This is a genomic window from Actinoplanes sp. 13 (genome assembly GCF_056134165.1).
Map to the genome: position 1 here is coordinate 56,143 of NZ_JBVYOQ010000006.1, position 227,276 is coordinate 283,418.

At 71.8% G+C, this 227,276-nt stretch carries 211 protein-coding genes, 1 pseudogene and 1 riboswitch (2 of these 213 only partly in view); of the genes and pseudogenes, 72 read left to right on the forward strand and 140 right to left on the reverse strand.

Features of this window, described 5'->3' with window-relative positions; all coding sequences use genetic code 11:
• Both egtD and AC0NH5_RS14895 read left to right on the forward strand, forming a co-directional pair.
• On the forward strand, positions 1 to 825 hold the 3' portion of the coding sequence (gene egtD, locus AC0NH5_RS14890; RefSeq protein ID WP_474403888.1) for an L-histidine N(alpha)-methyltransferase. Its footprint begins 138 nt before the window's first position; only the last 825 of its 963 coding nucleotides appear in the window; the start codon falls outside the window, past its left edge; it ends in the stop codon at positions 823 to 825.
• A gap of 108 nt (positions 826 to 933) precedes the next feature.
• Positions 934 to 2,160 (forward strand): hypothetical protein, encoded by a 1,227-nt coding sequence (locus AC0NH5_RS14895; protein ID WP_474403890.1) that lies wholly within the window; start codon positions 934 to 936, stop codon positions 2,158 to 2,160.
• A gap of 21 nt (positions 2,161 to 2,181) precedes the next feature.
• On the opposite strand, the gene AC0NH5_RS14900 is transcribed toward AC0NH5_RS14895, so the two are convergent.
• Positions 2,182 to 2,883 (reverse strand): GNAT family N-acetyltransferase, encoded by a 702-nt coding sequence (locus AC0NH5_RS14900; RefSeq protein WP_474403892.1) that lies wholly within the window; start codon positions 2,881 to 2,883, stop codon positions 2,182 to 2,184.
• Positions 2,884 to 2,927: 44 nt separating this feature from the next.
• Here AC0NH5_RS14900 and AC0NH5_RS14905 point away from each other — a divergent pair, with 44 nt between their 5' ends.
• Complete coding sequence (locus AC0NH5_RS14905; RefSeq protein WP_474403895.1) at positions 2,928 to 3,608, forward strand: SanA/YdcF family protein; 681 nt, start codon at positions 2,928 to 2,930, stop codon at positions 3,606 to 3,608.
• Positions 3,609 to 3,799: 191 nt separating this feature from the next.
• On the opposite strand, the gene AC0NH5_RS14910 is transcribed toward AC0NH5_RS14905, so the two are convergent.
• From AC0NH5_RS14910 to AC0NH5_RS14935, 6 genes are read right to left on the reverse strand one after another with little or no spacing between them, the layout of a single operon-like run.
• Positions 3,800 to 6,274, reverse strand: coding sequence for a hypothetical protein (locus AC0NH5_RS14910; RefSeq protein ID WP_474403897.1), 2,475 nt, complete (start codon positions 6,272 to 6,274; stop codon positions 3,800 to 3,802).
• Positions 6,271 to 7,386, reverse strand: a complete 1,116-nt coding sequence (locus tag AC0NH5_RS14915) for a VWA domain-containing protein (RefSeq protein WP_474403899.1) — start codon at positions 7,384 to 7,386, stop codon at positions 6,271 to 6,273. The genes AC0NH5_RS14910 and AC0NH5_RS14915 overlap by 4 nt, the downstream gene beginning before the upstream one ends.
• Positions 7,386 to 9,680, reverse strand: coding sequence for a DUF5682 family protein (locus AC0NH5_RS14920; protein WP_474403901.1), 2,295 nt, complete (start codon positions 9,678 to 9,680; stop codon positions 7,386 to 7,388). Before AC0NH5_RS14920 ends, AC0NH5_RS14915 begins: the two co-directional genes overlap by 1 nt.
• Positions 9,677 to 10,780, reverse strand: a complete 1,104-nt coding sequence (locus AC0NH5_RS14925) for an ATP-binding protein (protein ID WP_474404432.1) — start codon at positions 10,778 to 10,780, stop codon at positions 9,677 to 9,679. The genes AC0NH5_RS14920 and AC0NH5_RS14925 overlap by 4 nt, the downstream gene beginning before the upstream one ends.
• 5 nt (positions 10,781 to 10,785) lie before the next feature.
• Positions 10,786 to 13,356, reverse strand: a complete 2,571-nt coding sequence (locus AC0NH5_RS14930) for a DUF4132 domain-containing protein (protein WP_474403903.1) — start codon at positions 13,354 to 13,356, stop codon at positions 10,786 to 10,788.
• Between the two features lie 21 nt (positions 13,357 to 13,377).
• Complete coding sequence (locus AC0NH5_RS14935) at positions 13,378 to 14,754, reverse strand: FAD-dependent monooxygenase (RefSeq protein ID WP_474403905.1); 1,377 nt, start codon at positions 14,752 to 14,754, stop codon at positions 13,378 to 13,380.
• A 90-nt stretch (positions 14,755 to 14,844) separates the two neighbouring features.
• Here AC0NH5_RS14935 and AC0NH5_RS14940 point away from each other — a divergent pair, with 90 nt between their 5' ends.
• Positions 14,845 to 15,402: a TetR/AcrR family transcriptional regulator gene (locus AC0NH5_RS14940; RefSeq protein WP_474403908.1), complete on the forward strand. Its 558-nt coding sequence runs from the start codon at positions 14,845 to 14,847 to the stop codon at positions 15,400 to 15,402.
• A gap of 28 nt (positions 15,403 to 15,430) precedes the next feature.
• Positions 15,431 to 16,813, forward strand: a complete 1,383-nt coding sequence (locus AC0NH5_RS14945) for a M20/M25/M40 family metallo-hydrolase (RefSeq protein WP_474403910.1) — start codon at positions 15,431 to 15,433, stop codon at positions 16,811 to 16,813.
• A gap of 165 nt (positions 16,814 to 16,978) precedes the next feature.
• Here AC0NH5_RS14945 and AC0NH5_RS14950 read toward each other — a convergent pair whose 3' ends face one another.
• Together AC0NH5_RS14950 and AC0NH5_RS14955 are read right to left on the reverse strand one after the other, a co-directional pair.
• Positions 16,979 to 17,716: an SDR family oxidoreductase gene (locus tag AC0NH5_RS14950; RefSeq protein WP_474403913.1), complete on the reverse strand. Its 738-nt coding sequence runs from the start codon at positions 17,714 to 17,716 to the stop codon at positions 16,979 to 16,981.
• Positions 17,713 to 18,801: a DUF3616 domain-containing protein gene (locus AC0NH5_RS14955; RefSeq protein WP_474403915.1), complete on the reverse strand. Its 1,089-nt coding sequence runs from the start codon at positions 18,799 to 18,801 to the stop codon at positions 17,713 to 17,715. The genes AC0NH5_RS14950 and AC0NH5_RS14955 overlap by 4 nt, the downstream gene beginning before the upstream one ends.
• Before the next feature lie 61 nt (positions 18,802 to 18,862).
• On the opposite strand from AC0NH5_RS14955, the gene AC0NH5_RS14960 reads away from it, so the two are divergent.
• The 3 genes from AC0NH5_RS14960 to AC0NH5_RS14970 are packed head-to-tail and all read left to right on the forward strand — an operon-like array spanning position 18,863 to position 21,481.
• Complete coding sequence (locus AC0NH5_RS14960; RefSeq protein WP_474403917.1) at positions 18,863 to 20,302, forward strand: DUF4419 domain-containing protein; 1,440 nt, start codon at positions 18,863 to 18,865, stop codon at positions 20,300 to 20,302.
• Positions 20,303 to 20,346: 44 nt separating this feature from the next.
• Positions 20,347 to 20,673: a hypothetical protein gene (locus AC0NH5_RS14965; protein WP_474403918.1), complete on the forward strand. Its 327-nt coding sequence runs from the start codon at positions 20,347 to 20,349 to the stop codon at positions 20,671 to 20,673.
• 31 nt (positions 20,674 to 20,704) lie between these two features.
• Positions 20,705 to 21,481 carry a hypothetical protein gene (locus AC0NH5_RS14970; protein WP_474403920.1) on the forward strand — a complete coding sequence of 259 codons (777 nt, stop codon included), beginning with the start codon at positions 20,705 to 20,707 and terminating at the stop codon, positions 21,479 to 21,481.
• A gap of 223 nt (positions 21,482 to 21,704) precedes the next feature.
• Here AC0NH5_RS14970 and pheT read toward each other — a convergent pair whose 3' ends face one another.
• The 9 genes from pheT to AC0NH5_RS15015 all read right to left on the reverse strand — a co-directional run bounded on the left by pheT (position 21,705) and on the right by AC0NH5_RS15015 (position 29,478).
• Complete coding sequence (gene pheT / locus AC0NH5_RS14975) at positions 21,705 to 24,188, reverse strand: phenylalanine--tRNA ligase subunit beta (protein WP_474403922.1); 2,484 nt, start codon at positions 24,186 to 24,188, stop codon at positions 21,705 to 21,707.
• 4 nt (positions 24,189 to 24,192) lie between these two features.
• On the reverse strand, positions 24,193 to 25,254 hold the full coding sequence (gene pheS / locus AC0NH5_RS14980) for a phenylalanine--tRNA ligase subunit alpha (protein WP_474403924.1): 1,062 nt from the start codon (positions 25,252 to 25,254) through the stop codon (positions 24,193 to 24,195).
• Between the two features lie 170 nt (positions 25,255 to 25,424).
• Positions 25,425 to 26,198, reverse strand: coding sequence for a TrmH family RNA methyltransferase (locus AC0NH5_RS14985; protein ID WP_474403926.1), 774 nt, complete (start codon positions 26,196 to 26,198; stop codon positions 25,425 to 25,427).
• A 68-nt stretch (positions 26,199 to 26,266) separates the two neighbouring features.
• Complete coding sequence (rplT, locus tag AC0NH5_RS14990) at positions 26,267 to 26,659, reverse strand: 50S ribosomal protein L20 (protein WP_474403928.1); 393 nt, start codon at positions 26,657 to 26,659, stop codon at positions 26,267 to 26,269.
• A gap of 38 nt (positions 26,660 to 26,697) precedes the next feature.
• Positions 26,698 to 26,892 (reverse strand): 50S ribosomal protein L35, encoded by a 195-nt coding sequence (gene rpmI, locus AC0NH5_RS14995; RefSeq protein WP_043528306.1) that lies wholly within the window; start codon positions 26,890 to 26,892, stop codon positions 26,698 to 26,700.
• Between the two features lie 53 nt (positions 26,893 to 26,945).
• Positions 26,946 to 27,554: a translation initiation factor IF-3 gene (gene infC / locus AC0NH5_RS15000; protein WP_474403930.1), complete on the reverse strand. Its 609-nt coding sequence runs from the start codon at positions 27,552 to 27,554 to the stop codon at positions 26,946 to 26,948.
• A 323-nt stretch (positions 27,555 to 27,877) separates the two neighbouring features.
• Positions 27,878 to 28,324: a PH domain-containing protein gene (locus AC0NH5_RS15005; protein WP_474403932.1), complete on the reverse strand. Its 447-nt coding sequence runs from the start codon at positions 28,322 to 28,324 to the stop codon at positions 27,878 to 27,880.
• A 4-nt stretch (positions 28,325 to 28,328) separates the two neighbouring features.
• Positions 28,329 to 29,171, reverse strand: coding sequence for an ATP phosphoribosyltransferase (gene hisG / locus AC0NH5_RS15010; protein WP_474403934.1), 843 nt, complete (start codon positions 29,169 to 29,171; stop codon positions 28,329 to 28,331).
• Positions 29,172 to 29,214: 43 nt separating this feature from the next.
• On the reverse strand, positions 29,215 to 29,478 hold the full coding sequence (locus AC0NH5_RS15015) for a phosphoribosyl-ATP diphosphatase (protein ID WP_196418021.1): 264 nt from the start codon (positions 29,476 to 29,478) through the stop codon (positions 29,215 to 29,217).
• 79 nt (positions 29,479 to 29,557) lie between these two features.
• Between AC0NH5_RS15015 and AC0NH5_RS15020 the strand changes: the two genes are divergently transcribed.
• Genes AC0NH5_RS15020 through AC0NH5_RS15030 form a run of 3 tightly spaced genes read left to right on the forward strand, consistent with a single transcriptional unit; the run spans position 29,558 to position 32,007 of the window.
• A complete protein-coding gene (locus AC0NH5_RS15020) occupies positions 29,558 to 30,430 on the forward strand; it encodes an ABC transporter substrate-binding protein (protein WP_474403937.1) in 873 nt (290 codons plus the stop codon).
• Positions 30,427 to 31,266, forward strand: coding sequence for an amino acid ABC transporter permease (locus AC0NH5_RS15025; RefSeq protein ID WP_474403939.1), 840 nt, complete (start codon positions 30,427 to 30,429; stop codon positions 31,264 to 31,266). Before AC0NH5_RS15020 ends, AC0NH5_RS15025 begins: the two co-directional genes overlap by 4 nt.
• Positions 31,267 to 32,007, forward strand: coding sequence for an amino acid ABC transporter ATP-binding protein (locus AC0NH5_RS15030; RefSeq protein WP_474403941.1), 741 nt, complete (start codon positions 31,267 to 31,269; stop codon positions 32,005 to 32,007).
• Between the two features lie 209 nt (positions 32,008 to 32,216).
• On the opposite strand, the gene ribH is transcribed toward AC0NH5_RS15030, so the two are convergent.
• From ribH to AC0NH5_RS15055, 5 genes are all read right to left on the reverse strand, one after another.
• Complete coding sequence (gene ribH / locus AC0NH5_RS15035; protein WP_474403942.1) at positions 32,217 to 32,693, reverse strand: 6,7-dimethyl-8-ribityllumazine synthase; 477 nt, start codon at positions 32,691 to 32,693, stop codon at positions 32,217 to 32,219.
• A gap of 64 nt (positions 32,694 to 32,757) precedes the next feature.
• Positions 32,758 to 33,969 carry a bifunctional 3,4-dihydroxy-2-butanone-4-phosphate synthase/GTP cyclohydrolase II gene (locus tag AC0NH5_RS15040; protein ID WP_474403944.1) on the reverse strand — a complete coding sequence of 404 codons (1,212 nt, stop codon included), beginning with the start codon at positions 33,967 to 33,969 and terminating at the stop codon, positions 32,758 to 32,760.
• On the reverse strand, positions 33,962 to 34,561 hold the full coding sequence (locus AC0NH5_RS15045) for a riboflavin synthase (protein ID WP_474403946.1): 600 nt from the start codon (positions 34,559 to 34,561) through the stop codon (positions 33,962 to 33,964). Before AC0NH5_RS15045 ends, AC0NH5_RS15040 begins: the two co-directional genes overlap by 8 nt.
• A complete protein-coding gene (ribD, locus tag AC0NH5_RS15050) occupies positions 34,562 to 35,626 on the reverse strand; it encodes a bifunctional diaminohydroxyphosphoribosylaminopyrimidine deaminase/5-amino-6-(5-phosphoribosylamino)uracil reductase RibD (RefSeq protein ID WP_474403948.1) in 1,065 nt (354 codons plus the stop codon). It abuts the gene before it with no gap.
• Between the two features lie 129 nt (positions 35,627 to 35,755).
• Positions 35,756 to 35,907: riboswitch (FMN riboswitch) on the reverse strand.
• Between the two features lie 6 nt (positions 35,908 to 35,913).
• Positions 35,914 to 37,119 (reverse strand): aminotransferase class V-fold PLP-dependent enzyme, encoded by a 1,206-nt coding sequence (locus AC0NH5_RS15055; protein ID WP_474403950.1) that lies wholly within the window; start codon positions 37,117 to 37,119, stop codon positions 35,914 to 35,916.
• Between the two features lie 76 nt (positions 37,120 to 37,195).
• Here AC0NH5_RS15055 and AC0NH5_RS15060 point away from each other — a divergent pair, with 76 nt between their 5' ends.
• Positions 37,196 to 37,768, forward strand: a complete 573-nt coding sequence (locus AC0NH5_RS15060) for a TetR/AcrR family transcriptional regulator (RefSeq protein ID WP_474403952.1) — start codon at positions 37,196 to 37,198, stop codon at positions 37,766 to 37,768.
• On the forward strand, positions 37,765 to 38,415 hold the full coding sequence (locus AC0NH5_RS15065; protein ID WP_474403955.1) for a lysophospholipid acyltransferase family protein: 651 nt from the start codon (positions 37,765 to 37,767) through the stop codon (positions 38,413 to 38,415). The genes AC0NH5_RS15060 and AC0NH5_RS15065 overlap by 4 nt, the downstream gene beginning before the upstream one ends.
• Here AC0NH5_RS15065 and AC0NH5_RS15070 read toward each other — a convergent pair.
• The 21 genes from AC0NH5_RS15070 to pyrR form a co-directional block, all read right to left on the reverse strand.
• Complete coding sequence (locus AC0NH5_RS15070) at positions 38,382 to 39,038, reverse strand: HAD family hydrolase (protein WP_474403957.1); 657 nt, start codon at positions 39,036 to 39,038, stop codon at positions 38,382 to 38,384. The genes AC0NH5_RS15065 and AC0NH5_RS15070 overlap by 34 nt on opposite strands.
• 3 nt (positions 39,039 to 39,041) lie before the next feature.
• The gene (locus tag AC0NH5_RS15075; RefSeq protein WP_474403959.1) at positions 39,042 to 40,043 is read right to left on the reverse strand and encodes a GGDEF domain-containing response regulator; all 1,002 of its coding nucleotides are present in this window, start codon (positions 40,041 to 40,043) and stop codon (positions 39,042 to 39,044) included.
• A gap of 57 nt (positions 40,044 to 40,100) precedes the next feature.
• The gene (gene rpe, locus AC0NH5_RS15080) at positions 40,101 to 40,832 is read right to left on the reverse strand and encodes a ribulose-phosphate 3-epimerase (RefSeq protein WP_474403961.1); all 732 of its coding nucleotides are present in this window, start codon (positions 40,830 to 40,832) and stop codon (positions 40,101 to 40,103) included.
• A 90-nt stretch (positions 40,833 to 40,922) separates the two neighbouring features.
• Positions 40,923 to 42,392 (reverse strand): RsmB/NOP family class I SAM-dependent RNA methyltransferase, encoded by a 1,470-nt coding sequence (locus AC0NH5_RS15085; RefSeq protein WP_474403963.1) that lies wholly within the window; start codon positions 42,390 to 42,392, stop codon positions 40,923 to 40,925.
• On the reverse strand, positions 42,389 to 43,315 hold the full coding sequence (gene fmt, locus AC0NH5_RS15090; protein ID WP_474403965.1) for a methionyl-tRNA formyltransferase: 927 nt from the start codon (positions 43,313 to 43,315) through the stop codon (positions 42,389 to 42,391). Before fmt ends, AC0NH5_RS15085 begins: the two co-directional genes overlap by 4 nt.
• Before the next feature lie 4 nt (positions 43,316 to 43,319).
• Positions 43,320 to 43,877, reverse strand: coding sequence for a peptide deformylase (gene def, locus AC0NH5_RS15095; protein ID WP_474403967.1), 558 nt, complete (start codon positions 43,875 to 43,877; stop codon positions 43,320 to 43,322).
• Positions 43,878 to 43,935: 58 nt separating this feature from the next.
• Positions 43,936 to 46,005, reverse strand: coding sequence for a primosomal protein N' (locus AC0NH5_RS15100; RefSeq protein WP_474403969.1), 2,070 nt, complete (start codon positions 46,003 to 46,005; stop codon positions 43,936 to 43,938).
• A gap of 145 nt (positions 46,006 to 46,150) precedes the next feature.
• Positions 46,151 to 46,768 (reverse strand): histidine phosphatase family protein, encoded by a 618-nt coding sequence (locus AC0NH5_RS15105; RefSeq protein ID WP_474403971.1) that lies wholly within the window; start codon positions 46,766 to 46,768, stop codon positions 46,151 to 46,153.
• A gap of 88 nt (positions 46,769 to 46,856) precedes the next feature.
• Positions 46,857 to 48,047, reverse strand: a complete 1,191-nt coding sequence (gene metK / locus AC0NH5_RS15110) for a methionine adenosyltransferase (protein WP_474403973.1) — start codon at positions 48,045 to 48,047, stop codon at positions 46,857 to 46,859.
• 45 nt (positions 48,048 to 48,092) lie between these two features.
• The gene (coaBC, locus tag AC0NH5_RS15115) at positions 48,093 to 49,310 is read right to left on the reverse strand and encodes a bifunctional phosphopantothenoylcysteine decarboxylase/phosphopantothenate--cysteine ligase CoaBC (RefSeq protein WP_474403975.1); all 1,218 of its coding nucleotides are present in this window, start codon (positions 49,308 to 49,310) and stop codon (positions 48,093 to 48,095) included.
• Between the two features lie 90 nt (positions 49,311 to 49,400).
• Positions 49,401 to 49,664 (reverse strand): DNA-directed RNA polymerase subunit omega, encoded by a 264-nt coding sequence (rpoZ, locus tag AC0NH5_RS15120; protein WP_015623990.1) that lies wholly within the window; start codon positions 49,662 to 49,664, stop codon positions 49,401 to 49,403.
• 30 nt (positions 49,665 to 49,694) lie between these two features.
• Positions 49,695 to 50,294 (reverse strand): guanylate kinase, encoded by a 600-nt coding sequence (gene gmk / locus AC0NH5_RS15125; RefSeq protein ID WP_474403977.1) that lies wholly within the window; start codon positions 50,292 to 50,294, stop codon positions 49,695 to 49,697.
• Positions 50,295 to 50,326: 32 nt separating this feature from the next.
• Positions 50,327 to 50,644 carry an integration host factor, actinobacterial type gene (gene mihF / locus AC0NH5_RS15130; protein ID WP_014446317.1) on the reverse strand — a complete coding sequence of 106 codons (318 nt, stop codon included), beginning with the start codon at positions 50,642 to 50,644 and terminating at the stop codon, positions 50,327 to 50,329.
• 172 nt (positions 50,645 to 50,816) lie between these two features.
• Positions 50,817 to 51,647 (reverse strand): orotidine-5'-phosphate decarboxylase, encoded by an 831-nt coding sequence (gene pyrF, locus AC0NH5_RS15135; RefSeq protein WP_474403979.1) that lies wholly within the window; start codon positions 51,645 to 51,647, stop codon positions 50,817 to 50,819.
• Between the two features lie 20 nt (positions 51,648 to 51,667).
• Positions 51,668 to 52,942: an adenosylmethionine--8-amino-7-oxononanoate transaminase gene (locus AC0NH5_RS15140; protein WP_474403981.1), complete on the reverse strand. Its 1,275-nt coding sequence runs from the start codon at positions 52,940 to 52,942 to the stop codon at positions 51,668 to 51,670.
• Between the two features lie 79 nt (positions 52,943 to 53,021).
• Positions 53,022 to 54,050 carry a quinone-dependent dihydroorotate dehydrogenase gene (locus AC0NH5_RS15145; RefSeq protein ID WP_474403982.1) on the reverse strand — a complete coding sequence of 343 codons (1,029 nt, stop codon included), beginning with the start codon at positions 54,048 to 54,050 and terminating at the stop codon, positions 53,022 to 53,024.
• Between the two features lie 82 nt (positions 54,051 to 54,132).
• Positions 54,133 to 57,450 carry a carbamoyl-phosphate synthase large subunit gene (carB, locus tag AC0NH5_RS15150; protein WP_474403984.1) on the reverse strand — a complete coding sequence of 1,106 codons (3,318 nt, stop codon included), beginning with the start codon at positions 57,448 to 57,450 and terminating at the stop codon, positions 54,133 to 54,135.
• A gap of 4 nt (positions 57,451 to 57,454) precedes the next feature.
• Complete coding sequence (carA, locus tag AC0NH5_RS15155) at positions 57,455 to 58,561, reverse strand: glutamine-hydrolyzing carbamoyl-phosphate synthase small subunit (RefSeq protein ID WP_474403986.1); 1,107 nt, start codon at positions 58,559 to 58,561, stop codon at positions 57,455 to 57,457.
• The gene (locus AC0NH5_RS15160) at positions 58,558 to 59,823 is read right to left on the reverse strand and encodes a dihydroorotase (protein WP_474403987.1); all 1,266 of its coding nucleotides are present in this window, start codon (positions 59,821 to 59,823) and stop codon (positions 58,558 to 58,560) included. Before AC0NH5_RS15160 ends, carA begins: the two co-directional genes overlap by 4 nt.
• Entirely contained in the window at positions 59,820 to 60,740 is a 921-nt protein-coding gene (locus tag AC0NH5_RS15165) for an aspartate carbamoyltransferase catalytic subunit (protein WP_474403989.1), read from the reverse strand. Before AC0NH5_RS15165 ends, AC0NH5_RS15160 begins: the two co-directional genes overlap by 4 nt.
• Positions 60,737 to 61,321: a bifunctional pyr operon transcriptional regulator/uracil phosphoribosyltransferase PyrR gene (gene pyrR, locus AC0NH5_RS15170; RefSeq protein ID WP_474403991.1), complete on the reverse strand. Its 585-nt coding sequence runs from the start codon at positions 61,319 to 61,321 to the stop codon at positions 60,737 to 60,739. The genes AC0NH5_RS15165 and pyrR overlap by 4 nt, the downstream gene beginning before the upstream one ends.
• A gap of 289 nt (positions 61,322 to 61,610) precedes the next feature.
• Between pyrR and bldD the strand changes: the two genes are divergently transcribed.
• Positions 61,611 to 62,099, forward strand: a complete 489-nt coding sequence (bldD, locus tag AC0NH5_RS15175) for a transcriptional regulator BldD (protein WP_014446326.1) — start codon at positions 61,611 to 61,613, stop codon at positions 62,097 to 62,099.
• Between the two features lie 546 nt (positions 62,100 to 62,645).
• On the opposite strand, the gene nusB is transcribed toward bldD, so the two are convergent.
• The 4 genes from nusB to aroB all read right to left on the reverse strand — a co-directional run bounded on the left by nusB (position 62,646) and on the right by aroB (position 65,233).
• The gene (nusB, locus tag AC0NH5_RS15180) at positions 62,646 to 63,089 is read right to left on the reverse strand and encodes a transcription antitermination factor NusB (RefSeq protein ID WP_474403993.1); all 444 of its coding nucleotides are present in this window, start codon (positions 63,087 to 63,089) and stop codon (positions 62,646 to 62,648) included.
• Positions 63,089 to 63,646, reverse strand: coding sequence for an elongation factor P (gene efp, locus AC0NH5_RS15185; protein WP_474403995.1), 558 nt, complete (start codon positions 63,644 to 63,646; stop codon positions 63,089 to 63,091). Before efp ends, nusB begins: the two co-directional genes overlap by 1 nt.
• 91 nt (positions 63,647 to 63,737) lie before the next feature.
• Complete coding sequence (gene aroQ, locus AC0NH5_RS15190) at positions 63,738 to 64,157, reverse strand: type II 3-dehydroquinate dehydratase (RefSeq protein ID WP_474403997.1); 420 nt, start codon at positions 64,155 to 64,157, stop codon at positions 63,738 to 63,740.
• The gene (gene aroB, locus AC0NH5_RS15195) at positions 64,154 to 65,233 is read right to left on the reverse strand and encodes a 3-dehydroquinate synthase (protein ID WP_474403999.1); all 1,080 of its coding nucleotides are present in this window, start codon (positions 65,231 to 65,233) and stop codon (positions 64,154 to 64,156) included. Before aroB ends, aroQ begins: the two co-directional genes overlap by 4 nt.
• A gap of 392 nt (positions 65,234 to 65,625) precedes the next feature.
• Here aroB and AC0NH5_RS15200 point away from each other — a divergent pair, with 392 nt between their 5' ends.
• The gene (locus AC0NH5_RS15200; RefSeq protein WP_474404001.1) at positions 65,626 to 68,904 is read left to right on the forward strand and encodes an NACHT domain-containing protein; all 3,279 of its coding nucleotides are present in this window, start codon (positions 65,626 to 65,628) and stop codon (positions 68,902 to 68,904) included.
• A gap of 13 nt (positions 68,905 to 68,917) precedes the next feature.
• Here the strand turns inward: AC0NH5_RS15200 and AC0NH5_RS15205 are convergent, their stop codons facing one another.
• Entirely contained in the window at positions 68,918 to 69,418 is a 501-nt protein-coding gene (locus AC0NH5_RS15205; protein ID WP_474404003.1) for a shikimate kinase, read from the reverse strand.
• Positions 69,418 to 70,596: a chorismate synthase gene (gene aroC / locus AC0NH5_RS15210; RefSeq protein WP_474404005.1), complete on the reverse strand. Its 1,179-nt coding sequence runs from the start codon at positions 70,594 to 70,596 to the stop codon at positions 69,418 to 69,420. Before aroC ends, AC0NH5_RS15205 begins: the two co-directional genes overlap by 1 nt.
• Positions 70,597 to 70,710: 114 nt before the next feature.
• Here aroC and AC0NH5_RS15215 point away from each other — a divergent pair, with 114 nt between their 5' ends.
• Complete coding sequence (locus tag AC0NH5_RS15215; protein ID WP_474404007.1) at positions 70,711 to 71,931, forward strand: multidrug effflux MFS transporter; 1,221 nt, start codon at positions 70,711 to 70,713, stop codon at positions 71,929 to 71,931.
• Here the strand turns inward: AC0NH5_RS15215 and AC0NH5_RS15220 are convergent.
• The 15 genes from AC0NH5_RS15220 to AC0NH5_RS15290 all read right to left on the reverse strand — a co-directional run bounded on the left by AC0NH5_RS15220 (position 71,891) and on the right by AC0NH5_RS15290 (position 90,758).
• Positions 71,891 to 72,772, reverse strand: coding sequence for a shikimate dehydrogenase (locus tag AC0NH5_RS15220; protein ID WP_474404009.1), 882 nt, complete (start codon positions 72,770 to 72,772; stop codon positions 71,891 to 71,893). The two genes, AC0NH5_RS15215 and AC0NH5_RS15220, sit on opposite strands and share 41 nt — an antisense overlap.
• 52 nt (positions 72,773 to 72,824) lie before the next feature.
• Positions 72,825 to 74,000 (reverse strand): endolytic transglycosylase MltG, encoded by a 1,176-nt coding sequence (gene mltG, locus AC0NH5_RS15225; protein WP_474404011.1) that lies wholly within the window; start codon positions 73,998 to 74,000, stop codon positions 72,825 to 72,827.
• 319 nt (positions 74,001 to 74,319) lie between these two features.
• Positions 74,320 to 74,787 (reverse strand): Holliday junction resolvase RuvX, encoded by a 468-nt coding sequence (ruvX, locus tag AC0NH5_RS15230; RefSeq protein WP_474404013.1) that lies wholly within the window; start codon positions 74,785 to 74,787, stop codon positions 74,320 to 74,322.
• A gap of 184 nt (positions 74,788 to 74,971) precedes the next feature.
• Complete coding sequence (alaS, locus tag AC0NH5_RS15235) at positions 74,972 to 77,656, reverse strand: alanine--tRNA ligase (RefSeq protein ID WP_474404015.1); 2,685 nt, start codon at positions 77,654 to 77,656, stop codon at positions 74,972 to 74,974.
• A complete protein-coding gene (locus AC0NH5_RS15240) occupies positions 77,653 to 77,943 on the reverse strand; it encodes a hypothetical protein (protein WP_474404017.1) in 291 nt (96 codons plus the stop codon). Before AC0NH5_RS15240 ends, alaS begins: the two co-directional genes overlap by 4 nt.
• Before the next feature lie 20 nt (positions 77,944 to 77,963).
• Positions 77,964 to 78,413 (reverse strand): DUF948 domain-containing protein, encoded by a 450-nt coding sequence (locus AC0NH5_RS15245; RefSeq protein WP_474404019.1) that lies wholly within the window; start codon positions 78,411 to 78,413, stop codon positions 77,964 to 77,966.
• 79 nt (positions 78,414 to 78,492) lie between these two features.
• A complete protein-coding gene (locus AC0NH5_RS15250) occupies positions 78,493 to 81,705 on the reverse strand; it encodes a hypothetical protein (protein WP_474404021.1) in 3,213 nt (1,070 codons plus the stop codon).
• Positions 81,706 to 82,646: 941 nt separating this feature from the next.
• Positions 82,647 to 84,239 carry a replication-associated recombination protein A gene (locus AC0NH5_RS15255; RefSeq protein ID WP_474404023.1) on the reverse strand — a complete coding sequence of 531 codons (1,593 nt, stop codon included), beginning with the start codon at positions 84,237 to 84,239 and terminating at the stop codon, positions 82,647 to 82,649.
• Between the two features lie 108 nt (positions 84,240 to 84,347).
• Positions 84,348 to 84,566, reverse strand: coding sequence for a hypothetical protein (locus AC0NH5_RS15260; RefSeq protein ID WP_474404025.1), 219 nt, complete (start codon positions 84,564 to 84,566; stop codon positions 84,348 to 84,350).
• An 18-nt stretch (positions 84,567 to 84,584) separates the two neighbouring features.
• Complete coding sequence (locus tag AC0NH5_RS15265; RefSeq protein WP_474404027.1) at positions 84,585 to 85,850, reverse strand: MFS transporter; 1,266 nt, start codon at positions 85,848 to 85,850, stop codon at positions 84,585 to 84,587.
• Positions 85,847 to 86,428: a helix-turn-helix domain-containing protein gene (locus tag AC0NH5_RS15270; protein WP_474404029.1), complete on the reverse strand. Its 582-nt coding sequence runs from the start codon at positions 86,426 to 86,428 to the stop codon at positions 85,847 to 85,849. Before AC0NH5_RS15270 ends, AC0NH5_RS15265 begins: the two co-directional genes overlap by 4 nt.
• Before the next feature lie 39 nt (positions 86,429 to 86,467).
• Positions 86,468 to 86,710, reverse strand: coding sequence for a GyrI-like domain-containing protein (locus tag AC0NH5_RS15275; protein WP_474404031.1), 243 nt, complete (start codon positions 86,708 to 86,710; stop codon positions 86,468 to 86,470).
• Positions 86,707 to 88,482 (reverse strand): aspartate--tRNA ligase, encoded by a 1,776-nt coding sequence (gene aspS, locus AC0NH5_RS15280; RefSeq protein ID WP_474404034.1) that lies wholly within the window; start codon positions 88,480 to 88,482, stop codon positions 86,707 to 86,709. The genes AC0NH5_RS15275 and aspS overlap by 4 nt, the downstream gene beginning before the upstream one ends.
• 79 nt (positions 88,483 to 88,561) lie before the next feature.
• Entirely contained in the window at positions 88,562 to 89,437 is an 876-nt protein-coding gene (locus AC0NH5_RS15285; RefSeq protein ID WP_474404036.1) for a hypothetical protein, read from the reverse strand.
• Between the two features lie 130 nt (positions 89,438 to 89,567).
• A complete protein-coding gene (locus tag AC0NH5_RS15290; protein WP_474404038.1) occupies positions 89,568 to 90,758 on the reverse strand; it encodes an alanine racemase in 1,191 nt (396 codons plus the stop codon).
• A 31-nt stretch (positions 90,759 to 90,789) separates the two neighbouring features.
• On the opposite strand from AC0NH5_RS15290, the gene AC0NH5_RS15295 reads away from it, so the two are divergent.
• Complete coding sequence (locus AC0NH5_RS15295) at positions 90,790 to 91,707, forward strand: aminoglycoside phosphotransferase family protein (RefSeq protein WP_474404040.1); 918 nt, start codon at positions 90,790 to 90,792, stop codon at positions 91,705 to 91,707.
• A 2-nt stretch (positions 91,708 to 91,709) separates the two neighbouring features.
• Here AC0NH5_RS15295 and AC0NH5_RS15300 read toward each other — a convergent pair whose 3' ends face one another.
• From AC0NH5_RS15300 to AC0NH5_RS15315, 4 genes are read right to left on the reverse strand one after another with little or no spacing between them, the layout of a single operon-like run.
• Positions 91,710 to 93,089: a beta-N-acetylhexosaminidase gene (locus tag AC0NH5_RS15300; RefSeq protein ID WP_474404042.1), complete on the reverse strand. Its 1,380-nt coding sequence runs from the start codon at positions 93,087 to 93,089 to the stop codon at positions 91,710 to 91,712.
• Positions 93,086 to 93,922, reverse strand: a complete 837-nt coding sequence (locus AC0NH5_RS15305; protein WP_474404043.1) for a carbohydrate ABC transporter permease — start codon at positions 93,920 to 93,922, stop codon at positions 93,086 to 93,088. The genes AC0NH5_RS15300 and AC0NH5_RS15305 overlap by 4 nt, the downstream gene beginning before the upstream one ends.
• A complete protein-coding gene (locus tag AC0NH5_RS15310) occupies positions 93,919 to 94,788 on the reverse strand; it encodes a carbohydrate ABC transporter permease (protein ID WP_474404045.1) in 870 nt (289 codons plus the stop codon). The genes AC0NH5_RS15305 and AC0NH5_RS15310 overlap by 4 nt, the downstream gene beginning before the upstream one ends.
• Positions 94,785 to 96,047 (reverse strand): extracellular solute-binding protein, encoded by a 1,263-nt coding sequence (locus AC0NH5_RS15315; RefSeq protein WP_474404046.1) that lies wholly within the window; start codon positions 96,045 to 96,047, stop codon positions 94,785 to 94,787. The genes AC0NH5_RS15310 and AC0NH5_RS15315 overlap by 4 nt, the downstream gene beginning before the upstream one ends.
• 140 nt (positions 96,048 to 96,187) lie before the next feature.
• Here AC0NH5_RS15315 and AC0NH5_RS15320 point away from each other — a divergent pair, with 140 nt between their 5' ends.
• The 12 genes from AC0NH5_RS15320 (at position 96,188) to AC0NH5_RS15375 (ending at position 109,894) form a co-directional block, all read left to right on the forward strand.
• On the forward strand, positions 96,188 to 97,456 hold the full coding sequence (locus AC0NH5_RS15320) for a transcriptional regulator (protein ID WP_474404048.1): 1,269 nt from the start codon (positions 96,188 to 96,190) through the stop codon (positions 97,454 to 97,456).
• Positions 97,453 to 98,661 carry an amidohydrolase family protein gene (locus tag AC0NH5_RS15325; protein WP_474404049.1) on the forward strand — a complete coding sequence of 403 codons (1,209 nt, stop codon included), beginning with the start codon at positions 97,453 to 97,455 and terminating at the stop codon, positions 98,659 to 98,661. The genes AC0NH5_RS15320 and AC0NH5_RS15325 overlap by 4 nt, the downstream gene beginning before the upstream one ends.
• Entirely contained in the window at positions 98,661 to 99,050 is a 390-nt protein-coding gene (locus AC0NH5_RS15330; protein WP_474404051.1) for a RidA family protein, read from the forward strand. Before AC0NH5_RS15325 ends, AC0NH5_RS15330 begins: the two co-directional genes overlap by 1 nt.
• A gap of 92 nt (positions 99,051 to 99,142) precedes the next feature.
• Positions 99,143 to 100,567, forward strand: coding sequence for a serine/threonine-protein kinase (locus AC0NH5_RS15335; RefSeq protein ID WP_474404053.1), 1,425 nt, complete (start codon positions 99,143 to 99,145; stop codon positions 100,565 to 100,567).
• A 113-nt stretch (positions 100,568 to 100,680) separates the two neighbouring features.
• Positions 100,681 to 102,828: an acyltransferase family protein gene (locus AC0NH5_RS15340; RefSeq protein WP_474404054.1), complete on the forward strand. Its 2,148-nt coding sequence runs from the start codon at positions 100,681 to 100,683 to the stop codon at positions 102,826 to 102,828.
• A 153-nt stretch (positions 102,829 to 102,981) separates the two neighbouring features.
• Complete coding sequence (locus tag AC0NH5_RS15345) at positions 102,982 to 105,132, forward strand: acyltransferase family protein (RefSeq protein ID WP_474404055.1); 2,151 nt, start codon at positions 102,982 to 102,984, stop codon at positions 105,130 to 105,132.
• Positions 105,133 to 105,251: 119 nt separating this feature from the next.
• Complete coding sequence (locus tag AC0NH5_RS15350) at positions 105,252 to 105,554, forward strand: urease subunit gamma (RefSeq protein WP_366154317.1); 303 nt, start codon at positions 105,252 to 105,254, stop codon at positions 105,552 to 105,554.
• Positions 105,551 to 105,961, forward strand: coding sequence for an urease subunit beta (locus AC0NH5_RS15355; protein WP_474404057.1), 411 nt, complete (start codon positions 105,551 to 105,553; stop codon positions 105,959 to 105,961). The genes AC0NH5_RS15350 and AC0NH5_RS15355 overlap by 4 nt, the downstream gene beginning before the upstream one ends.
• On the forward strand, positions 105,958 to 107,676 hold the full coding sequence (locus tag AC0NH5_RS15360) for an urease subunit alpha (protein ID WP_474404058.1): 1,719 nt from the start codon (positions 105,958 to 105,960) through the stop codon (positions 107,674 to 107,676). Before AC0NH5_RS15355 ends, AC0NH5_RS15360 begins: the two co-directional genes overlap by 4 nt.
• 3 nt (positions 107,677 to 107,679) lie before the next feature.
• Complete coding sequence (locus tag AC0NH5_RS15365; RefSeq protein ID WP_474404060.1) at positions 107,680 to 108,324, forward strand: urease accessory protein UreF; 645 nt, start codon at positions 107,680 to 107,682, stop codon at positions 108,322 to 108,324.
• 223 nt (positions 108,325 to 108,547) lie between these two features.
• Entirely contained in the window at positions 108,548 to 109,132 is a 585-nt protein-coding gene (gene ureG, locus AC0NH5_RS15370) for an urease accessory protein UreG (protein ID WP_474404434.1), read from the forward strand.
• Between the two features lie 9 nt (positions 109,133 to 109,141).
• A complete protein-coding gene (locus AC0NH5_RS15375) occupies positions 109,142 to 109,894 on the forward strand; it encodes an urease accessory protein UreD (protein WP_474404062.1) in 753 nt (250 codons plus the stop codon).
• A 132-nt stretch (positions 109,895 to 110,026) separates the two neighbouring features.
• On the opposite strand, the gene AC0NH5_RS15380 is transcribed toward AC0NH5_RS15375, so the two are convergent.
• From AC0NH5_RS15380 to AC0NH5_RS15405, 6 genes are all read right to left on the reverse strand, one after another.
• Complete coding sequence (locus AC0NH5_RS15380) at positions 110,027 to 110,929, reverse strand: sigma-70 family RNA polymerase sigma factor (protein ID WP_474404065.1); 903 nt, start codon at positions 110,927 to 110,929, stop codon at positions 110,027 to 110,029.
• 233 nt (positions 110,930 to 111,162) lie between these two features.
• Positions 111,163 to 111,447: a hypothetical protein gene (locus AC0NH5_RS15385; protein ID WP_474404067.1), complete on the reverse strand. Its 285-nt coding sequence runs from the start codon at positions 111,445 to 111,447 to the stop codon at positions 111,163 to 111,165.
• A gap of 264 nt (positions 111,448 to 111,711) precedes the next feature.
• The gene (locus AC0NH5_RS15390) at positions 111,712 to 113,739 is read right to left on the reverse strand and encodes a serine/threonine-protein kinase (protein WP_474404069.1); all 2,028 of its coding nucleotides are present in this window, start codon (positions 113,737 to 113,739) and stop codon (positions 111,712 to 111,714) included.
• Positions 113,740 to 114,140: 401 nt separating this feature from the next.
• Entirely contained in the window at positions 114,141 to 116,903 is a 2,763-nt protein-coding gene (gene cphA / locus AC0NH5_RS15395; protein ID WP_474404070.1) for a cyanophycin synthetase, read from the reverse strand.
• Positions 116,900 to 117,697: a cyanophycinase gene (locus AC0NH5_RS15400; protein ID WP_474404072.1), complete on the reverse strand. Its 798-nt coding sequence runs from the start codon at positions 117,695 to 117,697 to the stop codon at positions 116,900 to 116,902. The genes cphA and AC0NH5_RS15400 overlap by 4 nt, the downstream gene beginning before the upstream one ends.
• A 138-nt stretch (positions 117,698 to 117,835) precedes the next feature.
• Positions 117,836 to 118,324 (reverse strand): winged helix-turn-helix transcriptional regulator, encoded by a 489-nt coding sequence (locus AC0NH5_RS15405; protein ID WP_474404074.1) that lies wholly within the window; start codon positions 118,322 to 118,324, stop codon positions 117,836 to 117,838.
• A gap of 55 nt (positions 118,325 to 118,379) precedes the next feature.
• On the opposite strand from AC0NH5_RS15405, the gene AC0NH5_RS15410 reads away from it, so the two are divergent.
• Positions 118,380 to 118,892 (forward strand): PaaI family thioesterase, encoded by a 513-nt coding sequence (locus AC0NH5_RS15410; RefSeq protein ID WP_474404076.1) that lies wholly within the window; start codon positions 118,380 to 118,382, stop codon positions 118,890 to 118,892.
• A 25-nt stretch (positions 118,893 to 118,917) separates the two neighbouring features.
• Here AC0NH5_RS15410 and AC0NH5_RS15415 read toward each other — a convergent pair whose 3' ends face one another.
• From AC0NH5_RS15415 to AC0NH5_RS15425, 3 genes are all read right to left on the reverse strand, one after another.
• Positions 118,918 to 119,844 carry an acyl-ACP desaturase gene (locus tag AC0NH5_RS15415; protein WP_474404078.1) on the reverse strand — a complete coding sequence of 309 codons (927 nt, stop codon included), beginning with the start codon at positions 119,842 to 119,844 and terminating at the stop codon, positions 118,918 to 118,920.
• Between the two features lie 75 nt (positions 119,845 to 119,919).
• The gene (gene hisS, locus AC0NH5_RS15420; RefSeq protein WP_474404435.1) at positions 119,920 to 121,230 is read right to left on the reverse strand and encodes a histidine--tRNA ligase; all 1,311 of its coding nucleotides are present in this window, start codon (positions 121,228 to 121,230) and stop codon (positions 119,920 to 119,922) included.
• A gap of 15 nt (positions 121,231 to 121,245) precedes the next feature.
• Entirely contained in the window at positions 121,246 to 121,932 is a 687-nt protein-coding gene (locus tag AC0NH5_RS15425; protein ID WP_474404080.1) for an MBL fold metallo-hydrolase, read from the reverse strand.
• A 161-nt stretch (positions 121,933 to 122,093) separates the two neighbouring features.
• Between AC0NH5_RS15425 and AC0NH5_RS15430 the strand changes: the two genes are divergently transcribed.
• Both AC0NH5_RS15430 and AC0NH5_RS15435 read left to right on the forward strand, forming a co-directional pair.
• Positions 122,094 to 122,951 carry a peptidylprolyl isomerase gene (locus AC0NH5_RS15430; protein ID WP_474404082.1) on the forward strand — a complete coding sequence of 286 codons (858 nt, stop codon included), beginning with the start codon at positions 122,094 to 122,096 and terminating at the stop codon, positions 122,949 to 122,951.
• Between the two features lie 37 nt (positions 122,952 to 122,988).
• On the forward strand, positions 122,989 to 123,816 hold the full coding sequence (locus AC0NH5_RS15435) for a peptidylprolyl isomerase (RefSeq protein ID WP_474404084.1): 828 nt from the start codon (positions 122,989 to 122,991) through the stop codon (positions 123,814 to 123,816).
• 213 nt (positions 123,817 to 124,029) lie between these two features.
• Here the strand turns inward: AC0NH5_RS15435 and AC0NH5_RS15440 are convergent, their stop codons facing one another.
• From AC0NH5_RS15440 to ruvC, 8 genes are all read right to left on the reverse strand, one after another.
• A complete protein-coding gene (locus tag AC0NH5_RS15440; protein WP_474404086.1) occupies positions 124,030 to 126,465 on the reverse strand; it encodes a RelA/SpoT family protein in 2,436 nt (811 codons plus the stop codon).
• A 144-nt stretch (positions 126,466 to 126,609) separates the two neighbouring features.
• The gene (locus tag AC0NH5_RS15445) at positions 126,610 to 127,173 is read right to left on the reverse strand and encodes an adenine phosphoribosyltransferase (RefSeq protein WP_474404088.1); all 564 of its coding nucleotides are present in this window, start codon (positions 127,171 to 127,173) and stop codon (positions 126,610 to 126,612) included.
• Between the two features lie 69 nt (positions 127,174 to 127,242).
• On the reverse strand, positions 127,243 to 128,457 hold the full coding sequence (gene secF, locus AC0NH5_RS15450) for a protein translocase subunit SecF (RefSeq protein WP_474404090.1): 1,215 nt from the start codon (positions 128,455 to 128,457) through the stop codon (positions 127,243 to 127,245).
• Position 128,458: 1 nt separating this feature from the next.
• Entirely contained in the window at positions 128,459 to 130,360 is a 1,902-nt protein-coding gene (secD, locus tag AC0NH5_RS15455) for a protein translocase subunit SecD (protein ID WP_474404437.1), read from the reverse strand.
• 160 nt (positions 130,361 to 130,520) lie between these two features.
• Positions 130,521 to 130,895: a preprotein translocase subunit YajC gene (yajC, locus tag AC0NH5_RS15460; protein WP_474404092.1), complete on the reverse strand. Its 375-nt coding sequence runs from the start codon at positions 130,893 to 130,895 to the stop codon at positions 130,521 to 130,523.
• Positions 130,896 to 131,042: 147 nt separating this feature from the next.
• On the reverse strand, positions 131,043 to 132,089 hold the full coding sequence (gene ruvB, locus AC0NH5_RS15465; protein ID WP_474404094.1) for a Holliday junction branch migration DNA helicase RuvB: 1,047 nt from the start codon (positions 132,087 to 132,089) through the stop codon (positions 131,043 to 131,045).
• On the reverse strand, positions 132,086 to 132,691 hold the full coding sequence (gene ruvA, locus AC0NH5_RS15470; protein ID WP_474404095.1) for a Holliday junction branch migration protein RuvA: 606 nt from the start codon (positions 132,689 to 132,691) through the stop codon (positions 132,086 to 132,088). Before ruvA ends, ruvB begins: the two co-directional genes overlap by 4 nt.
• Positions 132,688 to 133,215: a crossover junction endodeoxyribonuclease RuvC gene (ruvC, locus tag AC0NH5_RS15475; protein WP_474404438.1), complete on the reverse strand. Its 528-nt coding sequence runs from the start codon at positions 133,213 to 133,215 to the stop codon at positions 132,688 to 132,690. Before ruvC ends, ruvA begins: the two co-directional genes overlap by 4 nt.
• Before the next feature lie 99 nt (positions 133,216 to 133,314).
• Here ruvC and AC0NH5_RS15480 point away from each other — a divergent pair, with 99 nt between their 5' ends.
• The gene (locus AC0NH5_RS15480) at positions 133,315 to 133,854 is read left to right on the forward strand and encodes a hypothetical protein (RefSeq protein ID WP_474404097.1); all 540 of its coding nucleotides are present in this window, start codon (positions 133,315 to 133,317) and stop codon (positions 133,852 to 133,854) included.
• An 82-nt stretch (positions 133,855 to 133,936) separates the two neighbouring features.
• Here the strand turns inward: AC0NH5_RS15480 and AC0NH5_RS15485 are convergent, their stop codons facing one another.
• Both AC0NH5_RS15485 and pdxT read right to left on the reverse strand, forming a co-directional pair.
• Positions 133,937 to 134,689, reverse strand: coding sequence for a YebC/PmpR family DNA-binding transcriptional regulator (locus AC0NH5_RS15485; protein WP_474404099.1), 753 nt, complete (start codon positions 134,687 to 134,689; stop codon positions 133,937 to 133,939).
• Positions 134,690 to 134,708: 19 nt separating this feature from the next.
• Positions 134,709 to 135,314: a pyridoxal 5'-phosphate synthase glutaminase subunit PdxT gene (gene pdxT / locus AC0NH5_RS15490; protein WP_474404102.1), complete on the reverse strand. Its 606-nt coding sequence runs from the start codon at positions 135,312 to 135,314 to the stop codon at positions 134,709 to 134,711.
• Positions 135,315 to 135,485: 171 nt separating this feature from the next.
• On the opposite strand from pdxT, the gene pdxS reads away from it, so the two are divergent.
• Complete coding sequence (gene pdxS, locus AC0NH5_RS15495) at positions 135,486 to 136,382, forward strand: pyridoxal 5'-phosphate synthase lyase subunit PdxS (RefSeq protein WP_474404103.1); 897 nt, start codon at positions 135,486 to 135,488, stop codon at positions 136,380 to 136,382.
• A gap of 6 nt (positions 136,383 to 136,388) precedes the next feature.
• Here pdxS and AC0NH5_RS15500 read toward each other — a convergent pair whose 3' ends face one another.
• From AC0NH5_RS15500 to pgsA, 4 genes are read right to left on the reverse strand one after another with little or no spacing between them, the layout of a single operon-like run.
• Positions 136,389 to 136,937, reverse strand: coding sequence for a hypothetical protein (locus AC0NH5_RS15500; RefSeq protein ID WP_474404105.1), 549 nt, complete (start codon positions 136,935 to 136,937; stop codon positions 136,389 to 136,391).
• Between the two features lie 25 nt (positions 136,938 to 136,962).
• Positions 136,963 to 138,117, reverse strand: a complete 1,155-nt coding sequence (locus tag AC0NH5_RS15505; RefSeq protein ID WP_474404107.1) for a glycosyltransferase family 4 protein — start codon at positions 138,115 to 138,117, stop codon at positions 136,963 to 136,965.
• An 18-nt stretch (positions 138,118 to 138,135) separates the two neighbouring features.
• Positions 138,136 to 139,002, reverse strand: coding sequence for a phosphatidylinositol mannoside acyltransferase (locus AC0NH5_RS15510; protein WP_474404109.1), 867 nt, complete (start codon positions 139,000 to 139,002; stop codon positions 138,136 to 138,138).
• Positions 138,999 to 139,622: a phosphatidylinositol phosphate synthase gene (gene pgsA / locus AC0NH5_RS15515; RefSeq protein ID WP_474404111.1), complete on the reverse strand. Its 624-nt coding sequence runs from the start codon at positions 139,620 to 139,622 to the stop codon at positions 138,999 to 139,001. Before pgsA ends, AC0NH5_RS15510 begins: the two co-directional genes overlap by 4 nt.
• A 201-nt stretch (positions 139,623 to 139,823) precedes the next feature.
• Here pgsA and AC0NH5_RS15520 point away from each other — a divergent pair, with 201 nt between their 5' ends.
• On the forward strand, positions 139,824 to 141,983 hold the full coding sequence (locus tag AC0NH5_RS15520) for an elongation factor G-like protein EF-G2 (protein ID WP_474404112.1): 2,160 nt from the start codon (positions 139,824 to 139,826) through the stop codon (positions 141,981 to 141,983).
• Here AC0NH5_RS15520 and AC0NH5_RS15525 read toward each other — a convergent pair.
• From AC0NH5_RS15525 to AC0NH5_RS15545, 5 genes are all read right to left on the reverse strand, one after another.
• Positions 141,973 to 142,209 (reverse strand): hypothetical protein, encoded by a 237-nt coding sequence (locus tag AC0NH5_RS15525; protein ID WP_474404114.1) that lies wholly within the window; start codon positions 142,207 to 142,209, stop codon positions 141,973 to 141,975. The two genes, AC0NH5_RS15520 and AC0NH5_RS15525, sit on opposite strands and share 11 nt — an antisense overlap.
• Before the next feature lie 170 nt (positions 142,210 to 142,379).
• Entirely contained in the window at positions 142,380 to 142,832 is a 453-nt protein-coding gene (locus AC0NH5_RS15530; protein ID WP_474404440.1) for an HIT family protein, read from the reverse strand.
• A gap of 92 nt (positions 142,833 to 142,924) precedes the next feature.
• A complete protein-coding gene (locus AC0NH5_RS15535; RefSeq protein WP_474404116.1) occupies positions 142,925 to 143,986 on the reverse strand; it encodes a diguanylate cyclase domain-containing protein in 1,062 nt (353 codons plus the stop codon).
• Between the two features lie 67 nt (positions 143,987 to 144,053).
• Entirely contained in the window at positions 144,054 to 146,051 is a 1,998-nt protein-coding gene (gene thrS / locus AC0NH5_RS15540) for a threonine--tRNA ligase (RefSeq protein ID WP_474404118.1), read from the reverse strand.
• Between the two features lie 273 nt (positions 146,052 to 146,324).
• Positions 146,325 to 147,233 carry an ADP-ribosylglycohydrolase family protein gene (locus AC0NH5_RS15545; protein WP_474404120.1) on the reverse strand — a complete coding sequence of 303 codons (909 nt, stop codon included), beginning with the start codon at positions 147,231 to 147,233 and terminating at the stop codon, positions 146,325 to 146,327.
• Between the two features lie 96 nt (positions 147,234 to 147,329).
• Between AC0NH5_RS15545 and AC0NH5_RS15550 the strand changes: the two genes are divergently transcribed.
• From AC0NH5_RS15550 to AC0NH5_RS15565, 4 genes are all read left to right on the forward strand, one after another.
• The gene (locus tag AC0NH5_RS15550; RefSeq protein ID WP_474404122.1) at positions 147,330 to 148,019 is read left to right on the forward strand and encodes a response regulator transcription factor; all 690 of its coding nucleotides are present in this window, start codon (positions 147,330 to 147,332) and stop codon (positions 148,017 to 148,019) included.
• A gap of 2 nt (positions 148,020 to 148,021) precedes the next feature.
• Positions 148,022 to 149,443, forward strand: coding sequence for a HAMP domain-containing sensor histidine kinase (locus AC0NH5_RS15555; RefSeq protein WP_474404124.1), 1,422 nt, complete (start codon positions 148,022 to 148,024; stop codon positions 149,441 to 149,443).
• A 233-nt stretch (positions 149,444 to 149,676) separates the two neighbouring features.
• Positions 149,677 to 151,992: an RICIN domain-containing protein gene (locus tag AC0NH5_RS15560; RefSeq protein WP_474404126.1), complete on the forward strand. Its 2,316-nt coding sequence runs from the start codon at positions 149,677 to 149,679 to the stop codon at positions 151,990 to 151,992.
• A 44-nt stretch (positions 151,993 to 152,036) separates the two neighbouring features.
• A complete protein-coding gene (locus AC0NH5_RS15565; protein WP_474404128.1) occupies positions 152,037 to 152,183 on the forward strand; it encodes a hypothetical protein in 147 nt (48 codons plus the stop codon).
• Here AC0NH5_RS15565 and AC0NH5_RS15570 read toward each other — a convergent pair.
• Entirely contained in the window at positions 152,174 to 153,181 is a 1,008-nt protein-coding gene (locus AC0NH5_RS15570; protein WP_474404130.1) for an adenosine deaminase, read from the reverse strand. The genes AC0NH5_RS15565 and AC0NH5_RS15570 overlap by 10 nt on opposite strands.
• 13 nt (positions 153,182 to 153,194) lie before the next feature.
• Entirely contained in the window at positions 153,195 to 153,965 is a 771-nt protein-coding gene (locus AC0NH5_RS15575; protein ID WP_474404132.1) for a trans-aconitate 2-methyltransferase, read from the reverse strand.
• A gap of 68 nt (positions 153,966 to 154,033) precedes the next feature.
• Here AC0NH5_RS15575 and AC0NH5_RS15580 point away from each other — a divergent pair, with 68 nt between their 5' ends.
• On the forward strand, positions 154,034 to 155,011 hold the full coding sequence (locus tag AC0NH5_RS15580) for an aldo/keto reductase (protein ID WP_474404134.1): 978 nt from the start codon (positions 154,034 to 154,036) through the stop codon (positions 155,009 to 155,011).
• Entirely contained in the window at positions 155,005 to 155,271 is a 267-nt protein-coding gene (locus AC0NH5_RS15585; RefSeq protein WP_474404136.1) for a hypothetical protein, read from the forward strand. The genes AC0NH5_RS15580 and AC0NH5_RS15585 overlap by 7 nt, the downstream gene beginning before the upstream one ends.
• A gap of 197 nt (positions 155,272 to 155,468) precedes the next feature.
• Here the strand turns inward: AC0NH5_RS15585 and AC0NH5_RS15590 are convergent, their stop codons facing one another.
• The 7 genes from AC0NH5_RS15590 to AC0NH5_RS15620 form a co-directional block, all read right to left on the reverse strand.
• Positions 155,469 to 155,672, reverse strand: a complete 204-nt coding sequence (locus tag AC0NH5_RS15590) for a cold-shock protein (protein ID WP_011905669.1) — start codon at positions 155,670 to 155,672, stop codon at positions 155,469 to 155,471.
• 341 nt (positions 155,673 to 156,013) lie between these two features.
• Entirely contained in the window at positions 156,014 to 156,286 is a 273-nt protein-coding gene (locus AC0NH5_RS15595) for a DUF4235 domain-containing protein (protein ID WP_474404139.1), read from the reverse strand.
• The gene (locus AC0NH5_RS15600; RefSeq protein ID WP_474404141.1) at positions 156,286 to 156,669 is read right to left on the reverse strand and encodes a DUF3618 domain-containing protein; all 384 of its coding nucleotides are present in this window, start codon (positions 156,667 to 156,669) and stop codon (positions 156,286 to 156,288) included. Before AC0NH5_RS15600 ends, AC0NH5_RS15595 begins: the two co-directional genes overlap by 1 nt.
• Positions 156,666 to 157,106, reverse strand: a complete 441-nt coding sequence (locus AC0NH5_RS15605; RefSeq protein ID WP_474404143.1) for a phage holin family protein — start codon at positions 157,104 to 157,106, stop codon at positions 156,666 to 156,668. The genes AC0NH5_RS15600 and AC0NH5_RS15605 overlap by 4 nt, the downstream gene beginning before the upstream one ends.
• Before the next feature lie 81 nt (positions 157,107 to 157,187).
• Positions 157,188 to 158,366, reverse strand: a complete 1,179-nt coding sequence (locus AC0NH5_RS15610) for a mechanosensitive ion channel family protein (protein WP_474404145.1) — start codon at positions 158,364 to 158,366, stop codon at positions 157,188 to 157,190.
• Positions 158,367 to 158,494: 128 nt separating this feature from the next.
• The gene (locus AC0NH5_RS15615) at positions 158,495 to 159,319 is read right to left on the reverse strand and encodes a DUF1206 domain-containing protein (protein WP_474404146.1); all 825 of its coding nucleotides are present in this window, start codon (positions 159,317 to 159,319) and stop codon (positions 158,495 to 158,497) included.
• 42 nt (positions 159,320 to 159,361) lie between these two features.
• Entirely contained in the window at positions 159,362 to 159,691 is a 330-nt protein-coding gene (locus AC0NH5_RS15620; protein ID WP_474404147.1) for a hypothetical protein, read from the reverse strand.
• Between the two features lie 42 nt (positions 159,692 to 159,733).
• On the opposite strand from AC0NH5_RS15620, the gene AC0NH5_RS15625 reads away from it, so the two are divergent.
• Positions 159,734 to 160,021: a GNAT family N-acetyltransferase gene (locus tag AC0NH5_RS15625; RefSeq protein ID WP_474404149.1), complete on the forward strand. Its 288-nt coding sequence runs from the start codon at positions 159,734 to 159,736 to the stop codon at positions 160,019 to 160,021.
• Between the two features lie 131 nt (positions 160,022 to 160,152).
• Here the strand turns inward: AC0NH5_RS15625 and AC0NH5_RS15630 are convergent, their stop codons facing one another.
• Entirely contained in the window at positions 160,153 to 161,742 is a 1,590-nt protein-coding gene (locus AC0NH5_RS15630) for a glycoside hydrolase family 3 protein (RefSeq protein ID WP_474404150.1), read from the reverse strand.
• Positions 161,743 to 161,854: 112 nt separating this feature from the next.
• Here AC0NH5_RS15630 and AC0NH5_RS15635 point away from each other — a divergent pair, with 112 nt between their 5' ends.
• From AC0NH5_RS15635 to AC0NH5_RS15650, 4 genes are all read left to right on the forward strand, one after another.
• Positions 161,855 to 162,007: a hypothetical protein gene (locus tag AC0NH5_RS15635; protein WP_474404152.1), complete on the forward strand. Its 153-nt coding sequence runs from the start codon at positions 161,855 to 161,857 to the stop codon at positions 162,005 to 162,007.
• Positions 162,008 to 162,023: 16 nt separating this feature from the next.
• A complete protein-coding gene (locus tag AC0NH5_RS15640) occupies positions 162,024 to 162,974 on the forward strand; it encodes a TIGR03557 family F420-dependent LLM class oxidoreductase (RefSeq protein ID WP_474404154.1) in 951 nt (316 codons plus the stop codon).
• 9 nt (positions 162,975 to 162,983) lie between these two features.
• On the forward strand, positions 162,984 to 164,633 hold the full coding sequence (locus tag AC0NH5_RS15645; RefSeq protein ID WP_474404155.1) for a RecQ family ATP-dependent DNA helicase: 1,650 nt from the start codon (positions 162,984 to 162,986) through the stop codon (positions 164,631 to 164,633).
• A gap of 156 nt (positions 164,634 to 164,789) precedes the next feature.
• Positions 164,790 to 166,145, forward strand: coding sequence for a vanadium-dependent haloperoxidase (locus AC0NH5_RS15650; RefSeq protein WP_474404157.1), 1,356 nt, complete (start codon positions 164,790 to 164,792; stop codon positions 166,143 to 166,145).
• A 73-nt stretch (positions 166,146 to 166,218) separates the two neighbouring features.
• On the opposite strand, the gene AC0NH5_RS15655 is transcribed toward AC0NH5_RS15650, so the two are convergent.
• Positions 166,219 to 167,646 carry an LVIVD repeat-containing protein gene (locus tag AC0NH5_RS15655; RefSeq protein WP_474404158.1) on the reverse strand — a complete coding sequence of 476 codons (1,428 nt, stop codon included), beginning with the start codon at positions 167,644 to 167,646 and terminating at the stop codon, positions 166,219 to 166,221.
• A 140-nt stretch (positions 167,647 to 167,786) separates the two neighbouring features.
• Here AC0NH5_RS15655 and AC0NH5_RS15660 point away from each other — a divergent pair, with 140 nt between their 5' ends.
• Positions 167,787 to 168,470, forward strand: a complete 684-nt coding sequence (locus AC0NH5_RS15660; RefSeq protein ID WP_474404160.1) for a DUF305 domain-containing protein — start codon at positions 167,787 to 167,789, stop codon at positions 168,468 to 168,470.
• 53 nt (positions 168,471 to 168,523) lie between these two features.
• Here AC0NH5_RS15660 and AC0NH5_RS15665 read toward each other — a convergent pair whose 3' ends face one another.
• The 4 genes from AC0NH5_RS15665 to AC0NH5_RS15680 all read right to left on the reverse strand — a co-directional run bounded on the left by AC0NH5_RS15665 (position 168,524) and on the right by AC0NH5_RS15680 (position 177,310).
• Positions 168,524 to 169,123 (reverse strand): hypothetical protein, encoded by a 600-nt coding sequence (locus AC0NH5_RS15665; RefSeq protein ID WP_474404161.1) that lies wholly within the window; start codon positions 169,121 to 169,123, stop codon positions 168,524 to 168,526.
• Positions 169,120 to 173,766, reverse strand: coding sequence for a hypothetical protein (locus tag AC0NH5_RS15670; protein WP_474404163.1), 4,647 nt, complete (start codon positions 173,764 to 173,766; stop codon positions 169,120 to 169,122). Before AC0NH5_RS15670 ends, AC0NH5_RS15665 begins: the two co-directional genes overlap by 4 nt.
• Positions 173,767 to 174,045: 279 nt before the next feature.
• Positions 174,046 to 174,717, reverse strand: a complete 672-nt coding sequence (locus AC0NH5_RS15675; protein WP_474404164.1) for an MBL fold metallo-hydrolase — start codon at positions 174,715 to 174,717, stop codon at positions 174,046 to 174,048.
• A gap of 1 nt (position 174,718) precedes the next feature.
• Complete coding sequence (locus AC0NH5_RS15680) at positions 174,719 to 177,310, reverse strand: ATP-binding protein (RefSeq protein ID WP_474404165.1); 2,592 nt, start codon at positions 177,308 to 177,310, stop codon at positions 174,719 to 174,721.
• 97 nt (positions 177,311 to 177,407) lie between these two features.
• Between AC0NH5_RS15680 and AC0NH5_RS15685 the strand changes: the two genes are divergently transcribed.
• From AC0NH5_RS15685 to AC0NH5_RS15695, 3 genes are all read left to right on the forward strand, one after another.
• Positions 177,408 to 178,463 carry a class I SAM-dependent methyltransferase gene (locus AC0NH5_RS15685; RefSeq protein WP_474404167.1) on the forward strand — a complete coding sequence of 352 codons (1,056 nt, stop codon included), beginning with the start codon at positions 177,408 to 177,410 and terminating at the stop codon, positions 178,461 to 178,463.
• A gap of 125 nt (positions 178,464 to 178,588) precedes the next feature.
• Positions 178,589 to 178,774 carry a hypothetical protein gene (locus AC0NH5_RS15690; protein ID WP_474404168.1) on the forward strand — a complete coding sequence of 62 codons (186 nt, stop codon included), beginning with the start codon at positions 178,589 to 178,591 and terminating at the stop codon, positions 178,772 to 178,774.
• Positions 178,771 to 179,976, forward strand: coding sequence for an FxsB family cyclophane-forming radical SAM/SPASM peptide maturase (locus AC0NH5_RS15695; protein ID WP_474404170.1), 1,206 nt, complete (start codon positions 178,771 to 178,773; stop codon positions 179,974 to 179,976). The genes AC0NH5_RS15690 and AC0NH5_RS15695 overlap by 4 nt, the downstream gene beginning before the upstream one ends.
• 35 nt (positions 179,977 to 180,011) lie before the next feature.
• Here AC0NH5_RS15695 and fxsT read toward each other — a convergent pair whose 3' ends face one another.
• Both fxsT and AC0NH5_RS15705 read right to left on the reverse strand, forming a co-directional pair.
• Entirely contained in the window at positions 180,012 to 182,678 is a 2,667-nt protein-coding gene (fxsT, locus tag AC0NH5_RS15700) for an FxSxx-COOH system tetratricopeptide repeat protein (RefSeq protein ID WP_474404172.1), read from the reverse strand.
• 275 nt (positions 182,679 to 182,953) lie between these two features.
• Positions 182,954 to 183,490, reverse strand: coding sequence for a hypothetical protein (locus tag AC0NH5_RS15705; RefSeq protein ID WP_474404173.1), 537 nt, complete (start codon positions 183,488 to 183,490; stop codon positions 182,954 to 182,956).
• Between AC0NH5_RS15705 and AC0NH5_RS15710 the strand changes: the two genes are divergently transcribed.
• The 4 genes from AC0NH5_RS15710 (at position 183,472) to AC0NH5_RS15725 (ending at position 185,928) form a co-directional block, all read left to right on the forward strand.
• Positions 183,472 to 183,981, forward strand: coding sequence for a GNAT family N-acetyltransferase (locus AC0NH5_RS15710; RefSeq protein WP_474404175.1), 510 nt, complete (start codon positions 183,472 to 183,474; stop codon positions 183,979 to 183,981). The genes AC0NH5_RS15705 and AC0NH5_RS15710 overlap by 19 nt on opposite strands.
• A gap of 91 nt (positions 183,982 to 184,072) precedes the next feature.
• Positions 184,073 to 184,576, forward strand: coding sequence for a hypothetical protein (locus AC0NH5_RS15715; protein WP_474404176.1), 504 nt, complete (start codon positions 184,073 to 184,075; stop codon positions 184,574 to 184,576).
• Between the two features lie 109 nt (positions 184,577 to 184,685).
• A complete protein-coding gene (locus tag AC0NH5_RS15720) occupies positions 184,686 to 185,519 on the forward strand; it encodes a helix-turn-helix domain-containing protein (RefSeq protein WP_474404178.1) in 834 nt (277 codons plus the stop codon).
• Complete coding sequence (locus AC0NH5_RS15725) at positions 185,512 to 185,928, forward strand: VOC family protein (protein ID WP_474404179.1); 417 nt, start codon at positions 185,512 to 185,514, stop codon at positions 185,926 to 185,928. Before AC0NH5_RS15720 ends, AC0NH5_RS15725 begins: the two co-directional genes overlap by 8 nt.
• A gap of 85 nt (positions 185,929 to 186,013) precedes the next feature.
• Here AC0NH5_RS15725 and AC0NH5_RS15730 read toward each other — a convergent pair whose 3' ends face one another.
• The 5 genes from AC0NH5_RS15730 to AC0NH5_RS15750 form a co-directional block, all read right to left on the reverse strand.
• Positions 186,014 to 186,643, reverse strand: a complete 630-nt coding sequence (locus AC0NH5_RS15730) for a response regulator (protein WP_474404180.1) — start codon at positions 186,641 to 186,643, stop codon at positions 186,014 to 186,016.
• Positions 186,640 to 187,902, reverse strand: coding sequence for a sensor histidine kinase (locus tag AC0NH5_RS15735; protein WP_474404442.1), 1,263 nt, complete (start codon positions 187,900 to 187,902; stop codon positions 186,640 to 186,642). Before AC0NH5_RS15735 ends, AC0NH5_RS15730 begins: the two co-directional genes overlap by 4 nt.
• Positions 187,903 to 187,915: 13 nt before the next feature.
• Positions 187,916 to 188,656: an ABC transporter permease gene (locus AC0NH5_RS15740; protein ID WP_474404182.1), complete on the reverse strand. Its 741-nt coding sequence runs from the start codon at positions 188,654 to 188,656 to the stop codon at positions 187,916 to 187,918.
• Positions 188,653 to 189,570 carry an ABC transporter ATP-binding protein gene (locus AC0NH5_RS15745; protein ID WP_474404184.1) on the reverse strand — a complete coding sequence of 306 codons (918 nt, stop codon included), beginning with the start codon at positions 189,568 to 189,570 and terminating at the stop codon, positions 188,653 to 188,655. The genes AC0NH5_RS15740 and AC0NH5_RS15745 overlap by 4 nt, the downstream gene beginning before the upstream one ends.
• 94 nt (positions 189,571 to 189,664) lie before the next feature.
• Complete coding sequence (locus tag AC0NH5_RS15750; RefSeq protein ID WP_474404186.1) at positions 189,665 to 190,852, reverse strand: glycosyltransferase; 1,188 nt, start codon at positions 190,850 to 190,852, stop codon at positions 189,665 to 189,667.
• A 109-nt stretch (positions 190,853 to 190,961) separates the two neighbouring features.
• Here AC0NH5_RS15750 and AC0NH5_RS15755 point away from each other — a divergent pair, with 109 nt between their 5' ends.
• On the forward strand, positions 190,962 to 191,417 hold the full coding sequence (locus AC0NH5_RS15755; RefSeq protein WP_474404189.1) for an SRPBCC family protein: 456 nt from the start codon (positions 190,962 to 190,964) through the stop codon (positions 191,415 to 191,417).
• Here the strand turns inward: AC0NH5_RS15755 and AC0NH5_RS15760 are convergent.
• Complete coding sequence (locus tag AC0NH5_RS15760; protein WP_474404190.1) at positions 191,393 to 192,268, reverse strand: helix-turn-helix domain-containing protein; 876 nt, start codon at positions 192,266 to 192,268, stop codon at positions 191,393 to 191,395. The genes AC0NH5_RS15755 and AC0NH5_RS15760 overlap by 25 nt on opposite strands.
• Positions 192,269 to 192,282: 14 nt before the next feature.
• Positions 192,283 to 192,501 (reverse strand): hypothetical protein, encoded by a 219-nt coding sequence (locus AC0NH5_RS15765; RefSeq protein ID WP_474404192.1) that lies wholly within the window; start codon positions 192,499 to 192,501, stop codon positions 192,283 to 192,285.
• A 234-nt stretch (positions 192,502 to 192,735) separates the two neighbouring features.
• Here AC0NH5_RS15765 and AC0NH5_RS15770 point away from each other — a divergent pair, with 234 nt between their 5' ends.
• Positions 192,736 to 192,981: a hypothetical protein gene (locus AC0NH5_RS15770; RefSeq protein WP_474404194.1), complete on the forward strand. Its 246-nt coding sequence runs from the start codon at positions 192,736 to 192,738 to the stop codon at positions 192,979 to 192,981.
• Between the two features lie 219 nt (positions 192,982 to 193,200).
• On the opposite strand, the gene AC0NH5_RS15775 is transcribed toward AC0NH5_RS15770, so the two are convergent.
• A complete protein-coding gene (locus AC0NH5_RS15775) occupies positions 193,201 to 194,790 on the reverse strand; it encodes a phytoene desaturase family protein (RefSeq protein ID WP_474404196.1) in 1,590 nt (529 codons plus the stop codon).
• Between the two features lie 101 nt (positions 194,791 to 194,891).
• Here AC0NH5_RS15775 and AC0NH5_RS15780 point away from each other — a divergent pair, with 101 nt between their 5' ends.
• Both AC0NH5_RS15780 and AC0NH5_RS15785 read left to right on the forward strand, forming a co-directional pair.
• Positions 194,892 to 195,356 carry an SRPBCC family protein gene (locus tag AC0NH5_RS15780; protein ID WP_474404198.1) on the forward strand — a complete coding sequence of 155 codons (465 nt, stop codon included), beginning with the start codon at positions 194,892 to 194,894 and terminating at the stop codon, positions 195,354 to 195,356.
• Between the two features lie 70 nt (positions 195,357 to 195,426).
• Positions 195,427 to 195,609, forward strand: coding sequence for a hypothetical protein (locus tag AC0NH5_RS15785; protein WP_474404200.1), 183 nt, complete (start codon positions 195,427 to 195,429; stop codon positions 195,607 to 195,609).
• Between the two features lie 226 nt (positions 195,610 to 195,835).
• On the opposite strand, the gene AC0NH5_RS15790 is transcribed toward AC0NH5_RS15785, so the two are convergent.
• On the reverse strand, positions 195,836 to 196,384 hold the full coding sequence (locus tag AC0NH5_RS15790) for a hypothetical protein (protein WP_474404202.1): 549 nt from the start codon (positions 196,382 to 196,384) through the stop codon (positions 195,836 to 195,838).
• A 271-nt stretch (positions 196,385 to 196,655) separates the two neighbouring features.
• On the opposite strand from AC0NH5_RS15790, the gene AC0NH5_RS15795 reads away from it, so the two are divergent.
• Positions 196,656 to 196,865, forward strand: a complete 210-nt coding sequence (locus AC0NH5_RS15795; protein WP_474404204.1) for a hypothetical protein — start codon at positions 196,656 to 196,658, stop codon at positions 196,863 to 196,865.
• Here AC0NH5_RS15795 and AC0NH5_RS15800 read toward each other — a convergent pair.
• A complete protein-coding gene (locus tag AC0NH5_RS15800; RefSeq protein WP_474404444.1) occupies positions 196,853 to 197,251 on the reverse strand; it encodes a hypothetical protein in 399 nt (132 codons plus the stop codon). The two genes, AC0NH5_RS15795 and AC0NH5_RS15800, sit on opposite strands and share 13 nt — an antisense overlap.
• Positions 197,252 to 197,668: 417 nt before the next feature.
• On the opposite strand from AC0NH5_RS15800, the gene AC0NH5_RS15805 reads away from it, so the two are divergent.
• Positions 197,669 to 198,025 (forward strand): DUF6401 family natural product biosynthesis protein, encoded by a 357-nt coding sequence (locus AC0NH5_RS15805; protein WP_474404206.1) that lies wholly within the window; start codon positions 197,669 to 197,671, stop codon positions 198,023 to 198,025.
• A 345-nt stretch (positions 198,026 to 198,370) separates the two neighbouring features.
• Here AC0NH5_RS15805 and AC0NH5_RS15810 read toward each other — a convergent pair whose 3' ends face one another.
• Positions 198,371 to 200,044: a mechanosensitive ion channel family protein gene (locus AC0NH5_RS15810; RefSeq protein ID WP_474404208.1), complete on the reverse strand. Its 1,674-nt coding sequence runs from the start codon at positions 200,042 to 200,044 to the stop codon at positions 198,371 to 198,373.
• A 256-nt stretch (positions 200,045 to 200,300) separates the two neighbouring features.
• On the opposite strand from AC0NH5_RS15810, the gene AC0NH5_RS15815 reads away from it, so the two are divergent.
• The 6 genes from AC0NH5_RS15815 (at position 200,301) to AC0NH5_RS15840 (ending at position 205,971) form a co-directional block, all read left to right on the forward strand.
• Entirely contained in the window at positions 200,301 to 202,460 is a 2,160-nt protein-coding gene (locus AC0NH5_RS15815) for an ATP-binding SpoIIE family protein phosphatase (protein WP_474404211.1), read from the forward strand.
• Positions 202,461 to 202,498: 38 nt separating this feature from the next.
• The gene (locus tag AC0NH5_RS15820) at positions 202,499 to 203,731 is read left to right on the forward strand and encodes a cation:proton antiporter (RefSeq protein ID WP_474404213.1); all 1,233 of its coding nucleotides are present in this window, start codon (positions 202,499 to 202,501) and stop codon (positions 203,729 to 203,731) included.
• 144 nt (positions 203,732 to 203,875) lie between these two features.
• Positions 203,876 to 204,592, forward strand: a complete 717-nt coding sequence (locus tag AC0NH5_RS15825; protein ID WP_474404215.1) for a VOC family protein — start codon at positions 203,876 to 203,878, stop codon at positions 204,590 to 204,592.
• 54 nt (positions 204,593 to 204,646) lie between these two features.
• A complete protein-coding gene (locus AC0NH5_RS15830; protein WP_474404217.1) occupies positions 204,647 to 204,856 on the forward strand; it encodes a DUF3072 domain-containing protein in 210 nt (69 codons plus the stop codon).
• Between the two features lie 266 nt (positions 204,857 to 205,122).
• Positions 205,123 to 205,359 carry a helix-turn-helix domain-containing protein gene (locus tag AC0NH5_RS15835; protein ID WP_328460260.1) on the forward strand — a complete coding sequence of 79 codons (237 nt, stop codon included), beginning with the start codon at positions 205,123 to 205,125 and terminating at the stop codon, positions 205,357 to 205,359.
• On the forward strand, positions 205,360 to 205,971 hold the full coding sequence (locus AC0NH5_RS15840) for a Clp protease N-terminal domain-containing protein (protein ID WP_474404218.1): 612 nt from the start codon (positions 205,360 to 205,362) through the stop codon (positions 205,969 to 205,971).
• Between the two features lie 20 nt (positions 205,972 to 205,991).
• Here the strand turns inward: AC0NH5_RS15840 and AC0NH5_RS15845 are convergent, their stop codons facing one another.
• Entirely contained in the window at positions 205,992 to 206,456 is a 465-nt protein-coding gene (locus AC0NH5_RS15845) for a GNAT family N-acetyltransferase (protein ID WP_474404219.1), read from the reverse strand.
• Between the two features lie 57 nt (positions 206,457 to 206,513).
• On the opposite strand from AC0NH5_RS15845, the gene AC0NH5_RS15850 reads away from it, so the two are divergent.
• The 3 genes from AC0NH5_RS15850 to AC0NH5_RS15860 all read left to right on the forward strand — a co-directional run bounded on the left by AC0NH5_RS15850 (position 206,514) and on the right by AC0NH5_RS15860 (position 209,645).
• Entirely contained in the window at positions 206,514 to 206,954 is a 441-nt protein-coding gene (locus tag AC0NH5_RS15850; protein WP_474404221.1) for a MarR family winged helix-turn-helix transcriptional regulator, read from the forward strand.
• Between the two features lie 2 nt (positions 206,955 to 206,956).
• Positions 206,957 to 207,904, forward strand: a complete 948-nt coding sequence (locus tag AC0NH5_RS15855; protein ID WP_474404222.1) for a pirin family protein — start codon at positions 206,957 to 206,959, stop codon at positions 207,902 to 207,904.
• 553 nt (positions 207,905 to 208,457) lie between these two features.
• Complete coding sequence (locus tag AC0NH5_RS15860; RefSeq protein WP_474404224.1) at positions 208,458 to 209,645, forward strand: aminopeptidase; 1,188 nt, start codon at positions 208,458 to 208,460, stop codon at positions 209,643 to 209,645.
• 4 nt (positions 209,646 to 209,649) lie between these two features.
• On the opposite strand, the gene AC0NH5_RS15865 is transcribed toward AC0NH5_RS15860, so the two are convergent.
• Complete coding sequence (locus tag AC0NH5_RS15865) at positions 209,650 to 209,778, reverse strand: hypothetical protein (protein ID WP_474404225.1); 129 nt, start codon at positions 209,776 to 209,778, stop codon at positions 209,650 to 209,652.
• A 97-nt stretch (positions 209,779 to 209,875) separates the two neighbouring features.
• Between AC0NH5_RS15865 and AC0NH5_RS15870 the strand changes: the two genes are divergently transcribed.
• On the forward strand, positions 209,876 to 211,459 hold the full coding sequence (locus tag AC0NH5_RS15870; protein WP_474404446.1) for a phospholipase D family protein: 1,584 nt from the start codon (positions 209,876 to 209,878) through the stop codon (positions 211,457 to 211,459).
• 9 nt (positions 211,460 to 211,468) lie between these two features.
• Here AC0NH5_RS15870 and AC0NH5_RS15875 read toward each other — a convergent pair whose 3' ends face one another.
• Genes AC0NH5_RS15875 through allB form a run of 5 tightly spaced genes read right to left on the reverse strand, consistent with a single transcriptional unit; the run spans position 211,469 to position 216,587 of the window.
• Entirely contained in the window at positions 211,469 to 212,059 is a 591-nt protein-coding gene (locus tag AC0NH5_RS15875; protein WP_474404227.1) for an N-acetyltransferase family protein, read from the reverse strand.
• Complete coding sequence (locus AC0NH5_RS15880; RefSeq protein WP_474404229.1) at positions 212,059 to 213,147, reverse strand: protein-L-isoaspartate O-methyltransferase family protein; 1,089 nt, start codon at positions 213,145 to 213,147, stop codon at positions 212,059 to 212,061. Before AC0NH5_RS15880 ends, AC0NH5_RS15875 begins: the two co-directional genes overlap by 1 nt.
• Positions 213,148 to 213,175: 28 nt before the next feature.
• Positions 213,176 to 214,294, reverse strand: a complete 1,119-nt coding sequence (locus tag AC0NH5_RS15885) for a phosphotransferase (RefSeq protein ID WP_474404230.1) — start codon at positions 214,292 to 214,294, stop codon at positions 213,176 to 213,178.
• Entirely contained in the window at positions 214,291 to 215,277 is a 987-nt protein-coding gene (alc, locus tag AC0NH5_RS15890) for an allantoicase (protein WP_474404232.1), read from the reverse strand. Before alc ends, AC0NH5_RS15885 begins: the two co-directional genes overlap by 4 nt.
• On the reverse strand, positions 215,274 to 216,587 hold the full coding sequence (allB, locus tag AC0NH5_RS15895) for an allantoinase AllB (RefSeq protein WP_474404234.1): 1,314 nt from the start codon (positions 216,585 to 216,587) through the stop codon (positions 215,274 to 215,276). The genes alc and allB overlap by 4 nt, the downstream gene beginning before the upstream one ends.
• A 92-nt stretch (positions 216,588 to 216,679) precedes the next feature.
• Here allB and AC0NH5_RS15900 point away from each other — a divergent pair, with 92 nt between their 5' ends.
• Entirely contained in the window at positions 216,680 to 217,105 is a 426-nt protein-coding gene (locus tag AC0NH5_RS15900; RefSeq protein WP_474404235.1) for a glutaredoxin family protein, read from the forward strand.
• Positions 217,106 to 217,111: 6 nt separating this feature from the next.
• Here the strand turns inward: AC0NH5_RS15900 and AC0NH5_RS15905 are convergent, their stop codons facing one another.
• From AC0NH5_RS15905 to uraD, 7 genes and pseudogenes are all read right to left on the reverse strand, one after another.
• Complete coding sequence (locus AC0NH5_RS15905; protein WP_474404237.1) at positions 217,112 to 217,393, reverse strand: hypothetical protein; 282 nt, start codon at positions 217,391 to 217,393, stop codon at positions 217,112 to 217,114.
• A gap of 303 nt (positions 217,394 to 217,696) precedes the next feature.
• The gene (locus AC0NH5_RS15910) at positions 217,697 to 218,833 is read right to left on the reverse strand and encodes a DUF6986 family protein (protein ID WP_474404239.1); all 1,137 of its coding nucleotides are present in this window, start codon (positions 218,831 to 218,833) and stop codon (positions 217,697 to 217,699) included.
• A gap of 16 nt (positions 218,834 to 218,849) precedes the next feature.
• Positions 218,850 to 220,400, reverse strand: a pseudogene (gene aceB / locus AC0NH5_RS15915) (malate synthase A); the annotation flags it as partial.
• A 47-nt stretch (positions 220,401 to 220,447) separates the two neighbouring features.
• Positions 220,448 to 221,797 carry an 8-oxoguanine deaminase gene (locus tag AC0NH5_RS15920; protein ID WP_474404240.1) on the reverse strand — a complete coding sequence of 450 codons (1,350 nt, stop codon included), beginning with the start codon at positions 221,795 to 221,797 and terminating at the stop codon, positions 220,448 to 220,450.
• Positions 221,785 to 222,645 carry a factor-independent urate hydroxylase gene (gene pucL / locus AC0NH5_RS15925; protein WP_474404242.1) on the reverse strand — a complete coding sequence of 287 codons (861 nt, stop codon included), beginning with the start codon at positions 222,643 to 222,645 and terminating at the stop codon, positions 221,785 to 221,787. The genes AC0NH5_RS15920 and pucL overlap by 13 nt, the downstream gene beginning before the upstream one ends.
• Before the next feature lie 3 nt (positions 222,646 to 222,648).
• The gene (gene uraH / locus AC0NH5_RS15930) at positions 222,649 to 223,011 is read right to left on the reverse strand and encodes a hydroxyisourate hydrolase (protein WP_474404244.1); all 363 of its coding nucleotides are present in this window, start codon (positions 223,009 to 223,011) and stop codon (positions 222,649 to 222,651) included.
• Positions 223,001 to 223,507, reverse strand: a complete 507-nt coding sequence (gene uraD, locus AC0NH5_RS15935; protein WP_474404246.1) for a 2-oxo-4-hydroxy-4-carboxy-5-ureidoimidazoline decarboxylase — start codon at positions 223,505 to 223,507, stop codon at positions 223,001 to 223,003. The genes uraH and uraD overlap by 11 nt, the downstream gene beginning before the upstream one ends.
• A 137-nt stretch (positions 223,508 to 223,644) precedes the next feature.
• Between uraD and hrpB the strand changes: the two genes are divergently transcribed.
• Positions 223,645 to 226,101 (forward strand): ATP-dependent helicase HrpB, encoded by a 2,457-nt coding sequence (gene hrpB / locus AC0NH5_RS15940; RefSeq protein WP_474404447.1) that lies wholly within the window; start codon positions 223,645 to 223,647, stop codon positions 226,099 to 226,101.
• 250 nt (positions 226,102 to 226,351) lie between these two features.
• Here the strand turns inward: hrpB and AC0NH5_RS15945 are convergent, their stop codons facing one another.
• On the reverse strand, positions 226,352 to 227,276 hold the 3' portion of the coding sequence (locus AC0NH5_RS15945) for a putative bifunctional diguanylate cyclase/phosphodiesterase (protein WP_474404247.1). 1,514 nt of this gene lie beyond the right edge of the window; 925 of the gene's 2,439 nt are visible here — the last part of the coding sequence; its start codon lies beyond the right edge, outside the window; its stop codon occupies positions 226,352 to 226,354.

Consider the following 227,276-nt stretch of genomic DNA (forward strand, 5'->3'; position numbering starts at 1 on the left):
ACCCGGCTGCCGGAGTACTACCCGACCCGCACCGAGCGGGCCGTCCTCACCCTGCGCGCCCCGGAGATCGCCCGGATCACCGAGGCGAAGACGCTGGTCGAGCTCGGTTCCGGCTCGTCCGAGAAGACCCGGCTGCTGCTCGACGCGATGCAGGCACACGGCACCCTCGGCTCGTTCGTGCCGCTCGACGTCTCCGAAGCGGCGCTCGAAGCGGCGGTGACGGCGCTGCACCAGGCCTATCCCGGGCTCACCGTGAGCGGGGTGGTCGGTGACTTCGTTCAGCATCTGCAACATCTGCCGGACGGCGACAATCGGGTGGTGGCGTTCCTCGGCGGCACGATCGGCAACCTGGAGCCGGCCGAGCGGGCCGCCTTCCTGGCCGGGCTCCGCGCGGTCCTGCACGACGGCGAATGGCTGCTGCTCGGCGCCGACCTGGTCAAGGACCCGTCGGTGCTGGTACCGGCGTACGACGACGCGGCCGGCGTTACCGCCGACTTCAACCGCAACGTGCTGCGGGTGATCAACCGGGAGCTGGGCGCGGACTTCGATCCGTCCGCGTTCGCGCACGTCGCGCTCTGGGCCGCCGAGCCGGAATGGATGGAGATGCGGCTCCGGTCCCGCCGCGACCAGTCCGTCCACATCGCCGGATTGGACCTGACCGTCCACTTCACCGCGGGCGAGGACCTGCGCACCGAGGTCTCGGCCAAGTTCCGGCGCGCCGGCCTGGCCGCTGAGCTGGCCCGGGCCGGCTTCGAGCTGTCCCACTGGTGGACCGATCCGCGATCCTGGTTCGGGGTGGCGCTGGCCCGGGCAACGCACTCCTGAGCGTCGATGGCTGTCGGCTATCCGTCCCGCCGGCATCCGGACCGCCGTGGCGCCGCCGGGCTCTTTGACGGTGGTGCAACACTGTCTGCGACCGAGGAGGTGCCATCCGTGGAGTTCGATCCCACCCGCCGTCCCGAAGACCTGATCCGGGACAGCCGCGACGACCTGCGCCGGGCCCTGCGGCGGCGGCCGCTGCCGGTGACCGCGCTGGGCGGGCCGATCGAGCTTCCACCGGCGCGGCTCGGCGGATGGGAGACCTTCAACGGGGTGGCCACCTGCCTGACGGTGGCGTACGGCGGGGCGGACGTCGCCGGCCCCTGGGTGACCGTGGAGACCGCGCGCTGGGCGGGGAACACCGTCTCCGGGACCCCGTTGCGAACGGCGCTGGAGCACAACATGCGCATCCGGCAGGACCGCTTCGCCACCGTCGAGTGGGGTGGCGAGGACCGGGTGGTGACGATCGACGGCCGGGCGGTGGCCGGACACCGGTTGCGTGCCGGGGACCAGTGGTGGGCGCTGCGGTGCTCGCTGCGAGACCTGGAGATCACTGTGGTGGCCTACGGGTGGGACGGGCCGTTCGCGTTGCGCATCCTCGGTGAGTCCGAGGTCCAGGAGTTGATCTCGATCGTGCCGCCTACGCCCTGGTTCGGGCGGCCCGGGCCCTCGCAGTCCGCGAGCGGCTCTGCCGGCGTTACCGGCTTCTTCGGTGCTACCGGCTCTCCGGGAGCTGCCACTCCGGGAGCTGCCACTCCGGGAGCTGCCTCTTCGGGAGCTGCCTCTTCGGGAGCTGCCGACTCTCTGGGCGCCGGCGACCCTCCGGGCGCGGCGGGCTCTCTTGACGCGGCGGGCTTTTCTGTCACCGGCTCGGCGGAGGAAGGCGAGGCTGTGCCGCAGGAACCGCACCGGCTCCTGGTGGAGGCAGTGCTGCGCGCCGACCGGGAGCGGGCCGACTGGATGACCGACGGCGGTCCCGCGCCCAGCCTGCCGCGTAACTGGCCGATGCTCTGGCGGGCCGCCGTGCTCCGTCAGGCCGACCTGGCCGGCCAGACGCACGAGGAGGCCCAGCGAGCCATCCAGCTCATCACCAACCAGCTGACCAGCCTGCAGCAGCAGACCGCCTGGTTCCGCGACGACCCCCGCCTGCGGGACCGTGCCATCGCCGAGACGCTGATCTTCGGCACCGGGCTGAGCACCGAGGTCCCCAGCCGAGAAGCCCAGACCGCCTGGATCCGCCGCCAGGGCCTGCGGCCGGGCGAGCACGCCCGCATCGAGTCCCTCGCCGCCTCCAAGGCTCTGTGGCTCGACGCCTGGAACACCTGGGCCCGCGCCCGCTGACCCGCACGCATCCTGCGCCGGTCAGCGCCGGCGGGCCGCCGCGACCGCCCGCGTCTCGAAACCCAGCCTCCGATAGGTCGCGACAGCGGCGAGGTTCCAGTAGTCCACGATCAACGCGACCCGCTCCCGCCCCCGCAACTGCTCGTCGGTCGCGAACGCGCACACCTGCGCCGCCAGCCCACGCCCCCGAGCGTCCGGACGGGTGGTCACTCCCGCGAGGAACCCGATCTCCGCCGTGGACCAGGCCTCGGCGACCACCGCCAGCAGCCGCCCGTCCCCATCCCGGATCCCCGCCCACCGTCGGACACCCGCCGCACCCGGCTTCGCGTAGGAGTCCGGAAACGACTCCTCCAGCAGCCCGCTGATCTCCGGCGCCGCGTCGACTCCCAGCCACGCCGCCCCGGCCGCCGGCCCGTTCGGCAACCGCCGACCGACCGGCTCCACCGTGTCCATCCACGCGAACCGGGCGCTCACCTCCAGCTCCGGCACCCGCGCCACGACCTCGGCCACCAGATCCTCGGCGCCGAACGGCCGGAAGGTCCCACCGACCGCGGGCAACACCTCGCGCATCAGCGCGGCCAGCGCCTCCGGCTCCCCGTTCATCACCAGCCGGTCCCAGTGCGCCAGATCCGGGCAGGCCACCACCACCGCATCCGGCCGCCGCCACACGCGAGCCTCCGGCGCCGCCAGGGCCCAGCGAATCAGCGGGTCTTTTTCGATCACCGGCCCATGCTGCCGCATTGACCCTGTCTGCCATCCTCGGGCCCGTGCCGAAGCTTCCCTCACTCCGCAACACGATCAACCGGCTGGTGACGGCGGCCGCGCTGGGCGCGACGCTCACGGTCATCGTGATGGCCGTTTCAGATCATTGGGTACGCGAGACCGCACAGGGTCACGTCCACGACGTCTCCTCCGTGCCGCCGGCCCCGGTGGCCCTGGTCCTCGGCGCACAGGTCGCGAACGGCCGGCCCTCGCCGTTTCTCGCCGCACGACTGGAGACCGCCCGGCAGCTGCTGGAGGCCGGCAAGGTCAAGGCGATCCTGGTCTCCGGCGACCACGGCGAATGGCACTACAACGAGCCCGGGGCGATGCTCCACTGGCTGGTCGACCACGGGGTGCCGTCCGAGCGGGTGGTCCTGGACCACGCCGGGTTCGACACGTACGACTCCTGCGCCCGCGCGCACCGCGTCTTCGGCGTCGACAAGGCGATCGTGGTCACCCAGGACTTCCACCTGCCCCGGGCGGTCGCCCTTTGCCGCACCCTGGGAATCGACGCCACCGGGGTGGGCGACGACACCGTACGCGTACACCGCCAGGTCTGGCTTCGCGGCGAGGTCCGCGAACAGCTTGCCGCCGTCAAAGCCTCCTTCGACGTGCTCTCCCGGCGCGACCCGATCTTCCTGGGCCGCCACGAGACCGGCGTGGAGGCCGCGGTGAACGCCGGCTGACCCGCCGGCCCTCGCCGATTCGCCGCACCGCCAGCGCCGCGCTGCATCGCCAGCCCTGCGGCCGCGCGCCGCATCGCCAGCCCTGCGGCCGCGCGCCGCATCGCCAGCCCTGCGCGCGGCACCCCAGCTCGCGCGCCGCACCGCCGGCGCCGCGCGGCACCCCGGCTTGCGCGCTGCACCGCCGGGCGCCGCTACAGCAACTCCGCGGCCACACTCGCCCGGAGATAGGCGTCCGCCCAGGCAGCAGCCGCTGCCTCACCCGGATCCGGGCCCAGTCGGGCGGCCAGCGCCTCCAGGGCAGCCGCCACCCGGTGCAGTCCGACCTGGGCCACCCCTCGCTGGGCCTCGCGCAACCGGCCAGGGACAGCGGGCGGCAGATGAGCCAACCCGGAATGGGCGATGTCGGCGAGCACCTCCCGCGCTTCCGCGACGGCCCCGGCCAGACGGTCGGCCCCCCGCTCGGCCACAATCCCAACCACCGGCGCGCCGCCCGCCGGGTCGACCTCTGCGCCGCCCGCCGGGCCGACCTTCGCACCGCCCGCCGGGCCGGCGTTCGCACCGCCCGCATGGTCGGCCTCCGCACCGCCCGCCGGGCCGGCGTTCGCACCGCCCGCGTGGTCGGCCTCCGCACCGCCCGCATGGCCGAATTTCGCGACGAGCCCCTCGATGCCCGGGGCCGCAGTGCTCGGCGCGGCCAGGTCCGGCACGATCGGTGGGCCGTCGGCGGAGATCGCGTACGGGTCGATCACCAGGCGGCCGCCGCTTCGGTGCACGCTGCCGGCGACGTACCTCGGCTGCCCGTGGCGCCCGGAGAACGCGTCGGCGACGGCGTCCAGCCGGCCGGGCGCCACCGCGGCATGGGTGGCGGCGACGATCGCCGCGACGCCGGCGCTGTCGCGGATCTCCACGGTGAGCCGCTGCGCCCCGGGTGCGTAACTCAGCCCGCGCACCTCCGCGATCGCGAGGACACGGACCAGTTCGGCGCGCACCCGGGCCCGGACCGGCCGCGGCGGCAGGCGGTCGAGTTCCGCAGCCAGGGCGGCGTAGTCGCGGACGAGCAGACCGGGCGGCAGACTCTCCCACGCGCCGCTCGTGAGGGTGACCGTCGATTTCGAGACGCGGCTCGTGGACAGGCGCACCACCCGGCTGGCGTTGCGTGCCGCGGCCTCGGTGATCAGGGTCCCACCGGCGAGCGCGCCGACCGTCGCCCCGCCGAGGCGCCGGCGGGACAGTGCGGCGCCGTCGTCGCCGGTGGTCCAGCTGCGATGCGAGACCAGGACCACTCCGGTCGCGGCCTGCGCGTGGAAGATCTCGACACGCCGCTGATCGTCGACCCCGGTGACCCGGGCGCCGAGGCCGTCCAGGCGTACCCGCCGCAACGGCGTCTCGGCGGCCTCCTCCGTGCCGAGCACCCGGGCACGCACTCCGGCCCCGGCGGCGGACGCCGCGGCACGATGCCGGGCGAACAGTTCCGCGATCAGGTCCGCGGCGGACTCGGGCGCGTACCGTGCGCTGCGCTCCCGGTAGGCGGCGAGCTGGTCGGCGAGTTCGCCTGCTGCGTCGAGCGGCCAGCGCAGGCCCGCCCGTTCGAGCCGGCTGAGATGCCCGGCGGCTGCCACGGCCAGGCCGTCGCCCGCATGCACCACGCCCGCCCGCAGCACCTCACCCGCGAACTCGACGACCGCCTCCAGCCCGGTCCCCGCCACGACAGACCCGGCGCCACCAGAACCAGCGCCGCCAGAACCAGCGCCGCCAGAACCAGCGCCACCGGGACTGACGCCGCTGGAACCAACACCGCCCGAATCGGCGCCGCCAGAGACAGCACCGCCAGAGACAGCGCCACCGGCACCGTCAGGACCGGCACCGTCAGGACCGGCAGCGGCGGAACCGGCCACGGGGCCGCCGACATCCACGACGCATTCGGCGACGCCGGGCTCGACGGCGTCCGCAGCCTGGAAGGCCCAGACCGCGAGGGCGATGACGTCATCGCGTACGCCGGCCCGCGCGTCGGTGTGCACATAGCCGAGGTCGTGCGGCACGAAGAAGCGCACCGTCGCCGCCGCCAGCTCGGCCACCGGTGCCGGCCCGCGCCGGATCCGCGCCGTGTATCCGGCCCGCCGCGCACGCCGCGCCGTCTCCACCAGGCGCGCCCCGATCCGCCGCACGAGCTCCGCGTCGGTGAACTCCCCCGGCGACCACTGTTCGGGCGGGGACGCAGGGGTGGCGGCGGACGCAGGGGTGGCGGCCGGCGCAGGGGTGGCGGCCGGCGCAACGCTCGCGGCCGGCGCAACGCTCGCGGCCGGCGCAACGCTCGCGGCCGGCGCAACGCTCGCGGCCGGCCCCGAGGTGGCCGGCGCGGGGGCAGGAGCGCGTTTGGCGGCGGAGGCCGGGGCAGCGGCGCGGTACGCGAAGATCAACGCAAGCAGGTGCCGGCAGATGCCGGTCGCACCGCATGAGCAGACACCCCGTTCGAGACCACCGACCGGCAGCTCCGCCCGAACCCCGTCGCTGAATTCGGCCACCACCGACAGCTCCGGCCCGGCCGAGATGCGTGGCGGGTCGCGGTCCGCTTCTCGCGCGGCCCGCTTCACCAGCCCCCGGTTGGTCAGTGCGGCCAGCGCCTCCGCATCCAGCGCCAGCAGGTCAGCCCGCACGTCCGCGCTCACCGCCCCACCCGCTCCGCGACGAAGGCGGCCAGTTCCCCCGGTGTCATGGCACCCACGGTCGCCCCCGCGTCGGCGAGCTTCTGGGCGCAGGCCCGGTCGTACGCCGGGTCGGCCTGGTCGTCCAGCGCCGCCAGGCCGAGCACGATGCTGCCCTGTTCGACGAGTCCGGCGACGGCCCGCACCAGCTCGGCCTCGGAACCGCCCTCGAAGAAGTCGCTGATCAGCGCGATGATCGTGCGCCGCGGCTGGTCCACCAGCTGGGCGGCGAAACGGACCGCGCGGGCGATGTCGGTGCCGCCGCCGAGCTGGGTCTTCATCAGCAGTTCGACGGGGTCGCTGACGTCCTCGGTCAGGTCGACCACGTCGGTGTCGAACGCGACCAGATGCGTCCGCACCCCGGGCAGGCCCCAGAGGCAGGCGGCGGTGACGGCCGAGTGGATGACCGACGGCAGCATCGACCCGGACTGGTCGACCAGCAGGATCACCTGCCACTGCGCGAGGTGCCGGCGCGTCCGCGAGAGGAAGTACGGCGTCTCGACGGAGATCCGCCGCTCCGCCGGGTCGAACCGCCCGAGGTTGGCACGGATCGTTCGTCTCGCGTCGAAGTCTCGGGCCTGCTTGAACCGGCTGGCCCGGCGGGCCCGGGCGCCGCTGAAGCTGTGCCGCGCCTCGGTGGAGAGTCGGGCCACCAGGTCGCGCACGACCGTTTCGACGAGGCGCCGGGCCAGCCGCAGCACCTCGGGGTTCATCAGGTGTTTGGTGCGCAGCACCGCCCGGAGCAGCGCCGGGTTGGGTTCGACCCGTTCCAGCACGGCGGGGTCGGTGACGATGTCGTGGATCTCGTATCGTTCGACGGCGTCGCGCTGCAGCCGTTCCACGGTCTCCTTGGGGAACAGCCGTGTGATCCCGTCCAGCCAGTCGACGATGGTCAGCCGGGACGGACCCGAGCCGCCCTGGCGCCGGATGTCGCGGCGGTCCAGTTCCTCGTCGCGGCCGTAGAGCCAGTCCAGCGCCGCGTCCCGGGCGGCCGCGTCGCCGTCGAGGCCGCCGAGGCACCGGCTGGCCGGCTCACCCAGGATCAGCCGCCATCGTTCCAACCCCGGATCCGTCATCAGTCGACCTCCACCCGGATCAGCCCGGCCCGGGCGAGTCTGCGCTCGATCTCCTCGTCCAGCGCGAGGCCCGCCGCCACGATCTCCGGCGCGACGCCCGCCCGCAGCAGGTCCCGTCCCGAGCCGCCGAGCCCGCGCCGGGCCAGCAGTTCCGTCGCGATGGCTTCGCGCTCGCGGGGCGGGAAGAACTCGAACGCCTGCCGCAGCGCCGGCAACGCCACCAGGAAGTCGTCGGCGCCGAGCCCGCCGACCAGTTCGTCGAGCAGCCCGAGGATGCCGTCCGGCGCCAGCACCGGCTCGCGGGCGACCGCGAACAGCCCGGCCAGCCAGTCCCCCGCGCTGCCACCGGCGAAGGCCCCTCGCACGGCCGCACCCGGCGCGGGCAGAGCCGGCACCGGGGACGCGGCCGGGTCTCGATCGACGAGGATCCACGCCAGGCCGTAGAAGGCCCCTCGCAGATCAGGCGGCGCCGCCCGGTCCGCGGCGATGCGCCCGGCCACCTCGGCCGCCCCGCCCGGCTCCACCCCCGCCCCGGCGCCGTGCAGCACGGCGTCGCGCACCGCGACCACCGCCCTGATCCGGGGCAGGTCAGCGGGCGCCCCGGCGCCGTGCCAGCCGTCGGCGAGCCACAGGATCCGGCCGGCCGCGGACCGCACCACCGCGCCCAGCGCCGCGCTGCCGGCGGTGCCGAGCAGCCGGTCGTGCCGCCACAGCGCCAGCGTCACGGCCAGCACCCGGCCGAGCGCGCCCAGGTCGGTGCCGGCCGCCACGCCCCGGGCCAGCCGTTCCGGCACGTCGGCGAGGAGGTCGGTGACCCCGCAGAGCGCCGCGTCGAAGAGTGCGCCGGCGAGCCCGGCGAGAGCGCCGGCCGCGGCGTCGATGCGCTGGGTGATCCGGGCGGCGGCGGCCGACTCCAGCGTCGCGCCGTAGCCGCCGGCCTCGATCAGGGTGACCAGCCGATGCTCGTGGGCCCGGACCGTCCACGTCTCGGTGTGCACCGGGTCGAGTCCGGTGGTGGGGCCGGTGGTCCGGTCGTACCCCGCGATGGCGAGAACCCGCAGCCGGTGCAGCAGCCGGCTGCGTTCCCGGCCCTCGGGTTCGAGCAGGTCGGCGCGGTGCTCGCCGGGCCGGTCCAGGCCGTGTCGTTCGAGTTCGGCGGTGGCCGCGTGGACGAGCGGCGGCAGTGGCGTGTCCCGGTGCAGACGGCCGACCCGGTCGCCGCTTAGCGCGGCAGTCATCTCGACCACGGCCGGGTGCTGGCCGGCCGCGACGGCGCCCCGCACCGACCAGGGCAGCGGCACGTCGAGGGCCTCGTTCACCAGGGCGGCGGCGAGGCCGTCCAGCACGTCGACCCGGGCCGGACGGTCGTGCCCGCGCAGCAGGGCGAGGGCCGAGGCGCTGGTGTGCGCGGCGATCAAATCGGCCGTGGAGACGGGTTGTCCCCGGCCGCGCAGCCGTTCCGCGACCGCGGTGGTCAGGTAGCGGGCCGCCGCGGCCGGGCCGTCCTCCCAGAGACGCTGGTAGTACTCCGGTGAGGGCATGCCGGACTGGTAGCCGGCGAAGGCGTCGAGGCGGCGGAACGAGTAGGGCACCAGGTAGCTGCCGGCTGTCGCGCCGTCCGGCGGCTGCGGAACCTCGGGCCACGGGGCCGGCCCCGCGGATGCCAGCCGCAGCAGCGCAGGCCGGTGGAAGCCGCCGACCACCGCGACCACCGGCCGCTCCCCCGCCTCCGCGCAGGCCGCCCTGACCCAGCGGGACATGTATTCCTCGCGGGCGGTGTCGGAGGGGCCGGCCGGGGAGTCGCCGCGGATCAGGTCGAAGTACGCGATCAGGCGCTCGGCGGTCCGGGCACCGGCGTCCATCTCGATCACGTGGTCCCACAGCGCATCGGTGTTGTCCACGCCGAACGTCACGCACAGCCGCTCGACCGCCTCCGCGTACCGCAGCTCGGCGTCCGCGTACCGGTTGCTGCGGCCGGCGAAGGCCTCGTGCCACGCGGGCAGATCGATGAAGCGCAGCTCGGCGCCGGCCGCCCGCCCCGCCTGCAGCGCCACCCACTCCGGCGAGTAGTCGCAGAACGGCGCCCAGGACGCGTGCCGCCGGTGCTGGTCGCGGTAACCGGTGAACACGGCCACCGGCAGCTCGTGCCCGAGCAGCAGCTCGGACATCCGGCCGTTCATCTCGGCCGGGCCCTCGACCAGCACGAACGCCGGGCGGAGTGCCGCGATGGCGGCCCTCACCACCCGGGCGCAGGCCGGGCTGTGGTGCCGGACGCCGATGACGGTGAGGTTCATCCGCCGGGTAGTTCCCGCCGGGCGTCGCGCAGCTGCCGCCACTGCTCGCCGGTGCGCCACGAGGTCTGCTGCTCCAGGTAGCGCCGCAGTTTCGCCAGGTCGTCGGCGTTGTCCTTGGCGGCGGTGCCGGCCAGGCAGGACACCAGGTCAGCGGCGCTGCCCGGGGCGCCGCGCAGGAACCACCCGCGCAGGCCGACCGCGTGCGCGACCGCCACCGCCTCGGCGGTGCTCATCACCGCGCTGAGCCGTTCCATCTCGTCGCCGCGCGCGGTCCGCCCGGTCCGCAACTCCCGGAACGTGGTGACCAGGACCTCCAGCACGTCGCGCCGGGGCGGCGCGGTCACCCCCGACCGGCGCAGCAGCGCGGTCGCCTCGGCCTCCACCAGCGTCAGCTCGGTGTCGAAGTCGGCGATCGGGAAGACCGTCTCGAAGTTGAACCGCCGTTTCAGCGCGGAGCTCATGTCGTTGACGCCACGGTCCCGGGTGTTCGCCGTCGCGATGATGTTGAAGCCGTCCCGGGCGAACACCATGCCGGCGGCGCCGGGCAGCTCCGGCACGGCCAGCACCCGGTCGGACAGCGGGGAGAGCAGGCAGTCCTGCACCTCGAGCGGGCAGCGGGTGATCTCCTCGAACCGGACCGTGCGCCCCTGGGCCATGCCCCGCAGCAGCGGCGCCGGGACCAGCGACCGTTCGCTGGGACCCTCGGCCACGAGCAGGGCATAGTTCCACGAGTATTTGATCTGGTCCTCGGTGGTGGCCGCGCCGCCCTGGACGGTGAGTGTCGAGTCGCCGCTGACCGCCGCCGCGAGCAGCTCGGAGAGCAGCGATTTCGCCGTGCCCGGCTCGCCGACCAGCAGCAGGCCGCGGCTGGTGGCGAGGCTGACCAGGGCGCGGTCGATGAGCGACGGGTCGCCGACGAACTTGCGGGTCACGCCGAGCTGCTCGTCGCCGACGATGAACGCCCGCGCGGCCCGCAGGCTGAGCACCCAGCCCGGCGGCCGCGGCGCGTCGTCGGTCTCCCGCAGCCGGGCCAGCTCATCGGCGTGGCGCACCTCGGCGGGCGGCCGCTGCGTCCGCTCGATCGGCGGATCACCGAGCATCCCGGTCACGACACCACCTCGCTGAGGTCCCGCAGCACCTCGGACACCGTGATCGCGTCGAGGCTGTCCAGGCCGGTGACGCGGCCACGCCGGAACCGGCGGCCGTGACCGCCGCGCTCGTCCACCCACACGTCCCGGATCTTCTGGTCCGGGAACTCGCCGACCATCCCCACCGCGACGCCCGGGTCGATCTCCACGATCAGCACCCGGTCGCCCGGCACGTCGCGCTCCAGCCAGCACTGGATCCCGGCGTCCTGCGGCGCCCCGCGACGCCACCCCCGGCGTTCCAGCCCGAGCAGCCGCCCGGTCGGCACGGTCGCCCCGACGACGCCGCCGGGCAGCGGCAGCGCGTGCACAGCGCGCCCGAGCTGCGGGAACGGCTGGAGGATCTCGTAGTCCGCGAAGACCTCCTGCCAGGCGGCCAGCGAGGAGCCGAGATGCAGCGGGTGCGCCACCCCGACGAGCTCGTCCTCGCCGAGGGTGACCGGCTCGTCGTGCACATCGGCGAACGACCGGTCCTCGGCGAGACGGAACCCGGTGCCGGACGGGGCGGACCGCAGCCACACCAGTCGCCGGCTCAGGTGCCAGACCAGCGGGTGCTCGACGAAGAACCGCCGGAAGTCCGCCACCGCCCACCGCCGCCCGTGCACCATCGCCTGCTCCAGCCGATGGATCTGGTCCCCGGCGAGCGCCCGGACGTCCTTCTTCAGGGCCGCGAACCGGGCCCAGGCCGCCGGCGCGAGCGCACTGTCGTCCTGGGTGCCCGGCTTGGGCAGCGCCTTGAGACGTTTCCCCGAACCGTCCGCCACCGTCGGCCGCAACTGCTCGTCGAAGCCCACCACGAACGACCGCCGGCCGTAGTCGAGCACGAGGCTGCCGTCGGGGTCGAGCCCCAGGTCGGGCACGAGCCGGTCAGCCAGCTCGGCAGCCGTCAGACCCCGGGTCGCCGCCAGCTCGTCGATCTTCTGCCGGGCCCGCTCCCGCAGCCCCTTGAACTTGACCTTCTGCGAGATGCCGTGCAAATACATCAGGGCGACGTCGGTGCCGATCGCGGCCAGCACGTCGAGGCCCGCCACCGCCCGCGCGTGCCCGCTCTCACCGGGCCAGGCCCGGATCACCGGGGTCAGTCGGCGCACCGTGTCGTCGTCGCCCACCCGGCCGAGCGCCCGCAGGGTCCAGGTCTGTGCCGCCGGGCTGCCGACCGCCCGCCACTGCTCGAACAGCGCCCAGGCGAACGCCGCCAGCTCGCCCCGCTCCACCTCGGCGGCGAGCCCGGCGAGCTCGGCCGGCCCGGGATCGGGCGACGCGAGCATCGTCATCACCCGCCGCACCGCGTCGCCCGGCAACGCGCCCCGCCCACCGCTGAGCCGGATCTGCGGCAGGAGCACCGGGTCGGCCCAGTCCGGCAGGACGGTGCCGGACGAGCCGGCCGGCGCCGGGCGGACCACCGCCGGCACATCCTTTGGCGACGCCTCCGGCACCCGCGAAGCCTCGATCTCGTCGACCGTGGCGGTCAGTCGCCGCGCAGCCACCTCGTCCAGCTCCGGCAGGACCACCGCCACCAGCTCGGGATGCATCGCCACCTGTCCGCGGAGCAGCTCCGGCGGCGCTTCCCCGGCCGCGGCCAGCAGGCGCAGGGCCCGGCGCGGGAACCGGCCGGCCGCCTCCAGCAGGAACCCGCGCACCCGCGGCATGCCGAGGCGCTCCAGCAGCACGGTGAAGGCCTCGTCCGACGGCAGCGCGGCCAGGATGCCGAGCAGCCGCTGCCGGTCCTCGCTGGCCAGGTATTCCGCGTCGAGCCACGGCCCGAACGCCGGCGCGATCGCCGGCCCGACCGAGGCCACCATCGTGTAGACGCCCTCCGGCTGACGGAACAACCCGTAGGAGCCCACCCGCGCGGCCAGTTCGATCGCCGTCGCCGGCTCCGCCACCGCGCACATCAGCAGGTCCTCGACCGCGCCGGGCAGGCCGGAAGTCGCCAGGGCGGCCGCACAGTCGGCCGCCACCCAGTCGGTCCGCTCCGGCGCCAGGAAGGAGATCAGCGCGTCGACAGCGAGCGCCCGCCCCCGCAGGGCAGCCAGGGAGTCGCCGGGGACGCCGCCCGCCAGACGCCGCAGCCGGCGGGCGATGACGGCGGCGAAATTCGCCGCGTATCCCCAGCTGCCGGCACGGCGGACGGGCTCCCCGACGCCGTGCTGGGCGCCGGAGAGCCCGGCCAGTTCGGCCGCCGCCGCGGCGGCGAAGGCCGGACCACCCCGGGCACACCAGTGGTCGGCGAAGATCGCCAGCCTGTCGACCTCGTGCCAGGGCAGCTGTTTGCCGAAGGCCAGGGCCACCACGGCGGCGCCCAGCGGTGGCGCCGCCGGGTCACCGTCCAGATAGGCCCGGCCGGCGGTCGCGAGGTCCGCCGCGGTCTCCGGATGCTCGAGGCTGCCCAGGACGGCCGCCCGCGACGAGCTCAGCAGCCGGTCGCCCTGGGCCACCCGGGCCTTGGCGACCGGCTGACCGGCGACGCCACCGCGGGGCAGCACGAAGCGTTGCCAGGCGGCCGGAACCTCGAAAAGATCCTCACTCACGGCAGGCACCCTAGCGAGGCCCTACGACAGAAAACGCCGCACGTTCGGCTCGGCCGACGCGGCCGGACCGCGCCACGCCACATGTCCGTCCGGCCGGACGAGCACCGCCTCGCCCGTATCGTGCGCCGGCGCCGCCACGCGCAGGCGGTCCGCGTACCCCGCCGTCAAGGGAGTGGCCGTGACCAGCACGAAAAGACCGGCCCGCAACGCCTCGTAGAGGCGTTCCCCGTCGCGAAGCGGCAGGTCGGCGGCCCGCGGCGCACCCGGATAGCCGATGCCGACGCCGGAGACGACGCCGGCCGCGCGCCGCACCACCGGCGGCAGCGCCAGCAACGCCGAGCCGACGGTGTTGCGCGCCCACCGGCCGGCGCGGGTCCGGACCATCGCCAGCCGGATCAGCGTGCCGCTGCTGCGCACCACCAGCCGGCCGACCGGGTGGCGTTCCGCCTGATAGCTGTCCAGCAGCCCGGCCGGTGCCCAGCCCTGCACTGTCGCAGCCAGTTTCCACGACAGGTTGGCGGCGTCCTGGAGGCCGGTGTTCATCCCCTGCCCGCCGGCCGGCGAGTGCACGTGCGCCGCGTCGCCGGCCAGGAAGACCCGTCCCACCCGGTAGCGCGGCGCCTGCCGCTCGTCGCTGTGGAACCGGGACAGCCAGCGCGCCTCGGTGATGCCGAAGTCCGTGCCGTGCACCCGCCGGGTGACCGCCCGCATCTCGTCGAGCGTCACCGGCGTACGGTCGGACACCTGGTTGCGCCGGTCCCAGGCGAAGATCCGGTACCACCCGTCGCCGAACGGCGCGACCATGGCGAACGCGTCGCCGACCGCGTTGACCGCGAGGGCCGTCTCGGGCGGCCTGGCCAGCCGCACGTCGGCCAGCATGATCGAGCTCAGCACGGCCTTGCCGGGGAACGGCAGGCCGAGGGCCTCGCGGACGGCGCTGTGCACGCCGTCGGCGCCGACCACGTAGCCGGCCGTGTCGACCGTGCCGTCGAGGTCCAGCGTCACCCGGTCCGCGGACTGGCGCAGGCCGGTCAGCCGGGCCCCGCGCACGATCCGCGCGCCGGCCTTCACCGCACGCTCCTCCAAGGCCTGCTCGACCCGGTACTGCGGGGTGATCAACAGGTACGGGAAGCGGGACGGGAGCCGGGACAGGTCGATCCGGATCCGGTCGAAGAGCCGCAGCTGCGCAACCCGGGCGCCGCCGGCCGCCAGCTCGTCGGCCAGGCCCCGGGCGTCGAGCAGCTCCAGGCTGCGGGCGTGCACCCCGAAGGCCCGGGTCAGGTTGGACGCCGAGGACCGGCGCTCGTAGACGGTCACCCGGACGCCCGCGGACGCCAGGTCGCCGGCGAGAAGCAGGCCGGTCGGCCCGGCTCCGATGATCGCGACAGTGCTGTGCATGAGGCCCTCCAGATGTTTGCCAACGCTTGTTGGCAATACTGGCCCTGCCGGCAACATCAAGTCAACAGGTGTTGGCCTACACTTGTTGGCATGACTGCTCCACGCCGTTCCGATCAGACCCGGGCCGCCATCCTGGCCGCCGCCCGCGAGCGCTTCGCGGCCGACGGCTTCGAGCGCGCCACCATCCGGGCGATCGCGGCCGACGCCCGCATCGACCCGTCGATGGTCATGCGTTATTACGGCAACAAGGAGAAGCTCTTCGCCGCCGCGGCCGAGTTCGACCTGCGGCTGCCCGACCTCGGCGAGGTGCCCGCCGACCAGCTGGGCGCCGTCCTGGTGCGGCACTTCCTGCACCGGTGGGAGGGCGACGAGACCCTGACCGCGCTGCTGCGCGCCGCGGTGACCCAGGAGGCGGCGACGGAGCGGCTGCACAAGATCTTCGCCGAGCAGCTCGGCCCGGTGGTCGCCCGGGTGGCGCCCGACCCGGCCGAGGCCCCCACCCGGGCCGGCCTGCTGGCCACCCAGATCCTCGGGCTGGCGCTGTGCCGCTTCATCCTGCGGCTGCCGCCGGTGGTCGCCCTGGACCGGGAGTCGGCGATCGCCTGGTTCGCCCCGACCGTGCAGCGTTACCTGAACGGCACGCCATGACATCACGCCATGACATAGAGTTCGCTCTATGGCTAGACGGCGCACCCTCCTCACTGCCACCGCTGCGGCCGCTGCCGCCGCCGCACCCCTGGCCGCACCAGCGCGAGCCGCGCAGGCGGCCGGCCCGCGCCGGCGCCCGCCCGGCGCCGAGTTGCGCGCCGTCCTGCGCGAGATCGATCAGGACCGGATCGAGGCCATCGTGCGCAAGCTGGCCTCGTTCGGCACCCGGCACACCCTCTCGTCGCAGGACGACCCGGTGCGCGGCATCGGCGCCGCCCGCGACTGGATCCACCAGGAGCTGCGGAAATACGCGGAGGCGTCGGAGGGCCGCCTGACCGTGGAGCTCCAGTCGTTCGTCCAGCCGGTGAGCCCGCGGATCCCGGTCCCCACCACGATCACCAACGTGATCGCCACCCTGCGCGGCAGCCGCACCCCCGACCGCGTCTACGTAATGACCGGCCATTACGACTCCCGCGCCTCCGACGTCCTGGACGCGACGAGCGACGCCCCCGGCGCCGACGACGACGCCTCCGGCGTGGCCGTGATCATGGAGCTGGCCCGCGTCCTGGCCACCCGCCGGCCGGACGCCACCATCGTCTTCGCCGCCGTCGCGGGCGAGGAGCAGGGTCTCTACGGCTCCGACCACATGGCCCAGGCCTTCAAGGACGCGAACACCGACATCCAGGCCATGTTCAGCAACGACATCGTCGGCACCGGCAACCCCGGCGACGGTACCCGGCCCGACCCGCGCACGGTCCGGCTCTTCGTCGAGGGGGTGCCCACCTCCGAGACGGCCGCGCAGGCCAACACCCGCCGCAGCGTCGGCGGGGAGAACGACGGCCCGTCCCGTCAGCTGGGCCGCTTCGTCGAAGAGGTCGCGGAGAACCCGCAGACCGGCATGAACGTCCGGGTCATCTGGCGCCGCGATCGTTATCTGCGCGGCAGCGACCACATCTCGTTCCTGCTGCGCGGCTACCCCGCGGCCCGGTTCACCGAGCCCCGGGAGAACTTCGCGCACGAGCACCAGGACGTCCGCGTCGTCGACGGCGTGCAGTACGGCGATCTCGTCGAGTTCTGCGACTTCGCCTACATCGCCCGGGTGGCCAGGGTCAACGCCGCCACCCTCTGGTCGCTCTCCCAGGCCCCCGGCACCCCGCGCGGCGTGGTCATCGACACCACCCAGCTCACCAACGAGACCACGCTGCGCTGGCAGCCCGGCACCGAGTCCGACCTCGCGGGATATGAGGTGCTCTGGCGCGAGACGACGGCACCCGGCTGGGAACACGTCGTCAAGGTCGGCAACGTCACCGCGGTCACCCTCGACATCTCCAAGGACAACGTCTTCTTCGGCGTGCGCGCCGTCGACAGCGCCGGCAACTGCAGCCCCACTGCCGCACCACACCCAAGCTGATTTCGTACGCCCAGACAGGTCCCGGGGCCACACCGCGACCCGGCCGCGACACCGGGCCGTTGCGCGCCCGCCGGGCTGAAGCGCGGGTCGAGCTCACGGCCCCCTCAGCGCGGCGCCGTGCCAGGCCGGCGGCCCACCGCCGGTCAGCCCGACGGACGGCGGCCGTCAGTCGATGGTGTGCCCGCCGTTGACCGTGATCCGCTCCCCCGTGACGAAGCGGGCCGCGTCCGACGCCACGAACGCCACCACGTCCGCGATGTCCGCCGGAGTGCCGATCCGGCCCAGCGGCACCTCCGCCACGTACCCGGCGGTGTCCGCCGCGCCGTGCCGCTCCACCGGGATCCAGCCCGGCGCGACCACGTTCACGGTCACCCCGTGCCGCCCCAGCTCCCGCGCCCAGGTCCGGGCCAGCCCGATCTGCGCCCCCTTGGCCGCGTTGTAGGCCGAGGCCCCCGGCAGCGCCCGCTCGAACGAGTCCGACCCGATGTGGATGAACCGCCCGCCACCCAGCTCCTTCATCCCCGGCAGCGTCGCGGCGAGCAGCAGCGTCGGCGACTTGACGAAGAACTCCAGCTGGTCGAGGTGGTCCTGCCAGGTGACGTCCTCCGCCGCGGCGGCCGGCTGCGGGCCGGTGGCGTTGGCGACGACCACGCGCACCGGGCCGAGCTTCTCCCGGGCGGCCGCCACGAGTCCTCGTACCGCAGCCTCATCGGTGATGTCGGCCCGCAGAGCCGCAGCCCGGCCGCCCGCCGCGACGATCTCCTCGACGACGCGCGAAGCGCCGTCGGCGTCGCCCCGGTAATTGACCGCCACCGGCCAGCCGTCGGCGGCCAGCCGGCGCGCGATGTGCGCGCCCAGACCGCGGGAGGCACCGGTGACCAGGGCACTGCCGGAGATCGTCACAGCGGCACAGTATCCGGCTTCCGTTCCGGCAGCAGCAGCACGTCGGCGATGACCCGGCCGTCGGGAGTGAGCCGGCCCGCCGCCGGGCTGTCATAGACGACCAGCACCCGGTCGTCACCCAGCTTGCTGATGCCCTCCGCGCGGTCGCCGCCCTCGGCCCAGGTCAGCTCCACCTCCCGGCTGATCAGATCGTGCCGGACGATCGTCGGCAGCTCCGCCTTGCAGGCCTCCCGCCAGCGATAGATGCGCACCGGCCCGTCCAGGGCCATCGTCGGCCCGGCCAGCACGAGCAGGTCGTCACCGTCCGGGCAGAGGTCGCGGATGCCGAGGCCGTCCAGGTTCAGCACGTGTTTGCGATAGAGCCGCCCGTCGGAGAACGGCAGCAGCCGCAGCCGTCCCGGCTCGTTCTCGGCCACGAACGGCCGCAGCTCCAGCACGAACGCCCAGCCCCGCAGCACCGGCCCGCGCAGCCCGAGGTAGACCCGGTCGTCACGCACCGCGATCCCCTCGATGTCCAGGCCGTTGTCCTTGCCCGGGATCGGCAGGAACGGCCCCAGGTGCTCGTCGTCGCGCAGCAGCCGGCGCAGGTCCTCGCGCCCGCTCAGCACCGCGGCGTGGTGCCGCACCCCGCCCGCGACCAGCGACCGGACCGGGGTGGGCAGGCCGTCCACGTCGGCGATCGGCAGCCGTACCAGAATCTGCCGGTTGTCCTGACCCTCGACCCGGGCCAGCCGGCGCAGCGCCTTCTGCCCGCCGTGCCGCTCCTTGATCTGCTTGCGGCGCAGGCTGTGCGAGCCGATCGCCCAGAGGAAGTGGCCGGACCGCGCCAGCCCCTCGATGTCCGCCTCCTCGTCGGCGTCCGCGCCGGGCAGGCCGACGAAGTCGGCCAGCCGGTACCGCACCTCGGAGCCGAACTCGGACGGCCGCACCGGGTCGTCGGGCAGCAGCCGCTCGACGGTCGCGGTCTCGTCCCCGGCGATCCAGAGCGCGGGCCCGTCCAGCCGGACCGCGGAGAGGTTGATGTGGGTGAACGCCTGCTGCGACTCCTGCGAGAAACGCAGCCCCACGGTGTAGTCGACCGTCATGACTCTGATCGTCGCACCACGCCGCTCGCCCTCCGCCGAAGATCAGACATAGAGTCAGGTGATGGTGACCTTTCCGGTGGACGACGTCGTCCCGGCCGCCGAGCCGCTGCCCACCCGGCCGTTGCGGGAACTGCACCCGGACGCCCTGGTGACCGGCGGCGACCCGGACCTGCCGGTGCTGGCGCCCGACGGCGTGCATCCGCTGCTCAGCGCGGTGGCCAGGGCACACGCCGAGCACCGCCCGCTGGTCCTGTCGCCGGACGCGGTGTGGCTGACCATCGCGCACGGGGTCGCCCACCACGTCCGCCTGCACGCCGAGGAGCTGCGGCCGCTGCTCGTCGACCATCCCGGGCGTAAACGGCTGACCGTGACGATGCCGGGGCCGATGCCGCTGGACAGCGCCTCCTGGTCGCGGATCGCGGACCGGATGTCGGAGCAGATCAAGGCGGACGACCTCTTCCTCTGCGACTTCTCCACGAGCGGCGACGCCGAGCGGGTCGCGTCCCAGGTGGTGATGCTCGACGCCTACTCGCCGTACTACGCCTACTGGGTCACGTTCCTCTGCGGCATCCCGGCTGTCACGCTGACCGGCACGGTCGAGGACTGGCGCCGGATCCGCGCACGGGTGGACCATCTGCCCGGGCTCGGCATGGACCAGTGGGCCCGGTCGCTGGGACCGATCCTCGACCAGTTCGTCCGGGCCGCCGCCGGCCGCCCCGACACCGCGTTCTGGCAACGGATCTTCAGCCCGGTCGACGCGTACGGCGGGGACGTGGTGACCGGCTGGATCGCGCGCCTCTACCCGTACCTGCTCGGCGAGCTCACCGTCGACGACCCGAACCGGCTCCTGGACCTGCCGATCGGCGAGCCGCGTGACGTGGCCGCCGAGCACGGCTTCTACCGCGGCCCCGGGATCACCACCGCCCAGGTGCCGGCCACCCTGTCGCGCGTCGTGATCAACACGAACGACCGGGCGGCCGGCGTGAACGGCGCGGTGGCCCTGCACGCCGGCCTGGCCGGTGTCGCCCAGGACCCCGGCGGCGCGTTGCGGCCGGTCGCCGGCTGGCACCTGACGCCCGCGCCGATCGACATCGACGACGTGCTGGACCGGCTCGTCCGGGAGCACCGGACCACCCCGCCGGGCGAGTGGAACCCGTGGGGCGGCGGCGACGCCGCCCTGCACGCCCTGGACCGGCGGATCGGCTCCGCCACTCTCTTCGACGGCGCTTGGCGCATCCTGCCGCGCGACGAGCGCCCCACCGGCCTTTCCCCGGCCGGCCACCTGATCACCGCGGTGGTGCGGCTCGCCGACGGCCGCAGCGTCTGCGCCGTGGACGACCACGAGAACGCGACGACACACTGGATCGTCCACCGGCTCGGCGAGCCGGACCCGAGCGATGCCCCGGTCTACGGCACGTCGCTGGCGGCGCTGCTGCAGGCCGCCCTGGACTCCGGTGGCGACATCGACCACCTGGAGACCGGGCGGTTCTCCCAGCTGTAGGCCAGTTCCCGCGAAGTGCTTCCCCGCCCGGCTACCGTTGCGCCATGCGGCAGGTCTACGCGCACCAGGCGACGCTCGTTCCCGGCTCCGATCCCGCCGCGCCCGGCGCTGCGGTCACGGCCGCGCTCTGCGGGTACTGGGAACACGAGCCGCCCTGCCCGCTCGCCCCGCACCACACCGCCGCGCACCCCGACGGCGACCACCTGCGGCTGCGGATCCTCTTCGCCACCGAGCCGAATCGGGTCGACGAGGTGCGCGCCCGCCTCGACACCGCGCTGGCCACCGGCGACTGGCAGCTGCTCGACTCCGGCTGCGCCCGTGTCGAGAAGGACGAACGCCCCCACGCCCGGCGGTTGCTCCGAAATCGCTGAAGCGGCGCGCCGAGGGACATAGTCTGCGAGCATGCTCGTCACTGTCGTCGCCGACTACGGCACCGGGGACCTCGCCTTCGCCGAGGTCCGGCAACGGATCGCCCGGCTGCTGCCGGACGCGGACGTCACCGAGGTCCCGGTGCCGGCCTTCGACACGGTCGGCGCCGGCTTCTGCGTCGCCCAGCTCGCCTTCGGCGAAGGACCGGAGAACCGGATCGTGTACGCGAACGTCGCTCCCCGCCAGGACCGCGACGAGCCACGGGCGAACAACGCCGGCGAACGGCTCGCCGCCGCCCGCCTCGACTCCGGCGTGCTGGTGGTCGGCGTGGCGTCCGGCGCCAGCCTGTCCTTCCTGGCCGCCGAGGGCGTGACCGTCCGCTCCGTCGACGTCGCCGACCACGGCTCCCAGTTCCGCTCCCGCGACGTCTTCCCGGCCGCCCTCGCCGCGCTGGCCCACGGCGACGACTCCCTGCTCGGCGACGACCTGCCGGTCGCGCCGCCGCCGAAACACGCGGTCGCCTACATCGACGGCTACGGCAACATCAAGACCACCTGGGACGAGGCCCCCGCCCCGGTGGGCACGGTGGTGCGCGTCCGGATCGGCGAGATCGAGGCCGAGGCCACCGTCAGCGACGGCGTCTTCGAGGTCCGCGCCGGCACCATGTCCTTCGCCCCCGGCAGCTCGGGCTGGCCCCGGGGCGACGGTGCCGGCCAACGTTGGTGGTACGAGCTGCTCTCCCGGGGCGGCAACGCCGCCCAGCACTTCGGCAACCCGCCGGCCGGCACCCCGGTGAGCATCATTCCCTGACCCACACCGTGGCGACTTACGGCTCGATTCGCGCCCGAACTCACCACGCACAAACGAACACCGCCGCGTAGAGGCGACCAGGCCACGCTTGCTGGGGCACCAGCGTGTGTGTGAAGTTGCGCCCACGGGCGCACCCGAAGTTCACACGCTGGTTGAGGCGGCGCGCGGGGACGCGACCGGGCCGGCTGCCTGGGAGGCGGCCGGCCCGGGATCGGCGGTGGGGTCAGGCGCCGCGGAGGGTGGCTCCGTGGCGGGTGGTGGTCAGCGCGACGGCAGCGTCCCGGGCGGTGAGCGTCTCCTCGGACGTGAGGGTCCGGTCGGGAGCCCGGAACGTCAGCTTGTAGGCCAGCGACCGCTTGCCCTCGCCCAGCTGGGCGGACTCGTAGACGTCGAACAACGACACCGACTCCAGCAGCGGGCCCGCACCCTCGGTCAGGGTGGCCTGGACCTCGGCCGCGGGGACGGTGGCGTCCAGGACGAGCGCCACGTCGATCAGGGCGGGCGGGAAGGTGGAGATGCGCGGGGCCTCGGCGACCGGGACGTCGGGCAGGACGTCCAGGTCGAGTTCGGCGGCGGCGGTGCGCTTCGGGAGGTCGAAGGCGGCCACCACGGCCGGGTGCAGTTCGCCCGCGTGGCCGGCGACCTGGTCGTCGACCAGGATCTCGGCGCACCGGCCGGGGTGCCACGGTGCGCGTTCGGTGGCGCGTACCGTGATCCGGTCTTCGCGGATGCCCGCGGCGGAGAGCGCGACGCGCACCGCCTCGATGGCGTCCGCCCAGCTCGCGGGGCGGCCCGCGCCCCACCAGCCGGCCGGTTCGATGTCGCCGGCCAGCACGACCGCGAGGTGCCACGGCTGCGCCGGGACGATCTCGTTGGCGGAGCGCCACTCCTCGTCGGTGGGGCGACGATCCACACCGAGCACGGGCGGGGCGGTCGCGGTCAGATGCGGCAGGAAGACCGTGCCGGTCTCGAAGAGCGCCACGTCGCGCCGGCCGCGGCCCAGGTTGCGCTTGAGGGTGCCGAGCAGCGGGGCCAGCAGGCTGGTGCGCAGCAGCGGCTCCTCCTCGGACAGCGGGTTGGTCAGGCGCACCGCGCTGCGCCGCGGGTCGTCCGCCGGCAGGCCGAGCGCGTCGGCGGTGCCGGGGGCGACGAACGGGTAGCAGAGCACCTCGACGTACCCGTTCTCGGCCAGCGCCCGCCCCACCGAACGGCGCCGTTTCTGCGCCGCGGTCAGGCCGTTGCTGCTGCCGGACGGCGGCAGCACGCTCGGGATGTCGTTGTAACCGCCGAGCCGGGCCACCTCCTCGACCAGGTCGATCGGGGCCAGCAGGTCGGGCCGCCAGGACGGCGGGACGACCGTCAGCACGTCGCCCTCGCCGTCGCTGACCGCACAGCCGGTCGTGCGGAGCAGCGACGCGACCCGGGCGGCGTCGTAGGAGAGGCCGATCAGCGACGACGGCAGCGACACCGGCAGCGCGATCGGCGCCGGCGCGGCGATGTGGTCGATGTCGAGCACCCGCTCGTCGACGGTGCCGCCGGCGTGCTCCACCAGGATCTCGACGGCCCGCTGCAGCGCCGGCAGCGCGGCCTGCGGGTCGACGCCACGCTCCCAGCGCTTGGCGGCCTCGCTGAACAGCTTGTGCCGGCGCGCCGTGCGGCCGACCATGACCGGGTCCCAGTGCGCGGCCTCCAGCAGCACGTCGACCGTACCGGGCTGCCACTCGCTGGTCTCGCCGCCCATCACCGCGGCGAGCGAGATCGGCCCCGTCTCGTCGCAGATCACCATGTCCTCGGCGTCGAGCACGCGCGCGGCACCGTCCAGGGTGGTCAGCTTCTCGCCGGGGTGGGCGCGGCGCACCACCAGGCCGCCGCGGAGCCGGTTCAGGTCGAAGACGTGCATCGGCTGGCCGTACTCGAGCATCAGGTAGTTGGTGATGTCGACCGGCAGCGAGATGGCCCGGATGCCGGCCGCGATGAGCCGCCGCTGCATCCACGCCGGGGACTGCGCCTGCGGGTCGATGCCGCGGACCACGCGGGCCGCGAACCGGTCACAGCCGACGGTGTCCTCGACCGAGACGTCCCACGGCGCGTCGGCGGTCGCGCCCGGCGCCGCGGCGAGGACCGGGTCGGTGAACGGCACGCCGAAGTGGGTGGCCAGCTCACGCGCGAGGCCGCGGACGCTCATCTCGTAACCGCGGTCCGGGGTGATCTCGACCTCGATCAGCACGTCGTCGAGGCCGACCACCGGCCGGGCGTCCACACCCGGCGTCGCGGAGCCGGCCGGCAGCACGATGATCCCGGAGTGGTCCCCGGACAGGCCGAGCTCCGCCGCCGAGCAGATCATGCCGTTCGAGTTGCGGCCGTACGTCTTGCGGGCGCCGATCTTGAAACCGCCGGGCAGCTCGCCGCCGGGCAGGATGACCACCACGAGGTCGCCCTCGGCGAAGTTGCGCGCGCCGCAGACGATCTCCTGCGGCGCGTCCCGCCCGACGTCGACGGTGCAGAACCGGATCGGCTTCTTGAAGCCGGTCAGCTCCTCGATGGTGAGGACCCGGCCGACGACCAGGTCACCGAGGACGGTGGCGGCCTGGTCGACGATGCCCTCGACCTCCATGCCGAGGTTGGTCAGCGCCGTGTCCAGCTCCGAAGCGGTGATCCCCGCGGGCAGCTCGACGTGCTCGCGCAGCCACGACAGTGACGTCTTCATCGCTTCAGGCCTCCATTCCGAAGTTCGTGGTGAACCGCACGTCGCCCTCGACCATGTCGCGCATGTCGCTGACGCCGTTGCGGAACATCAGGGTCCGCTCGACACCCATGCCGAACGCGAAGCCCGAATAGCGTGCCGGGTCGATGCCGCAGGCGACGAGCACCCGCGGGTTGACCATGCCGCAGCCACCCCACTCGACCCAGCGCGGGCCGTCGCGGTGCTGGGGGAACCAGACGTCGAACTCGGCGGACGGCTCGGTGAACGGGAAGTAGTGCGGACGCCAGCGGGTCCGCGCCGAGGGCCCGAACATGGAGCGGGCGAAGTGGTCCAGGGTCCCGCGCAGGTGGGCCATCGTGATGCCCTCGTCGATGACCAGGCCCTCGATCTGGTGGAACACCGGGCTGTGCGTGGCGTCCAGCTCGTCGGTCCGGTAGGCGCGGCCCGGGCTGACGATGTAGATCGGCGGCTGCCGGGTGAGCATGGTCCGCACCTGCCCCGGCGACGTGTGGGTGCGCATCACCAGGCCCGGCACGTCCACGAAGAACGTGTCGGAGGAGCCGCGCACCGGGTTGTCCGGGCCGATGTTGAGCGCGTCGAAGTTGGCCCACTCGAGCTCCAGCTGGGGACCGTCGACGATGTCGTAGCCCATGCCGATGAAGACGTCGGCCATGTGCTCCATCAGCGTGGTCAGCGGGTGCCGGGCGCCGCGCGGCCGGCGGGTCCACGGCAGCGTGACGTCGACGCGCTCCTCGACCAGCACGCGGGCGGCCCGGTCGGCCTCCAGCTCCGCGACGCGGGCGTCGTAGGCGGCCTGCACGGCCTGCCGGGCCACGTTGACCCGCTTGCCGGCGTCGGACTTGGCGGCCGGCGGCAGCGAGCCGATCTCCCGGCGGGCGAGCGACACCGGCGAGCGGTCGCCCAGGTGCACGGATTTGAGGGCGCCGAGCGCGTCGAGGTCGGCGGCCGCGGCGAACGCCTTCTCGGCGTCGGCCACCGCTGCCTCGAGCGCCTCGGGCGTGAGCAGGGCGGCCTGCTTCGGATCGTAAGGATCGTTGCGGTAGGTCATGGTCGGGCGAACTCCCTAACACCGGATGAGCCATCGGGCAGTGTACGGAGGCACGGCTCAGCCGCAGCCCACCGGTCGGGGAAGTTCGCGCAGGAGAGTGTCAGACCCGGCGCCCGCGACCAGCGGGCCGAATAAACAGCTGCAGACCTGACATGCGGCCCAGCATACCGTCAGCGGTGCGCGCGGGCCGAGGCATATAGGCAGACCGCGGCCGCCGCGGCGAGGTTCAGGCTCTCCGCACCGCCGTAGATCGGCACCCGCACCCGCCGGTCGGCCGCCGCCAGCAGATCATCGGGGAGCCCGTGCGCCTCGGCGCCGAACAGCCAGGCCGTCGGCACCGCCAGCAGGCCGCCGTCGAGCAGCGAATCCACGTCGTCGTCCCCGGTCCCGCTGGTGGCGAGCACCTGGAGGCCCGAGTCCTGCAGCAGCTCGGTCACCGACAACGGCGCGCGCACCACGTCCACATGGAACAACGAGCCGGCTGATGCCCGTACACACTTGCCGTTGTAAGGATCGACGGCGTCGCCTGCGAAGATCACCGCGCTCGCACCCGCCGCGTCCGCCGTGCGCAGCACGGTCCCGGCATTGCCGGGGTCCCGGATCTCAGCGACCACCGCGACCAGGCGCGGCCGTTTCGCCAGCGCGTCGCCGATCGGCACATCGATCTGCTCGCAGAGCGCGACCAGCCCCTGCGGGTGCACGGTCTCGGTGAGCGCCGCCAGCGCGTCGTCGGTCACCGGGGAGACCTCCGGCGCCTGCGCGGCCAGGTCGGCGTGGCGGTCCAGCGCGGCGGCGGTGCCGAACAGCTCGAGCACCACGCCGGCGGCCAGCGCCTCGCGCACGGCCTGCGGGCCCTCGGCCAGGAAGCGGCCGCTCTGATCGCGGTCCCTGCGGCGCTGCAGGCGGCGGGCCGCGACGATTCTGGGGGTACGGGGAGTGAACATCAGCACCGATCCATAAGGCGAGGCGCCCCCCGAACCCTCGGGAGGCGCCTCGAACGTGCTACGCGATATCAGGCAGCCTGAGCGGCGGCGCCGCCGGTGCCCTCGGCGGCCACAGCCGCGCGAGCGATCTCGACGATGCCGGCGAACGCGGCGGCGTCGTTGACCGCGAGGTCCGCCAGGATCTTGCGGTCGACCTCCACCTCGGCCAGCTTGAGGCCCTGGATGAGGCGGTTGTAGGTCATCCCGTTGGCCCGGGACGCCGCGTTGATGCGCGTGATCCACAGCTGGCGGAAGTCGCCCTTGCGGTCACGGCGGTCGCGGTAGGCGTACTGCATCGAGTGCAGCACCTGCTCCTTGGCCTTGCGGTACAGCCGCGAGCGCTGACCGCGGTAGCCACTCGCGGTCTCGAGCAGGGTACGGCGCTTCTTCTGGGCGTTTACCGCCCGCTTGACGCGTGCCATTTCTAGTTACTCCTTAGGGGAAACTGGTCAGGCGCGCGTCAGCGGCCCAGAAGCTTCTTCACTCGCGCGGTGTCGGCCTTGGCCACAACGACCGTGCCGGTCATCCGGCGGGTGACGTGGGAGCTCTTGTGCTCCAGCAGGTGACGCTTGCCGGCCTGCTCGCGCACGATCTTGCCCTTGCCGGTGACCTTCACCCGCTTACCCATGCCGGTGTGGCTCTTCATCTTCGGCACTTGACGCCTCTTTCTGATCTTTCCCCGCGCCGGGGGGCACGAGAAAAAGCTAATTACTCTGCGGTGGTTTCGGCAGCCTGGGCCGGAGCGGTCTCGACGACGTCGCCCTCACGCGGTTCCCGCGGCGGGCGCGCGTTGGCGGCGACGGTCGCTGCCGCTGCGGCCTTCGTGGCCCGGTGCGGAGCGAGCACCATGATCATGTTCCGGCCGTCCTGCTTCGGGCTGGCCTCGACGAAGCCGAGCTCCGAGATCTCCTCGCTGAGCCGGCGCAGGAGCCGGAAACCCAGCTCGGGGCGGCTCTGCTCACGACCACGGAACATGATCGTCACCTTGACCTTGTCGCCCGCCTTGAGGAACCGGACCACGTGACCCTTTTTGGTCTCGTAGTCGTGCGGGTCGATCTTCGGCCGGAGCTTCATCTCCTTGATGACGGTCTGCTGCTGGTTGCGTCGCGCTTCGCGGGCCTTGAGTGCGCTCTCGTACTTGAACTTGCCGAAGTCCATGAGCTTGCACACCGGCGGCCGCGCCATCGGAGCAACCTCGACCAGGTCCAGGTCGACATCCGCGGCCAGCTGAAGGGCGCGCTCGAGCGGCACGATGCCGACCTGCTCACCCTCCGGACCGACCAGGCGGACCTCACGAGCCCGGATCTGTTCGTTCACGCGTGGTTCGACGCTGATGGGGCCTCCTCAGAACGTTGTTCTCACCCGCGGCTGCGGGCGATGCCAATGTCGGTCGGCCCCGAGTGTCCCGCTGGATGAGCGGGACGCCGGGAAAGCAGAAGGCCCCGGCATGCCGGGGCCCGCTCGACCGGTCATCGGCGTCCAGGGGAGGACGCACGCCACACCGGGAACAATCCCGGTGTGGGAGACCGGACCCGGCCACTCAGGGTGACTCGGGTGGGAACCTGCGGGCTCCTCTTTCGCGCCTGCGCTCTTTCGACAAGGAACGTGAGCGCAGGCGTGGTCGACTGGCGGCAAGTCTATCAGGCTGTTTCAGCGGCGGAATGCAAGGCCCTGAGCGTACGAACTCCGTCCACCGCGTAGTCCTTGTCCACCGCCTGCAGCGCGTGGATCGCCACCTGCTCGTCGTCGTGCAGCTCCAGGCTGGCCCACGCCGAGTTCCGGTCGAACCGCACCGCGCGCACCACCGACCACGGCAGGTCGTAGCCGCCGATCACGTTGCGCACCCGCACGCCCGACTCGTCGGCGACCACCCGCGGCCGGCAGAACGCCAGGATGCCCAGGCCGAGCAGCACGCCCAGCCCGATCATCGCGACCTGGTCGCCGCGCTGGAAGCTCATCCGGGAGTCCTGGAACCCGCCGCTGCCCTTCAGCCCGAAGCTCATCACGGTGAAGAGCGCGGCGACGGCCAGCGCCCCCGGGATCGCAACGGTACGGATCTTCCTGGGTCGGTACGTCACGGCGGTCATCCCATCACAGCCGGCAGTTGGCGATGTCGGTGACCAGGATGGCACGGGCGCCCAGCTCGTAGAGCTCGTCCATGATGCGGTGCACGCTGCTGCGCTGGACCATGGCCTCGACGGCGACCCAGCCCTCCCGGTGCAGCGGGGACACGGTGGGCGACTCGATTCCCGGCGTCAGGCTGGTGGCCTGGTCGAGCAGGTCGGCTCGGACGTCGTACGCCAGCATCACGTAGTTGCGGGCGACCAGCACGCCCTGCAGACGCCGCAGCAGCTGCGCGGCGCCGGCCGGCGCCTCTTCCTCACGCCCGATCAGGATCGCCGACGACCTCATGATCGGCTCGCCGATCGTCACCAGGCCGGCCTGGCGCAGCGTCGCGCCGGTCTCCACCACGTCGGCGATCAGGTCGGCCACGCCGAGCCGCACGGCGTTCTCCACCGCGCCGTCGAGGCGGACCACGTCGGCCTTGAGCGAGTTGTCAGCCAGGTAGCGGTTCACCACGCCGGGGTAAGCAGTGGCGATCCGCCGCCCGCCGATCTCGTCGGTGCCGGCGAGCCCGCCGGCCGGGGCGGCCCACCGGAAGGTGGCCCCGCCGAAGTTCAGATCGAGCAGCTCGGTGGCCGGCACCCCGGAGTCGACCAGCAGGTCCCGGCCGGTGATACCGAGATCCAGGTCACCGGATCCGACGTAGGTGGCGATGTCGCGGGGGCGCAGATAGAAGAACTCGACGTTGTTGGCTTCGTCACGGCAGATCAGATCTTTGGGGTCGGTGCGCTGGCGATAGCCGGCGTCCCGCAACATCTGTGAAGCCGGACCGGAGAGGGTGCCCTTGTTCGGAATGGCGATGCGCAGCATCGGACGTGCTCCTTCGAAGATGAGTTCGGGTCGCGGGTGCACGTCACAGATGTCGGTAGACGTCCTTCAATTCCAGTCCGGTGGCGATCATCAGCACCTGGGCCTGGTAGAGCAGCTGGGAGATCTCCTCGGCAGCGCGTTCCGGGCCCTCGTGCTCGGCCGCCATCCACGACTCGGCCGCCTCCTCGACGACCTTCTTGCCGATGAAGTGGACTCCGCGCTCCAGCGCCTCGACGGTGCCCGAGCCGGGGGTCTGTTCCGCCGCCTTGCGTTGCAACTCGGCAAACAGTTCTTCGAACGTCTTCACGAGCAACGATTGTGGCAGCTCATCACGTCTTGACGACGAACGCCCCCCACCCGCGGGGACGTCTTCTAAGCTGCGCGGCATGGTCAGCCGATACACCCCTGTGGCGCTGGGCGGCGCCGCACTCCTGTTCGCCGCCGTCACCGCCTGCTCCCCGGTGGACGAAGCCACCAGCACCGCACCGTCCGCCTCGGCCTCCGCCGACACCTGCACGCCGGACCAGCTCGCCACCAAGACCCCGGGCAAGCTGACGATCGGCACCGACAACCCCGCCTACGAGCCGTGGTTCAGCGACAACAAGCCGGACAACGGCAAGGGCTACGAGTCCGCGGTCGCCTACGAGGTGGCGGAACGGCTCGGCTACGGGTCCGCCGACGTGGCCTGGACCCAGGTGACGTTCAACAACGCGATCGCGCCGGGCCCCAAGGCGTTCGACATCGACATCAACCAGTTCTCGATCACCGAGGAGCGCAAGGCCGCGGTGGACTTCTCGTCGCCGTACTACCTGGTGCGGCAGACGGTGATCACCACGAAGGGCTCCAAGATCGACGGGGCGAAGACGCTGGCGGACCTGCGCGGCGCGAAGCTCGGCGCCCAGGTCGGCACCACCAGCTACCAGGCCGTCACCGACCTGATCAAGCCGACCGGCAAGCCGTCGGTGTTCAGCAACAACGACGACGCCAAGAAGGCCCTGGAGAACGGGACTGTCGACGGCATCGTGGTGGACCTGCCGACCGCGTTCTACATGACCGCCGCCGAGCTGGAGAACGGCGTCATCGTCGGCCAGCTGCCGCAGGTCGGTGTGCCCGAGCAGTTCGGCATCCTGCTCGACAAGGGCTCGCCGCTGACCGGTTGCGTCAGCCGCGCGGTCGACCAGCTCCGCCAGGACGGCACCCTCGCCGTGCTGGAGAAGACCTGGCTCGCCGACACCGCCGGAGCCCCCGAACTCCAGTGACACACGTTCCCTCCGCAAAACAACAGGAGCGGATCGCCTACCGCCGCCGGCAGGCGATCCGCTCCGTCCTCCTCGCCGCACTCTCCACCGCCGTGGTGGGGACCCTGCTCACCGTCGCGATCACCGGCGCGCCCGGCTGGGATCGCGTCAAGGCCTCGTTCTTCGACCCCGACGTCGCCCGGAAATACCTGCCCGACATCCTCGACGGCCTCTGGCTCAACCTGCGGCTGCTGGTGGTCTGCGCCTCGGTGGCGCTCGCGCTGGGACTTCTGGTCGCGGTTCTGCGCACCTTGCGGGGCCCGGTCTTCTTTCCGGTACGAGCCATCGCGATCGGATACACGTACTCGTTCCGCGGCCTGCCCCTGATCATCGTCATCTACCTGTTCGCGTTCGGCGTCCCCGGGCTCCGCCTGCAGGGCACCCCGGACGTGCTGGTCCTCGGCGCCGCGGCGATCACCATCACGTACGGGGCGTACCTGGCCGAGGTGTTCCGGGCCGGCATCGAGTCGGTGCATCCCAGCCAGATCGCCGCGGCCCGCTCGCTGGGGCTCGGCCACCGCCAGGCGATGCGTCACGTGGTCCTGCCCCAGGCGGTCCGCCGGGTGGCGCCGCCGCTGCTCAACGACACCGTGGCGCTGCAGAAGGACGTCGGCCTGATCTCGCTCGCCGGTCCGATCGACGCCATCCGGGCCGCCCAGATCGGGGTCGCCCAGGACGCCAACTTCACCCCGTACGTGGTGGCCGGTGTGCTCTTCGTCCTGCTCGCCCTGCCGCTCATCGCGGTCACCGACTGGGTGACCATGCGCGCGGCCCGACGCCAGAACGCGGGGGCCTAGATGGTGCTCTCGGTGGCGAACGTGCACAAGACGTTCGGCGACCACGTGATCCTCGACGACCTCAGCCTGGAGGTGGCCGAGCACGAGGTGGTGGCCCTGATCGGCGCCTCCGGCTCGGGCAAGTCGACGCTGCTGCGCTGCGTCAACCTGCTGGAGCAGATCGACGACGGCAGCATCCACCTGGACGGCGAGGAGATCACCGACCCGCGGGCCGACCCGGACAGGGTGCGCCGGCGGATCGGGCTGGTGTTCCAGTCCTACAACCTGTTCCCGCACATGACGGTGCTGGACAACATCACGCTCGCCCCGGTGCGGGTCCACCGGCGGCCGGTCGCCGAAGCCCGCGAGCAGGCGCACCGGTGGCTGGACCGGGTCGGCCTGGCCGAGAAGGCCGGCGCCTACCCGGACCGGCTCTCCGGCGGCCAGCAACAGCGGGTCGCGATCATCCGGGCGCTGGTCAACAACCCGCGGCTGCTGCTGCTCGACGAGGTCACGTCGGCGCTCGACCCGGAGCTGGTCGGCGAGGTGCTGACGATGATCCGGGACCTCAAGAGCGAGGGCATGACGATGGTGCTGGCCACCCACGAGATGGGCTTCGCCAAGCAGGTGGCCGACCGGGTGGCATTCCTCGACGGCGGGCGCGTCCTCGAACAGGGGCCGCCCGCGCAGGTGCTCGGCGACCCGGTCGAGGCCCGCACCCGCCAGTTCCTCGCCCGCATCATCGAAGCCGGCCGCCTCTGACCCACGCCCACCCCGTCCGCCGTCCGCCTCTGCACCCCGCACGCCGGCCCGGCCGGCCTCAGCTCTGGGGCCGGCCGGTGGGGTGAGGCCGGGACGGCAGGTCAGCCCGGCGGTCGCGGCACAGCCGGGACCGCCGATCAGGTCGCGTGATGGCGGCGGGACGCGTAGTTGCGGTTGGGTGCCGCCACCGGTCGTACCAAAGAAGTGGCTTATGCCTTTTCGACCTCGCGGAGGGCCAGCGCCGCGTCCAGCACCGCCACCGTGCTCTGCCAGCCCTTGTCCTCGATCGAGTCCTCCAGGCCGGCCCGGTCGCGGGCCTGGCCGAGGCTCTGCACCGTGAGCACCCCGTGCGCGACCGGTGTGCCCTCGTCCAGCGACACCCGGGTGAGGCCGCTGGTGACGGCGTCGCAGACGTACTCGAAGTGCTGGGTCTCGCCCTTGATCACGACACCGAGGGCGACCACGGCGTCGAACTTGCGGGCCATCGCCTGCGCGACCACCGGGAGTTCGACGGAGCCGGCCACCCGGGCGACGAACACGTCCCGGACGCCGCAGGCCTCGGCCGCGGCCCGGGCCCGCTCGATCATGTGATCGACCAGGTCGTTGTGCCACCGAGAGCCGACGATGCCGAGCCGCAGCCCGGCCGCGTCGACAGTCTCCATGTGCGGATCACCGAAGCCGGCCATGTAAGTCCCCCTTTTTCGTCATTCTTCCCTCTCAAGAGGGATCGGTCAGCCCAATGCGGGATCGTCAGCCCAGCGCCTCGAACAGGTGGCCCATCCGGTCGCGCTTGGTGCGCAGGTAGTGGACGTTCTCCGGGTGCAACCGCACCGGCAGCGACTCCCGCCCGGTGACGCGCAGTCCGTAACCCTCGAGGCCGGCCCGCTTGGCCGGGTTGTTGGTGAGCAGCCGCATCGAACGGACGCCCAGCTCGTAGAGGATCTGCGCCCCGATGCCGTAGTCGCGGGCGTCGGCCGGCAGCCCCAGCTCGAGGTTCGCGTCGACCGTGTCGAAGCCGCGGTCCTGCAACTGGTACGCCTGGAGCTTGTGCAGCAGGCCGATCCCCCGCCCCTCGTGCCCGCGCATGTAGAGCACCACCCCGCGCCCGGCCGCCGCGACCCGTTCCAGGGCCGCGTCCAGCTGCGGGCCGCAGTCGCATCGCCGGGAGTCGAAGACGTCGCCGGTGAGGCATTCGGAGTGCACCCGCACCAGCACGTCCTCGCCGTCGCCGAGGTCGCCGTGAACCAGCGCGACGTGCTCGCCGTTGTCCGCCTCGGTGCGGTACCCGACCGCGGTGAAGACGCCGTGCTCGGTCGGCAGCGTGGTCTCCACGACCCGCTCCACCTGGGTGCGGTCCTGGCGCTCGCGCAGATGGGCGACCAGGTCGGCGATGGAGATCAGGGTGAGGCCGTGCTCCGCGGCGAACTTCTCCAGGTCGGGACGGCGCTGCATGGTGCCGTCGTCGTTGACCATCTCGCAGAGGACGCCGGCCGCGCGACCGCCGGCCAGCACCGCCAGGTCGACCGAGGCCTCGGTGTGGCCCGGGCGGCGCAGCACGCCGCCCGGCTTCGCGCGGAGCGGGACGATGTGCCCCGGGCGCGACAGGTCCGTCGGCTGGGTGGCCGCGTCGCTCAGCAGACGGATCGTGTGGGCCCGGTCGGCGGCCGAGATGCCGGTGCTGATGCCGCTGCGGGCGTCCACGGTCACCGCGTACGCGGTCTTCCGGGCGTCCTGGTTCGTGTGGTACATCGGCGGCAGCTCGAGGCGGTCCGCCTCGTCCTCCGGGATCGCCACGCAGATGTACCCCGACGTGTAGCGGACCATGAACGCGACCAGCTCCGGCGTGGCGTGCTCGGCCGCGAAGATCAGATCTCCCTCGTTCTCCCGGTCCTCGTCGTCCACCACGATCACCGGCCGGCCGGCGGCGATGTCCTTGACGGCGCGCTCGATGCTCTCAGACATTGCGACTCCCCAGCATCTTCTCGACGTACTTGGCGATCACGTCGACCTCGAGGTTGACCGGCTCGCCGATGTCCTTGCTGCCCAGCACGGTGTGCTTGGAGGTGGCCGGGATCATCCCGACCGAGAAGGTGTCGGCGGTGACCTCCATGACGGTCAGCGACACCCCGTCCACGGTGATCGAGCCCTTCTCCACCACATATCTCGCCAGCTCGGCGGGGAGCGAGAAGCGCACCACCTCCCACTGGTCGGCCGGCTCCCGGGCGACCACCCGCGCGACGCCGTCCACGTGTCCCTGCACCAGGTGGCCGCCGAGGCGGCTGCCGACGGTGGCGGCCCGCTCCAGGTTGACGTTGCTGCCGGGCCGGAGCGCCCCCAGCGACGAACGGCGCAGCGTCTCCCCCATCACGTCGGCGGTGAACACGCCGTCGACGTTGTCGATCACGGTGAGACAGACCCCGTTGACCGAGATCGAGTCGCCGTCGCGGGCGTCCGAGGTGACCAGCGGGCCACGCACGGCGATGACCGCCGAGTCGGCGTTGCCCTCGGTGAGCCGGACGACCTCGCCGAGTTCCTCCACGATGCCGGTGAACATTCAGGCTCCTTCATGTGGCTTGGGCCGCGGGATCGCGGTGAAACGCAGGTCGCCACCGATCTGGGCGATGTCGGTGAAGTCGAGTTCGACGGCGTCGGCGATGGTCCCGACGCCGGCGTCGAGCAGGGCCGTGCGGCCCGCGCCGAGCAGCTTCGGCGCGACGTAGCCGATCACCCGGTCGACCAGGCCGTCGGCGAGGAACGCGCCGGCCAGGGTGGGGCCGCCTTCCAGCAGGACGTTGCGCACGCCGCGTGCATAGAGGCCGGTGAGCAGCGCGTTCAGGTCGACGCGGCCCGCGGGGCCGGTGCCGGCGGCGGCCGCGGTGACGATCCAGGTGGGTGCCGCCGCATCACGCACGCGAGCGTTCTCGGGGGTACGACCGGACGAGTCGGCCACCACACGCAACGGCTGTTTGATGGCCAGGGTGCCGTCGCGCAGGTCGCGGACGGTGAGTTGCGGGTCGTCGGCGAGCACGGTGCCGACGCCGACCACGATCGCGTCCACGGTGCTGCGCAGGACGTGCACGTCGCTGCGGGACTCGGCCGAGGAGATCCACTGGCTGGTGCCGTCCGCCGCGGCCGAACGCCCGTCCAGCGTGGCGGCGAACTTCCAGGTCACGAACGGCCGGCCGCGGCGCACCGCGGTCAGCCAGGCGATGTTGCCGAGTTCCGCCTCCGGCCGGCGCAGTCCGGTCGACACCTGGATCCCGGCGGCCCGCAGCGTGGCCGCGCCGCCCGCCGCGACCGGGGTCGGGTCGTCGACCGCGATCACCACGCGGCGCACCCCGGCGGCGATCAGCGCCTCCGAGCACGGGCCGGTCCGCCCGGTGTGGTTGCACGGCTCCAGGGTGACCACGCAGGTCCCGCCCCGCGCCCGTTCGCCGGCCTGGGCCAGCGCGACGATCTCGGCGTGCGGACCGCCCGCGTACGCGTGGAAGCCCTCCCCGACGACCTCGCCGTCGGGGCCGAGCAGCAGGCAGCCGACCACCGGGTTGGGGCTGGTCGTGCCGAGGCCCCGGGCGGCCAGCGCGACAGCGCGGCGCATCGCCTCGTCCTCGGTCGCCATCTCGGTCCTCCCCGCGCGGTCTGGGCACGCGCGGAGAGGTGAGGGAGATAACGCCGGGAATCGGACAAGAGGGTACGCTTCGCGCACCCTCGACGGAGTCGTGCCACGACGGCACGACCCTCCGATTCCGCGCGCTGTCTCCCATCCGGACTTTAACCGTCGGCCCTGGAGTCTCACCAGGTCCACCGTCCGTCATGGTCGACGTCCGGGTCGCGGGCTTACCGATGCGAACGCATCGGATCACCGCCGGTTCGGAGTTTCACCGAATCCCGCCAGCGCGTGGTGGGTCACCCCCGAGTCTTGCACGCGCCGGCGGATTTGCCACCCAGGAGTTGAGCTACCTCACACCCGGCCCGGTCCAGCTCGTCCTCGGTGTTGTAGTAGTGCGGCGAGAACCGGACCAGCGGATGCACACCCCGGTCCTCGGTGTCGAACTGGTTGTCCAGCGCCTCGGTGGCGGTCACGTTGATCCCGGCGGCCGCCAGCCGCTCGACGACCTCGCCCGACGCGATCCCGTCGACCTTCGCCGTCACGATGGCGCAGCGGGTCGCGCCCAGGTCGTGGGTGGTGACGCCGGGGATCTCGCCGAGCTGGTCGCGCAGCCGGGCACCGAGTCGCACGGCACGCTCGCCGATCGCCTCCAGGCCGAGATCGAGGGCCTGCCGGACGGCCGCGGCCAGCCCGATCGTGGTGACGTAGCTGCTCTCCCAGGTCTCGAACCGGCGTGCGCCCGGCACCCAGGTGAAGCCGCGGGCGCCGTCCCAGACCGCCGACCGGATCTCGGCGACGTGCGGGTCGAGCCGGTCCAGGAACTCGCCGCGCACCCAGAGGAAGCCGGTTCCCCGCGGGCCGCGCAGGAACTTGCGCCCGGTGCCGCAGAGCAGGTCGCAGCCGATCGCCTCGACGTCGACCGGGAACTGGCCCACCGACTGGGTGGCGTCCAGCAGATAGGGCACCCCGGCGGCCTTGGCGATCCGCCCCACCTCGGCGGCCGGGTTGACCAGGCCGCCGGAGGTCGGCACGTGGGTGATCCCGATCAGCCGGGTCCGGTCGTCGATCAGCTCGGCCAGCGCGCCGGTGTCCACCTGGCCGTGCTCGTCGTTCCCCACGATCACGACCTCGGCGCCGGAGCGCCGGGCGACCTGGAGATAGGCCAGGACGTTGCTGCCGTACTCCGAGCGGCTGGTCAGGATGCGGTCCCCGGCACCGAGCGGCAGCGAGTAGAACCCGGCCTGCCAGGCGTGCGTGGAGTTGTCGAACAGGGCGATCTCGTCGGGCCGGCCGTTGAGCAGCTCGGCCAGCCCTCGATAGGCGTCCTCGATCTGCTCCCGTGCCGCGCCGGCCGCCTCGTAACCGCCGAGGTGCGCCTCGGCGGTCAGGTGGGCGGTCATCGCATCGAGGGTGGGTTGCGACATCAGCGCGGCGCCCGCGTTGTTGAGGTGGTTGCGATGGTGGCAGCCGGGTGTGATGGCGCGCAGCGCGTCGACGTCCATGGATCCACCCTGCCACCTTTCCGGCCGTCCGTGGGGGCGGGTAGACAGTGTCTACCCGCTTTGGTAGACACTGTCCATGTCCGACGACCTGCGCGCCCGGCTCGTCCGGGTCGGCGCGGAGCTGCTCCGCACGGAGAGCCCGGGTTCCCTGTCGCTGCGGGAGATCGCCCGCCGTGCCGGGGTCTCGCACGGTGCGCCGCGCCGCTACTTCCCGACCCACCTGTCGCTGCTCTCGGCGATCGCCCGGTCTGGTTTTGCGGACCTCGCCCGGGACATCACCGCCGCCGTCGACGCCGCGCCGGCAGATCCCCGGGCCCGGGTCGCGGCGCTGGCCGAGGCCCACGTGCGGTACGCCGCCGCGAACCCCGGCATGTTCGAGCTGATGTTCCGGCACGACCTGCTGCAGAGCGGTTACCTCGGACTGCGCGAGGCGAGCCTGCCGCTGTTCCGGCTGCTGGTCGACCTCGTCGCCGAGGCCCGGCCCGGCGCCGCGCACCCGCCCGAGGTCACCGCGGGCGCGCTCTGGTCGGCCCTGCACGGCATGGCGCAGCTGCGCAACTGGGGCACCCTGCAGCTGGCCACCGGCGCCTCCGACCCGGCCCCGTTCCTGGACGCCATCCTCACCGCACACCTGGGAGGCTCTTCGTGACCCTTTATCAGTGGACCGACCGCACCCTCGGCACGGTGGTCCGCGCGATCTGGCGGCCCACCGTCACCGGGCTGGAGAACCTGCCGGCGACCGGCGGGGCCGTCCTCTGCCCCAATCACCTCTCGGTCGGCGACCAGCTTTTCCTGGGTGTGACGACGCCGCGCCACATCGCCTTCTGGGCCAAGGCGGAATATTTCCGGGCGACCGGCCTCCGCGGCGCGCTCACCCGCCGGGTGGTCACCGGGATGGGCGCCATCCCGGTCGAGCGGGGCGGCGGCCGGGAGGTCCTCGCCGCCTTCGACGCCGCGGAGCCGATCCTGCGCGCGGGCGGTCTGGTGGCGGTCTTCCCGGAGGGCACCCGCTCGCCGGACGGCCGGCTCTACCGTGGCCGCACCGGCGCTGTCCGGCTGGCCGCCCGGGCCGGTGTCCCGCTGATCCCGATCGGCATCCGGGGCACCGAGCGCGACGGCCCGCTGCTGCGCCCGGTCACGATCGCCTTCGGCACCCCGCTGCCCGCCCCGGCACCGGACATCGCGCCCGCGGCCGTCCGCGCCCGCACCGACGACCTGATCGCCCGGATCCAGGAGCTGAGCGGCCAGGAGTATGTGCCCGCTTACGCCAACTCGTCCAGCGACCGCACCACATAGGTGGCGCGCACGCCCGCCGGCAGGCCGCGACCGTCCCGGTCCACGAACGCCGTGTCGATGCCGAGCGCGGCGGCGCCCACCAGGTCGGCGGCCGGTGAGTCACCCACGTGCAGGACGTCCGCCGGCGTCAACCCGAGCTTGCCGAGCGCCATCAGGAACGGCTCGGCCCGCGGTTTGTAAGCACGGGCGTCCTCGCTGGTGACGACGCCCTCCACCACCACCCGGTGCCGGATCAGCAGCCGTTCCAGATCGCCGCGGTCCGCGTCGGAGACCAGGCAGACCGGCGCGCCGCGGTGCTGGATCGCGTCGAGGAAGCGCAGGCTGTCACCGAAGAGCGGCGCCGTCCCGGGGGCGCTGCGCCGCCATCGTTCGCGGACGTCGAGGGACGCCCCGAAATGGGCGGCGGTGTCCGCCAGGCTCGTCACGGTCAGCTCCGCGAGCGAGCGGAACCGGGAGCCGTGGGAGGCTCCGGCCGCCGCCCAGATCCGCCGCTCCCACTCCAGCTCCACCGCCGTGACGGGCGCGCCCGACAGGTTCGCGATCTCATGGCAGAGCGCGAGGACGCGGGTCTCGTCGTCGTGCACGAGCGTCCCGAAGACGTCGACCAGATAACCCCGGTACACGGCTTACTCGGCGTCGCTCCGGCGCCGGTCGATGGCGACGTAGGAGCCCGGCTGCGACTTCGCCACCTTCTTCATCTCCGAGGCCACCGCGATGACCACCCGGGGATCGGTGAACCGGCGTCCGTCCGCCGTCGCCTGCGCCACCCCGATCGACAGCGTCACCAGGGCCGCCTTCTGCTTGTTGCCGCGCCGGTCCGGCACCTCGATGTATCCCCGCTGCGCGTCCTTGGGCTCGTAGAGCCGGTCGGCGGCCTGCTCGAAGTCGGTGACGGTCCGTTTCGTCAGCGGCAGAACCTGCTCCGGCGCGCAGATGAAGACGAAGTCGTCGCCGCCGATGTGCCCCAGGAAGATCGACGGCTTGCCGGTCTTCCCGGCCGCCCGCTGCAGGCTGCGGGCCAGCGCGGTGATGAACTCGTCGCCCCGGTCGAACCCGTAGACGTCGTTCACGCTCTTGAACCGGTCGACGTCGATGTACCCCACCGAGTATTCCCCGCCGGCGCGCATCCGCTCGCCGATCTCACGCCGCACCCGGGCGTTGCCGGGCAGCCCGGTCAGCGGCGAGACCTCCCGGAACTCCTTGTTCCGCCGCAGCGTGGTGGTCACCCGCGCCATCAGCTCGGAGGTGTCGAACGGCTTCACCAGGTAGTCGTCCGCGCCCGCCTTCAGCCCGTAGACCTTGTCCACGGTCATCGACTTGGCGGTCAGCATGATCACCGGGAGCGCCGAGGTGAGCGGGTCGGCACGCAGGTTCTGGATCAGCTCGACGCCGTCCATCCGCGGCATCATCCAGTCGACGATCGCCAGGTCCGGCCGGTGCGTCTCCATCAACTCGAGGGCTTCCTGGCCGTCCCGGGCCCGGATCACCTCGAACCCCTCGATCTTGAGGTTGAACTCGACGAAGCTGGCGATGTCCTTGTCGTCGTCGACCACCAGGATGAGATCCGGACCCTCCTCCGGGTCCAGCTCCAGGGGGTCGACCTCGGGTCGCGACTCAGCCGTGCTCATCGCACCTTCCTGGACTGCCGGGGCATGAATTTACGATGATGGGCCTGAAGAGGCCGGTCACGCCACCCCCATCTTGGCGGCGGCGAGCGCGCGCAGCTTCCGGATGGCCTCGGCGGGGTCGGCGGCGCCGTACACCGCGGTGCCCGCCACGAACGCGTCGGCGCCCGCCTCGGCGGCCTGCTCGATGGTGTCGGCCGCGATGCCGCCGTCCACCTCGACCCGGACCTGCAGGTCGTTCACCGCGATGCGGCGGCGCACGTCGCGCACCTTGTCCAGCAGCTCCGGCATGAACGCCTGCCCGCCGAAGCCCGCCTTGATCGTCATGATCAGGACGGTGTCCAGATAGGGCAACAACTCCAGGTACGGCTCGACCGGGGTGTCCCGGTCGATGGCCAGCCCCGCCTTCGCGCCGGCCGCGCGCAGCGTCCGCGCCAGAGCCACCGGGTCGTCGCAGGCCTCCGCGTGGAAGGTGACGTTGTAGGCGCCGGCCTCCGCGTACGCCGGGGCCCACCGCTCCGGGTCGGTGATCATCAGGTGCACGTCGAACGGGATCGTGGTCGCCTTGCGCAGGCTCTGCACCACCGGGAGACCGATCGTCAGGTTCGGCACGAAGTGGTTGTCCATGACGTCCACGTGCGCCCAGTCCGCGGCGCCCTCGATGGTGTGGATCTCCTCGGCCAGGCGGGAGAAGTCCGAGGCGAGGATGCTGGGCGCGATGATCGGCGTCGGAGTCACGGCTGAAAGTGTATGACTCGCGGGTGGGCCGCCGACCCGGGACCACTGTGACATTCACCCAGCGCGACCACACAACCGCAGCCGAACCCTGCGTGGGGACTCCGGGTGCGCCCCGCACCCGAAGATCCCCACGCAGGCGTGCGCTCAGCTGGTGCGGCGCAGGACCGCCAGGAACATCGCGTCGGTGCCGTGCCGGTGCGGCCACAGCTGCACCGTCGGCCCCGGCCCCAGCCCCGGCATCCCCGGCGGCAACAGCGGCCGGGCGTCCACGAAGTCGACCTCGACGCCGCTGCGCCGGGCCCCCTCGCTGACCGTCACCTGCGTCTCCACCATGTGCGGCGAACACGTCACATAAGCCACCACGCCACCGGGTCGCACCGCCCGCAGCGCCGCCACCAGCAGCTCCCGCTGCAACTTGGTGAGCGGCGGCAGGTCGGCCGGCGTCCGGCGCCAGCGGGACTCCGGCCGGCGGCGCAGCGAGCCCAGGCCGGTGCACGGCGCGTCCACCAGCACCCGGTCGAACGCCTCCTCCGGCAGGTCCGGGTCGCGGCCCACCGACCGGCCGTCCATCGGGAACACCGTCACCGGCATCCCCTCGGTGGCCTGCTCGACCAGCCGGGCCCGATGCTCGGCCACCTCGACCGCGGTCACCTCGGCGCCCCGGCCCGCGGCGATCGCCCCCATCAGGCCGGTCTTGCCGCCCGGGCCCGCGCACAGGTCCAGCCAGCGGGTGTCGCGGCCCTCGATCGGCGCCGCCAGCAGCGCGGCGGCCACCAGCTGCGAGCCCTCGTCCTGCACGTGCGCCCGGCCCTGCCGGATGGCGGACAGGTCGCGCGGCGCGCCGCCGTTGAGGTACACCGCGTACGGCGAGAAGGCGCCGGGCACCCCGTCCACCTCGTCGGCCAGCTCGACCGCGTCGGCCCGCCCCGGCCGCGCGCACAGGTGCACCGCGGGCGGCTGGTTGTCCTCGATCAGCAGGCGGGCGGTGTCGTCCAGGTCGCCGCCGAGCGCCTCGGCGAACGCCCGGATCACCCACTCCGGGTGGTGGTGCATGACGGCCAGGTTGGCGATCGGGTCGCTCTCGTAGTCCGGCGCGACCCGCGCCAGCCAGGCGTCCAGCGTCGTCTCGGAGATGGTCCGCATCACCGCGTTGGCGAAGCCGGCCGCACCGGGCGCCACCGAACGGACCAGGTCGACGGTCTGGTTGACCGCCGCGTGTGCCGGGACCCGGGTGTAGAGCAGCTGGTATGCCCCCAGCCGGAGCGCGTCCCGGGCGGGCGGGTCGATCCGGGCCACGTCGCGCCCCGCGGCCGCCGCGACGATCAGGTCGAGGGTGCCGAGGGCACGCAGCGTCCCGTACGTCAGTTCGGTGGTGAACGCCGCGTCCCGGCCGGTCAGCCCCATCCCGTCGAGGATGTCGGAGAGGACCAGGTTCGCGTACGCGTCGTCGCGGTGCACGGCAGCGATCGCCTCGTACGCCGCCTGCCGCGCCGGGTCGGACGGCGGGCGGCCGGCCCGCGGCGCCCGGCCGCTGCGCTCGTCCCGGGGATGTCCCGGGCCGCTCGGCCGGCTCGGCCGGCCACCGTGCGGCCGCGAGGCCCTGTGCTCACTCAAGAAAGCTTCTCCCCAGCTTCGATTCGCATGCCGCGCGCCCAGTCGGTGGCGGACATCGGCTTCTTACCTGCCGCACGGACCTCACCCAGTTGCACCGGAGTGGTCGCCGTGCCGGCCAGCACCTGCTTGCGCTCCACCAGCAGCTCGCCCGGCTCCAGGTGCGGGGCGTTCGCCACCGGCCGCACCGGGCCCAGCTTCAGCCGCTCGGCACGCAAGGTGGTCCACGCGCCCGGCGCCGGTGTGCAGGCGCGGATCCGCCGGTCCACCGCGAACGCCGGGTCGTCCCAGCGGATCCGGGCGTCCTCGACGGTCAGCTTCGGGGCGAACGACACCCCGTCGGCCGGCTGCGTGTGCGCCCGCGCGGTGCCCGCCTCGATCGCGTCGAGCACCGCGACGAGCAGCCCGGCCCCCTCGACGGCGAGCCGATCGAGCAGGTCCCCCGAGGTGTCGTTGAACCTGATCTGCTCGGTGAGCGTGCCGTAGACCGGGCCGGTGTCGAGTCCCGCCTCCAGCTCGAAGACGCTGGCGCCGGTCACCTCGTCGCCGTGCAGGACGGCGTGCTGCACGGGCGCCGCTCCGCGCCAGGCGGGCAGCAGCGAGAAGTGCAGGTTCACCCAGCCGTGTTTCGGGATCTCCAGTGCCGCGGGCGGGACCAGCGCCCCGTAGGCCACCACCGGCATGCAGTCCGGCGCGAGCTGCCGCAGCCGCTCCTGGAAGTCGGGGTCGCGGGGCTTCTCCGGGGTGAGCACCTCGATGCCCCGCTCGTCGGCCCACGCCCCGGCGGGCGAGCGCACCAGCCGGCGGCCACGGCCCGCGGGTGCGTCCGGGCGGGTCACCACGGCGACCAGGTCGTGCCCGGACGCGGCGATCGCGTCCAGGCTGGGGACCGCCACGGACGGCGTCCCGGCGAAGATCAGGCGCATCAGGTCACCGGCCGAGCCCGAAGATGCCCCGGCCGTGCGGGCTCTCCTTGACCGTAAGCGGCTTGCCCGCGTCGTACCACTCGGCGGAGCGGATCTGCTTCATCGCTTCCTTGCGGGCGGCGGCGTCCAGCCGGTCCAGGAACAGCACGCCGTCCAGGTGGTCGGTCTCGTGCTGCACACACCGGGCCATCAGGCCGGTGCCGACCAGCTGGATGGGGTCACCGTGCTCGTTGAAGCCGGCCGCCACCACGTTCTGCCGGCGCTTGGTGTCGATGTAGATGCCCGGGATGGAGAGACACCCCTCCGGGCCGTCCTGCTCCTCGTCGTCGGGGAACGAGAGCACCGGGTTGACGATGTGCCCGACCACGTCGTCCACGTCGAAGGTGAACACCCGCAGGCCCACACCGAGCTGCGGCGCGGCCAGCCCGGCGCCGCCCTCGTCCTGCATGGTCTCGACAAGGTCCTTGACCAGATTGCGCAGTTCCTTGTCGAAGTCGACGACGGTGTCGGCCGGCGTGCGCAGCACCGGGTCGCCGAAGAGACGGATGGGCTGGACGGTCACGCGACGGTACTCCTGACTCTGGTGAACGGCACCCGACCAGTTTACGGAGTGCCGAATGTCAGAACAGGTCGGCCGGATCCACCTGGACACGCACGGTCAGCGCCGCCTTCTTGGCACTGCGCACCCCGGCCGCCTCGTGCAGCGCCTGCGCCAGGGCGGCAGCCCCGGAACGGGACACCCGCAACAGCATCCGCTCCTGCTCGTCGGCGGCCGGCACCGGCCCCAGGATCTCCACCCCGTCCGGCAGCCGGGCCAGCGAGAGCAGCTCGGCCACCGCGGCGGCGGAGCCGGTGACACTCGCCATCCGGGCCGCGGGCGGAAAGCCCAGCTCGCGGCGTTCGGCCAGCTCACGGGCCGCGAACCAGCCCGGGTCCCAGCGCAACAGCGCCTGCACCGGCGCCAGCCCGCCGTCCGCGACCACGACCACCCGGCCGCCGTCCGGCGCCGACCGGGCCAGCGCCGCCGCGTTCAGCCAGCGCCGCATGGTCTCCTCGGCTGCCCGCAGATCGGCCCGGCTCAGCAACGCCCAGGTGTCCAGCAGAAGCACCGCGCCGTAACCGCCCTCGGCCACCGGCTCGGCCCCCGGCGTCGCGACCACGAGCGACGCCACCCCGGGCACCGTGTCCAAGATCTCGTCCCGCCCGGACGTGCGCACCGGCACACCGGGAAAGGCCCGGCCCAGCTCCTCGGCCGTCCGCCGGGCGCCGGTCACCGAGGCGCGCAGGCGACGCTCGCCGCAGGCCGGGCAGGTGAACGCCGCGGACGCGCGCCCGCACCAGTGGCAGGACGGCACGTCCCGGGCGCCCTGCAGCCCCAGCGGCCCGGAACAGTGCGGGCACCGCGCCGGGGTGCGGCACTCGGCGCACGCCACCGACGGCAGGTAGCCACGGCGCGGCACCTGCACCAGAACCGGGGCGTCGGCCTGCAGCGCCTGCCGCGCGGTCTGCCAGGCCAGGCTGGGCAGACGGGCGCTGACCGCACCCGGATCGCGGGCCAGCTGCGGGTCGTCCCCGGTCGGCGCGATCGCCGGCGAACGGCGGCGCAGCGTCACCCGGGCCGCGACGATCTCTTTCGCCCAGCCGGTCTCCAGGAGCAACTGCCCCTCCCCGGTACGCGCGAAGCCGCCGACCAACGCGGCGGACTCCGCCAGCTGCGCCCGGGTCAGCAACACGTCGCGCGCGTGCGGGTAGGGCGCCCGCGGCTCCGCATGCAGGTCGTCACCGTCGTCCCAGATCACCACGAGCCCGAGTTTCGGCACCGGCGCCCACATCGCCGCCCGCGTCCCGGCCACGACCGAGACCTGATGCCGGCTCGCCGCCAGGAACCGCCGGTAACGCTCGGCCGGCCCCAGCGCCGCGTTGAGCGCGACGTGCCGCCCACCGGGCAGCGGGCTGTCGCCGAGGACAGCGGTCAGCGCCCGGTCCACCCGGTCCAGGTCCCGCGCGTCGGCCACCACGATCACCACCCCGCGCCCGCCGCGCACGGTCGCCGCGGCGGCCTCGGCGATCCGGGCCGGCCAGTCCTCACCGGGCAGCGCGGACCAGACCGCCCGCGCGGGCCGGCCCTCCTCCAGAGCTCGCAGGAAGGCAGGGGCCGCCTCATACGACTCCCAGCCGCCGACCGCCCCCACCGCCGGCTCAGCAGCCACCGCCGGCTCAGCACCCACCGCCGGCTCAGCAGCGACACCCGGCTCCGGCGCCACGCCGCCCACCGCAGGCGCCGGCGCCGGCGATGCCGAGGGCTTCGGGGCCTCCGCCCGCGCGTGTCTCGGCGGCACCGCCAACCTCAGCACGTCGCAGAGATTGCCCGCATAGCGGTCGGCGACGGCCCGGGCGAGCCGGGCCACCTCCGGGTCGAGCACCCGCTCCGGCGAGACCACCTTCTCCAGAAAGGCCAGCTTGCCGCCATGCTCCGAGGCCTCCACCCGCTCCAGCAGGAACCCGCTCACCAGTTGCCCGGCGAACCGCACCTTCACCCGGACGCCGGGCTGGGCTGCCTCGTCGTCGGTGGTGGCGACCAGATAGTCGAACGGCCGGTCCAGGTGCGCGAGCGACACGTCGACGCAGACCCGGGCGACGGGCAGCCGCTCGGCCGGCTCCCGTTCGCTGCGTGTCCCCTTGCCTGCCATCGCCAACATTGTGCCCGGCCGGTACGACACTTCCGCCGGGCACCGCCGCAACCCCACCGCTCCGGCCGAGGCCCCGGTGCCGGACTCCTCACGCACGGCCAGGTCCGGCCACACACGGCCCGCGGCGAGGAACAGCGGAAGCCGCTCAGTGCGCCAGACAGTTCACCCTCTCCCGGACCAGATCGATCTCGACCACGTCCGGGAAGCGCAACTGCGACCAGAAGCGGCCCGGCTCGCAGTCCAGCTCGTACCGGCCGGCCATCCAGACCGTCGGGGCGAGTCCGTGCGTACCGATGATCAGGGTGCATCCCCGGGCCGCCGCGTCCGCGGCGTGCCGCACCACCGCGGCGCCGAACCGGGCGATCACCGATTCCTGCGGTTCCCAGCCGTCCGGGCAGGCGCCACCGGCGTAGGCGAGGGCCGCCGCCCGGTATTCCTGTTCGTCGGCGAACCACACGTGCGGCCGGTGCACCTCGGCGAGATCGGGATCGGTGACCAGCCGCTGCGCCCCGGCGATCTCCTGCATGGTCTGGGCGGCCTTCGGCTCGGTGCTGGTCACGTAGTGGGCGGGGTGGGTGACGTGCAGCCGCAGCAGGCGCGCGGCGACGCGGCTGTCCCAGGCCAGGGACCATCGCTCGGCCGGGACGTCGGGGTCGACCGCCGGCATCGCGTGCCGGACGATGATCACCCGCTCGCCCTGGACAGCCGTCATCGCCGAGGAGGAACCGCCGGAACCGCCCATGATGGTCATGGGAACAAACACGCAAACGACCTCCGTGCGGATCACGGCGGCCGGAAAGCGAACCGGCGCCGCCCGCGTGGGACGGCGCCGGTCAGCGATGCTCTTCTCGTCAGGAAGCGGCGTTCTTCAGGTCCTGGGCCCGCTCCGTGCTCTCCCACTTGAGGTCCGCAAGCTCCCGGCCGAAGTGCCCGTAGGCGGCCGTCTGCGCATAGATCGGGCGCAGCAGGTCCAGGTCGCGGATGATCGCCGCGGGCCGCAGGTCGAAGACCTCGTTGATGGCCTTCTCGATGCGCTCGACCGGCACGTTCTCGGTGCCGAAGGTCTCCACGAACAGCGACACCGGGTGCGCCTTGCCGATCGCGTAGGCCACCTGGGTCTCGCACCGCTCGGCGAGGCCGGCCGCCACGACGTTCTTGGCGACCCAGCGCATCGCGTACGCCGCGGAGCGGTCCACCTTGGACGGGTCCTTGCCGGAGAACGCGCCGCCGCCGTGCCGGGCGTAACCGCCGTAGGTGTCCACGATGATCTTGCGACCGGTGAGGCCGGCGTCGCCCATCGGGCCGCCGATCTCGAAGCGCCCGGTCGGGTTCACCAGCAGCCGGTAGCCCTCGGTGTCGATGCCGAGGCCCTCCAGCTCGGGGGCGATCACGTGCTCGCGGATGTCCGGGGTCAGCAGCGATTCGAGGGAGATGTCCGCGGCGTGCTGCGACGAGACGACGACCGTGTCGAGGCGGACCGGGCGCAGACCGTCGTACTCGATGGTGACCTGGGTCTTGCCGTCCGGGCGCAGGTAGGGGATCGTGCCGTCCTTGCGCGCGGCGGACAGCCGGCGGGCCAGGCGGTGCGCGAGCGCGATCGGCAGCGGCATCAGCTCGGGCGTCTCCGAGCAGGCGAAGCCGAACATCATGCCCTGGTCGCCGGCGCCCTGCGAGTCGAGAACGTGGTCGGAGTCGCCCTCGCGCAGCTCGATGGCGCTGTCGACGCCCTGGGCGATGTCCGGCGACTGCGAGCCGATGGAGACGCTGACGCCGCAGGACGCGCCGTCGAAGCCCTTCTTCGACGAGTCGTAACCGATCTTCAGGATCGTGTCACGGACGATGCTGGGGATGTCGGCGTACGCCTGCGTGGTGACCTCGCCCGCGACGTGCACCTGGCCGGTGGTGATGAGGGTCTCCACCGCGACGCGGCTGCGCGGGTCCTGGGCGAGCAGGGCGTCGAGAATGCCGTCGCTGATCTGGTCAGCGATCTTGTCCGGGTGGCCTTCCGTGACCGACTCGGAGGTGAACAGGCGGCGTGCCACGGTGCTCCTCAGATTTGTCGAATACAACGTAACGCGGAAGTGTAGTCAGCCCCGCTGAGCGTCTCGGACCTGGGCATCCAGGCGTGCCACGACGTGGTCGAAAATCCTATCCGCCACATCGTCTTTCGGGAGTTCGCCGAGTGCCGCGGTGGCACCGTCGGCGCCCAGCAGCGTGACCGTGTTCCGATCTTGGCCGAACACCAGGTCCGGACCCACCTCGTTAACGACGATCAGGTCCGCACGTTTCTTCACCAGCTTGGCACGCGCGTGCTCGAGCGCGTCGTGAGTCTCCGCGGCGAAGGCCACGAGCAGCTGCCCGGGACGTTTGGCGGCACCCAGTTCGGCCGCGATGTCCGGATTGGTGGTGAGAACGATCGGCGCCGGCGTACCGTCGTCGGTCTTCTTGATCTTCTGCTCCGCGATCGACTGCGGCCGGAAGTCGGCCGGCGCCGCGGCCATCACCACCACGTCCGCCGAGGCGGCCGCCTCGACCGTCGCCTTGCGCAGCTCCTCGGTGGTGCCGACCCGCACGATGTCGGCGCCCGCCGGGTCGGCCAGCGAGACGTTGGCCGCGATCAGCGTCACCCGGGCGCCTCGCGCCAGCGCGGCCCGGGCGAGCGCGTAGCCCTGCTTGCCGGACGACCGGTTCCCCAGGAAACGCACCGGGTCGAGCGGCTCCCGCGTGCCACCGGCGGTCACCACCACCTGACGATCAACAAGATCAAGATCAGCACCCCGCCGGTGTACGCGCATCGCGTACTCGAAGATCGCGGCCGGGTCCGGGAGCCGCCCCTTGCCGGTGTCCCGCCCGGTGAGCCGGCCCACGGCGGGCTCGATCACGATCGCCCCGCGGGAGCGCAGCGTCGCGACGTTGGCCCGGGTGGCCGGGTTCTCCCACATCTCGGTGTGCATGGCCGGCGCGTACACGATCGGGCAGGTAGCCGTGAGCAGCGTGTTGGTCAGCAGATCGTCGGCGATGCCGTGCGCCGCCTTGGCCAGCAGGTCCGCGGTCGCCGGTGCCACCACGACCAGTTCCGCCGCCCGGCCGATCCGCACGTGCGGCACCTCGTGCACGCCGGCCCACACCTCGGTGGCCACCGGCCGGCCGGAGAGCGCGGCCCAGGTCGGCTCCCCCACGAACTTCAGCGCGGACGCCGTCGGCACCACCCGCACCGCGTGCCCCGACTCGGTGAACAGGCGCAGCAACTCACAGGCCTTGTAGGCGGCGATCCCGCCACCGACGCCCAGGACGACTTCGGCCACCGACTCACCCTCCGTGATCACAGGACCTCAGATAACAATTGATCCCGCGCCCACAATGTGGACACGGGATCAGGAAGTGCAGCTGAAACCTTACGGGTTGTCCGTGGCCTCGGCGGTGAGGAGACCGGCGTTGATCTCACGCATCGCGATCGAGAGCGGCTTCTCCTGCGGCGTGGTCTCGACCAGCGGCCCCACGTATTCGAGGAGACCCTCACCCAGCTGGCTGTAGTAGGCGTTGACCTGGCGGGCGCGCTTGGCCGCGAAGATCACCAGCGAGTACTTCGACGAGGTCTTGTCCAGCAGCTCGTCGATCGGCGGATTGGTGATGCCCTCGGGGTTCGCGATGGTTCCCACTGTGGTGAATTCCTTAATACTCGACAGAGGCTAATGCTCGACAGCTGATGTTGGCGTCAAATATGACGAACCGAGCAAGCCTACCAGCTCGTCAGCTGCCCTTTCGACGAAGTCGTTCACGACGGTGACGTCGAACTCCGCCTCAGCAGCCAGTTCTTCGTCCGCGTGGGCCAGCCGGCGGTTGATCGTCTCCTCGTCGTCGGTCCCGCGCCCGACGAGGCGGCGTTTCAGCTCCTCGACGCTGGGCGGGGCGAGGAAGACCAGGCGGGCCCCCGGCATCGCCGCCCGGACCTGCCGGGCGCCCTGAAGGTCGATCTTCAACAAAACGGGCCGGCCCTGTTGGAGCCAGCCCTCGACCTGCGCCCGGGGTGTGCCGTAGAGGTTGCCCGCGAACTCGGCCCACTCCAGCAACTGGTCACCGTCGATCAGGCGCTGGAAGTCGGACCTCGTGACGAAGTGGTAATGCTCCCCCTCGGTCTCATAGTCACGTTTCTTCCGGGTCGTCGCCGAAACGGACAGTCTGATCCAGGGCGAGCGCGCCCGGATCAGCTCGATCACACTGTCCTTGCCGACCCCGGAGGGGCCGGACAGAACGGTGAGGCGGGCTGCCGGGCGCGCGTCGTCATCCATGCTCACGGCTCATTCCTACACGAGCCGATGAGTCAGTTCGCAGCGAACTCCCCCAGGAGGGCCTTGCGCTGCTGGTCGCCGAGACCCCGGAGCCGGCGGCTCTCGGCGATCTTCAGCTTCTCCATGATCTGGGTCGCGCGGATCTTGCCGATGCCCGGCAGCGCCTGAAGCACGGCCGAGACCTTCAGCTTGCCGACGACCTCGTCAGCCTCCGCGCGGTCCAGCACGGCGGCGAGGGTGGTCTTCCCGGACTTGAGCTGTTCCTTGAGCTCAGCCCGAGCCTTGCGAACTTCCGCGGCCTTCTCCAGCGCAGCTTGGCGCTGTTCGGGGCTCAGTGACGGGAGCGGCACCAGTTCTCCTCAGGTCCCTTACGCGGCGGTAGCAATACCGGCGCTTCTGTGAAACGTGGTGTGCCAGGGAACCAAAGGGGCATGTGGTTCCCGGCGCCGGGAAAACTAGCGGTCAACGCCGGTTTCGGCAACGTGGGGGTACCCCGCGACCCGCGCCGCTAAGCAGGCTCTTTCACCCGAGCGCGGCTCGGCAGTCGTCAAGAACACGGCTCGTCGCGGCCCGCAGAGCGGTGATCTCCGGGCCCGCGGCGAGGACCTCGCGTGAGTACGAGGGCAACACGTTCCGCAGGCTTTCGCCGAAGACGGCGCGCAGGTCGGCGGGGGTGGCGCCCTGGGCTCCGAGGCCCGGCGAAAGCAGCGGACCGTTGATCTTGGACAGATCGTGACCGGTCTCGCCGATCGTCGCGCCGACCACGAGCCCGAGGCTTCCGAGCGGCGTCGCACCCGCGTTGACCTGCGCAATCTCGTCTACCACCGTTTGCGCCACAGTTTTTCCGGCGCTCGTGACGGCATGTTGGACGGTCGGGCCCTCGGGGTTGGAGGTGAGCGCGAGGACGAAGACTCCGCCCCCGTGAGCGGCCGCCAGATCGAATGCCGGTCGCAGCGAGCCGACTCCGAGATAGGGACTCACAGTAATCGCGTCGGCACACAGAGAACTCGCCGGATCCAGATAGGCGGACGCGTATGCGGCCATCGTCGAGCCGATGTCGCCACGTTTCACGTCGAGAATGACAAGCGCTCCGGCCTCTCGAGACTGTCGGATAGTTGACTCAAGAATCGCGATGCCACGTGACCCAAATCTCTCAAAAAAAGCGGACTGAGGCTTCAGAACGGCCACCCGATCGGCCAGCGCGTCGACCACCGTACGGGCGAAGCGTTCCAGGCCGGCGATGTCGTCGGAGAGGCCCCAGCGGGCGAGGAGAGCGGCATGCGGATCGATGCCGACACACAGCGGTCCCCGTTCCGCGACGGCCGCGTGAAGTCGTTCGCCGAAGGTCTCCATTGGCAATTCACCCTTCTGTGTCAGCCGGCCGCCACCGCGGCGGCCATTCCCGCGGTAATGCGGCCGACGTCCGCGTCGTCCGCCACGTACGGCGGCATCGTGTAGATCAGGTTCCGGAACGGCCGCAGCCAGACACCCTCGGCGACAGCCGCCTCGGTCGCCTGCCGCATCGGCACGTCATGGTCCAGCTCGACGACGCCGACGGCGCCGAGGACCCGCACGTCCGCGACCCCCGGCGCGGAGCGCAGCGGCGCCAGGCCGTCGTTCAACAGCTTCTCGATGCGGGGTACGCGTACGGCCCACGAGCCGTCCCGCAGCAGCCCCAGGGAGGCGTTCGCCACGGCACAGGCCAGCGGGTTGCCCATGAAGGTCGGGCCGTGCGCCAGGCCGCCGCCCTCCCCCGCCGAGATCGCCGCCGCCACCTCCGCCGTGCAGAGGGTGGCTGCCAGCGTCAGATATCCGCCGGTCAGCGCCTTGCCCAGGCACATGATGTCGGGGCTGATCCCGGCGTGGCCGGCACCGAAGAAGCGCCCGGTCCGGCCGAACCCGGTGGCGATCTCGTCCAGGATCAGGAAGATCCCGTGCGCCGCGGTCACCTCCCGCAGCACCCGCAGGTACTCCGGGTGGTGGAACCGCATCCCGCCGGCGCCCTGCACCACCGGCTCGACGATCACCGCCGCCAGCTCGTCCGCGTGCCGTTCCACCATCGCGGTCAGCTCGGCGGCATAGGCGGGGTCGTATCCCGCCGGTGGTGGCCCGGCGAAGACCTGGGCGGGCAGCACCCCGGTCCAGAGCGCGTGCATGCCGCCGACCGGGTCGCAGACGCTCATCGGGTGGAACGTGTCGCCGTGGTACCCGCCGCGCCAGGTGCCCAGCCGCCGCCGGCCGGGACGCCCTCGGGCCCGCTGGGCCTGCAGAGCCATCTTGATCGCCACCTCGACGCCGACCGAGCCGGAGTCGCAGAGGAAGACATGCTCGAGCCCGGGCGGGGTCAGCTCGACGAGCGTGGTGGCCAGCGTGACGGCCGGCTCGTGGGTGAGCCCGCCGAACATCACATGGCTCATCCGGCCGGCCTGGTCGGCCAGGGCGGCGTCCAGCACCGGGTGCCGATAGCCGTGGATCGCCGCCCACCACGACGACATCCCGTCGACCAGCTCACGGCCGTCCGCCAGCCGCAACCGGACCCCCTCGGCGCTCGTCACCAGATAGGGGTCGCTGCGCCCGGGTATCGGCCCGTACGGGTGCCACACGTGCGCCCGGTCGAGCGCGAGCAGCTCGCGCTCGACCGCGCTCATCGCGCCCCGGCGCTCAACGGGCGCCGGCCCGCACCACGACCTTCGCCCACCCCGCGGCGGCCCGCGCCGGGCCCGGCTCTCATCGCGCCCGGTGCGAACGGATCGGCCGGGCGCTGCGGGCGACCGCCCGCACCAGGTCCGGGCCCCGATAGATGAAGCCGCTGTAGAGCTGCACCAGCGTGGCGCCGGCGTCGAGCATCCGGCGCGCGTCGTCGGCCGACATGATGCCGCCCACCCCGATGATCGGCAGGCGGCCGCCGGTCTCGTCGTGCACGAACCGGACCACCTCGCGGGACCGCTCGGTGAGCGGCTTGCCGGAGAGCCCGCCGGCCTCGCCGGCCAGGTGCTGGTCGGCCGGGTCGAGCCCGTCCCGGGCCAGCGTGGTGTTGGTGGCGATCAGACCGGCCGCGCCGTGCTCCAGGCAGACCTCCAAGAGGTCGGCGATGGCCGGCTCGGTCAGGTCCGGGGCGATCTTCACGAGCACCGGCACCGGGCCGTTCAGCGCCTTCAGCAGGGCCCCGATGGAGTCCTTGTCCTGCAGGGTGCGCAGGCCCGGCGTGTTCGGCGAGGAGACGTTGACCGCGATGTAATCCGCGTACGGGTGCAGCAGCCGGTAGGACGTCAGGTAGTCGTCCACGGCCTCGTCCAGCGGGGTCACCTTGGACTTGCCGAGGGAGACGCCGAGCGGGACCGGCAGCGGGCCGAGGGCGGCCAGGCGCTCGGCCAGGGCGGCCGCGCCCTCGTTGTTGAAGCCCATCCGGTTGATGATCGCTTCGCTGTCCCGGAGCCGGAACAGCCGCGGCCGGTCGTTGCCCGGCTGCGGCTTGGCGGTCACCGTGCCCACCTCGACGAAGCCGAACCCGAGGGCCGGCCAGGCGGGCAGCGCGACGCCGTTCTTGTCCATGCCCGCGGCCAGGCCGACCCGGTTCGGGAACCGGACCCCGAACGCGTCGACCGGCGCGGAGAACGCATAGCGGCGGCGCAGGGCGGCCAGGGCGGGCGACGGCAGGGCGGCGAGCCGCTTCAGCGTCCACTCGTGGGCGTGCTCGGCGTCGCCGCCGCCCAGCCGGAACAGAGCCGGCCGGACGGCGTCAGCAAACAGGTTCACAGTGCTGTCCTCGGCATGCTCTCCTGGCCCTCGCCTGCGAGGCCGTCGCGCAGTGCGGCCGGCTGCCGCTCGGTGCAGTCGATCATGCCGACCCACCCCGGAGGGCCTTGTGCATCTCCTGCAGCGGCCGGACCGTCATGTCACCGCGCATCAGCGCCTCGATGCCCATCACCGCAGCGGCCGCACCGGGGACCGTGGTGATGCTCGGGACGTCCGCGGTGACCGCGGCGCTGCGGATCTCGTACCCGTCCAGGCGGGCGCTCGCGCCGGAGCCCTGCGGGGTGTTGATGATCAGCGCGATCTCGCCGGCCAGGATCAGCTCCACCGCGTTCTTGCGGGACGGGTCCTCGTAGTGCTTGGGTACGACCTCGCAGTCGATGCCGTACCGGCGCAGCACCTCACCGGTGCCCGCGGTGGTGACGATCGTGAAGCCCAGGTCGGCGAGCCGCTTCACCGGGAAGATCATCGACCGCTTGTCCCGGTTCGCCACCGACACGAAGACCTTGCCGCTGGTGGGCAGCGAGCCGTACGCGGCCGCCTGCGACTTGGCGAACGCCTGGCCGTACCCGGCGTCGATGCCCATCACCTCGCCGGTCGACTTCATCTCCGGGCTGAGCAGGTTGTCCACGCTCTTGCCGGCCGGCGTGCGGAACCGCTTGAACGGCAGCACCGCCTCCTTGATCGCGATCGGCGCGTTCGGCGGGGTGATCCCGCCGTCGCCGGTGGGCAGCAGCATGCCCTCGGCCCGCAGCTCGGCGATGGTGGCGCCGAGCGCGATCCGGGCGGCCGCCTTGGCCAGCGGCACCGCCGTGGCCTTGGAGACGAACGGCACCGTGCGCGACGCCCGCGGGTTCGCCTCCAGCACGTACAGCGTCTCGTCCTTCAGCGCGTACTGGACGTTGAGCAGGCCGCGCACCCCGACACCGCGGGCGATCGCCTCGGTGTAGCGGCGCACCTCGGCCAGGTGCGAGGCGGCCAGGTTGATCGGCGGCAGCGAGCAGGCCGAGTCGCCGGAGTGGATGCCGGCCTCCTCGATGTGCTCCATGACGCCGCCCATGTAGACCTCGCCCTCGCCGTCGCAGAGCGCGTCCACGTCGATCTCGATGGCGTCGTCCAGGAACCGGTCGACCAGCACCGGGTGATCCGGCGAGATCTCGGTGGCCCGCTCGATGTAGCCCCGCAGCGTGTCCTCGTCGTAGACGATCTCCATGCCCCGGCCGCCGAGCACGTACGACGGGCGGACCAGCACCGGGTAGCCGATCGAGTCGGCGATCGTCTTGGCGTCGGCGAAGCTGACCGCGGTGCCGTGGTCGGGCGAGCGCAGCCCGGCCCGCTCCAGCACCGCCCCGAACTGGCCGCGGTCCTCGGCCAGGTCGATCGACTCGGGCGAGGTTCCGACGATCGGCACACCGGCCGCCTTGAGCCGGTTGGCCAGGCCGAGCGGGGTCTGCCCGCCGAGCTGGACGATCACGCCGACCACGCCCGGCCCGCCGGCCGCCTTGCCGGAGCCGTCCTCGGCGTGGAAGACCTCCAGGACGTCCTCGAAGGTGAGCGGCTCGAAATAGAGACGGTCCGCGGTGTCGTAGTCGGTGGAGACCGTCTCCGGGTTGCAGTTGACCATCACGGTCTCGTAGCCCGCGCCCCGCAACGCCTGAACGGCGTGCACACACGAGTAGTCGAACTCGATGCCCTGGCCGATCCGGTTCGGCCCCGAGCCCAGGATGATCACCTTGGGCCGGTCGCTCGGCGCGACCTCGGTCTCGGAGTCGTACGACGAGTAGTGGTACGGCGTGGTCGCCTCGAACTCGGCGGCGCACGTGTCCACGGTCTTGTAGACGGGCCGGATGCCGAGGCGGTGCCGCAGTGCGCGTACCCCGTCCTCGCCGGAGAGCTCGGGGCGCAGCGCCGCGAGTTGCGCGTCGGAGAGCCCGGACCGCTTCGCCCGGCGCAGCAACTCCTCGTCCAGGGACGGGGCCGCCAGGATCTCGGCGCGCAGCTCGACCAGGGCCTGGATCTCGTCCAGGAACCACGGGTCGATCCGCCCGCTCGCCTCGTGCACCTGCTCGACGGTGGCGCCGAGCCGCAGCGCCGCCTCGACCGTGTAGAGCCGGCCGTCGTGCGGGACCCGCAGCGCCTCCAGCGCCTCGTCGACGTCGTCGAAGGCCGGCGCGGTCCAGAACCCGGCGGCCTTGGTCTCCATCGAGCGCATCGCCTTGTTCAGCGCCTCGGCGAAGTTGCGGCCCAGGCTCATCGCCTCGCCCACCGACTTCATCGTGGTGGTGAGCTCCTTGTCCGCGCCCGGGAACTTCTCGAACGCGAACCGCGGGATCTTGACGACCACGTAGTCCAGGGCGGGTTCGAAGGCGGCCGGCGTCTTGAGCGTGATGTCGTTCGGGATCTCGTCGAGGGTGTAGCCGATGGCCAGCTTCGCGGCGATCTTGGCGATCGGGAAGCCGGTGGCCTTCGAGGCCAGCGCCGAGGACCGGGACACCCGCGGGTTCATCTCGATGACGATGAGGCGGCCGTTGTCCGGGTTGATCGCGAACTGGATGTTGCAGCCGCCGGTCTCCACGCCGACCTCGCGCAGCACCGCGATGCCGAGGTCACGCAGCCGCTGGTACTCCCGGTCGGTGAGCGTCATGGCCGGGGCGACGGTGACGCTGTCGCCGGTGTGCACGCCCATCGGATCGATGTTCTCGATCGAGCAGACCACCACGACGTTGTCGTTCTTGTCGCGCATCAGCTCGAGCTCGTACTCCTTCCAGCCGAGCACGCTCTCCTCGATGAGCACCTCGTGCACCGGGGAGGCGGCCAGGCCGGCGCCGGCGATCCGCTCCAGGTCCTCGCTGGTGTGCGCCATGCCGGAGCCCAGGCCACCCATGGTGAACGAGGGGCGGATGACGACCGGCAGGCCGATCTCGGCGACCGTCTCGTGGACCTCGTCCATCGAGTGGCAGACCCGCGACCGCGGGGTCTCCCCGCCGGCTTTGGCCACGATGTCCTTGAAGAGCTGGCGATCCTCGCCCTTGCGGATGGCGTCGATGTTGGCGCCGATCAGCTCCACGCCGTACTTCTCCAGCACGCCGCTCTCGTGCAGGGCGACCGCGGTGTTCAGCGCCGTCTGCCCGCCCAGGGTCGGCAGGATCGCGTCCGGGCGCTCCTTGGCGATGACCAGCTCGACGAACTCGGGGGTGATCGGCTCGATGTAGGTGGCGTCCGCGAACTCCGGGTCGGTCATGATCGTGGCCGGGTTGGAGTTGACCAGCGAGACGCGCAGCCCCTCGGCGCGCAGCACCCGGCAGGCCTGGGTGCCGGAGTAGTCGAACTCGCAGGCCTGGCCGATGACGATCGGGCCGGACCCGATCACCATGACGTGCTTGAGATCCTCACGTTTCGGCATGTGCTCAGCCCTTCTTTTCCACGAGCTCCACGAACCGGTCAAAGAGGTAGTCCGCGTCGTGCGGGCCGGCGGCGGCCTCGGGGTGGTACTGGACGGTGAAGGCGGGCACGTCGATGCCCCGCAGCCCCTCGACCACGTTGTCGTTCAGGCAGACGTGCGAGACCTCGACACCGCCGAAGTCCGTGTCGATCACGGTGTTCAGCGGGGCGTCCACCGCGAAACCGTGGTTGTGGCTGGTCACCTCGACCTTGCCGGTGATCTTGTCGAGCACCGGCTGGTTGATGCCGCGATGGCCGTACCCCAGCTTGTAGGTCCCGAAGCCCAGCGCACGGCCGAGGATCTGGCTGCCGAAGCAGATCCCGAACAGCGGCACCTGCCGGCGCATCACCTCCCGGGCCAGCCCCACCGGGCCGTCCGCGGTCGCCGGGTCACCCGGGCCGGGCGAGAAGAACACCGCGTCCGGGCTCGCCTTCAGCAGGTCCTCGATCGTCGAGGAGGCCGGGAAGATGTGCGTGGTCACGCCGCGCTCGGCGAGCCGCCGGGCGACGTTGCGCTTGATGCCCAGGTCGAGCGCGGCGACCGTGTAACGGTGCTCGCCGGCCGCCTCGACGGTGTAGAGCGACTTCGTGGTGACCTGCGCGGAGAGGTCGGCGCCGAGCATCTGCGGGCTGGTGCGCACCCGCTCCAGCAGCGACTGCGGGTCCAGGTCGACGCTGGACACGCCGACCCGCATGGCACCCCGCTCGCGCAGGTGCCGGGTCAGCGCCCGGGTGTCGATGCCGCTGATGCCGACCACGCCCTCGGCGGCCAGGCGCTCGCCCAGGTCACCCTTCGAGCGCCAGTTGGACGGGCGGCGGGCCGGGTCGCGGACGACATATCCGGCGACCCAGATCCGGTCCGATTCGTCGTCCTCGTCGTTGACGCCGGTGTTGCCGATCTGCGGCGCGGTCTGCACCACGACCTGCTTGTGGAACGACGGGTCGGTCAGCGTCTCCTGATAGCCGGTCATGCCGGTGGTGAACACCGCCTCGCCGAACGTCTCACCCACCGCGCCGTAAGAGCTTCCGATAAAAGTGCGCCCGTCCTCGAGCACGAGGATCGCCTTCGTCATTTGACTGCCTTCCCGTCCAGAACCGTCGCTTCGCCCCGCAGGAAGGTCGCGACGATGCGACCGGGCAGGGTCATACCCGCGTACGGCGTGTTGCGGCTGCGGCTCGCCAGCTCGGCCGGGTCGACCACCCGGCGGGCGGACGGATCCACCAGCGTGAGGTTGGCCGGCGAACCGGCCGTCAGCGTGCCACCGTGCCCGGCCAGCCCGGCGATGCGGGCCGGCGCGATCGACATCCGGTCCGCGATCAGATCCCACCGCTCACCGAAGACGCTGAGCACGATCGGCAGCGCGGTTTCCAGACCCAGCATGCCGGGACGCGCGTACGACCATTCGCACTCCTTGTCCTGCACGGCGTGCGGGGCGTGGTCGGTGGCCACCACGTCGATGACCCCGTCCAGCAGCGCCTGACGGAGGGCTTCGACGTCGTTGCGCGTACGCAGCGGTGGGTTGACCTTGAAGACCGGGTCGTATCCGGCCGCCAGCTCGTCGGTGAGCAGCAGGTGATGGGGGGTGACCTCGGCGGTCACGCGGACACCCCGCGCCTTGGCCTGGCGCAGCACCTCGACCGACCCGGCGGTGGAGACGTGGCAGACGTGCAGGCGGCTGCCGACGTGCTCGGCCAGCAGCACGTCCCGGGCGATGATCGCCTCCTCGGCCACCGCGGGCCACCCGGTCAGGCCGAGCCGCGTGCTGACCTCGCCCTCGTGCATCTGCGCGCCCTCGGTGAGGCGCGGCTCCTCGGCGTGCTGGGCGATGACGCCGTCGAACGCCTTCACGTACTCCAGGGCCCGGCGCATCAGCTTCGGGTCGGCGACGCAGAAGCCGTCGTCGGAGAAGATCCGCACATTGGCGGCGGAGGTGGCCATCGCGCCCAGCTCGGCCATCTGCTTGCCGGCCAGCCCGACCGTCACCGCGCCGATCGGCTGCACGTCGACCAGGCCCGCCTCCCGGCCCAGCCGCCAGACCTGCTCGACCACACCCGCGGTGTCGGCGACCGGCGAGGTGTTCGCCATCGCGCAGACCGCTGTGTAGCCGCCGAGCGCGGCCGCCCGCGAGCCGGTCTCCACCGTCTCGGCGTCCTCCCGGCCGGGCTCCCGCAGGTGGGTGTGCACGTCGACCAGGCCGGGCAGGGCCACCAGGCCGGCCGCGTCGATCACCTCGGCGCCGGTGCCGGCGCCCTCCGCGATCATCCCGTCCCTGATCACCAGGTCCGTCGGCGCGGCGCCGAGGATCGAGACGCCCTTGAGCAGGTACGCCATCACTTGCCTCCCAGAAGCAGATAGAGGACGGCCATCCGGACGCTGACGCCGTTGGCGACCTGTTCGACGATCGTGGAGCGGGGCGAGTCGGCCACCTCGGGCGCGATCTCCATCCCCCGGTTCATCGGACCCGGGTGCATGACGATCGCGTGCTCCGGCAGCCGGCGCATGCGCGGCATGTCCAGGCCGTAGCGGCGGCTGTACTCGCGGGCCGACGGGAAGTACGAGTCCTGCATGCGCTCGGTCTGCACGCGCAGCATCATCACCACGTCGCTGTCGGGAAGGACGTCGTCCAGGTCGTACGACACCTGGGTCTTCTCGGACAGCGCGGCAGCGACGTCCAGGGGGATCAAGGTCGGCGGGCCGACCAGCGTGACGTGCGCGCCCAGCGTGGTGAGCAGCAGGACGTTGGAACGGGCCACCCGGCTGTGCAGGACATCACCCACGATCGCGACCCGCAGGCCGTCGAGGCGACCCAGGCGCGAACGCATCGTGTAGGCGTCGAGCAGCGCCTGGGTGGGGTGCTCGTGGGTGCCGTCGCCGGCGTTGACCACCGAGCCGTCCACCCAGTTGGCCAGCCGGTGCGGGGCGCCGCTCGCCGAGTGCCGGATCACGACCGCGTCCGCGCCCATCGCCTGCAGCGTGAGCGCGGTGTCCTTGAGGCTCTCACCCTTGGAGACGCTGGAACCCTTGGCGGAGAAGTTGATGACGTCCGCGGAGAGCCGCTTGGCGGCCGCCTCGAAGGAGATCCGGGTCCGGGTGGAGTCCTCGTAGAAGAGGTTGACCACGGTGCGGCCGCGCAGCGCCGGCAGCTTCTTGACCTCGCGACCGGAGAGCGACGCCATCTCGGCGGCGGTGTCCAGGATCAGCGTGGCGGTGGCGGCGTCCAGGTCGGCGGCCGACCGCAGGTGCTTGATCACTGGAGCCCTCCGATCAGCTTGACCTCGTCGGCGCCGTCCACCTCGGTGAGCGACACCTTGACGCTCTCGCTGAGGGCGGTCGGGATGTTCTTGCCGACGTAGTCGGCGCGGATCGGCAGCTGGCGGTGGCCCCGGTCGACCAGGACCGCGAGCTGCACCGAGCTGGGCCGGCCGACGTCGTTGAGCGCGTCCAGGGCGGCCCGCACGGAGCGGCCGGAATAGAGGACGTCGTCGACGAGGATCACCCGCAGGCCGTCGATGCCGCCGCCGGGCATCTCGGTCCGGCCGAGCGCGCGGGTGGCCCGCATCCGCAGATCGTCGCGGTAGAGCGTGATGTCCAGCGAGCCGACCGGCACCTCGACGCCCTCGAAGGCGTGGATGCGGGCGGCGAGGCGGTGCGCGAGCGGGACGCCCCGGGTCGGGATGCCGAGCAGCACGGTGCCGGTGGCGCCGGAGGTCTTCTCGAGAATCTGATGGGCGATCCGGTCGACGACCCGATGCAGGTCGGACTCCGCCAAAATGATCTTGCTAGGTGTGTCAGCGCGTGGTTGTGCCACGGCGGACCTCCTTCCCCGCCTCACGGGACGGGTCGTTAAAGGACGTCTTTCTCGGCCGATGCGGTGCTTCCCGGCCGATTCCTGACCGGGCCCCGGAAGGGTCCGGCCGTATGGCTGACGCTACGTTACCAGTGGACGAGGCGTTGACCATGGTGACGTGCCTGACCCCGAATCGGCCCTCGTTTCGCACGGGTGTGACGGCTCATCGGTAACCAACACTTGACCGGCGGTCGCAAACTCCGTACCGTCACGCAGCGTAGCGATCCGTGGGGAAAGAACCCCCGCGGGCCAGCACAGTACCGGGAGTGTCCGTATGCCGTCTGAGTACGCGAAGTCGCTGGGCGCTCGCCTGCGCTCCATCCGCCAGCAGCAGGGCCTGTCCCTGCAGGGTGTGGAAGAGAAGTCCAACGGCCGCTGGAAGGCGGTCGTGGTCGGCTCCTACGAGCGGGGTGACCGCGCCGTCACCGTGTCGCGTCTGGCCGAGTTGGCCGACTTCTACCGTGTGCCCGTCTCCGAGCTGCTGCCCGACGGCAGCGGGATCCGCCTGGAGGCGACCAACAAGATCGTGCTGGACCTGGAGAAGCTGTACGACACCACCGGCGAGGACCTCGCCTACGTGGCGCGGTACGCCCGGGCCATCCAGCAGCAGCGCGGCGACTACAACGGCCGCGTCCTCTCCATCCGCGCCGACGACCTGCGCGCGCTCGCCATCGTCTACGACATCTCGCCGTCCGGCCTCATCGAGCGCCTGACCGAGCAGGGTGTGCTCGTCGCCGACCCGCGCGCGTTCTTCGCCAGCTGAACACCCGTTTTCCCGCACCGCCGTAACGCCCCCCGTAAGCCCGCGTCGCCCCCCTCGACGCGGGCTTTCGCATGTCCCTGATCCGCGCACCCCGCGTCCCCACAGCCCGCGTGTTGATTTGCGGCTCGCTCCGCACCCCAAGTCCCCACAGCCCCCGTGTCGATTTGCGGCTCGCTCCGCACCCCAAGTCACCACAGATAGGACCGGTGGCTGCCTGCGTGAACCATCGGGGTGCCGGGGCCGTAGAACTTCACAAGATCGAAGGGGGCCGGCGATGCGGGTGACGGGTGCAACGGCGTGTAACCGTCGAGGACGCACCGGGCCGCCACGCCATTCGATGCCATCTATCGGCTGCCCCCACCCATCGGGTCGGGAGAGCGTTTGCTGAGGTGAGGGCCGTCGCTCTCCGTCGTCACGGAAGCGTGTCGTCCCGGAAGCGGGTGCCCGTCCGATGTGCGTACCGGACAAAGCGAAACGGTCCGGACCACAAGCGGTCCGGACCGTTGCGACACGGCTCAGCGATCGCCTCGGATCGCCGGCATCGGCTCAGCGAGCCGCCCGGGTCGCGAAAGCCGCGATCCGGTCCAGCAGGCCGTTCAGGAAGCGCGGGCTGTCATCGGTGGACATCTCCCGGGCCAGCTCCACCGCCTCGGTGATCGCCACCGGGTCGTCGACGTCCGGCTCGTAGAGCAGCTCGTAGACCGCGATGCGCGCCAGGTTGCGGTCCACGGCCGGCATCCGGTCGATGGTCCAGCCCTCGGCGTAGCTGGCGATCAGCTCGTCGACGCGGTCCAGGTGCTTGGCGACGCCCTCGATCAGGGTGACGGCGTAACCGAGGTGCTCGGGGTGCGGCTTGGCGATCCGGTCCAGGTAGGTGACCAGCACCTGGCTCGGCGGCACGTCGCGCAGGTCGGCCTCGAAGAGGACGTCCAGCGCTCGTTTGCGGGCCTTGCGACGCGCGAGCCGTTCCTTCTTGGGACCTTCGGCCATCAGCTGCGGCCGAGGTAGCGGCCGTCGCGGGTGTCGACCTTGATCTTCTCACCGGTGGTGATGAAGAGCGGGACCTGGACGGTGGCGCCGGTCTCGATCGTGGCGGGCTTGGTGCCGCCGGTGGAACGGTCGCCCTGCAGGCCCGGCTCGGTGTAGGTGACCTCGACGAACACGCTGGTCGGCAGCTCGATGTAGAGCGGCACACCCTCGTGCGTGGCGACGGTGGCCTCGGCCTCGGCGAGCAGGTAGTTCGCGTTCTCGCCGACGGTGCCGCTGTTCACCGGGATCTGGTCGTAGGTGTCCAGGTCCATGAAGATGAAGTCTTCGCCGTCCTTGTACAGGTACTGCATGGTGCGCTTGTCGACGGTTGCGGTGTCGACCTTGGTGCCCGCGTTGAAGGTCTTGTCCACGACCTTGCCGGACAGGACGTGCTTCAGCGTGGTGCGCACGAAGGCCGGCCCCTTGCCAGGCTTGACGTGCTGGAACTCAACGACGGTCCACAGCTCTCCGTCGAGGTTGAGAACCAGGCCGTTCTTCAGGTCGTTGGTGGAAGCCATGTTTCTCTAAAGCTCCGTCTGCCTTGATCTTGACGCGTATCGGTGACCGAACGAGTTTAGCGGCGTCAGCCCGTTTCCAGCGAATCGGGGCTTACCGCGCGATGTGTTCCAGAGCCAGTCGGTAACCATCGAAACCGAGTCCCGCGATGACACCGCTCGCCACGGCGGAAATCACCGAATGGTGGCGAAACTCCTCTCGGGTGTGCACGTTCGAGATGTGCACCTCGATCAGCTTGCCGCGCAGCATCGCACACGCGTCCCGGACCGCGTAGTTGTAATGCGTCCAGGCGCCCGGGTTGAGCACCACGTCGGCGCCCTCGTCCGCGGCCTGGTAGAGCCACTCCAGCATCTGGTGCTCGGCGTTGGTCTGCCGGACCTCGACGGTGACGTCCAGCTCCCCGGCGGTCTTGCGGCACAACTCGACCAGGTCCTGATAGCTGGCCGAGCCGTAGACGCCGGGCTCCCGCAGACCGAGCCGGCCCAGGTTGGGCCCGTTCAACACATAGATCATCGGGCCACCGCCGCGTACGCCCGGTGCAGCAGCTCGTCGTCGGGGCCGGCCAGGATGCCCGGCTTCGCCAGGCCGTCCAGGACGACGAAGCGCAGGGTGGCGGCCCGCGTCTTCTTGTCCACGCGCATGCCGGCGAGCAGATCGGGCCAGGCCTCCCCGGGGTACGACGTGGGCAGCCCCAGCGACTCGAGGATCGCCCGGTGCCGGTCCGCGGTGGCGTCGTCCAGCCGCCCGGAGAGCCGCCCCAGCTCAGCCGCGAAGATCATGCCGACCGAGACCGCGTGGCCGTGCTTCCACGAGTATTTCTCGCGCCGCTCGATCGCGTGCCCCAGCGTGTGCCCGTAGTTCAGGATCTCCCGCAACCCGGACTCCTTCAGGTCCACGCTCACCACGTGACCCTTCAGGTTGACCTTGCGCTCCACCAGGTTCCGGAGGACGTCCCCGCGCGGGTCCATCGCCGCCGCCGGATCGGCCTCGATCAGGTCCAGGATCGTCGGGTCACCGATGAAGCCGCCTTTCACCACCTCGGCCAGCCCCGCCGCGACGTCCTCGGCCGGCAGCGTGTCCAAAGCGTCCAGATCACAGATCACCCCGGCCGGCGGATGGAAGGCGCCGACCAGATTCTTGCCCGCGGCTATGTTCACCGCGGTCTTGCCGCCGACCGCCGCGTCGACCATGCCGGCCACCGACGTGGACACCGGCACCCAGCGCACCCCGCGCAGCCAGGCCGCGGCGACGTAGCCCGCCAGGTCGGTGGTCGCTCCACCGCCGACCCCGACAACCACGTCGGTACGCGTGAAGCCCGCCGCCCCGAGCTCGTCCCAACAGCGGGCCGCGACCTCGATCGTCTTCCCGCGCTCAGCGTCGGGAACCTCGATCGGCACGACCGTCGCCGCGCCGAGGTCCTTCGTCATCGCCTCGGCCCGGTCCTTCAGCGGCGCCGGAAAGATGACGGCGACCCGGGCGGCGCCGGCGGTCAGAGCCGGCAGCTCGCAGGCCAGCCCGCGGCCGACTATGACGTCGTAGGGGTCGTCGATCCCGATCGGGATCCGGGTCGGCGGAATGCTGTTCACCACGGCCGCCACCCTATCGGCGTGCGGTTGGCGATGGGGGGTGTGGGCTGGAGCGTTCCACCTCGCGGACGGTTGTTGGCGCCTGGCTCCGCCGCAGGCGGCGGTTCACCTGCGGCGGGCTTTGTCTGCGGCGGGCTTTGCCTCCGCACACGGAGGGCGGCGTCTCGATGTCGTCCCGTCCCTCCACGGGCACGACTTCCGCGTACGCCGTCGTGGTGGGCATAGGTGATCCAAGGCCGCGCCGGACGAGTTCGGCGGCGGCAGGCGCGAAGAAGGCAACTATTGCCATAGCGCCACATTGAAGTCCTGACGCCGGTCCCAGCTGCCCACACCGACGGCCTGGATCCCGGAATATTGGCGCGGGCGGTGAGCCCGGGCACCCCCATCATGTACCTATGAGCGGCGTGGAAACGGCTCTTCTCAATGTCGGCCGGGCGATCGTGACGCCCCTGTTCACCCGTTGGCTGGGCGGGCGGCGCCTGTCCCGCGAACGCACCCTGCCGTTGAGCTCGTTGCTGCGGCAGAAGGCCACCGACGAGTTCAGTCGCCGCCGCGGCGAGCGTGAGATCGAGGCGGTCGTCGACGAGGTAGGCGAACGGATGCGGCCGCTGATCAGGACGCGGTTCGCCGCGCTGCCTCCGGAGGAGGTCGAGTCCTGTCTGGAGGCGGTCGCCGACACGTTCAACCGCGCCGACCTGACGGACGACGCCCTTTTCACTGTCGACCTGGACCCGGTCGTCCTGAAGACGCACCTGGGTCGCTCGGCGCCGCCGGCCGGCCTGTCCGAACTGGGCGAGCGTCTGTACGACGTGGCTCTCGAGGACTGCGCCCGCTGTTTCTGCCAGTTCGTGGTCCAGACGGCGCCGTTCACCGGCCGCGCCCAGGTGGAGATTCTGTCGCGCCTGTCGGAGATCACCGACGTCATGTCGTCCGTCATGGAACGGTTGGTCGTGACCTCGCCGGAGCCCGCCGGCGACTTCCTGCCGCGGTACCGGGACTTTTTGGCCCGAAAGCTCAGCGCCCTCGAACTCGTCGGTCTGGACACGCAGTTCCGGCCGCGGACCGCGGTCAGCGTCGCCTACATCAGCCTGGCGGTCAGCGGTGACGGTCCGGTGACCCGGGCCCGTCCGCCGCAGTGGGATCCCGGCCTGCTCCGGCACGCCCGGCCGGACGACAGTTCGGAACGCGTCGAACAGGCGCTGGCCAGGCGTACCCGGACGCTGATCCGGGGCGAGGCCGGCGCCGGGAAGTCCACGCTGCTGCGGTGGCTGGCGGTGACCGCGGCCGCAGAGCGTTTCACCGGTGCGCTCGCCGACTGGAACGGCCGGATCCCCTTCCTGATCAAACTGCGCAGCTGGCCGGACGAGCTGCCCGCCCCGGAGCAGTTCCTGATCGGCTCGGCGGACCCGATCGCCGGGACCATGCCGCCGGGATGGGTGCACGAACAACTGCGCGGCGACCGGGCGTTGCTCCTGGTGGACGGCGTCGACGAGTTGGCGATGGAACGCCGCCCCCAGGTGCGGGCCTGGCTGCGGGATCTGCTGCTGGCGTACCCCGGCATGCTGGTCGTGGTGACCTCCCGGCCACCGGCCGCGCCGGTCCGCTGGCTCGACGCCGAAGGCTTCGACTCGCTCACCCTGGAGCGGCTGTCACCCTCCGACGTGCGCGCGCTGATCAGTCAATGGCACCGGGCCGCCCGCACGTCACCCTCCCTGCCGTGCCCGGCCTCCGATCTGGTCCGGTACGAACAGAGTCTGCTCACGCAGCTGGCGGCGAACCGGCATCTGTACCGCCTCGCGGGCAATCCGCTGATGGCCGCGATGCTCTGCGCGCTCAACCTGGAGCGTCAGACGCACCTGCCGCCGGACCGGATGGGCATCTATCAGGCGGCGGTGGACATGATGCTGCACCGGCGCGACACCGAGCGGGGCGTGCACTCCACGTTGCCGGCGATGACCGTCCGGGAACGCCTCCAGCTCCTACAGGACCTGGCCTGGCGGATCTGTTTGAACAACCGCTCCGAGCTGTCCCGCGACGAGGCCGAGGAGTACCTGTCCCGGCGCCTCGCCGGGATGCCCCGGAGCACCGCGCCGGCGCCCATGGTGCTCACACATCTGCTCGAGCGGAGTGGCCTGCTGAGGTCTCCGGCGGTCGGCCGGATCGACTTCGTGCACCGCACCTTCCAGGAGTACCTGGCCGCCCGCGAGGCCGCCGAGCAGGACATGGGCGGTCTGCTCACCACGCATGCCCACCTCGATGCCTGGCGCGAGATCATCGTGATAGCGGCCGGCCACGGCAACAGTCCGATGCGCACCGAGTTGATGCGGGGCGTCCTTCAGCGTGCCGAGCGGGAGCCCCGGCATCGCCGGGCCCTCCTTCTGCTCACCGGCGCCTGCCTGGAGACCATGCCGTCGCTGGAGCCGCCCGAACTCCTCGTCGAGGTGGACACGCTGCTGTCCGGGCTGCTGCCGCCCCGCAGCCGCAAGGAGACCCAGTCGCTGTACCCGGTGGGCGAGCCCATCCTGCGCCGGCTCCCGACCAGCCCGGAGGGGCTGACGGAGGCGCAGGCCGCCGCGGTGGTGCGGACGGCCGCGCTGGTGAACGGGCCTGCGGCGCTTCGTCTGCTCGGTGGGTTCACGCACGATCCGCGACCGGAGGTGCAACAGGAGTTGATCGAGGCATGGTCGTTCTTCGACCAGGACGCCTACGCGCAGGAGGTGCTGGCTGACGCGCCTCTGCCGGACGGGGAGATCTGGATCCGCACGCCGTCGCTGCTCGGATCGGTGCGGCACCTGAAGCATGTGAAACGGGTGGTGGCCGATTTCGACACCGATGTCGACCTCGACGCGCTGCCGGGGTCGCCCCTGCTGCGGGCTCTTTATCTGAAGCGGGGATGGCACGGCTCCACGGAGGTTTTGCGGCGGTTCCCGGGGCTCGAGGGTTTTCAGATCGTCCTCGACGACGGCCGGACGACCCCCGCGGATCTTGCGCCGCTGCGGGACCTGCCGAGCCTCCGCTGGTTGTTCCTCGACGGGGATGTCGGTGTGGACGACGCGATGTTGGCGGCCGTGTCGGCATTCACCCAGTTGGACATGTGCCGGTTCGTGCGCGGATCCGCCGGCGACCTGGGTCCCCTGGCGAACCTGACGAAGTTGAGTTCGCTCTATCTCAACGGCGGCCAGATCGCCTCGTTCGAACCTCTGGCGCGACTTCCCATGACAGATCTCGGGCTGCGCGGTATCTCTTGCGACCCTGGTCCGCGGTCGCGTCCTTTCGATCGCATCGTGCCCGGGCTCCAGCGCCTACGGCTCTATCGCAGCTCGTGGCCATCCGATCTGACCTTCATCCGCCACCTCGACCAGCTCGGCGAGATGGTTATAGATCATGAAGTGGTGCCGCGGCTGAGGGGCATCCGGCTGCCCGGCACCCTGCGGAAGATGATCATCCTCAGCGATCCTCCGCTCCCTGACGACCCCATCGACCTGTCGACGCTCACGGAGTTCCCTCAGCTGAGCGAAGTGCTCATCTTCGGGCACCGGCATCCGGTCGACTTCGCGGGGCTGCGGCGGTGGACCGGAGGGCCGTTGACCGTGCAGCTCGAGAAATGGCAGAAAACGGCAGGTCGTGATCAGTTGCCGGCTGAGGTCCGCATCCGCCGCGGGCGGATGCTGTAGGCGGCTTCCCGGCTCACCGGAGCAGGTCCACGATCTCCTCGGCGATCTGGTCCGGCTCGCGGCCGTCGGTCGCCACCGTGTGGGTGGCCACCTCCAGATAGAGCGGCTTCCGCTGCTCCATCAGATACTTCAGCGTCGCCCGCGGGTTGAGCGCCAGCAACGGCCGCCCCGCGCCCATCCCCACCCGCTTGATGGCGTCCGACAGCTCGACCGTCAGAAACACCACCGTCTGCGGATCCAGCAGCTTCCGCGTCCCCTCGTCGAGGATCGCGCCGCCGCCCAGCGCCAGCACCCCGTCGAAGGACGACAGGGCGGAGGCCACGACCGCACGTTCCAGCTCGCGGAACGCCGCCTCCCCGTCGTCCACGAAGATCTCCGGGATCGGCTTTCCGGCCTGCTCCTCGATGAGGGCGTCGGTGTCCGCGAACGGCACACCGAGCCGGGCCGACAGAAGCCTGCCGACCGTGGTCTTACCGGCGCCCATCACGCCGACCAGGACCAGGGCGGGAGCCATCAGCGGATCACCAGGGTGTCGAGGTACGACCGGAGGTTGCGCCGGATCTCGGCGACCGAGTCGCCGCCGAACTTCTCCGTCGCGGCCTCGGCCAGCACGAGCGCGACCATCGCCTCCGCGACCACCGCCCCGGCGGGCACGGCGCAGACGTCCGAGCGCTGGTTGATGGCGGTGGTCGCCTCGCCGGTGACGATGTCGACGGTCTGCAGCGCCCGGTTGAGCGACGAGATCGGCTTCAGGGCGGCGCGGACGCGCAGCGGCTCGCCGTTGGTGATGCCGCCTTCGAGGCCGCCGGCCCGGTCGGTGACGCGGCGGACGCCGTCCGGCGTGGGGATGATCTCGTCGTGGGCGACCGAGCCGCGGGAGCGGGCCTGGGTGAAACCGTCGCCGATCTCGACGCCCTTGACCGACTGGATCGACATGAGGGCGGTGGCGAGGCGGGCGTCCAGTTTGCGGTCCCACTGCACGTGCGAGCCGAGGCCGGGCGGCACGTTGTAGGCGAGCACCTCGACGATGCCGCCGAGCGTGTCGGCGTCCTGTTTCGCGGCGTCGACCTCGGCGACCATCCGGGCGCTGGCCTCCGGGTCGAGGCAGCGCAGCGGGTCGGCGTCGATGCGCTCGAAGTCGTCGGGGGTGGGGATCAGGCCGGGTTTCGCGGCGACCGAGCCCAGCTCGATCACGTGCGAGACGATGTCGATGCCGAGCGCCTGCTTGATCATCGCCTTGGCGACCACGCCGACGGCGACGCGGGCCGCGGTCTCCCGGGCGCTGGCGCGTTCCAGGATCGGGCGGGCGTCGGTGTGCCCGTACTTCTGCATGCCGGCCAGGTCGGCGTGGCCGGGCCGGGGCCGGGTGAGCGGGGCGTTGCGCGCCTGCGCGGCCAGCTCGTCGGGGTCGACCGGGTCGGCCGCCATCACCGTGCGCCACTTGGGCCACTCGGTGTTGCCGACCCGGATCGCCACCGGGCTGCCCAGCGTGACGCCGTGCCGCAGGCCGCCGATCACCTCGATCTCGTCCTGCTCGAACTTCATCCGGGCGCCGCGCCCGTAACCGAGGCGGCGGCGCACGAGGTCGCGCATGATGTCGCTGCTCGTCACCTCCACCCCGGCGGGAACACCCTCCAGCATGGCGACGAGAGCCGGTCCGTGCGATTCACCTGCGGTAAGCCAGCGCAACACGGCGAACAGTCTGTCACGGCAGGCTCGCTGCCCGAAATGCGGGCAGCTCCGTCCCGCGAGTCGGGACCGGGAGCCCGGCGGCGAAAAGATCCAACTGGAAGTAAATTCGCGGGCGTGGCCGTGCGAACACCGGAGAAGACGAGCCGGGCCCTGCTGATCGTCATTCTCGGGCTGATCAGCACGATCGGGCCGCTGTCGCTCGACATGTATCTGCCGGCTCTGCCCGATCTCGCCCGCGACCTGGACGTCTCCCCGTCCGAGGTGCAGCTGTCGCTCACCTCGTGCCTGATCGGGATGGCGATCGGTCAGCTGGTCTTCGGCCCGCTCAGCGACCGGTGGGGACGCAGGCGACCGGTGGTGGCCGGGCTCTGCGCGTACGCCCTCCTGTCGTTCCTGATCGCCCTGGCCCCCTCGGCGCCGGTGCTGACCGGCCTGCGTCTCCTGCAGGGTCTCGCCGGCGGAGCCGGCGTCGTCGTCGCCCGCGCGGTGGTCCGCGACGTGGCGTCCGGTGCCGCGGCGGCGAAGCTGTTCTCCAGCCTGACCCTGGTCTTCGGCCTGGCACCGATCGCCGCGCCGAGCCTGGGCAGCCTGGTGCTGCGGCTGACGTCGTGGCACGGCGTCTTCGTCGCGCTGGGGATCATCGCGGTGCTGCTCACCCTGCTGGTCGCGGCCGGCCTGCCCGAGACGCTGCCGGCGGAACGGCGCAGCCGAGGCGGACTGGGCACGGTCACCCGCACGGCCCGCACGATCTTCAAGGACAAGATCTTCCTTGGGTACGCCCTGGCGCAGTCCTTCACCTTCGCGGCGCTGTTCGCGTACATCTCCGGGTCGTCGTTCGCCATGCAGGACGGGTACGGGCTGTCCCCCACCACCTACAGCCTGCTGTTCGGCGCGAACGCAATCGGGCTGATCATCCTGAGCCAGGTCAACGGCCGGCTGCTCAACCGGTGGAGCCTGCGGCAGTTGATGTTCCTGGGCCTGGGCGTGCAGCTGGTGGCCGGCGTGCTGGCTTTGCTCGGCGCCACGACCGGCCGCCTGCCGGTCCTCGCCACGGGGCTGTTCCTGCTGGTCGGCGCGATCGCGATCGTCCAGCCGAACACGACGGCGCTGGCCCTGGACCGCTATCCGGAGAACGCCGGCGCGGCGGCCGCCCTGCTCGGCGGCGTGCAGTCGGTGGTCGCCTCGGCGGCGGCGCCGCTGGCCGGAATCGGTGATCCGGGCCAGGGCGTGCCGATGAGCGTGGTGATCCTGGGTTTCGCGGTGGCCGCGCTGCTGTCGACGGTGGCGCTGACCGTCACCGGTTCCGGACGGCGTCGTCGAGAGCGCTCCGCATAGCCTCCTCGGGCGCCTCGCCGACGCCGGTGAACTGCTCGAACTGGCTCAGCGCCTGGGCCAGCAGCAGGTCCAGACCGGAGAGGACCGGCACGCCGGCGGCGGCGGCCGAGGCGGCGAGCGGGGTCGGCCACGGGTCGTAGAGCGCGTCGAAGTACACACTGCCGGCCTGCCAGGTCACCCGTTCCGCCAGCTCGTCGGCGGCGCCCTTCGGCACCGTCGAGATGATCGCGTCGGCCTGGAAGGCGCCCGGTGCGTCGGCCCAGCCGGCGCCCGCCAGCTCGAGGCCGAGGGCCACCGCGACCGGCTCCAGCTCCGCGCGGACCTCCGGGCGGCGGGTCACCACGGTGACCGACCGGGCGCCGAGCTCCGCGGCGGCGGCGAGGGCGGCCCGGGCGGTGCCACCGCCACCGAGCACGGTGATCCGTGGAGGCGCCTCCTTGACCGCGTGCCGGCCGCGACTCACGCCGAGCCCGGCCTCCCGCAGCACCCGGACCATGCCGGCGACGTCGGTGTTGTCCGCCTGCCAGCTGTTGTCCGGGCGGCGGACCAAGGTGTTCGCCACCCCGGCGGCGAGAGCGACGGGCGTGGCCGTGTCGGCGAGCCGCAGCGCGGTCTCCTTGAGCGGCATGGTCAGCGACAGGCCGGCCCATTCCGGGCCCAGACCGGCCACCAGGTCGGGCAGCTCGGACTCGGCGCACTCGATCGCCTCGTAGATCCAGCCGGTCAGGCCGGCGGCGGCGAACCCGGCATTGTGGATCACCGGGGAGAGCGAGTGCGCGATCGGCTTGCCGCAAACGGCGGCCTTCCGGCCGCCGGACGGGGTCTCGTCTTGGCTCTGCACGCGCTCACTCTACGGCGCGGGCGCGCGCTGCCCGCCGAGCCCTGAGCGTGTCTCAGCAGAGCGGGATGCCGTTGCGGCACGCCTCCTGGATGTTCCGGTCGTGCTCCGCGTTGGTGACCGCGAACTTGGACTTCTTGGTCTTCGGGTCGACCGCCACGAAGAACAGCCACGGACCGCTCGGCGGGTTGAGCGCACCGCTCAGCGCGGCCCGTCCCGGGCTGTTGATCGGGCCCACCGGGAGGCCCTTCACGATCTCCGTGTTGTACGGGTTCTTCGGGTCCTCCATCTCCTGGACCTTCAGTTCCCCCGAGTGCTTGGGGTCCTTGCCGTTGAGCTCCAGCCAGTAGTTCGTGGTCACGTCGAACTGCAGCGGGATCTTCTCGATGTAGGCCCGGTTGTAGGCGACCCGGGAGATCTTGGCGAGGTCCTGCGGGATACCGGCCTCGGCCTGTGACAGCGACGCCACGATCAAGGCCTCGTACGGCGAGACGTCGAGCTTGCTCTGCACACCGTCGGCGAACTCCAGCTCACCGGTGACGGTGAGGAAGTGATCGACCATGATCTTGAGGATCTGCTCGGCCGTCGCCTTGGGGTCGAACTCGTACGTGTCCGGGTAGAGGAAGCCCTCGACGGTCTTGGAGACCTTCTTGCCGTCGGTGCGGTTGAACCACCAGTCCGGCACGCCGAGCGCCTCCGGGTCCTTGGCGGCGGTCTCGAACTGCTTGACCGGGATGCCGGTGGCCTTGGCGAGCAGGTCGAACGTCTGCTTCGCGGACTTGCCCTCGGGGATGGTGACGCCACGGCTGAGCCGGGACTTCGGGTCCAGCATCAGGGCGACCGCGTCGGTGGCCTTCATCTGCTTGAGCAGGGTGTAGGACCCGGCCTGGATGTTCTTGCTCTTCGGCTCGTCCTCGGCCGCGTTGGTGAACGCCTTCGTGCTCTTCACCACGCCGGCCCGGACCAGCTCGTTGCCGATCTCGGTGAGCGAGGAGTCCTTCTCGACGGTGATCTGCACCTCGCCGGAGCCGGGGCCGTCGAAGTCGGCCGCGACGAAGAGGTCCTTGACCTTCGTGTAGCCGAAGTAGACGCCGCCGCCCAGGACAGCCAGCAGCACGAAGGTCATGATGAACGCGACCGCGGAGCGGCCACCGCTCTTCTTCGCCCGATGTCTGCGGACCTCGCCCCGCTCGGCGCTCTCGTCGAACGCCACATCCAGCTCGTCGATCATGTCCTCTGCCTCCGCTGCCCGTCCAGCCGGCTCCGCAGGATTTGCGATCCCGGCCGCTGCTTCGATGGCGGCCCGCCTGCGGGCAGTGACCGCGTGACCCGGCACTGACGGGCACCATACCCACATCGATGCCCTGTCGCCCACCCCGGCGACCTTGCGCTCATTCGATGGTCACCCTCCGTCGTTCCGGGTGACCAGTCCCGCTTCCGGCGGACCTTTGTCCAACGCGCGGGGGCCACCGGCGAAACGCACGTCGGGCACAGCCAGTAGTTGACCGTACTGTCCAACTGCGGACAGCACGCCGGTTCCCGGTTGTCGATCAAGTCAGCCCCTGCCTCCGCTGCGCGGTCAGCCAGCCCTGCAAGATCTCCACGGCGGCCGCCTGGTCGACGACCGCACGCTGGCGTTTCCCGCGGACACCGCGCTCGGACAGGCGCCGGGTGGCGACGACGGTGGACATCCGCTCGTCGGTGAGCAGCACCGGCAGCGGCGCGACCAGCTGGGCCAGCCGCCGCACGTAGGCGCGGATGTGGCCGGCCGCCACACCCTCGCGCCCGCTGAGGTCCACCGGGAGCCCGACCACGAGCGCGACCGCCTCGTACTCCGCCGCGAGCCGTGCCAGCTCCGCCATGTCTGCCGGGGTGCCGTCCGGACCGGTCTGGAGATCGCGGGGCACGGTCGCCACCGGGCTCGCCAGAATGCCGTCGGGGTCGCACCTGGCCACCCCGACCCGGACCTGGCCCACGTCCACACCGAGGCGCACGCCCCGGGTGAAGGCCTGCGTCACGCCACCACCCTGCCTTGATCAAGTCTCGACGCGAAGAGTAGTCGTCGATCACCAGGAACAGCCGACGCCGAGTTTGCGCCCAGCAGCATAGCGGGCCTCTGTCCCGATGTGCCGTCCGGACGACAACAAGCGGGCCCGTCACCGAACGTGACGGGCCCGCTGCTGATCATCGGAGGTGACGGGCTCACTGCGCCGCGTCGGCGACCGCCTTCTCGACGGCCGCGAGCAGGCGCGGCGCCTCCGCGGCGGGCAGGCCGCCGCCCTGCGCCAGGTCGGCGTTGCCGCCGCCCCGGCCGGACAGGGCGCCCTTGACCAGATCGGCCGCGGACAGTCCCCGGCTCTTCGCGGCGCCGTTGACCGCCACGATCAGCGACGCCTTGCCGCCGGACCGGGCCGCCACCGCGACCACCGCCGGGCGGGCCGCGTCGATCTTGCCGCGGATCTCCTGCGCGAGCGTGCGCACGTCGTTGCCGGCCGCGCCCTCGGGCGCCTCGGTCCCCACGTACGCCACGCCGCGCACGTCACGAGCCGCGTCGGCGAGCGAGCCGGCGCCGCCCAGCACCATCTGGGCCCGCAGCTTCTCCAGCTCCTTCTCCGCGTCGCGCAGAGCCGTGACCGTCTGCTCGACCCGGTCGGCGACCTGGTCGCCGGGCACCCGGAACAGCTCCGCCAGCCGGGAGACCAGCAGGTGCTCCTTGGCCAGGAAGCCGAACGCGTCGATGCCGACCAGCGCCTCGACCCGGCGCACCCCGGAGCCGATCGACGCCTCGGTGAGAATCTTCACGAGGCCGAGCTGGCCGGACCGGGCCACGTGCGTGCCACCGCACAGCTCACGCGCGTAGTCGCCGACTTCAACCACACGGACCTCGTCGCCGTACTTCTCACCGAACAGCGCCATCGCGCCGAGCCGGCGCGCCTCGTCCTGGGAGGTGATGAACGCGTGCACCTCGAGGTCGCGCAGCAGCACCTCGTTGATCTGCTGCTCCACGTCGAACAGCACCGACGGGTTGACCGCGCCCGGGGTGTGGAAGTCGAAGCGCAGCCGGCCCGGCGCGTTCAGCGAGCCCGCCTGGGTCGCCGACTCGCCGAGGAAGTTGCGCATGGTCTGGTGCACCAGGTGGGTCGCGGTGTGCGAGCGCGAGATCGCCTTGCGCCGGTCGATGTCGATCTCCGCGAGGCCACTCTCGCCGGTTCGCACCTCACCGCTGACCACCCGCGCCTTGTGCACGATCAGGCCCGGGATCGGCTGCTGCACGTCGACGACCTCGAGGCGGCCGCTGCCGACGCTGATCAGGCCGGTGTCCGGCTGCTGGCCACCGCCCTCGGCGTAGAACGGGGTGGTGTCCAGGACCAGCTCGACGAAGTCGCCCTCGCCGGCCACCTCGACCGCCCCGCCGGCGCCGATCAGCGCCCGGACCCGGGACTCGCGCGAGACCTCCTGATAGCCGGTGAACTCGACCGGGCCGCCCGCGTCCAGCGCCGACCGGTACGCCGAGAGGTCCGCGTGGCCGGTCTTGCGCGCCGCCGCGTCCGCCTTCGCCGCCGCCTTCTGCTCCGCCATCAGCCGGCGGAACCCGTCCTGGTCGACCTGCAGCCCCTGCTCCTGCGCGATCTCCAGGGTCAGGTCGATCGGGAAGCCGTACGTGTCGTGCAGCTTGAACGCCTGGGAGCCGGACAGCTGCTTGCCACCGGACTTCTTCGTGTCGGTGATCGCGGTGTCCAGGATCGTCGTGCCCGCCCGCAGCGTGGACAGGAACGCGTCCTCCTCCGCGTACGCGTACGTGGAGATCCGGCCGAACTCCTCGGCCAGCTCCGGGTACGACGGGGACATGCAGTCCCGCGCGATCGGCAGCAGGATCGGCAGCGCCGGCTCCTGCCAGCCGAGCAGGCGGATGGCCCGGATCGCCCGGCGCATGATCCGGCGCAGCACGTAACCGCGGCCCTCGTTGGAGGGCACCACACCGTCACCGATCAGCATCAGCGCGGTGCGGACGTGGTCGGCGATGACGCGCAGGCGCACGTCGTCGGGGTGGCTCTGGTTCGCCGCGTGACCGGACTGCCGGCCGTAGTCCTTGCCGGTCATCTCCGCGGCCCTGGCCAGGATCGGCCGGACCTCGTCGATCTCGTACAGGTTGTCGACGCCCTGCAGGATCGACGCGATGCGCTCCAGGCCCATGCCGGTGTCGATGTTCTGCTTCGGCAGGTCACCGACGATCGTGAAGTCTTCTTTCGACTTCACATCGGTGATCTCGTACTGCATGAAGACCAGGTTCCAGAACTCCAGGAACCGGTCCTCGTCGACCTCCGGGCCGCCGTCGGGGCCGTAGGACGGACCCCGGTCGTAGTAGAGCTCCGAACACGGGCCGGCCGGGCCCGGGATGCCCATCGACCAGAAGTTGTCCTTCTTGCCGCGGCGCACGATCCGCTCCGCCGGCATCCCGGTCTGCTTCCAGATCTCGATCGCTTCCTCGTCGTCGAGGTAGACGGTCGCCCAGATCCGCTCCGGGTCCAGCCCGAAGCCGCCCTGCTCGACCGGCTTCGTCGACAGCTCCCACGCCAGCGGGATCGCGCCCGCCTTGAAGTAGTCGCCGAACGAGAAGTTGCCGTTCATCTGGAAGAACGTGCCGTGCCGGCTGGTCTTGCCGACCTCGTCGATGTCCGGCGTCCGGATGCACTTCTGCACGCTCACCGCACGCGGGAACGACGGCGTGCGCTGCCCCAGGAAGTACGGCACGAACTGCACCATGCCGGCGTTGATGAACAGCAGGTTCGGGTCGTCGATGGCCGGCAGCGGGGCACTCGGGACCACCGTGTGCCCGTTCGCCTCGAAATGCGCCAGATAGCGCCGCTTGATCTCCGCGGTCTTCATCGAGTTCCCTCCTGCGAGCCGGGCCCCGCGTCCTCGCGGTACTCGGCGAACTTGTCCTCGTACAGCTCCCCGGCGGCGAACGCCTCGTGGATCTGCTGCTCCCGCTCGGCCATGCCGTCGCGGACGTCATCCACGAAGCTACGCAGGGATTCGACGAGGCCGCCAGCGGATTCCGACAGCGAGGTCGCGATGCCGCTGGGCGTGAACTCGTTGGCCTTCTGGTTGAGCTTGCGGACGACGAGGGCGCCGACGGCCAGGCCGACACCGAGCCAGAGCAGGCGTTTCATGACGGGTTCTCTCCCTGCGCTCAGCGACCGGCCCGGCGGCGCTGCTTGATGGCGGCACGGACCTCACGCTCGTCCTCGGCGTGCCGCCGGGCGGCGGCGGCCTTGCGCAGGCCGTACCCGAACGAGGCGACCTTGACCAGCGGGTTGGCGGCGGCGGCCGAGACGACGGTGACCAGGTTGGCGATGTTGGCCGAGACGTTCTGCGCGTGCTCGGTCATGGTGTCGACCTTGGCGAGCTGGATGTTGACGCCGTCCAAAGAGACCTGGACCTGGCCCAGCGCGGTGTTCACGTTGTCCACCGTGGTGGTCACGTTGGTGAGCAGCGGGCCGGTGCGGTCCACGACGTCATTGATGGCCCGCGTGGCGGCGTCCACCGTGCGCCCCAGCTTGAGAATCGGCACTGCGAGCACCAGCACGAGCATCAGGAAGGCGCCCGCCGCGATCAGTCCTGCGATTTCTCCGGGGTTCATGTAGCGCGTCTCCTCTTCGGGTGGTCACGGCTTGGGCGGGACGACTAGCAGACCCTACCCTCCGTGACCACCGCGCGCGTCACGACGCCTGGGGTGTCGGCTCCAAGAGAGGATCGTCGGTCGGCAGCACCGGGTCCGGAGTCACACCGACCGGCCCCGGCGCCTCGTCCGTCTGCCCGCGCAGGTCCTCGATCGTGTTCTGGACCTTGATGCTGACCGTCGACCCGACACACTCCCCGGGTGCGGTCTGCCCCTCGACGGCGCCCGCGCTGCCCGCCTCCGGGACGGCCTCGAGCACCTGGTTCACCGCGCAGCCCGGCAGGCTGACGTAGAGGTCCAGAGTGAACTCGTCACGCCGCCAGCAGCTGTGCGCGCCCTCGCCCTCGTTGACCGGCGCCTTCGGGCAGCCGGCCACCTTCCACTCCCGCCAGCCGGCCTTGGTCAGCGCGGTCGTGTAGGCCGTCGCGGTGTCCTGAAGGGGCCGTTCGGACTGCGCGATCCGCTCCCGGAACCGGCACTCCAGGATGCACCAGTGGCTGCCGCTGCTCTGGTCCACCGCATCGGTGCCGGCCCAGGCCGGCACCTCCAGCGAGTCCAGCGACGCGAAGACCGGGTCGCTGGCCGCCGCCCGGATCGCGAAGAACCCGGGGAGCACCAGCAGCACCAGGCCGACCAGCGACATCAGCGCGGCGAGGCGCAGCCTCGGCTGAGCCCGAAACCTCCGGCGCAGATCGCCGAGCGGACCGCCACCCGCACTCTCGGCATCATCGGCGCCGGCCTCGACGGAAGACTTCGGCTGTACGGCCGGAGCGTCGCGCCCACCATCGGCCGGGCCCGCCGCCGGAGCGACAGCCGTCCGTGAAGGTGCGGCGGCACCGAGCGCCCGCGAAGGTCCGCCGCCGAGGGCGCCCACCGCCGCCGAGCCCACCGAAGCGGCCCCGACCGACGCTGCACCCACCGACGCTGCACCCACCGATGCCGAACCCACTGACGCGGAGCCCACCGACGCTGCGCCCACCGAGGCAGCGCCGACGGAAGCTGCACCGACCGATGCTGATCCGACCGACGCGGCACCGACAGAAGCAGCACCGACGGAAGCGGCACCCACCGAGGCAGCGCCGGCTGACGCGCGGCCGGGCCCACCGCGTGCCGGACCCGCGTCCGGGCCCGCCGGAGCGCGCTTCGGGACTGCCGCGCCGGCTCGTGCCGAGCCGAGCGGTCCGGTGCCGCCCGGGCCGGGCCCACCACGTCCGGGCTCACCACGTCCGGGCTCACCACGTCCGCGCCCGCCCTGGCCAGGTCCGCCCTGGCCGGGGGCGGCGGGGCTGCCGGGTGCGATCCCCGGCGCCGCGCCCATCGCGGCCGGTCCGGCCTCGGGACCGGAGGGACCCCGTCCGGGTCCACCCGCACGTCCCTTGCCCCGGCCGGGAGCACCTCCGCGGGCACGCCCGGGGGCGCCCGTAGCCGGGTCGCTGTCGGGTCCGGTGACGGCACGGCCGGGCATGGCCGCGCCGGCACGGGCCGGGCCCGGCTCGCGACGGCCGACCGGCTCACCCGCGCGGCCGACCGGTTCACCCGGACGGCCGGCGGCCGGGAAACCGCCCGAACCGGTGTCCTCGCCGTAGGGGTCGCCGGCGTCCTGGCGGACGCCACGACGACCGGGCCCGGGTTGTCCGGGCACCGCCGCACCGGGGCCACGGTCACCGGAAGGCGGCGGCACAGCGGCGCCACGCTCGCCCGGCTGCGGCGACACACCCCCGCGCTCGCCGGGAAGCGGCGGCACGCCCCCACGCTCGCCCGGCTGCGGCGGCACGCCGCCACGCGGCCCGCGGGCACCGGGGCGCTGGATCACGCCGGAAGTACTGTCGGCCATCGCTCCGGCACGGCCCGGCACGGCCGGCGTGCGAGCGCCTTCCCGGCCGGGGACCACCGGCGGAACGACCGCCGCGGAAGCACGGATCGGGCGCCCGTCACCGGGCCCGGTCCGGCGTGGACCGGGCACACCGGCCGGTCCGCCCTGCTGTGAAGGTCCGGCCTGCTGGGGTCCGCCGGGTGGCGGGGTCGGGCCGCCGGCCTCGGGGTCCTGCGGCTCGGCCGCACGGCGGCGTCCCCGCGGCTCGTTCCCCGGTGGGACGGCGCCGGTGTCGGGCCGGCCACGGCCGTACGCGCCGGTGTCGGACCCGGGACGGTCCGGACCCCGCGGGGCGGCACCCGAACCCGGACGGACGACGCTGTGCGATCCGGTGTCCGAGCCGGGCCGCACGAGCCGGTGCGAACCGGTCTCCGGCCCCGACTGGGCCGTGTCCGGGCGCACGAGCCGGCGCGAGCCGGTGTCCGGACCGCGCTGGGCCGGGTCGACGAGCCGGTGCGAGCCGGTGTCGGATCCGCGCCGGGTCGTGTCCGGGCCGACGAGCCGGTGCGAACCGGTGTCCGGCCCCGGCCGCCCGCGACCCGGCGCTCCGGCGCCGGAACCGGGACGCACCACGCCGTAGGCGCCGCTGTCGCCGCCCGCTCGCCCGCCGTCCGGGCTTCCGTGCCGGCCGGTGCGCTCACCGGGAACCGGCGGCACCGCGGGCCCGGCCCGGTGGCCGGCGTCGGCCTCGGGCGCCAGGCGGCCGTGCCGTCCGGTGGGGCTGTCGATGTCGTCGGCGCGAGCCCGGCGGGCACGGCGGCCCGGCCGCTCGTCGCCCTCGCCCGGCACCGGCGGAAGCGCACCGGACTGATGCACCGCGTCGTGCCCGGGGATCGGCCCCGACTGGTGCACCTGGTCGTAACCGGGCATCGGCCCCGACTGATGCCCGGGGTCGTGGCCCGGAATCGGCCCGGACTGATGCACCTGGTCATAGCCCGGAATCGGCCCCGACGGGGACGTCTGGTCATAACCGGGAGCGGCACCGCGCTGACGCGTCTGGTCATAGCCGGGGATCGGGCCGGACGGGTGGGGCTGGTCGAAGCCGGGCCGGCCCGGCGAGGTCGGCTCTGCCGGGCGGAACCGTTCCCTGGCCGGCGGTCCACCGGCCGGCGACGTCGGGCGCACCCCCGGGGAGGTGGGCCGGACAGCGGGTGAGATCGGCCGGACCCCGGGCACCGCGCCGCGAGGCGGCGGGCCCTGGCGGCCCGCACCCGGGATCTCGGGGGCGTTGCCGGAGAGCGGTACGCCGGGCGGCATCCCCGCCGGGCTCTGCCCGCCGTAGACCGGCCCCGGCTCGGCGTCGAGCTGCCGCCGTCCGTGACCCGGCTCCGCGGGCCCGGCCGGACGGCCTGCCTGCGGCGGCGGCCCACTGCGGCGCATGCCGGGCGGTAACTGCCCGGAGACCTGTCCAGGCCCTCGGCCCGGCCCAGGAGGCATCTGACCGGCCGGCATCTGACCGGCCGGCATCTGGCCGGCCGGAACCTGGCCAGGCGGAACCTGACCGGGGGGAACCTGGCCGGGCGGCATTTGACCGGGGGGAACCTGGCCGGGCGGCATTTGACCGGGCTTTTGAGCGGGCCGCACCTGCCCGGTCCCTTGACCGGGCACCGGACCGGTGGGCACCGGACCAGCCGGGGCCGGCACACCCGGACCCGCCGGCATCTGCCGCGGCATCTGACCGGGCGCCGGGCGCTGCCCGGGCGCCGCACCCTGAAGTCCTCGCGGAATAGGCCCGGACTGACCGCCGACGCCACCGGGCACACCAGCCGGCCCGGCCCCGGGTGCACCCGGCCGCTGCCCCGGAGAGACGGGCGCCACCGGACCGGGCGGCATCGGACCCGGCGCCGGCATCCCCCGCGACGCCTGCCCCGGGCCGGGCCGCTGGCCCGGGTGTCCCGGCTGACCCGGCTGACCCGGCTGCGCGGGAGCCGACGGGATGCCCCGGCGAGGCTGATCCGGCCGCCCACCGGCCGGCATCTCGCCCGACCCGCCCTGCCACGCCGGCATCTCGCCCGACCTGCCCTGCCACGCCGGCGGCGCGTCCGCACCGAAATGTCCCGGCAGCACGAGATCGTCGTCCTCGTCCGGGGTGTCGTCCGGGCCCGGCGCGCGGCGGCCGGACTTGCTGATGCGAGCCTCACCCGGCGCGGCGCCGGGACCGATGGCGGAACGCTCCTGCTTGGCGCTGCGGAGGTCGTCGAGCCAGCCGGTCTCCTCCTGCGGGATCTCCACGGGTTCAGCCGGCGGCTCCGGACGGCCACGCCCGAAGCGACGACCCTTCTTACCGGAGTCGTCGTCGGGCCGATCGGCACCCCGCGCTTTCACGGCTGTTCCTTCCCGGCACTCTCGCCGCTGTCGTCTTGCCGCTTCAGGTCACTGTCGACGGACGCCACACCGTCTGGTACGTCTCCCGGACCGTCAGCGCTCATTCCGGGGTCCGATTTCGCCGGCGGCATCGGGCCCGCCGAAGATCGTGACGCATCCTCGGCCCGGGCACCACCCGCCGAAGCGGTAACCGACCTGGTCACGCCTGGAGTTACGGCCGGGCCACGGACGATCCGGCGCAACCGCGGCACCCGCTCACCCACGGCACGCTCGGCGCCGTGGTCGGACGGCCGATAGTAGTCCGTCCCGGCGAGATCGTCGGGGGCGTACTGCTGGCGCACGACACCGCGCGGATCGTCGTGCGGATAGCGGTAGCCACGGCCGTGGCCGAGGCCACGCGAGCCGGGGTAGTGCGCGTCACGCAGGTGCGCCGGGACGGGGCCACCGCGACCGGCCTTGACGTCGGCCATCGCGGCGCCGAGCGCGGTGGTCACGCTGTTCGACTTGGGGGCGGTGGCCAGGTGGACGACCGCCTGGGCCAGGTTGAGGCCGGCCTCGGGCAGGCCGACGTTCTGCACCGCCTGGGCAGCCGCGGAGGCGACCAGCAGCGCCTGCGGGTCGGCCATGCCGACGTCCTCGCTGGCGAAGATGACCAGGCGCCGGGCGATGAACCGCGGGTCCTCGCCGGCGACCAGCATCCGGGCCAGGTAGTGCAGCGCCGCGTCCGGGTCGCTGCCCCGCATGCTCTTGATGAACGCGCTGGTCACGTCGTAGTGGGCGTCGCCGTCCCGGTCGTACCGCACGGCGGCCACGTCGACCGCGCGCTCAGCGGTGGCCAGATCGATCTCGGTGGCGTCCTGTGCCAGGGCGGATGACGCGGCGGCTTCGAGGGCGGTCAGCGCTTTGCGGACGTCGCCGGACGCCAGGCGTACCAGATGGTCCTCGGCTTCGGAGGAAAGCGTGACGGCACCGCCCAGCCCGCGCCCGTCGGTGATCGCCCGCCGGATCAACCGGCGCACGTCGTCCTCCTCCAGGGCCTGGAGGGTGAGCAGCACGCAGCGGGAAAGGAGCGGCGAGATGACCGAGAAGTACGGGTTTTCGGTGGTCGCGGCCAGCAGTGTGACCGTGCGGTCCTCGACCGCGGCGAGCAGCGAGTCCTGCTGGGTCTTGCTGAAGCGGTGCACCTCGTCGATGAACAGGACGGTGGGCGGCCCGCCGTAACGGCGTTCGCGGCGCGCGGTGTCGATCACCGCCCGCACGTCCTTCACGCCGGCGGTCAGCGCGGACATGGCCACGAACTTGCGATCAGTGGCGTGCGCCACCAGATGCGCGATGGTGGTCTTGCCCGTGCCCGGCGGCCCCCACAGGATGACCGACATCGGACTGGAGCCGGTGACGAGCTGGCGCAGCGGCGCGCCCGGCGCGAGCAGGTGCTGCTGGCCGACGAGCTCGTCGATGCTGCTCGGGCGCATCCGGACGGGCAGCGGGGCGTCGGCGGCGGGCGCCGCGAAACCAGCGGTGTCGGCGCCGGCCGGCGCCGGTGGCGATCCGCCCGGCGACGCGAGAGTGAAGAGCCCGTCCGTGTCCATCGCAATCGACAGTACCGGGGCGGCGGGGGCGATCCGAAACGCAGCTGGAAGCGCTCCCGCCTGCAATCGGACGGGCACAGAGCGTGCCCGTCCGATGACTGCCGCAGGTCAGCCGCGGCCCGGGCGACGGCCGTAGAAACGACGGCCGCTGGAGCCGTTGCCGGCGCGCGGGCCGCTGCCCACACCGGCCAGGTAGAGGGAGAGCAGGAGCAGGCCGAGCGAGGCCATGGTGGGGAAGTTGAACAGGTCGGGGGCACCGAACTGGGTGTCGAGCAGGTCGGCCAGGAGCCAGATACCGAAGACGACGGCGGCGGCGATGGCGAGCATTATTTCCTCCGGGGGGAGTCAGAGAGCCAGTGACTCGCTGGTACCCGATCGGGAGTGCTCCCGAAACTCGGTTCGGCGCCCGATGAGATAGAGAGGCGCCGCTAGAGCGAGCACGACGGCGCCCGCCACGATCGCCGCCGGGGTGCCGGGGCCGGCAGCCACCGCGGTCAGCACGATCGCGCCGACCGAGAAGCCGGGCTGGCCGACCATCGAGTTGAGTGAGATCAGACTCGCCCGGTACTCCCCTTCGGCCTGCCGGTGCAGGATGCCGGCGTGCACCGGGTTGGCCGCGCCGTGCACGGCGTAACAGAGCAGGAACGCGGTGATCACCCCGATCGGCCCGGCGAACAGGCCCATCGCCACGATGGTGAGCGCGTGCACGATCTTCAGCGTGAAGCTCGCCCAGGCCGGGCCGAGCCGCCTCGCGAGCAGCGGCACCAGCGCCGCACCGGCCGCCGAGGCCGCCCACGCCACCGAGTTCACCGGGCCGAGCAGGGCGCCGGCCGCGCCCGGATCGGCCATCACCTCGCTCAGCCGCACCGGCATCAACTTCTCGAACGTCACCATCCCGACGCTCCAGAAGAACTCCACCGCGATCAGCGCCGCCACCACCCGGGACCGGCGGACCAGCCGCAGCGCGCCACCGATCGACGCCGGCACCCCGCGCACCGAGGCGGCGAAACCGGACAGGCCGCGAGCCGGGCGGGTCTCCGGCATCAGCAGCGCGACGGCCACGGTGCCGGCCAGGCTCACGATCAGGGCCACCAGCACGGGTACGGTCAACGCGCTCACCGGACCGAGCGGACCGAGCCAGACCAGCCCCCCGCTGATCAGGGCACCGCCGGAGATGGCCAGCCCGAGCACCACCTCGCTGCGGCTCAACCCGCCCTCGATGTCAGCCCCCGGATCGATGGCCAGCGACTGGTCGACGAACCAGGCCTCCAGCGGCCCGCTGTCCAGCGCCCGGTAGACGCCCTGCAGCAGGTAGATCAGCGCGAACAGCGCCACCGAGTCGGCCGTCAGCCAGAGGCCCAGCGACGCCAGGTTGACCACCCCGGCGGCGAGCATCATCGGACGGCGGCCGAGCGCGTCGGCGAGGCCGCCGGTGGGCAGCTCGAGCAGCAGCACGGTGAAGCCCTGCACAGCGGCGACCGCGCCGACCTGGGCGATGGTCAGTCCCCGCTCGAGCGGGATCAGCATCATCACCGGGATCATCAGACCGACCGGGAACCAGCGCAGCCCGCGCAGCACGAGGAAGCGGCGGCGGACCTGAGCGGCGGTCACAGTTCCTCCCCGGCGATCGGCAGGGCGGCCAGATAGAGCGCGACCTGCCGGGTGTCCGGGCGCGGGTCGACGCGGGCGGCCCGCTCGTGCCGCGCCACCACCTCCTCGATCTCGCGCATCAGCTCGTCGACCTCCTCGGCGTCGAGGTGAACGAGATAGTCGGAGATCCCGCCGCTGTCCTGCCACTTCTCGGGCTCACCGGACCGGCCGCGGCGCCATCGCTCGGACAGCTCCACGAACCGGTGAACCTGAAACTCCTCGAGCCACTCGGCGGCGGCCGCGGCGTCGGGGTCGTCCGCGTAGTTGCTGCGGCGCCAACTGGACAGGTCGTGGACGGCCCGCCACCAGCGCTGGCGGCCGGTGCCCGGCTGGTCGTCCTCGGTGACGAGGCCGGCCTCGGCGAGTTGGCGCAGGTGGTAGCTGGTGGCGCCGGTGTTGGTGTCGAGGACGGCGGCCAGGCGGGTGGCGGTGGAGGGGCCGTCACGCCGCAGCAGGCCGAGGAGCCGGACGCGCAGCGGGTGGGCAAGCACCTGGATCTGGCGTCCGCTCAGATGCACCTGGTTCAACTCGTCGGCCACCCATGCACAATATCTATGCACAAATGCTGTGCACAAGTTTTATGCATGCCAGAAGCGGCGCACGGCCGGAGGCGGCGTCATGTCCCACTCCGGGCCACGATCCTGCGCCCGATCGAGCAATCGCGCGGTCACCGTCATCAGCTCGTCCGGATGCCCGACATGGGTCAACGCCGCATAGCGCCCGGCCGGCAGCTCGTCGATGAAGTCCGGCGCCGCGACCTCGATCGGCTCGAACATCGGGATACCCGCTTCGACGACCGGCTCGGCGAGCATGTCGATCACGCGGTAGCGGAAGAACGGGGCGCCGGCGATCGGGGCGCCGCGGTCGGCGAGACCGGCGAACATGCTGGGCAGGTGGTCGGGGTGGGCGCGGTGGTCAGCGGGTCGAAGCCGCCGCGGGTCTTCGGGAAGGCGATGACCTCGCGGATGGACTCGTTGCCGCTGAGCAGCATGCAGGTGCGGTCCCAGCCGATGGCGATGCCGGCGTGCGGCGGCGGGCCGTACTTGAAGGCCTCCAGCAGGAAGCCGAACTTGTCCTCGGCCTCCTCCGGCGTGATGCCGAGCAGCGAGAAGACCCGGCTCTGCACGTCGGCCCGGTGGATACGGACGGAGCCGCCGCCGATCTCGTTGCCGTTGCAGACGATGTCGTACGCGTAGGCGAGCGCCTCGCCGGGCGCCTCCTCGAAGCGGTCGATCCATTCGTCGTTCGGCGAGGTGAAGGGGTGGTGGACAGCGGTCCAGCCGCCGTCGTCCGTCTTCTCGAACATCGGGGCGTCGACCACCCAGCAGAACGTCCAGGCGCTCTCGTCGATCAGGTTGGCCCGCTTGGCGATCTCGATACGGGCCGCGCCCAGCAGTTCCTGGGCCTCGCGCCGCTCGGTTGCGGCGGCGAAGAAGATGGCGTCGCCCGGCTTGGCGCCGACCGCGTCGGCCAGGCCGTTCAGGTGCTCCGCGGAAAGGTTCTTCGCGACGGGGCCGCGGGCCTCGCCGGTCGCCTCGTCGAGGACCACGTAGGCGAGGCCGCGCGCGCCGCGGGCCTTCGCCCAGTCCTGCCAGCCGTCGAGTTCCTTGCGGGACTGCGAGGCGCCGCCCGGCATCACCACGGCGCCGACGTAGCCGCCCGCGTCGATGGCGCCCGCGAAGACGCGGAACGAGGTGCCGCGCAGGTAGTCGGTCAGCTCGACCAGCTCGACGCCGTAGCGCAGGTCGGGCTTGTCGGTGCCGTACCTGTTCATCGCGTCGGCGTAGGTGATCCGCGGGATCGGCAGCGGCACCCGGTAGTCGGCGAGTTCGCTCCAGAGCCTGCTGACCAGTTCCTCGCCGAGCGCGATGATGTCGTCCTGGGTGACGAACGACATCTCGATGTCGAGCTGGGTGAACTCCGGCTGCCGGTCGGCGCGGAAGTCCTCGTCCCGGTAGCAGCGGGCGATCTGGTAGTACCGCTCCATGCCGGCAACCATCAGCAGCTGCTTGAACAGCTGCGGGGACTGGGGAAGCGCGTACCACGTGCCGGGCTGGAGGCGGACCGGGACCAGGAAGTCGCGGGCGCCCTCGGGCGTGGACCGGGTCAGCGTCGGCGTCTCGATCTCGTTGAAGTCGCGGGCGTGCAGCACCTCGCGGGCGATCTGGTTGGCGCGGCTGCGCAGGCGCAGCGCCTTCGCCGGGCCGGAGCGACGCAGGTCCAGGTAGCGGTACTTCAGGCGCAGGTCGTCGGAGGCGGTGATCGAGTCGTCGACCGGCAGCGGCAGCGGGGCCGCCTCGGAGAGCACGGTCAGCTCGCTGGCGACCACCTCGATCTCGCCGGTGGCGAGTTCCGGGTTCTCGTTGCCGGCCGGGCGGGCGTTGACCTCGCCGACGACCTTCACGCAGAACTCGTTGCGCAGCGCGTGCGCGTCCTCCTCGCGGAACACCACCTGGACGACGCCGGAGGCGTCCCGCAGGTCGACGAAGATGACACCGCCGTGGTCGCGCCGGCGGGCGACCCACCCGGCGAGCGTCACCGTCGTGCCGGCGTCGCTCGCGCGAAGGATGCCGGCGTCATGGGTACGGATCACGGAAATGTCTCCTAACAGGGTTCGCGGGGCGCACCCGACATTCTGTCAGGCACGCCCCGCGCCGCGCGCCACGGGCCGGTCAACGCGGGACCCGCCACGAGGTGGCACGCAGGCCGGCGGTGCCGGTGCCGCCGACGTCGGTGATCTCCACGAGGACGAGTTCGGCCGGTTCGCCGGCGGTGAGCACGCACAGCGCCGTGCCTTTGCGGACCTCGAGGTCGGCGCCCGGCCCGAGCGGGCTGGTCCGGATTGCCCGCAGGCAGCCCGCGGCATCGAGGTCGGCGCCGGACGGCTGGCTGCCGGCCCGGGCCCCGGCGCCCAGGCTCAGCCGGGCCGGCTCGTCACCGCACCGGCTGTCGTACCGCAGGTCGGCGTGCTGCTCCTGGGCGTCCGCCCGCGGTTCGTCGAGGTCGAGGAAGAGCACGGCGGAGCAGCCCACCTGCACCCGCAGCGGCTCCTTGGCGTAGGAGACCGGGTATTCCTCCGGCTCCGGGGCCCGGGGCGGCGCCGCGGAGGGCGCGACCGCGGGCGGCCGGGCCTGCGCGGCCCGCGCCGTCTCCGTCGCCCGCCAGGCGAAGAACCCGGCAGCCGTGGCGACGATCAGCGCGAGCAGGCTGAGCAGCACGGCCAGGGCGGGCCCGGCGCGGCGCTCGCGCTTCGGCGCCGGCTCGCCGGGGGTTCGCGCCTCGGCGGCTCGCAGGGGCTCGGTGGGTCCTTCCGGGACCGGGAACGGCGGCTCGGGCCGGCGCTGCTGGGGCGGCGTCCACCGCTCGGCCGGCGCCGCCGGTGGGGGTGACGCAGGGGGATAGACGCTGCCCTGGTGCGGCTGCGCGGGTGCGGGCGGATGGCCGGGCGCGTTCGCCGGCGGGCCGGGCCGGCTCTCCGGGTAGTTGCCGGCGTTCTCGGCCGGTCGGTTGGCGGTCGGTTCGTTGGCGGCAGCGCGGAAAACGGGCATGGCGGACTCCGGCGGCGCAGGGGGAAGAAAACGCTTGATCAGCGCCTGATCACCATAAACAGCCGCGATCTCGGCGGCCCATCCCCCGGCGAGGCGACTCCCTGATGGATGACTCCTGATGCGTACGGGCTCAGAAGTAGGTGTGCAGCACGTCGACCACCCGCCGCTCGTCGTCGACCACGGGGATGTCGCGCCATTTGTCGAAGGCGGTGCACGGGTGGGAGATGCCGAACCGGATCAGGTCACCCGGTTCCGGCGCGGCGCCGTCGACCGCGAGGTACGTGTGATGGTCGTTCAGCTTCGTGACCCGCAGGCCGCTCGCCGGCCGCAGTTGACCGCCGGTGCCGCGGATCTCCTGCGGCTCGGGCAGGCCCTCGTCGAACGGCGCGTCCCGTTTGCCCATGCCGGCCAGGGCCAGTCCCGGCTCCGGTGCCGAGATCACCTGCGCCCAGATCTCCAGCGCGGCGCCCAGCGTGCCGTCCCCCGGTACGCGCACGAACGGTGTCTTCTCGCGATAGAAACCGTCGTCGTGGGTGACCGACGCCCCGCTGCGCACGATCACCCGCGCCCGCTCGCCGACGCCCGCGAACCGGTCGGCGACCCGGTCGAACCAGGCGCTGCCGCCGGCCGACAGGATCGGCTCCGCGGGCAGCAGGCCGTCCGCGTCGAGCCGTTCGAACGCCTCGACCATCCGGTCCAGGAACGCGTCCACGCCGGCCCGGTCGTGCAGCTGACCCTCGTAACCGGTCACCCCGGCCAGCTCGACGCCGTCCGCGGCGTGCACCTCCCGCGCCAGCGACACGAGCTCGTCCACGGTCCGCACCCCGGTACGCCCGCCCGGATGCCCCAGCTCCACCAGCACCCGCAGCGGGCCGCCGGTGGCCGCCGCGGCCCGGACGCCGGCGACCGAGTCGACCTGGAACCAGACCTGCCGGCCCGCGGCGTTCTCGTCGGCGAGCCATCGCAGGGCTGTCGGGTCGAGCACCTGGTTGGCGATCAGCACCCGGTCGATGCCGAGCCGGCGCAGCACCAGCGCCTGGTTCGCGGTGGCCACCGTCATCCCCCACGCCCCGGCCCGCAGCTGCGCCTCGAGCAGGCCGGGCGCCATCGTGGTCTTGGCGTGCGGCGCCAGGTCCAGGCCGCGCTGCCGGCAGTACGCGGCCATCGTGGCGATGTTCGCCTCCACCGCCGATCGGCGCACCACCAGCAGTGGCCACGTGAAGGCGCCGTCGAAGATGCTCGGCCGTTCCGCCGCGATCTGTTCCGGGGTGCGGGATCCGTGCGGCGCCCAGAAGCCCTTGCTCCGCCAGTCGATGCTCACGTGCGTCCTCCGTGATCGGTTACAAAGGTGCATGGTCGATATCGCACTGCCCGGCGCCTTCGCCCGCACGGTGCGCAACACCTTCGGCAGCGACGGCCGGCAGTGGCTGGCCGGGCTGCCGGAGATCGCCGGCAAGGTGCTGCGACAGTGGGACCTGACCACCGGCGAGCTGCTCCCGCTCAGCCTCAACTGGGTGGCCCGGGTGCGGCGGGCGGACGGGTCGCCGGCGGTGCTGAAGCTGGGCGTGCCGGCCGCCGGGCACCTCGCGGACGAGGCCACGGCGCTGGAGTTCTTCGCCGGGAACGGCGCTGTGACGTTGCTGGCCCGCGACGACGCGCGGGGCGCCCTGCTGCTGGAGGAGGCCCGGCCCGGGGCGCCGGCCGGCGAGCTGGTGCCGGAACGGGACGAGGACGCCACGGCCGTGCTGATCGACGTGATGCGGCGGCTGCACCGGCCGGCGCCGGAGGGGATCGCGCTGCCCGAGCTGTCCCGGCGGGTGGCCTCCTTCGACGGGCATCTGCGCCGCTTGCCGGGCACCGGCCCGATCCCCCGGCACCTGGTCGAGCGGGCCCGGGACGTGTTCGCCGAGCTGTGCGCCACCGCCACCGGGCGGGTGGTGCTGCACGGCGACCTGCACCACGACAACGTGCTGACCGCGCAGCGCGAGCCGTGGCTCGCCATCGACCCGCACGGGGTGGTCGGTGACCCGGGGTACGAACTGGGCGCGCTGCTGTACAACCCCTCCCCGCGCGGCGGCGACGAGGTGCTGGACCTGCTGCCGGCCCGGATCGAGCAGCTCGCCGACGGGCTGGGGCTGCCGGTCGAGCGGGTGGTCGCCTGGGGTTTCGTGCAGGCGGTGCTCTCCGAGGTGTGGCTCTTCGAGGCGGCGGACGCACAGAGCATGCGGTCGCTGCGTGTGGCGCGCCTGCTGTGGCCGCGGCTGCCCTGAGGTCACCGGAGGTCCGCGGTCATCTCGTGCAGTTCGGCGAGGCGGTCCGCGAGTGTGCGCGGGTGGCCCGGCGCCCCCGGCCGCGCGTCCTGCGGGCGGGGACCGGTGAGCGGCCGGTAGTTCACGCCCAGCGCGTCGAGCCGGGCCAGGTGGGCGGGCAGCCGGGCGGCGAAGTCGGCGAAGTCGCGGTCGGCCGGCCCCCACACCGTCTCGGCGAACGCGCAGAGCCGGGGGAAGGCCATGTATTCCACCCGGCGCAGCGACTCCATGTGCTCGGTCCACAGGTTGGCCTGGGCGCCGAGCACCAGCGGGGAGTCGGGCGGGTCGTAGGCGTACACGTCCTCGATCGTCAGCAGGGTGCCGACCGGGGTGGGCTCGCCGGGGTCGTCGGACTGCCGGTAGTCCAGGTAGAGGTGCACGTCGGGGCAGCACACCACCTGATGGCCGGCGCGGATCGCGAGCTCGGCGGTCGCCGTCCCGCGCCAGGCCGCGACGACCGCCCCGGGCGGCGCGCCGCCGGCCAGGATCTCGTCCCAGCCGTAGACGCGGCGCCCCCGGCCGGCCAGGTGGCCGGCCATCAGCGCGGTGAACGCGGCCTGGGACTGCCCGGCCGTCCACTCCTCGGTGGGGCACTCGTCGCCGCCGATGCCGATCAGCTCCGACGGGAACACGTCGCAGACGTGGTCGAGGACCTGCCGGCAGAAGTCCAGCGCCTGCGGCGCGAGGCTGAGCACGTGCGGCGAGATGCCCCAGGCGGTCCGGACCGGGCCGTCGTACCCGTTGCCGAGCGCCGGGTACGCCGCGATCGCCGCCTGCATGTGGCCGGGCATGTCCACCTCGGGCACCACGGTGATGTGCCGCTCGGCCGCGTGAGCGACGATCGCCCGCAGGTCGCCGGTGGTGTAGGAGCCACCGTGCGGCGTGCCGTCGTAGAGCGCGTGCACGCGGGAGCCGCGCATCGACTCGGCGCGCCAGGCGCCGACCGTGGTGAGCCGCGGCCAGCCCGGCACCTCGAGGCGCCAGCCCTGGTCGTCGGTCAGGTGCAGATGCAGGACGTTGAGCTTGTGGAAGGCCATCAGGTCGAGGAAGCGCAGCACGTCCGGCACCGGCATGAAGTGGCGCGCCACGTCGAGCAGCACGCCGCGCCAGCCGAACCGGGGGGCGTCGGTGATCCGGACCCGCCGGAGCGGGGCGCCGAGCTGCCGGAGGGTCTGCAGGCCGTAGAAGACACCGGCCGGGGAGCCGCCGGCCACCCGGATGTCGTCGGCGACGCTCAGGTCGTACCCCTCCGCGGGCAAGGCCGGGTCGACGATCAGCCGTGGCTCGCCCGCCGAGGGTGGGTCCCCCTCGGCGAACGCCACCCGCGCGGGGCGCGGGATCAATCCTTCACCGCCCCGCCCAGGCCGGCGACGAGCCGGCGGCGGACCACCAGGAAGAAGATCAGCACCGGCACGGTCATCAGCGTGGACGCCGCCATGATCGCCCCCCAGTCGTTCTCGTCCGGCTTGAAGAAGACCAGCAGCGCCATCGGCAGGGTCTGGTTGTCGGCCGCACTGATGATGAAGGTACGCGCGAACAGGAAGTCGTTCCACGCGTGGATGAAGGAGAACACGCTGACCGCGGCGAGGCCCGGTGCGACCAGCGGGAACAGGATGCGCCACAGGATCGTGAACCGGCCGGCCCCGTCGAGTTGCGCCGCCTCGTCGAGTTCGTCCGGGATGGCCTGGACGAAGCCGCGCAGCATCCAGATCGCGAACGGCAGCGTGAAGGCCGTGTGCACCAGGATCAGTGACCCGAGCGTGTTGAGGCCGATCCCCGGCACGGTCGCGCCGAGGTCGCGGACCAGGAAGAACAGCGGGATCGTCAGCGCCTCGATCGGCACCATCTGAGCGATCAGAAAGGTGACCAGGACGGTGGTGCGGAAGCGGAACCGGAAGCGGGTCAGCGCCACCGCGGCTAGGAAGGCGATCAGGCCGGACACCAGCACCACGACGAGCGCGACCACCAGGCTGTTGATCAGGTAACGGCCGAAATCGTTGACCTGGAGCACCCGGCGGAACGCGTCGAGCGAGGGCGCCAGGGTCCACGGCTTCTGGTCCAGCGACTGGATCTCACCGGCCGGCTTCACCGCGGCCAGCACCATCCAGTAGATCGGGAAGACGGTGGTCAGCGCGATCAGCACCGCGACCGCGTCGAGAAGGCGACGGCCTCTCATAGCTGCTCCCCCTGGCGGCGCAGTGTCCGCAGGTAGACGAGGGTGACGGCGAGCAGGATCAGCATCATCACCACGCCGATCGCGGCGCCCCGGCCGTACTCGCTGGACGCGAAGGCCTGCTGGTACGCGTAGACGTTGAGAGTGAGGTTCTGCCCGGCCAGCCCGCCGCCCCGGGTCATCACGTAGATCTGCGTGAAGATCTTGAAGTCCCAGATGATCGACTGGATCACCACGATCGCCAGCACCGGCCGCAGCATCGGCACCATGATCCGCCAGAAGATCCGCCAGGTGCTCGCGCCGTCCAGCGCGGCGGCCTCCAGGACCGACGCCGGGATCGCCTCGATGCCGGCATAGACGGTGACCATCACGAACGGGAACGACGCCCACACCACCACGGCGCCGACCAGGGCGAAGGCGGTGTAGCGGTCGTACATCCAGTTGAAACCATCAATTCCGAGCACCTGGTTCACGAAGCCGAGGTCGGTGTCGAACAGGAACATCCAGGTGGTCGAGCCGGAGACCGCGGGCACCGCCCAGGCGGCCATCGCGGCCAGCGACAGCAGCAGCCGCGGGACCCGGCTGATCCGGGTGAGCAGCACCGCCAGGGCCGCGCCGACCGCCAGCGTGGCGAGCACGCAGGCGGCGGCGAAGACCACGGTGGCGCTGAGCACCGACCAGAACTTCGGGTCGCCGAACAGGCGGGTGTAGTTCTCCGCGCCCACGAAGCGGGTCGGCTGCCCGCCGCTGACCTGCGCCTGGGTGAAGTCCAGCACGGACAGCAACCCGAGCTGGTACATCGGGTACAGGAACAGCCCGCCGAGCACCACCCCGGCGGGCAGCAGCAGGTACAGCGGCGTCCGTCTCACTTGGCGAGCGCCTCGTCGATCTGCCGGGCGGCCTCGTCGGTCGCCTGCTCGACGGTCGCCTTACCGGTGGCGACCTTCTCGATCATCGTGGGCAGCACCGCGGAGGCGTCGACCTTGCCCCAGCCCGGGTTCAGCGGGACGAACTTGGTGCCCGCCGCGATGGTGTCGACGAACGGCTTGACGAACGCGTCCTTCGCGGCGATCTCGTCGCTGGCGGACTCGAGCGTCGGCAGGTTGCCCATCGCGTCGTACATCTTGGCCTGGTACTTCTTGCTCGCCAGCAGGGTGAGGAAGTCGGCCGCGAGGGCCGGCCGCTGAGCGCTCTTCATGATCCCGAGGTTGTTACCGCCGGCGAAGGCGGGCGCGACCGAGCCGGCGATGACGCCGGGCAGCGGGACGACGGCGTACTTGCCCTTGGCGACTCCCGCGTCGACCGCGGCGCGGTTGAAGTTGCCCAGGATGCCCATCGCGGCCTTGCCGCCGGCGAACAGCTCGACGGTCTTGCCGCCGGTGAGGTCGGCGCAGTTCTGCGGCGGGCAGTTGTCCGCCGCGATCAGGTCGGTGTACGCCTTCAGCCCGGTCCGCGACTGTGCCGAGTTGATCGCGGTCAGCTCGCCGCCGTTGGCCCAGACGAACGGCATCGCGCCGTAGGTGTACTTGCCACCCACCGCGATGCCGAACATGCCTGGCTTCGCCGTCCGGATCTTGCGAGCCGTGGTGGTGAGCTCGGCCAGCGTGGCCGGCGGCTGCAGGCCCAGCTCGGTGAAGACGTCGGTGCGGTAGTAGAGGGCGCGGACCCCGAGGTACCACGGCACGCCGAGCAGGGTGCCCTCGTAGGTGGCGCTCGCCCTGGCGTCGGCACTGAGGTCGGCACCCTCGGACCACTTCCCGACCGTGGGCCCGACATCGGCCAGGCCACCGGCGGCCGCGTACTCCGGGAGGTCGGTGTTGCCGTACTCGACCAGGTCGGGTGCGCTCGCCGGGTCGTTGAAGGCGCCCTTGAACCGCTCGCTGCGGGTGTCGACGGCGATGTACTGCACGTCGACCTGGGTGTCCGGGTGCGAGGCGGTGAACTCGGCGACGGCCTCCTTGACCACGGCCTCCTTGGGGGCGCGGTTGGGCTCGTCGAAGAGCCACACCTTGAGCGTGCCGGTGGTGGGCCCGCCGCCCTCCGGGGTGGACGACGGTGATGAGGCGGAGGGCGCGCAGGCGGTCATCGTGAGGGCGAGGGCCGCAGCCACCGCGAGGCGAAGTCGCATAAACGCTCCAGGTTCGTTAATAGTTCGTATTTGTGGCGCCTAGCCTGATCCCGTGACCTGGAGATAGTCAATACTTGACTGTGACGTTCTGGTAACCGAAGCTGTGGCAGCGAATAACGAGCCAATTTAGGACGGGCCACATGGTGATCGGGCTGGTGGTGCACGGGGCCCACCGGGCGCGTTTCGCCGACGCGGCACGCACGCTGACCGGCGTCCGGGTCGCCTGGGCCGTCTACGAGCGCGAGGACGAGATCCGCGATCGCGTCGGCGACCTGCTCCGCGGTCCCGAACTGGACGGCCTGCTGCTCGGCCTGGTGCCGTACGCCCGGGCCCGCGACCTGATCCCCGCCGACCTGCCGGTGGCTGTCACCCGGTCGGCCGCGCTCGATCTGGCACTGGCTCTGGCCCGGGCCCGGGGCAACGGCTGGCCGGCCACCCCGGTCAGCATCGACACCTTCGACCAGGAGACCGTCGACGAGGTGGCGACCGCTCTCGACCTGGACCGGTCCGCGATCGCCACCCTGCCGTTCGACCCGGACCAGCCGATCAGCGAGGTGGTCGAGTTCCACCGGCAGCACCTGGCCCGCACCGGCGCCCCGTTCGTGATCAGCGTCCGGACCGGGGTCGGCGCGGCGCTGGACGGGCAGACCCCGGTGCTCAACGCGCTCGCCACCCCCGGCACCATCCGCGCCGACCTGCACGAGCTGGCCCTGCGGATCCGCAACAAGCGCGCCGACGGGCAGCGCTTCGCGGCCGGGCTCTTCCGCGGCGAGAACCCCGCCGGGCTGCGGAACCTGCTGCTGAGCACCCCCGAGTTCGCCGAGGCGTGGATCGACCTGCACGGCGCCCGGGGCGTGCTGGTGTTCGCGCCCGCGTCGCTGTTCGAGACGGTCACCCACCGCTGGGTCGGCCTGCCGGTGCTGGCCGAGGCCCGCGACACCCTGGGCGGACGGGTGGTGGCCGGCTTCGGGATCGGCGCCTCGGCCCGGCTCAGCGTGACCCTTGCCGAACGCGCCGCCGCCCGCGCCGAACAGGACGCCGAGCCGGGCGCCTACCTGTTCACCGGCGACGGGATGACGATCGGCCCGATGGGCGGCACCGGCGTGCCGCTCACCTACACCTACCGCGAACACGGCGGCATCGAGGTGCTGGCGGCGCGCGCCGGGCTCAGCGCGGCCACCGTCTCCCGCCTGGCCGCCATCGAGCGCGGCCTCGGCGGCCGCCCGGTCTCCCCCAGCGAGCTGGCCCGCACCCTCGGCATCACCGATCCGAGCGGGCGCCGGCTGATCCGCAAACTCACCTCGGCCGGCCTGGTGGTGGACGACGGCAGCGCCCAGGAGAATCGCAAGGGACGGCCCACCCGGCTCTACCGGCTGGCCATCACGCCGGCCCTGGAGGAGACCCGATGACCTGGGACCTCCTGCTCGTCGCGGAGACCGACATCGCGATCACCGGCGGGCGGATCGCCGCGATCGGCACCGGCCTGCCCCGCGACGCGCGGGTGATCCGGGACGTGACCGGCAGACTGGTCACCCCAGGCCTGATCGACCTGCACACCCACGTCGGCCCCGGCTACTGGGGCATCGACCCGGACCCGGTCGCCTGGCACTCGGGCGTCACCACCTGGGTGGACGCCGGCTCCGCGGGGGCGTACACGATGGCCGGCCTGCGCCGCGTCGCCGCCGGGGCGGCGGTCCGGGTGCCGGCCCTGCTCAACATCTCCGCCGTCGGCCTGGCCGGGCGCACCGGCGAGAGCCGGGACCTGGCCAACTGCGACGTCGCCCTGGCGATCGACACCATCCAGGCCAACCGCGACCTGATCCACGGCATCAAGGTGCGCATCGACAGCGAGACCGTGGGCGCCAACGGCGTCGAGCCACTGCGCCGGGGGCTGGCCGCCGCGGCGGCCTGCGGGGTCCCGGTGATGGCACACATCGGCACCGCCCCGCCGGCCCTCGACGAGGTGCTCGCGCTGATGCGGCCGGGCGACATCGTGACGCACTGCGCGAGCGGGATAGCGGCGCCGCTCGGGCCGGCGGTCCGGGACGCCGCCGCACGCGGCGTGCTGCTGGACCTGGGCCACGGCTCCGGCGGCTTCGCCTTCGACGTGCTGGAGGCGCAGCTGGACGCGGGGCTGCGGCCGTACACGATCTCCACCGACCTGCACGCCCGCTCGCTGCACGGCCCGGTCTTCGACCTGCCGACCACGATGGCCAAGCTCCTCGCGGTCGGCGTCCCGCTGGCCGACGTGGTCGCGGCCGTGACCGAACACCCGGCCCGGGCGCTGGGCCTGCCGGGCGGTTCGCTCACGGTGGGTGCTCCGGCCGACCTGGCGATCTTCGAGGTACGCCCGGAGCAGTTCCCGGTCAGCGACGCTCATCGGCAGGTCCGCATCTCGCCGATCCGTCTCGTCAACGAGGCCACCTACGTCGCCGGCCGCCTCCTGCCGCCGTGCCTGCCCGCCCCGCCCGCACCCTGGATCCCGCTCACGGTGGCCCAGCGGGATGCCCTCGCGGAGCGCGAGCGCCGCATCCGTGACCTGCTCACCACGCCGCTGGTCGGCGTGGACGGGCTGGCCGAACAGTTCCCGAGAACGACACCGAGGAGTTCCTGATGCCCAAGCGCGCTGTGAATACCGACAAGGCCGGGCCGGTCGGTGGCCCGTACTCGCACGCCGTCGTCGCCGGCGACACCATCTACCTGGCCGGCGCCATCCCGTCGCTGCCCGACGGCACCCGGGTGACCGGCAGCTTCGCCGAGCAGGCGCACGCCGCCTTCCGCAACCTGGCGGCGGTCGCCGAGGCGGCCGGCGCGAGCCTGGACGACGCCGTGCGGGTCGGCGTCTATCTGCGCGACTTCGCCGACTTCCCGGAGATGAACGAGATCTACCAGCAGTACATCAAGGGCGAGGACCTGCCGGTACGGACCACGCTGCCGGTGCCGCTGGTCGGCTTCGACATCGAGATCGACGCCGTCCTCTACACCGGCCCCGGCCGGTTGTGACGAGTCAGGGCTCGCACCGAGCCCCCAGTCACCACGCCGGGCCTGGCTGGGGGCGCGGGTAGCGACGGGGGCAACTGGGTACGGGCACCTTCATGCCAACATCCGGAGAGTTGCTCGGTGCCCGGTACAGGCTGGACGACCGCATCGCCGCGGGCGGCATGGGCGAGGTGTGGCGCGCCACCGACACCGTCCTGGGGCGGCCGGTGGCGGTGAAGACCCTGCTCGCCGGGTACGCCGGTGACTCCGGCTTCCGGACCCGGTTCCACCACGAGGCCCGGGCCATGGCCGCGCTGCGGCACGCGGGCGTCGTCCCGGTCTACGACTTCGGCGACACCGGCGACGGCGCCTTCCTGGTGATGGCCCGCGTCGACGGCACGCCGCTGAACAAGGTGATCGCCGACCGCGCCCCGCTGTCCGCCGGCGAGACGATGTCGATCGTGGCGCAGGCCGCTCGTGCGCTGGGCGCCGCGCACGAGGCGGGCATCGTGCACCGCGACGTCAAACCGGGCAACCTGATCATCGAGCCGGACGGCAACGTGGTGCTCGTCGACTTCGGTGTCGCCCGGTCGGCCCAGTCGGTCACCCTCACCGGCGCCAGGGAGGTGGTCGGCACCGCGCTCTACATGGCTCCCGAGCAGGTCTCCAAGCAGACCACCGGCCCGGCCGCCGACCTGTACTCGCTGGGCGTCGTGGCGTACCACTGCCTGGCCGGGCGCCCGCCGTTCACCGGTGAGAACCCGCTCGGGATCGCGCTCCAGCACGTGAACGACACACCGCCGCCACTGCCGGCGAGCGTGCCGGAGCCCGTACGCGATCTGGTTCTCACGGCGCTCGCCAAGGATCCCGCCGGACGCTTCCCCTCCGCCTTCGCGATGGCGGAGGCGGCCGAGGCGGCCCGGGAGACCGTCCCCGGTACCCCGGCCGCGACGGCAGTCATGGACGTGCCCATCACCACGGCCCTGGCGGGAGCCGGTGCGGCCGCCGCGCCGTTCATCGGTTCCGCGACCCCGCCGACGCCGCCACCGAACCCAGCCTTCGTCACTATGAGTGACATCACCGAGGCGCACGGCAGCGGTCCTCCCCCGGCCGCGGCACCGAGTGCCGCGCCGGGGCGCCGCCGGCTGCTCGTGGGTCTCACTGCCCTGCTTCTCGGCCTGCTCGGGGCCGGAGCCGTGTTCGCGTTGGCTGACCCGTTCGGGTATTTCGACGAGACACCGCCGGTCACTCCCGCGCCCGCGGCCAGCGCGCCGGACCGCTCACCGGCGCCCGCCGAGAAGGGCGGCGGGGAGCAGGAGAAGCCGAAGAACGAATCCACCGGGAAGAACGAGGACCCCGCCACCGACCGGCCGGAAGACGATCAGCCGGAGCCGACCACCACCCCGGCGACCAGCAGGCCCGCGGTCGACCCGACCACCACCGCACCCACCGGGACAACGACGGCCACCGACGCGCCCGAGGAGGAGGAGACAGCCACCGACGAGCCGGAGAGCTCGGCCGGGGCCGGGGCGAACGGGTGACAAAATTCCCATGAACCTGATGTGTTAACGCTGTGTATTGATCGGTACTATCCCCAACTCAGTCCGATCGAACAGGGCGACAGCCCGGCCATCGCAATCCCCCAAGGCAGGACATGTCGGTCACCATAGACAGCGTTGCAGAAAAGTCGCGCCCGGAACCCTCCGTCCCCGCGGCTCCGGCGGCGCGGCCGCACCTCGGCTTCCGCCCCGACATCGAGGGCATGCGCGCGGTCGCGGTGACGCTCGTCGTGCTGTCGCACGCCGGCCTCTCCGGGCTCGCGGGCGGCTACGTGGGTGTGGACGTCTTCTTCGTCATCTCCGGCTTCCTGATCACCACGCTGCTCCTCAACGAGCTGACCAGGACCGGTACGGTCTCGCTGGCCAACTTCTACGCCCGGCGGGCGATCCGGCTCCTGCCGGCCTCCACCGTGGTGCTCGGCGCCACCGTGGTCGGCGCCTGGTTCTGGCTGCCGTCCACCCGGTTCACCTCGATCAGCCTGGACGCGCTGTACGCGACCTTCTACGGCATCAACTGGCGGCTCGCGAGCGAGGGCGTCGACTACCTGAACGCGGACGCCGCCCCGTCGCCGTTGCAGCACTTCTGGTCGCTGGCGGTCGAGGAGCAGTTCTACCTGGTCTGGCCGCTGCTGATGCTGGTGTTCGCGCTGACCTGGATGCGGCGCGGCGGCACGGGCCGGACCCCGCTGGTGATCGCGCTGGCCGGGATCACCGCGGTCTCGCTGGCGGTGAGCATCAGCCAGACGCAGACGTCGGCGCCGTGGGCGTACTTCGGGGCGCACACCCGCGCCTGGGAGCTGGCCATCGGCGCGCTCGTGGCGATCGGCGCCACGCGCCTCGCCGGGCTGCCCGGCAAGCTCGCCGCCGTGCTCACCTGGGCGGGGCTGGCGGCGATCGTCGCCTCGGCGGTCATCTACACCGAGCAGACGCCGTTCCCCGGCTCGGCGGCGCTGCTGCCGGTGCTCGGCTCGGCCGCGATCATCGCGGCCGGCTGCGCCCAGCCCCGCGGCGGCGCCTCCGTGCTGCTCCGCACGAAACCGTTCCAGCTCATCGGGCGGTACTCGTACAGCTTCTACCTGTGGCACTGGCCGATCCTCATGATCGGCCCGGCGGCGCTGGAACAGGAACCCACGGTCGCGCTGAACCTCACGCTCGTCGCGGTCTCGCTGGTGCTCGCCGTCGCGTCGTACCACGTGGTGGAGAACCCGGTCCGCACGCTGAACTGGATCAAGTCCCGCTCCTGGCGCGGGCTGAGCCTGGGTGTCGGACTGTCCGCCGGCACCGCCGCGTTCGCGCTGTTCGTCGGCCAGTACACGCCGCCGCTGCCGACCGGTGACGCGGTGCCGGACACGCTGCAGGTGCTGGCCACAGCCGCCGACCCGGAGGCGGAGCTGCGGACTCTGCTGGCGGAGTCGGCGGGCCTCCGGCGGCTGCCGGAGAACCTGACGCCCAGCCCGCTGAAGGCCACCAAGGACAAGCCGGTCATCTACCCCGACGACTGCCACGCCGGGTACGAGGACACCGCCATGCTGCACCCGTGCTGGTACGGCGACCCGGCCGGCACCGACGAGATGTTCCTGTTCGGCGACTCGCACGCGGCGCACTGGTTCCCGACCTTCAACCAGATCGCCACCGAGCGGGGGCTGAAGCTGGCGAACCGGTCGAAGAGCGCCTGCCGCGCGGCGGCCACGCTGGTCTACAGCGACGTGCTGAAGCGCCCGTACCAGGAGTGCGCGGACTGGCGGGAGTCGGTCTTCGCCGAGATCGAGCGGCTGAAGCCGGAGTACGTGGTGATCTCCTCCAGCGGCGGCGACGCGAACCACATGGTCAGCCCGGACAACGTCCGGCTCGACGAGGGTCCCGACGCCGACCAGCTCTGGACCCGGGCCTGGACCGAGTCGTTCGAGCGGCTGCAGGCGACCGGGGCGAAGCTGGTGCTGGTCCTGGACACCCCGTGGCCGGCCGGCTCGACGCCGGAGTGCCTGGTGACCAACCCGAAGCGGGTGGACAGGTGCGCCCGCCCGGTGCAGGAGGCCATCCCCGAGCAGACCCGCCGGATGATGGTGGCGCAGGCGGCGCGGGAGCGGGGCGTCACGGTGATCGACACGCAGCCGTGGTTCTGCACCGAGCAGGTGTGCCCCGCGATCATCGGCAACGCCATGGTGTGGCGGGACTACAGTCATCTCAGCACGTCGATCGCCACGGCGCTGACGCCGCTGATGCGGGACCAACTACCTCGCTGATCAGTGCCGGATGAGAGGGCCCGGCCGTGTGGCCGGGCCCTCTCTGGCATCGTGATGAAAATCTGATGAACCTCGCGTGCTGACGCTCTGTATCGATCGGTACTATCGCCCACTCAGCCGGTTGAAGACGGCAGCACTCCTTTGAGGCAGGACATGTCGGTCACCATTGACAGCGTTGCAGGTAAGCCACGTCCGGAGTCACCGGTCACCCCGGCCCCGGCGGCCCGGCCACACCTCGGCTTCCGCCCGGACATCGAGGGCATGCGAGCTGTCGCCGTCATGCTGGTGGTGCTGTCGCACGCCGGTCTGACCGGCCTCGCCGGTGGATATGTCGGGGTCGACGTCTTCTTCGTGATCTCCGGCTTCCTGATCACCACGCTGCTGCTCAACGAGCTCAACCGGACCGGCACCGTCTCGCTGGCCGGTTTCTACGCCCGGCGGGCGATCCGGCTGCTGCCCGCCTCGGCGCTCGTGCTGGTCGCGACGGTCGCGGGCGCCTGGTTCTGGCTGCCGTCCACCCGGTTCACCTCGATCAGCCTGGACGCGCTGTACGCGACCTTCTACGGCATCAACTGGCGGCTCGCGAGCGAAGGCGTGCAGTACCTGAACGCGGACGCCGCCCCGTCGCCGTTGCAGCACTTCTGGTCGCTGGCGGTCGAGGAGCAGTTCTACCTGGTCTGGCCGCTGCTGATGCTGGTGTTCGCGCTGACCTGGATGCGGCGCGGCGGCAAGGGACGCCTGCCGCTGATCGTCGCGCTGTCGGTGATCACCGCCGCGTCGCTCGCGGTCAGCATCTCGCAGACCAGGACGTCGGCGCCGTGGGCGTACTTCGGGGCGCACACCCGCGCCTGGGAGCTGGCCATCGGCGCGCTCGTGGCGATCAGTGCCACGCGCCTCGCCGGGCTGCCCGGCAAGCTCGCCGCGGTGGCCACCTGGGGCGGCCTGGCCGCGATCGTCGCCTCGGCGCTGATCTACGACGAGCAGACGCCGTTCCCCGGCTCGGCGGCGCTGCTGCCGGTGCTCGGCTCGGCCGCGATCATCGCGGCCGGCTGTGCCCAGCCGCGCGGCGGGGCGGCGATGCTGCTGCGCACGAAACCGTTCCAGCTCATCGGGCGGTACTCCTACAGCTTCTACCTGTGGCACTGGCCGATCCTCATGATCGGCCCGGCGGCTCTCGAGGTGCAGCCGTCGATCAAGGTGAACCTGGTGCTGGCCGCGGGCTCGCTGGTGCTCGCCGTCGCGTCGTACCACGTGGTGGAGAACCCGGTCCGCACGCTGAGCTGGATCAAGTCGCGCTCCTGGCGCGGCATCGGCCTCGGTCTCGGGCTGTCCGCGGGCACCGCCGTCCTCGCCCTGGTGGCGAGTCAGTTCACGCCGCCGCTGCCGACCGGCGACGCGGTCCAGGAAACCGTGCAGGCGGTGGCCGAGGCGCCCGACCCGGAAGCCAAGATGCGGGAGCTGGTCCAGGCGTCGGTGAAGGTGCGCGAGCTGCCGGCGAACCTGCTGCCCGACCCGCTGACCGCGACGGTGGAGGACAAGCCGGTCATCTACGGGGACAACTGCCACGCCGGGTACTGGGACAGCAAGATGCCGCACCCCTGTTGGTACGGCGACCCGAACGGCACCGACGAGATGTTCCTGATCGGCGACTCGCACGGCGCGCACTGGTTCCCGCCGATCAACACGATCGCCACCGAGCAGAAGCTGAAGTTGGCGAGCCGCACCAAGAGCGCCTGCCAGGCGGCCACCGTGCTGGTGTACAACGGTGTGCTCAAGCGGCCGTACCAGGAGTGCCTGGACTGGCGCGAGTCGGTGTTCGCCGAGATCGAGCGGCTCAAGCCGAAATACGTGGTGATGTCGTCGAACGGCGGCGACAGCGGTGGCATGGTCACCCCGGACAACGAGCCGCTGGACAAGGGCGCCGAATCCGAGCAGCGCTGGGCCGACGCGTGGATCAAGACCTTCGACCGGCTCAAGGCCACCGGCACCCAGCTGGTGCTGATCCAGGACACGCCGTGGCCGAACGGCTCGACCCCGGAGTGCGTCGTCACCAACCCGAAGCGGATCGACAAGTGCGGGCGCGCCACCAAGGACGCCATCGCCAAGCCGGTCCGGCGCAAGCTGGTAACCGAGGCCGCCCTGGAGCGCGGCGTCACGGTGATCGACACCGAGAAGTGGTTCTGCACGCCGAAGAAGTGCCCGGCGATCATCGGGAACTCGATGGTGTGGAAGGACAACAGCCACATCAGCACGTCGATCGCGACCGCGATGACGCCGCTGCTGCGGGAGAAGTTCACCCGCTGAACAGTTGCGACACGCAGGGCCCGGCCGTTCGGCCGGGCCCTGCGTGCTTTGATCACTGATGGGTTACACGTCGGAAACTTCCACCTGCGAGCATTCCGGAGCCCGATCAGGAGGTTCTCTTGTTCCTCAGCCAGCACGAGCAGGAACGACTGCTCATCCACGTCGCCGCCGACGTCGCCCGGCGCCGGCGCGAGCGGGGCCTGCGGCTCAACCACCCCGAGGCCACCGCGATCATCACCGCGTTCCTGCTGGAGGGCGCGCGCGACGGGCGGACCGTCGCCGAGCTGATGGACGCCGGCCGGCGGGTGCTGACCCGGGACGACGTCATGGAGGGCGTGCCGGAGATGCTGGCCGAGGTGCAGGTCGAGGCCACCTTCCCGGACGGGACCAAGCTGGTCACCGTGCACGGGCCGATCTCATGATCCCCGGCGAGATCCTGCACGGCGACGGCGACATCGAGATCAACCCGGGGCGCCCGGTGGTCACCCTGACCGTGCACAACACCGGCGACCGGCCCGTGCAGGTCGGCTCGCACTTCCACTTCGCCGAGTCCAACGCCGCCCTGGAGTTCGACCGGGAAGCCGCCTGGGGACACCGGCTGGCGGTGCCGGCGGGCACCTCGGTGCGTTTCGAGCCGGGCATCCCGCGCGACGTGGCCCTGGTGGCGCTGGCCGGCAACCGGATCGTCCCCGGCCTGCGCGGCCTGGCCGGCGGTGCGCTGGACCGGCTGCCACCGGCCGCCGAACCCGACCCGGCGGACATCGAACCGGCCGGGTCCCTCGACGAGGACACCGGCGAAGGCGCGCACGAGAACGGGAGCCCCCGGTGACGACCCTCGACCGCGGCCGGTACGCCGCCCTCTACGGACCCACCGCCGGCGACCGGGTCCGGCTCGCCGACACCAACCTGCTGATCGAGATCGAGGAGGACCGCAGCGCCGGGCCGCGCCCCGGCGACGAGGTCGTCTTCGGCGGCGGCAAGGTGATCCGCGAGTCCATGGGCCAGTCCCGGGCCACCCGCGCCGAAGGCGCCCCGGACACCGTGATCACCGGCGTGATCGTCCTCGACCACTGGGGCGTCATCAAGGCCGACATCGGCATCCGGGACGGCCGGATCACCGCGATCGGCAAGGCCGGCAACCCGGACACCATGGACGGCGTGCATCCCGACCTGGTGATCGGCGCCAGCACCGAGATCATCGCCGGCAACGGCAAGATCCTCACCGCCGGCGCGATCGACAGCCACGTGCACCTGATCAGCCCCACCATCCTGGACACCGCGCTCGCCTCGGGCATCACCACGATCATCGGTGGCGGCACCGGGCCGGCCGAGGGCACCAAAGCCACCACGGTGACACCGAACGCGTGGCACCTGGCCCGGATGCTGGAGTCGCTGGACACCTGGCCGATCAACGTGCTGCTGCTCGGCAAGGGCAACACCATGTCGGCCGAGTCGATGTGGGAGCAGCTGCGCGGCGGGGCCGGCGGATTCAAACTGCACGAGGACTGGGGCACCACCCCGGCCGCGATCGACGCCTGCCTCACCGTGGCGGACGCCTCCGGCGTCCAGGTGGCGATCCACACGGACACGCTGAACGAGGCCGGGTTCGTGGAGGAGACGCTGCGGGCCATCGCGGGACGCTCGATCCACGCCTATCACACCGAGGGCGCGGGCGGCGGCCACGCACCGGACATCATCACGGTGGCCTCGCACCCGAACATCCTGCCGTCGTCGACCAACCCGACCCGGCCGTACACCCACAACACCCTCAGCGAGCACCTGGACATGCTGATGGTCTGCCACCACCTCAACTCGGCGGTGCCGGAGGACCTGGCCTTCGCCGAGAGCCGGATCCGGCCGTCGACCATGGCCGCCGAGGACTTCCTGCACGACCTCGGGGCGATCTCGATGATCGGGTCCGACTCACAGGCCATGGGCCGGGTCGGGGAGGTCGTCATGCGTACCTGGCAGACCGCTCATGTGATGAAGGCGCGCCGCGGCCCGGCGCCCGGCGACAACGCCGCGGACAACAACCGCGCCAAGCGCTACGTCGCGAAATACACCATCTGCCCGGCGATCGCGCACGGCATGGCCGAGCAGGTCGGCTCGGTCGAGCCGGGCAAGCTGGCCGACCTGGTGCTCTGGGACCCGGCATTCTTCGGGGTACGACCTGCGCTGGTCCTCAAGGGCGGCATGATCGCGTACGCCCAGATGGGTGACGCCAACGCCTCCATCCCCACGCCCCAGCCGGTGCTGCCCCGGCCGATGTTCGGCTCCTACGGGGTGGTGCCGTCACAGACCTCGGTGGCCTTCGTCGCGCCCGCCGCGATCGACGCGCTGCTCAACGACCGGATCGGCGTGAAACGGGCGCTGGTCCCGGTGGCCGACACCCGGGCGGTCGGCAAGGCGGACATGCCGCTGAACGACGCACTGCCCCGCATCGAGGTGCGGGCCGACACCTTCGAGGTCCGCATCGACGGCGAGGTCATCGAGCCGGATCCGGTGACCGAACTGCCGATGGCCCAGCGCTACTTCCTGTTCTGAGCGATGAGCCTGTCGACACTGCTGCTGCTCGCTGACGGGCGACTGCCCGCCGGCGGGCACGCGCACTCCGCGGGACTGGAGGCGCAGGTCAGCGCCGGACGGGTGCACGACATCGCCAGCCTGGACGGCTTCCTGCGCGGGCGGCTGGCGACCAGCGGACTGGTGGCGGCGGCGTTCACGGCGGCGGCGTGCGCGGAGGTGACCCGGTGGGCCGTGCTGGACGCGGGACTCGATGCGCGTACCCCCGCTGTCGCTCTTCGCAAGGCCTCCCGGGCGCAAGGCCGCGCCCTGCTGCGGGCCGGGCGCGCGATGTGGCCGGTCGCGGCCGTCGGACGGGAACCGCACCAGCCGGTGGCGCTGGGTGCGCTGGCCGCCGCTGCCGGGCTCCGGCCGATCGAGGCGGCGGTGGCGGCGGCGCACGGCACGATCACCGGTCCGGCGAGCGCGGCTGTCCGGCTGCTGGGGCTCGACCCGTACGCGGTGCACGCGCTCCTGGCGCGGCTGACCTGCGAATGTGACCGGATCGCGGAACTCGCCGCGGCCCGGTGCGACGACCCGGTCGACGATCTGCCGGCCGCGGGCGCTCCCCTGCTCGACATCGGCGCCGAGCATCACGCCACCTGGGAGGTGCGTCTCTTTGCATCCTGATTCTCCGTCCCCGCGTTCTTCGGCGCCGGACTCTTCGTCGCCGCGTTCTTCGGCGCCGGACTCTTCGTCGCCGCGTCCTCCGTCTCCGCATTCTTCGGCGCCGCACCCTTCGTCGCCGCACGAGCATGCGCATGAGCCCGACGAGGTCCCGCACACCCATCCGGAGCCGGGCGTCGACCCGCACGCGCCGCTGCACGCCGGGCCCCGGGCGCTGCGCGTCGGCATCGGCGGCCCGGTGGGTTCCGGCAAGACCGCACTGGTCGCGGCGCTGTGCCGGGCCCTCGGCTCCGAGCTGCGGCTGGCCGTGGTGACCAACGACATCTACACCACCGAAGACGCCGACTTCCTGCTCCGCAACGGTGTGCTGCCGGCCGAGCGGATCCGCGCCGTCGAGACCGGCTGCTGCCCGCACACCGCGATCCGCGACGACATCTCGGCGAACCTGGACGCGGTCGAGGACCTGGAGGCCGCCCTCGGGCCGCTCGACCTCGTCCTGGTGGAGAGCGGCGGGGACAACCTCACCGCCACCTTCAGCAAAGGCCTGATCGACCAGCAGATCTTCGTGGTCGACGTGGCCGGCGGCGACAAGGTGCCGCGCAAGGGCGGGCCCGGCGTCACCACCGCCGACCTGCTGGTCATCAACAAGACCGACCTGGCGGCCCTGGTCGGCGCCGACCTCGGCGTGATGGACCGGGACGCCCGCGCCCGGCGCGGTGAGCTACCGACGATCTTCCTGTCGCTGGCCGAGGACAAGGCGGCGGGCCCGGTCGCGGACTGGATCCGCGGCCTGGTCGCCGCCCGTGTCTGAGGTCGCCTGATGCGGGCGCGGGCGCGCCTGGTGGCGGAGTCCGACGGGCGGGGTGGCACCCGGCTGGCCGTGCTGCACGGCGAGTCGCCGCTGCTCCTGCGCCGCACCGGACCGCGCAGCGGCACCGGCAGCGGGGTGACGGTTCACCTGGTGGGCGGGGCGGCCGGGCCGCTGCGTGGCGACGACCTTCGACTGGACGTCGAGGTGGGGCAGGGCGCCTCGCTGGAGATGCTCAGCGTCGCGGCTCAACTCGCGCTGCCCGGCCGCCCGGCGCCGGCTTCCCTGCTGACGGTCACCGCCACGGTCGCGGCCGGCGGGACGCTGCGCTGGCTGCCGGAGCCGCTGATCGCGGCGTCCGGCTGCGACCACGTCGCGATCACCCGGGTGGCGGTCGAGCAGGGCGGCTCGCTGCTGTGGCGCGACGACCTGGTCTGCGGGCGGCACGGTGAGGAACCCGGTGACCTGCGGGCGGACACCCTGATCTCGTACGCCGGGGCCACCCTCTACCGGCACGAACTGATGATCGGGCCCCGGGCGCCCGGTTGGTCCGGCGCCGCGGTCCTCGGTGCCGGCCGCGCTGTGGGCACGCTGGTGGCGGCAGGCGACGACCTGCCACCGACGGGTCCGGCCGGACCGCATGCCGCCGTGATGCGGTTGGCCGGTCCGGGAGTCCTGTCCACCGCCGTCGGCCCCGACATCCGGGCCGTCCGCGCGGCACTGGACCCACTCTGCCGCCGTCCCCCATCCGGCGTGGTGACTTAGGGCTCCCTGCGCACCTCAAGTCACCACACCAACGCTCGACCCATCGCTGTGTGGTGACTTGGTGCCCGCTTCACCACGCAGCCGGACAGCGCGGAGGGCGGCCGGGTGGCCGCCCTCCGTGAAGTGACTTCGCTATGCGGCGACCGCGATCGGCACCCCGTGGCTGTCGGTCAGGGCCAGCCGGGTGTGCAGGCTGCCCTGCTGTGCCACCTTGGCGAAATACTCGGTCCGCCGCCGCTGCAGGCACCCCTTGCGGGTCCGCGGCCCGCCCGCCGCGACCGTCAGCAGTTCCGGCGCGAGCGAGCTGTTCAGGCCTTCCCGCAGCAGCCGCAGCGCTTCCGTGCGCAGCTGCGAGATCCGCGACTCGGTGACACCGAGCCGCGCCGCCACCTCGCTGAGCGGCTGCTCCTGCAGGAACGACTCCTCGACGACCTGGCGCAGCCGCTCGGGCAGCGCCTGGATGGCCTGGTGCAGATAGCCGAGCCGTTCCCGTTTCAGCAGCAGGTCCTCCGGTCCCTCGGACGTCTCCGGCACCATCTCCTCGGCCGCCCCGGTGGGGAAGCCCTGCAGGCTGAGCAGCGATGCCTTCTGCACGTCGTCCTCGACGCTGGCCAGTTCGGAGATGCCGATCCCGAGCACCTCGGCGACCTCCGCGTCGCTCGGCGTGCGGCCGAGCGCGGCGGTGAGTTCCTGACGGGCGGCGGCCGCCCGGCGGGCCCGGGCCCGCACCGATCGGCTGGCCCAGTCCTGCCCGCGAAGCTCGTCCAGCAGGGCGCCCCTGATCCGGACCGCGGCGAAGCGGTGGAACGGGATGCCACGGGTCACGTCGAAGGAGCGTGCGGCGCCGAGCAGGGCCGCGAACCCGGCTGACGAGAGGTCATCTGAGTGGACATGGCCGGGGACACGGTTGAGCAGTTCCCGGACCAGATGGCCAACCATCGGCATGTTCTCGCGGATCAGGTCCTCGATGTCGCGCGCCGACGGCGCGTCGTGGGCGATGCCGATGGTGGCGGGGAGTTCGGTCGTGGTGGTCACGTAGTCCTCCTCGCTCGTACGAACCGGCTGGGAAGGCCGGCGTAACCGGTTGTGAAACCGGCTCACGAGAAGAACAGTGACCGCCGCAAGGTGCAGCGGGGCCCGAATTCAGTTGCTTTTGTGGAGCTTTTTCATGAAAAACCTCAGGCGAGGGCGGACCAGCGCGGACCTGCCACTGACGGGAAAAGCCCTTCCCGCAGGACGGGAAGGGCTGGAGCGGCGGAACCGCCGGACTAGTGAAGCACCGGCATGCGCGGCGCCAGCACCTCCGTGAGCTCGGTGTGCACCCAGGCCATGCGGCGGACCGCGGCCTCCGGGTGATCACCGAACTCGGTGGCGACGCCGGCCGCGCATCCGTCGCTGCCGTGCCGGAGGATCATCGCGGTGATGGCCTCCTCCACGGTCTCCCGAGTCGGACACTCGGAAGGCTGCAGCACCGAGACGAACAGTGCCTCGGCAGCCAGATCCTTGACTGTGCTCATCATGTTGTCGAACTCCCCGATATCGACGACCTGCAAAGACTCCGGCTGGTCACCCGCGCTTGGACATACCCGGGCCAAGGCCGTCGAATCCCCTGACGATCATTGCCCATCTTGCCCGCGGGTGGCGCGCCGGCCGGCAGCCACGCCGTGCGAATGTGCCGCGATCCGGGGCACCGGAGCCGGTCGCCACCGTGTGCGGATCGGAGCAGAAGCGCCTGTCGGTCTCGTCTCCACCGTAACGCGGCGATCGGGTTTCGGCTTCTTCTTCGCCGCTTCGGTCCGACCGATCGCCGCCGTCGATCACTCCTCTTCGCAGTCCGCCGGGTCGCAGCCGCCCAGCGAGGGACCCGGGTCGACCGGCGGGGTGGTGGGTTTGGTGGTCTCGACGATCGGATCGGTGGTGGTGGGCCCGACCGAATTCGGCGCCGACGGCTCGATCGTCGGCTTGGTCGTCACGGTCTCCGTCGGCGTGATCGTCGTGTTCGGCGTGACCGTCGTGGTCGTCGTGGTGGTCGGGCCGGCGGTCGGGTTGCCGTTGGTGGGGGTCGGACCGGCCGGCCGGGTGGGCCTGGTGGTCGGCTTGATGATCACCTCACCGCTCGGACCGATCGAGACCCCGGTCGTCGGCGTGCTGTTGGCGTCGCCGAGCCGCGTGTTGCCGTCGGAGAGGTACTCCACCGGGCGGGACGGCTCGCCGGGCTCACTCGACACGTACGTCTCGCAGGTCTGGTCGTTGAGCTTGAAGACCATCGGGGCGGCGTTGCTCTGCTGGTAGCGCCCGCTGATCTGCAGCGTCGTGGTGCGCTGCGACTCCAGCACCGCGAACGAGCTGACCCGGACGGCCCGGCCCTGCTGCTTGAGGTCGAGCTTGCCCTTGCCGGAGAGCACCTGGTCGCCCGGCATCAGGAACCACAGGCTCCACGCGTCCACCGGCTTGTCGGCCCGGTTGGCGAGGGTCACCTGGGCCTTGAAGCGGTTCTCCTTGTCGGACCAGACGGCGTAACTCACCACGCACTGCCCGGAGGGCGGGACGACACTCGGCTGCGGCGCGCTGGTCGCGCCGACCGCCTGGTTGTCCTTGGACTGCCCCATCGCCGACCAGCCGTAGGCGAGGCCGCTGAGCAGAGCCACCGTGCCGGCGAGCACGGCGGCACGGCGCACCCTGGTGCGGTTGCGGCCGGACGGCTTGTCGGGCGGCGAGCCGGCCGGAGGGCCGCCCGCGCTGGGCCGCAGGGGTGGGGCGGCACCCGCCGCACCGGGCTCCGGCGCTGCGGGCGTGCCGACCGCGGCGGGGCCGGTGACGGCCTGCGCGGCCACGGGGTGCACCGCATCCGGGTCGGTCGAGCGATCGGTGTCCACCGTGCCGGCGCCGCTGACGGCCGCGGCCGCGACCGGGCCGAGCCCGGGGTACGGGTAGCCGGACGGAAGGATGAAGGTGTCCTCGCCGTCCTCCCAGTCGGCGTCGAACCCGGAGGTGATCAGCGGCGCGGTGGCCGAGACGCCGGCCAGCACGTGGGCCAGCTCGGCGCTGGACGGCCGGTCCTGCGGCCGCTTCTCCAGGCACCGGCGGATCAGCGCGTCCACCGCCGGCGGAAGCCCTTCGACGGGGGGCAGCGGCTCGGGCTCCACGTACTGGTGGGCGCGCAGCAACGCGGTGGTGGTGCCGACGTCCCAGGGCAGCTGGCCGATCAGCATCCGATAGATGAGCAGGCCCACCGCGTACACGTCGGTGGCCGGGCTGACCTGGCCGCCCTCGAGGCGTTCGGGCGCCAGGTAGGCCGGGGTGCCGAGGAGGCTGCCGTCCGGGTCGGTGTCGTTCTCGCCGATCAGCGCCGAGATGCCGAAGTCGACCACCTTGGCGCCGCCCGGGGTCAGCATCACGTTGGCCGGGGTGACGTCGCGGTGCACGATGCCGCGCGAGTGCGCGGCCGCCAGGGCGGCCGCCACCTCGGCGCTGATCCGCACGGCGGTGGGCCAGTTCAGCATCCGCACCCGGGCCAGGACCGCCGCCAGCGACTCGCCGTCGACGAGCTCCATCACGACGTACGGCACCGGCTCACCGTCGACCGTGGTGGCCTCGCCGTAGTCGTACACATTGGTGATGTTCGGGTGGGTGAGTCGCGCCGCGGCCTGCGCCTCCGCACGCAGCCTGCGCCGGAACGAGGGATCGGCACTGGTCGAGGGCGGCAGCACCTTGACGGCGACCTGACGGCCCAGGACCTCGTCGAACCCTCGCCAGACGACTGACATCCCGCCGGCACCGAGACGCTCGACCAGTCGATAACGACCGGCGAGCAGTCCCGAACCGGGCAGGTCCGTCGTGCTCATGTGCCCCCACATGCGCGCTTGAAAAGAACATCGGGCCGCACCGCCATGCCGCCTGACGCCGGGCGAGTCAGGGCCCCACCGTCGGACCCCGAGCATCCCTCATAGACGGCGTGGATGTTAGTACCTATCGGCCGACAGATCGACAGGGCAACGGCCGATCTACCAGGGACTAATTACGGTGTGTGGGGTGGCGCGCGCCCCCGGTGCGTGCTGGGTGACCGCGCCGGCACAGGCTTTGCGGGTCGCCCGGACACGGAGCGCCACGACAGACGCGGGGTATTGCCCGGATCGTCGGAACTTGCACTCTCAACCTTTCGGGTATGTCCGACGTGGACCGGAAAACATTCGGTCATCGAACCGCTACACAGAGAGATCGACTCTGTCCAAGATCTGTCAGCACGTCATGCTCTGGTCCGGGAGACCGTGAGACTCCGCGGTACCGCCGGCGTCACCCCGGATGCCCGCGAAAGCGACAACACGGACCCGCCGCCCACCGGTGAGCCGCCGACCGGCACGGCGCCCAGTTCGGACAGGAATGCCCGCATCGGCGCCCAGTTCTCATAGATCACCAGCACCACTTCGCCCGGAGCGGCGAGGCGTACCGCCCGCGTCACGGCGTCCCGGTAACCGTCCGCGCGGACCGCGCTCAGCTTCGGGCTGCGAGCCCGCACCTCCCGCTCGACCAGCGCCGAGACCTCGCCGGCCGCACGTCCCCGCAGGTCGGCGTCGTCATAGAGGACGGCGCGGCTCACCCCGTCGGCGAGGATCTGCGCCGAGGCGATCAGCAGATCCTCGCGGCGGTCGCCGGGCAGCGTCACCGCCGCTACGCAGCGTTCAGCGCCCCAGAGCCGGTTGAGAGCACGCAGAGTAGCGGCGAGGGCCGCCGGATTGTGGGCATAGTCAAGAAAAATCGAGATCTCACCGAGACGGAACAGCGTCCCCCGGCCCGGGTTCTCCGCGGCCGGGTCGAATTCAGCGAGCCGGTCGGCAAGCGTTTCGGGCCGCGCACCCAGGGCGCGAGCAGCCGCGATGGCAGCCAGGGTGTTCGCCGCCACGTGCAGGGCCGCGCCGCCGTACGCGCCGGGGACCTCGGCGAGACGCACCAGCGGAGTGCGCCGGGCGCCGGTCGCCTGCACCAGCCAGCCGTCGTGCAGCACATAGGCGGTGGCGCCCCGGGCCAGGTGCTCGGTCAGCACCGGGTTGGCGGCGTCCAGGCCGAACCAGACCAGCCGCTTACGGTCCGCGCGCACCCGCGGACGGTCGGCCAGGCTTCGCACCCACGGGTCGTCGGCGTTGAGGACCAGCGTCCCGCCGTCCCGGACCCGCTCGGCCACCACGGCCTTGACATGCGCCAGGTCCTCGATCGACTCGAGACCGTCCTGACCGAGGTGTTCCGCCGTGATGTTCGTGATCACCCCGACGTCGGACCAGTCGTAACCCAGGCCACGCCGCAACAGGCCACCCCGGGCGGTCTCCAGCACCGCCACCTCCACCTGCGGGTCGCCGAGCACCATCTGCGCGGAGAGCGGGCCGGTGGCGTCCGAGACGTGGATCGTACGACCGTCGATCACCACGCCGTCGGTGCTGGTCATGCCGACCCGGGTGCCGTTGCCGCTGAGCAGGTGGGCGATGAGCCGGGTCACCGTGGTCTTGCCGTTGGTGCCGGTGATCGCCACGGTCGGGATCCGCCCGTCGGACCCGCAGGGGAACATCGCCCGCACGATTGCGTCGCCGACATCACGGGCCCGGCCGTGCTCGGGCGCGAGGTGCATCCGCAGTCCCGGCACCGCGTTCACCTCGATCACGCCGGACGTGATCCGGTCCGGATCACCGGTCGGCGGCATCGGGGCGGCGATGTCCGGCAGGCGCAGGTCGATGCCGGCGATGTCCAGGCCGACCAGCGCGGCGACCCGCTGACACAGCCGGGTCACGTCGGGGTGCACCTGGCCGGTGACGTCCCGGCTGGTGCCGCCGGTGGAGAGGTTGGCGTTCTGGCGCAGCCACACCACCTCGTCCGGCGCGGGCACGCTTCCCGGCTCGTGCCCCTGCCCGGCGAGCACCCGCTCCGCCGTCGGGTCCAGTTCGATCCGGGTCAGCGCCCGTGAGTGGCCGACCCCCCGGCGCGGGTCCGCGTTGATCCGCTCCACAAGCTCCCGCACGGTGGCGACGCCGTCACCCACCACGTGCGCGGCGATCCGTTCAGCGGCCGCCACCACCTCGCCGGCGACCACCAGGACCCGGTAGTCGCGCCCGCCGAGCTGCCGTTCCACCACCACGTCGCCGCCGGCCTCGGCGCAGGCCCGCTCCACGTCGGCCGGGGTGCGCAGGTTCAACGCCACGTCGCGTCCGTGGTGGCCGGTCCGCGGCTTCACCACCACCGGAGCACCCAGCTCGGCGAGGATCCGCACCGCCTCGGCCGGGTCGCTCGCCGCCCCGCCGGGCGCCACCGGGACGCCGGCCTCCCCCAGCAGCCGGCGGGTGACGTGCTTGTCCCCGGCGATGTCCACCCCCAGCCCGCTGGTCCGGTCGGTCATCGCCGCCCAGGCCAGCCGCCGGCGGTTGCCCCAGCCGAGCCGGAGCAGGCTGAGGTCGTCGAAACGCTCCACCGGGATGCCGCGCCGCCGGGCCGCCGCGATGATCGACCGGGTGCTCGGCCCGGTGGCCTCCCGCTCGGCGAGCGCGGCCAGGCCGGCGAGACTCGCGGTCAGCTCCTCGGCACGCGGCCCGCCGCCGCGGTGCACCGCCAGCACCAGGTCGATCGCCGCGCCGAGCAGCTTCGCCGGCACGCCGGACGCGGGCGACTCGTCCACCGGGCATTCGACGATCACGTCGTAGGCTCCGGGATCGTCCGGGTCGCCCGCCGAGACGGTCCGCCCGAAGCTCACGTCCCTGCCGATCAGCTGGGACAACTCGATGCACACGTGCTCGGTGACGTGCCCGAAATAGGTGCCGTTGCGCAGCCGGCTGACGAACCCGCCCGGCGACCCCGCCGCGCAGTGGTGCTCGGCCAGGCCCGGCAGGGTGCGCAACAGCCGCTCGGTGAAGCCGGTGACGTCGGAGGTCTCCTGGCCGGTCAGCTCGCCCAGGCTGAGCCGGGCGATCACCGCGGGCCGGGAGAGATAGACGTTCGGGCCGCGCAGGCGGCGCAGTGATTCGATCTTCATGCGACTCGGCCCCGTTCAGCGACAGGCGTGCCGGCATGCGGACGGCGGCCCGTGAGGTGGAAGGTGTAACCGGCCGGCAGCACATGGATACGTGCTCCGGTCAGCGCGATCGGCCCGCTCCGCGGGACCTGGATGTCGGTGGCGCAGCCGGCGTCGACGACAGTCACCGCGCCGCTGCCCAGCACCTCGAAGCAGTCGCCGTCGGTCAGGATCGCGGTGTCCTCGTCGATGCCGACGCCGAGCTCGTGCGGATAGCGGGCCACCGCGCTGAGCAGCCGGTTCAGCCGGCCGCGTTCGGCGAAGTGCTGGTCGATCAGCACGCAGGGCAGGAATTCCAGGCCCGGCTCGGTGCTGACGCTGCCCGCGGTGACACCGGCGCCCTCGCCTCCGGCGATCATGGTGCCGGCCATCATCGCGGCGCCCGCGCTGGTCCCGCCCAGCACCAGGGAGCCGGATGCGACGAGCGCCTGCAGCAGCGAGTCGGTGGCGGTGCCGCCCAGCACGCGGGTGATCCGCTGCTGGTCGCCACCGGTGAAGAAGACGCCGGTGGCCGCGCGCAGGACCGGCTCGACGCCGGGCGCGTTCGCCTCGGCGCGGTCGGCGAGACGCAGGGCCCGGGCGCTGCCCGCGCCGAGGGCGAGAAACTCACCGACGTACGCGGACTCGGCGCTCCCCGGCGACTCGCTGGCCGTGGCGATCACCACGATCCGGGCCGCACCGCCCCCGGCCAGCTCGACGAAGCGCGCGAGGAGGTCGGAACCGGCGGCCCCACCCATGATGAGTAACCGGCCCACCACTCCTCCTCAGATCGGTAGCGCGATCGGCCTACTCCTGAGGTTAATCGGAACAAATCCGAAACATCCGCCTAACCATTGTTATGCGGTAGCAGGTGTGTGACCTCCGGGGGCCCGCCGCCCCTTCCCGTCACCGGGTCAGGTCCTCCGGCGTGTTCCGGGTCCGGGACGCGGAACGACAGCGCGGTGGTCCTGAATCGTGTGCCCGTCCGCGCAGTGCAGCTCCGTCCGCACCTCGGCGGCGCAGTCACGATGGGCGTACTGGATCGGCGGGCCCTCCGGATCGGCCAGATAGCGGTTGCCCCACTCGGCCACCGCGATCAGCACCGGATAGAGATCGAACCCCTTCTCGGTGAGCCGGTACTCGTGGCGGGATCGCGCGCCCGGCTCCTGGTAGGGCTCACGCCGCAGCACCCCGTGCTCCACCAGCAGGGCCAGCCGGTTGGTCAGCACCTGACGCGGGATCCCGGTCCGTACCCGCATGTCGTCGAACCGCCGCAGCCCGCTGAACACCTCGCGGAGGACCACGATCGTCCACTTCTCCCCGAGGATCGCCATGGCGCGGCTGACCGTGCAGTTCTCGACCGACCAGTTGAGCGCCTCGGGGGGTGTGACATGTCCGACCATGCGGCCAGGCTAGGTCTCGTTGACAGAGCCAGCAAGCTGATGGGAGCCTGCGTCCATGACGCAGACTCAGGATTCCACCCGGACGCGCACCTTCGGCTGGTCGGATCCGGCCGAGCACGCCGACCTGCTGGGCCGCCGCAGCGGTCTGGAGCTGCTCCGGGCGATGTCCGCCGGCGAGCTGCCCGCGCCGCCGATCATGCATCTGATCGGCGCGGCCGGCATGCGCGCCGAGGAGGGCAGCGTCACCGTCGAGCTCGACCCGCAGGAGTTCCACTACAACCCGCTCGGCAGCGTCCACGGCGGCGTGCTCTCCACCCTGCTCGACACCGCGGCGGCCTGCTCGGTGCACAGCACGCTCCCGGCCGGCGTCGGCTACACCAGCATGGACCTCACCGTGAAGTTCCTGCGCCCGGTGACCGTCTCCTCCGGCCGCCTGGCCTGCACCGGCACCGTCCTCCAGCGCGGCCGCCGGACCGCCCTCGCGGAGGCCCGCCTGACCGACGCCGCGGGCCGCCTGGTGGCCCATGCCACCTCCAGCTGCCTGATCTTCGACCTTCCCGGCCGCTGACCCCTCCCGCCGGCCGTCCCGCCGGTCAGGGCGCGCGGCGCTGCTTGCGGGCCTCGCGCTTCTCCTCGAAACGGGCCGCCTGCGCCTCCAGCTCGGCCATGTGGGCGGCCAGCGCCTCCCGCGCCTTCTCGCCCTCGGCACTCACGTCGGTGCGGTCCCACACGTTCCACTGGCGCATGACCGGGGCCAGCACCTCGTCCCGATGCTGGCGCAGGTCGTAGATGCCGGCCAGCGCGATCGACAACGCCTTGCGGCCGAACCCTTCGATGGTGGCGCCGGGCATGCGGAAACCCGTGGTCACGTCCAGGACGGCCTGCATCGCCTGGTCGGGGGCGAGGTCGAAGGCGGCGGTGAGCAGGTTGCGGTAGAAGACCATGTGCAGGTTCTCGTCGGCGGCCACCCGTGCGAGCAGCTGCTCGGCGAGCGGGTCGCCGGTGGCCCGGCCGGTGTTGCGGTGCGAGATGCGGGTGGCCAGCTCCTGAAAGGCGACGTACGCCAGCGAGTGCAGCACCTCGTCACCGTGATCGTTGGTGTAGCCGGACTGCATGTGGTCCATCCGGGCCCGTTCCAGGGCGACCGGGTCGACGCCGCGGGTGACGGTCAAGTAATCGCGGATGGCGATGCCGTGCCGGCCTTCCTCGGCGGTCCAGCGGTGCACCCAGGTGCCCCATGCGCCGTCCCGGCCGAAGAGCGTCGCGATCTCATGGTGGTACGACGGCAGGTTGTCCTCGGTGAGCAGGTTGACGATCAGCGCGGTCCGCGCCACGTCGGGCAGGTCCGAGTCGTCCGGTTGCCAGGCGGCGCCGCCCAGCAGGCCGTCGAAGTCGCGCCCTCGGCCCCACGGCACGTATTCGTGTGGGAACCACTCCTTGGCCAGCGACAGATGCCGGTCGAGGTTCGTGGCGACGACGGGTTCCAACTCGAGAAGCAGCGCGGTCTGGTCCAGCGGCATCCCGTCAAGGTAGCCGCCGGACCGCGCCCGTCCGCCGGCGATGAGCGGAGATCACCGGCGAGAGCGAAAAAGCGCTTAAAGACCGGACACCACGGGCGCCAGATCGCCCGCCGGCGGCTGCCAGCTTCCCGCGTCCGCCTCCATCTGCTCCCCCGAGCGGATGTCCTTGACCGTGTCCGGCTCACCCGGGAACCACACGTACGGAATCCCCCGCCGGTCAGCGAACTGGATCTGCTTGCCGAACTTCGCCGCGGTCGGCGCCACCTCGGTGGGGATGCCGCGGCGGCGCAGCGCGGTGGCGATCCGCTCGCAGTCGGCCCGCTTGTCGTCGCTGGGCACGGCGACCACCACGCAGGTCGGCACCGAGCGGGAGACGGTCAGCGCGTTCTGCCCGAAGAGGATGCCGAGCAGCCGGGAGACACCGATCGAGATGCCGACGCCGGGGAACCGGGTGTTGCCGACCGAGGCGAGAGTCTCGTAACGGCCACCGGAGCAGACCGAGCCGAATCGCTCGTACCCGGCCAGCTGGGTCTCGTAGACGGTGCCGGTGTAGTAGTCCAGCCCACGGGCGATCTTCAACTCGGCGCGGACCAGGCCGGGCGCGTGCTCACCGGCGGTCTCGACAACCTGGAGGAGCTCGTCCAGGCCTTCGTCCAGCAGCGGATCGCTGACGCCGAGCGCGCGGACCCGGTCGACGAAGGAGCCGTCGGTGGCCGAGATCGACGCGAGCGACAGGCAGGCCGCCGCCTGGGCGTCGGTGGCGCCCGCGGTCTCGACGAGGGCCGCCGCCACCTTCTCCGGGCCGATCTTGTCGAGCTTGTCGACGACGCGCAGGATCTGCGCGGTGTCGGCGAGACCCAGACCCCGGTAGAAGCCCTCGCACACCTTGCGGTTGTTGACCTGGATGACGGCTCGCGGGATCGGCAGTGACCGGAAGGCGTCGCCGATGACCAGCGGCATCTCGGTGTCGAAGTGGAACGGCAGGGTGTCCCGGTTGACCACGTCGATGTCGGCCTGCAGGAACTCGCGGTACCGGCCCTCCTGCGGCCGCTCGCCCCGCCACACCTTCTGGATCTGGTAGCGGCGGAACGGGAACTGCAGCTTGCCGTGGTTCTCGGTGACGAACCGAGCGAACGGGACGGTCAGGTCGAAGTGCAGCCCGAGCTGATCCTCCCGTTTGGAGAGCTCGTCCTCCTGCAGGCGGCGGAGCAGGTAGATCTCCTTGGACGTCTCGCCCTTGGACAGCAGGGTGTCCACCGGCTCGACGGCGCGGGTCTCCAACGGGGCGTACCCGTACAGCTCGAAGGTCGACCGGATCTTGTCGAGCACGAACTGCTCGATCATGCGCTGCGGCGGCAGCCATTCGGGGAAGCCGGAAATAGGCACTGTCACTCCAGAAAGTCAGAAACCGCGGCCGGGCGCGGCGGTCAACTCCCGCAGGTACGGGTTGGACGCGCGCTCACGGCCGATCGTGGTGGCCGGTCCGTGGCCGGGCAGCACGACGGTGTCGTCGGCCAGCGGCAGGATCTTGTCCCGCAGGCTGTTCATCATCGTCGGGGTGCTGCCACCCGGCAGGTCGGTACGTCCGATGGACCCCGCGAAGAGCACGTCCCCGGAGAAGCAGATCTCCTCCGGGCCCTCGCCCGGCAGGCGGAACAGCACCGACCCGCCGGTATGGCCGGGCGCGTGGTCGACCGTGATCTCCAGCCCGGCGATCGACAGCGCCGCGCCGTCGGTCAGCTCCGCGACGTCGTCCGGCTCGGTGTAGGTCAGCCGTCCACCGAACAGCGTCGAGAGGTCGGCGCTGAGGCCCTTCGACGGATCGGCGAGCATCTCTCGATCCGCCGGGTGAACATAAGCGGTCACGCCCCGCGCGCCGCACACCGGCGCGACCGAGAACGTGTGGTCCAGGTGGCCGTGCGTCAGCAGCACAGCCGCTGGAAAGAGCCGGTGTTCCGCGAGCACCTCGTCGAGTTGGTCGATCACGCCGATCCCCGGGTCGATGATCAGACACTGCTCTCCCGGACCGGCGGCCACCACATAACAGTTGGTGCCGAAGGCCTCGGCCGGAAAGCCGGTCACGAGCACGGTGACGCCCTCTCGAAGATGGGTGCGAATCGTAACGAGAGTAGCCGGGCGGCCGCACACCACTTTCTCAGGAGGTACCCGTACACTCTTGCGGGCGTGTGGCGTGCCGCACCCCTTGACATGCCCAGGCCCTTGTTAAGTACAGGAAGGGACAGCGTTCGGTGGCTTCCAGCAGGGACCGGCAGCGCAAGCTCGCGCGCGAGAAGTTCGACCGGCAGTTGGCCCGCCGGGCCGAGAGGGAACGCCGTCGTCGCCGCATCTATGCGGGGGTGGGCACCGGCCTGGCCGTGTTGCTGGTCGTCGCCGGCGCGGCCTGGATCGGCGGGGCCTTCGACGGCGACGAGGCCACCGAGACGAGTGCCGCGGGCGACACGTGCCTGTGGACCCCGCTGAACACGACGAGCAACCCGGACCTCAAGGACGTGGGCACACCCCCCACCAAGGACCTTCCCGAGGACGGCACCCAGACCCTGACGGTCACCACCAACCAGGGCGCCCCGATCGTCGCCAGCGTCGACGTCGCCACATCCCCGTGTGCTGCCGCCAGCCTGTCGTACCTGGCGGGCAAGGGTTTCTACGACAACACCGACTGCCACGAGATCACCACCGACGGGGCGCTGCGCTGCGGCGACCCGAGTGGCACCGGCAACGGCGGCCCGACGTACAGCTTCTACGACGAGAACCTGCCGGCCGCCCCCGAGCCGTCGCCGAGCGCGAGCGCCGCGGCCGGCAAGCCGGTGCTCTATCCCAAGGGCACGGTCGCGCTGGTGGGCAACCCACCGGGCAGCAACGGCAGCCAGTTCCTGGTGTTCCTGAAGGACTCCACCCCGGCCCAGCCGCTGTACTCGATCGTCGGCCAGGTGACCGGCGGCCTCGAGACGCTGGACAAGATCGGCAAGATCGCCACCGTGGAGAACAGCACGGGGGACAAGGTCAAGCCCAAGGACAAGATCACCATCCAATCCCTGACCGTCGGTGCGGCCCCTGAAGCGGCCCCCTCGGCTAGCGCCCAGTCGTGAGTTGATGATGGAAGAGACAAGCAGCAGGGAGAACACCGTGTCGTCGATCAAGGACCGGCAGCGCGCGGCGGCGCGAGCCCGGCTCGAGAAGGAGATGGCCGAGCGTGCCACGGCCGCACGCAAGCGCCGTCGCACGCAAGCGATCTTCGGTTCGGCACTCGCGGTGGTCGTCATCGCCGGCGCCGCGGTCTGGATCGTCAACATGAGGCAGAGCGACGACAAGAAGCCCGCCGCGGGCGCACCGGCGGCGGGCACCGTGGCCTGCTCCTGGACGCCGGCCCAGGAGGGCACCGGCGGCAAGGTCAAGGACGTCGGCCTGCCCCCGGCCAACGTGCCGAACGTGGGCACCAGCACGCTCACCTTCGACACCAACCTGGGCCCGATCCAGGCCACCATCGATCTGAGCAAGGCGCCCTGCACCGGCGCCAGCTACAAGCACCTGGCCGAGAAGAAGTTCCTCGACAACACCAAGTGCCACCGTCTGGTCAACGAGGCGACCTTCAAGGTCCTGCAGTGCGGCGACCCGTTCGCCACCGGCAAGGGTTACCGCGAGACCGACGGCACCGGCGGCCCCAGCTACACGATGGTCGAGGAGAACCTGCCGACCGACACCGCCAAGCCGTACCCCGCGGGTTCCATCGCGATGGCCAACACCGGCCAGCCCGGCAGCACCGGCAGCCAGTTCTTCATCTGCTCGGAGGACACCCAGCTGCCGCCGAACTACACGCTGCTCGGCACCATCACCAAGGGCCTGGACCTCGTCAAGGACGTCGTCAAGGCCGGCGACGACGGCGCCTTCGCCCAGTCCGCCGGCGGCGGCCACCCCAAGAAGGAACTGACAATCAAAACCATGACCGTCGCGTAAACCGCACCGGCGAAAAGGGCGGCCCATCGGGCCGCCCTTTTGCTTCCCTCAAGAGCCGATGTTGCCGGGTCCCCCACCCACCGTGCCGCGCCGCCCCCACCGCGACCAGGCAAGGTTTTGGGCCGGTGATGGCCCACGCAGGGATCAAGCCTGACCGCCCTGCGTGGGCCATCACCGGCCCAAAACCGTCCCCCGCAAGCGAAGGAACGACGCTCACGCCCCAGACGTAACCCGGTAAGCATCGAACACGCCGTCCACCTTGCGCACCGCCGCCACCAAATGGCCCAGGTGCTTCGGGTCGGCCATCTCGAACGTGAACCGGCTGACCGCCACCCGGTCGCGGGTCGTGGTGACGGTCGCGGAGAGGATGTTCACCCGCTCCTCGGAGAGCACCCGGGTCACGTCGGCGAGCAGCTTGTGCCGGTCCAGCGCCTCCACCTGGATGGCCACCAGGAACGTGGACGCCGACGTCGGCTTCCAGCTGACCTCGACCATCCGCTCGCTCTGGTCGCGCAGGTCCTGCGCGTTGGCGCAGTCCTCCCGGTGCACGCTGACCCCGCCGGAGCGGGTGACGAACCCGAAGACCGCGTCGCCGGGCACCGGGGTGCAGCACCGGGCCAGTTTCACCCAGACGTCCGACACGCCCTTCACCACGACGCCGGGGTCCTGGGTGCTGGTGCGGTTGCGCGGCGGCCTGGTCGCGACGGCGGTCTCCGCGATGTCCTCGACCGCGCCCTCCTCGCCACCGAACCCGGCGACGAGCTTGGCGACCACCGACTGGGCGGAGACGGTGCTCTCCCCCACCGCGGCATAGAGCGACGCCACGTCGGGCAGGTGCAGGTCACGGGCGATGGTGGTGAGGTTCTCGCTGGTCAGCATCCGCTGCAGGGGCAGGCCCTGCTTGCGCATCGCCTTGACGATGGCGTCCTTGCCGACCTCGATCGCTTCCTCGCGGCGCTCCTTGTTGAAGAACTGCCGGATCTTGGTGCGGGCCCGCGGGCTCTTCACGAAGCCGAGCCAGTCCTGCGTAGGACCGGCGGTGGCCGATTTCGACGTGAAGATCTCGATCACGTCGCCGTTGGAGAGCGTCGACTCCAGCGGGACGAGTTTGCCGTTGACCCGCGCGCCGATGCACTTGTGCCCGACCTCGGTGTGCACCGCATAGGCGAAGTCGACCGGGGTGGAGCCGGTCGGCAGCGGGATGACGTCGCCTTTCGGCGTGAAGACGTAGACCTCCTGGCTGGAGAGGTCGAACCGCAGCGCGTCCAGGAACTCGGACGGGTCGCTCGCCTCACGCTGCCAGTCGAGCAGCTGCCGCAGCCAGGTCATCTCGTCGATGTGCGCCGGCGGGCCGACGATCGTCGCGCCCTTCTGCTCCTTGTACTTCCAGTGGGCGGCGATGCCGAACTCGGCGGTGCGGTGCATCGCGAAGGTGCGGATCTGCATCTCGACCGGCTTGCCGGTCGGGCCGATGACCGTCGTGTGCAACGACTGGTACATGTTGAACTTCGGCATCGCGATGTAGTCCTTGAACCGGCCCGGCACCGGCTGCCAGTTCGCGTGGATGACGCCCAGCGCGGCATAGCAGTCGCGGACCGTGTCGACCAGGATGCGGACGCCGACCAGGTCGTAGATGTCGTTGAAGTCGCGGCCCCGCACGATCATCTTCTGATAGATCGAGTACAGGTGCTTGGGCCGGCCGGTGGTCTCCGCCTTGATCTTCGCCGACTTGAGGTCGAGCGAGACCCGGTTGGTCACCTGGCGCAGCAGCGCCTCACGCTGCGGCTGGTGCTCCCCGATCAGGCGGTTGATCTCCTCGAACCGCTTCGGGAACAGGGTGCCGAAGGCCAGGTCCTCGAGCTCCCACTTGATCGTGTTCATACCGAGGCGGTGCGCCAGCGGAGCCAGGATCTCCAGCGTCTCCTTGGCCTTCTGCTCCTGCTTGGCGCGGGGCAGGAAGGTCAGGGTCCGCATGTTGTGCAGCCGGTCGGCCAGCTTGATCACCAGGACGCGCGGGTCCTTGGCCATCGCCACGACCATCTTGCGGATGGTCTCCGCCTTGGCCGCGTCGCCGAGTTTCACCCGGTCGAGTTTCGTCACGCCGTCGACCAGCAGCGCCACCTCGGCGCCGAAGTCGTTGCGCATGTTCTCCAGCGAGTAGTCGGTGTCCTCGATGGTGTCGTGCAGCAGCGCGGCCACCAGCGTGGTGGTGTCCATGCCGAGGTTGGCCAGGATCGTCGCCACGGCCAGCGGATGGGTGATGTAGGGGTCGCCGGACTTGCGGTACTGCCCGGAGTGCCAGCGGGCGGCCACGTCGAACGCCTTCTGCAGGGCGCGCGCGTCCGCCTTGGGGTGGCTGGCCCGGTGCGTGGCGATCAGCGGCTCCAGAACCTCGCTGACCTGCGTGCTCTGCCACGGAGCATTGAACCGGGCGAGCCGGGCCCGGACCCGCCGCCCGGTGGGCGCGCTGGCCAGACCGAAGGCACTCGGCTCGTCCGCCGGGGTCAACGGCTGGGTGGTCTCCGGATCGCCGACGGCCTTGTCATCAGCACGGACCTGGTCATCGGGGGCGGGACCCCCCGCGCCGTTCCGCGAGTCCTGGGTCGGTTGCACCGTGCCCTCCGCCTGAGGGGCGACGTCGCTGGACACCGGCCTCCTCACACCTTCGCCAGTCGATCCTGAGCCAGGGTTGGTCACCTTGGAACGCCCATCCTACCCGCACCGCCCTACCGAGTGACCCGGCCGAACCTACGATTAAGCAGGCCCGGCCGGGCGAAGAACATCGAAGACGGATCAAACGGTCAGCAGCGCGTGCACACCGCGCGGCTCGAGTCGCTTGCGCCCGTCGAGAAAACCCAGCTCCATCAGCACGGTGAAGCCGGCGACCGTGCCGCCGGCCTGTTCGACCAGGTCCATCGTCGCCGCCGCCGTGCCGCCGGTGGCCAGCACGTCGTCGAGCACCAGCACCCGCTGCCCGGCCACGAACGCGTCCTCGCTCACCTCGAGGGTGGCCTCGCCGTACTCCAGCGCGTACGTCGCGGAGAAGGCGGGACGCGGCAGCTTGCCGGCCTTGCGGACCGGGACCACCCCGACGCCGGTGGCGTACGCCACGGCGGCCGCCACCACGAAGCCGCGGGCCTCCACCCCGGCCACCACGTCGAACGAGCCGGCCCCGTGGTGGGCGACGATGCCGTCGATCACCTTGCGGAACGTGGGCCCGTCACCGAAGAGCGGCATCAGGTCCTTGAAGAGGATGCCCGGCTTCGGGAAGTCCGGCACGTCGACGGTGCCGCTCGCGACCAGGGCCGCGAGCTCCGGCCCGCTGTCCCCGGCCGCTGGAGGGTTCTCGTTGGTCACGGCGGACAGCCTAGTCAAGTGGAAACGGCCCGCCACCCGAAGGTGGCGGGCCGTTACACGGGCCAGGGCTCAGCGCCGCTTGCCGCCGCCGCTGGGCCGGTTGCCGGCTCCGCCGCCACGGTTCGTGGTGTTGCGCTTGGCCACCGGCCGGGCGCCCGGCCGGGGCGCGTTGCCGGCCGCGGCGTTGCCGGCGCTGCCTGCGCTACCGGCCAGCACCGGGGCGTCGGACTCGGTGACGTTGGCCGTCCGGGTCCGCTCGCCCTTCGGCGCCACGTCGCTGGAGCGCTGCGCGCGCCGGGCGAGCACCCGGGCGGTGTGCGCCTTGATCTTGGGCTCCTGGTCCTTGAGCGAGCTCAGCACGGGGGCGGCGAACACGATCGAGGAGACCACGCCGAAGCCCATGCCGACGAACAGCACCAGGCCGAGGTCCTTCAGCGTGCCCGCGCCGAGCAGGCCGGCGCCGATGAAGAGCAGGCCGCCGACCGGCAGCAGCGCCACCAGGCCGGTGTTCAGCGACCGCATCAGCGTCTGGTTGACCGCCAGGTTGGTCGCCTCGGCGTAGGTCCGCGTGCTGCCGCCGGTGATGCCGCGGGTGTTCTCCTGCACCTTGTCGAAGACCACGACCACGTCGTACAGCGAATAACCGAGGATCGTCAGGAAGCCGATGACCGTGGACGGCGTCACCTCGAACCCGACGATCGAGTAGACACCGGCGGTCAGCGTCAGGTCGAGCAGCAGCGAGGCGAGGGCCGCGATGGCCATCCGCCACTCGAACCGCACGATCAGGTACGCCACCACCAGCACCAGGAAGATCACCAGACCGAGTACGGCCTTCTCGGTGACCGCGCCGCCCCAGGCCGCGGAGACCTGGTTGTCGCTCACGTCGTCGGCGTTGACACCGAGGTCCTCGACCAGGGCGGCCTTCGCCTCCTCCGCCTCCGGCGGGCTGAGCGCCGAGGCGCGGACCGTGTAGCTGGCGTCAGCACCGTTGCCGACCTGCTGGGCCGCGCCGATCTCGGCGGCCGGGTCGACCGACTGGACCGCCCGCTCCACCGCCTCCTGAGCCTCGGTCTGCGTCAGCTCACCCTGCGCGGTGCTGACCGGCACGGTGAACGACGTGCCGCCGGAGAACTCGATGCCGAGCTGGAACTTGTTGATCAGGATGCTGCCGAGCGAGATGACCACCAGCGCGGCGGCGATGGCGAACCACAGCTTGCGGCGGCCCACGATGTTGAGGTTCGCCTCACCCTGGTACAGGCGGGTGGCGAGTCCGGGACGGGCCATGTCAGGCCTCCTTCACGCGCGAGGAGGTGGTCTCCTCGGACTGGGTGCGCAGGACGCGGCCCAGGCCGCTGACCCGCGGCGACATGAACGCCTTGGTGCTGGCGAGCATCGTCATGATCGGGTGACGGAAGAGGAAGACCACGAGAAGGTCGAGGACCACCGACAGGCCCATCGCGAACGCGAAGCCCTGCACCGCGCCGATCGAGACGATGTAGAGCACCGCCGCACACAGGATGGTGATCATGTTGGCCGAGATGATCGTCCGGCGGGCCCGGAGCCAGGCCCGGGGCACCGCGCTGCGTGGCGACCGGCCCTCATGGATCTCGTCCTTCAATCTCTCGAAGTAGATGACGAACGAGTCCGCCGCGACACCCAGCGACACGATGAAACCGGCGATCCCGGCCAGGGTCAGGGTGAAGCCCATCGTCCGGCCGAGGAACACCAGCGCGCCGAAGGTGAGCAGCGCGGACAGGCCCAGGCTCAGGAAGATGACCGAGCCCAGCAGCCGGTAGTAGAAGAACGCGTACACCGCCACCAGGCCCAGGCCGATCGCGGCGGCGAGCAGACCCGCCTCGAGCTGCTGCAGGCCCAGCGTCGCGGAGACAGTCTGCATCGGGCCGGCCTCGAAGTTGACCGGGATGGCGCCGAAGTTCAGCTGGTCGGCGAGCTGCTTCGCGGTCACCGGCGTGAAGTCACCGGTGATCTGGGACTGACCGCTCAGCACGCCCTGGATCTGCGGCGCGGAGAGGATCTCCTTGTCCAGCACCACCGCGACGGCGCAGTGCTCGGCCTGGCCGTAGAGCGAGCTGACCGCGACGAAGCACGGGTCGCTCTGGGTGGCGTTGAACGCCTTACGGGTCAGCTCGGTCCACTTGCGCTGGCCCTCGCTCTTGAAGTCCAGCGAGACCACGGACTGGCTGGTGGTCTGGTCGATCTGCGGGCTGGCGCTGGCGATGTCGTCGCCGACCACCTCGGCCTTGTCCATCAGGACCTTGGCGGTGTCCTCGTAACAGGAGACCACCTGCGAGTTCGGGTCGTCGATCGAGCCGTTCGGCCGCGCGTTCAGCTGCGCACAGCTGATCGTCGGGACGTTGAACTGCATCTGCGGGCTCAGCACCGCGACCTCGGGGCCGGTCAGCGTGGCGAACGCCTTGAACGGCTGGCCGGCCTTCGGGTCGGCGGAGAGGTCCACCGGCGCGGTCAGCTTCTCGGCCGCGGCCCAGGCCTGCGGGCCCACCTTCTTGCGGACCTCGGCGAGCAGCGCCTTCTGGTCCGCGGTCTGCGGAGCCGGCGCGGCCGACCCGGACGGAGCCGGCACCGGCGCGGCGGCGGACGGCGCGGGAGCACCGGCGGAGGCGGACGGCGCGGGCGCGCCACCACCCTGGCCGCCGGCCGACGGGCCCGGGTTGGCCTCGGGCGCGGCGCCGGAGGCTGCCGGAGCGGCGCCACTGGCAGCCGGCGCGGGCGCGCCGCTGCCGCTCGGCGCGGCGGACGGCGACGGCGGGTTGAGCGCCACCGAGGCCACGTCGCCGGTCACGCCGGTCAGCAGGCGGAACCGCATGTTCGCGGCCTGAGAGAGATCCTTGAGCTGGTCGTCGGCCTCACCGGCGAGCGAGACGACGATGGTGTTGTTGCCCTGGATCACCACCTCGGCCTCGGAGACACCGAGCGCGTTCACGCGGCTCTCGATGATCTCCTTCGCGGTCTCCATCGCCTCCTGGGTGGGCGGGGCGCCCAGCTGCGAGGCGATGTACGTGGCCTGCGTGCCGCCGACCAGGTCCAGGCCCAGTTTCGGCTCCAGCCGGTCGGTGAGGCTGCCCTTGGCGTTACCGGCGAAGAAGACGAGCAGATACAGGACGACGAAGACCAGACCGAGCACGGCGAGTTGCCGTCCAGGATGCATCTGTCCCTGAGGTGGTCGTGCCACGGCGTTGGGTCTCCCTGCGCTACGGCCGCGTGGGGCGCGGCGTGATCAATCAATGACGCGCCGTCGTGGTGTGACGGCGGCCTGACGGACCGACCCGCTTAGTGGCGCCGCGGGCCGGTCCGGGGGCGTTCTTCGTTCAGTCCTGCTTGCGGGGCTCCACGACCGGGCTCTCTGGCTCGTCCGCGGTGGTTTCGACGACGTCCGGCTCCGGGATGACGTCACCGGCCTTGCTCACCACACGGGCGATCGCCGGGCGGGCGAACCGCACCTCGACGCCGGGCGCGACCTCGAGGGTCACCACCTCGGTGTCGGCGGCCACGACCGTGCCGTGCAGGCCGCCGATCGTGACGATCTCGTCGCCCGGGCCGAGCGAGTTCTGCATCGCGATGGCCTCTTTGCGCCGCTTCTGCTGCGGGCGGATCATGACGAAGTACATGAACCCGAAGAGGAGGGCGAGGATCAGCAAGAACGAGAAATTCCCGCCGCTCGCTTGCTCAGCTGCGTGGAGCACGAAGAAAGCCTTCCGTAAGCCGTCGGCGCGACGGGTGGGTGGGCGCCGGGGCGATATGCCGATTCCGGTTGGAACGGCGGCGAGTCTAATAGGTCAACCTTGGGATAACGAATGCGGCACACGTCACGTTCGCATCACGAGCAACAATCAGGTGTCCCGGGCGAACAGGTCACCCTGAAAAACACCCGGCCGCCCGTCCGACGGCGGCGTCTTTCCGAGGTGCGCCCAGCCGGCCTCGGTCGCCACCCGGCCGCGCGGCGTGCGCGCCAGCAGCCCGGCCCGCACCAGGAACGGCTCACACACCTCCTCGACGGTGTCGGACTGCTCCCCCACCGCCACGGCCAGCGTGGAGAGCCCCACCGGCCCGCCCTTGAACGACTCGATCAGCGCGCGCAGCACCGCCCGGTCCAGCCGGTCCAGCCCGAGCGCGTCGACGTCGTAGACCTGCAGCGCCGCCTTCGCCACCTCCTCGGTGACCACGCCGTCCGCGCGGACCTCGGCGAAGTCACGCACCCGGCGCAGCAGCCGGTTGGCGATCCGCGGGGTCCCCCGGGACCGGCCGGCGATCTCGGCCGCGCCCGCCGCCGTGATCGGCACGCCGAGGATCCGCGCCGACCGGTGCAGCAGCGCGTCCAGGTCGGCCGGCGAGTAGAAGTCCAGGTGCGCGACGAACCCGAACCGGTCGCGCATCGGCCCGGACAGCAGACCGGCCCGGGTGGTCGCGCCGACCAGTGTGAACGGCTCCACGTCCAGCGGGATCGCGGTGGCACCCGGCCCCTTGCCGACCACCACGTCGACCCGGAAGTCCTCCATCGCGCTGTACAGCAATTCCTCAGCCGGTTTCGCGATGCGGTGGATCTCATCGATGAACAGCACATCGCCCGGCGCCAGCCCGGTCAGGATCGCGGCCAGATCACCGGAGCGCTCGATCACCGGACCGCTGGTGGTCCGGATCCCGCTGCCCAGCTCCGCCGCCACGATGTTCGCCAGCGTGGTCTTACCCAAGCCAGGCGGGCCCGAGAGCAGGATGTGGTCGGGCGGCGTGCCGCGGCCCATCGCGCCCTTGAGGAGCAGCTCGAGCTGGTCGCGGACGCGGTGCTGGGCGATGAAGTCGGCCAGCCGCCGGGGGCGGACGCTGGCCTCGGCGTCGAGGTCCTCGTCCTCCGCGAACGGGGAGACGATCTCCTCGCTCATCGGGTCTTGCCCAGCAGCCGGATCGCCTGGCGCAGCAGCAGCGGCACCGGCGGCGTCTCGCCGTCGATGGTCTCGGCGACCGCGGCAACCGCCTGATCGGCCTGCGCGGCGCTCCAGCCGAGCGCGAGCACGCCCTGCCGGACCTGGTCCTGCCACGCGCCGGCGAGCAGGCCGGCCGAGCCGCTGCTGTTGACGGCCATCGGGCCGATCTTGCCCTTCAGCTCCACGACGAGTTTCTCGGCGCCGCGTTTGCCGATGCCCGGGACCTGGGTCAGGGCGGCCAGGTCTCCGCCGGCGATCGCTCGTCGTACCGCCTCGGGGTTGTGCACCGCGAGGACCGCCTGGGCGATCCGGGGCCCGACGCCGTTGGCCGTCAGGAGCAGGTCGAAGAGCTGTCGTTCGTCGTCGTCGGCGAAGCCGTAGAGGGTGAGCGAGTCCTCCCGGACGATGAGGCTGGTGGCGAGGCTGGCCTCGGCGCCGGTGCGCAGCGAGGCGAGCGTGTTCGGCGTGCACATGACGCGCATGCCGACGCCGCCGCCGACCTCGACCACGGCGCTGTCCGGGAAGATCGCGGTGACCGCACCGCGCACGTGCGAGATCATCGGCTGCTCCTGCGTGCGGCCGCGAGAGCCGCGGCTTGGATCTTGGCGCGGGTGCCTCCCCGCCAGATGTGGCAGATGGCGAGGGCGAGGGCGTCGGCCGCGTCCGCCGGGCGGGGCGGGGCGTCCAGGCTCAGCAGGCGGGTGACCATGGCGGTGACCTGTGCTTTCCCGGCCGTGCCGGAGCCGGTCACGGCGGCCTTGACCTCGCTCGGGGTGTAGGTCTGCACCGGCAGCCCGGCCCGCGCGCCGGCCAGCACGGCGACCGCGCTGGCCTGGGCGGTGCCCATCACGGTCCGGGTGTTGTGCTGGGCGAACACCCGTTCCACGGCGACGCTCTCCGGCTTGTGCTCGGCGACCAGGTCGGTCAGCGAGCGGTCCAGGTGCAGCAGTCGCAGCGCGATGTCGTCGTCCGGCTCGGTGTAGACCACGTAGTACGCGATCAGCTTGCCCGGCCGCCCCGGCACCCCTTCGACGACGCCGACGCCGCACCGCGTCAACCCCGGGTCGATGCCGAGCACCCGCACCACGGACCTCCCCCTCGCGTACGTGTGTTCGACACCCTAGTACGGCCTCCACTTGCGCCCGCCGCCGACACGCCTCGACGATGGATCCGGGAGGTAGTCATGCACCTCGTGCCGCCGATGGACGACGAGCCGCCACCGGACTTCGTCGCCTTCGTCGCCACCCACGCCGGTAACCTGCGCGCCGAGGTCGCCCGGCTGGTCGGTGGCGCCGGGGCGTCCGACGCGCTCTATCTTGACGTGCTCACCGACCTGGCCGGGCACTGGCGCCGGGTGCACTGGTGGGGCCGGCTGACCGGCGCCGACGCGGCCGGGATCTATCTGCGGCGGCGCCTGACTGCGCGCACCGCGCAGTGGCGTGAGGACCAGGTCTACGAGGTCGAGGTGCGCGTGCTGCGGCCGCTCGATCAGGTGGTGGTCCAACCGGTCATGACGGCCGGCAGCCTGGCGTTGCGCAAGGCCGCGGTTCTTCCGGGTACGACCAGAGCGGCCCTGGACGCACTGGCCGACGCGGAGATCGCCTGGGTGCACGCCTGGCGCCGGAGCCAGTGGCGCGCGGTGGCGCGCGTGGTCGGCGGCAGCGTGCTCCTGGTCGGCGGTCTGATCCAGTACTTCTCCTGGCTCGGCACCGCCGGGGCGTAAAGCGATCTCGGCGAGCCCCGTCCGTTTCACGGATCGGAACTCGCCGAGTTCACACGCATCGGCCGCAGCCAATGCGGAATGGTCACGCGTCGATAGCGGCCATGACCTCGTCGGGGATGTCGAAGTTCGCGTAGATGTTCTGCACGTCGTCGCAGTCCTCGAGCACGTCGACCAGCTTGAAGACCTTGCGGGCGGCCTCCTCGTCGAGCGGCACGGTCATCGTCGGCACCAGCGACGACTCCGCCGAGTCGTAGTCGATCCCGGCACCCTGCAGCGCCGTGCGCACCGCGACCAGGTCGGTCGGCTCGCTGACCACCTCGAAGCTGTCGCCCAGGTCGTTGATCTCCTCGGCGCCGGCGTCGAGCACCGCGAGCATCACGTCGTCCTCGCTCAGCTCACCCTTGGGGACGATCACCACGCCCTTGCGGTTGAACAGGTACGACACGCTGCCGGCGTCCGCGAAGGTGCCGCCGTTGCGGGTCAGCCGGGTGCGGACCTCGGTCGCCGCCCGGTTCCGGTTGTCGGTGAGGCACTCGATCAGGATGGCGACGCCGTTCGGGCCGTACCCCTCGTACATGATCGTCTGCCAGTCGGCGCCGCCAGCCTCGAGGCCCGAGCCGCGCTTGACCGCGCGGTCGATGTTGTCGTTCGGGACCGAGGACTTCTTCGCCTTCTGGATGGCGTCGTAGAGCGTGGGGTTACCCGAAGGGTCACCACCGCCGGTCCGTGCCGCGACCTCGATGTTCTTGATGAGCTTGGCGAACATCTTGCCGCGCTTGGCGTCGATGACGGCCTTCTTGTGCTTGGTCGTCGCCCACTTGGAGTGGCCGGACATGCGTAACCTCCGTGTCTACCTACCGTACGGTTGCGGCCTGGCGGACCATCTCGACGAAGTACCGGTGGACGCGAAGGTCGCCGGTGAGCTCCGGGTGGAAAGCCGTGGCGAGCAGGTTCCCCTGCCGGACGGCCACAATCCTACCGGCGGCGGGCCCGCCCTTGACGCGCCCCAACACCCGCACGTCTTCGCCGACCTCCTCGACCCAGGGCGCGCGGATGAAGATCGCATGAAAGTCATCGCCGTCGACGTCGTCGATCGCGACGGCGGCCTCGAACGAGTCGACCTGCCGGCCGAACGCGTTGCGCCGCACCGTCATGTCGATGCCCTGGAACGACTGCTGGTCCGGCCGGCCGTCCAGCACGGTCCGGGCCAGCATGATCATGCCCGCGCAGGAGCCGTAGACCGGCATGCCCGCGGCGATGCGCTGCCGGACCGGCTCGAGCAGGCCGAACGAGATCGCCAGGTTGCTGATCGCGGTCGACTCGCCGCCGGGGATCACCAGGGCGTCGACGTCGGCGAGTTCCTCGGGCCGGCGGACCGGGCGGGCCAGCACGTCCGACTCGGCCAGCGCGGACAGGTGTTCACGCACGTCGCCCTGCAGGGCCAGCACTCCGATGTTCACGCCCCAACTCTAGGCACCCGCACCAGGTCCCGGCGCTGCTGGGCCGGCGGGCCGGCGGAGGCCGCCCGGGGGCCGATGAAGGCCACCGGCAGGTCGATTGGCTATCGGTGGGCACCGCGCGGCTTCGTAGGATCCGGTTTACCGAAACCCTGCATGAGGAGCCGAAACGCCATGTCTGAGACCCAGCCCGCCATCGGTACCGCCCGCGTCAAGCGCGGCATGGCGGAGATGCTCAAGGGCGGCGTGATCATGGACGTGGTCACCCCGGAACAGGCCAAGATCGCCGAGGACGCGGGCGCCGTCGCCGTCATGGCGCTGGAGCGGGTGCCGGCCGACATCCGGGCGCAGGGCGGTGTCTCCCGGATGTCCGACCCGGACATGATCGAGAGCATCATCGGCACGGTGTCGATCCCGGTCATGGCCAAGGCCCGGATCGGCCACTTCGTCGAGGCCCAGGTGCTCCAGGCGCTCGGCGTGGACTACGTGGACGAGTCCGAGGTGCTGACCCCGGCCGACTACGCGAACCACATCGACAAGTGGCAGTTCACCGTCCCCTTCGTGTGCGGCGCCACCAACCTCGGTGAGGCCCTGCGCCGGATCACCGAGGGCGCGGCCATGATCCGCTCGAAGGGCGAGGCCGGCACCGGCGACGTCTCGAACGCCACCACGCACATGCGCCGGATCCGCGCCGAGATCCGCCGGCTGCAGACGCTGCCGGAGGACGAGCTCTACGTCGCCGCCAAGGAGCTGCAGGCGCCGTACGAGCTGGTCAAGGAGATCGCGGAAGCCGGCAAGCTGCCGGTGGTGCTGTTCACCGCCGGCGGCATCGCCACCCCGGCCGACGCCGCCATGATGATGCAGCTCGGCGCCGAGGGCGTGTTCGTCGGCTCCGGCATCTTCAAGTCGGGCAACCCGGCCCAGCGCGCCGCCGCCATCGTCAAGGCCACCACCTTCCACGATGACCCGGACGTGATCGCCAAGGTGTCCCGCGGTCTCGGCGAGGCCATGGTCGGCATCAACGTCGAGGACGAGCCGGTCCCGCACCGCCTCAGCGAGCGCGGCTGGTGACCTGATCTAAACGGGCGCGGCGGGGACCGGGCCCTCCTGCGGCCGGGCCGGGGTGGGCAGCACCACCGGGGGCAGGTCGGGCAGCACCGGCTCGACGATGTCGAAGTACTCCGGGCGCGGGTGCCGCCGGGTCAGGCCGAGCACCCGGACCAGCACCCGGTGGCGGGCGCTCAGCGCGTCACGGACCAGGTCGGTGTGCACCTGCCGGGCCAGCACCACCCGGCGGCTGCTGGCGATCAGGGTGCGCGCCGCCGGATCGGCCGGGTCCAGCCGGACGGTCCGCAGCTGGCGGGTGAGGTCGTTCTCGGCCGACTCGCGGTCGCCCGGCTCGGCGTCGAGCGCCAGCCGGGCGGCGGCGTACAGCTCCACCGACTCGCCCTGCTCGGCGACCACCGCGGCGGCCGCGGCCCGGCGCATCAGATGCGCGTCGAGGGCACGCTCGGCGTACTGCGCCCGGACGTGCAGCCGTTCGACGCGCTGAGCGGTCCAGCCGAGGTACGCCGAGAAGATCGCGGCCAGCACGACGACTCCCACCACCCACCACATGCGGGGCATCGTAGTGCCGGATCGTGTCCGGCTGTCACATGCCCTTGCCGTGGTCGGCCTGAACGTCGTCGAAAACACGTCCGTCGGTGGCCTCGATCGCGGTGGCGTACACCTCGAGTACCCGGTTGGCCACGCTCGGCCAGTCGAACGCGGCGACCGCCGTCCGGGCGCAGGACGACAGCTCAGCCCTCCGGCGCGGGTCGTCGAGCAGATCACCGAGCAGGGTGGTGAGCGCGGCCGCGTCGCCGTTCGGGAAGAGCGCGCCGGCCCGGCCGCCGTCCAGCACCCGCCGGAACGCGTCCAGGTCGCTCGCGGCGATCGCGGCCCCGGCGGCCATCGCCTCCGTGAGGATCATGCCGAAGCTCTCGCCGCCGGTGTTCGGCGCCACGTAGACGTCCACGCTGCGCAGCATCCGGGCCTTGTCGGCCTCCGAGACCAGGCCCAGGAACTCCACCCGGTCGTGCAGGTCGGCGGGGATGTCGGAGTACAGCTCGTCGCGGTCGCCGGGGCCGGCCACCAGCAGGCGCAGCCCGGGACGTTGCCGGGCCAGCGACACGTAGGCCGTACGCAGCAGGGGGAAGCCTTTGCGCGGCTCGGTGAAACGGCCCAGGAAGCCCAGCGCCCCACCCTGGCCGGGCCATCCGGGCATCGGCTCGGCCGAGGCGAACTTCGCCACCGCGACCCCGTTGGGGATCTCCACCGCGCCGCCACCGAGGTGTTCGACCTGCACCTTGCGGGCCAGTTCGCTGACCGCGATCCGGGCGGTGATCTTCTCCACCACCGGCTGCACGAAGGTCTGCGCCGCGGACAGCGCCCGGGACCTGATGATCGCGGTGTGGAAGGTGGCGACGACCGGGCCGCGCGAGGAGACCACGGCCAGGAACGACAGGCTCGGCGAGATCGGCTCGTGCACGTGCAGCACGTCGAACCGCCCCTTGGCCAACCAGCGCCGGACCCGGGCGGTGGAGACCGGGCCGAACGCGATCCGGGCGACCGACCCGTTGTACGGCAGGGGCACGGCACGGCCCGCCGACACCACGTAGGGCGGCAGCTCGCCGTCGTCGTCGGCGGGTGCCAGCACACTGACCTCGTGACCGAGGCCGATCAGCGCCTCGGCGAGGTCCATGATGTGGTTCTGCACGCCGCCCGGGACGTCGAACGAGTAGGGCGAGACGATCCCGATCCGCATGGCAGGTCCTCCCGGGCCCTAGAGCCAGAGCTTCTGGAGCATGTGCCAGTCCTGCGGGTGCTCGGCGATGCCGGCCGCGTAGGCGTCGGCCAGCATCTGCGTGGTCTGCCTGACCCGTTCGTCGAGCGGGCCGCCGGCCGGCGGGACGACCTCCCGCAGGCGCGCCCCGACCCGGGTCTCCTCGAACCACATGTCGACCGCGAACAGCGGCGCGCCGGTGCGGATGGCCAGGATCGCCGGTCCGGCGGGCATCCGGGTGCGCCCGCCGAAGAACCGCACCTCGACGCCGGAGCGGGACAGGTCGCGGTCGCCGAGCAGGGCCACCAGCCAGCCCTTCGCCAGGTGCTCGCCGAGCACGTCGAGCGGGGGCCGCTCGCCGCCGGTCAGCGGCAGCACCTTCATGCCGAGCTTCTCGCGGTAGGCCAGGAACGCCTCGAAGACGCCCTCCGGCTTGAGCCGTTCGGCGACCGTGATCAGCGGCCAGTCGTGCGAGGACACCCAGGCGCCGGCGGCGTCCCAGTTCGCCACGTGCGGCAGGGCGAGCACCATGCCGGTGCCGTCCGAGACGATCTGCTTCATCCGGCGGTAGTCGTCCGGGGCCATGAAGAAGCCGTCGAGGAACTGCTGCCGGTTCTGCGACGGCAGGCGGAACGCCTCCATCCAGTACCGGGCGTACGACCGCAGCCCGTCCCGGACCAGGGTGTCCGGCATGTCGGCGCCGGCCACCTGCTGAAGATTGCGCCGCAGCCGCTGGGTGGCCGGGCCGTTCGCCTTCCACGCCCGGTCGGCGGCCCGGGTGAACAGCGCGCGGGCCACCGGCAGCGGTAGCGCGCGGACCACGCGCCACCCCGCCGTGTAGCCGAGTTCGATCAGTCGGTCCTTCACGCGGCCGGCGCCTCGTCGACGTCCGAGCGGGCCGCGCTGACCAGCCGCTGGAAGACGGTGAACAGCGACAGGGCCGCGAGCACCCAGAGCGCCGCGGGCAGGCCCCAGTCCTGGCCGGCCGCACCGAGCAGGCCACCGACACCGACGATCAGCAGCCGTTCGAGACGCTCGGCGACACCGACGTCGGCGTTCAGCCCCAGGCTCTGCGCGCGGGCCTTGACGTACGACACGACCTGGCCGGCGACCAGGCTGATCAGCGCGGCCACCACACCGCCGTACGGATTGCCCTCGGTGTGCAGGTAATAGGCGACCGCGCCGAACACGGCGCCGTCGGCGAGCCGGTCCATGGACGAGTCCAGGAGCGCCCCGAACTTCCCGGTGCCGCCCCGGATGCGGGCCATTGTGCCGTCGAGGGCGTCGGTGAGAGCGAAGGCGGTTACGATCACGGTGCCCCAGAGCAGGTGACCCTGGGCACCGAAATACGAGCCGATGAACACACCGATGGTGCCGGCGACGGTGACGGCGTTGGGTGTGACGCCGACGCGGAGCAGGAAACGGGCGGTCGGCTGGACCCCGTATGCGACGACGGCGCGCGCCGTCGATTGAACGATCTTTGCCATGGCCGTCCCACCATAACGGCGTGCGACCAGCGGTGGCACACGCGCGGGCCCGGGGGTGGCCGGATCGTCACCATCGGGCAGGGTTGAATCGTCACCATCCGGCACAGTTGCAGGGCCGAGACTCCTTGCGGCCGATACATGCCCGGGTGTGGGATTTGCAGAACAGCGGCGTAACGAACTGGAACGACAGGAGCGCTCGGCATGGCGCAGAAGACTTCGGAGAAGGGACTCGCCGGCGTCTCCGCGCCGGTGGTGACAGATCCCGGCAGAGTTCGCAACGTGGTGCTGGTGGGCCACTCGGGCGCCGGGAAGACGACTCTCGTCGAGGCGCTGCTCGCGGCCACGGGCACGATCCCGCGGGCGGGCACCGTCACCGACGGCACCACGGTCACCGACAACGATCCGGCGGCGGTCCGGCAGCAGCGTTCGGTCGCGCTCTCCTGCGCGCCGCTGACGCACCAGGACGTCAAGATCAATCTCCTCGACACCCCGGGGTACGCGGACTTCGTCGGGGAGCTGCGGGCCGGCCTGCGGGCCGCCGACGCCGCGCTGTTCGTGGTCTCCGCGGTCGACGGTGTGGACGACTCCACCGTGGCGCTGTGGGAGGAGTGCGCGGCGGTCGGCATGCCACGCGCCGTGGCGATCACCCGGCTCGACCACCCCCGCGCCGACTACGAGGAGACGCTGCAGGACTGCCAGGAGGCGTTCGGCGAAAACGTCATGCCGATCTACCAGCCGATGCTCGGCGACGACGGCCAGTCGATCGCCGGCCTGCTCGGGCTGGTCACCCTGCGGGTGCTGGACTACTCCGAGGGCTACCCGCCCCGGGCCGGTGAGGCCGAGCCGGAGCACCTCAACCCGATCGCCGACGACCGGAACACGCTCATCGAGGGGATCATCGCGGAGAGCGAGGACGAGACCCTGATGGACCGTTACCTGGGCGGCGAGCTGATCGACACCGCCGCGCTCGTGCCGGACCTGGAGAAGGCGGTGTCCCGGGGCAACTTCTATCCGGTCATCCCGGTCTGCGCGGCCACCGGCGTCGGCCTGGACGCGCTGCTCGACGGGCTGGTCAACGCCGCGCCGTCACCGCTTACGCACGACCTGCCGGTGGTCACCGGGGTGGACGGCTCGCCCCGGCCGCCGCTGGTCTGCGACCCGGACGGCCCGCTCGTGGCCGAGGTGGTGCGCACCACGATCGACCGGCACGTCGGCCGGGTCTCGCTGGTCCGGGTCTTCTCCGGCACGCTGCGCCCGGACCTGACGCTGCACGTCTCCGGGCACGGCATGGCCGAGCGCGGCCACCCCGACCACGACGCCGACGAGCGGGTCGCGCATGTCTACTCCCCGCTCGGCGCGCAGCTGCGCGAGGTGCCGTACGCGGTGGCCGGCGACCTCTGCGCGATCACCAAGTCGGGCAGCGCGGAGACCGGCGACACGCTCTCCGGCAAGGACGACCCGCTGCTGATGGAGCCGTGGCGGATGCCCGAGCCGCTGCTGCCGATCGCCGTGGTGGCGAAGACCCGCTCGGACGAGGACGCCCTGGCCAAGAACCTGGCCAAGCTGGTCGCCGGCGATCCGACGCTGCGCCTGGAGCGCAACCCGGAGACCCATCAGCAGGTGCTCTGGACGATGGGCGAGTCGCACGCCGACGTGGTCCTGGACCGGCTCCGCTCGGGCGGCGTCGAGTTGGACACCGAGCCGGTGAAGGTGGCGCTGCGCGAGACGTTCGGCTGCGCGGCGAAAGGGCACGGGCGGCACGTCAAGCAGTCCGGCGGCCACGGCCAGTACGCGGTGTGCGACATCGAGGTGCAGCCCCTGCCGCGCGGCGAGGGTTTCCAGTTCGTCGACAAGGTTGTCGGCGGTGCGGTGCCGCACAACTACATCCCGTCGGTGGAGAAGGGCGTCCGCGCCCAGCTCGAGCGCGGTCTGGCGGCCGGTTACCCGGTGGTCGACCTGAAGGTCACCCTCTACGACGGCAAGGCGCACAGCGTGGACTCCTCGGACGCCGCGTTCCAGACCGCCGGCGCGCTGGCGCTGCGCGCCGCGGCCGAGAACGGTCAGCTCACCCTCCTGGAGCCGCTCGACGAGATCGTGGTACGGGTGCCGGAGTCCTACGTCGGCGCGGTGATGAGCGACCTCTCCGGCCGGCGCGGGCGCCCGCTCGGCAGCGAGTCCGGCGGCGAGGGCGAACCCAGCCTGGTCCGCGCCGAGGTGCCCGCCACCGAGCTGGTCCGGTACGCGGTGGAGCTGCGCGCCCTCACCTCGGGCACCGGCACGTTCACCCGGCACTACATCCGGCACGAGCCGATGCCGGCGCACCTGGCCGACGCGGTCCGCAAGGAGCACGCTAAACACTGATCGCGTTCGCGGCGTGCATCGGCGCCGGCATCCTGTCGATCACCTTCTTCTTGCACGGGCGGAAGCGCAGCGTGCGCATGCCGTAATTGCGGAAGGTGATCGCCAGGCGGCTCGCGGGGACCATCCGGGCGGCCACCCGGCGGCCGAAGATCAAGTTCTGGTGGACGTACGACCGGAGGACACGTTCGTAGCCGCCGTCCGCCTTCGCCAGCTCCTCCGCCAGCACCTAGGCGCCGACGCCGGCCGCGCCGCGAAGGCCGCCCGCACCAGATCCTTCTGCGCGGCCACGTCCCGGCGGTCGTAACTCAGCGGCTCGGCCGCGAAGGTCATGCCGACCTCGGCGGGCCGGTCCAGGCCCATGGCGTACGCGTAGATCAGCCGGCCGCGCTCCGGGTGCTAGGCCGGCCAGGCCTTGAGCAGCATCTCCCGGGTGTCGGTCAATAGCTGCGGCAACACCTTGGTCCGCCCGATCACCGGCATGAAATTCGCGTCGCCGCCCCACCGCGGCACGATGTGCTGGTGCAGGTGGGCGGCGATGCCGGCGCCCGCGATCGCGCCCTGGTTCATCCCGATGTTGAAACCGTGCGGGCTGCTGACCGTCCGGATCACCCGCATCGCGGTGCGCGTGAACGCCGCCACCTCGACCGTCTCCGCCTCGGTGAGGTCGGCGTAGTCGGCGACATGCCGGTACGGGCAGACCATCAGATGCCCCGGGTTGTACGGGTACAGGTTGAGCACCGTGAAAACCAGCTCGCCGCGCGCCACCACCAGGCTCTCCGCCTCGGGCAGGCCGGGCGCCAGGCAGAACGGGCAGCCGTCGGGCCGGTCACCGCCGGTGATGTAGGTCATCCGGTGCGGCGTCCAGAGCCGCTCCAGGCCGTCCGGATCGCCCGCTCCCACCCACTCCTGGTCCACGGTGACGATCCTATGACGAGCCCGGCCTATCCGTGGACGTGGTAACAGCCGCCGCCCCGGCGCTTGGCGACGTACATCGCGGTGTCCGCGTCCCGGACCACCTCGTCCGGCCCGTCCGCCGGCCCGGCCAGCGCGATGCCGATGCTCGCCGTGGTGACCAGCTGGTTCCCGCCGACGTCGACCGGCTCGTTCAGCGCGTGCACCACCCGGTCGGCGATCACCAGCGCGCCGGTCAGGTCGGTCAGGTCCTCCGCCAGGATCACGAACTCGTCGCCGCCCAGCCGGGCCACCATGTCCTCGGTGCGCACACACGTCTTCAGCCGCTCGGCGACGGTCTTCAGCACCACGTCGCCGGCGTCGTGGCCGTACGTGTCGTTGACCGGCTTGAACCCGTTCAGGTCGAGGACCAGCACCCCGACCGACCGGCCGCTGCGCCGGGCCCGGGCGAGCGAGCCGGTCATCCGGTCCCAGAGCAGCGCGCGGTTGCCCAGCCCGGTCAGCGGGTCGTGCATCGCCCGCCGGGTCAGGTCCTCGGTGACCGCCACCCCGCCGAGGGCCAGCGACACCTGGGTCCGCAGCCGGTGCAGCGACTGCAGCACCCCGGCCGGCAGCCCGCCCCGCACCCCGACGATCAGCGCGCCGAAGAAGCGGCCGCCGCTGCGCAGCGGAAGCAGCATGGCCGGCCGATCGCCGAAACCGCTCAGCCCGCGCGTGGACAGCACCTCGCCGGCGGCCAGCCGGGCGAGCAACGCCGGCGGCACCACCTCGCCGGGCATCCGGACATCCTGCACCAGCACGGTGGACTGCGCCGGGTCGTCCGGGTGCACGCCCACGATCCCGGTGCGCGCGCCCGGGCAGCCGGCGACCAGCGCGGCAGCCGCGGCAGCCGCGAGGCGGTGCACCTCGGCCGAGTCGGTGGCGGTGAGCAGGCCGATGCCGAGATCGTTGAGGATCTGTTCGCGGGCCACCTCGGCCCGCAGGGACCGCAGGCCGGCGTGCAACCGGGTCTTCTCGCGCAGCCCGGCGACCTGGAGCGCAAGCGCTCCGAGGACCACCCCGGCCGCGGCCGGTGGTGTCCGGAACCGCATCTGACCTCCCGCTCCTGCTGACTCTTCCTCGATTGAGTCGGTCAGCGGGAGCGGGAGTTGAGCGTTCTCAGCCGGCAGTCGGTCCCACGTTGGTCCGGGAGCGGACCACCTCGGCAACGTGCGCGACGGCCTCGTCGATCGACACACCGTTGCGCTGCGACCCGTCGCGGTAGCGGAACGACACCGTGCCACCGTTGACGTCGTCGTCGCCGGCGATCGCCATGAACGGGATCTTCTGCTGCTGCGCGGTGCGGATCTTCTTCTGCATCCGGTCGGTGGAGTGGTCCACCTCGGCGCGGATGCCCTCCTTCTTGAGCCGGTCGACGAAGGCCGACAGGTAGTCGGCGTGGTCGTCGCGGATCGGGATACCCACCACCTGCACCGGGGCCAGCCAGGCCGGGAACGCGCCCGCGTAGTGCTCGACCAGCACCCCGAAGAACCGCTCGATCGAGCCGAACTTCGCCGAGTGGATCATCACCGGCTCCTGGCGGGAGCCGTCCGCCGCCTGATATTCCAGACCGAAACGGGCCGGCTGGTTGAAGTCGTACTGGATGGTCGACATCTGCCAGGTCCGGCCGATCGCGTCCCGCGCCTGAACGCTGATCTTCGGGCCGTAGAACGCCGCGCCGCCCGGGTCCAGCACCAGCTCCAGGCCGGACTCGACGGCCACGTCCTCGAGGACCTTGGTGGCCTTCTCCCACTGCTCGTCCGAGCCGATGAACTTGTCGCTCTGCGGGTCCCGGGTGGACAGCTCCAGGTAGTAGTCGTCCAGGCCGAAGTCGCGCAGCAGCGAGAGCACGAAGTTCAGCAGGTGCTTGATCTCGCCCGGCGCCTGCTCGGCGGTGACGTAGGAGTGCGAGTCGTCCTGGGTCAGCCCGCGCACCCGGGTCAGGCCGTGCACCACACCGGACTTCTCGTACCGGTACACCGTGCCGAACTCGAAGAGCCGCATCGGCAGCTCACGGTAGGACCGCCCGCGCGAGGAGAAGATCAGGTTGTGCATCGGGCAGTTCATGGCCTTGAGGTAGTAGTTCGCCCCCTCGAGCTCCATCGGCGGGAACATCGTGTCCTTGTAGTAGGGCAGGTGTCCCGAGGTGTGGAAGAGACCTTCCTTGGTGATGTGCGGCGAGCTGACGTACTGGAAGCCCTCCTCGATGTGGCGGGCCCGGACGTAGTCCTCCATCTCCCGCTTGATCACGCCACCCTTCGGGTGGAAGACGACGAGACCGGATCCGATCTCGTCCGGGAAGGAGAACAGGTCCAGCTCGGTGCCGAGCTTGCGGTGATCGCGGCGCTCGGCCTCGGCAAGACGATTGAGGTACGCCTTGAGCTCGTCCCGCGACGGCCAGGCGGTGCCGTAGACCCGCTGCAGCTGCGGGTTCTTCTCACTGCCCCGCCAGTACGCCGCGGCCGAGCGCATCAGCTTGAACGCCGGGATCAGCCGGGTGGACGGCAGGTGCGGGCCGCGGCACAGGTCGCCCCAGACCCGGTTGCCGTCCTTGTCGACGTTGTCGTAATGGGTCAGCTCGCCGGCGCCGACCGCGGCCGCCTCCGCGTCCACGTCGCCCTTGATGTCGACCAGTTCGAGCTTGAACGGCTCGTCCTTGAGCTCGGTCTTCGCCTCGTCGAGCGAGGAGTACTCCCGGCGGTGGAAGGTCTGGCCGGCCTTGACGATCTCCTGCATCCGCTTCTCGAGCTTGGTCAGGTCGTCCGGCTGGAACGGCTTCTCGACGTCGAAGTCGTAGTAGAAGCCGTCCCGGATCGGCGGGCCGATGCCGAGCTTCGCGTCCGGGAAGACGTCCTGCACTGCCTGCGCCAGCACGTGGGCGGTGGAGTGCCGCAGCACGTCGAGGCCGTCCGGCGAGTCGATCGCCACCGGGGTGACCTCGGTGTCGGCGGCCGGTGCCCAGGTCAGGTCGCGCAGCCGGCCGTCGGCCTCGCGGACCACGACGATCGCCTTCGGCCCGTGCGCCGGGAGCCCGGCGGCGGCCACCACGTCGGCCGCCGTAGTCCCGGCCGGGACGACTAGGGGGTCGGCCACAGCGGGTGTACGGGGTGCAGACACGGTGTTCTCCATTCGCCACGGTGATGGACCCGGCGCTTCCCGGGCCGTCAACGATGCTATCCGCCGCCTTTCGCCCGGCTCCGCCCGGCGCTCGCGGCCCACCCACGTGTGTGAAGTTGCGGTTCGATCCGCACCCGAACTTCACACGCCCTCACCCCGCACCCCCGTGTGTGAAGTTGCGGTTCGATCCGCACCCGAACTTCACACGCCCTCACCCCGCACCCCCGTGTGTGAAGTTCGGGTTCGATCCGCACCCGAAGTTCACACGGTGGGTCAGTCGGCGGTGGGGAGCCAGGGTGGGAGGGGCTCGCGGGCGGAGAGCCAGGCCGGCGGGATGCCGTCCAGCCCGGTGTACGCCGCCACCACCCCGCCCGCGATCGCCGCGGTGGTGTCCACGTCACCACCGGACACCACGCACGCCGCCACGGCCGCCGGATAGTCGTGCAGACGGTGGGCCGCCACCCAGAGCGCGAACGGCACGGTGTCCTGTGCCAGCGCCCGCGCCCCGTTGCCCAGCCGGTACGCCGCCTCCTCCGTCCGGGTGATCGTGGCGGCGGTGCGGAGCCCGTCCTGGATCGAGCCGGCCGGGGTGTGCGCGGCCACCGCCAGCAGCAGTTGTCCCGGCTCGGGGCGGCGCCCGTCCAGCCGGGCCGCGGCGGCGACCGCGGCGGCCACCGCCACCGCCACGCCACCGGCGATCCCCTGCGGGTGCGCGTGGGTGACTTCCGCCGCGCGTACCCCCTGTGCCGCCGCATGAGCGAGCGAATCCGCATGCCAGGCGCCCAGCGGGGCCGCTCGCATCGCCGCGCCGTTGCCGCACGAGCCCTGGCCGTCGAAGGCGGCCGCCGCGGCGATCGGCCAGGGCAGCCCCTGCTGGATCTGCCGCAGCATCACCACCGCGCCGGGACCGTATCCCCGGCCCGGGTCGAAGGTCCGGCCCAGCCGGTCGGCGAAGGCGTCCCGGTCGAAGTCGCCCTCGGCGAGCGTGGCCACCAGGCAGCAGGCCTGCTCGGTGTCGTCGGTCCACTCCCAGGGCGGCTCGGGCACCCGGGCGCGGAGCAGGTCGGCGGGGTCGTTGGCGGGCACGAAGTATTGCGCGCCGAGGGCGTCGCCGACGCTCAGGCCGGCCAGGCTCTCGCACGCCAACGCGAGTCGCGTACCGGGGAAAAGGGTGAATGACATCGGCACTTCGGATCGTATTCCATCACTGAGCGTCATCAAAGCCTCTCGCTCGATGACCCTTTAGGTTCTGGTTGCCAGGCACAGTACGGTCTTCGCATGGCCACGGTGTTGCTCGTCGAAGACGATCATGTCGTGCGTGGCGCCATGCTCCGATCCCTGGCCGACCGGGGGCACGCCGTGCATGCCGTCGGCACCGCCCTGGAGGCTCTGCGCCGGGTCGCCGCGGAGACGCCCGACCTGGTCGTGCTCGACCTCGGGCTGCCGGATCTGGACGGCTCGGACGCGCTGCGGATGCTCCGGGGCATCACCGACGTGCCGATCATCATCGCCACCGCCCGGGATGACGAGCAGACCGTCGTCCGCCTGTTGCGCGCCGGCGCCGACGACTACATGGTCAAGCCGTTCACCGGCGCCCATCTCGACGCCCGCATCGCCACCGTGCTGCGCCGGGTGGGACGCGCCAGCCGCGCCGCACAGCCCGCGGTGCACGAGGTCGGCGAGCTCCGGGTGGACGTCGGCGAGCGCAGCGCCACCCTGGCCGACCAGCCGCTGGCGCTGACCCGCAAGGAATTCGACCTGTTGGCGTACCTCGCCGCCCGCCCGGGCCGGGTGGTGTCCCGTCGTGAGCTGTTGGAGGAGGTATGGCGACAGCCATCGGTCGGCGAGGACCAGACCATCGACGTTCATTTGTACTGGCTTCGGCGGAAGCTGGGCGAGTCCGCGGCGAAGCCCCGCTACCTGCGCACCGTGCGGGGGGTCGGATTCCGGTTGGTGGCGCCGGACTGAGGTTGCGGCTGGCGTACACGACCGCCGCCACCTCCACCGTCGTCGCGCTGGTCTTCCTGCTGCCGCTCGGCTGGAGCCTGCGTGCCGACCACCGCGACGCCGCCCTGGCCGAAGCTGCCCGGCGCACCGCGACGGTGGCCGGTGCCCTCACCGCCGGTGCCGGCGAGAAGGGCGTGGCCGCCGCGATCCGGGCGGCCGGTGGCGCCCCGGTGGTGCACACCCCCGGCCTGGCGGCCTCGCCCGGCGGCCGGGCCGACGCTGCCCTGATCGACCGCGCCGCGACCAGCGCGGAGCCGACCGTCGAGGACGTCGAGGGCGGCACGGTCCGTCTGGTGCCGGTCCGGGCCGGCGACCGGACCCTGGTGGTGGAGGCGTTCGTCGCGGACGCCGACCTGAACGGGACCACCGCCCGGGACTGGTGGCTGTTGCTCGGCCTGGCGACGGTGCTGGTCGGCGGCGCCGTCTACATGGTGGACCGGCTGGCCCGCGACGCCGTGTCGTCGGCCCGCAACCTGGTCGACGCGGCTCTCGCGGTCGGCGACGGCGACCTCGGTGTGCGCATTCAGCCCACCGGGCCGCGCGAGCTGGCCGAGGCCGGTTACGCCTTCAACCGGATGGCGGATCGCCTGGTCACCTCGCGAACCGACGAGCGAGAGCTGGTCGCCGACCTGTCGCACCGGCTGCGCACACCGCTGACCGCACTGCGGCTGGACGTCGAGGCCCTCGACCCGGACGACACCCAGATCATCGACCTCACCGCTGACGAGGTGGACCGGCGGCGCGGCATCCGGCGCATCCGGCAGGCCATCAGCACCCTGGAGGACGAGGTCAACCAGCTGATCAACACCACTCGCCAGGCGGTCGCCGCCCAGGTCGCCGCCCCGGAGGACGGGCTCTGCGACGCCAGCGAGGTGGTCCGTGAGCGGATGACGTTCTGGTCGGCGCTCGCCGGCGACCAGGACCGGCAGTACCGGGTGGTCGGCGCACACCTGCGCATCCCGGTGCCGGTGGCCCGCGCCGAGCTGGCCGCCGCGCTGGACGCGGTGCTCGGCAACGTCTTCCGCTACACCCCGCAGGGCACCGCCTTCGAGGTGGGCCTGTCCCGCCGCGACGGCTGGGTGGCGCTGCGGGTGGACGACGCGGGCCCGGGCATCCCCGACCCGGAGCGCGCCCTGCGGCGCGGTCAGAGCAACCAGGGCTCGACCGGGCTGGGCCTGGACATCGCCCGGCGGGTGGCCCAGGCCACCGGCGGCTCGGTCAGCCTGGACCGGGCCGCGATGGGCGGCGCCAGCGTCGTCATGCTGCTGGCCGACGCGGATGCCACGCCGACGGCACCCAGCCGTTTCGGCCTGGTCGGCCGCGGCCGGCTGACCCGCGAACGCGACCCGGGACGACGCCGCTGGCAACGACCGGGGCGGGAATGAGCAAGGGCCATGACGGACAGCTCCCCCGGACGGGACAGCGCTTGCTTATATCTCTATTAAAGTCGTTCCCCTGGCGCGCTGGGGCTGGCAACCTTCCTTGCGATCCCATCCGGCTTCCCGGATCGCAACCCGCAGCGCGTCCCCATCGCCGCGAACCGCGAAGCCCCCAGGCGGTGGGAGGTGGCCACCCCAAGGGCCCCTCCCATCGCCACCCAGCACGACGAGGAGACGCAGTGCCCGCGCATCGCCGGTCACCGTTACGTGGGACTCCGCCAGGACGGCGGCGCCGCGCGGAGGGCGAGCGCAAGATCCGGCCGACACGCTCCGCGACGTTCCGGATCCTCCCGGTAGCGCTCGGGATCGCCCTGCTCGGTGTGGGCGGCGTGGTCGGCCCCAGCGTGATCGGTTCGGCCCCCTCCGACGAACCCGGCCGCGTGTCACTCTCCGCCCTGCCCAAGGACGCGCCGGAGCAGGGCCTGGTCTACAGCGGCCTCACGCTCGCCTCCTCCGACTCGCTCTGCGCGGGCGCCTACCAGGTCTTCGAGGACACCTGCACGCACGGCCCCGACGCGGCGCCCTCCGGCCTGGCCGTGCGCCGGGACGTGGCCCCGGTGACCGACGGCGTCCGGCAGGTCACCGCGGTGCGCCGGGAGAACGGCGCGGTCCCGAAGGACGCCGAGATCGCCCGGGACGCCGGCGGCAGCGCGCTCACCGCGGACGCACCGGCGCTGATCCCGGACGCCGCGCCCGGCCAGGCCGACTTCATCCTCGGCCCGGACGACGTGGCGTGCGCCGGCGACGGCCGCAGCGGCAAGCGCGTGCAGCTGCTCTACCTGCACGAGAGCGCCACCGACAGCCGGTACGCGAAGTTCCTCAACTCGTTCCGCACCTGGGCGGCCGGCGTGGACGCGATCTTCGACGCGAGCGCCGGCGAGACCGGCGGATCGCGCCACATCCGGTACGTGACCACCCCTGAGTGCCGCGTCGACGTGGCCGAGGTGCAGCTGCCGGACGCGTCCCTGGGCTCGTTCGTCAAGACCATCGACGCGTTGCGCGGGCTCGGCTACAACCGCACCGACCGCAAATACCTGCTCTTCTCCGACGCCAACGTCTACTGCGGCATCGCGACGTACGTCCCGGACACCCGGGCCGGGCGCACCAACCGCAACAACGGCGGCCCGTCGTACTCCCGGGTCGACGCCGGCTGCTGGAGTTCGGCGATGGCCGCGCACCAGCTGACCCACTCGCTCGGCGCGGTGCTCACCGACTCGCCCAACGCCACCGGCGCGGGCGGTTGCCTGGACGAGTACGACCTGCTCTGCGGCGAGGACCGCAGCGGCAAGCCGGTGCGCAACGTGTGCCCGAAGAAGCACGAGATCCGGCTGGACTGCGGGCACGACGACTACTTCAGCACCGACCCCGAGCCCGGCAGCTACCTCGACAGGCACTGGAACGTGGCGCTCAGCGACTTCCTGCTGCGCAGCGACGGCGGCGACGACATCCCGGACACCCCGGGCGCCACCCGGCCGGACGCCACCCCGCCGCCGGTCGAGGCGCCCGCCACGCCCACGGCGCCCGCCCCGGCGCCGAGCAGCGCGTCGCCCAGCCCCAGCACGGAACAGCCCAGTGCGCCCGCACCGACCACGCCCAGCGCCTCGGCCGACCCCGGGCCCGGCACCGGGCCGGACGTTCCGGACCCGGCGGCCAGCGCCCCGGCCGGTCCGCCCGCCCAGGCAGGTCCGCCGGCCCCGGCGGTCGAGGAGGTCGCCCGGCGGGCGGCCCCGACCGTCCCGCCGGTCACCGAGCAGCTGCCCGGCACCGGCGATCAGCCCGCCGGTGAGGGCCCCCGGGTCCCGGCCGGCGTCACCGGCGACGGCGTGCAGGCGGTCCTGGAGATCCGGGACGCGACCAGCAGCTCGGTGCGCCTGACCTGGAGCGCCGCGGCCGACGACGCCGCTTACGAGGTCTCCGTCGGCGGCAAGCCGGTGGCCGGCACCCGGGCCACCCGGGCCCGGCTGATCGGCCTGAAGCCCGACTCGCAGTACGTGGTGGAGATCCGCAACCGCAAGCTGGGCTATCACGCCCGGGGCACCGCGACCACCGCCCCGGCGGCCCGCCCGGTGCAGAACTCCTGGTTCGTGCTGACCAACGCGCTGACCGGTGGCGCGGCGGATCTGTACGGCGCCCGGACCAGCGACGGCACCCCGGTGACCCTCGGCGGCGAGGAGGGCGGCGCCCAGCAGCAGTGGCAGCTGGTGCCGGCCGAGAACAACAGTTACTCCCTGGTGTCGCGGGCGAGCAACCGGTGCGCGGTGGCGCTCGGTGGCACACCGGCCGCCGGGGCGCCACTGGTCCAGGGCGACTGCTACGCCGCGTCCGGCGCCCGCTGGATGCTCCAGGCGTCCGAGTACGGCTTCACTCTGCGCAGCACCACCGGAAACCTGGTGGTGGGCGTGGGCGCCCAGCGGTTCGGCACCCAGCACCGGGTGCTGGTGCTCCAGCCGGACACCGGGCAGCGGCATCAGAGCTGGACGGCGGTTCCCGACTAGGGGACCCGGCGACCCGGTCGACGACGACGGGAGGGAAAAGCGACATGCCCAAGGTACTGCGCAGGCCGGAGACCGAGCCGGACGAGGATCCGGCCCGGTTCAACCGGCGACGGCTGGTGCGCTGGCTGACGATCCTGACCATCGGCACCGTCACCATGGTGGCGTGCTGGCAGGACCCGCTCTACCCCTGAACGTAAGCGTCGATCTCGGCGAGCAGCGTGGACTTGCCTTGCGGGGACAGGAAACTGTGCCGTACGGCGGACCGGGCCAGTTCGGCGACGCCCGCCCGGTCCAGGCCGAGCAACTCGGCCGCGGCCGCGTACTCACCCTCCAGGGTGGTGCCGAACATCGGTGGGTCGTCGGAGTTCACACTGACCGGCACGCCGGCCGCGACGAGCGTGGCGATCGGGTGCTCGTCGAGGGCGGCGACGGCCCGGGTGCGCAGGTTCGAGGTGGGGCACACCTCGAGCGGGATCTGGTGCTCGGCGAGGTACGCCATCAGCCGCTCGTCCTGGGCCGCGGAGATGCCGTGACCGATCCGCTCAGCGCCCAGCTCCCGGATGGCGTCCCAGACCGTCTCCGGCCCGGTGGTCTCCCCCGCGTGCGGCACGCTGTGCAGCCCGGCCGCCCGGGCCTTGTCGAAGTACGGCTTGAACTGGGGCCGTGGCACTCCGATCTCCGGTCCACCCAGGCCGAAACTGATCAGGCCGTCGGGTCGGTCTTCCAGGGCGATGCGCAGTGTCTCCTCGGCGGCCTCCAGCCCGGCCTCACCCGGGATGTCGAAGCACCACCGCAGGTCCAGACCGAAGTCGCGGGCCGCGCCGGCCCGGGCGTCCTCGATCGCCTCGCAGAACGCCGGTGACGGGATGCCGCGCCGGACGCTGGAGTACGGCGTGACGGTCAGCTCCGCGTACCGCACCTGCTGGCGGGCCAGCTCCCGGCCGATCTCGTAGGTGAGCAGCCGGACGTCCTCCGGGTCCCGGATCAGGTCGACCACGCTCAGGTAGACCTCGATGAAGTGGGCGAAGTCCCGGAACTCGAAGTAGGCGGCGAGCCGCTCCGGGTCGGCCGGGACCGGCGAGCTGCCCTCGTGCCGAGCGGCCAGCTCGGCGACGATCCGCGGGGAGGCCGAGCCCACGTGGTGCACGTGCAGCTCGGCCTTGGGCAGGCCGGCGATGAACGATTGCACAGAACCCTCCGAGTCATCCAGTGCGTGCCACCACGAAGATACGGCGGAACGGGAAGGCGACCAGACCGTGCCGCGCCGGGTGGGTTGCCGCGATCCGCTGCGCCAGTTCCGCCCGGAAGGAGATCCAATCAGGCTCGTCGAGAGCCGCGCGAACGGGGCGCAGGGCGGTTCCCTCCATCCAGCGCAGCACCGGGTGGTCGCCCCCGGTGGCCGGCAACAGATGCAGATAGGTGGTCTCCCACGCGTCGACCGTCGCGCCCGTCCCGGTCAGCAGCGCCGCGTAACCCGCCGCGTCGTCCACCGGATCGGCTCGGAGCAGCCCGTCCAGGCGCTCCGCGTAGCGCGGCTCGGCGCCGAGGTCGCGCACCGCCCGGTGCCCGGGGCTGTCGAAGTTGCCGGGCACCTGCATCGCGATCCAGGCGCCGGAGGGCAGCTCGGTGGCCCAGCGGGCGAGCATCTCCCGGTGGCCGTGCACCCACTGCAACGCGGCGTTGGTGACCACCACGTCGACGTCCGGGCCGGGGCGCCATTCCGCGATGTCGCCGAGCCGGAAGTCGACGGTGCCCGGAACAGCCGCGGCCTTCTCGATCATCTCGGCTGACGAGTCGATGCCGGTCACTCGAGCCCCTGGCCAGCGATCGGCGAGCGTGCGGGTCAGCTCGCCGGGCCCGCATCCCAGGTCGGTGACGGCCCGTGGCTGCTCGGCGCCGATCTGCCGGACCAGGTCGAAGAACGGGCGGGAGCGCTCGGCACCGAAGCGCCGGTAGACGGCGGGGTCCCACATCGCGTACCTCCATATAAACCGTACGTACGTCTTGTTTGAAGCTATCACGCTGGCGGTAGGGTCATGACGTGGAAAAACGAAGCTTTCGGAAGCTGGGACGCGACGTCGGTGTGGTGGGCCTCGGCGCATGGCAGCTCGGTGCCGACTGGGGCGAGGTCAGCGAGGCGGACGCGCACGCCACCCTGCAGGCCGCGGTCGACGCCGGCGTGACGTTCATCGACACCGCCGATGTTTACGGTGACGGCCGCAGCGAGCAGATCATCGGCTCCTTCGTCAAGGACCGTCCCGGGCTGACCGTGTTCACCAAGATGGGCCGCCGGCTGCCGCAGGAGCCGGCCAACTACCACCTCGACAACTTCCGCGCCTGGACCGACCGCTCCCGGGCGAACCTCGGTGTCGACACGCTCGACCTGGTGCAGTTGCACTGCCCGCCCACTCCGGTCTACTCCGCCGACGAGGTCTTCGACGGCCTCGACACCCTCGTGCAGGAGAAGCGGATCGCGGCGTACGGCGTGAGCGTCGAGCGCGTCGACGAGGCGCTCACCGCGATCGCCCGGCCCGGCGTGGCCAGCGTGCAGATCATCCTGAACGCGTTCCGGCTCAAGCCGCTGGAGCGGGTGCTGCCGGCCGCCGCCGAAGCCGGTGTCGGCATCATCGCCCGGGTGCCCCTCGCCAGCGGCCTGCTCTCCGGGCGGTACGACGAGAGCACCACGTTCGGCGCCGACGACCACCGCAACTACAACCGGCACGGCGAGGCGTTCGACGTCGGCGAGACCTTCTCCGGTGTGGACTTCCGGACCGGACTGGAGGCCGTCAACCGGCTCCGCCCGCTCGTCCCGGCCGGCGCGACCATGGCCCAGTTGGCGCTCCGCTGGATCATCGACCAGCCGGCCGTCACCGTGGTGATCCCCGGCGCCCGCAACCCGGATCAGGCACGCGCCAACGCGGCCGCCGCCGGTCTGTCCCCGCTTCCCGCCGAAACGCGGGAAATGATCGCGGCAGTCTACGACGAGTTGATTCGGCCGCAGGTGCACGACAAATGGTGAACAATGAAGAAGCGCCGCGATTGAAGGGCTGGCTCACGATGTCGGCCGGCCTGCTGGCGGTCGTCCTCGGTGCGGTGTGGACGCTGCAGGGGCTCGGTTACCTGACCGACAGCCTGATGACCGATCAGCCGGCCTGGGCCGTGATCGGCGGCGTGTTGTTCGCTGTGGGAGTGGCACTGGTGGTGCTCGGCATGCGCCGCCGCACGGCTGGGAGCGACGGAACGAAAGTTACCGAGAAAGACCTCGGTCTCAGCGAATAGGGCCGCGGTCGCCAAACTGAAAGAGGCCCCGCAGCCTCTCCGAAGAGGTTGCGGGGCCACGGTCAGGCCGGCCTCCGCCAGGCGGCCGGCGTGCCGGTCTCACGACCGGCGGTGGAACTCGCTCGCGACCTTTGAGTCGCACTCCCGCCGAGGTGAGCCGCTATGGGCTCCACCGTCGCGAACAAGTTTCATTGGTCTCAGAGCGGGCGAACCTGCTCCGCCTGCGGGCCCTTCTGGCCCTGGGCGATCTCGAACTCCACCCGCTGGTTCTCTTCCAGAGTGCGGTAACCGCTCGTCTGGATGGCCGAGAAGTGGACGAACACGTCAGCACCCCCGCCGTCGACGGTGATGAAGCCGAAGCCCTTGTCTGCGTTGAACCACTTCACGGTTCCTTGCGCCATGCTGAACTCTCCTTCTGAAAATGCCGGCCCGCCCAACCGCGGCAGCGCGGGGCCGATGACCGTTTTCGAGCAGCGGCGCCGCGAGGCGGCCCATTCAGAGGACGTCCCCTCCCCCCGGCCCCGTGACACCTCCCGCCCCTGTTGGGAAGGGCAGATGTCCCGCGGTCAGGCGGAAGCAGCGAACCACGTACGCAAAAACTGGCCACACTGTACCCGAAAATCAGGCCGTAAAGCTGCCCCACGAAGGAATCCAATAATGGGTGGCCGATATGGAAAAGGTCCCCCACTTCGCGGCAACGAAGCGGGGAACCGGCAAGACTCTTGTCGATGCGGAAGATGATCTAGTCAGGCCACGTACCCGTCAGTTTCTGGGTGCTGATCGCACCGCCACGATGGACAGCCGCCTTCACCACCGCGAAGATCGCGCCCTGCAGAGCGGCCGCGGCGAGGATCTCGCCCCAGCCGCGGTCCTGGTCGCCGGCGTCCGGGGCGTCGTCGTCCCCGGAGATCAGCTTCCACGCCTCCTTGAACAGCATGCCCGCCATCGCACCGGCCGCCAGGCCGAGTCCGACGTTCACCGGCTTCAGGGCCAGCTTGCCCAGCTTGCCCGCCATCAGCGCCTCCCCCGGACGATCAGGATGATGCCGACCACGGCCGCGATCCCGGCAACCACCAGAATGGTGGGCATCGGGTTGGCACGGACCCGCGTCTCGGCCTCATGCACCAGCTCGCCGGACGAGGACGTGGCGTTCGCCGCCACCGTCTTGGCGCGGCCACCGGCGCCCAGCGCGGCCTCGCGCACCCGGTCGGTGACCGCCGCGGCCTGCGTCAGCACGCGCTCCTTGGTCTGCTCCACCTGCTCCTTGGCACGCGCCTTCACATCGGCGCGGTACGCCAGGGCCTGCACCGTCTCACCGAGATCCGCGCGGGTCTGCTTGATCTCCTCCCGCAGCTCGGCCAGATCCGGCTTCGCCGCGGCACCGTTCTTCTCACTCATAGCCGGGTACGCTCCTGCTTCTTGACGGCCCGCTTCACCTCGTCGACATCGGCCTTGAGGTTCTGGATCGCGCCCTCCGGCTCCGGCGGCGTCGCCTGGCTCAGCTGCTTCTTGCCGATCAGGGCGAGCACCCCGGCGATCAGGAACAGCACACCGGTGACGATCAGCCCCGCGGCCCAGAGCGGCAGCCACAGATCCAGCACGATGACCAGGGTCGCGAACAGCGCGCCCAAACCGTAAAGTGCCAGCACCCCGGCGCCGCCGAACAGCCCCGCGCCGATACCGGCATGCTTGCCCTTCTCGGTGAGCTCCGCCTTGGCCAGCGTGATTTCGTCCTTCACCAGGCGGCTGAGCTGCTCGCTCGCCCGCTGCACGAGCTCCGCCGTGGACTGCTCGGGCAGCGACTTGGCGGGAGAGCCGTTCAAGACATCGGCCATCGTGTCCCCCTTTCCGTGTGCTGGAGGTATGCCCTGATCACAGCGCCCTCAATCCTCACTGTCCGAAGGAAGCCAGCCGGTCTATCCGTTGCCGTTGCGCGGCGGCATCCCGTCCGGCCCGCCGAACACGAGCCCGCGCGCGTCGCCGTCCCCGACGCCGCTGAACACCCGTGCCGCGTCCGACGAGGCGTCAAGGTGCGTCCGCTGGGCCGGCGGCTCGCCACGGGTCACCGGGGACGCCGACTCCACCTCGGCGCGCACCCTCGGCAGGGCGGCCCGCTGGTGCTCCCACACCCACGCGACCAGCCTCTCCCGGACGAGGCACCGCAGGTCCCACAGCGACGGCGCGTCGTTGGCGCTGACCAGCGCCCGCAGGCGCACGTTGCCGCCGGTCGCGTCGGTCACCTGAAGCACGCAGACCCGGCCGTCCCACAGCTCGGTGCTGTCGCAGACCTGCTGCAGCTCGGCCCGCATCGGCTCGATCGGCGTGGACCAGTCCACGTCGATCTCGGCCGTGCCCAGCACCGCCGAGTTCGTCCGGGTCCAGTTCTGGAACGGCTTGGTGGTGAAGTAGGAGGTCGGCAGGATCAGCCGCCGGTCGTCCCAGATCTGGACCACCACGACGGTCAGGGTGATCTCCTCGATCCGGCCCCACTCCTGTTCCACCACGACCACGTCGTCCACCCGGATCGCGTCGCTGAACGCCAGCTGGATCCCGGCGAAGACGTTGCCGAGCATGCTCTGCGCGGCCAGCGCCGCGACGACGCTGATCAGGCCGGCGGAGGCGAGCACGCTGGCGCCGAGGGCCCGGATGTCCGGGAAGGTCATCAGCATCACGCCGACGGTGAGCACCACGATCGCGGCGACGGTGACCCGGCGCAGCATCACCACCTGCGTCTTGATCCGGCGATGCTTGCGGTTGTCCGGCACGTCGGTGCGCCACCTGGCGAGCGCGACGTCTTCGCTGACCAGCAGCATCGCACCGACCAGCCAGGCGAAGGCCGCGATGCAGAGCAGTACGAGCGCGTGCATCACGCCACCGCGGAACGGGAAATCGCCCGCGAAGACCCGGACGGCCTGCTGCACGGAGAGCAGGGTGACCGCGGTCAGGAACGGGCGGTGGACCTTCTTCGCCAGGTCGGCAGCGAGCAGGGATCGCCGGCCGAGCCGGACCATCACCCGGTGCGTGATCTCGACGACCAGGATCGCCACGCCGGCCGCCCCGAGGACGGCGAGCACGGCGGTCATTGCGCTGGACACAAGTCTTTCCTTCCGACGAACGATTTGTGCCAGCGCCCCAGCTTGCCCGGCCCGGCGGCCGGGGACACCAAGAGGCGGCAGATGTCAGAGATAACTCACATCTGCCGCCTCTTGAGACGTCGTCCGCCTCAGATCTTGCGGTACCTCGCCTGTGCGATGCAGTACACCCCGAAGGCGGCGATGCCGACGGCGATCACGACCAGCACCCAGGTGCCCCAGGAGTACGACGCCAGCGTGTTGAGCGCCGCGTCCAGGCCGCGGGCCTGCTCCGGGTCGTAGTTCACGGCGGCCATCACCACGAGGAAGCCGGCGATCGCGTACGCCACGCCCTTGGACATGTAGCCGGCCATGCCGAGCTTGATGATCGGCCCACGGGTCGAGGCGGTCATCTGCTGGGTGTTGAGGTGCTTGGTGAACTTGCGCTTCCAGCCGTAGTACGCCATGCCGATGCCGGCACCGAGGACCACCAGGCCGATCACCCCGACCAGCAGACGCCCGCCGGTGGAGTCCATCAGCGACGCGGTCTTGCCGGCGTTGCTGTCGCCCATCGACGCGTCCGCGCCCTGGATGACCTTGACCGCGGTCCAGCCGAGGTAGGTGTAGAGCAGCGTCCGGGCGACCGAGAGGGCCCGCTCGGCGAGAGCGGCGCGGTCCCGCGGGCCGCTCTCCCCGATGGCCGCCTCGAACGCCTGCCAGATGGCCATCGCGAACAGGCCGATGGCGATGACGATCAGCAGGGACTTGCCGTAGGACTCCCGGGCGATGGACTGCAGCGCCCCGGACTGGTCGGTGTCCTGACCCGAGCTGCCGAACGCGACCTGCAGCGCGATCCAGGCGAAGAGCAGGTGGATGATCCCGTACCCGATGAAACCGCCCCGGGCGAGGTACTCCAAGGGCTTGCTCTCGGCTGCGCGTGACGCGGTGTGCTTGACGTTCGAAGCTGCGGTGGACATGGCTCTCTCTGTGCCCAGAGAGAGCCGTCCGTCAAACTCCGGTTACGGCTTCGACACCTCGAGCTGAATCTGGTCCGCCGTCACACTTTCCAGCTGCACCTGCAGACCGGCGACGTCGACGGCCTGCTGGCCCTTGGTCAACTGGATCTGCTCGCCGGCCACGTCCAGGGTGACCGTGTTGTCGTCGGCGCTGAGAAATTTCGCCTCCACGCCCAGGACGTTCACGCTGGCGTTGGTCTCGCGCGCGATGGAGACGGTGCACTGGTCGAGCCCACAGCTGACGTCCTCACCACACCCGGTGAGCAACGCGAGGCCGAAGGTGGCAGAGGCGAGTGCGGCGACGACACGGCGGCGGTTTCGGGAGATCAACACCCTTATTACGGTACGGGGTACGAGCAACCCTAAGGTGAGACAGTGACTGAGACTTACCTGGTAAAGGACAATCCCGGCCGGCACCGGTTCGAGTTGATCGTCGATGGCGAGGTCGGCGCGCTCGCGGGTTACCGGCTCCGCGACGACGTGGTGATCGTCCTGCACACCGAGACCGCCCCCGAGATGCGCGGCCGGGGCCTGGCCGGTGAGCTGGCCCGCCAGACCCTGGACCAGCTCCGTGCCCGGGGCAGCCGGGTGGTCCCCTCCTGCCCCTTCTTCGCGCACTACATCGCCGAGCACCCGGAGTACGCCGACCTGGTAGCCCACTGAAACAGCGTGTGAACCTCAGCTCGATCCCACCCGCGCTCAACCGGTGTGTGAAGTTCGGGCTCGATCCCACCCGCGCTCAACCCGGTGTGTGAAGTTCGGGCTGGATCCCGACCCGAAGTTCACACGGTGGGTCAGACGGCGACCGGCTGCGGGGCCGGCTCGGCGACGTGCACACCCGCGATGATCTCGGCGGCTGCCTGGCCGAGGGCCCGGGTCGCGCCGTAGGTGGCGATGTGCACGCCACCCACCACGGTGACCGGGATGCCCATCTCGACGACGATCGCGTCCGGGCGCAGCTCCAGCACCCGGGTCAGCGCCTCGGCGATCCACGGGTGCCGGTGCACGTCGCGGACCACCAGCACCAGCGGGCGGTCGGTGGCGCCGGCCAGCACCGGCTCGGCCGGGTCCGGCAGGCCGCCCAGGTCGTCGGCGGTGAGCCGGCGCGAGGTGGTGCCGGGCAGCAGGTCGGCCAGCGGCGCGCCCAGTCCCCAGGGCGTCTCGCTGCCGATCGCGATGTTGCGCGGCGGGGCGAACTCGACCACGTGCGGGACCCCGGTGACCGGCAGCGCCGGGGCACCGTCGGCGAGGGTCACCTTGACGGCCCGCCGGGCGGCGGCGAAGCCCACGTCGGAGCCCCGGATGGTGGCGGGTGCCGCCAGCACGGCCACCTCGGGCTCCGCGGCGGCGTCAGCGATGGCCCGGGCGCCGGTCTCGGTCTGCCGGCGGGTGGTCCACTCGGCGAGCCGGCGGACCCGGGCGACAGCGTCGCGGAGCCGCTCCTCGGACAGCTGGCCGCTGCGCACCGCGGCGACGATGGCGCCGCGCAGCCGGACAGCCGTCTCCTCGTCGGCGTGGTCACCGCCGACACAGATCGCGTCCACGCCCGCGGCCAGCGCCCGGACTGCGGCGCCGGTCAGGCCGTACCGCCGGCGGACGCCCTGCATCTCGATGCCGTCGGTGACGATCAGCCCGTCGAAGCCCAGCTCCTCGCGGAGCAGGCCGGTCAGGATGCGGGGGCTCAGCGTCGCGGGCAGGTCCGGGTCGTACGCCGGAACCAGCAGGTGGCCGGTCATCACCGACCGGGCGCCGGCCGCGATCGCGGCGCGGAACGGCGCCAGCTCGACCGCCGCCAGTTCGTCCAGGCTGCGGGCGATCAGCGGCACGTCGTGGTGCGAGTCGACGCTGGTGTCGCCGTGTCCTGGGAAGTGCTTGGCGCAGCCGGCCACACCGGCGTCCTGGAGGCCGCGGATGAAGGCGGCGGTGTGCCGGGCCACGAGGTCCGGCTCGGCGCCGAACGCGCGGACGCCGATCACCGGGTTGGCCGGGTTGTTGTTGACGTCGGCGTCCGGCGCGTAGTCCAGGGTGATGCCCGCGTCGGCGAGCTCCCGGCCCAGGTCGCGGGCGACGGTCTCGGTCAGTTCGGGGTCGTCGATCGCGCCGAGTGCCAGGTTGCCCGGCCGTGAGCTGCCGTGCCGGGACTCGAACCGGGTGACGTCACCGGCCTCCTCGTCGATGGCCACGATAACGTCCGGCTGTTCGGCCCGCAGCTGCGCGGTGAGCGCGGCCACCTGGGCCGGCGACTCGACGTTGCGGGCGAACAGTGCGACACCGCCCAGGCCTTCCCCGAGCCACCGGCGGATCCAGTCGGGCGCGGCGGTGCCGACGAATCCCGGTTGCAGAACCGCAGCGGCGAGCTCCGGCAAATCGCCGTGAATGGACATGCGCCCCCGTACCTCCGATGCATTCACGAACGCCTATGTGAGCGTTCTCCGGCGTCCGGGGACCTATGCTCACACCCATCCCGAGTTTAGTCAACAAACCTTTCTATTAGCGATGACTGTTACTCGATACGATGACGAGGTGCCGGACACCCCGCTCGCCGCCGTCGTCGACTGGTCCGAGATCCATGCGGTCCGTCTCCTCGGCGTGGCGCTCGCCCTCCTGTTCCTGCTCTGGGCCATCCGTCGCATGTTCGGCGGCAAATAGGGGTAACGGGGCGCGCATGCGCATCGGATACTTCCTGTCGAGCGAGGAGTACTCTCCCGCTGAGCTGATCGAGCAGGCCAAGGGCGCCGAGCGCGCCGGGTTCCAGGGCCTGTGGATCTCCGATCACTACCACCCGTGGGTCGACGCCCAGGGCCAGAGCGCGTTCGTCTGGTCGATGATCGGCGCCCTGAGCCAGGCCACCCAGCTGGAGATCACCACGGCGGTGACCTGTCCCACCGTCCGCATCCACCCGGCCGTGATCGCTCAGGCCGCGGCGACCAGCGCGGTGCTCACCAACGGCCGGTTCCGCCTCGGCGTCGGCACCGGTGAGGCCCTCAACGAGCACATCTTCGGCGACGCGTGGCCGGAGACGGAGGTCCGGCTGGAGATGCTGGAGGAGGCCGTCGAGATCATGCGGGGCCTCTGGAAGGGCGGCAACTACTCGCACCACGGCAAGCACTACACCGTCGAGAACGCCCGCATCTACACGCTGCCCGAGCAGCCGGTCGAGGTGCACGTGTCCGCTTTCGGGCCGAAGGCCGCGGACCTGGCCGGGCGGATCGGCGACGGGTTCGTCAGCGTGATGCCGGACAGCGACGCGGTCCAGCGGTTCCGCGCGGCCGGCGGCACCGGCAAGACGGTGCAGGGCGGGTTCAAGGCGGCGTTCGCGGCCACTCCCGAGGAAGGCCGGCGGATCGCGTACGAGAAATGGCCGAACGCCGGCGTGCCCGGCGAGCTCTCCCAGGTCCTGCCCTCCCCCAAGCATTTCGAGCAGGCCTCGCAGCTGGTGACCGAGGAGATGGTCGGCGAGGCCTTCGTCTGCGGCAACGACCCCGGGCCGCACCTCGAGATGATCCGCAAGTTCGCCGACGCCGGCTTCGACGAGGTGTACGTCGCCAACACCGGCCCCCACTACCAGGGTCTGTTCGACCTGTACGCCCGCGAGATCCTCCCCGAGATCGGATAGTCCCCCTCGATGAAACTCCCCATCTACGGCCCCCGGCTGCGCCGCGTCGCCCGGAAGCACTTCGGCTGGCCCTCGTTGCGCACCGGCCAGTTCAAGCCGATGCGCGCCGTGCTGCGCCGCAAGGACGCTCTCGTGGTTCTCCCCACCGGCGCCGGCAAGTCGGCGATCTATCAGATCCCGGCGGTGCTGCTGCCGGGGCCCACCGTGGTCATCTCGCCGCTGCTGGCCCTGCAGCAGGACCAGATCGCCGCGCTCAACGAGCGGAACGACCCGAAGACCCGCGCGGTCCGGGTCAGCTCCGCCGAGACACCGAAGGAGCAACGGGAGGCCTTCGCAGCGATCCGGAACGGCGAGGCGGAGTTCCTCTTCATCACGCCGGAGCAGCTCAGCGACCCGGAGAAGGTGGCCGAGGTGCGGGCCCTGCGGCCCGGCCTGGTCGCGGTCGACGAGGCGCACTGCATCTCCGCCTGGGGCCACGACTTCCGCCCCGACTATCTGGCCCTCGGCGACATGATCAAGCAGATCGGCCGGCCGCCGATCCTCGCGCTGACCGCCACCGCCTCCCCGCCGGTCCGCGAGGACATCATCGCCCGGCTCCGCCTGCACCAGCCCGAGATCCACGTGTCCGGGCTGGACCGGCGCAACCTGTTCCTCGAGGTGGCGTACTGCCCCGACGAGAGCTACCGGTGGCGGCGGCTGACCACGCTGCTCGACGACGCGCAGGGACCGGGCATCATCTACGTCGCCACCCGGCGGGCCGCCGAGGAACTCGCCGAGAAGCTCACCGAATCGGGCTATCCGGCCGCTCATTACCACGGCGGGATGGCGGCCGGTCTGCGCGAGCAGCGGCACGAGGAGTTCACCGCCGACAAGGTCGACATCATGGTGGCGACCTCGGCGTTCGGCATGGGCATCGACAAGCCGAACATCCGGTGGGTGGTGCACATGGCCCTGCCCGACTCCCCGGACAGCTACTTCCAGGAGATCGGCCGTGCCGGCCGCGACGGCGATCCGGCCCGGGCCCTGCTGCTGTGGCGCTCCGAGGACGAGGCCATCCAGCGCTTCTTCAGCGGCGGGTCGCCGGACGCCGAGGAGCTCCAGGCCCTCGCCGGGGCGCTCCACAAGGGGCCGCAGACCAAGACCACGCTGCAGAAGGAGACCGGCCTGGGCCCGCGCAAGCTGGGCCAGTACCTCGGGCTGCTGGAGCAGGTGGGCGCGGTCCGCACCGGAGCGGGGAACAAGCTGACCGTGCCGGCCCGCGCACCGATGCCGCCCGCGGCCGCCGAGGCCGCGATCGAGGAGTACGAGCGGCAGCAGGTGGTCGTCCGGTCCCGCACCGACATGATGCGCGGGTTCGCCCAGTCCCGGCAGTGCCGCACCGAGACCCTGCTGGCCTATTTCGGCGAGGACCAGAAGAAGGTCTGCAACCACTGCGACAACTGCGCCGACGGCAGCGCCGAGGCGGTCAACGAGGCCGAGCAGGAGGGCCCGTTCCCGGTGCACAGCCACGTCGAGCACGCCGAGTGGGGCACCGGCATGGTGATGAACTACGAGGAGGAACGGATGACCGTCCTGTTCGACGATGTCGGTTACAAGACGTTGTCCGTGCCGGTCGTCGTCGAGAACTCCCTGCTGACTCCTGCCAAGGCCAGCCGATAGAGCAGGTGTGTGAAGTTCGGGCTCGATTCGCACCCGAACTTCACACACCCGCTTCGGTGTACGCCCACGGAGTGAGGTTGGCACGCCCGGGCGGCGAAGATCTACATATAGTCACGGATGTCAATGTGTCGCGCACGCACGAAACGGGGGAACTCCATGCTGCGCCGACTCGGCATCATGATCCTGTCTGCTCTCATCCTGGTCGGTGGCCTGCTGGCCGCTCCGGCGCCGGCGAGCGCCGCGCCGGTCAGCACACCGGCCACCGTCTATTTCTGGAACGACACCCTGCTGGAGCTGCTGCGCCGGCAGACCGGCGCCACGCCGGGTCAGCAGTCCCGGGCGGCCGCGCTGCTGCACGCCGGGATCTTCGACGCCGTCAACGCCGGTTACTGGGCCCGCCAGAACTACCGCGGCACCGGTTACGGCTCCAACTTCTACTCGGGCTGGCGGCTGTTCGAGAACACGCTCGACGACAACCTGGCGGCGGGCATCTTCGCCCACGACATGCTGATCGAGCTGTTCCCGGCCCAGGCCGCCTATGTCCAGCAGCGGTTCGCCGAGCGGCACGGCACCACCGACGAGCACTTCTCGCGGCGGCTCGCGAACCGGATCTTCGACAAGATCCTCGCCGCGCGGGCCACCGACGGCTCCACGGCCAACCCGGGTTACACCCCGGACACCGCTGCCGGAGCATGGCGGCCGACCGGCAGCCCGGCCTGCACCCCGGTGACCCCGGGTTGGGGCCAGGTCAAACCGTTCGTCCTGTCGGCGGGCTCGGCGTACCGGCCGGCGCTGCCGGGCCGGGTGACCACGCACGCGGCATTGCTGCGCAACACGACATACACCGCCGACCTCACCGAAGTTCGCAACCTCGGGCGGCGCGACTCGACGACGCGGACGGCCGCGCAGACGGCGACCGCCCACTTCTGGTCGCACGACACGGACGGCACCTACGGCACCACCGGGCAGCTGCTCGCCCACACGCAGGCAGTGGCCCAGCGGTCGGCCGTCAGCACCGACGGCCTGCGGGTCAGCCTGCTGTTCTCGATGACGGCCCAGGCCCTCGCGGACGCGGCCATCGCGAGCTGGGACGCGAAATATCTCACGGCGGTCGACACGTGGCGGCCGGAGACAGCGGTCCGGAACGACGCCACCAGCCCGGTTCCCACCTGGCTGCCGCTGGCTGCCGCCACGCCGTGTTCGCCGTCGCACGTCTCGGAGAACGCCGCCCTCGCCGGCGCGTGGGCGGGCGTGGCCCGGGCCTTCCTCGGCACGGACTCGCTCACCTACACCGTCGGCACGCAGAACGCGCAGGCGGCCGGAACCACCCGCACCTTCACCACGTTCACCGCAGCGGCGAGCGAGCACGCGGTGAGCCGGGTGTACCTCGGCGTGCACTTCCGGTTCGACACCACCGCCGGTCTGGCCCTGGGTTCGGACGTCGCCACCCAGGTCGCCCAGCGGGGAATGGTGCCGGTGATCGTGCCGGAAGGACCGAGCGGCCGCAAGTGAGGCACTGACCGCGGAAACACCGCCGGCTCGGATCCTGGGTGGGATCCGAGCCGGACGTGTCTAGCGGGTCAGATCACCAGCGCCGGTAATCGGTCTGGGTCTGAGCGTTGAACTGCCAGGTGCGGTTCCAGCGGGCCTTGTCGGTCCGGCGGTCCTTCAACTCCAGGACGTCGAAGCCCTTCTGGATGTCGTTGGAGTAGATGTAGCCGTTGTACCAGTACGCCGACCAGGAGCCACCGGTGACGTTCTCGGTGAGGCTGAGCGGGCCACGCTCCCAGTAAGCGATCTCCTTGGGCTTGCGCGAGTCAGTGAAGTCCCAGACCGAGATGCCGCCCTGGTACCACGCCTGAACCATGATGTCGCGCCCCTTGACCGGGATCAGCGAGCCGTTGTGGGCCACGCAGTTCTCGGTCGCGGCGTTCTCCCGCGGGATCTTGAAGTAGCTGCGGAACTCGAGCGTGAGCTTCTTGCCCTTGCCCTTGATGTCATAGATCGCGTCCGCGCCGAGCTTCGGCCCGACCGTCGGGTTGCAGGTCGCCCGGCCGCCGCCGCCCAGCTCGTCGGTGAAGACGACCTTGGTGGCGTCGTTGTTGAACGTGGCCGAGTGCCAGAAGGCGAAGTTCTCGGTGTCGCGCACCGTGGTGATCACCTTCGGGTTGGCCGGGTTGGAGATGTCGAACAGCGCACCGTCACCCATGCAGGCGCCGGCCGCGATCCCCTTCTCCGGGTACGCCGTGATGTCGTGGCAGCCGGCCGTCGCGCTCTGGCCGGTCGGGCCACCCGGGTAACCGCCGTCCGGGAAGAGCACCGGGGTGGCGACGACCTTGGCAGCGGCCGGGTTGCGCAGCGGGACCTTGACGATCGAGATCTTGTCGTGCGGCGCGGCGCAGAGCGGCGGGTTGCGGTACACGTCGTACGACGAGACGTAGGCGTACACCGACCTGTCCCAGCCCTTGCCGGGCACCAGCGTCAGGGTGTGCGAACCGCAGGCGGTCTGCACCGAGCTGACGTACCGCGGGCTGCGCGGGTCGCTGATGTCGAAGATCTTGATGCCCTCCCACCGGTTCTCCACCGGCGCGGGAGCGGCCGTGCTCTTGCACGAGTCGTCACTGCGCGGGGAGTCGGTGCCGAGGAACAGCAGGTTGCCGTGGACCGAGACGTCGTTCTGCGATCCGGGGCAGAGGACGGCGGTCACCTCCTCCGGCTTCCGCGGGTTGCGGAGGTCGTAGACGGTGAAGCCGTTGTAGTTGCCACTGAAGGCGTACCGGCCCTGGAAGGCCAGGTCGGAGTTGAAGGAGTCGCGGGCCGCGAACAGGTCTGGCTTTGGCTTGTTCCCCACCTGCTTGAGGTTGGGGCTGGAGACGATCTCGTCGACGCCCGGGATGTCCGCCGGGTCGGCCTGTGCCGCGCTCGCGGGCACCACGAATATGCTCGACAGAAGCACGGCTGCGCCGACGTACGCCAGACGCTTGAGCCGCCCTCGTGGGGCAGTCCGGTACATGGAGCTCCTTCCGGCTGAGGAGAACGCTGTGACACGCCGCGCGATGACGCGAACGCGCACTGTGTGAATGATGTTCATCGTTACCATAGTCGTCAATGCGGGATCCTGGTGATCTTCGCACGACACCGGGAGGCTGGTCGATGGGCCGACAACGCGCGTGGACGCTCGCCGCGGCGGCAGCGGTGCTGCTCGGCGCGGGCGGGGCGGTGGCGCTCACCCGCGCGGACGGCGGCGAGCGGGGCGGCGACCGGCCGGTGGCCGCGGACGCGCCGAGCGCCAGTTCCTCGCCGATCCGGGTGATCGTTCCGGGGAAGCCGGGCGAGTCGGCGGAGGTGACCGACTCGGACAAGGTGCAGGCCCCGGACGGCTCGCGGTACAACACGATCGACACCACGTTCGCGCAGATGATGATCGCCCATCACCTGCAGGCGCTGCGGATGGCCGAACTCGCGCCGGACCGGGCGACCAACAAGCAGTTGCAGGCACTCGCGACCCGCATCCAGGCCGCGCAGCAACCGGAGATCGAGTTCCTGCGGGACTGGCTCAAGGAGCGCGGCAAGCCCGAGTCCGACCCGGCGCACGACCACGCCACGATGCCCGGCATGCAGTCCGAGGCCGCGCTCGCCGAGCTGACCGCGGCGCGCGGCGCCGACTTCGACAGCCGGTTCGTCGCGATGATGTCCGACCACCACCGCGGCGCGCAGCAGATGGCGCGGGACGTGCTCAACGGGGGCGCCGACCAGCGGCTGTCGGAATTTGCCAGCGAGATGGCCGTCGAGCAGGGCGCCGAGATCGACCGGATGGCCGACATGGGCATCGCCTGACACGACGGGGCCGGTGACGCCGCGGCGTCACCGGCCCTTGAACGACCCTCCACTCAGGAGGGCTTCACCGTGTCGATCTTGATGCGGGCGTGGGCCTTCGTCGCCATCGGCCGGCGGACGTCGACCGTGACGGAGTACTCCCCGACCATCGTCACCGTGGTGAGCGCCTGATAGACGCCGGGGCGCCCGGCCACCTCGGCCATGATGATCGGACCCTGCAGGTGCGCCTGCGGCATGGCGACCATGTCCACGAACGCGGCCACCTGCCCCTTGGTGATCGGGTCGTACGACCCCGGCGCGTTGATCTCCGCCTCGATCTGCACCTTCAGATCACCGAGGTGGCGGACCGCCACGTTGACCGCCGCCTGCGGCTGGCCCGCCGAGGCTGTGGGCTCGGCAGGCGGCGCCGCCGCGGTGGGCGCCGCGGTCGGGCGGACCACCAGGAACACCGCGATCCCGAAGACCAGCGCGAGGGTGACGCCCACGCACAGGCCCATCACGAACCCGTGCCGGAACGGCCGCTGCTCGTGCGGCCGGCTCTGCCGGGGCCGCACCGGCTTGGGCCGGGGCGCCCGGGCGGGCCGGTCGGCCCGCCCGTCCGTGCCACCCCTGCGCATCTCGTCCGGCAGGACGAACCGTTCGCGCAGCTTCACCGCCGCCTCCTTCGCTCGGCCCGGCCGCTCGCCGGGTTGGCGCCGAGCACACCGGGCGGAGCGGCCTCACCGCCGCCGCGGCCACCCGAGGCGGGCACCGGCTTGTCCGGCAGGGCGGCCAGCCCGGTCTGCGCGGTGGCGTGCACCCGGAACAGCCCCCACTGCCCGCTGATCAGGTGCCGGGCCAGCGTGTTCGTCCGGTAGAGGTAGTCACCCGCCACCGCTCGCGGGCCACCGGCGCCCCCGGTCACCGCCGGGTCGAGGTGGATGTCGTAGACCACGCCCGGGTTGAACTGCCCCTGGTTGGCCGCGATCTGCGACTGCGGGTCCTTCCAGGAACGCCGCCAGGTGTGCCCGTGCAGGGCGAAACTGGTGGCCCGGGAGTCACCCACCGCCTGTGCCACCCGGAAGACCGTCTTGTCCCCGGCGTACGCCTGGAACACCGGTGTCGAGGGATCCCCGTGGGTGTACGAGCTGAAGATGTTCGTGATGTTCTGATCCCCGGCGTACCGGTGCGACCAGGGTTCGTTGCGGTAGTTGACGGAGAACTCGCCCTGGTCCTCGGCGTCGTCGGCCTGCCGCCCGGGACCCTGGACCAGGTCCAGGTTGTCCGGCACGGGCTGGTCGTCGGCCGGGTTGCCGTTGGTGTCCTTGCGGAACAGCGCCAGGTCGCTGTTGAACAGCACGATGTTCTCCCGGAAGTCCGGCTGGGACGGGTGCGCGATGATCGCGCTCGTCCCGCTGGCCAGCGGCTGCCCGTTCGCCGGATTGAGATAGGTGGAGCCGGCCGGCTCGATGACCAGCGCGCCGTAGAGCCCGTGGTGCAGGTGGTTCTGCGGGTCCGCGGCGTCCTGGAGCAACGCCATCCCGGTCAGCGTCGGCGGCAGGTACCACCGGTAGGAGAGCGACCGGTTCGGCGCTATCGTCCCGTCCCGGTTCGGCGACCCGTACCCGGTGAGCGCGCCGAAGACGTTGGTGCCGAGTGACGGGGCGTGGACGTCGACCAGTTGTGGCCGGATGGAGATCCGCGAGCTGACCGGGAACGGCTGGAAGCCGGGCACGTTCACCTCGTTGCGCGGTGGCTGGTCGATACAGGCCGGATAGGCGGTGACCCCCTCCTTGAAGCCGAGTTGCCCCGGCTCGATGGCCTCGTGACAGTGCGGTTTCATCTTGGCCGGGTCCAGCCGGTTGGTGACATGCACGTTCACGCAGTCACCGGCGTTCGCCCTGATCACCAGGGGCTCCGGTTGCTTCGTGCCGTTCTGGATCGCCGGGAGGTCGGCGTCCAGCGCGTACATCAGGCCGTTGGGGTCGTGATCGCCGGCCTTGTTGTAGGTGATGTCCCGGTTGATCGCCGAGATGAAGAAGTCCTTGCGCGGCGCGCCGGTCGCGCAGGGAGTCCCGGGGTCGTCGTAGTCCAGCGCCTCGCTGAGCTCACACGGCCCGACCGAGTTGTCCGGCAGCAGCTGCAGTCTCTGCTCCGGGTTGAGGTTGTGATAGGGGTCGCAGCCCCGGACCTCGGTGATCCCCCAGGCGCCCAGGAAGTAGTCGTCCGAGCCGGTGTAGTTGTAGCTGTAGTAGCGGCTCGGTGGGTAGTAGGACGGATCACCGCCCTGATGTTCGGTCTTGGCCCTGATGTCGATGTACTCCAGCATGCCGATGTGCTGGGCCTGGACGATGTTGCTCTCCGGGTCGGCCGGTTCGAAGCCCCATCGGAAGCCGTCCATGGTGAAGCCGTGCGACTCCTCCTGCGACAGTTGGAACAGCCTCAGTTTTATTCGGTCCCCGGCGTACGCCTTGAGATAGGGCGTGAACGGCAAGCCGTGCGCCGCGGTGTCGAAGAGTTTCGACGGATCCTTGTCTCTTCGGGCCTCGAACGGTTCCAGCCGGTAATTGACGCCCATCACGCCGGAGTCGTCGGTGGTCGACGGGAACTTCGCCGGGTAGATCGGCACACCCTCCGGCGTGACGAACTGGTCGTCGTTCGAGGTCGACGAGCTGGCCGGCTGGAACATCGGGACGTGGTCCTCGATGAACAGCGCGAAGTTGCGGTAGTCCTCCCCGTCGGTGGCCTGTCCGTTGTAGTCGGTGGTCGCCGTGCACCGGACGTCCACGATGGTGCCGATCTGCACCGCCGCCCCGGTGGCCGGGTTGAAGTACGAACAGCCCGCCGGGTGGATCGTCGACCCGCCGAACAGCCCGTTGTCCTGATGGACGTTCGGGAAGAAGTGGTCGTGGAAGCTGTTGGTGGCGGTGTCCTCGTGCACGAAGTTCCGGTACGTGATCGTCTGGCCGACGTCGGCGCCCTGGTCGTAGTTCCAGCCGTTGGCCGCGCCGTCCGAGGAGAGCACGTCGAACTGCACCATGTGTTGATGCAGGCCCACCTCGTTGGTCTCCTGCGCCCGGTCGAAGACGGTGCCGCCGAACTCGCGTGGCAGCCGGTTCGTCAGGTTGTAGACCACACAGTCACCGACGTTGAGCAGCGGTGCGAACGGTTCCGGCTTGGCGCCGGCCTGCACCGCGGCGCGTTGTGACTCCAGCACGTACACCCGGCTCTGTGGGTTCTTCCACTGGAGTTCGGGGTTGTACGTCTGCGCTATCTCGATGGCCGCGATGTCGAAGGTCTTCACCGGCCGGCCGGCCGGGCAGGGGTTCTGGAAGAAGCCGCCGGGTACCTGCGCCCCGGCGTCGGTCGCGGCCTTCTCCAGCGTGGTGGGCGGGAACGCACCGGTAGCCTGGCGGCTGCTCACGCCGAGCGGCGGCTTGGGTGCCTTGAAGCCGAACTTGCCCGGGATGAACAGCGGGAATCCGGGCGTGGTCGCGCTGACCGCGGGCGGGTCCTGCCGCCCGGAGACGGTGGGTTGATAGTCGAAGTCCTCCAGCGGGACCAGCGCCGGGATCGGCGTGCCGTCCGGGTTCGTCCGGTTGCCGGTCTCCCGTTTGTCCAGCGTCCGGTTCAGCCCCCACATGCCGGTGGCGAAGTGCGGATAGAGGTGGCAGTGGAAGATGATGTCGCCGAAGGTGGCCTGCTTGTCCTTGTGCGCCGAGCCGGCACCGCCCTGCGCGATCAGGCTGTAGTGCGCGCCCGGGCTGACCGACTGCACGTCGAGGATGTTCGTCGTGCGGGTGATGTTCGTCGGCTTGGACACCTCGGCGAGGCCGCCCTCGTCCTTCGGGTCGAACGGCCACCGGTTCACGTGCCAGTGGAACGTGTGGGTCTCGAACTCGGCCGGGTGCAGCAGCCGGATCTGCATCGGCTCACCGCGGTAGTTCGCCCAGACCAGGTCACCGCCGCCCGGGTCGCCGAACGCCCACGACGAGAGGCTGGTCTCCTCACCGATGCAGGCCTCCGCAGCGAAGCCCTGTCCCGACGCGGTGGCGGCGGGACAGCCCACCTCCTCGCGGTTGAAGCCCGGCTCGGCGCGGTAGTTGAACGCGAACCACTCGAGCTTCACCGGGATCTCGCCCTGCACCAGGGCGTCGGCGTCGCCGCCGCCCAGACCGGGCAGGGTGCCTCTCTTCAGCAGGTCGAGCTGCGCCGCGGTGGGTTCCACGCACTCGTTGCCGGCGTCGTCGTCATCGTCGCCGCCGCTGTTGCGGCAGAACCGGGTCAGGATGCCCGGCTCCGCCTCCACCTCGTCGTGGATGAAGAGCACGTGCTCCCGGAAGTCCGGCTGGCTCGGGTGCTTGATGACCGCCCGGCTGCCGGAGGCCAGCGGGCCGCCGGTCCGCGCGTCGACCCAGGTCGCCCCGGGCGCCTCCACCACGATCGCGCCGAACGCGCCGAACGAGTGCGAGCCGATGAAGCGGACCTTGCCGTTGGCGTCCGTCGGCCGGGTGTCCTGCGAAGTGAAGTCGGCACCGTCCTTGAACTGGAACTCGCCCTCGGTCCGGGCCGAGAGCCGGTAGGTGATGGACGCGCCCGGCTTCGCGGTGGAGTCCGGGTTGTTGCCGACCGCCGCGCCGTCGGAGCCCTTGACGTCGTAGTCCAGCCCGTCGAAGTGCATGGACGCGTTCGGCGCGGTGGACGGGTCGAAGTCGTTGTTCGGCTGGGTGAGCGCCGGCGCGAACTCGCGCGGGTTCGGCGTCACGGTCCCGGCCGCCCGCAGGACCTCACCGGGCAGCGTGAAGATCGACGAGTTGCGGGTGTAGGAGGGCGCCGCCTCGTTGAGCCGGTTGGTGAAGCGCACCTCGACGCAGTCACCCTGGTTGACCCGGACGGCCAGCGGCTCGATCAGGTCGTTCTCGGCCGCCTTCGCCGGGTTGGCCGCCTGGGTGAAGCTCTGCCGCACCTTGGTGATGTTCTCGTCGAGCACGTACATCCGGCCCTCGGGAACGACGTCGCCGAAGCGGTTCAGGAAGAGCGGGATGTTGATCAACGAGATGTTGAACGTCTTGGTCGCCTGCCCGGTCGTGCAGGGATTGCCGGGACCGGTGGCCGGTGGTGGCGCGGGCAGGGCTGCCGCGGTGGCGTTCGCGACCATCCAGATCGCGCCACCGGCCAGCGAGAGCCAGAGACCGGCACCGACGGCGAGGACCGCCTTGCCGATCGGGGTGCGGCGCCGCCCGGCCCGGAAGAAGGCCAGCGAGAAGATCGCCAGCACCAGTAGGACTTGGGTTGCGTCCGCGATGGGATGACCCATGTGCGTTCCCCCGTGTCATGTGGACATTTCGGGGGAGCTCAGGCCAGAGCAGGCGTCATCGACACCGGAACGCTACTCTGAAGATCCCCCGTGATCACCCAGTGTCGCCACGAGAGACTCGCAATCGACGAGTCTCGATGTCAACTGAACTTGAACCGTTCCAGCGCAGGCTCTGAGCGAACGGACGAACCGGACAGCCGGTCAGCCCGCCGGCAAAGTCGCATGTGGACTCCCGTTGCAATCCGACCCGGAGTCCCCATGCAGTCCCGCAGAGGGCGTTCAGCTGACCGCCTTCCGGAAGGCCTCCACCGCCATCCCGGAGACGGCCCGGCCATGGCCGAACACGGCGTGCTCGAACTCCAGCTCGGCCAGCCGCGCGAGGCTGTGCCCGGCGCGCACCGGGTCAGCGGTCACCATCCGGGGCGGCGCGGACACCACGCCCCGCCGGGCAGCCGCGGCATCCCCGGCGAACAGCACACCGCCGGCCCGGTCGAGCAGGTACGACACGTGGCCGCGGGTGTGCCCGGGAGTGTGCAGCGCGGTGAACCCGGGCAGCGGCTCGGAGCCGTCCGTGGTGATCAGCTGATCGATCTTCGTCGGCTCCACCGTGCCGACCACACGGCTCAGCAGCCTGCCGACCAGGCCGGTCGGCGCGGCCGGCGGGATCGCCCCGGTGATGTTCGGCGCGTCGGCGGCGTGCGCGATCACCCGGGCGCCGCTGCGCCCGCGCACCTCGGCGAGGCTGCCGACATGGTCGGGGTGGTGATGGGTGACCAGGATCGTGGTCACCTCGCCGATCGACCGGCGGATGCCGCGCAGGCCCCGCTCGATCAGCGGCGCCCGGCCGGGCAGACCGGTGTCGACCAGCACCACACCGTCATCGGTGACGACCAGATGCACATTGACGTAACCCAGGCGGAGCTCGAAGACCCCGTCGACCACTTCCCGCACATCAGGATTGTGTCAGCATTCCCCGTTGCCTGGCCCGCGACACGGCTTCGCGGCGGGACCGGGCGGACAGCTTGGCGAGCACGGCCGCGACGTGGGCGTCCACCGTGCGGACCGACAGGACCAGGCGGGCGGCGATCTCCGGGTTGCTCAGACCGTCGGCGAGCAACCGCAGCACCTCGGCCTGACGCCCGGTCAGCCCGGCCGCGTTGTCCCGGGTCGCCGGTTGCGGCCCGCGCGGGATCCGGGCCACACCGAGTTCCCGCAGCCGGGACCGGACCCGGCGGGCGAGCGGGTCGGCGCCCAGGCCGTCGAACAGGCGGACCGCTGTCAACAGGTCGTCCGGGTCGTCGCTCCGGCTCAGGAACACGGCCTGGTCATAGCGGCAACCGGCCTGCCCGAAAAAGCCGGCGGTCGTGCTCGGCGCGTACGGAAAGAAGAGCGGGACGTCCGCACCCAGCCGATGCAACCAGAAACTGAACGCACCCAGCCGGCGGCCGCCCTCCGCGGCCAGCCGGTCCCGGAAGACCGGCGTCAGCCGATCCGCGACCGCGGTGTCACCGCGCAGCCACGCCAGCTCGGCCATCGCCGCGCCCGCCGGGCCGATCCGCTGCGCCTCGCCGATGGCCCGGGCGATCTCCCAGGCCTCCGCGATCATCGGCTCGCCACCCGGCAACCCACGCCGCACCCGGGTCAGACCGCGCACCACCAGCGCCGGGGTGCGCATCATCGTCGGCGCGCCCTCCTCCCACCGGGCGTGCCGCTCCGCCTCGTCCCACTCGCCGGCCTGCAGGCACACCACCGACCGGGTGATGTGCAGGTAACGCAGGAAGCCCAGGACCTCGGTCCGCTCGGCGAACGCCATCCCGGCGTCCAGCAACTCGCCCGCCTCGGCGAGCCGCAGCCGGTCGATGAGGTGCCAGGCATGGTTCGTGTAGGCGCGGCACGCATGGTCGTCCTCCCGGGCGGCGAGGGCGACCGCGAGGCTCTCCTCCATCAGCTTCCGCCCGCGCGGATCATCCTGGTCCCAGAGGGCGTAAGCGACGTTGTTCAGCGCGTGGGACAGCACCCCGGGCGTGCCGGCGGCCCGGGCCAGGGCGACCGCCCGCTCCCCCACCTCCACGGCCGCCGCGCTCTGCCCGCCGAGCGCGTGCAGCTGCGCCAGGTTGCTGAGGCCGAACGCCAGTGCCGCGTCGTCGCCGGCGCCCTCCAGGACATCCACCGCCTCGGCCGCGGTGACCTCGGCGGCCGGCCGGTCGGCGCCGTACCAGTGGACCCGGGAGAGGCGGCGCAGCGCGAGGCCGAGTGCCACCGGGCCGGGCAGGCGGCGGCGCAGCGCCACGGCGTCCCGCTGGGCACTGATTGCCGGGCCGTCCAGTCCCAGGGTGTAGCACTCCTCGGCGTACGCCTCCAGCAGGTCCGCCCGCTCGGCCGGCGGAAAGGCGCCCTGATGCTCCAGCACGAGCCGGTAGTGGGCGGCCGCCTCCCGGTGTGAGCCGGCCGCGACCGCCTCCGCCGCGGCGGCCGGCGCGAACCGCACGATCAGCTCGGTGTCACCCGCCTCGGCGGCGTGGTGCACCAGCCGGGACAGGTCCGCGCCACCACGTTCCAGCAGCGCGGCGAGCACATCCCGGTTGGCCGCGATCCGCCCGGAGGCGGTCAGCGAGGCCTCCACCGCGCGCCGCATCAGCTCGTGCCGGAAACCGACCCGGGAGGGCCGGACGTGCAGCATCCCGCGCTGCTCGGCCGGGGCGAGCGTGTCCAGGCCGCCGGGGATGATCGCGTCGACCAGCCAGCGCTCCACGGTGGACGGGACCACCGCGAGCCGGCTCAGGGCGTCGCGGCAGGCCGGGTCGAGGTGCCGCAGACGGGCGTGCACCGCCTCGGTCACGGTGGCCGGCACGCCGCTGGTGTGGTCGGTGTCGCCTCCGGCCCGGGCGTCGCCTCCGGCCCGGGCATCGCCCAGCAGCTCGGTGACGAAGAACGGATTGCCCGAGGTGATCGTGTAGACCCGGTCGGCGTCCCCGTCGCCGACCAGGCTGCGCACCGCCGTCCGGGAGAGCCGGGCCAGCGGCAACCGGGACACCGCGCCGCTCGCCGCCACCCCGAGCAGGCCGCGCACCGGGTGGTCCGGCCCGATCTCGTCGTCCCGGTAGGTCGCCACCAGCACCGCCGGCAGCGCCCCGATCCGCCGCACCAGGAACCGCAGCACGTCCAGCGTGGCCTCGTCGGCCCAGTGCAGATCCTCCACCACCAGCACGGTGGGGTGGCCGGGCCGGTCCAGCTCGGACCGGAACGCCTCGAACACGGCCGCCCGGTCGCCGGAGCCGAGCGCATCGGTCAGGGTGGTGCCGACCTTCCCGATCAGATCGCGCAGCGGGCCCAGCACCCGCGGGGTGGCCAGGTCGTCGCAGTACCCGATCAGCAGCCGCCCCTCGGCCGGCAGCACCGAACGGACCGCCTCGACCACACTGGACTTGCCGATGCCGGCCTCCCCGGTGACGAGCACGACCGAGCCCCGGCCGTCCCGGGCCCGCCGCGCGGCCGCGCCGAGCTCGGCCAGCTCGTGGTGGCGTTCCAGCAGGGAGCGGGCCATGCCGCAGATTCTAGGTAGCGAGCTAGGTGGTGCAGGTCGCCGAGCTAGGTAGTTGACACGGATTCCCCGTCGCCGCGCGCTCCGTAGAACGGAACCCATGACAGTCAACGAGCAGAAACTCATGGAGTTCGTGCACAGGTTCATCGGCGATCTGGGCGCCACGATGGCCGCCGGCGGCATCGTCATCGGCGACCGGCTGGGGTTGTACCGCGCCCTCGCCACCGCGCCCGCCCTTCCCTCCGAGCTGGCGCAACTCACCAACACCGCCCCGCGTTACGTCGAGGAGTGGCTGCGCGGGCAGGCGGCCGGCGGCTACGTCGAGTACGACGCCTCGACCGGGCGGTACTTCCTCACCGAGGAGCAGGCCTTCGCGCTGACCGACCCGGACGGCCCGATCTTCGCGCCCGGCGCGTTCCAGCTGGCGCTGGGCGCACTGAAGGCCGAACCCCGGATCGCCGAGGCGTTCCGCACCGGTTCGGGCATCGGCTGGCACCAGCACGACGAGGACGTGTTCGCCGGCTGCGAGCGGTTCTTCCGGCCCGGGTACAGCGCGCACCTGGTGGCCGAGTGGCTGCCGGCCCTGGACGGGGTGGTGCCGAAGCTGCAGCGCGGGGCACGGGTCGCCGACGTCGGCTGCGGGCACGGGGCGTCGACCGTGCTGATGGCCGCGGCTTATCCCGACTCGGTGTTCACCGGGTCGGACTACCACCACGACTCGGTGGACCAGGCCCGCAAGCGGGCGGCCACGGCCGGGGTGGACGGCCGGGTGCGGTTCGAGGCGGCCGGCGCACAGGGATTCTCCGGCGGTCCGTACGACCTGGTCACCTCGTTCGACTGCCTGCACGACATGGGCGACCCACTGGGCGCCGCCCGGCACGTGCTCGGGCAGCTCACGCCGGACGGCACCTGGATGATCGTGGAGCCGGCGGCCGGCGCCTCGGTCGACGACAACCTCAACCCGGTCGGGCGGGTGTACTACTCGTTCTCGGCGTTCCTGTGCGTGCCCAGCGCGCTGTCCCAGGAGGGCGGTTACTCACTCGGTGCCCAGGCCGGTGAGGAGCCGATCCGGCGGCTGGTGACGGACGCGGGCTTCACCCGCTTCCGCCGGGTCGCGGAGACCCCTTTCAACATCGTGTACGAGGCGCGCCCGTAACGCCGATGGGCGGGAAGCCGGCGTCCACGCCGTCTTCCCGCCGAATACCGGAACAGCGCTGTTGGACCCGGCATCATGGAGACAACCGGGACTCGCCCCGGGGCGCGGACGCGGAGGGCTGGTGCATGAACGCTGCAACCGGTGAGCCGGAGGGCTTCTCGAGCGACGACAAGCCCATTCCGGACGTCACACAGATTCCCCTTATCCAGCTGTTCTGCGAGGGCAGCGTCTTGGACGCGGCGATCAGGCGGCTGAGCGAGGATGCCGTCGAAGAACGCGAGATCACGGCCGGCTTCGGCAACATCCCATGATCCGCGGGCGCGAGTGGCCGGCGGATCTCGACATTCCGGCCGGCTTCCGCCCGTACGCCTTCCGGGAGTTCGTCCTCAAAATCCATCAGCGCTGCAATCTGGCCTGCGACTACTGCTACATCTACACGATGGGCGATCACAGCTGGCGTGATCGTCCCGCGGTCATGTCCGTCGCGGTGCTGCGGGCGACAGCCGCACGCATCGCCGAGCACGCCGGCACGCACGGCCTGAAGTCGATCCGGGTGGTGCTGCACGGCGGCGAGCCGCTGTTGACCGGTCGCGACCACCTCGGCATCCTGCTCGAGGAGCTGCGCGGGACGATCGGAGCCCACCGCCGTCTGCACCTCGCTGTACAGACCAACGGCGTGCTGCTCGACGAGGCGATGCTCGACCTGCTCCAGGCTTACGAGGTGCGGGTCGGCGTCAGCCTGGACGGCCTTGGCGCCGACAACGACCGCCACCGCCGGTACGCGGACGGCAGAGGGAGCGCCGCCGCCGTGGAACGGGCCCTCGGCCTGCTGGCCGGCGAACGGTACCGGCCGATCTTCGCCGGCATCCTCGGTACGGTCGACGTCACGTCCGACCCGGTCCGCACCTACGAAGCGCTGCTACGGCACCGCCCCCCGGTGATCGATTTCTTGCTGCCGCACGCCACCTGGGCCCGCCCGCCACGACGGACGACCGACCTCGCCGACGAGTACGGCGACTGGCTGGTCGCCGTCTTCGACCGCTGGTACGACGCGCCCGTCCAGGAGGTACGGGTCCGGATCCTCGAAGACGTCCTCAGCCTCGTGCTGGGCGGCGCCAGCCGGTCCGAGCAGGTCGGGCTCAGCCCGGTCACGGTGGCCGTCGTCGAGTCCGACGGCGCCATCGAACAGGTGGACTCCCTGAAATCGGCCTATCCCGGCGCAGGCGTCACCGGGTTGAACGTGGCCCTGGACTCCTTCGACCAGGCGCTGCGTCACCCCGGCATCGTGGCCCGCCAGCTCGGCCCGGCGGCGCTCTCCGCCGAGTGCACGGCCTGTCCCATCCACCAGTGGTGCGGCGCCGGGCACTACGCGCACCGCTACGCGCCCGGCAGCGGCTTCCGCAACCCGTCCGTCTACTGCCACGACCTCAGCCGCATCATCACGCACGTGCGACGGCGGGTGGCCGCCGACATCGCCGGGAGAACGAGGCACGCCGACGGTCGCGTGGAGTGACTCCGCCCGGCCGTCGGCGGCGACCAGTCCGGGGCCTATGTGGGCGGCGGCTCGATGTCACACTCGGCGCGCTTGAACCGGCCGGCGTCGATGGTCTCCGGATGGTTCGGGCCGAGCACCTCGGTGAACAGGGCGAGCGTTTCGTCATACAGCGCCAGGCCGGTCGCCTCCTGGCCGGTGGCCTGCAGATCCAGCGACGCGTTCACGGCACAGGCCAACGTGTACGGGTGCCGGTCGCCGTGCACGTCGCGCGAAATCTCCAGTGTTCGGGCCGACAGCTCGCGGGCGCCCTTGACGTCGTGCGCGAGAACCAGGTCGCTGGCCACCCCGACGGCGGCGCACAGCGTGTATCCGTGCCTCGCGCCCAGGAGTGCGGTCAGGTCGTCCAGCACCGTTCGACCGATCTCGCGGGCTTCCCGGCTCTCGCCGAGGGCCCGGTAGATGATCGCCAGATTCGATCGGGCGACCAGCGCCAGCGGGTGCCTGGCCCCGAACATGCTGCGGTAGCGGTGGACCGCGTTCACCGCATGCTCGCGCGCCTCAGGGAGCCGCCCGTTCACCCGGAGTGTGTTGGCATAGGTCATCGCCGCGGCCAGGGTCCGCTCGTGGTTGGGCCCGAGCCGCGACTCATGCTCCAGACAGTTCTCCTCGGTCCAGACGAGGGCATCCGGGTACTGGCCGGTCTTGCGCAGCGCCACGCCGAGGGCGCGCGCCGCCCGCAGCACGTAGGTGTGCCCGCTGCCGAGCAGCGTGCGGTACCGCGTGTAGACCCTGTTAAGGGACTCCAGCGCCTCCGCGTAACGACCCCGGCCGTTCAGGTCGATGGCCCGGTTCACCAAGCAGAAGATGTAGCGCGAATCGTCCTCGCCGACTGCCTTACGCCACTCGTCGGTCAAGTACTCGTCGACCTCCAGCGCACCCGCGAAGTCGCCGAGGATGCGCTGATTCACCGCGCTGTTACTCAGTGCGCGCAGCGTCTGCTCGTCCTCCTCGCCGAACACCCGGCGGTGGCGTTCCACGTTCTGCTCGTCGATCTCGAGCGCCTCGCGGTACTGGCCGGCGATCCGCAGGTCGACCGCGACGCTCATGGCCGCTGCCAGCGTGTGCTCATGCTCGGGCCCGAACTCCGGGCTGGCCTTCAGCCGCCGGTACACGTCCTCGTCGAGTGTGCGGGCGGCCTCCCGCTCGCCCAGGTCGCGCAGGGCGTTCGCCAGGTGCCGTTCGGCGATCAACGTGAGCTCACCCATCGGCCCGGCCCCCTCGCCGTTGCCCCTGTTCCAGACCTTCACCGCGAGCTCGCCGAGACGCCGGCTGCCTTCGTAGTCACCGACCACGTACATGTAGCGGATCTGATCGAGGACCACCTGGCGGGCGCCGTGGATCTCGGAGTCGACCAGTCCGGCGGCGGTGATGTGCGGCCCGATCTCCTGGTAGACGACGCCGTAGCGGCGGGTGTCGTCGGGCTGCGCCGGATTGGCCGCCGCGAAGATCCGCTGCACGTTCTCCTTGCTCTTTTCGAGCAGCTCCGCGCTGAGGTCCGCACGCAGCACCGTCTGCACCAGACGGTGCACCTGGATGCGCTGGTCCGGGTCGACCCTGGCCAGGCCGTACTTGCGGAGGTCGCGGATCGTCCGGTTCAACCTGATCGGGTCCCGGAGCACCGGTCGCAGCGGCTCGGACACCGCCGCCTCGCGGGCCCGCCGCAGCATGCCCACCGACAGCGGTTCGGCGCCGAGGAAGGCGAACAGTTCGAGGAGCTGGGCCACCGCGGGATTGTCGGACCGCAGGCGCTCGAACGCGAGGCGCACGAAAGCGGCCACCGTCGTGGGGTACAGCGGCGGTCTACCCTCGGACATCAGCTCGCGCGCGTGGGTGGCAAACAGGTCGAGGTACTCACCGACCGGCATCCCGGTCGCCTGCTGCCAGTAACGCGCCTGGTCCAGAGCGAGAGGCAGGTCGCCCAGCGTGGCGGCGAGCCGGTCGGCGTCCTCAACCGAGACGGCCTCGATACGCTTCCGCAGAAGGGCAATGCTCTCGCCGCGAGTGAAGACGTTCACCTCGACGGCGTCACTCGAACTCGACCACTCCTGGTTGCGTGAGGTGATGATGACGTGACCGCCTGAGGAGGGCACCAGCGGGAGGATCTCGTCCGGCTCGTCGGCGTTGTCGAAGACCAGCAGCCAGCTCAGGCCGCCCCTGCTGAGCGCGCGCAGGACGGCGTCGGCGGTCTGCCGCTGGTCGAGGTTCTGGGTGAGGCCCAGTTCCTCGCAGAGGCTCGCCAATGAGGTCAGCGCGAGCGACTTCTGCTCGGCCGGAATCCACCAGATCAAATCGTAATGCTCGGCATACCTGTACACATATTCCAAGGCGAGTTGCGTCTTTCCCCCGCCACCCAGGCCGTGCAGGGTGCGAGGCAGCACCGATGCCTTACTGCTCTCCACCAGGGCGGTCCGCAATGATTGCAGAAGATCCTCCCGGCCGGTGAAGTCCGGATTCCGAATCGGGATGTTCCCGCGAATACGGTGTCGGCCCTCAACAATATCCAACTGGTCGGTCGTCCTCTTCTCAAGAATATCCGTCTTCGCCACGGGATCTCCATCGCTTAAGATCAAGTCGCCGGTGGAGGACCTGATTGCGCCGGAATTTTGCGGGCTGATGTTAGCGGATCCATTTCTCTCCTGCCGGCCGATCGCCCGGATCACCGATTGACCGAGTCCGATCGTGCCGCCAGCTCGATCTATCCATTCATGCAGTGCCCTGCACTCGCCCCGGTCGCACATATGAGCGAGATGCTCGACGAATACGAAATCCCTGGAACTCTTTCGGAAGACATCGGAAGAAGCTCGAGCCGAAGAACAGCCCGCGACGGGTCGTCCCAGTCGATCGCCTCTGCGGTGTCCGGCACCACCTCGCGATGGGCGGCGGCCGGCATGGCCGGCGGCACCCGGCCGAGCCGGTCCGCCAGAGCCTGCCGCTGCTACGCCAGCAGTTCCAGCGCCGGCCGGACCCTCGCGGAGGGCGGCAGACCGACGGCACCCAGAAGAGTCCGGGCCGTGCCGGCCCAGGTCTTGCGCGCCGCCAGCCGCGCCCGCGTCTCGGCAGCACGACGGAAGGCGGCGTCCCGGTCGAACAGTACCGCCACGATGACTCTCGCCCACCGGTCGACCAGATCGCCACTACCGCACCTGCCGGCGCAATTGGTCGCCCGACGTGGTGCTGATCGCTGAGCCCGCTCATGGCATGCACTCCTCCGGTCATTGATCTCGTCCACGCCGCACGGAACGATCACCCTGGTCCCACCGAGGCACGTTTCTCGCGATTGGGACGATTCTTCCTCCCCATCGGTACGGCCTGCAATCACGAACGGTCGTAGTTCGACCTGCGCAAGATCGCGAACAGCCTGCGGAAACGGCCCGGCGGCCCGAGTGTCGTAGCTGGACCGGTCGCCCGGCGAATCGGCAAGCGCTGCCGCGTGCGGAGCTGTACGGTCGTTCGATGCCTGAGTTGATCGCACCGGACGCGAGGCTGCACGTGGCCTGGCTGCAGGCTCATACGGAGTGGGGGCCGGGACCGCACGAGGACGGTTTCGGGTTGCGGGCGTCCGACGACGTGCACACGGCGGAAGGCTTCAGGAACTGGGTCACCCGGCTCGCCGAGCACCCATCGGCCGCGACGCACCGGTGCACCTATCGGTGGATCTTCGAGGACGGCCGGGTGCTCGGGGGGATCGCTCTGCGGCACGGCGACGACGACTACGTGCGGTGGGCCGGGCACGTCGGTTACGGGATCAGGCCGTCCGCGCGCGGGCGGGGACTGGGTGCCTGGGCGCTGGGCGAGGTCCTCGGCCAGGCGCGGCGGCAGGGTCTGCGGCGGGTGCTGGCCGTCTGCGCGGTCGACAACGTCGCCTCGGTGAAGACCATCGAACGGTGCGGCGGCGTGTTCGAGGGCGTCCGGGGCGATCTGCGCCGCTACTGGTTCGAGCTGTCGGCCGCCGCGCGGACGTAACACGGATTTGATCCGCGCACGGTGGCGTGGCCGGTGGAACGGGGTAGGTAAGAATGCTGTCGGCCATCCGTACAGGAAAGAGGATCCACGCGTGACGGACGAACCGCTTTACGCCCAGCTGGGCTACACCGACGCCGAGTGGGGGCTGCTCGCCGGCCTGCCGCAGTCGGTGCTCACCGCGGCCAGCGCCGCCACCCCGGACAGCGCGCGCAAGACCAGGCAGGAGAGCGCTGCCGGGCTGGACCGGATCTCGGACGCGCGGGCGTCGGCGAGCCGGCTGGTGTCCGCGATCGCTTCGGCCGCGGTGGCCGAGGCCGGTGACCCGGAGATCGGCGAGGATCCGCCGGTCATCGAGCCGAGCGACCCGATGGGGTACGCGAGTGACGTGCTCGGGCGGGCCGGTGAGGCGGCGACGCTGCTGGCGGCGAAGGCTTCGCTCGCCGACGCCGAGACGTACCGGCACTGGCTGCTGGAGATCGCCGACGCGGTCGTGGGAGCGGCCTCCACCGGTGGTCTGCTGGGCCTCGGCGCGGAGACGGTGACCGAGAGCGAGCGTTCCTTCCGCGACGACCTCGCCCAGGCCCTCACCGTCTGACCAGTTCTGCGTGGTGGTTTCGGGTGCGCTGCGCACCCGAAATCACCACGCACGATCAACCGCTCACGTGACCCGGCCACGCAGCGGGAACGTCGCCGATACTGGGTGCGTGGTCGACGAGTACGCGATGGGGCGCCCGGCAGCGGGGCTGCGGCACTGCGTCGTGGGCTACTCCGGATATCGCCAGCGAGGGCTGGCGCCGGCGCGACACCGGGGGCTGCCGTCGCCGTACCTCACGTTGATCTTCACGTTGGACGATCCGCTGGTGGTCGCCGCGCATCCGGACCCGCGGCAGGCTCCGGGAAGATACGCCGCGCTGGCCGGTGGACTGCATCTGCGGCCGGCGCTGATCACCCACCGGGGCAGCCAGTCCGGGGTGCAGGTGGCGGTGCATCCGGTCGGCTGCCGGGACCTGCTCGGGCTGCCCGCCGGCGAGCTGGCGAACCTGGACGTGCCGGCGGCGGCCGTGCTCGGTGACCGGTTCGTGGACGAGGTCCGGGAGCGGCTGTGCGCGGCGCCGGACTGGCCGGCCCGCTTCGCGGTCCTCGACACCATGCTGGGCGGGCTGCTGCGTGACGGTCACCCTTCCACCCAGGTGCGGTACGCCTTCAGCCGGCTCGTGCGTGGCGGCGTGACGATCGCCGATCTCGCCGACGAGGTCGGCTGGAGCGGACGGCACCTGACCGACCGGTTCCGTGCCGAGCTGGGGTTGCGCCCGAAGGAGGCGGCCCGGGTCGCGCGGTTCGACCGGGCCCGGCGGGCGGTGCGGCCGGACGTCCGGCTCGCGGACGTGGCCGCCGCGCACGGATATGCCGACCAGTCGCACCTGGTCCGCGACTTTCAGGCGTTCGCGGGCTGCTCACCGAGTCGATGGCTGGCCGACGAGTTCGGTTTTGTCCAAGCCCTGGCCGGCGGGGGCGCCCAGGATGGGTGGCATGACTGATGCGAGGACTCCACCGCCGCAGGTGTGGCCGACGCTGGCGGCGAACGACGCCCGCGGGCTGATCCGGTTCCTGGTCGACGCGTTCGGCTTCGTCGAGACCGCGGTGCACGGCGAAGGTGACCGGGTCGAGCACTGCGAGCTGAGCTGGCCGGCGGGTGGCGGGATCATGCTCGGCTCGGTGCACGACGACCCGGAGCGGGCGTGGCGGCTGCGGCCGGGGACGTTCGGGGCGTACGTGGTCACCGACGAGCCGGACGCGCTCTACGAACGTGCGGTCAAGGCCGGTGCGACGGTTGTCAAGGAGCCCGTCGACACCGCTTACGGGTCGCGTGACTTCATCGTCAAGGATCCCGAGGGCAACCTGTGGTCGTTCGGGACCTACCGGGGTGAACCGCGCCCGGGCTCATGAGCGGGGGCCGGGGACGGCCCGGTGTGCCGCCCGGGGCGGTCCGGGCCGGAGCGTGGGACTCTGCTGGGTCGTACCCCCACGCCGGTTATTCGCGGCCGCCGAGAAGGCCCCGTTCGAAGGCCGTGGCCACCGCGGAGGCCCGGTCGCGGACGCCGAGCTTGGCGTACGCGTGCAGCAGGTGCGTCTTGACCGTCGCCTCGCTGATGAACAGGCGGCCCGCCGTCTCCCGGTTGGTGCAACCCTGCGAGATCAGCGTCAGCACCTCCAGCTCGCGCTGACTCAGCGGCTCCTTCGCCGGGGAGCGCAGCTCACCCATCAGCCGGCCGGCGACCGCCGGGGACAACACCGACTCGCCCCGGTGCGCGGCCTCCACGGCCCGGAACAGGTCCTCGCGCGGGGTGTCCTTGAGCAGGTAGCCGGTGGCCCCCGCCTTGATCGCCGGAAGCACGTCGCTGTCGGTGTCGTAGGTGGTCAGCACCAGTACCCGGGCGCGGGAGCCGCGGGCCTTCAACTCGCGGATCGTGGTGACCCCGTCCATCACCGGCATCCGCAGGTCCATCAGCACCACGTCCGGCGTGACGGCTTCGGCGACGGCGAGCGCCTCCCGGCCGTCGCCGGCCTCCCCCGCCACCGTGAACCGGTCGTCGCCGGCGAACATGCCGCGCAGGCCGTCCCGGACCACCGGGTGGTCGTCGACGATGACCAGTCTGATCACGCCGCACTTCCGACCGCTATCGCCGGCACACACGCCGAGACGGCCGTCCCCGCACCCGGCTCCGACTCCACCTCCAGCGTTCCGGCGATGCGGGACAGGCGCTCCCGCATCGCCCGCAACCCGAAACCGCCGTCCGCGGTGGTCTCCTGCGGCTCGGCCGGGTCGAAACCGGTGCCGTCGTCGCGCACGTCCAACCTCACCACATCCTCCATGTAGGACAACGTCAGGCCGACCCGGCCGGCGGCGGCATGCTTGGCCACGTTCGCCAGGGCCTCCTGAGCGGTGCGCAACAACGTCGCCTCGATCTCCGGGAGCAGCGGCCGCGCCGCGCCGGTGGTGGTCAGGTCGGCGCGGATCCCGTGCAGGTCGGCCCAGCCGCGCACCACCTCGTCCAGCGCCTCGGGCAGCCGTGCCGCCTCCAGATGCTGCGGGCGCAGCGCCTGCACCGACCTGCGCGCCTCGGCGAGACTCTCCCGGGCCAGCCGTTTCGCCGTCGCCAGATGCCGGTCGCGTTCGCCCGGGTGGGCCTCGGCCGCCTCCAGCTGGGTGACGATGCCGGTGAACCCCTGGGCGAGCACGTCGTGGATCTCACCGGCCATCCGCTGCCGCTCGTCGAGGACGCCCGCCTCCCGGGCCTGCGACACCAGTTGGGCGTGCAGACCGGCGTTCTCCTTCATGGCGGTTTCCAGCTTCGCGTTCGCCTCGGCCAGCTCGTCGATCATCCGGGTCCGCCGGAGGGCGTTCTCCTCGCTGCGGTTCTCCACCGACAGCATCACCAGGGCGATCAATGCGTTGCAGGCGAAGATGGCGAGATAGATGAACGACCCGTCCAGCCCCTGGATGTTCTGGAAGCCACCGATGTGCGACACCGCCGAAACGGCGGCCACCGGGACGGCGCCGAGGATCCGCAACCGGCCCGGAGGCAACGTGTAACCGACGAAGAGGTATCCGGTCCAGCTGAAGACGCCGAAGAACGGGCTGCAATAGACCAGACCCGCGCTGAGCAGGATCTGTCCGGTCAGGAACACCATCATCAGCCCACGGCGGTCGTGCCACTGCGGATGCAGGGTGACCCACCAGAACATCCAGCCGGCCACCGCGACGCTCAGCCCGAGGATCAGGGGGATCGGCCGGCCGGGGAGGAGATCGCGGGTGAGCAGCGCCAGGACCGTCGAGCCGACCAGTGTGCCGTTCGTCAGCCAGATCAGCCACCACTCGCGGACCTGCTGCGAGCCTTCCGACTCCTCCGCGTCCAGCATGTCCGTCACCCCATCACTCCCAGCGGAAGAGCTTCACCGCTACCGCGCCGCAGACGGCCAGGTATCCCAGGAGCACGATAACCGGGAGCAGGCCCGGCGACTGTCCGGTGAGCGAGCCGACGATCAGATCCTGACCGGCCGCGATCGGCGTGTAGTCGCCGATCCGCTGCAGCACCTCGGGCATCACCTCGCGGGGCGCCCACAACCCGGCGAGGAACATGAACGGGAAGAACAGCACGGTGCCGATGGCGTTGGCGGTCTTGGCGGACGGCGCGAGCGCGGCGAGCAACAGGCCCAGGGCGAACGCCCCGGCGCAGCTGAGCAGGATCGCGAGCAGGAAGGTGAACGGCGCCTGCGGGAGTGGCACGTCGAACGCGAGGGTGGCCACGGTCAGCACCAGCGCACCGGCGACCAGCACGGTGATCAGGTTCATCGTGAGCTGGGCGCCGAGCAGCACGGTCGGCCGGACCGGGGTGGTGGCGAGCCGCCGCAGGATCCCCCGTTCGCGATAGGTGGCGAGCACCGCGGGCATCCCCTGGAACCCGATGATCGCGATCGTCATCCCGATCACGATGCCGGCGTAGAGGTCGAGGACCCGAAGTCCGCCGGCCTCCGGGATGGTCTCCTGCATCGCGGGCACGTTGCCCAGGATCACGAGGAGCAGCAGCGGGAACAGCAGCGTGAAGAAGACGTACAACGGCTCGCGCAGCGAGATCCGGAACTCGTTCACGGTGAGCTTGACGAAGACGTTCATCGGGGTGACTCCTCGGAGCTCATGGTGCGGCCGGTCAGGTGGACGAAAGCGTCGTCCAGAGTGTTCTGTTCCATCCGCAGCTCGGCGGCGACGATGCCGTTGCGGGCGAGCACCGAGACGACCGCGTGCAGCAGGTTGCCGTCACCGATCACCTCGATCCGGTCACCCTGCCGGCTCACCTCGCGAACCTCGGGCAGGCCGGTGAGCAGGGCGTCGTCCATCGGGGTGGAGGGGCGGAACCGGATCCGCTGCTCGTCGCCGGTCCGCGAGACGAGACCGGCCGGGGTGTCCAGGGCGACGACCTCACCCTTGTCGATCACCGCGATCCGGTCGCAGAGGCGCTCGGCCTCCTCCATGAAATGGGTGACCAGCAGCAGCGTGACGCCGCGGTCGCGGATCGAGGAGATCAGCTCCCAGGTGTCGCGCCGCGCCTGCGGGTCCAGACCGGTGGTGAGCTCGTCGAGGATGGCGATCCGCGGGTTGCCGATCAGCGCCAGCGCGATCGACAGGCGCTGCTTCTGCCCGCCGGAGAGCTTGCCGAACCGGGTGTTCACCTTGGCGTCGAGACCCAGGTCGGCGACCAGCTTCCGCCAGTCGGCCGGGTCCGGGTAGAAGGAGCTGTACAGCTCCAGCGCCTCCCGGACGGTCAGCTTCTCCTGGAGTTCGGCCTCCTGCAGCTGCACCCCGACCGCGGCGCGAAGCGAGCGGTCGCCGGACGGCCGGCCGAGCACCGTGATCGTGCCGGACTCCGGGGTACGCAGACCGGAGATGCACTCGACGGTCGTGGTCTTTCCGGCCCCGTTCGGCCCGAGGATCCCGAAGATCTCACCGGCCTCGACCGCGAACGAGACGTCCCGTACGGCGACGGTGTCGCCGTACCTCTTCGCCAGGTTTCTGACCTCGATGACTGTCATGCACCCAGCGTCGCCCGAGCACCGGGGTGCCCGAATCGAACAGCGAGCGATGACGGCGGTCAACCGATCGGTGGATGACCGCCTGCACCGGGTCCTACGCCGCGGCCTCCGGGCTCGTCTCGGGAGTACGCCGCAGGCCGGTCACGGCCGAGTAGACCGAGCCGATCTGGGCGGCGACACGCTTCCACGAGTACGCCTGGCGGGCCCGATCCAGAGCCGCCGTCGCGTACGTGAAACGGCGCACCTTGTCGTTGACCAGCCGCCGCAGCGCCCCGCCCATCGCCCGCGGGTCACGCCCCGCGACCAGGTCGCCGGTCAGCCCGTCCACCACGGTCTCGGTCAGGGCGCCCTCCGCGGTGCCCACCACGGGCACGCCGCAGGCCATCGCCTCCAGCGCGGACCGCTCCTCCCACGGCGAGGCGACCAGCAGGTCGGCGGAGCGGTACCAGCTGGGCAGGTCCTTGTACGGCACGGCGCCGACCAGCCGCAGCCGGTCGGAGATCCGCAGCTGCTCGGCCATCGCCCGCAGCTTCTTCGCGCCGGGGTCGGCGGGCAGCTGCTCCGGCGACGGCCCGCCCACCACGACCACCTCGGCGCCCGGAACGTATTGCATCGCCTGCAGGACGTCGCCGAAGCCCTTGCGCTCGACCAGCTTGCCGACGGAGAGGATGCGGGGGCGCTCCGGGTCGCGCGGGGCGACCGGGCCCTCCGGGGTGAACCGGATGCTGTCGACACCGGCCGGCACGACCGTGAGACGCGACCGCGGGACGCCGATGCGGACCAGGCCGCTCAGCTCGTCCTGGGTCTGCGCGACGACCCGGTCCACCGCCCGGCCGAGAGCACGCTCGTAACCGGCGCGCGACGGCCCGCCGGTCCGGCCGGGCTCCACCGCGCCGATCTCGTGGAACGACTGCACGACCGGGATGCCGACCTGGCGTGCCGCGGTCACCGCGGCCAGGCCACTGGTCCAGAAGTGGGCGTGCGCCACGTCCGGCGTCCAGCCGCCCCGGGTCCACATCTCGCCGAGCACCCGCGCGAACTCGCCCATGTGCGGCAGCAGCAGGTCGGCCGGGATCGGCTCGGGCGGGCCGGCCGGGACGTGGACGACGTGCACACCGCTCGGGGCGAGCACCACCTCGGCGGTGTCGGTGTCCTCGCGCCGGGTGTAGACACGCACGTCGTTACCGAGGTCCGCCAACGCGTCGGAGAGCTCGGCGACATGAGCGTTCTGCGCGCCAGCGCCGAGCGGGCTGGCGTGCTCGGAGATCATCGCAATTCGCACGGGGTCTCCTCCAGCCGGAATCGGATACGCGGTGCCAGTTGCCCAGGGGCTTCGGGCGTAAACATGGCTGGATCGTTACGGGCGTCGTAAGCAGGGTAATCCCAGGGCCGTGGCGACAGTTGCGCGAATCGTAAAGGCCTCACCGGACCGAGTCTTCGCCGTCCTCGCCGACGGCTGGACCTACAGCGACTGGGTGGTGGGCACCGTGCACGTCCGGGACGTGGACGACAACTGGCCGACGCCCGGCAGCAAACTTCATCACAAGGCCGGGCCGTGGCCCCTTTCCCTGCACGACGCGTCGACGGTGCTCTCCTGCGAGCCGGGCCGGCGGTTGCGGCTGAACGCCGGGCTGTGGCCGCTCGGGGCGGCGCTGGTCGACATCCGGCTGGAACCGGCCGGCGACGGCGCGACCCGGGTGATCATCCATGAGGACTTCGCGGCGGGGCCGTTGCGGTGGGTGCAGAACAAGGTCAACGACCTGATCCTGCACCGCCGGAACGTCGAGACGCTGCGGCGGCTGGCGGACATCGCGGAGCGGGCTCAGGCGCCGAGCAAGCGGCGGTAGTGCCCGGCGTACTCGTCGAGGGCGGTGTCGACGTCGGCGACGGCGGCGGCTTCGAGGCGGCCGAACAGCTCCCGGTACAGCTTGACGACGGCCCTGCCCTGCGACGTGACCGAGGTGCTGAACAGGTCGATGATGACCGCCTGAGTGCCGAGCAGTTCGAACGAGTGCAGTGGCGCGTCCGTGATGAACGTCCGGGACGGGATGATCCGGAATGAGACGTTCGGCAGACGTGACAGCTCCCGCAGCCGCTTGATCTGCCCGAGCATGTCCTCGGGCGACCCGATCCCGGTGCCGAGGACCGATTCGGTGATGACGAAGGAGAACGACTTCCGGGTGGACGCCAGCGACTGCTGCCGTTCGATCCGCTTCGCGACCACAGCCATCACGTCGGAACGCAACCCCCGGGTCTCGTCGTCCGGACGGTGCATGCGGGTCAGCGACAGCAACAGCGCCTCGGCATAGGAGCTGGTCTGCGCGAGGCCGGGAACGATCGCGGGATTGAACACCCAGATCTCTCTGCTCTCGCGTTCCAGAGCGGCGATCTCCACCTGCCGCCGGGGCAGGTCCTGCGGCTCGACCCCCCAGTCCCGCATCTGGTCCCGGTTCTGCCGGGCCAGCGCCGTCAGGTCGGCGATCTCGGCGGGCAGGAGACCCATCGCTTCCGCGAGCGTCTCCACATCGGACGGGTCCGCAGCGGAGGCCCCGGTCTCGAGGCGGGACACCTTGGCCTGGCTCATGCCGGCGCGAGCCGCGAGCTCCGCTCCGGTAAGACCTGAGCGTTTGCGTGCCGCCCGCAGCGCCGCGCCGATGGGCGGCCCGCCGGAGCCGGGCGGGAGGAGGATCTCAGCCACCGCCCGGCCTCCGGTCAGGATGCTTGACGAGCAGCGTCCAGCAGCAGTTCCAGCGGAATCTCGACAAGCGACTCCCCTTCCGGCACATCGACCCCCGCCGCGGAGGGGGAGACGGCGTAGCCCTGGACGACAAGCGACCCGCGGTCGGTCCGGTACACCGTGGGACAGCTGCCGGTGGAACACACCCCCGCGATGACCTGAAGAGACATGTCCGATTTAGGTGGTTTGCTCATGGCATGAGAATATGACATTTTATGCACCCTCATCGGACAAAGTGTCGGTCACTCCAACAGGTGAAGAACGACCGCCATCCCACCATCTTTGATCGAATAGCGCTAGCCACCTAGCAGATCGCATCATATCCACCTGCCAACTAGCTGGTCATCTCGGACGTACCTCCCTTTTGCCATCTGGTGAATATTCATTGATATGCAGTCAGGGATCTCGGATATTCGCTCTAAGGAGTTATGACCTCACTCCCCGCAACAGCCGCCCATCGACTGACCCGGGAGACGACCATGGAACCCGCCGTGCTCGCCCAGCCGCTCTACCTGTTGCTCGCCGGCCTCTGCCTTCTCATGGCGATGCGTGCCCTCAAGGGCATCCTGGCCCCGGCCGGCTTGATCATCAGGGTCGCCGCAGCGCTGGCGGTCTTCGGGCTGGCAGTCAGCGCCGCGCTGGTGCTGACGCTCACGGCGCTGGTCAGCGGGTGATCGCCGTGGAGTCGATCATCGTCGCCGCCGCCGTCGCCGCGCTCGTCGTGTTCGTGGTCCTCACCGAGCTGGCTGCCGCCGCCCTCCCGATCCTCATCGTGATCTATCTCGTGCCGCCGGCTGAACGCGACAGCCTCGCCCAAGTGCTCGCCGCCGCCGACAGCTCGCGGCGGCTCCGGCTCTGGCGCGCCCTGCGCGCCGCCGTCCACGCCCGCCGGCTCAGCGGTAGATCGCCCGGTGCGCCGCCCCGATCACCGCTCGGTACGCCTCACCCGCCACCGCCCGGTCCCGTGCCAGCGCCGCCCGCGCCGCATTGGCCCCCGGCGCCCCGTGCACGCCCCCACCCGGATGCGCCGACGCGCTACCCATGAACAACCGGTCCACCGGCGTGTCCGGCCGCCCCAGGCCGGGGATCGGCCGCAGGAACAGCTGCTGGTAGGCCGCCGACGTCCCGCCGCCCAGCGCACCGCCGACCAGGGACGGGTCCTCCCGCTCCATGTCCGCCGGGGAGAACACGTTCCGCCCGACCACCTCGTTGCGGAACCCGGGCGCCTGCTCCTCGATCACCGACTCCAGCCGTTCCACCTGCATGCTGATCTCGTCGGCCGTCCACGACTTCCGGTGCGGCAGGTGCGTGTACGCCCACAACGACTCGGTCCCCTCCGGCGAGTGCGCCGGGTCCGCGGTCGTCATCTGCCCCAACAGCACGAACGGTTTCGGCGGCAGCTCACCGGCGGCGAGATGCGCGGCGTAATGCGTCAGGCCGTTCAGGTCGGCGCCCAGGTGAACGGTGCCCGCGCCGGCGGCGGCCGGGTTCTTCCACGGCATCTTCGTCCGCACCGCCCAGTCCACCTTCAGCGTCGCACCGTCCCAGCGGAAGTGCTCGAGGTCCTCGACGAAGCGGGACGGCAGCCAGCGCTCACCGACCAGGTCCAGGAAGAGCGCCGGAGCGGTCACGTCGGCGATCACGGCGCGCCGCGCCCGCCAGTCACGGCCGTCGGCGGTCCGGGCGCCCATCGCCCGTCCGCGGGCCACCAGGACGCGGGACACCGGTGCGTCGTACACGATCTCGCCGCCCCGCTCGATGAGCCGCCGCACCAGGGCGTCGGTGATCTGCTGGGCGCCGCCGACCGGCACCGGCCAGCCGACCTCCTGGCCGAGCATGGTGAGCAGCCAGCCGAACACGCCGCCGCCCGCTTCCTCCGGTGACAGGTCGGTGTGCAGCGCGCACCCGGCCAGGGCGATCTGCGCGCCCTCGCCCTGGAACAGCTCCGAGCCGAGCTCGCGGGCGGAGAGCACCAGCCGCCGGGCCAGCCGCAGCGAACCGCTCACGCGCAGTTTCCGGGCCAGGCCCAGACCGCCGCGCACCGGCGGGAACGGGGTGAACAGCGTGCCCAGCATCTGCGCGGAGACGGCGCGCCAGTCGTCGTACGCATGCTTCCACCGCTCGCCGTCGCCCGGCGCGAACCGCTCCATCGACGCCATCGTGCGTTCCAGATCGAGGTTGATCGTGGCCGCGCGGCCGTCCGGCAGCAGGTGGGTGAGCACGTCCGGGGCGTGCGTCCAGCGCAACCCCTGGTCGTCCAGGCGCAGCGCGCGCATCACCGGCGACGCGTAGCCCAGCGGATAGAACGAGCTGAACAGGTCGGAGAGATATCCCGGCGCGGTCACGAACCCGGAGCGCACCGCGCCGCCGGGCTGCGCCGTCGCCTCCAGGACCCGTACCGACCAGCCGGCGTCGGCCAGCAGATTCGCGGCCACCAGCCCGTTGTGGCCGGCGCCGATCACGATCGCATCCACATTCTCCACGAACAGACGCTACCCACGACGCCGTTGTTTAGGCCCGCCGCGGCCGGGCACCCCTTGGATCAAGCGAAAAGAACGGCGGGGAACAGTGAAGGGAGCACCGCGTGAGCACGGTTACCGAATTCGTTGACGTCGACGTCCCGGTACGCACGGCCTACAACCAGTGGACCCAGTTCGAGGAGTTCCCTCGGTTCATGGAGGGTGTCGAGGAGATCAAGCAGATCGACGACACCCACACCCACTGGAAGACCGCGATCGGTGGCATCCGGCGCGAGTTCGACGCCGAGATCACCGAGCAGCTGCCGGACGAGCGGGTCGCGTGGCACGCGACCGGCGGTGAGAAGCAGGCCGGTGTGGTCACCTTCCACCGCCTCGACGACACCCACACCCGGGTCACCGTCCAGATGGACTTCGACCCGCAGGGCATCGTCGAGACCGCCGGCGACAAGCTCGGCATCATCGACCGCCGGGTGAAGGGCGACCTGGCGCGGTTCAAGGAGTTCATCGAGGGTCGCGGCGGCATCGAGACGGGCGCCTGGCGCGGCCAGGTGGACCGCCCCGGCGCGTGATCCACCAGCTCTCGGAACGGCCGCCTGCGGGCGGCCGTTTCTCGTTGCGGCAACGGGGTACCCGACGACCATGACTGATCGCGATAACGAAGCCGCCTGGCGCGACGAGGAGCGCCTCCCGCTCGACGAGCTCAACAAGGCGATGGCCACCTGGGACACCGACGGCCAGAACGACGCCACGGACAACGACGCCGGCCAGGACGTCGCGACCGATTCGCGTCCGAGCACGACGGGGCACACCGGGCCGCACTGAAAGATCTTCCCGGTTCGGTACGACCCAGTAAGAGTCCCGCCGGTTCGCCGGCCCGCTCGCTGCGACGCGAGCTTGTCGCCCGGCTTCCGGGCTGACCTGCCCACTCGAGCTCCCGCGGCGGCCTGCTGCCACTCAGGCTCCACCGCCCGGCCGCCGGCTCCCGTGCGCCTTCGTGTGGGGATTCAGGGTGCGCTCCGCGCCCCGAATCCCCACACAACACAATCGTTCAGCTGATGCCGGAGTGGACGCGGCGCAGGACGAGCTTGCCCAGGCCCTTCTCGGCGTGGATGAGATAGCGGTCCTCGGCCCGGGCGTACCCGCGCTCCCGCAGCACCGTCCCCGCGGCCGTCCCGTTGTTGGCGGCCCACGGCGTCTTGACCGCTCCCGCGCCCTCCCGGAACCGGACCTTGAACGGCGCGCCCGTGTCCGCCGTGAGCACCGCGGTGCCGATCCCGCCGGTGAACGTCACCGGCACGGTCCCCTCCGGGTCGGACAGCCACACCTCGGCCAGCCCGGACGTGCCCATCTCCACCCGGGTGATCCGGCCGTTCCGCAGGTGCAGTTGCTGCTCCCCCGCACCGGCCGGGAGCCGGATGTCCCACCGGACGTCCCGGTTCAACACGATTCGCACCTCGTCGGGCCCGTCCCGGCCGGTGCCGCGCAGGCGCACCACCACCCGCCCGCCGTTGCGGCTCACCACCGGGGCGACACCCGAGTCCGGCCCGGTGCTGACCCTGTACAGCTGGCCCGGCAGCTTCGCCAGATGAACGCGCACCCTGCTCGCAGCGTCACCCAGAGTGAGCCAAGCACCGGTCCGATCCTGCAGCGGCCCGGCCTGAACCCGATCGGGCGCCGACGGCACGGGGTGCGGCGGCCGCGGTTCGGAACCGGAACAGGCGGTTACAGCAACCATTCCGGCCAGCAGAAACAGGCTGGTGAGCCAGACGCTTGAGTGACGGCGACGCAACGCGGGGGGCACCATCGGTCAACGGAGAATCGGCCGAACGGGTGACGGCGATCGGCACATATCGCGCCACACTGTCCGAGTGCGATCTACCGGTTTCCTTTCCGACCGTCAGCGCCGCTACGCCTGGGTGGGCTTTCTGCTCGCCGCGTTCCAGGCTCCGCTAGCCGCCAGGCTGGTCGACGACGCGTCCTGGTTCTTCGCTGTTGTGGTGGCCCTCCTCGTCGCAACCGTGATCATCGCGGACGACGCGCAACGCCGTCGCCCGGAAACCGTCGACTACGTGGAGTAACCGGGCCTCGCCTCGTGCCCCGCTCGCCCGTGGCTGCGACGGCGTTCCTTCAACTCCGCTTCGTAAAGGTGCCGGCGCCCCTGAGCCAACTGCTCCCGGGCGTCGCGTTCCAGGTTCCGGAACTCGGCGTAATACCCGTCGTCGTACTCCTCGACGATCTGGAACGTCCAGTGCCCCGGGATCACGTTGCGCCCGATCAGCTCACGCTCGATCCGCTCGGCGATCTTGGCGTGCCCGGCCTGCCGCAACAGCGAGACGGCCTCGTCCAGCTGGAAATCGGCGGTTCCGGTCAGCTGGTGCATGGAGTAAAGGTGCCCGCGCACCCGCTCCACCGTCTCCAGGGCCTCGCTGAGCTTGCCCAGCGCTTCTACCGTGACGTCGTCCAGCCCGTCCGGACGGCGGTGCCGCGAATCGGGCCCGTCCTGGAGCCCTTCCGGCTGCTGCCCGGCCCGCCCGCGCGCACCGTCCGGCTGCTGCCCGATTTGTCCGCGCCCACCGTCAGGCTGCTGCCCGGCCTGCCCGTGCCCGCCGTCAGGCTGCTGCCCGGCCTGCCCGTGCCCGCCGTCAGGCTGCTGCCCGGCCTGCCCGTGCCCGCCGTCCGGCCCCGCACCCGCCACCGCTGCCCCCTGCCGCTCCCATTCGCGCCGGCCGTCCCGGCGCCCTTCGCTCTTTCCCCGCCGGAGCGGGTTCAACCGATCTCTCACCAGAACGGGTTCGGCTGATCTGCCACCCGGAGCGGGTTCAACCGACCTGCACCTCGAGGGGAACCGTCGGTCACCCGTGGCTGCCTAACGTTTCTTCTCATGAATGGCCTGTTCAGCAACGCCGCCGCTCGCGCTGCTCAGCGCTCCGCCCACACCTCGCTCGCCGACCTCACCGCCGCTGTCGGGGTCAGTGGTCTCGCCGCCGCCGAGGGCAACCCCGGCCTCATGTCGGTGATCGACCAGCACGCCGCCGGCGTGCGGGACAGCCTCGACGCCGACAACCGGCCGCTGACCGCGATCCTGCTCGCCGCGTACGCGGAGGGCGTCCGCGACGCAGCCTTCCAGCACGGCTGGACCGCCCCCGAGGACGGGATCGACTGGACCCAGAACGACTGGGTCCTGCGCCGCCTCCTCGCCGTCTGCGTACTGGCGCGCACCCTGCCCGCCTCGCGCTGACCAGATCCGCGCCAAGCAGGTCCCGCACCGACCAGATCCGTGCGGACCAACCCTGCGCTGACCCGATCCGCGCTGCCGCCTGACCGTCCCGCTCCCACCTGATCGTCCCGGCCGGTCCTCGGCCGCTCAGCACCCGAAGACCGCCCGCACGGGGCCGGCACCGGACATCCGGAGCCGGCCCCGTTTCACGTCACTGGCCTCGCCGCGCGAGAGCGAGCCCACCACCGGAGCCGGTCCCGGAACGGGCCCACCACCGCAACCGGTCCCGGAACGAGCCCACCACCGCAACCGGCCCGGAGCGAGCCCACCAACCGGAGGCGTCCCCGGGAGCGAACCACAAGTCGATCAGCTCCCACCCGGGCGCTTGCGCTTGTCACCGCCCTGGTCGTCCTCCTCGGCCGCCGCACCGATGATCTGCGTCTCCTCCGGCCCCGGCAGCGGCACCACCTGCGTCCGGTCGCCGTCGTCCGTGGGCTCGATCGCCACGGTGCGTTCCGCCCCCGGGATCCGCACCAGGCTGGACCGCTTCACGTCGGAGCCCGACGTGATCACCCGCGTCTCGTCGTCCTCGCCGGCGCCCATGATGACCGTCGTGTCCGCCTCGACCTCCCGGTCCCGCCGCACCCCGGTGTCCACCGTGTCGTCCTCCGAGCCGGCAGCCGCGCGCCCGCCCTCAGCGGCAACCACCGCGGTGTCGTCACCCGATGCCGACCGCCCGCCCCCGGCAGTCATCACCGCCGTGTCGTCCGTGCCCGGCCGGCCGACGGTCTCGCCCGCGTCCGGCCGGCCGACGATGTGCGCTGTGTCATCCACGCCCGGCCGGCCACTGGTGTCCGCCGTATCGTCGTCCGCCTCGCTCACCGCCGGCTCGTCGTCGCGGTCGAAGCCCGGCACCAGATGCGGCAGGTCGTCCACGGGCACCGCGATCACCTGCGTCTGATCGTCCGCCAGCTCCCGGGCCCGCCGCTCGTCGGCCGCCCGCCGGGCCGCCTGTGCCCACTTCTCCGCCTCGTCCCGGCGCTCGAGCTCGGCCCGGCGCTCCTCCTCGACGCGGCGTTCCTCGGCGACCCGCGCCTCCTCGGCCAGGCGGGCCTCCTCCGCGCGGCGCTTCTCCTCGGCGAGGCGGGCCTCCTCGGCCTGCCGGGCCTCCTGCGCACGACGGGCCTCCTCGGCCTTGCGCCTCTCCTCTTCGAGGCGGGCCTCCTCGGCACGGCGCTTCTCCTCGGCGAGGCGGGCCTCTTCGGCGAGCCGGGCCTCCTCGGCCTTGCGCGCCTCCTCGGCCGCCTTACGGGCCTCCTCCTCGGCGGCCTGCCGGGCGCGCTCGTCCGTGTAGGCCCTGGCCTGCTGCCGGATCGCCGCCGACTCGGTGGCCGCCCGGTCGAGCCAGCCCTCCCAGCGCTGCTGCATCGGCCGGATCAGTCCGCCGCCGACGCCCACCACGATCACGCCGGCCACGGTGGCCAGGATCGCGATGAGGAGCGGACGCGTCACCGAGGTGGCGATCCCCACCTGGTCCAGCGCCGCGATCACGCCCAGCGTCACGATGATCGCGGCGACCGCCTTGGCGAGCACCCGCGCGTAGCCCAGGCCGCCGAGCGCCGTGACGATCAGGTCGTGGGCGGCGCCGGCCACCGCGGCCGCGACCACCACGATGACGATCCCGACGAACACCTGCGGCAGCCACGAGATCAACGAGTTCAGCAGGTCGCTGACCGGGTTGGGCCCCCACAGCCCGAACGCCAGCTGCACCGCGATCAGCAGCACCAGGAAGAACGCCAGCCGCGCGCAGACCTCGGTCGCACTCGGCGTGCCGTCCCGGAAGATCCGTCCGGCCGGGCCACGCGACACCGCCCGGTCGAACCCGACGCGCCGCAGCGCCTTGCGGGTGACCGTGCGCGCCAGCCGGGCCAGCAGGTAACCGACGATCAGGATCGCCAGGAACGCCAGCGCGGACGGCAGGAACAACACCACCGACCGCCACAGGTCGCTCAGTCCACGGCTCAGCCCGTCCTGGGTCATCCGTCCTCCTCGATCCCGGCGCCTCGGCGACGAGTCAGGCGCCGGCGAGAGCCCGGCGGGGCGGGTCCCCACCGGATCACGAGCCTCAGGAGTACCACGCCCCTGCGACAACTTCTCCCGCTGCGGAGGACCCCGGGGGAATCTGGGCGAAATACCCGGTTCCCCAGACCTTCGCCAACCTCTCGCACCGTCAAATATCGGACGGACGGCCGGGGGGACATCGTCCAAACGGACCACTCCGGGATACGCTTTCCGCATGGTCGGCTCGGGAGGGGTCGGATCGGGTGGACTCCGCCCGGCAGCGATCTCGACATTGCCCGTGCAGACGGTCGGGGCAGAACACACCGGCAAGGGCTGCGCGGCGCTGGTGCATGCGTTCGACTGGTCCGGCACGTCACTCGGCCCGATCACGCGCTGGGACCCGGCGGTCCGGGCGGCGGTCGAGCTGATGCTCGGCTCCCCGGTGCCGATGATGCTTACCTATGGCGACGACTTCGTCGTGCTCTACAACGACGCCTACGCGGACGTGCTCCACGCCCTGCACCCGACCGCGCTCGGCCGGCCCGCCGCGGAGGCGTTCGGCGAGGCCTGGCGGCAGCCCGGGATGGGCGACGTGATCTCCCGGGTGCTGCGGACCGGTCACGCGGTGCTCGAGCCGGAGAGCCAGGTGCCGATCACCCCGGGCGGCACCGAGCCGGCCTTCTACACGCAGGGCCACTCCGCGGTGCGCGACTCCCGTGGCGCCATCGCCGGCGTGCTGACCGTGGCCGCCGAGACCACGCAGGTGATACACCGCCTGCAGAGCCTCGGCGAGTTGACCGCACGGCTGGCCGGCGCCCTCACCATCGACGACGTCACGCGCGTCGTCCTGACGTACGCGATGGCCTCCTTCGACCTGGATCACTGCGTGTTCGCCGTGGACGACGGCGTCGCGTACCGCTATGTCCGCCGGATCCGCGGCGAGATGCTGGACGAGGCCGACGAACGTCTTCCGCCGGTGTGGCGGCGCGTCAGCGCCGACCCGGCGGCGCCGCTGGTGGCCGCGGCGGAGACCGGCCATGCGTCGTTCGTCGCCGACGGCGAACCGCTGCGGGCGGTCGCCTCCGACCGGCACGAGCAGCGGATCCGGGCGCTCGCCGCCCTGCCGCTGCGCACCCCATCGGTGCGCGGCGCGCTGACCATGGGCTTCCGCCGGGCGCACGCCTGGCTTCCCGCCGAGCGCGCGCTGCTGAAAGCCACCACCGAGCTGGTCGCGCAGGCCGCCGAGCGGGCCCGGCGGTTCGAGGCGCAGCACGGCACGGCGCAACTGCTGCAGCGCAGCATGCTTCCCGAGCACCTCCCCGAGCTGGACACGTTCCGGATCGCCGCCCGTTACGACGTCGGTGTCGACGGCAACGCGGCCGGCGGCGACTTCTACGACGCGTTCTATCTGCTGGACGGCCGGCTCGCCATGGTGCTGGGCGACGTCGCCGGGCACGACGTGCGGGCGGCCGCCGTGATGGGGCAGGTCCGGGCCGCCCTGCGCGCGCTGGCCCTGACCGACCCGGCCCCGCCGGGCGTGCTGGCCGGGCTGGACCGGCTGGTCGGCTCGCTGGGCGCCGAGTCGCGCAACGAGGAGATCTTCGTAACGGTGGTGTACGCGGTGCTCGATCCCGCGGACGGCACCATCACGATGGCCAGCGCGGGTCACCCGCCACCGGTGCTGCGCCGCGCCGGGCACAACGGCGAGCCGGCCACCGCCGAGCTGATCAAGGTTCCGCCGGGCGCGCCGCTGGGTCTGGGCGGCCGCTGGCAGACCGGCACGCTGCGGCTGGAGCCGGGTGACAGCATCCTGATGTTCAGCGACGGCGTGGTGGAGCGACGCGGCCATCCGCTCAACGACGGGCTGGACGCCCTGGTCGCCGCCGCCGCGGCGTCGAAGAGCGGCGATCCGCGCAACCTCTGCTCGCTGGCCACCGCCGCGGTCGAGGGCACCACCGACGACGACGTCGCGGTGCTCGCCGTGGAACACGCGATGGCGATGAGCCGGTCGGCGACGACCCAGGTGCCGGCCGAGCCGACCGGGCCCAGCCGGGTCCGCCAGTGGATGAGCAGCCGGCTGCGCGAGTGGGCGGTGCCCGAGGCGGTGATCAGCGCGGCGATCCTCTGCACCAGCGAGCTGACCACCAACGCGCTGTTGCACGCCGGCACCCCGGCGCAGGTGCACATCGACCTGAACTCGGAGCGGCTGCTGGTGTCGGTGGCCGACACCGGCACCCGGGGCAGCGTGATCCGCGCACAGACCGACACCCTCGCCAGCCGGGGCCGCGGGCTGGGCCTGATCGAGGAGCTCAGCGACTCGTGGGGCACCGACCCGACGGTGCGCGGGTCGACGGTCTGGTTCGAGATTTTGCTTCCGGGTAATGCGAGGGCATGAGATCCACCTTCCCCGCTCCCCCCTGCTGACCGGCGCCGATGCAACTGTCCGACCTGGTGTTCGCCCTGATCGGGGTGGGCGCCCTGCTCGCCGGAATCCTCCCGCGCCTCGTGGAGCGCCGCCCGCTCTCCATGCCGATCGCCTTCCTGGCACTCGGCCTCCTGGTCTTCGGCCTGCCGCTGGGCCTGCCGGACGCTGACCCCCTCACCCACGCCAAGCTCACCGAGCACCTCACCGAGGTGGGCGTGATCGTCGCGCTGATGGGCGCCGGCCTGAAGATCGACCGCCCGTTCGGTTTCCGGCGGTGGGCCTCGACCGGCCGTCTGCTGATCATCGCGATGCCGGTCACGATCGCCGCGACGGCGTTTCTCGGCTGGTGGTGGGCGGGCCTGGTGCCGGCTTCCGCGCTGCTGCTCGGGGCCGCCATGGCGCCGACCGACCCGGTGCTCGCCTCGGACGTGCAGGTCGGCGAGCCGACCGACGAGGAGGACTCGGAGGACGAGGTACGTTTCGCGCTGACCTCCGAGGCGGGGCTCAACGACGGGCTGGCCTTCCCGTTCGTCTACGCCGCGATCGCGATGGCGGGCCACGGCGCCTGGTTCGGGACCTGGGTCCTGGAGGACGTCCTTTACAAGGGTGTCGTCGGAGTCGTCGGCGGCATCCTGATCGGACGGATGCTGGGCAAGCTGTTCTTCCGGGCGAAGCGGGACGAGTTGCGGCTCGCCCGGCACTCCGAGGGCTTCCTGGCGCTGGCCGCGACCTTCCTGGCGTACGGCGTGGTCGAGGTGGCCGGCGGTTACGGGTTCCTCGCCGTGTTCGTGGCGGCCCGCGCGATCCGCGCCGCCGAGCGGTCCCACGATTACCACCAGGTGCTCCACAACTTCGCCGAGCAGACGGAGCGGCTGCTCACCGTACTCCTGCTGTTGCTTCTCGGTGGTGCCGTGGTCGGTGGCCTGCTGGCGCCGCTCACCTGGCCCGCCGCCCTGGCCGGCCTGTTGCTGATCTTCCTGATCCGTCCGCTGTCCGCGTTCCTGGCGCTGCGCGGGGCTCCGGGCACCACCGCGGAACACTGGGTGATCGCGGTGTTCGGGATCCGTGGGATCGGCTCGTTCTATTACCTTGCGTATGCAACGACGCACGCCGATTTCCCCGGCAAGGAGCTCGTCTGGGCCACCGCGGGATTCGTGGTCATCGTCTCCGTCGTCCTGCACGGAATCGCCGCAACTCCGGTCATGCGTCACCTGGATCACTCGCCCGCTCACAGTACGTAGTGTTTTTCTGCTCTAAACCGGACAATGAACCGTGCGGTGGTGACGAAGCGTTATCAGTGCCGTAGAGTGCTCAAGCAACTGGGGATGTCCACAACGGAGCGGCTCATGCGGATCAGAGGCTATGCACCCTTGACACCATGCTGGGTGGAGCTGGCGAGTGCGGACCCCGCACGCGCGGCAGAGTTCTACGGAGAGTTGTTCGGTTGGGAGTCGGCGGGTGATCGGTTCAAGCTCGGCGGGCGAGCCGTCGCGGGCCTGACCCGCAGCCGCCTGGACCGGCCGGACGGCTGGCTCACCCATCTCAGCACGCCGGACCTCGAGGAGACGCTCGAGCAGGTCGCCCTCTCCGGCGGCCACTGCCTGAGCCACCCGGCCGAGGCGCACGGCGGGCGTCGCGCGATCATCGCGGACCCGTCCGGCGCGATCATCGCCCTCTGGCAGGGGTACGACTTCGCCGGCGCGCAGGCCGGCGGCGAACCGGGCACGATGTCGTGGCCGGAGCTCATCACCGACGACCCGCACACCGCCGCGCGTTTCTACGGCTCCGCGTTCGGCTGGCTGCTGCGCCACGACTTCGGCACCGGCGAGTGGCTCAACCAGGCGCACGACGCGATCGCCGGGCTGGCGACGGGTCACCGCGGCGCGTGGTGGCGGGCCGCGTTCCAGGTGGAGGACATCGAGGCCGCCGCCGATTACTGCGAGCGGCTCGGCGGCACGATCGTCAGCCAGCCCGCCGAGGCCGGCCTGACCGCGTTCGCCGAGCTGGCCGACCCGTTCGGCGCCCGGTTCACGGTGGCGGCGCCGGTGCTTCACCCGGTCGAGTTGACTGTTTCTCTGGGCAATCTTCCGGCATGGGAGTGACCTTCGAGGGGTAATGGAACAGGCGTTCGACACCACGAGCGGAAGGACGGCGTCATGGCCGACCAGACGAGCGCCGACAACGGCAACACGATCAAGGACCCCGCCGACTGGACCACGGGCGAGGAGCCGGCGACCGGCGCGCAGGAGTCCTACCTGCGCACTCTCGCCTCCGAGGCGCAAGAGGAGATTCCGGACGACCTGACCAAGGCGGACGCCTCCCGCAAGATCGACGAGCTGCAGGAGAAGACCGGCCGGGGGCGCTGACCTCCCCCGACCCGCAGGACCGGCCCTTTCGGGCCGGTCCTTCTCTGCATCCCCGTGCAGCGTGTGAACTTCAGGCTCGATACGCACCTCAACTTCACACACTCGGTTTCGCTGACGTGTGTGAAGTTCGGGCTCGATACGCACCTCAACTTCACACACTCGGTTTTGCGGGCATGTGTGGGGTCGGGCTCGATATGCACCTCAACTCCTCACGGTGGGCGTCAACTTGGGTTGACACGGTGGGGACGTCAACGTACGTTGACAGCATGACAGAAGCGACCGACCTCGCGGCCGCCGCCGGCAGCACCGACCCACGTGTCGGGTTGCGCGCGGTCGTGGCGCTGCGCCGCCTCCTGGAGGGCCTGGAGCACCTCCAGGTGGCCAACGCCCGTGACAAGGGCTGGTCCTGGCAGGAGATCGCCGACGCACTCGAGGTGACCCGTCAGGGCGTGCACAAGAAGCACGCAAAGCTGATGCCGATGCAGGATCCACGGGAGGGCTAGATGTTCGAGCGATTCACCAAGGCCGCCCGCGCCGTCGTGGTCGACGCGCAGAAGCACGCCCGCACGCTGGGCCACACCACCATCGGCACCGAGCACACCCTGCTCGCGCTGCTCTCCGGCGAGAACGACTCGACCCGGCAGGCGCTCAGCGAGGCCCACATCGACGTGGACCACGTGCTGGCCGCGATCATCAGGCACGTCGGCGACCGGAGCGAGACCGCCGTCATCGCCGACCGGGACGCCGAGGACGCCGCCGCGCTCAAGTCCATCGGCATCGACCTGGACGCGGTGCGCGCCGCCATCGAGGAGAACTTCGGGGCCGGCTCGCTACGCCTGCCGCGCCCCGCGCCGAAGAAGAAGGGCCTCCTGGGCCGGTTCACAACCACCTCGGGGCACGTGCCGTTCTCACCCCGCAACAAGAAGGTGCTCGAGCTGTCGCTGCGCGAGGCGATCCGGCTCAAGCAGAACTTCATCGCGCCGGAGCACATCATGCTGGGCGTGCTGCGCGAGGGCCAGGGACTCGCGTCGCTGATCCTCGCCGAGCGCGAGGTCGACGTCGACGCCGTCCGCCGCCGCCTGGAGCACTCGCTCAAAGATCACGCCGGGGCATAGACCGGTCCGCGGGACGGACTTCAGAACCTCAGGCGCATCGCCGGGTCGGGGGTGCGCCGGAACCCGAGCGACTCGTAGAGCGGCTCACCCTCCACCGAGGCACTCAGGTCGACCACTCCGGCGCCCCGCGACCGGAACCACTCCAGCAGCTCGGTCATGCACGCCCGGGAGAACCCACGGCGCCGCATGTCCTCGTCGGTCGCGACGCTGAAGACGTAACCGGCGAGGCCGCCCGGATTGCCCGGCCCGCCCAGGCGCTCCTCCAGGAGGCCGACCACGCAGGCGGCCAGCCCGGTGCCGTCCGGCCGGTCGACCACGAACGCCGCCAGGGACGACTCCGGTTCGGCGAGCCGGCGCGCCAACGACACGCGCGCCGGCTCGCACCAGGCCTCGTTCCAGTTCGCCCCGGCGAACGTCCGCAGCATGACCGCACGCAGGCGGACGAGTTCGGCAGCGTCGGACGGCACGGCTCGGCGAGCTCCCACGCTGTGACCTTAGCCGCCCGGGACAGAATTTCAGATTTTAAGGAGTACGGTTCGAGCATGGCCGAACCGCTCACGCCGACCCAGCTCGTGCACTGGCAGACGTTCATCGAGAGCTCCTGGGCGCTGCACACCACCCTCGAGGACGAGCTGCGCGCGGACACCGGCCTGAGCATGAACGACTACCACGTGCTGGTCGCCCTCGCCGAGACGCCCGGCCGGCGGATCCGGATGGGCGAGCTGGCGAACCGGCTGGTGCTGTCGCCCAGCCGGATCACCTATCAGATCTCCTCCATGATCAAGCGCGGCCTGGTCCGGAAGGAGAGCTGCCCCGACGACAAGCGCGGTTACGAGGCCGTGCTCACCGACGAGGGTCTGGAGACGCTCCGCGCCGCCGCACCGGCCCACCTCAGCACCGTACGCAAAGCCTTCATCGATCTTCTCGACGACGAGGAGCTGGCCGTCATCGGTCGCGTCTTCGCCAAAATCCGGAAGGGGTAGCCATGCCCGCCATCACCGTCGACGACGTCCTCGTCCTGCCGCGCCTGCCGCGGCTCGACCCGATGACCGAATACCGGCCGGTCCGCACCGTCACCACCGCGCCCCGCGGTTACGAGGGTGAGGGCTTCCCGGTCCGCCGCGCCTTCGCCGGCGTCTCCCTCACCGACCTCGACCCGTTCATCCACCTCGACCAGATGGGCGAGGTGGACTATGCGCCGGGCGAACCGAAGGGCACGCCGTGGCACCCGCACCGCGGTTTCGAGACGGTCACCTACATGATCGACGGCATCATGGACCACCAGGACTCGCTCGGCAGCGGCGGCTCCATCGCCAACAGCGACACCCAGTGGATGACCGCCGGCTCCGGCATCCTGCACATCGAGACGCCGCCCGAGCACCTCGTCATGAGCGGCGGCCTCTTCCACGGCCTCCAGCTCTGGGTCAACCTGCCCCGCGCCGCCAAGATGATCGACCCGAAGTACCAGGACATCCGCGGCAGCTCCGCCGCCCTGCTGACCACCCCCGACGGCGGCGCGCTGATCCGGGTGATCGCCGGTGAGATCGGCGGCCACCAGGGGCCCGGCTCCACCTTCACGCCGATCAACCTGGCGCACGTGACGCTCCAGCCCGGCGCCCGCCTCGACCTGCCCTGGCAGCCTGACTACAACGCGCTGGTCTACGCCCTCTCCGGCGACGGCTGGATCGGCGCCGACCTGCGGCCCTTCCAGCTCGGTCAGCTCGCCACCCACGGTCCCGGCGACGCCGTCCGGGTCGAGGCCAAGAGCGAGCTCGACCTCTTCATCATGGGCGGCCGGCCGATCCGTGAGCCGATCGCGCATTACGGGCCGTTCGTCATGAACACCCGGGCCGAACTCAAGCAGGCCTTCGAGGACTTCCAGAAGGGGCGGCTGGGCGTCATCCCGGCGAGCCGTCTCCCCCACACCGACTGACCCCGGCCGGTGCGCGTGCCGGTCGCTGCGCGCACTGCCGGGCGGCCGGCGCACTGCCGGGCGGCCGGCGCACTGCCGGGCGGCCGGCGCACTGCCGGGCGGCCGGCGCACTGCGGGGTGGCCGGGCATGAGCGCGGCCGGCTCTGCGCGCTGTCTTGCACGCCCGTAGACAGCACTCGCGGCTGGTCGCCGGCGTTGCCGTGCACGGGTGGGGCAGCGCTGGGAAAGCTTGAGTGGGCAGCTCAGCCCGGCGGCCGCGGCAAAGGCGGAAGCCGTCGGGCAGATCGCGGGGAACGGCGGTGCGCCACGGCGGAAGGCTGGCGGTTGTTCGCTCGTACCAGAACGGAAGAAGAGTGGGCGGCGACGGCCCGCAGCGATGCTCGGGGTGAAGGCTGAGTGCGACGGCCCGGAGCGATGCTCGGGAGAAGCGTGGGTGGCGACGGCCCGGAACGCTGCGGGAAGGGCCGGCGGCGGCCGGATGATCAGCCGGTATGGGGCATCGAGGATGAGCGCTCGCTGGTCCGGGGCTTCTAGGCTGGCCACTATGGACCGGATGAAGCAATTTGCCGAGGTCGTGGTCCGCGCGGGGGTAAATCTCCAGCGGGGACAGGGGCTTGTGTTGAGCACGGACACCGCGCACCTGGAGGTGGCCCGTGCGGTGGTGGAGGCGGCCTATGCGGCGGGCGCCGGGTGGGTGGAGCCGGTGTGGACGGATGGGCCGATGCGGCGCTCGGCCGTCGATCATGCGGAGCCGGCGATGTTGCGGCGGAGCCGGCCGTGGGCGTTGCAGCGGATCAGGGAGTGGAGCGAGCAGGGGGCGGCGTTCGTGACGCTGTTCGGTGACGCGGATCCGCATCTGCTGGACGGGGCCGATCCGGAGCGGGCGGCGGCGTTCCCGATCGAGGAGGCGCGGGCGCGGCGGGACGCGGTGCTGGGGAAGCTGCGGTGGACGGCGGTGGGCGCGCCCAATCCGGGGTGGGCGGCGCAGGTCTTCGGCGAGCCGGATGTGGATCGGCTGTGGGAGGCGGTGGGGGTGGCGATGCGCCTGGACGCCGCGGACCCGGCGGCCGAGTGGCAGCGGCGGGCGGCGACGCTGGCCGAGCGCGGGGCGCTGCTGGACAGCCTGGAGCTGACCGAGATCCGCTATGTGGGTGACGGCACCGACCTGACCGTGGGACTGATCCCGGGGTGCCACTGGACCGGTGGCGGCATGGTCGACGACAACGGCATCGCCTATCTGCCGAACATCCCTACCGAGGAGGTGTTCACCAGCCCGGACCGGCGCCGTGCGGACGGCGTGATCCGGGTGACCAAGCCGCTGGTGCTCAACGGCCGGCTGGTCACCGGGCTGCGCGCGGAGTTCGCGGGCGGCCGGATCGTGCGGGTCTCGGCGGAGTCCGGGGCGGACGCCGTCGAGGCGCAGCTGGCGTCCGACCCGGGCGCCCGCCACCTCGGCGAGGTGTCGCTGGTCGACCGGGACAGCCGGATCGCCCGGGCCGGCATCGTCTTCCACAACACGCTGTTCGACGAGAACGCCGGGTGTCACGTCGCGTGGGGGCAGAGCTTCCCGTTCGCGGTGCCGGGAGGCTTGGCGATGAGCGAGGAGGAACGCGCCGGTCTGGGGCTGAACGCGTCGGGCGTGCACACCGATGTGGTGATCGGTGGCGACGGCGTGACCGTGACCGGCACCGGGCCGAAGGGTGTGGTGGAGATCATTCGGGAGGACGAGTGGGTCCTCTAGATCACTAAACCATCATCAGCATCGCGGTGGTGCCCAGCAGCACGAGGAGCAGCACCGCGATGAGCAGGCCTTTCTCGGCGGAGTCGGCGGTGGTCTCGGGGACAGGGGTCGAAACGAGCGGCTCACTGCTCATGGTTCCACTCCTCCGCGGGATGGGGGGCGCCGTCAAGCGTGCAAGCGGCGGTCAGGAGGCTTACGGTGAGGGCGTCGTCGACCTCGAAGGGGTTGCTGTGCCGCCGCAGGAATGGCTTCTCACCGCTGCTGAGCGCGGCAACCCGGACACCTCCATACCCACATGGAACACCGGAAACACGGTCGAGCCTCTTATCCACGGGCGAAATTACTTCGATCGGTTGGTGTCCGAGGTCGAAACTCTGGAAGCCGGTGATCATCTTTTCTTCACCGACTGGCGGGGCGATCCGGACGAGCGGCTGCGCGACGACGGGCCGACCATCGCCGACCTGTTCGCCACGGCGGCCAAGCGGGGTGTGGTGGTCAAGGGCCTGCTCTGGCGGTCCCATCTGGACAGGATGGCCTACAGCCAGGAGGAGAACCGGGACCTCAGCGACGACATCGAGGCCGGCGGTGGCGAGGTGCTGCTCGACCAGCGGGTCCGCCGGGGCGGCTCCCACCACCAGAAGGTGGTGATCCTGCGGCACCCGAAACACCCGGAGCGGGACATCGCGTTCGCCGGCGGCATCGACCTGTGCCACAGCCGGCGCGACGGCCAGGACCATCACGGTGATCCGCAGGCGGTCCGGATGTCGAAGGCGTACGGGCCGAACCCGCCCTGGCACGACATTCAGCTGGCGTTGCGCGGCCCGGTCGTGGGCGCGCTGGACACGTCGTTCCGGGAGCGGTGGAACGACCCGGCGCCGCTGGACCAGCACGGGCCGATCTCCACGCTGGTCGACACGCTGCGGCACGAGGACATGCGCGCCGACCGGCTCCCGGAGCAGCCACCGGAACCGCCCGCGTGCGGCCCGATGACCGTGCAGGTGCTGCGCACCTATCCGGCGATGCGCCCGGCGTATTCGTTCGCCCGGCTGGGCGAGCGCACCGTGGCCCGCGGCTACACCAAGGCGATCAAGCGGGCCCGGCGGCTGGTCTACCTCGAGGACCAATATCTGTGGTCCAAGGAGGTGGCGCAGTTGTTCGCCGAGGCGATGCGGGAGAACCCGGACCTGCATCTGATCGCGGTGGTCCCGCGCCATCCGGACGTGGACGGCGCGTTCGCGCTGCCACCGAACCAGGTGGGCCGGGAGGAGGCCATCGAGCTGTGCCGCAAGGCCGCCGGTGATCGGGTGCACGTCTTCGACCTGGAGAACCACGCGGGCACCCCGATCTATGTGCACGCGAAGGTCTGCGTGATCGACGACGTCTGGTGCAGCGTCGGCAGCGACAACTTCAACCGTCGCTCGTGGACGCACGACAGCGAGCTGTCCTGCGCGGTGCTCGACGACACCCGCGACGAACGGGAGCCGGCGGACCCGGCCGGGCTCGGCGACGGCGCCCGCCGGTTCGCCCGGGAACTGCGGCTGGCCCTGATGCGGGAGCATCTGGACCGCGACGAGGACGACGACGAGGACCTGCTGGACCCGGCCTCGGCGATCGAGGTGATCACCGAGGCCGCCGACCGGCTGCGGGAGTGGATCGACGGCGGGCGACAGGGCCCGCGTCCGCCGGGACGGCTGGTACCGCACGAGACGCGCCGGCTGCCGTGGTACCAGCGGTGGTGGGCGATCCCGGCGTACCGGCTGGTGTACGACCCGGACGGGCGCCCGTGGCGGGAGCGCCGCGCGGCCAACTGGTGAGGGCCGCCCTCACCGGACGAGGTCGACCCGCATCACCACGCGCCGCGGGGTCGGCCGGCTCACCTCGGTGAACCCGGCCGCTTCGAAGATCTTCCGGGTGCCCACGTACAGCTCGCCCCCGCTGTGGTCCCCGCCGTCCGTGGTGACCATCGGGTACGCCTCCAGGGCACGGGCGCCCCGGTCGCGGGCGAACGGCACGGTGGCCGCGGCGAGCGCCCGGCTGACACCCCGCCGGCGGAACCCGGTGCGGGTCACGAAGCAGGTCACCGCCCACACGTCCGGATCGGTCCGGCTCTCGTCCCGCCCCGCCCACGGCACCCGGGCGGTGGCCAGCCGCGGATAGGCGGTCCGCGGCTCGACCGCACACCACCCGGCGGGCTCGCCGTCCAGGAACGCCACCAGCCCGCTGGTGGAGCCGGCTGCCGAGGTCTGCTCGTGCAGCCGCCGCGCCCGCTCCGCCGGCGGCACCGACCGCCACTCCGCCGCCGTGATCTTGAACCATTGGCACTGGCAGCGGGCCGGCTCCCCGCGCGTGCCGAAGATCGCCCGCAGGTCGTCCCGGGACGCCTCACCGGCCGGCACCACGGTGATGCCGTCCATCACCGCAGCTTTCGGAGCCGCCACGCGTGCGGAACCCAGATCGGGCCGTCCGGCCACAGGTCGACCTCCCACGCCCGCATCGGCGGCCGCCCGAGACCCCACCAGCGGTCGATCAGCGCCGTGGCGACGGCGGTGTAACGCTCGGCCTGCGCCCCGGAGGCGAGCACCGCGCCGTCCGGCAGGACGACCGCGCCCGTCTCGCCGCTGTCGTCGACCAGGGCCAGGTAACTGTGCTCGCGGCCGGGGACCGAAGCGTGCGTCGCGCGGTTGTGCCAGGCGCCGGCCGCGTACCAGAGGTCGCGGTAGGCGAGCGCCTCCAGGGACGGCTGCCATCGGGCCGGCGCCGTCTCGGTCAGGTCGGCGAGGGCCGGGACGGGCAGCGGGTGGCTGCCGCGGTGCCGGGCGGTGAGCGGGCCGGCCGCCGACATGAAGCCGGCCGGGCAGACCACCGTGGCGGTCACCCGGTCGTCCGGCTCCCGGCGCACCGCCAGCACCGGATGGGTGCCGGCGTGCTCGACCGGCACGATGATCACACCGTCCGGTCGCAGGCCGTCCAGCCAGTGCGGGGAGACGCCGGCCACGCCGACGGTCACCACGATCCGGTCGTACAGCCCGTCGAGGTCGGGAGCGTATCCGTCGGCGGTCTCCACGCGCACGCCGTCGACCCCGGCCCGGGCCAGCGCGGCACGGGCCCGGTCGGCCACGTCGGCCTGAACGTCCACCGTGGTCACCTCGGCGCCGAGGTGGGCGAGCAGCGCCGCGTTGTATCCCGTCCCGGCGCCGATCTCCAGGACCCGGTGGCCGGGCCGCACGTCCATCGCCTCGATCATGACGGCCATCAGCGAGGGCTGACTGGACGAACTGACCGGCAGATCGCCGTTCATCTTGGTGATCAGCACGTCGTTGCTGTAGACGGTGGGCAGAAAGTCCGGGTCGGCGGGCAGCACCCGCCGGCCGTCGCGCCGGTGGAAGCCGTCCGGGACGAACACCTCGCGGGGCACGGCGGCGAACGCCGCGGACAGCGCGGGCGACAGCGCGACGCCGTCGTGCCGAATCTGGTCGAGGTAGTGCCGCCGGGCGTCCTCCATGAGTGCCACGGTACGGAGTTTTCCGCCGTCAGGCTTGCTCGACTGCCCTGGCCAGGCATTCCGGCACGTCGGCGGCGTGGTACGGCCACTCGGCCGGCTCGATCCCGGTGAGGAAACCGGCGTAGACGGCGGCCTGTTCCAGCGCGGCGACCGGCCGGAGGAGCTCCACCGCGCGCAGTGCGTCGCATCCCGGCCAGCGCCGGGCCCAGTTGGCGCGGACGGTCGGGTCGTCGCTGAGCCGGAGGATGTCGGAGGCCGGGTTGCCGACTGCCGAGTCGCCCCAGTCGAGGATCGTCAGCTTGTCGTCATTCATCCGGACGTTGCCGCCGTGGAGGTCGCCGTGGATCAGGGTGTCCGGGAGTCCGCAGGCAGCGATTTGCGTGAGCCGCTCCGGCAGCGCGTCGAGCAATCGCGACAAACCTGAGATATCGCCGACGAAGGGCGCCGCCACGTCGATGAAACGCTGCGGATCCGGCCGCCTGTCGGGCACCCCAGCGGCCAACAGCTCTGCGACGCGGCCGGCGAAACGCTCGTGCACCGGATGGAACGCCGCCGCGATCTCGTCGCACAGCTCCGGCCCGGCCTCGTACTGGTCCGCACCGGGAACGTGCTCCAGCAGCATCCGCCCCTGCTCCCCGGCCGCGAGCAGATAAGGCGCCGGCTCACCGACCAGCCGCAGCACCGCCGGCTCGTGCCGGAAGAAACTTGGCACCTGCTTGAGCCACGCGGCCGGCGTGCCGTCCGGCAGGTCCAGCCGCCAGATCGCCGACAGGTTCCACGTCCGCTGCTGATGCGCGGTGGTCCCGGAGATGCCGATCCGGTCGAGGGCACCCGCCGCCCAGGCCAGCGACGCCGCCGGTCCGCCGATCTCCGCGTACGGCGCGCGATGCGGGGACGCGCTCAGGTCCACCCCGACCGGACTCAGCCCGGCCGGTCGCTGCGAGGTCTCCGCGAGATAGGTGACATGGCCACCGTGCGGCCGGCTCCGGTCGGCATGCAGCAGCCGGAGCACTGTCACGTCGGCACCGGCCCCGGCGACCACCTCCGGCATCTCCTGCCACCACGGCGTCGGCACCGGGAACGGTGGCAGCGCGCCGAGCACCTCGCCGGCCGGACTCACCAGCACCAGGGAGACGGTTCGGGTCACGGTCGTACCCGGCGCAGTCTCGCCTTCAGGACCTTGCGGTCGGCCCGGCCGAACAGGCGCAGCCGGGCCATCCCGCCGTCCGGGAAGATGTCCAGCCGCACGTGCGTGACCTCCGGCGAGCCGGCGACCCGGAACCGGTGCGGGGTGTCCGGCCGCAGCGCCACCCGGGGCAGCAGCTCGACCCAGGTCCCGGTCCCGTCCATGCCGGTGAGGGACGCCGCGCCCGGCGCGTTGCCCTTGAAGTGGCGGGTGTCCAGATCGGCGAAGCGGATCCGGGCCGGGGCGGCGAGCCGCACCACGACCCAGTCGTTGCCGTCGTCGCGGCGGCGCGACGTCTCCCAGCCGTCACCCATGTTCTGCGCCAGGCCGGGCATCAGCATCCGCTGCGGCTTGCCGTAGAACATGTTGCTGCAGTCGGTCACCGTGGCACCGTGCTCGGCCGCGGCCACGTCGAACACCTTCGGCAGCAGCTCCGGGTCGGGGACCACCTCGCCGTGCACACGCAGCCGGGCCACCCCGCCGTCCGGGAAGATCCGCAGCCGGACGTGGGTGAACCGGCGCCGCTCGGTGACCGCGAACAGGTTGCTGCTGTCGCCGGCCAGGGGCGAACGCGGCACCACTTCGGTCCACCGCGCCGCGGCCAGCTCGGCCGGGCCCGGATGGCCGGGCAGCTCGACCGCCTCCACCGACGCGAACGGCGGATAGTTGCCGGTGAAGAACGCGGTGTCGACGTCGACGCCGTGTATCACCCCGGGCGCGCCGAGCCGGACGATCGCGAAGTCGTCACCCGGCTCCCGGCGGCGGCGCGTCTCCCAGCCGTCGTACACCTGTCCTTTGTGGTCGAACGTCCGCGGCGCGTGCCCCGGCGGGTGCGCCAGGACCAGGTGGTCGGCGCCGGCGAAGAACTCGTCGTTGGCGGCCACCACGCCGCCGCCGAAGGCACGCGACGCGAGGTCGGGCTGCGCGGTGAAGTCCTGCGTCACAACCCCTCCCGTGTCAGCAGCGAGCCGCCCGGTGCGTCGCCGGTCACCCGGCGGCCGCGCAGCCAGGTCGTGCGCACCACACCCCACAGAGCCATGCGGGCGTACGGCGTGACGGGGTTCCGGTGGTGCAGCAAAGCCGGGTCGACGGTGAACCGCTCGTCCGGTGCGAAAGCCACCAGGTCCGCGTCGGCGCCCACCGCGATCCGCCCCTTCCCGCGCAGGCCGACCAGGTCGGCGGGCCGGCGTGCCATCCAGTTCACCACGTCCGCGAGCGTGTGTCCGCGTTCCCGGGCGGCCGACCAGATCACCGGCAGGCCGAGCTGCACGCTCGCGATGCCGCCCCAGGCCGCCGCGAAGTCGCCGGTGTCGCGCCGTTTCAGGTCCGGGGTGCACGGCGAGTGGTCGCTCACCACGCAGGTGATCAGCCCGTCGGCGAGCGCCGCCCAGAGCAGGCCGGCGTTGGCGGTGTCCCGGATCGGTGGGCAGCACTTGAACTCGGTGGCGCCGTCCGGGATCGCGGCGGCGTCCAGCGTGAGGTAGTGCGGGCAGGTCTCGGCGGTCACCCGGACCCCGTCGGCCCGGGCCCGGGCGATCAGCGGCAGCGCCGAGGCCGCGGAGAGATGCAGGATGTGCAGGCGTCTGCCCGTGGTCCGCGCCACGGCGATCGCGGTGGCGACCGCGGCGTGCTCGGCCTCGGCCGGGCGGGAGGCGAGGAAGTCGGCGTACGCCGCGGAGCTGGGCGCCGCGTGCAGATGATCCGGGTCCTCGGCGTGCACCACGAACAGCGCGTCCACCGCCCGCATCGCCTCCGCCAGCTGCTCCGCGCCGACCGGCGGGAACTCCGGCACCCCGGAATCGGCGAGGAACGCCTTGAAGCCGAACACGCCGTCGTCGTGCAGGGCGGGCAGCCGGCCGGCGTTCCCCGGGATCGCCCCGCCCCAGAAGCCGACGTCCACATGGCACTGCCCGGCCGCTGCGGCCCGCTTGACCGCCAGCGCCGGTGCGTCCACCGTCGGCGGCAGGCTGTTCAGCGGCATGTCGACGATCGTGGTGACCCCGCCGGCCGCCGCCGCCCGGGTCGCGGTCGCGAAGCCCTCCCACTCGGTGCGGCCCGGCTCGTTCACGTGCACATGTGTGTCCACCAGGCCGGGCAGCAGCGGCACGTCACCGAGATCGACCTGCTCGGCGGCCTCGGCGACAGTGTCGTAACCCAGGAGCGCCACGATCCGGCCGCCGTCCACCGCGACCGCCGCGGCCTGTTCGCCGTCCGGTGTCACCGTGCGCCGGGACCGCACCACGAGATCGACCATGAGCCGACCCTATCCGCGGTTTGTTTCACCGGGCGCCCATCCGCGCGGGCGGGGATATCGCTACGGGCGGTAGCGGAGTACCGTACCGCTCCATGGTGCGACGGTGGGGTCCGGCCACGCTCACGCTGATCTGTGGAGCGTTGATCGCCGCGGTCAAGATCCGGGAAGGCTCGCCGGTCGCGGGAGCCGCGCTGCTGCTGATCTTCGCGGGTCTGGCGTTCGCCGTGTCGCCGCAGCTCTTCCCCCGTCCGGAGACCGCCGCCGAGGCGCAGGCGGACGGGCAGCCGGTGGTCTACTGGCGGCCCGGCTGCCCGTTCTGCATCCGGCTGCGGGCCCGGCTCGGGCCGGACGCGCGCCGGCTGCACTGGGTGGACATCTGGCGCGACCCGGACGGTGCGGCTGCGGTACGCGCCATCACCGGTGGTGACGAAACGGTGCCCACCGTGGTCCTCGACGGTGAGGGTCACGTCAATCCCGACCCGGCGTGGGTGCGGGAGCGGCTCGCCGCGGTTCCCTGAGGGGTTTCAGGCCGCGTCCTGGATGCGTTCGTGGGTGTGTGTCCAGCCCATGAACTGGTCGAACAACTCGGCCGGTGAACGCCGCGGGAGGTCGGTGACCGCCTGGTCGAGGTTGCCCCACATGTACATGGCCAGCGACACCCGGTCCGCGCCGTCGATGAGCGTCGCCCGCGCCGGCGCGCACGGCCACGCACGCCCGCAGGCCCGGCAGTGCCAGGATGGCCGCTGCCACGTGTGCTCCACCGCCGTGGCGCCCCGCTTCCACGGCTTGAACGAGATGTACCGCACGACTTTGCCTCCCGCCGATCGAATCCGCACAGGGGTACTCGCGCCGGCAGCCATCAGTTCAAGTCGATCTCACCCCTCTTGCGTGCCGATTGTGGGCTCGCCGCGTACCCCAACTTCACACACCCGGCCGGCCACCCGCTCGCGTGTGAAGTTCAGGCTCGCAACGCACCACAACTTCACACACCCGGGCGGCCCCTCGCGTGTGAAGTTCAGGCTCGCAACGCACCACAACTTCACACACCCGGGCGGCCCCTCGCGTGTGAAGTTCGGGTGCGGAGCGCACCACAACTTCACACGCAGGGGTCAGGTCAGGGCGGTGAGTTGTTCGCGGGGGAAGCCGGCGTCGGTCAGCGCACCGCAGTCCAGGCCGCGCAGCAGGTAACCGGCGAGCGCACGGGCGGTCGCCGGCTCGTCGGCGACGCCGCTCTCCTGCCGGTCGAGGTAGCGGCGCAGCCGGTCGACCGCGGCGTCGCGCCCGTCGCGGAAGAACGCGTAGGTCGCGGCGTACCGGCTGGGCAGTTGCGCCGGGTGCAGGTCCCACCCCTGATAAAAGCCCCGTTCCAGGGAGCGGCGGACCAGCCGGTGGTGCAGTTCCCAGCCGGCCCGCACCTGGGACCGGTCACCGACCGGGAGGATGTTGGTGGAGCCGTCGCAGACGCGCACGCCGGTCTGGGCGGCGGCCGCCTGCATCACGGCCTTGGCGTAATCGGCGGCCGGGTGCTCCATCGACTGGTACGCGGCGGCGACACCGGCGGCCGCGCTGTAGTCGTAGGTGCCGTAGTGCAACCCGGTGCACCGGCCGCCGGCCACGGTGATCAGGCGCGCCACGGTGGCGGTGCCGTCGGCGGCGAGCACCGCCGACGGCAGCTCGATCTGGATCTCGAAGGTGAGGGCGCCGGTGCTCAGGCCGTACGACCGCTCGAGTCTCTCGCAGAGGGTGACCATCGCAGCGACCTGGTCGGCGCCGCTCACCTTGGGCAGCGTGATGGTGAAAAGGTCTTGGTAGACGGAGAGGAAGAGGTCCAGCGTGCGCAACGAGCGACGCCGGGTGGCCGCCTCCAGCGACTTGATCCGCAGGCCGACGAACGGCGGTCTCGGGCCGTCGGCGAGGATCGTCGCGGCCTTGCGCACCGCCGCGTCCTCCTGGTCGTCGTCGCGGACGCCGTAACCGTCCTCGAAGTCGACGCGCAGATCCTCGATCGGTTCGCGGGCCAGTTTGTCGCGGACCGCCGGATCGGGCCACGGGAAGTCGTTCTCGCGCATCGTGGCCAGCGCGAGCGGGCCCCAGCCGCGGAAGCCGTCGAGGCGGTCGGCGGGGACGTAAACGGTGTGCACGGGTTGCCGGCCGGCGCGTTCCCCCGGGTAGCGGGCCCGGAGGAACGCGTCGTGGGCGGCGAGGCGCCCGTCGATCTCGGCATAGTCCTGATCGGACAGGCGCATGCGTTCCCCCGGCAGGTCAGTCGATCGAGTCGTAGGCCGCGCTGGTCAGGAAGTCGGCGAAGTCGTCGGCGAGGGCGACCCGCTCGAACAGCTTGCGGGCGTCGTCGTAACGGCCGGAGGTCCACGCCTCGTCGCCGACCGTCTCGCGGATCCTGGCGAGTTCCTCGTCCTCGATCCGGCCGACCAGTTCAGCGGTGATCGGGGTGCCGTCCTCCAGGCGCACCCCGTTGTGGATCCACTGCCAGACCTGGGAGCGGGAGATCTCGGCGGTGGCCGCGTCCTCCATCAGGTTGTGGATCGCCACCGCGCCGTTGCCGCGCAGCCACGCCTCCAGATATTGCAGCGCCACGTTGACGTTGTTGTGCAGCCCGGCCCGGGTGACCGCGCCGCCGGTGCCGGCCACGTGCAGCAGGTCGGCGGCGTCCACCGCGACGTCCGGGCGTTTCTTGGCGAGCTGGTTCGGCTGGTCGCCGAGCACCCGGCCGAAGATCTCCGCACAGACCGGCACCAGGTCGGGGTGGGCCACCCAGGAGCCGTCGAAGCCGTCGGCGGCCTCCCGCTCCTTGTCCTCCCGGACCTTGGCGAGGGCCACCTCGTTGACCTGCGGGTCGCGGCGGCTGGGGATGAACGCGGCCATGCCGCCCATCGCGAACGCGCCGCGGCGGTGGCAGGTGGAGACGAGCAGTTCGGTGTACGCCCGCATGAACGGCGCCGTCATGGTGACCGAGGCCCGGTCCGGCAGGATCATGGTCGGGTTGTCACGGAAGTACTTGATGATGCTGAACAGGTAGTCCCAGCGGCCGGCGTTGAGTCCCGAGAGGTGCGGCCTGAGGCAGTAGAGAATCTCCTCCATCTCGAACGCGGCCGGGATCGTCTCGATCAGCACGGTGGCACGGATGGTGCCGACCGGGATGCCCAGCTGCTCCTGGGCGTACGTGAAGACGTCGTTCCAGAGCGCGGCCTCTTTGTGGGATTCCATCTTGGGCAGATAGAAGTACGGCCCACTGCCGCGCTCCAGCAGCTCGGCCGCGTTGTGGAAGAAGTAGAGACCGAAGTCGACCAGGGCGCCGACGGCCGGCTCGCCGTCCACCGGCAGGTGCCGCTCGTCCAGGTGCCAGCCGCGCGGGCGCATCACGATCGTCGGGTACGGCCCGCCGTTCAGCTCATAGGTCTTCTTGTCGGTCCGCAGCGAGATCGTCCGGCGGATCGCGTCGTAGAGGTTGCGCTGCCCGTCGACGACGTTCTCCCAGTGCGGGGTGTTCGCGTCCTCCAGGTCGGCCAGCCACACCTTGGCGCCGGAGTTGAGCGCGTTGATCGTCATCTTCCGCTCGGTCGGCCCGGTGATCTCCACCCGCCGGTCCTGGAGGTCGGCCGGTGCGGGCGGGGCCTGCCACTCGGCCGCGCGGATGTCCGCCGTCTCGGCGAGGAAGCCGAGGGTGGCGCCGGCCGCGATCTCGGCGCGCCGGGCGGCACGTGCCTCGAGCAGCTCGTTGCGGCGGGCCCGGAATCGCCGGTTCAGATCGGCGACGAACGCCACAGCCTCGTCGGACAGGATCTCAGTCATCGTTGACGGTTCCTCTCGGTGTGGTTACTCCCCCGTACCGTAATCGAGCATTATTCATGAAGCCTTCGCTGGGCGCGCCGGGCCTCGGCAGTCAGCGTCTCCGCGTCGGCGTTCACGAGTTCGCCCCGCTCGACCACCGGCTTCCCGCCGACCAGCGCCAGCTCGACCGGGGTGGGCGGGCCGAAGACCAGCGCGGCGACCTTGTCGTCGATTCCCTCGTGGCCGAGTCCGTCGAGCCGCCACAGCACCAGGTCGGCCAGCTTGCCCACCTCGATCGAGCCGAGGTCGTCCTGCCGGCCCAGGCAGCGGGCGCCGCCGATGGTGCCCAGCCGCAGCGCCTCCCGGGCGTCCATCGCCTTCGGCCCGCCCCGCAACCGTGCGGTGTAGAGCGCCTGACGCAGCTCGGCCCCGAGATGGGAGACCTCCTGCGAGGCGGCACCGTCCACGCCCAGCCCGACCGGCACCCGGTGATCCAGCAGCTCCCGCACCCGGGCGGCACCGGCCCCCAGCCGGGCGTTCGAACTGGGACAGTGCGCGACCCCGGTGCCGGTGGCGCCGAGCCGGGCGATCGCCGTGTCGTCCAGGTGCACGCCGTGCGCGAGCCACACGTCGTCGCCGAGCCAGCCGACGCGTTCCGCGTACTCCACCGGGGTGCAGCCGAACTGCTTGCGGCAGAACTCCTCCTCGTCGTCGGTCTCGGCCAGGTGGGTGTGCAGGCGCACGCCCTTGCGCCGGGCCAGCACCGCCGCCTCCTCCATCAGCCGGGTGGTGACCGAGAACGGCGAGCAGGGCGCTACCGCGATCCGCAGCATCGCGTCCGGCGCGGGATCGTGCCAGCGGTCGATGGCGGCCTCGGTGGCGGCGAGGGCCTCGTCGGTGTCCTCGACCAGGTGGTCCGGCGGGAGGCCGCCGTCCTTGCGGCTCAGGTCCATCGAGCCGCGGGTGGGGTGGAACCGCAGGCCGATCCTGCGGGCGGCGAGGATCTCGGCCTCCAGCACGTCGCCGCCGTCGCGCGGGAAGACGTAGTGGTGGTCCATCGAGGTGGTGCAGCCGGAGAGGGCCAGCCAGCCGAGGCCGGCGCCGGCGGCCGCGCCGACGATCTCGGCGTCCAGCCGGCCCCAGACCGGGTAGAGCTTGGTCAGCCAGCCGAAGAGCGTCTCGTCCAGGGCCAGCCCGCGGGTCGCCCATTGGTAGAGGTGATGATGGGTGTTGACGAGCCCAGGCGTCACCAGACAGCCCCGCCCGTCAATCCTTTGCCCGGATATATCGGATGTGCGCCCGCCACCGACCGCCGCGATCCGCCCGTCATCCCCCACCACGACGTAACCAGTCGTGTACTCGGTGCCCGCATCATCCACAGTCGCCACCGCGGCGTTCTCGATGACGATCACAGCCACCACTCCGCGATCGCCGCGGGCGCGTCGTCCCGCCGCACCGAGCCCTCGATCAGCCCGTACGGCCGGTCCCCGGCGATGAACACCTCGTTCGGGTTCGACAGCCCGAACGGCGCCAGGTCGACCAGATAGTGATGCTTGTTCGGCAGCGCCAGCCGCACCTCCGCTATCTCCGGCCGTTGCGCCAGCACCGCGCTGCCCATCGCGTAGAGCGTCTGCTGCAGCGAATAGCTGTAGGTCCCCACGAAGGCAGCCCGCAGCGCGTCCAGGGCCCCGGCGAACGACTCACCCCAGTCCGGCGGGTCACCGGCATGCCGCCACCGGGCGTCCACCGCCGTGGCCAGGATCCGGTCCGTCGTCTCCGGCAGCGTGGTCCACTCGTCCTTCACGAACCCGTGGAACTCGGAGTCCGTCGAGTTCAGCAGCACCAGGCCGGAGACGCCGGAGACCACCTGCGCCGCCTGCCCGGTCACCGTAACCACAGTCGTCCGGGTGTGGTCGCCGCGCCGCTGGAACGAGTGCGGGCCCAGCCGGTCCCAGCCGAACGACTCGATCGACACCGTCGCGCTGTGCACCTGCGGCTGACCGGCGACGAAGTGCCGGCCCAGCAGCAGGGCGAACTCCTCGGGCTCGCCGACGCCGTGCTGCCGGGCGAACGCGTACACCGTGTTCTTCATCGTGTCGGTGGGCAGCACGCCGGAGTTGTCACCGGTCAGGTGCGTCGCGGTCAGGTCGCCGGCGAGCGCCACGCTGACGTTGAGATCGGCCAGCGAGTGCGTCTCGCCGTCGCGGGACACCCGGACGAGCCGGGTCTCCGCCTTGCCGTACCGGTTCGGGCCCAGCACGATCGCCACGGCTCAACTCCCTCGGTAGGTGGTGTAGCCATACCTGCTCAGCAGCAGCGGCACGTGGTAGTGGCGGTCCGGGTCGTGCACGTGGAAGGCCACCGTGATCTCCGGGAAGAAGCAGTCCCCGCCCAGGTACGGCTCCACGTAGAAGAAGAGCCGGTAACCCCCGGCCTGCCAGTCGCGCAGCGGCACCTCGTGGCGCAACCGCCCGTCGTCGTCGGTGCGCCCCTCCGCGATCGTCCGCCAGCCGTCCGAGTCGCGGCGCTCCAGCCGCACATAGACGTCACGGGCCGGCTCGCCGGTGACGGTGTCCAGGATGTGCGTCGAGATCCTGGCGTGGACCCCGGCCGCCGTGCCGCCGTCAGAGGGCATCGAGCACCCGCTCCAGCCGGAGCAGCGCGATCCGGCGCAGCTCACCCCGCACCACCGCGCGTTCGGTCGCCTCGTCGTTGCCGAGCCGGTCCCGCGCCGCGGCCAGGATCTCCGTCTGGCCGCGGCCGCTCGCGAAGATCAGGAAGACGTGACCGAACCGCTCCTCGTACTCCCGGTTGGCCGCGATCAGCGCCGCCCGGGTGGTGTCGTCGGCGCTCGCGGCGGCGGCCGACTGCTCGGTCCGCGACCAGGAAGCCTCCTGGGAGGCGCCGGCCGCGCGTTCCCCGATGCGCGGGTGCGCGGACAGGCCCAGCAGCACGTCCTCCCAGCTCAGGCCGTCCACTGCGGCGCCGGCCGCGGCGAGCAGCCCGGCCCGGTCCGGATAGGGCCGCCCGGCGATCACCCGGTCGGCCCAGGCCGGCGCGGCCAGGCAGGCGAGCAGGTCGGCCCGGAGACGCTCGGCGGGCAACGCGTTGAACCCCTCCACCGCGGTCACCCCCTTCTCGATGTCGATCAGTCAAGCAGCCGGAGTCCGCGGCGGGCACCGGCGGAGCGAAGATTTAACACGCACCCTGCCACGACCCCGGGCGGAAATCTCGCCGTCCGGCGATGGGCGAGACTGGCACCGTGCTCATCCCCGCCGGTGCCCTGCCCGACCTCCCGGTCCGCCCCGTTCTCGCCGACGTGGCCGGCACCCTCGCGCGCACGGGCACGGCGGTGCTGGTGGCACCGCCCGGCACCGGCAAGACCACCCTGGTCCCGCTCGCGCTGGCCGGCACCGGCCGGAAGGTGATCGTCGCCGAGCCGCGCCGGGTCGCCGCGCGGGCGGCCGCCCGGCGGATGGCGGCGCTGCTCGGTGAACAGGTCGGCGGCCGGGTCGGTTACGCCGTGCGCGGCGACCGGCGGACCTCCCGCGAGACCGTGGTCGAGGTGGTGACGACCGGCCTGCTCGTCCGCCGCCTGCAGAACGATCCCGAACTGGCCGGGACCGCGACGGTGATCCTGGACGAGTGCCACGAGCGGCACCTCGACTCCGATCTGGCGCTCGCCTTCCTGGTCGAGGTGCGCGCCGCGCTGCGCCCGGAGCTGAACCTGCTGGCCACGTCGGCCACCGCGGACGCGGAACGGCTCGCCGAGGTGCTGGGCGGCGCCCCGGTCCTGACCGCGCAGGCCCGCACCCATCCGGTCGACGTGATCTGGGCGCCACCGTCCGGCCCGGTCGCGCCGCCGCACGGCCTGCGCGTGGACCCCCGCCTGCTCGACCACGTCGCGGCCACCACCCGGCGCGCACTGGCCGAGGGCGACGGCGACGTGCTGGTCTTCCTTCCCGGCGCCCGCGAGATCGACACGGTCGCCCGGCTCCTCCGCCACGAGGACGTGGTCACCCTGCACGGCCGGCAGAGCGGCGCGGACCAGGACGCCGCGCTGCGTCCCGGGTCACGCCGGCGGGTCGTGCTGGCCACCGCGGTCGCCGAGAGCAGCCTGACCGTGCCGGGCGTGCGCGCCGTGGTCGACGCCGGCCTCAGCCGGGTGCCGCGGATGGACCACGCGCGCGGTCTCGGCGCGCTCGCCACCGTCCCGGTCTCCCGGTCGAGCGCCGAACAACGCGCCGGACGGGCCGGGCGGGAGGCGCCCGGACGCGTCTACCGCTGCTGGGCGCAGGCGGCGCACGACCGGCTGCCGGCCCAGCCCGAACCGGAGATCTCGGCCGCCGACCTGACCGGCTTCGCCCTCGACCTGGCGATCTGGGGACACCCGGACGGCGCCGGGCTGGCTCTGCCGGATCCACCGCCGGCCGGCGCGCTGCGCGCGGCGGTGTCCACGCTGCACGACCTCGGGGCGGTGGGCGACGACGGCCGGGTCACGGCGCGGGGCCGCGCGCTCTCCGGCGCCGGGCTGCACCCCCGGCTGGCCCGCGCCCTGCTGGACGGCGCGCCGCTGGTGGGCGCGCGGCGGGCCGCGGAGATCGTCGCGGTGCTCGACGACGACCGCTCCGGCTCGGACGACGTCGTCGCGGCCTGGCGCCGCGCCCGCACCGGCCCCGATCCGGCGTGGAAGGCCGAGGTGCGCCGGTTGAGCGCAGCCCTGGACCGGCCGGCCCGCGACGCCGGCCCATCACTTCCCGACGACCTCGCGGCCGGGCTCGTCATCGGTCTCGCCTACCCCGAACGCGTCGCCAAGCTCCGCGAACCCGGCGGTCGCGCGTACCTGATGGCCGGTGGCACCGCTGCCGACCTGCCGGACGGCAGCCCGCTCGCCGGCGTCCCCTGGCTCGCCGTCGCCGGTGCGGACCGCGCCGCCGGATCCCGCGCCGCCCGCATCCGCAGCGCCGCCCCGCTCGACGAGCCCACCGCCCGCGAAGTCGCCGCCGCCCTGCTCAGCGACACCACCGAGATCGGCTGGAGCGACGGTGACGTGGTCGCCCGCCGGGTCCGCCGGCTCGGCGCGATCACCCTCGCCAGCACCCGCCTCACCGACCCGGACCCGCGGCGGCTCCGCGAGGCACTGCGCACCGGCCTCCGCGAGGAGGGCCTCGGCCTGCTGACCTGGTCCCGCCCGGCCGAAGAACTCCGCCGCCGGCTGGCCTTCGCGCACGCCGCGCTCGGCGCCCCCTGGCCGGACGTCTCGGACACAGCCCTCCAGGAGGCCGACTGGCTCGACCTCGGTGCCGCGCGCCGCCGCGCCGACCTGGCCAGGATCGACGTGACCGCCGCGCTGCGCCGCCTGCTCCCCTGGTCGGTGGCCGGCCGCCTGGACGAGATCGCCCCGGAACGGCTGCCGGTGCCGAGCGGCTCCCAGATCCGGGTGGACTACACCGATCCGCAGGCGCCGGTCCTCGCGGTCAAGGTGCAGGAGGCGTTCGGCTGGCAGGACGCGCCGCGGCTGGCCGGCGGACGTGTCCCGGTACTGCTGCACCTGCTCTCCCCGGCGGGCCGGCCGGTCGCGGTGACCCGCGATCTGGCCTCCTTCTGGGTGCAGGGATATCCGCAGGTCAGGGCGGAGATGCGGGGACGCTATCCGCGTCATCCCTGGCCGGCGGACCCGGCCTCAGCGGTACCCACCAGGCGGGCGAACCCTCGCTCCCGATGACCTGTGCGGTACGACCTGGACCGGTCCCGGGGCTACGACGCGGCCACGCTGCCGGGTCACGGCTCTGCCGCGACCGCCGGGCTGACCTGCCGTCCCGGCCCCACCCCAGTGTGTGAAGTTCGGGTCCCGTGGTGGGCGCAACTTCACACACAGATTGGTGCGTGTGAAGTTCGGGTCGCTATGCGGGCGCAACTTCACACACAGGCTGTGGGCGCGTGTGAAGTTCGGGTCGCTATGCGGGGCACGGTGGTCAGAGATCGTCGAGGGGGGCCGGCGGGCCGAACAGGTAGCCCTGACCGAGCGGACAGCCCAGATCCGCCAGCGCCCGGGCCCGCTCCGGCGTCTCCAGCCCCTCAGCCACCACCGCGATGCCCAGCTCGCCGCAGATCGCCAGGACCGACCGGCAGAGCGCCCCACCCCGGTCCGGCTCCTTGCCGAAGTCGGTCAGCGTGGAGTCCAGCTTGACGATGTCGACCGGGATCGAGTGCAGCTGGGCGAGCGCGTTGTACCCGCTGCCGAAGTCGTCCAGCGCGACGCGCACGCCCAGATCCCGCAGCCGCCCGACCACCTCGGCCGCCCGGGGCAGGTCGGAGATCCGCAGCGTCTCGGTGATCTCGATGACCAGCCGCCCGGGTGGCACCGCGTACCGCTCGACGGCGGCGGCCACGGCCTGCTCCAGGCCTTCCTGCCCGAGCCGTCCCGCCGAGACGTTGACGTGCAGGTCGATCGGGCGGCCGAAACGCTCGGCCAGGCAGGCGGCGTCGGCGCAGGCCCGGTCCAGCACGAAGTCGTCGAGCGCGGCGACCAGCCCGGTGCGCTCGGCCATCGTGACGAAGACGTCCGGGTGCACCCGCCCGGCCACCGGGTCGGTCCACCGGGCGAGGGCCTCCACGGCCACTGTCACGTCGTCGGTGAGCCGGACGATCGGCTGGTAGTGGACCTCGAAGCCGGCCGCCGCCGGGCTGCCGCCGCCGGCCAGCGCGCCGGCCAGCAGCTGGGGCAGGTCGGCGTGCGGCACGGCGTCGCGGGGGCCGGTGTACCGGATCAGCGCGCCCTTGCCGTGCCGTTTCACCGCGTACATCGCGGCGTCGGCGCGGCGCAGCAGGACGTCGGCGGTGAGCTCGTCGCCCGGTTCGGCGGCGACCAGGCCGATGCTGACGCCGACGCCGACCGAA

Bases quoted from the DNA above. Each gene is read 5' to 3' on its own strand.
- AC0NH5_RS14915 (WP_474403899.1), bottom strand. From the start codon at position 7,386: ATGACGGATCCGGGGTTGGAACGATGGCGGCTGATCCTGGGTGAGCCG.
- AC0NH5_RS14920 (WP_474403901.1), bottom strand. From the start codon at position 9,680: ATGAACCTCACCGTCATCGGCGTCCGGCACCACAGCCCGGCCTGCGCC.
- AC0NH5_RS14925 (WP_474404432.1), bottom strand. From the start codon at position 10,780: ATGCTCGGTGATCCGCCGATCGAGCGGACGCAGCGGCCGCCCGCCGAG.
- AC0NH5_RS14935 (WP_474403905.1), bottom strand. From the start codon at position 14,754: ATGCACAGCACTGTCGCGATCATCGGAGCCGGGCCGACCGGCCTGCTT.
- AC0NH5_RS14940 (WP_474403908.1), top strand. From the start codon at position 14,845: ATGACTGCTCCACGCCGTTCCGATCAGACCCGGGCCGCCATCCTGGCC.
- AC0NH5_RS14945 (WP_474403910.1), top strand. From the start codon at position 15,431: ATGGCTAGACGGCGCACCCTCCTCACTGCCACCGCTGCGGCCGCTGCC.
- AC0NH5_RS14955 (WP_474403915.1), bottom strand. From the start codon at position 18,801: ATGACGGTCGACTACACCGTGGGGCTGCGTTTCTCGCAGGAGTCGCAG.
- AC0NH5_RS14960 (WP_474403917.1), top strand. From the start codon at position 18,863: ATGGTGACCTTTCCGGTGGACGACGTCGTCCCGGCCGCCGAGCCGCTG.
- AC0NH5_RS14965 (WP_474403918.1), top strand. From the start codon at position 20,347: ATGCGGCAGGTCTACGCGCACCAGGCGACGCTCGTTCCCGGCTCCGAT.
- AC0NH5_RS14970 (WP_474403920.1), top strand. From the start codon at position 20,705: ATGCTCGTCACTGTCGTCGCCGACTACGGCACCGGGGACCTCGCCTTC.
- pheT (WP_474403922.1), bottom strand. From the start codon at position 24,188: ATGAAGACGTCACTGTCGTGGCTGCGCGAGCACGTCGAGCTGCCCGCG.
- pheS (WP_474403924.1), bottom strand. From the start codon at position 25,254: ATGACCTACCGCAACGATCCTTACGATCCGAAGCAGGCCGCCCTGCTC.
- AC0NH5_RS14985 (WP_474403926.1), bottom strand. From the start codon at position 26,198: ATGTTCACTCCCCGTACCCCCAGAATCGTCGCGGCCCGCCGCCTGCAG.
- rplT (WP_474403928.1), bottom strand. From the start codon at position 26,659: ATGGCACGCGTCAAGCGGGCGGTAAACGCCCAGAAGAAGCGCCGTACC.
- AC0NH5_RS15005 (WP_474403932.1), bottom strand. From the start codon at position 28,324: ATGACCGCCGTGACGTACCGACCCAGGAAGATCCGTACCGTTGCGATC.
- hisG (WP_474403934.1), bottom strand. From the start codon at position 29,171: ATGCTGCGCATCGCCATTCCGAACAAGGGCACCCTCTCCGGTCCGGCT.
- AC0NH5_RS15020 (WP_474403937.1), top strand. From the start codon at position 29,558: ATGGTCAGCCGATACACCCCTGTGGCGCTGGGCGGCGCCGCACTCCTG.
- AC0NH5_RS15030 (WP_474403941.1), top strand. From the start codon at position 31,267: ATGGTGCTCTCGGTGGCGAACGTGCACAAGACGTTCGGCGACCACGTG.
- ribH (WP_474403942.1), bottom strand. From the start codon at position 32,693: ATGGCCGGCTTCGGTGATCCGCACATGGAGACTGTCGACGCGGCCGGG.
- AC0NH5_RS15040 (WP_474403944.1), bottom strand. From the start codon at position 33,969: ATGTCTGAGAGCATCGAGCGCGCCGTCAAGGACATCGCCGCCGGCCGG.
- AC0NH5_RS15045 (WP_474403946.1), bottom strand. From the start codon at position 34,561: ATGTTCACCGGCATCGTGGAGGAACTCGGCGAGGTCGTCCGGCTCACC.
- ribD (WP_474403948.1), bottom strand. From the start codon at position 35,626: ATGGCGACCGAGGACGAGGCGATGCGCCGCGCTGTCGCGCTGGCCGCC.
- AC0NH5_RS15055 (WP_474403950.1), bottom strand. From the start codon at position 37,119: ATGGACGTCGACGCGCTGCGCGCCATCACACCCGGCTGCCACCATCGC.
- AC0NH5_RS15060 (WP_474403952.1), top strand. From the start codon at position 37,196: ATGTCCGACGACCTGCGCGCCCGGCTCGTCCGGGTCGGCGCGGAGCTG.
- AC0NH5_RS15075 (WP_474403959.1), bottom strand. From the start codon at position 40,043: ATGAGCACGGCTGAGTCGCGACCCGAGGTCGACCCCCTGGAGCTGGAC.
- rpe (WP_474403961.1), bottom strand. From the start codon at position 40,832: ATGTCACAGTGGTCCCGGGTCGGCGGCCCACCCGCGAGTCATACACTT.
- fmt (WP_474403965.1), bottom strand. From the start codon at position 43,315: ATGCGCCTGATCTTCGCCGGGACGCCGTCCGTGGCGGTCCCCAGCCTG.
- AC0NH5_RS15100 (WP_474403969.1), bottom strand. From the start codon at position 46,005: ATGGCAGGCAAGGGGACACGCAGCGAACGGGAGCCGGCCGAGCGGCTG.
- gmk (WP_474403977.1), bottom strand. From the start codon at position 50,294: ATGGATGACGACGCGCGCCCGGCAGCCCGCCTCACCGTTCTGTCCGGC.
- pyrF (WP_474403979.1), bottom strand. From the start codon at position 51,647: ATGGAGACCTTCGGCGAACGACTTCACGCGGCCGTCGCGGAACGGGGA.
- AC0NH5_RS15140 (WP_474403981.1), bottom strand. From the start codon at position 52,942: ATGAGCGCGGTCGAGCGCGAGCTGCTCGCGCTCGACCGGGCGCACGTG.
- carB (WP_474403984.1), bottom strand. From the start codon at position 57,450: ATGCCGAAACGTGAGGATCTCAAGCACGTCATGGTGATCGGGTCCGGC.
- carA (WP_474403986.1), bottom strand. From the start codon at position 58,561: ATGACGAAGGCGATCCTCGTGCTCGAGGACGGGCGCACTTTTATCGGA.
- bldD (WP_014446326.1), top strand. From the start codon at position 61,611: ATGCCGTCTGAGTACGCGAAGTCGCTGGGCGCTCGCCTGCGCTCCATC.
- nusB (WP_474403993.1), bottom strand. From the start codon at position 63,089: ATGGCCGAAGGTCCCAAGAAGGAACGGCTCGCGCGTCGCAAGGCCCGC.
- efp (WP_474403995.1), bottom strand. From the start codon at position 63,646: ATGGCTTCCACCAACGACCTGAAGAACGGCCTGGTTCTCAACCTCGAC.
- aroQ (WP_474403997.1), bottom strand. From the start codon at position 64,157: ATGATCTATGTGTTGAACGGGCCCAACCTGGGCCGGCTCGGTCTGCGG.
- AC0NH5_RS15200 (WP_474404001.1), top strand. From the start codon at position 65,626: ATGAGCGGCGTGGAAACGGCTCTTCTCAATGTCGGCCGGGCGATCGTG.
- AC0NH5_RS15205 (WP_474404003.1), bottom strand. From the start codon at position 69,418: ATGGCTCCCGCCCTGGTCCTGGTCGGCGTGATGGGCGCCGGTAAGACC.
- mltG (WP_474404011.1), bottom strand. From the start codon at position 74,000: ATGATCGACGAGCTGGATGTGGCGTTCGACGAGAGCGCCGAGCGGGGC.
- alaS (WP_474404015.1), bottom strand. From the start codon at position 77,656: ATGAAGACCGCGGAGATCAAGCGGCGCTATCTGGCGCATTTCGAGGCG.
- AC0NH5_RS15240 (WP_474404017.1), bottom strand. From the start codon at position 77,943: ATGAAACGCCTGCTCTGGCTCGGTGTCGGCCTGGCCGTCGGCGCCCTC.
- AC0NH5_RS15245 (WP_474404019.1), bottom strand. From the start codon at position 78,413: ATGAACCCCGGAGAAATCGCAGGACTGATCGCGGCGGGCGCCTTCCTG.
- AC0NH5_RS15250 (WP_474404021.1), bottom strand. From the start codon at position 81,705: ATGCGCCGCAGTGGGCCGCCGCCGCAGGCAGGCCGTCCGGCCGGGCCC.
- AC0NH5_RS15255 (WP_474404023.1), bottom strand. From the start codon at position 84,239: ATGGACACGGACGGGCTCTTCACTCTCGCGTCGCCGGGCGGATCGCCA.
- AC0NH5_RS15260 (WP_474404025.1), bottom strand. From the start codon at position 84,566: ATGCTCGCCATCGCCGCCGCCGTCGTCTTCGGTATCTGGCTCCTGGCC.
- AC0NH5_RS15285 (WP_474404036.1), bottom strand. From the start codon at position 89,437: ATGCCCGTTTTCCGCGCTGCCGCCAACGAACCGACCGCCAACCGACCG.
- AC0NH5_RS15295 (WP_474404040.1), top strand. From the start codon at position 90,790: ATGGTCGATATCGCACTGCCCGGCGCCTTCGCCCGCACGGTGCGCAAC.
- AC0NH5_RS15305 (WP_474404043.1), bottom strand. From the start codon at position 93,922: ATGAGAGGCCGTCGCCTTCTCGACGCGGTCGCGGTGCTGATCGCGCTG.
- AC0NH5_RS15315 (WP_474404046.1), bottom strand. From the start codon at position 96,047: ATGCGACTTCGCCTCGCGGTGGCTGCGGCCCTCGCCCTCACGATGACC.
- AC0NH5_RS15320 (WP_474404048.1), top strand. From the start codon at position 96,188: ATGGTGATCGGGCTGGTGGTGCACGGGGCCCACCGGGCGCGTTTCGCC.
- AC0NH5_RS15325 (WP_474404049.1), top strand. From the start codon at position 97,453: ATGACCTGGGACCTCCTGCTCGTCGCGGAGACCGACATCGCGATCACC.
- AC0NH5_RS15330 (WP_474404051.1), top strand. From the start codon at position 98,661: ATGCCCAAGCGCGCTGTGAATACCGACAAGGCCGGGCCGGTCGGTGGC.
- AC0NH5_RS15335 (WP_474404053.1), top strand. From the start codon at position 99,143: ATGCCAACATCCGGAGAGTTGCTCGGTGCCCGGTACAGGCTGGACGAC.
- AC0NH5_RS15340 (WP_474404054.1), top strand. From the start codon at position 100,681: ATGTCGGTCACCATAGACAGCGTTGCAGAAAAGTCGCGCCCGGAACCC.
- AC0NH5_RS15345 (WP_474404055.1), top strand. From the start codon at position 102,982: ATGTCGGTCACCATTGACAGCGTTGCAGGTAAGCCACGTCCGGAGTCA.
- AC0NH5_RS15355 (WP_474404057.1), top strand. From the start codon at position 105,551: ATGATCCCCGGCGAGATCCTGCACGGCGACGGCGACATCGAGATCAAC.
- AC0NH5_RS15365 (WP_474404060.1), top strand. From the start codon at position 107,680: ATGAGCCTGTCGACACTGCTGCTGCTCGCTGACGGGCGACTGCCCGCC.
- AC0NH5_RS15375 (WP_474404062.1), top strand. From the start codon at position 109,142: ATGCGGGCGCGGGCGCGCCTGGTGGCGGAGTCCGACGGGCGGGGTGGC.
- AC0NH5_RS15390 (WP_474404069.1), bottom strand. From the start codon at position 113,739: ATGAGCACGACGGACCTGCCCGGTTCGGGACTGCTCGCCGGTCGTTAT.
- cphA (WP_474404070.1), bottom strand. From the start codon at position 116,903: ATGAAGATCGAATCACTGCGCCGCCTGCGCGGCCCGAACGTCTATCTC.
- AC0NH5_RS15405 (WP_474404074.1), bottom strand. From the start codon at position 118,324: ATGGTCGGACATGTCACACCCCCCGAGGCGCTCAACTGGTCGGTCGAG.
- AC0NH5_RS15410 (WP_474404076.1), top strand. From the start codon at position 118,380: ATGACGCAGACTCAGGATTCCACCCGGACGCGCACCTTCGGCTGGTCG.
- AC0NH5_RS15415 (WP_474404078.1), bottom strand. From the start codon at position 119,844: ATGCCGCTGGACCAGACCGCGCTGCTTCTCGAGTTGGAACCCGTCGTC.
- secF (WP_474404090.1), bottom strand. From the start codon at position 128,457: ATGGCCCGTCCCGGACTCGCCACCCGCCTGTACCAGGGTGAGGCGAAC.
- secD (WP_474404437.1), bottom strand. From the start codon at position 130,360: ATGCATCCTGGACGGCAACTCGCCGTGCTCGGTCTGGTCTTCGTCGTC.
- ruvB (WP_474404094.1), bottom strand. From the start codon at position 132,089: ATGAGCGAGGAGATCGTCTCCCCGTTCGCGGAGGACGAGGACCTCGAC.
- ruvA (WP_474404095.1), bottom strand. From the start codon at position 132,691: ATGATCTCGCACGTGCGCGGTGCGGTCACCGCGATCTTCCCGGACAGC.
- AC0NH5_RS15480 (WP_474404097.1), top strand. From the start codon at position 133,315: ATGCACCTCGTGCCGCCGATGGACGACGAGCCGCCACCGGACTTCGTC.
- AC0NH5_RS15485 (WP_474404099.1), bottom strand. From the start codon at position 134,689: ATGTCCGGCCACTCCAAGTGGGCGACGACCAAGCACAAGAAGGCCGTC.
- pdxS (WP_474404103.1), top strand. From the start codon at position 135,486: ATGTCTGAGACCCAGCCCGCCATCGGTACCGCCCGCGTCAAGCGCGGC.
- AC0NH5_RS15500 (WP_474404105.1), bottom strand. From the start codon at position 136,937: ATGCCCCGCATGTGGTGGGTGGTGGGAGTCGTCGTGCTGGCCGCGATC.
- AC0NH5_RS15505 (WP_474404107.1), bottom strand. From the start codon at position 138,117: ATGCGGATCGGGATCGTCTCGCCCTACTCGTTCGACGTCCCGGGCGGC.
- pgsA (WP_474404111.1), bottom strand. From the start codon at position 139,622: ATGGCAAAGATCGTTCAATCGACGGCGCGCGCCGTCGTCGCATACGGG.
- AC0NH5_RS15520 (WP_474404112.1), top strand. From the start codon at position 139,824: ATGGCGCAGAAGACTTCGGAGAAGGGACTCGCCGGCGTCTCCGCGCCG.
- AC0NH5_RS15530 (WP_474404440.1), bottom strand. From the start codon at position 142,832: ATGACCTACATCACCGGCGGTGACCGGCCCGACGGCTGCCCGTTCTGC.
- AC0NH5_RS15535 (WP_474404116.1), bottom strand. From the start codon at position 143,986: ATGCGGTTCCGGACACCACCGGCCGCGGCCGGGGTGGTCCTCGGAGCG.
- AC0NH5_RS15545 (WP_474404120.1), bottom strand. From the start codon at position 147,233: ATGTCATTCACCCTTTTCCCCGGTACGCGACTCGCGTTGGCGTGCGAG.
- AC0NH5_RS15550 (WP_474404122.1), top strand. From the start codon at position 147,330: ATGGCCACGGTGTTGCTCGTCGAAGACGATCATGTCGTGCGTGGCGCC.
- AC0NH5_RS15565 (WP_474404128.1), top strand. From the start codon at position 152,037: ATGCCCAAGGTACTGCGCAGGCCGGAGACCGAGCCGGACGAGGATCCG.
- AC0NH5_RS15575 (WP_474404132.1), bottom strand. From the start codon at position 153,965: ATGTGGGACCCCGCCGTCTACCGGCGCTTCGGTGCCGAGCGCTCCCGC.
- AC0NH5_RS15585 (WP_474404136.1), top strand. From the start codon at position 155,005: ATGGTGAACAATGAAGAAGCGCCGCGATTGAAGGGCTGGCTCACGATG.
- AC0NH5_RS15590 (WP_011905669.1), bottom strand. From the start codon at position 155,672: ATGGCGCAAGGAACCGTGAAGTGGTTCAACGCAGACAAGGGCTTCGGC.
- AC0NH5_RS15595 (WP_474404139.1), bottom strand. From the start codon at position 156,286: ATGGCGGGCAAGCTGGGCAAGCTGGCCCTGAAGCCGGTGAACGTCGGA.
- AC0NH5_RS15600 (WP_474404141.1), bottom strand. From the start codon at position 156,669: ATGAGTGAGAAGAACGGTGCCGCGGCGAAGCCGGATCTGGCCGAGCTG.
- AC0NH5_RS15605 (WP_474404143.1), bottom strand. From the start codon at position 157,106: ATGGCCGATGTCTTGAACGGCTCTCCCGCCAAGTCGCTGCCCGAGCAG.
- AC0NH5_RS15615 (WP_474404146.1), bottom strand. From the start codon at position 159,319: ATGTCCACCGCAGCTTCGAACGTCAAGCACACCGCGTCACGCGCAGCC.
- AC0NH5_RS15630 (WP_474404150.1), bottom strand. From the start codon at position 161,742: ATGTCCATTCACGGCGATTTGCCGGAGCTCGCCGCTGCGGTTCTGCAA.
- AC0NH5_RS15635 (WP_474404152.1), top strand. From the start codon at position 161,855: ATGACTGTTACTCGATACGATGACGAGGTGCCGGACACCCCGCTCGCC.
- AC0NH5_RS15640 (WP_474404154.1), top strand. From the start codon at position 162,024: ATGCGCATCGGATACTTCCTGTCGAGCGAGGAGTACTCTCCCGCTGAG.
- AC0NH5_RS15645 (WP_474404155.1), top strand. From the start codon at position 162,984: ATGAAACTCCCCATCTACGGCCCCCGGCTGCGCCGCGTCGCCCGGAAG.
- AC0NH5_RS15650 (WP_474404157.1), top strand. From the start codon at position 164,790: ATGCTGCGCCGACTCGGCATCATGATCCTGTCTGCTCTCATCCTGGTC.
- AC0NH5_RS15655 (WP_474404158.1), bottom strand. From the start codon at position 167,646: ATGTACCGGACTGCCCCACGAGGGCGGCTCAAGCGTCTGGCGTACGTC.
- AC0NH5_RS15660 (WP_474404160.1), top strand. From the start codon at position 167,787: ATGGGCCGACAACGCGCGTGGACGCTCGCCGCGGCGGCAGCGGTGCTG.
- AC0NH5_RS15670 (WP_474404163.1), bottom strand. From the start codon at position 173,766: ATGGGTCATCCCATCGCGGACGCAACCCAAGTCCTACTGGTGCTGGCG.
- AC0NH5_RS15680 (WP_474404165.1), bottom strand. From the start codon at position 177,310: ATGGCCCGCTCCCTGCTGGAACGCCACCACGAGCTGGCCGAGCTCGGC.
- AC0NH5_RS15685 (WP_474404167.1), top strand. From the start codon at position 177,408: ATGACAGTCAACGAGCAGAAACTCATGGAGTTCGTGCACAGGTTCATC.
- AC0NH5_RS15690 (WP_474404168.1), top strand. From the start codon at position 178,589: ATGAACGCTGCAACCGGTGAGCCGGAGGGCTTCTCGAGCGACGACAAG.
- AC0NH5_RS15695 (WP_474404170.1), top strand. From the start codon at position 178,771: ATGATCCGCGGGCGCGAGTGGCCGGCGGATCTCGACATTCCGGCCGGC.
- AC0NH5_RS15710 (WP_474404175.1), top strand. From the start codon at position 183,472: ATGCCTGAGTTGATCGCACCGGACGCGAGGCTGCACGTGGCCTGGCTG.
- AC0NH5_RS15725 (WP_474404179.1), top strand. From the start codon at position 185,512: ATGACTGATGCGAGGACTCCACCGCCGCAGGTGTGGCCGACGCTGGCG.
- AC0NH5_RS15735 (WP_474404442.1), bottom strand. From the start codon at position 187,902: ATGCTGGACGCGGAGGAGTCGGAAGGCTCGCAGCAGGTCCGCGAGTGG.
- AC0NH5_RS15740 (WP_474404182.1), bottom strand. From the start codon at position 188,656: ATGAACGTCTTCGTCAAGCTCACCGTGAACGAGTTCCGGATCTCGCTG.
- AC0NH5_RS15745 (WP_474404184.1), bottom strand. From the start codon at position 189,570: ATGACAGTCATCGAGGTCAGAAACCTGGCGAAGAGGTACGGCGACACC.
- AC0NH5_RS15765 (WP_474404192.1), bottom strand. From the start codon at position 192,501: ATGAGCAAACCACCTAAATCGGACATGTCTCTTCAGGTCATCGCGGGG.
- AC0NH5_RS15770 (WP_474404194.1), top strand. From the start codon at position 192,736: ATGACCTCACTCCCCGCAACAGCCGCCCATCGACTGACCCGGGAGACG.
- AC0NH5_RS15785 (WP_474404200.1), top strand. From the start codon at position 195,427: ATGACTGATCGCGATAACGAAGCCGCCTGGCGCGACGAGGAGCGCCTC.
- AC0NH5_RS15805 (WP_474404206.1), top strand. From the start codon at position 197,669: ATGAATGGCCTGTTCAGCAACGCCGCCGCTCGCGCTGCTCAGCGCTCC.
- AC0NH5_RS15810 (WP_474404208.1), bottom strand. From the start codon at position 200,044: ATGACCCAGGACGGGCTGAGCCGTGGACTGAGCGACCTGTGGCGGTCG.
- AC0NH5_RS15815 (WP_474404211.1), top strand. From the start codon at position 200,301: ATGGTCGGCTCGGGAGGGGTCGGATCGGGTGGACTCCGCCCGGCAGCG.
- AC0NH5_RS15820 (WP_474404213.1), top strand. From the start codon at position 202,499: ATGCAACTGTCCGACCTGGTGTTCGCCCTGATCGGGGTGGGCGCCCTG.
- AC0NH5_RS15830 (WP_474404217.1), top strand. From the start codon at position 204,647: ATGGCCGACCAGACGAGCGCCGACAACGGCAACACGATCAAGGACCCC.
- AC0NH5_RS15835 (WP_328460260.1), top strand. From the start codon at position 205,123: ATGACAGAAGCGACCGACCTCGCGGCCGCCGCCGGCAGCACCGACCCA.
- AC0NH5_RS15840 (WP_474404218.1), top strand. From the start codon at position 205,360: ATGTTCGAGCGATTCACCAAGGCCGCCCGCGCCGTCGTGGTCGACGCG.
- AC0NH5_RS15850 (WP_474404221.1), top strand. From the start codon at position 206,514: ATGGCCGAACCGCTCACGCCGACCCAGCTCGTGCACTGGCAGACGTTC.
- AC0NH5_RS15855 (WP_474404222.1), top strand. From the start codon at position 206,957: ATGCCCGCCATCACCGTCGACGACGTCCTCGTCCTGCCGCGCCTGCCG.
- AC0NH5_RS15860 (WP_474404224.1), top strand. From the start codon at position 208,458: ATGAAGCAATTTGCCGAGGTCGTGGTCCGCGCGGGGGTAAATCTCCAG.
- AC0NH5_RS15865 (WP_474404225.1), bottom strand. From the start codon at position 209,778: ATGAGCAGTGAGCCGCTCGTTTCGACCCCTGTCCCCGAGACCACCGCC.
- AC0NH5_RS15875 (WP_474404227.1), bottom strand. From the start codon at position 212,059: ATGGACGGCATCACCGTGGTGCCGGCCGGTGAGGCGTCCCGGGACGAC.
- AC0NH5_RS15880 (WP_474404229.1), bottom strand. From the start codon at position 213,147: ATGGAGGACGCCCGGCGGCACTACCTCGACCAGATTCGGCACGACGGC.
- allB (WP_474404234.1), bottom strand. From the start codon at position 216,587: ATGGTCGATCTCGTGGTGCGGTCCCGGCGCACGGTGACACCGGACGGC.
- AC0NH5_RS15900 (WP_474404235.1), top strand. From the start codon at position 216,680: ATGGTGCGACGGTGGGGTCCGGCCACGCTCACGCTGATCTGTGGAGCG.
- AC0NH5_RS15910 (WP_474404239.1), bottom strand. From the start codon at position 218,833: ATGCGCCTGTCCGATCAGGACTATGCCGAGATCGACGGGCGCCTCGCC.
- uraH (WP_474404244.1), bottom strand. From the start codon at position 223,011: ATGCCCTCTGACGGCGGCACGGCGGCCGGGGTCCACGCCAGGATCTCG.